202 protein-coding genes and 3 pseudogenes (2 of these 205 only partly in view) are annotated in these 230,203 nt (G+C 70.5%); 124 read left to right on the top strand and 81 right to left on the bottom strand.

The genetic code is table 11. The features are described 5' to 3' along the window. Window positions 1-269 carry the 5' portion of an alcohol dehydrogenase catalytic domain-containing protein gene (locus E5671_RS08765; RefSeq protein WP_160503277.1) on the bottom strand. It extends 751 nt beyond the left edge of the window, so only the first 269 of its 1,020 coding nucleotides appear in the window; it begins with the start codon at window positions 267-269; the stop codon falls past the left edge of the window. Next, entirely contained in the window at window positions 266-1,426 is a 1,161-nt protein-coding gene (locus E5671_RS08760; RefSeq protein ID WP_160503276.1) for a mandelate racemase/muconate lactonizing enzyme family protein, read from the bottom strand. The genes E5671_RS08765 and E5671_RS08760 overlap by 4 nt, the downstream gene beginning before the upstream one ends. Window positions 1,427-1,706: 280 nt before the next feature. Here E5671_RS08760 and E5671_RS08755 point away from each other — a divergent pair, with 280 nt between their 5' ends. Then, window positions 1,707-2,477, top strand: coding sequence for an IclR family transcriptional regulator (locus tag E5671_RS08755; RefSeq protein WP_160503275.1), 771 nt, complete (start codon window positions 1,707-1,709; stop codon window positions 2,475-2,477). On the opposite strand, the gene E5671_RS08750 is transcribed toward E5671_RS08755, so the two are convergent. Continuing rightward, window positions 2,474-2,992 carry a methylated-DNA--[protein]-cysteine S-methyltransferase gene (locus tag E5671_RS08750; protein ID WP_237330136.1) on the bottom strand — a complete coding sequence of 173 codons (519 nt, stop codon included), beginning with the start codon at window positions 2,990-2,992 and terminating at the stop codon, window positions 2,474-2,476. The two genes, E5671_RS08755 and E5671_RS08750, sit on opposite strands and share 4 nt — an antisense overlap. A gap of 267 nt (window positions 2,993-3,259) precedes the next feature. Here E5671_RS08750 and E5671_RS08745 point away from each other — a divergent pair, with 267 nt between their 5' ends. Both E5671_RS08745 and E5671_RS08740 read left to right on the top strand, forming a co-directional pair. Next, a complete protein-coding gene (locus E5671_RS08745; RefSeq protein ID WP_160503274.1) occupies window positions 3,260-5,281 on the top strand; it encodes an NADPH-dependent 2,4-dienoyl-CoA reductase in 2,022 nt (673 codons plus the stop codon). Window positions 5,282-5,340: 59 nt separating this feature from the next. Continuing rightward, on the top strand, window positions 5,341-5,880 hold the full coding sequence (locus E5671_RS08740) for a PadR family transcriptional regulator (protein ID WP_160503273.1): 540 nt from the start codon (window positions 5,341-5,343) through the stop codon (window positions 5,878-5,880). Window positions 5,881-5,990: 110 nt separating this feature from the next. Here E5671_RS08740 and E5671_RS08735 read toward each other — a convergent pair whose 3' ends face one another. Further along, window positions 5,991-6,500: a hypothetical protein gene (locus E5671_RS08735; RefSeq protein ID WP_160503272.1), complete on the bottom strand. Its 510-nt coding sequence runs from the start codon at window positions 6,498-6,500 to the stop codon at window positions 5,991-5,993. A gap of 169 nt (window positions 6,501-6,669) precedes the next feature. After that, window positions 6,670-7,674 carry a fibronectin type III domain-containing protein gene (locus E5671_RS08730; RefSeq protein ID WP_336605710.1) on the bottom strand — a complete coding sequence of 335 codons (1,005 nt, stop codon included), beginning with the start codon at window positions 7,672-7,674 and terminating at the stop codon, window positions 6,670-6,672. Window positions 7,675-7,847: 173 nt separating this feature from the next. On the opposite strand from E5671_RS08730, the gene E5671_RS08725 reads away from it, so the two are divergent. After that, window positions 7,848-8,585, top strand: coding sequence for a glycoside hydrolase family 75 protein (locus tag E5671_RS08725; RefSeq protein ID WP_160503270.1), 738 nt, complete (start codon window positions 7,848-7,850; stop codon window positions 8,583-8,585). A gap of 63 nt (window positions 8,586-8,648) precedes the next feature. On the opposite strand, the gene E5671_RS08720 is transcribed toward E5671_RS08725, so the two are convergent. The 3 genes from E5671_RS08720 to dhaK form a co-directional block, all read right to left on the bottom strand. After that, complete coding sequence (locus E5671_RS08720; protein WP_160503269.1) at window positions 8,649-9,059, bottom strand: PTS fructose transporter subunit IIA; 411 nt, start codon at window positions 9,057-9,059, stop codon at window positions 8,649-8,651. Next, window positions 9,052-9,660: a dihydroxyacetone kinase subunit DhaL gene (gene dhaL, locus E5671_RS08715; RefSeq protein ID WP_160503268.1), complete on the bottom strand. Its 609-nt coding sequence runs from the start codon at window positions 9,658-9,660 to the stop codon at window positions 9,052-9,054. Before dhaL ends, E5671_RS08720 begins: the two co-directional genes overlap by 8 nt. Before the next feature lie 87 nt (window positions 9,661-9,747). Next, a complete protein-coding gene (gene dhaK / locus E5671_RS08710; protein ID WP_160503267.1) occupies window positions 9,748-10,740 on the bottom strand; it encodes a dihydroxyacetone kinase subunit DhaK in 993 nt (330 codons plus the stop codon). Between the two features lie 580 nt (window positions 10,741-11,320). On the opposite strand from dhaK, the gene E5671_RS08705 reads away from it, so the two are divergent. The 12 genes from E5671_RS08705 (at window position 11,321) to E5671_RS08650 (ending at window position 24,285) form a co-directional block, all read left to right on the top strand. Continuing rightward, entirely contained in the window at window positions 11,321-12,667 is a 1,347-nt protein-coding gene (locus E5671_RS08705; protein WP_160503266.1) for a hydroxymethylcytosylglucuronate/cytosylglucuronate synthase, read from the top strand. Continuing rightward, window positions 12,660-13,646 carry a cytosylglucuronate decarboxylase gene (blsE, locus tag E5671_RS08700; RefSeq protein WP_160503265.1) on the top strand — a complete coding sequence of 329 codons (987 nt, stop codon included), beginning with the start codon at window positions 12,660-12,662 and terminating at the stop codon, window positions 13,644-13,646. Before E5671_RS08705 ends, blsE begins: the two co-directional genes overlap by 8 nt. Next, on the top strand, window positions 13,634-14,575 hold the full coding sequence (gene blsF / locus E5671_RS08695) for a CGA synthase-related protein (protein WP_336605709.1): 942 nt from the start codon (window positions 13,634-13,636) through the stop codon (window positions 14,573-14,575). Before blsE ends, blsF begins: the two co-directional genes overlap by 13 nt. Window positions 14,576-14,607: 32 nt before the next feature. Then, window positions 14,608-15,783, top strand: a complete 1,176-nt coding sequence (gene blsG / locus E5671_RS08690; protein ID WP_160503264.1) for an arginine 2,3-aminomutase — start codon at window positions 14,608-14,610, stop codon at window positions 15,781-15,783. Beyond that, entirely contained in the window at window positions 15,780-16,958 is a 1,179-nt protein-coding gene (locus E5671_RS08685) for a DegT/DnrJ/EryC1/StrS family aminotransferase (protein WP_160503263.1), read from the top strand. The genes blsG and E5671_RS08685 overlap by 4 nt, the downstream gene beginning before the upstream one ends. Further along, window positions 16,955-18,202, top strand: a complete 1,248-nt coding sequence (locus E5671_RS08680) for an ATP-dependent carboxylate-amine ligase (protein ID WP_160503262.1) — start codon at window positions 16,955-16,957, stop codon at window positions 18,200-18,202. Before E5671_RS08685 ends, E5671_RS08680 begins: the two co-directional genes overlap by 4 nt. A gap of 89 nt (window positions 18,203-18,291) precedes the next feature. After that, the gene (locus E5671_RS08675) at window positions 18,292-19,563 is read left to right on the top strand and encodes an MFS transporter (protein ID WP_160503261.1); all 1,272 of its coding nucleotides are present in this window, start codon (window positions 18,292-18,294) and stop codon (window positions 19,561-19,563) included. Window positions 19,564-19,675: 112 nt separating this feature from the next. Then, complete coding sequence (locus E5671_RS08670) at window positions 19,676-21,556, top strand: hypothetical protein (protein ID WP_160503260.1); 1,881 nt, start codon at window positions 19,676-19,678, stop codon at window positions 21,554-21,556. A gap of 48 nt (window positions 21,557-21,604) precedes the next feature. After that, window positions 21,605-22,246, top strand: coding sequence for a class I SAM-dependent methyltransferase (locus E5671_RS08665; RefSeq protein WP_160503259.1), 642 nt, complete (start codon window positions 21,605-21,607; stop codon window positions 22,244-22,246). A gap of 11 nt (window positions 22,247-22,257) precedes the next feature. Continuing rightward, window positions 22,258-23,259, top strand: a complete 1,002-nt coding sequence (locus tag E5671_RS08660; RefSeq protein ID WP_160503258.1) for a thymidylate synthase — start codon at window positions 22,258-22,260, stop codon at window positions 23,257-23,259. Beyond that, window positions 23,256-23,777, top strand: coding sequence for a nucleoside 2-deoxyribosyltransferase (locus E5671_RS08655; RefSeq protein WP_160503257.1), 522 nt, complete (start codon window positions 23,256-23,258; stop codon window positions 23,775-23,777). The genes E5671_RS08660 and E5671_RS08655 overlap by 4 nt, the downstream gene beginning before the upstream one ends. 136 nt (window positions 23,778-23,913) lie before the next feature. Next, window positions 23,914-24,285 (top strand): VOC family protein, encoded by a 372-nt coding sequence (locus E5671_RS08650; RefSeq protein ID WP_160503256.1) that lies wholly within the window; start codon window positions 23,914-23,916, stop codon window positions 24,283-24,285. Window positions 24,286-24,321: 36 nt separating this feature from the next. Here the strand turns inward: E5671_RS08650 and E5671_RS08645 are convergent, their stop codons facing one another. The 10 genes from E5671_RS08645 to E5671_RS08600 form a co-directional block, all read right to left on the bottom strand. Continuing rightward, window positions 24,322-24,975 (bottom strand): endonuclease, encoded by a 654-nt coding sequence (locus tag E5671_RS08645; protein ID WP_160503255.1) that lies wholly within the window; start codon window positions 24,973-24,975, stop codon window positions 24,322-24,324. A 16-nt stretch (window positions 24,976-24,991) separates the two neighbouring features. Beyond that, entirely contained in the window at window positions 24,992-25,297 is a 306-nt protein-coding gene (locus tag E5671_RS08640; protein ID WP_237330135.1) for a hypothetical protein, read from the bottom strand. A gap of 84 nt (window positions 25,298-25,381) precedes the next feature. After that, window positions 25,382-25,867, bottom strand: coding sequence for a flavin reductase family protein (locus E5671_RS08635; RefSeq protein WP_237330503.1), 486 nt, complete (start codon window positions 25,865-25,867; stop codon window positions 25,382-25,384). A 14-nt stretch (window positions 25,868-25,881) separates the two neighbouring features. Then, on the bottom strand, window positions 25,882-27,432 hold the full coding sequence (locus tag E5671_RS08630) for an FAD-dependent oxidoreductase (protein WP_160503253.1): 1,551 nt from the start codon (window positions 27,430-27,432) through the stop codon (window positions 25,882-25,884). A gap of 158 nt (window positions 27,433-27,590) precedes the next feature. Further along, the gene (locus E5671_RS08625; RefSeq protein WP_160503252.1) at window positions 27,591-27,770 is read right to left on the bottom strand and encodes a hypothetical protein; all 180 of its coding nucleotides are present in this window, start codon (window positions 27,768-27,770) and stop codon (window positions 27,591-27,593) included. A 120-nt stretch (window positions 27,771-27,890) separates the two neighbouring features. Next, window positions 27,891-29,918, bottom strand: a complete 2,028-nt coding sequence (locus E5671_RS08620; RefSeq protein WP_160503251.1) for a glycoside hydrolase — start codon at window positions 29,916-29,918, stop codon at window positions 27,891-27,893. A gap of 36 nt (window positions 29,919-29,954) precedes the next feature. After that, on the bottom strand, window positions 29,955-32,006 hold the full coding sequence (locus tag E5671_RS08615; protein WP_160503250.1) for a beta-galactosidase: 2,052 nt from the start codon (window positions 32,004-32,006) through the stop codon (window positions 29,955-29,957). A gap of 51 nt (window positions 32,007-32,057) precedes the next feature. Continuing rightward, complete coding sequence (locus E5671_RS08610; RefSeq protein ID WP_160503249.1) at window positions 32,058-33,398, bottom strand: ABC transporter substrate-binding protein; 1,341 nt, start codon at window positions 33,396-33,398, stop codon at window positions 32,058-32,060. A gap of 63 nt (window positions 33,399-33,461) precedes the next feature. Further along, entirely contained in the window at window positions 33,462-34,430 is a 969-nt protein-coding gene (locus E5671_RS08605) for a carbohydrate ABC transporter permease (RefSeq protein ID WP_160503248.1), read from the bottom strand. 4 nt (window positions 34,431-34,434) lie between these two features. Then, window positions 34,435-35,361 carry a carbohydrate ABC transporter permease gene (locus tag E5671_RS08600; protein ID WP_160503247.1) on the bottom strand — a complete coding sequence of 309 codons (927 nt, stop codon included), beginning with the start codon at window positions 35,359-35,361 and terminating at the stop codon, window positions 34,435-34,437. Between the two features lie 289 nt (window positions 35,362-35,650). On the opposite strand from E5671_RS08600, the gene E5671_RS08595 reads away from it, so the two are divergent. The 4 genes from E5671_RS08595 (at window position 35,651) to E5671_RS08580 (ending at window position 40,386) form a co-directional block, all read left to right on the top strand. After that, window positions 35,651-36,640 carry a LacI family DNA-binding transcriptional regulator gene (locus E5671_RS08595; protein WP_160510064.1) on the top strand — a complete coding sequence of 330 codons (990 nt, stop codon included), beginning with the start codon at window positions 35,651-35,653 and terminating at the stop codon, window positions 36,638-36,640. A gap of 67 nt (window positions 36,641-36,707) precedes the next feature. Next, window positions 36,708-38,225: an SDR family oxidoreductase gene (locus tag E5671_RS08590; protein WP_160503246.1), complete on the top strand. Its 1,518-nt coding sequence runs from the start codon at window positions 36,708-36,710 to the stop codon at window positions 38,223-38,225. Between the two features lie 106 nt (window positions 38,226-38,331). Further along, window positions 38,332-39,690 (top strand): FAD-binding domain-containing protein, encoded by a 1,359-nt coding sequence (locus tag E5671_RS08585; RefSeq protein ID WP_160503245.1) that lies wholly within the window; start codon window positions 38,332-38,334, stop codon window positions 39,688-39,690. A 129-nt stretch (window positions 39,691-39,819) separates the two neighbouring features. After that, a complete protein-coding gene (locus E5671_RS08580) occupies window positions 39,820-40,386 on the top strand; it encodes a rhodanese-like domain-containing protein (protein ID WP_160503244.1) in 567 nt (188 codons plus the stop codon). A gap of 4 nt (window positions 40,387-40,390) precedes the next feature. On the opposite strand, the gene E5671_RS08575 is transcribed toward E5671_RS08580, so the two are convergent. The 4 genes from E5671_RS08575 to E5671_RS08560 all read right to left on the bottom strand — a co-directional run bounded on the left by E5671_RS08575 (window position 40,391) and on the right by E5671_RS08560 (window position 42,699). Then, window positions 40,391-40,975 carry an alkaline shock response membrane anchor protein AmaP gene (locus E5671_RS08575; RefSeq protein WP_160503243.1) on the bottom strand — a complete coding sequence of 195 codons (585 nt, stop codon included), beginning with the start codon at window positions 40,973-40,975 and terminating at the stop codon, window positions 40,391-40,393. After that, window positions 40,959-41,933 (bottom strand): DUF6286 domain-containing Asp23/Gls24 family envelope stress response protein, encoded by a 975-nt coding sequence (locus tag E5671_RS08570; RefSeq protein ID WP_160503242.1) that lies wholly within the window; start codon window positions 41,931-41,933, stop codon window positions 40,959-40,961. The genes E5671_RS08575 and E5671_RS08570 overlap by 17 nt, the downstream gene beginning before the upstream one ends. Beyond that, window positions 41,930-42,115 carry a hypothetical protein gene (locus E5671_RS08565; protein ID WP_160503241.1) on the bottom strand — a complete coding sequence of 62 codons (186 nt, stop codon included), beginning with the start codon at window positions 42,113-42,115 and terminating at the stop codon, window positions 41,930-41,932. The genes E5671_RS08570 and E5671_RS08565 overlap by 4 nt, the downstream gene beginning before the upstream one ends. Window positions 42,116-42,177: 62 nt before the next feature. Continuing rightward, window positions 42,178-42,699, bottom strand: a complete 522-nt coding sequence (locus tag E5671_RS08560; RefSeq protein WP_160503240.1) for an Asp23/Gls24 family envelope stress response protein — start codon at window positions 42,697-42,699, stop codon at window positions 42,178-42,180. A 271-nt stretch (window positions 42,700-42,970) separates the two neighbouring features. Between E5671_RS08560 and E5671_RS08555 the strand changes: the two genes are divergently transcribed. From E5671_RS08555 to E5671_RS08540, 4 genes are all read left to right on the top strand, one after another. After that, entirely contained in the window at window positions 42,971-43,495 is a 525-nt protein-coding gene (locus E5671_RS08555; protein ID WP_202121632.1) for an RNA polymerase sigma factor, read from the top strand. Further along, window positions 43,486-44,103, top strand: coding sequence for an Asp23/Gls24 family envelope stress response protein (locus tag E5671_RS08550; RefSeq protein WP_160503238.1), 618 nt, complete (start codon window positions 43,486-43,488; stop codon window positions 44,101-44,103). The genes E5671_RS08555 and E5671_RS08550 overlap by 10 nt, the downstream gene beginning before the upstream one ends. Continuing rightward, complete coding sequence (locus tag E5671_RS08545; RefSeq protein ID WP_160503237.1) at window positions 44,100-44,447, top strand: Asp23/Gls24 family envelope stress response protein; 348 nt, start codon at window positions 44,100-44,102, stop codon at window positions 44,445-44,447. Before E5671_RS08550 ends, E5671_RS08545 begins: the two co-directional genes overlap by 4 nt. Window positions 44,448-44,525: 78 nt before the next feature. Continuing rightward, window positions 44,526-45,029 (top strand): SRPBCC family protein, encoded by a 504-nt coding sequence (locus E5671_RS08540; protein ID WP_160503236.1) that lies wholly within the window; start codon window positions 44,526-44,528, stop codon window positions 45,027-45,029. A gap of 21 nt (window positions 45,030-45,050) precedes the next feature. Here E5671_RS08540 and E5671_RS08535 read toward each other — a convergent pair whose 3' ends face one another. After that, window positions 45,051-46,616, bottom strand: a complete 1,566-nt coding sequence (locus tag E5671_RS08535) for a purine-cytosine permease family protein (RefSeq protein ID WP_336605708.1) — start codon at window positions 46,614-46,616, stop codon at window positions 45,051-45,053. A gap of 157 nt (window positions 46,617-46,773) precedes the next feature. Next, window positions 46,774-48,249 carry a UDP-N-acetylmuramoyl-L-alanyl-D-glutamate--2,6-diaminopimelate ligase gene (locus E5671_RS08530; protein ID WP_160503234.1) on the bottom strand — a complete coding sequence of 492 codons (1,476 nt, stop codon included), beginning with the start codon at window positions 48,247-48,249 and terminating at the stop codon, window positions 46,774-46,776. 570 nt (window positions 48,250-48,819) lie between these two features. Here E5671_RS08530 and E5671_RS08525 point away from each other — a divergent pair. Further along, the gene (locus E5671_RS08525) at window positions 48,820-49,560 is read left to right on the top strand and encodes a chitinase (RefSeq protein WP_160503233.1); all 741 of its coding nucleotides are present in this window, start codon (window positions 48,820-48,822) and stop codon (window positions 49,558-49,560) included. 181 nt (window positions 49,561-49,741) lie between these two features. Beyond that, the gene (locus E5671_RS08520; RefSeq protein ID WP_160503232.1) at window positions 49,742-50,968 is read left to right on the top strand and encodes a cytochrome P450; all 1,227 of its coding nucleotides are present in this window, start codon (window positions 49,742-49,744) and stop codon (window positions 50,966-50,968) included. A 50-nt stretch (window positions 50,969-51,018) separates the two neighbouring features. On the opposite strand, the gene E5671_RS08515 is transcribed toward E5671_RS08520, so the two are convergent. From E5671_RS08515 to E5671_RS08490, 6 genes are all read right to left on the bottom strand, one after another. Further along, a complete protein-coding gene (locus tag E5671_RS08515; RefSeq protein ID WP_160503231.1) occupies window positions 51,019-52,290 on the bottom strand; it encodes a cytochrome P450 in 1,272 nt (423 codons plus the stop codon). After that, entirely contained in the window at window positions 52,287-52,901 is a 615-nt protein-coding gene (locus E5671_RS08510) for a GTP-binding protein (protein ID WP_160503230.1), read from the bottom strand. The genes E5671_RS08515 and E5671_RS08510 overlap by 4 nt, the downstream gene beginning before the upstream one ends. Continuing rightward, window positions 52,882-53,244 carry a DUF742 domain-containing protein gene (locus E5671_RS08505; RefSeq protein ID WP_160503229.1) on the bottom strand — a complete coding sequence of 121 codons (363 nt, stop codon included), beginning with the start codon at window positions 53,242-53,244 and terminating at the stop codon, window positions 52,882-52,884. Before E5671_RS08505 ends, E5671_RS08510 begins: the two co-directional genes overlap by 20 nt. After that, on the bottom strand, window positions 53,241-53,660 hold the full coding sequence (locus E5671_RS08500) for a roadblock/LC7 domain-containing protein (protein WP_160503228.1): 420 nt from the start codon (window positions 53,658-53,660) through the stop codon (window positions 53,241-53,243). The genes E5671_RS08505 and E5671_RS08500 overlap by 4 nt, the downstream gene beginning before the upstream one ends. A gap of 116 nt (window positions 53,661-53,776) precedes the next feature. Next, complete coding sequence (locus E5671_RS08495; protein ID WP_160503227.1) at window positions 53,777-55,561, bottom strand: sensor histidine kinase; 1,785 nt, start codon at window positions 55,559-55,561, stop codon at window positions 53,777-53,779. 259 nt (window positions 55,562-55,820) lie between these two features. Further along, window positions 55,821-56,561 carry a hypothetical protein gene (locus E5671_RS08490; RefSeq protein ID WP_160503226.1) on the bottom strand — a complete coding sequence of 247 codons (741 nt, stop codon included), beginning with the start codon at window positions 56,559-56,561 and terminating at the stop codon, window positions 55,821-55,823. 161 nt (window positions 56,562-56,722) lie between these two features. On the opposite strand from E5671_RS08490, the gene E5671_RS08485 reads away from it, so the two are divergent. Next, entirely contained in the window at window positions 56,723-57,121 is a 399-nt protein-coding gene (locus E5671_RS08485) for a VOC family protein (protein ID WP_160503225.1), read from the top strand. 43 nt (window positions 57,122-57,164) lie between these two features. On the opposite strand, the gene E5671_RS08480 is transcribed toward E5671_RS08485, so the two are convergent. The 3 genes from E5671_RS08480 to E5671_RS08470 all read right to left on the bottom strand — a co-directional run bounded on the left by E5671_RS08480 (window position 57,165) and on the right by E5671_RS08470 (window position 59,293). Beyond that, window positions 57,165-57,413 (bottom strand): hypothetical protein, encoded by a 249-nt coding sequence (locus tag E5671_RS08480; protein WP_160503224.1) that lies wholly within the window; start codon window positions 57,411-57,413, stop codon window positions 57,165-57,167. Between the two features lie 105 nt (window positions 57,414-57,518). Then, on the bottom strand, window positions 57,519-58,787 hold the full coding sequence (locus tag E5671_RS08475) for an MFS transporter (protein WP_160503223.1): 1,269 nt from the start codon (window positions 58,785-58,787) through the stop codon (window positions 57,519-57,521). Further along, window positions 58,784-59,293 carry a GNAT family N-acetyltransferase gene (locus E5671_RS08470; RefSeq protein WP_160503222.1) on the bottom strand — a complete coding sequence of 170 codons (510 nt, stop codon included), beginning with the start codon at window positions 59,291-59,293 and terminating at the stop codon, window positions 58,784-58,786. Before E5671_RS08470 ends, E5671_RS08475 begins: the two co-directional genes overlap by 4 nt. A gap of 26 nt (window positions 59,294-59,319) precedes the next feature. Between E5671_RS08470 and E5671_RS08465 the strand changes: the two genes are divergently transcribed. Continuing rightward, window positions 59,320-59,853, top strand: coding sequence for a CGNR zinc finger domain-containing protein (locus E5671_RS08465; RefSeq protein ID WP_160503221.1), 534 nt, complete (start codon window positions 59,320-59,322; stop codon window positions 59,851-59,853). Between the two features lie 145 nt (window positions 59,854-59,998). Continuing rightward, on the top strand, window positions 59,999-61,582 hold the full coding sequence (locus E5671_RS08460) for a phosphodiester glycosidase family protein (protein ID WP_202121050.1): 1,584 nt from the start codon (window positions 59,999-60,001) through the stop codon (window positions 61,580-61,582). Here E5671_RS08460 and E5671_RS08455 read toward each other — a convergent pair. Next, window positions 61,572-62,846, bottom strand: coding sequence for a cytochrome P450 (locus E5671_RS08455; RefSeq protein WP_160503219.1), 1,275 nt, complete (start codon window positions 62,844-62,846; stop codon window positions 61,572-61,574). The two genes, E5671_RS08460 and E5671_RS08455, sit on opposite strands and share 11 nt — an antisense overlap. Before the next feature lie 231 nt (window positions 62,847-63,077). Here E5671_RS08455 and E5671_RS08450 point away from each other — a divergent pair, with 231 nt between their 5' ends. The 3 genes from E5671_RS08450 (at window position 63,078) to E5671_RS08440 (ending at window position 67,258) form a co-directional block, all read left to right on the top strand. Next, window positions 63,078-65,297, top strand: coding sequence for an NADP-dependent isocitrate dehydrogenase (locus tag E5671_RS08450; protein ID WP_160503218.1), 2,220 nt, complete (start codon window positions 63,078-63,080; stop codon window positions 65,295-65,297). Between the two features lie 98 nt (window positions 65,298-65,395). Next, complete coding sequence (locus E5671_RS08445) at window positions 65,396-65,935, top strand: GNAT family N-acetyltransferase (protein WP_160503217.1); 540 nt, start codon at window positions 65,396-65,398, stop codon at window positions 65,933-65,935. Window positions 65,936-66,079: 144 nt separating this feature from the next. Continuing rightward, the gene (locus E5671_RS08440; RefSeq protein WP_160503216.1) at window positions 66,080-67,258 is read left to right on the top strand and encodes an acyl-CoA dehydrogenase family protein; all 1,179 of its coding nucleotides are present in this window, start codon (window positions 66,080-66,082) and stop codon (window positions 67,256-67,258) included. A 51-nt stretch (window positions 67,259-67,309) separates the two neighbouring features. Here the strand turns inward: E5671_RS08440 and E5671_RS08435 are convergent, their stop codons facing one another. Further along, entirely contained in the window at window positions 67,310-68,872 is a 1,563-nt protein-coding gene (locus tag E5671_RS08435; protein ID WP_160503215.1) for an MFS transporter, read from the bottom strand. Between the two features lie 420 nt (window positions 68,873-69,292). Between E5671_RS08435 and E5671_RS08430 the strand changes: the two genes are divergently transcribed. The 4 genes from E5671_RS08430 (at window position 69,293) to E5671_RS08415 (ending at window position 74,191) form a co-directional block, all read left to right on the top strand. After that, window positions 69,293-70,666 carry an MFS transporter gene (locus E5671_RS08430; protein ID WP_160503214.1) on the top strand — a complete coding sequence of 458 codons (1,374 nt, stop codon included), beginning with the start codon at window positions 69,293-69,295 and terminating at the stop codon, window positions 70,664-70,666. An 82-nt stretch (window positions 70,667-70,748) separates the two neighbouring features. After that, window positions 70,749-71,609, top strand: a complete 861-nt coding sequence (locus E5671_RS08425) for a shikimate dehydrogenase (RefSeq protein ID WP_160503213.1) — start codon at window positions 70,749-70,751, stop codon at window positions 71,607-71,609. 27 nt (window positions 71,610-71,636) lie between these two features. Next, window positions 71,637-73,454 carry a bifunctional sugar phosphate isomerase/epimerase/4-hydroxyphenylpyruvate dioxygenase family protein gene (locus tag E5671_RS08420; protein ID WP_160503212.1) on the top strand — a complete coding sequence of 606 codons (1,818 nt, stop codon included), beginning with the start codon at window positions 71,637-71,639 and terminating at the stop codon, window positions 73,452-73,454. Window positions 73,455-73,513: 59 nt separating this feature from the next. Further along, complete coding sequence (locus tag E5671_RS08415) at window positions 73,514-74,191, top strand: TetR/AcrR family transcriptional regulator (RefSeq protein ID WP_160503211.1); 678 nt, start codon at window positions 73,514-73,516, stop codon at window positions 74,189-74,191. 4 nt (window positions 74,192-74,195) lie between these two features. On the opposite strand, the gene E5671_RS08410 is transcribed toward E5671_RS08415, so the two are convergent. Then, complete coding sequence (locus E5671_RS08410) at window positions 74,196-74,981, bottom strand: DeoR/GlpR family DNA-binding transcription regulator (protein ID WP_160503210.1); 786 nt, start codon at window positions 74,979-74,981, stop codon at window positions 74,196-74,198. Window positions 74,982-75,233: 252 nt separating this feature from the next. On the opposite strand from E5671_RS08410, the pseudogene E5671_RS47385 reads away from it, so the two are divergent. The 10 genes and pseudogenes from E5671_RS47385 to E5671_RS08365 form a co-directional block, all read left to right on the top strand. Further along, a pseudogene (locus E5671_RS47385) lies at window positions 75,234-75,476 on the top strand (MFS transporter); the annotation flags it as partial. Window positions 75,477-75,564: 88 nt separating this feature from the next. Further along, complete coding sequence (locus E5671_RS08405) at window positions 75,565-76,638, top strand: RbtT/DalT/CsbX family MFS transporter (protein ID WP_336605707.1); 1,074 nt, start codon at window positions 75,565-75,567, stop codon at window positions 76,636-76,638. Between the two features lie 13 nt (window positions 76,639-76,651). After that, complete coding sequence (locus E5671_RS08400) at window positions 76,652-78,214, top strand: FGGY-family carbohydrate kinase (RefSeq protein ID WP_160503209.1); 1,563 nt, start codon at window positions 76,652-76,654, stop codon at window positions 78,212-78,214. Beyond that, entirely contained in the window at window positions 78,207-78,425 is a 219-nt protein-coding gene (locus tag E5671_RS08395; protein ID WP_160503208.1) for a hypothetical protein, read from the top strand. Before E5671_RS08400 ends, E5671_RS08395 begins: the two co-directional genes overlap by 8 nt. Beyond that, window positions 78,418-79,932: an FGGY-family carbohydrate kinase gene (locus tag E5671_RS08390; protein ID WP_160503207.1), complete on the top strand. Its 1,515-nt coding sequence runs from the start codon at window positions 78,418-78,420 to the stop codon at window positions 79,930-79,932. Before E5671_RS08395 ends, E5671_RS08390 begins: the two co-directional genes overlap by 8 nt. Then, a complete protein-coding gene (locus tag E5671_RS08385) occupies window positions 79,929-80,537 on the top strand; it encodes a histidine phosphatase family protein (protein WP_160503206.1) in 609 nt (202 codons plus the stop codon). The genes E5671_RS08390 and E5671_RS08385 overlap by 4 nt, the downstream gene beginning before the upstream one ends. Window positions 80,538-80,595: 58 nt before the next feature. Further along, window positions 80,596-81,639, top strand: a complete 1,044-nt coding sequence (locus E5671_RS08380) for a 2-hydroxyacid dehydrogenase (RefSeq protein WP_160503205.1) — start codon at window positions 80,596-80,598, stop codon at window positions 81,637-81,639. A gap of 43 nt (window positions 81,640-81,682) precedes the next feature. Continuing rightward, window positions 81,683-82,651: an oxygenase MpaB family protein gene (locus E5671_RS08375; protein ID WP_160503204.1), complete on the top strand. Its 969-nt coding sequence runs from the start codon at window positions 81,683-81,685 to the stop codon at window positions 82,649-82,651. Then, window positions 82,633-84,870 (top strand): serine/threonine-protein kinase, encoded by a 2,238-nt coding sequence (locus tag E5671_RS08370; RefSeq protein ID WP_160503203.1) that lies wholly within the window; start codon window positions 82,633-82,635, stop codon window positions 84,868-84,870. Before E5671_RS08375 ends, E5671_RS08370 begins: the two co-directional genes overlap by 19 nt. 142 nt (window positions 84,871-85,012) lie before the next feature. Then, window positions 85,013-86,563 carry a phytoene desaturase family protein gene (locus tag E5671_RS08365; protein ID WP_160503202.1) on the top strand — a complete coding sequence of 517 codons (1,551 nt, stop codon included), beginning with the start codon at window positions 85,013-85,015 and terminating at the stop codon, window positions 86,561-86,563. Window positions 86,564-86,591: 28 nt separating this feature from the next. On the opposite strand, the gene E5671_RS08360 is transcribed toward E5671_RS08365, so the two are convergent. Continuing rightward, a complete protein-coding gene (locus E5671_RS08360; protein WP_160503201.1) occupies window positions 86,592-88,448 on the bottom strand; it encodes a serine hydrolase in 1,857 nt (618 codons plus the stop codon). 175 nt (window positions 88,449-88,623) lie between these two features. Between E5671_RS08360 and E5671_RS08355 the strand changes: the two genes are divergently transcribed. Both E5671_RS08355 and E5671_RS08350 read left to right on the top strand, forming a co-directional pair. Then, complete coding sequence (locus E5671_RS08355) at window positions 88,624-89,727, top strand: NAD(P)H-dependent flavin oxidoreductase (protein WP_160503200.1); 1,104 nt, start codon at window positions 88,624-88,626, stop codon at window positions 89,725-89,727. Between the two features lie 87 nt (window positions 89,728-89,814). Then, window positions 89,815-91,371 carry an acyl-CoA synthetase gene (locus tag E5671_RS08350; protein WP_160510063.1) on the top strand — a complete coding sequence of 519 codons (1,557 nt, stop codon included), beginning with the start codon at window positions 89,815-89,817 and terminating at the stop codon, window positions 91,369-91,371. An 81-nt stretch (window positions 91,372-91,452) separates the two neighbouring features. Here E5671_RS08350 and E5671_RS08345 read toward each other — a convergent pair whose 3' ends face one another. Beyond that, window positions 91,453-92,019 carry an EF-hand domain-containing protein gene (locus tag E5671_RS08345; protein ID WP_160503199.1) on the bottom strand — a complete coding sequence of 189 codons (567 nt, stop codon included), beginning with the start codon at window positions 92,017-92,019 and terminating at the stop codon, window positions 91,453-91,455. Window positions 92,020-92,236: 217 nt separating this feature from the next. Beyond that, complete coding sequence (locus E5671_RS08340) at window positions 92,237-94,657, bottom strand: penicillin acylase family protein (RefSeq protein ID WP_160503198.1); 2,421 nt, start codon at window positions 94,655-94,657, stop codon at window positions 92,237-92,239. A gap of 140 nt (window positions 94,658-94,797) precedes the next feature. On the opposite strand from E5671_RS08340, the gene E5671_RS08335 reads away from it, so the two are divergent. Next, complete coding sequence (locus tag E5671_RS08335) at window positions 94,798-96,294, top strand: acyl-CoA synthetase (protein ID WP_160503197.1); 1,497 nt, start codon at window positions 94,798-94,800, stop codon at window positions 96,292-96,294. A 29-nt stretch (window positions 96,295-96,323) separates the two neighbouring features. Here the strand turns inward: E5671_RS08335 and paaK are convergent, their stop codons facing one another. Further along, entirely contained in the window at window positions 96,324-97,610 is a 1,287-nt protein-coding gene (paaK, locus tag E5671_RS08330) for a phenylacetate--CoA ligase PaaK (RefSeq protein ID WP_160503196.1), read from the bottom strand. A gap of 177 nt (window positions 97,611-97,787) precedes the next feature. Between paaK and E5671_RS08325 the strand changes: the two genes are divergently transcribed. Together E5671_RS08325 and aroQ are read left to right on the top strand one after the other, a co-directional pair. Further along, window positions 97,788-98,633, top strand: a complete 846-nt coding sequence (locus E5671_RS08325; RefSeq protein ID WP_160503195.1) for an alpha/beta fold hydrolase — start codon at window positions 97,788-97,790, stop codon at window positions 98,631-98,633. A 19-nt stretch (window positions 98,634-98,652) separates the two neighbouring features. After that, on the top strand, window positions 98,653-99,273 hold the full coding sequence (gene aroQ, locus E5671_RS08320) for a gamma subclass chorismate mutase AroQ (protein ID WP_160503194.1): 621 nt from the start codon (window positions 98,653-98,655) through the stop codon (window positions 99,271-99,273). Between the two features lie 94 nt (window positions 99,274-99,367). On the opposite strand, the gene E5671_RS08315 is transcribed toward aroQ, so the two are convergent. Continuing rightward, on the bottom strand, window positions 99,368-100,981 hold the full coding sequence (locus E5671_RS08315; RefSeq protein ID WP_160503193.1) for an AMP-binding protein: 1,614 nt from the start codon (window positions 100,979-100,981) through the stop codon (window positions 99,368-99,370). 175 nt (window positions 100,982-101,156) lie between these two features. Between E5671_RS08315 and E5671_RS08310 the strand changes: the two genes are divergently transcribed. The 6 genes from E5671_RS08310 to E5671_RS08285 all read left to right on the top strand — a co-directional run bounded on the left by E5671_RS08310 (window position 101,157) and on the right by E5671_RS08285 (window position 106,761). Then, on the top strand, window positions 101,157-101,957 hold the full coding sequence (locus E5671_RS08310; RefSeq protein WP_160503192.1) for a crotonase/enoyl-CoA hydratase family protein: 801 nt from the start codon (window positions 101,157-101,159) through the stop codon (window positions 101,955-101,957). A gap of 102 nt (window positions 101,958-102,059) precedes the next feature. Further along, on the top strand, window positions 102,060-103,019 hold the full coding sequence (locus tag E5671_RS08305) for a Zn-ribbon domain-containing OB-fold protein (RefSeq protein ID WP_160503191.1): 960 nt from the start codon (window positions 102,060-102,062) through the stop codon (window positions 103,017-103,019). Next, window positions 103,020-104,111 (top strand): thiolase domain-containing protein, encoded by a 1,092-nt coding sequence (locus E5671_RS08300; RefSeq protein WP_443032584.1) that lies wholly within the window; start codon window positions 103,020-103,022, stop codon window positions 104,109-104,111. It abuts the gene before it with no gap. Window positions 104,112-104,125: 14 nt separating this feature from the next. Further along, complete coding sequence (locus E5671_RS08295; protein WP_160510061.1) at window positions 104,126-105,292, top strand: thiolase domain-containing protein; 1,167 nt, start codon at window positions 104,126-104,128, stop codon at window positions 105,290-105,292. A 107-nt stretch (window positions 105,293-105,399) separates the two neighbouring features. Further along, the gene (locus E5671_RS08290; RefSeq protein ID WP_336605706.1) at window positions 105,400-105,663 is read left to right on the top strand and encodes a DUF397 domain-containing protein; all 264 of its coding nucleotides are present in this window, start codon (window positions 105,400-105,402) and stop codon (window positions 105,661-105,663) included. A 168-nt stretch (window positions 105,664-105,831) separates the two neighbouring features. Further along, window positions 105,832-106,761, top strand: a complete 930-nt coding sequence (locus tag E5671_RS08285; RefSeq protein WP_160503190.1) for a universal stress protein — start codon at window positions 105,832-105,834, stop codon at window positions 106,759-106,761. Window positions 106,762-106,796: 35 nt separating this feature from the next. On the opposite strand, the gene E5671_RS08280 is transcribed toward E5671_RS08285, so the two are convergent. Beyond that, window positions 106,797-107,528, bottom strand: a complete 732-nt coding sequence (locus E5671_RS08280) for a leucine-rich repeat domain-containing protein (protein WP_336605705.1) — start codon at window positions 107,526-107,528, stop codon at window positions 106,797-106,799. Between the two features lie 160 nt (window positions 107,529-107,688). On the opposite strand from E5671_RS08280, the gene E5671_RS08275 reads away from it, so the two are divergent. The 3 genes from E5671_RS08275 (at window position 107,689) to E5671_RS08265 (ending at window position 110,913) form a co-directional block, all read left to right on the top strand. Then, window positions 107,689-107,838, top strand: coding sequence for a hypothetical protein (locus tag E5671_RS08275; RefSeq protein ID WP_160503188.1), 150 nt, complete (start codon window positions 107,689-107,691; stop codon window positions 107,836-107,838). Window positions 107,839-107,933: 95 nt separating this feature from the next. Beyond that, on the top strand, window positions 107,934-108,434 hold the full coding sequence (locus E5671_RS08270; RefSeq protein ID WP_160503187.1) for a hypothetical protein: 501 nt from the start codon (window positions 107,934-107,936) through the stop codon (window positions 108,432-108,434). Between the two features lie 136 nt (window positions 108,435-108,570). Continuing rightward, the gene (locus E5671_RS08265; RefSeq protein ID WP_160503186.1) at window positions 108,571-110,913 is read left to right on the top strand and encodes a glycoside hydrolase family 95 protein; all 2,343 of its coding nucleotides are present in this window, start codon (window positions 108,571-108,573) and stop codon (window positions 110,911-110,913) included. A 104-nt stretch (window positions 110,914-111,017) separates the two neighbouring features. Here the strand turns inward: E5671_RS08265 and E5671_RS08260 are convergent, their stop codons facing one another. Together E5671_RS08260 and E5671_RS08255 are read right to left on the bottom strand one after the other, a co-directional pair. Beyond that, window positions 111,018-113,018 (bottom strand): N-acetylmuramoyl-L-alanine amidase, encoded by a 2,001-nt coding sequence (locus E5671_RS08260; RefSeq protein ID WP_160503185.1) that lies wholly within the window; start codon window positions 113,016-113,018, stop codon window positions 111,018-111,020. 202 nt (window positions 113,019-113,220) lie between these two features. Further along, entirely contained in the window at window positions 113,221-113,757 is a 537-nt protein-coding gene (locus E5671_RS08255) for a TetR family transcriptional regulator (RefSeq protein ID WP_160503184.1), read from the bottom strand. Window positions 113,758-113,858: 101 nt separating this feature from the next. Here E5671_RS08255 and E5671_RS45350 point away from each other — a divergent pair. Both E5671_RS45350 and E5671_RS08245 read left to right on the top strand, forming a co-directional pair. Then, window positions 113,859-114,110: pseudogene (locus E5671_RS45350) on the top strand (SDR family NAD(P)-dependent oxidoreductase); the annotation flags it as partial. Continuing rightward, window positions 114,098-114,610, top strand: coding sequence for a hypothetical protein (locus tag E5671_RS08245; RefSeq protein ID WP_160503183.1), 513 nt, complete (start codon window positions 114,098-114,100; stop codon window positions 114,608-114,610). The pseudogene E5671_RS45350 and the gene E5671_RS08245, both read left to right, overlap by 13 nt. 22 nt (window positions 114,611-114,632) lie before the next feature. Here the strand turns inward: E5671_RS08245 and E5671_RS08240 are convergent, their stop codons facing one another. Next, window positions 114,633-115,835 carry an ROK family transcriptional regulator gene (locus E5671_RS08240; RefSeq protein ID WP_160503182.1) on the bottom strand — a complete coding sequence of 401 codons (1,203 nt, stop codon included), beginning with the start codon at window positions 115,833-115,835 and terminating at the stop codon, window positions 114,633-114,635. 191 nt (window positions 115,836-116,026) lie between these two features. Here E5671_RS08240 and E5671_RS08235 point away from each other — a divergent pair, with 191 nt between their 5' ends. From E5671_RS08235 to E5671_RS08210, 6 genes are all read left to right on the top strand, one after another. Next, entirely contained in the window at window positions 116,027-117,535 is a 1,509-nt protein-coding gene (locus tag E5671_RS08235) for a sugar ABC transporter ATP-binding protein (protein WP_160510059.1), read from the top strand. Window positions 117,536-117,567: 32 nt separating this feature from the next. Then, on the top strand, window positions 117,568-118,536 hold the full coding sequence (locus E5671_RS08230; protein ID WP_202121622.1) for an ABC transporter permease: 969 nt from the start codon (window positions 117,568-117,570) through the stop codon (window positions 118,534-118,536). Next, window positions 118,533-119,543, top strand: a complete 1,011-nt coding sequence (locus E5671_RS08225; protein ID WP_160503181.1) for an ABC transporter permease — start codon at window positions 118,533-118,535, stop codon at window positions 119,541-119,543. The genes E5671_RS08230 and E5671_RS08225 overlap by 4 nt, the downstream gene beginning before the upstream one ends. Further along, the gene (locus E5671_RS08220; protein ID WP_160503180.1) at window positions 119,543-120,775 is read left to right on the top strand and encodes a substrate-binding domain-containing protein; all 1,233 of its coding nucleotides are present in this window, start codon (window positions 119,543-119,545) and stop codon (window positions 120,773-120,775) included. Before E5671_RS08225 ends, E5671_RS08220 begins: the two co-directional genes overlap by 1 nt. Continuing rightward, the gene (locus E5671_RS08215; protein ID WP_160503179.1) at window positions 120,772-121,644 is read left to right on the top strand and encodes a TIM barrel protein; all 873 of its coding nucleotides are present in this window, start codon (window positions 120,772-120,774) and stop codon (window positions 121,642-121,644) included. Before E5671_RS08220 ends, E5671_RS08215 begins: the two co-directional genes overlap by 4 nt. Window positions 121,645-121,801: 157 nt before the next feature. Beyond that, on the top strand, window positions 121,802-124,882 hold the full coding sequence (locus E5671_RS08210) for a ThuA domain-containing protein (RefSeq protein ID WP_443032780.1): 3,081 nt from the start codon (window positions 121,802-121,804) through the stop codon (window positions 124,880-124,882). 78 nt (window positions 124,883-124,960) lie between these two features. Here E5671_RS08210 and E5671_RS08205 read toward each other — a convergent pair whose 3' ends face one another. Further along, window positions 124,961-126,100: an aminoglycoside phosphotransferase family protein gene (locus tag E5671_RS08205; RefSeq protein WP_160503177.1), complete on the bottom strand. Its 1,140-nt coding sequence runs from the start codon at window positions 126,098-126,100 to the stop codon at window positions 124,961-124,963. Window positions 126,101-126,333: 233 nt separating this feature from the next. Between E5671_RS08205 and E5671_RS08200 the strand changes: the two genes are divergently transcribed. Next, window positions 126,334-127,833: a DNA-binding protein NsdB gene (locus tag E5671_RS08200; protein ID WP_160503176.1), complete on the top strand. Its 1,500-nt coding sequence runs from the start codon at window positions 126,334-126,336 to the stop codon at window positions 127,831-127,833. 24 nt (window positions 127,834-127,857) lie between these two features. Here E5671_RS08200 and E5671_RS08195 read toward each other — a convergent pair whose 3' ends face one another. The 4 genes from E5671_RS08195 to E5671_RS08180 all read right to left on the bottom strand — a co-directional run bounded on the left by E5671_RS08195 (window position 127,858) and on the right by E5671_RS08180 (window position 132,369). Continuing rightward, window positions 127,858-129,282 (bottom strand): PP2C family protein-serine/threonine phosphatase, encoded by a 1,425-nt coding sequence (locus E5671_RS08195; protein WP_160503175.1) that lies wholly within the window; start codon window positions 129,280-129,282, stop codon window positions 127,858-127,860. A gap of 175 nt (window positions 129,283-129,457) precedes the next feature. Then, window positions 129,458-130,102, bottom strand: a complete 645-nt coding sequence (locus tag E5671_RS08190) for a response regulator transcription factor (RefSeq protein WP_160503174.1) — start codon at window positions 130,100-130,102, stop codon at window positions 129,458-129,460. A gap of 12 nt (window positions 130,103-130,114) precedes the next feature. Then, window positions 130,115-131,530 (bottom strand): sensor histidine kinase, encoded by a 1,416-nt coding sequence (locus tag E5671_RS08185; protein WP_160503173.1) that lies wholly within the window; start codon window positions 131,528-131,530, stop codon window positions 130,115-130,117. Window positions 131,531-131,700: 170 nt separating this feature from the next. Further along, on the bottom strand, window positions 131,701-132,369 hold the full coding sequence (locus E5671_RS08180) for a GmrSD restriction endonuclease domain-containing protein (protein WP_160503172.1): 669 nt from the start codon (window positions 132,367-132,369) through the stop codon (window positions 131,701-131,703). Between the two features lie 633 nt (window positions 132,370-133,002). Between E5671_RS08180 and E5671_RS08175 the strand changes: the two genes are divergently transcribed. Continuing rightward, a complete protein-coding gene (locus E5671_RS08175) occupies window positions 133,003-134,322 on the top strand; it encodes an amidohydrolase family protein (RefSeq protein ID WP_336606040.1) in 1,320 nt (439 codons plus the stop codon). A gap of 81 nt (window positions 134,323-134,403) precedes the next feature. Here the strand turns inward: E5671_RS08175 and E5671_RS08170 are convergent, their stop codons facing one another. Next, a complete protein-coding gene (locus tag E5671_RS08170) occupies window positions 134,404-135,945 on the bottom strand; it encodes an MFS transporter (RefSeq protein WP_237330133.1) in 1,542 nt (513 codons plus the stop codon). 155 nt (window positions 135,946-136,100) lie between these two features. Further along, window positions 136,101-136,907, bottom strand: coding sequence for a GntR family transcriptional regulator (locus tag E5671_RS08165; protein ID WP_160503170.1), 807 nt, complete (start codon window positions 136,905-136,907; stop codon window positions 136,101-136,103). A 368-nt stretch (window positions 136,908-137,275) separates the two neighbouring features. Between E5671_RS08165 and E5671_RS08160 the strand changes: the two genes are divergently transcribed. From E5671_RS08160 to E5671_RS08150, 3 genes are all read left to right on the top strand, one after another. Further along, window positions 137,276-138,892 (top strand): class I adenylate-forming enzyme family protein, encoded by a 1,617-nt coding sequence (locus E5671_RS08160; RefSeq protein ID WP_237330132.1) that lies wholly within the window; start codon window positions 137,276-137,278, stop codon window positions 138,890-138,892. Window positions 138,893-139,150: 258 nt separating this feature from the next. After that, a complete protein-coding gene (locus tag E5671_RS08155; protein ID WP_160503168.1) occupies window positions 139,151-141,328 on the top strand; it encodes an MMPL family transporter in 2,178 nt (725 codons plus the stop codon). Window positions 141,329-141,817: 489 nt separating this feature from the next. Next, complete coding sequence (locus tag E5671_RS08150; protein ID WP_160503167.1) at window positions 141,818-143,809, top strand: LuxR C-terminal-related transcriptional regulator; 1,992 nt, start codon at window positions 141,818-141,820, stop codon at window positions 143,807-143,809. Between the two features lie 7 nt (window positions 143,810-143,816). Here the strand turns inward: E5671_RS08150 and E5671_RS08145 are convergent, their stop codons facing one another. Then, window positions 143,817-146,645 carry a helix-turn-helix transcriptional regulator gene (locus E5671_RS08145; RefSeq protein WP_336605704.1) on the bottom strand — a complete coding sequence of 943 codons (2,829 nt, stop codon included), beginning with the start codon at window positions 146,643-146,645 and terminating at the stop codon, window positions 143,817-143,819. A 415-nt stretch (window positions 146,646-147,060) separates the two neighbouring features. On the opposite strand from E5671_RS08145, the gene E5671_RS08140 reads away from it, so the two are divergent. From E5671_RS08140 to E5671_RS08090, 10 genes are all read left to right on the top strand, one after another. Further along, on the top strand, window positions 147,061-148,149 hold the full coding sequence (locus tag E5671_RS08140; protein WP_160503165.1) for a polyprenyl synthetase family protein: 1,089 nt from the start codon (window positions 147,061-147,063) through the stop codon (window positions 148,147-148,149). After that, the gene (gene mvk, locus E5671_RS08135; RefSeq protein WP_160503164.1) at window positions 148,149-149,243 is read left to right on the top strand and encodes a mevalonate kinase; all 1,095 of its coding nucleotides are present in this window, start codon (window positions 148,149-148,151) and stop codon (window positions 149,241-149,243) included. The genes E5671_RS08140 and mvk overlap by 1 nt, the downstream gene beginning before the upstream one ends. Before the next feature lie 43 nt (window positions 149,244-149,286). Then, window positions 149,287-150,318: a diphosphomevalonate decarboxylase gene (gene mvaD / locus E5671_RS08130; RefSeq protein ID WP_237330131.1), complete on the top strand. Its 1,032-nt coding sequence runs from the start codon at window positions 149,287-149,289 to the stop codon at window positions 150,316-150,318. Then, window positions 150,315-151,442 (top strand): phosphomevalonate kinase, encoded by a 1,128-nt coding sequence (locus tag E5671_RS08125; RefSeq protein WP_336605703.1) that lies wholly within the window; start codon window positions 150,315-150,317, stop codon window positions 151,440-151,442. The genes mvaD and E5671_RS08125 overlap by 4 nt, the downstream gene beginning before the upstream one ends. Next, window positions 151,439-152,530: a type 2 isopentenyl-diphosphate Delta-isomerase gene (gene fni, locus E5671_RS08120; protein WP_160503161.1), complete on the top strand. Its 1,092-nt coding sequence runs from the start codon at window positions 151,439-151,441 to the stop codon at window positions 152,528-152,530. Before E5671_RS08125 ends, fni begins: the two co-directional genes overlap by 4 nt. Continuing rightward, the gene (locus E5671_RS08115) at window positions 152,527-153,591 is read left to right on the top strand and encodes a hydroxymethylglutaryl-CoA reductase (RefSeq protein WP_160503160.1); all 1,065 of its coding nucleotides are present in this window, start codon (window positions 152,527-152,529) and stop codon (window positions 153,589-153,591) included. Before fni ends, E5671_RS08115 begins: the two co-directional genes overlap by 4 nt. After that, window positions 153,591-155,669 carry a hydroxymethylglutaryl-CoA synthase gene (locus tag E5671_RS47380; protein ID WP_202121046.1) on the top strand — a complete coding sequence of 693 codons (2,079 nt, stop codon included), beginning with the start codon at window positions 153,591-153,593 and terminating at the stop codon, window positions 155,667-155,669. The genes E5671_RS08115 and E5671_RS47380 overlap by 1 nt, the downstream gene beginning before the upstream one ends. A gap of 290 nt (window positions 155,670-155,959) precedes the next feature. After that, window positions 155,960-157,066 carry a tyrosine-type recombinase/integrase gene (locus E5671_RS08100; protein WP_160503159.1) on the top strand — a complete coding sequence of 369 codons (1,107 nt, stop codon included), beginning with the start codon at window positions 155,960-155,962 and terminating at the stop codon, window positions 157,064-157,066. Continuing rightward, window positions 157,063-157,398 carry a helix-turn-helix domain-containing protein gene (locus E5671_RS08095; protein ID WP_336605702.1) on the top strand — a complete coding sequence of 112 codons (336 nt, stop codon included), beginning with the start codon at window positions 157,063-157,065 and terminating at the stop codon, window positions 157,396-157,398. Before E5671_RS08100 ends, E5671_RS08095 begins: the two co-directional genes overlap by 4 nt. 2 nt (window positions 157,399-157,400) lie before the next feature. After that, a complete protein-coding gene (locus tag E5671_RS08090; RefSeq protein ID WP_160503158.1) occupies window positions 157,401-158,696 on the top strand; it encodes a hypothetical protein in 1,296 nt (431 codons plus the stop codon). A 156-nt stretch (window positions 158,697-158,852) separates the two neighbouring features. Here E5671_RS08090 and E5671_RS08085 read toward each other — a convergent pair whose 3' ends face one another. The 4 genes from E5671_RS08085 to E5671_RS08070 all read right to left on the bottom strand — a co-directional run bounded on the left by E5671_RS08085 (window position 158,853) and on the right by E5671_RS08070 (window position 163,113). Beyond that, entirely contained in the window at window positions 158,853-159,515 is a 663-nt protein-coding gene (locus E5671_RS08085) for a response regulator (protein ID WP_160503157.1), read from the bottom strand. After that, window positions 159,512-160,645 carry a sensor histidine kinase gene (locus E5671_RS08080; RefSeq protein WP_160503156.1) on the bottom strand — a complete coding sequence of 378 codons (1,134 nt, stop codon included), beginning with the start codon at window positions 160,643-160,645 and terminating at the stop codon, window positions 159,512-159,514. The genes E5671_RS08085 and E5671_RS08080 overlap by 4 nt, the downstream gene beginning before the upstream one ends. A 78-nt stretch (window positions 160,646-160,723) precedes the next feature. After that, entirely contained in the window at window positions 160,724-161,134 is a 411-nt protein-coding gene (locus E5671_RS08075; protein ID WP_160503155.1) for a DoxX family protein, read from the bottom strand. A 38-nt stretch (window positions 161,135-161,172) separates the two neighbouring features. Beyond that, window positions 161,173-163,113: an anthranilate synthase family protein gene (locus E5671_RS08070; protein ID WP_160503154.1), complete on the bottom strand. Its 1,941-nt coding sequence runs from the start codon at window positions 163,111-163,113 to the stop codon at window positions 161,173-161,175. A gap of 224 nt (window positions 163,114-163,337) precedes the next feature. Here E5671_RS08070 and E5671_RS08065 point away from each other — a divergent pair, with 224 nt between their 5' ends. From E5671_RS08065 to E5671_RS08025, 9 genes are all read left to right on the top strand, one after another. Continuing rightward, window positions 163,338-164,609 carry an aspartate kinase gene (locus E5671_RS08065; protein WP_336605701.1) on the top strand — a complete coding sequence of 424 codons (1,272 nt, stop codon included), beginning with the start codon at window positions 163,338-163,340 and terminating at the stop codon, window positions 164,607-164,609. A gap of 15 nt (window positions 164,610-164,624) precedes the next feature. Continuing rightward, window positions 164,625-165,449, top strand: a complete 825-nt coding sequence (locus tag E5671_RS08060; RefSeq protein ID WP_160503152.1) for a 2-amino-3,7-dideoxy-D-threo-hept-6-ulosonate synthase — start codon at window positions 164,625-164,627, stop codon at window positions 165,447-165,449. Between the two features lie 55 nt (window positions 165,450-165,504). Continuing rightward, a complete protein-coding gene (locus tag E5671_RS08055) occupies window positions 165,505-166,608 on the top strand; it encodes a 3-dehydroquinate synthase II family protein (RefSeq protein ID WP_160503151.1) in 1,104 nt (367 codons plus the stop codon). 35 nt (window positions 166,609-166,643) lie between these two features. After that, complete coding sequence (locus tag E5671_RS08050; RefSeq protein ID WP_160503150.1) at window positions 166,644-167,405, top strand: amidohydrolase family protein; 762 nt, start codon at window positions 166,644-166,646, stop codon at window positions 167,403-167,405. Next, a complete protein-coding gene (locus E5671_RS08045; protein WP_160503149.1) occupies window positions 167,402-168,718 on the top strand; it encodes an AMP-binding protein in 1,317 nt (438 codons plus the stop codon). The genes E5671_RS08050 and E5671_RS08045 overlap by 4 nt, the downstream gene beginning before the upstream one ends. Window positions 168,719-168,739: 21 nt before the next feature. Then, a complete protein-coding gene (locus tag E5671_RS08040) occupies window positions 168,740-169,930 on the top strand; it encodes an FAD-dependent monooxygenase (protein ID WP_160503148.1) in 1,191 nt (396 codons plus the stop codon). After that, window positions 169,930-170,715, top strand: coding sequence for a 2,3-dihydro-2,3-dihydroxybenzoate dehydrogenase (locus E5671_RS08035; protein ID WP_160503147.1), 786 nt, complete (start codon window positions 169,930-169,932; stop codon window positions 170,713-170,715). Before E5671_RS08040 ends, E5671_RS08035 begins: the two co-directional genes overlap by 1 nt. Before the next feature lie 46 nt (window positions 170,716-170,761). Continuing rightward, complete coding sequence (locus E5671_RS08030) at window positions 170,762-171,412, top strand: isochorismatase family protein (RefSeq protein WP_160503146.1); 651 nt, start codon at window positions 170,762-170,764, stop codon at window positions 171,410-171,412. Window positions 171,413-171,510: 98 nt separating this feature from the next. Next, on the top strand, window positions 171,511-172,212 hold the full coding sequence (locus E5671_RS08025; protein WP_160503145.1) for an SDR family NAD(P)-dependent oxidoreductase: 702 nt from the start codon (window positions 171,511-171,513) through the stop codon (window positions 172,210-172,212). Here the strand turns inward: E5671_RS08025 and E5671_RS08020 are convergent. After that, a complete protein-coding gene (locus tag E5671_RS08020) occupies window positions 172,205-172,945 on the bottom strand; it encodes a DUF6081 family protein (protein WP_160503144.1) in 741 nt (246 codons plus the stop codon). The genes E5671_RS08025 and E5671_RS08020 overlap by 8 nt on opposite strands. Window positions 172,946-173,145: 200 nt before the next feature. On the opposite strand from E5671_RS08020, the gene E5671_RS08015 reads away from it, so the two are divergent. From E5671_RS08015 to E5671_RS08000, 4 genes are read left to right on the top strand one after another with little or no spacing between them, the layout of a single operon-like run. Beyond that, window positions 173,146-173,481: a DUF485 domain-containing protein gene (locus E5671_RS08015; RefSeq protein WP_160503143.1), complete on the top strand. Its 336-nt coding sequence runs from the start codon at window positions 173,146-173,148 to the stop codon at window positions 173,479-173,481. Further along, entirely contained in the window at window positions 173,478-175,160 is a 1,683-nt protein-coding gene (locus E5671_RS08010) for a solute symporter family protein (RefSeq protein WP_160503142.1), read from the top strand. Before E5671_RS08015 ends, E5671_RS08010 begins: the two co-directional genes overlap by 4 nt. 58 nt (window positions 175,161-175,218) lie before the next feature. Next, window positions 175,219-176,817 (top strand): FAD-dependent monooxygenase, encoded by a 1,599-nt coding sequence (locus E5671_RS08005; protein ID WP_336605700.1) that lies wholly within the window; start codon window positions 175,219-175,221, stop codon window positions 176,815-176,817. Then, on the top strand, window positions 176,814-178,013 hold the full coding sequence (locus tag E5671_RS08000) for a 3-deoxy-7-phosphoheptulonate synthase (RefSeq protein WP_336605699.1): 1,200 nt from the start codon (window positions 176,814-176,816) through the stop codon (window positions 178,011-178,013). Before E5671_RS08005 ends, E5671_RS08000 begins: the two co-directional genes overlap by 4 nt. Here E5671_RS08000 and E5671_RS07995 read toward each other — a convergent pair. Continuing rightward, window positions 178,010-178,966 (bottom strand): ParB/RepB/Spo0J family partition protein, encoded by a 957-nt coding sequence (locus E5671_RS07995; protein WP_160503139.1) that lies wholly within the window; start codon window positions 178,964-178,966, stop codon window positions 178,010-178,012. The genes E5671_RS08000 and E5671_RS07995 overlap by 4 nt on opposite strands. 157 nt (window positions 178,967-179,123) lie before the next feature. Between E5671_RS07995 and E5671_RS07990 the strand changes: the two genes are divergently transcribed. The 3 genes from E5671_RS07990 (at window position 179,124) to E5671_RS07980 (ending at window position 182,034) form a co-directional block, all read left to right on the top strand. After that, window positions 179,124-180,614, top strand: coding sequence for a DUF6851 domain-containing protein (locus tag E5671_RS07990; protein WP_336605698.1), 1,491 nt, complete (start codon window positions 179,124-179,126; stop codon window positions 180,612-180,614). A 233-nt stretch (window positions 180,615-180,847) separates the two neighbouring features. After that, window positions 180,848-181,456, top strand: a complete 609-nt coding sequence (locus E5671_RS07985) for a response regulator transcription factor (RefSeq protein ID WP_160503138.1) — start codon at window positions 180,848-180,850, stop codon at window positions 181,454-181,456. A 173-nt stretch (window positions 181,457-181,629) separates the two neighbouring features. Further along, the gene (locus E5671_RS07980; RefSeq protein ID WP_160503137.1) at window positions 181,630-182,034 is read left to right on the top strand and encodes a DUF6223 family protein; all 405 of its coding nucleotides are present in this window, start codon (window positions 181,630-181,632) and stop codon (window positions 182,032-182,034) included. A 64-nt stretch (window positions 182,035-182,098) separates the two neighbouring features. Here the strand turns inward: E5671_RS07980 and E5671_RS07975 are convergent, their stop codons facing one another. The 3 genes from E5671_RS07975 to hemC all read right to left on the bottom strand — a co-directional run bounded on the left by E5671_RS07975 (window position 182,099) and on the right by hemC (window position 185,575). Then, complete coding sequence (locus E5671_RS07975; RefSeq protein WP_160503136.1) at window positions 182,099-183,373, bottom strand: APC family permease; 1,275 nt, start codon at window positions 183,371-183,373, stop codon at window positions 182,099-182,101. 307 nt (window positions 183,374-183,680) lie between these two features. Then, on the bottom strand, window positions 183,681-184,544 hold the full coding sequence (locus tag E5671_RS07970; RefSeq protein ID WP_160503135.1) for an endo alpha-1,4 polygalactosaminidase: 864 nt from the start codon (window positions 184,542-184,544) through the stop codon (window positions 183,681-183,683). Between the two features lie 95 nt (window positions 184,545-184,639). Further along, window positions 184,640-185,575: a hydroxymethylbilane synthase gene (gene hemC, locus E5671_RS07965; RefSeq protein WP_160503134.1), complete on the bottom strand. Its 936-nt coding sequence runs from the start codon at window positions 185,573-185,575 to the stop codon at window positions 184,640-184,642. Between the two features lie 224 nt (window positions 185,576-185,799). On the opposite strand from hemC, the gene E5671_RS07960 reads away from it, so the two are divergent. Then, window positions 185,800-186,231, top strand: coding sequence for a GNAT family N-acetyltransferase (locus E5671_RS07960; RefSeq protein WP_160510053.1), 432 nt, complete (start codon window positions 185,800-185,802; stop codon window positions 186,229-186,231). Between the two features lie 14 nt (window positions 186,232-186,245). Here the strand turns inward: E5671_RS07960 and E5671_RS07955 are convergent, their stop codons facing one another. The 3 genes and pseudogenes from E5671_RS07955 to E5671_RS07945 form a co-directional block, all read right to left on the bottom strand. After that, on the bottom strand, window positions 186,246-187,766 hold the full coding sequence (locus E5671_RS07955; protein ID WP_160503133.1) for an MFS transporter: 1,521 nt from the start codon (window positions 187,764-187,766) through the stop codon (window positions 186,246-186,248). Window positions 187,767-187,782: 16 nt separating this feature from the next. After that, window positions 187,783-189,198 (bottom strand): annotated as a pseudogene (locus E5671_RS07950) (MFS transporter). Window positions 189,199-189,311: 113 nt separating this feature from the next. Next, on the bottom strand, window positions 189,312-189,725 hold the full coding sequence (locus E5671_RS07945) for a VOC family protein (RefSeq protein ID WP_160503132.1): 414 nt from the start codon (window positions 189,723-189,725) through the stop codon (window positions 189,312-189,314). Between the two features lie 330 nt (window positions 189,726-190,055). Here E5671_RS07945 and E5671_RS07940 point away from each other — a divergent pair, with 330 nt between their 5' ends. The 6 genes from E5671_RS07940 to E5671_RS07915 are packed head-to-tail and all read left to right on the top strand — an operon-like array spanning window position 190,056 to window position 197,496. Beyond that, on the top strand, window positions 190,056-191,666 hold the full coding sequence (locus tag E5671_RS07940) for an ABC transporter substrate-binding protein (RefSeq protein ID WP_336605697.1): 1,611 nt from the start codon (window positions 190,056-190,058) through the stop codon (window positions 191,664-191,666). Window positions 191,667-191,722: 56 nt separating this feature from the next. Further along, window positions 191,723-192,676: an ABC transporter permease subunit gene (locus E5671_RS07935; protein ID WP_160510051.1), complete on the top strand. Its 954-nt coding sequence runs from the start codon at window positions 191,723-191,725 to the stop codon at window positions 192,674-192,676. A gap of 20 nt (window positions 192,677-192,696) precedes the next feature. Then, window positions 192,697-193,563, top strand: coding sequence for an ABC transporter permease (locus E5671_RS07930; RefSeq protein WP_202121613.1), 867 nt, complete (start codon window positions 192,697-192,699; stop codon window positions 193,561-193,563). Continuing rightward, window positions 193,560-194,597 (top strand): ABC transporter ATP-binding protein, encoded by a 1,038-nt coding sequence (locus E5671_RS07925; protein WP_237330128.1) that lies wholly within the window; start codon window positions 193,560-193,562, stop codon window positions 194,595-194,597. The genes E5671_RS07930 and E5671_RS07925 overlap by 4 nt, the downstream gene beginning before the upstream one ends. After that, window positions 194,594-195,628, top strand: a complete 1,035-nt coding sequence (locus tag E5671_RS07920) for an oligopeptide/dipeptide ABC transporter ATP-binding protein (RefSeq protein WP_160503130.1) — start codon at window positions 194,594-194,596, stop codon at window positions 195,626-195,628. The genes E5671_RS07925 and E5671_RS07920 overlap by 4 nt, the downstream gene beginning before the upstream one ends. Before the next feature lie 11 nt (window positions 195,629-195,639). Continuing rightward, on the top strand, window positions 195,640-197,496 hold the full coding sequence (locus tag E5671_RS07915) for a gamma-glutamyltransferase family protein (protein ID WP_160503129.1): 1,857 nt from the start codon (window positions 195,640-195,642) through the stop codon (window positions 197,494-197,496). A 157-nt stretch (window positions 197,497-197,653) separates the two neighbouring features. Here E5671_RS07915 and E5671_RS07910 read toward each other — a convergent pair whose 3' ends face one another. The 4 genes from E5671_RS07910 to E5671_RS07895 all read right to left on the bottom strand — a co-directional run bounded on the left by E5671_RS07910 (window position 197,654) and on the right by E5671_RS07895 (window position 202,728). Further along, complete coding sequence (locus E5671_RS07910; RefSeq protein ID WP_160503128.1) at window positions 197,654-198,916, bottom strand: cation:proton antiporter; 1,263 nt, start codon at window positions 198,914-198,916, stop codon at window positions 197,654-197,656. A gap of 4 nt (window positions 198,917-198,920) precedes the next feature. After that, window positions 198,921-199,406, bottom strand: a complete 486-nt coding sequence (locus E5671_RS07905) for a cation:proton antiporter regulatory subunit (protein ID WP_336605696.1) — start codon at window positions 199,404-199,406, stop codon at window positions 198,921-198,923. A gap of 128 nt (window positions 199,407-199,534) precedes the next feature. Beyond that, window positions 199,535-201,076, bottom strand: coding sequence for an ATP-dependent DNA ligase (locus tag E5671_RS07900; RefSeq protein WP_160503127.1), 1,542 nt, complete (start codon window positions 201,074-201,076; stop codon window positions 199,535-199,537). A 197-nt stretch (window positions 201,077-201,273) separates the two neighbouring features. Further along, window positions 201,274-202,728 carry a sigma factor gene (locus E5671_RS07895; protein WP_160503126.1) on the bottom strand — a complete coding sequence of 485 codons (1,455 nt, stop codon included), beginning with the start codon at window positions 202,726-202,728 and terminating at the stop codon, window positions 201,274-201,276. 206 nt (window positions 202,729-202,934) lie between these two features. Between E5671_RS07895 and E5671_RS07890 the strand changes: the two genes are divergently transcribed. Beyond that, a complete protein-coding gene (locus E5671_RS07890; RefSeq protein ID WP_160503125.1) occupies window positions 202,935-203,348 on the top strand; it encodes an SsgA family sporulation/cell division regulator in 414 nt (137 codons plus the stop codon). A gap of 21 nt (window positions 203,349-203,369) precedes the next feature. Here E5671_RS07890 and E5671_RS07885 read toward each other — a convergent pair whose 3' ends face one another. Both E5671_RS07885 and E5671_RS07880 read right to left on the bottom strand, forming a co-directional pair. Further along, window positions 203,370-204,542: a D-alanyl-D-alanine carboxypeptidase family protein gene (locus tag E5671_RS07885; protein ID WP_160503124.1), complete on the bottom strand. Its 1,173-nt coding sequence runs from the start codon at window positions 204,540-204,542 to the stop codon at window positions 203,370-203,372. Window positions 204,543-204,710: 168 nt separating this feature from the next. Beyond that, window positions 204,711-205,502, bottom strand: a complete 792-nt coding sequence (locus E5671_RS07880) for an NAD(P)H-dependent oxidoreductase (RefSeq protein WP_160503123.1) — start codon at window positions 205,500-205,502, stop codon at window positions 204,711-204,713. A gap of 97 nt (window positions 205,503-205,599) precedes the next feature. Between E5671_RS07880 and E5671_RS07875 the strand changes: the two genes are divergently transcribed. Beyond that, window positions 205,600-206,520, top strand: coding sequence for a helix-turn-helix domain-containing protein (locus E5671_RS07875; RefSeq protein ID WP_237330127.1), 921 nt, complete (start codon window positions 205,600-205,602; stop codon window positions 206,518-206,520). Window positions 206,521-206,607: 87 nt separating this feature from the next. Here the strand turns inward: E5671_RS07875 and E5671_RS07870 are convergent, their stop codons facing one another. Together E5671_RS07870 and E5671_RS07865 are read right to left on the bottom strand one after the other, a co-directional pair. Next, window positions 206,608-207,099: a glutathione peroxidase gene (locus tag E5671_RS07870; RefSeq protein WP_160503122.1), complete on the bottom strand. Its 492-nt coding sequence runs from the start codon at window positions 207,097-207,099 to the stop codon at window positions 206,608-206,610. A 29-nt stretch (window positions 207,100-207,128) separates the two neighbouring features. Continuing rightward, the gene (locus E5671_RS07865) at window positions 207,129-207,914 is read right to left on the bottom strand and encodes an ABC transporter permease (protein WP_160503121.1); all 786 of its coding nucleotides are present in this window, start codon (window positions 207,912-207,914) and stop codon (window positions 207,129-207,131) included. A gap of 171 nt (window positions 207,915-208,085) precedes the next feature. On the opposite strand from E5671_RS07865, the gene E5671_RS07860 reads away from it, so the two are divergent. The 3 genes from E5671_RS07860 to E5671_RS07850 all read left to right on the top strand — a co-directional run bounded on the left by E5671_RS07860 (window position 208,086) and on the right by E5671_RS07850 (window position 210,634). Next, on the top strand, window positions 208,086-209,171 hold the full coding sequence (locus tag E5671_RS07860; RefSeq protein WP_160503120.1) for an S-(hydroxymethyl)mycothiol dehydrogenase: 1,086 nt from the start codon (window positions 208,086-208,088) through the stop codon (window positions 209,169-209,171). Further along, complete coding sequence (locus E5671_RS07855; RefSeq protein WP_160503119.1) at window positions 209,171-209,800, top strand: MBL fold metallo-hydrolase; 630 nt, start codon at window positions 209,171-209,173, stop codon at window positions 209,798-209,800. The genes E5671_RS07860 and E5671_RS07855 overlap by 1 nt, the downstream gene beginning before the upstream one ends. A 114-nt stretch (window positions 209,801-209,914) precedes the next feature. Next, window positions 209,915-210,634, top strand: coding sequence for a DUF2470 domain-containing protein (locus E5671_RS07850; protein WP_160503118.1), 720 nt, complete (start codon window positions 209,915-209,917; stop codon window positions 210,632-210,634). On the opposite strand, the gene E5671_RS07845 is transcribed toward E5671_RS07850, so the two are convergent. Next, window positions 210,605-210,895 carry a DUF1232 domain-containing protein gene (locus E5671_RS07845; RefSeq protein WP_160503117.1) on the bottom strand — a complete coding sequence of 97 codons (291 nt, stop codon included), beginning with the start codon at window positions 210,893-210,895 and terminating at the stop codon, window positions 210,605-210,607. The two genes, E5671_RS07850 and E5671_RS07845, sit on opposite strands and share 30 nt — an antisense overlap. Window positions 210,896-211,046: 151 nt before the next feature. Between E5671_RS07845 and E5671_RS07840 the strand changes: the two genes are divergently transcribed. Further along, window positions 211,047-212,300, top strand: a complete 1,254-nt coding sequence (locus E5671_RS07840) for an amidohydrolase family protein (RefSeq protein WP_336605695.1) — start codon at window positions 211,047-211,049, stop codon at window positions 212,298-212,300. Then, entirely contained in the window at window positions 212,293-212,904 is a 612-nt protein-coding gene (locus E5671_RS07835; RefSeq protein WP_160503116.1) for an isochorismatase family protein, read from the top strand. Before E5671_RS07840 ends, E5671_RS07835 begins: the two co-directional genes overlap by 8 nt. Before the next feature lie 52 nt (window positions 212,905-212,956). On the opposite strand, the gene E5671_RS07830 is transcribed toward E5671_RS07835, so the two are convergent. Then, entirely contained in the window at window positions 212,957-214,561 is a 1,605-nt protein-coding gene (locus E5671_RS07830) for an alpha-amylase family glycosyl hydrolase (protein WP_160503115.1), read from the bottom strand. A 111-nt stretch (window positions 214,562-214,672) separates the two neighbouring features. Between E5671_RS07830 and E5671_RS07825 the strand changes: the two genes are divergently transcribed. Next, window positions 214,673-215,341: a HalD/BesD family halogenase gene (locus E5671_RS07825; protein ID WP_160503114.1), complete on the top strand. Its 669-nt coding sequence runs from the start codon at window positions 214,673-214,675 to the stop codon at window positions 215,339-215,341. Here the strand turns inward: E5671_RS07825 and E5671_RS07820 are convergent. The 4 genes from E5671_RS07820 to E5671_RS07805 form a co-directional block, all read right to left on the bottom strand. Next, window positions 215,338-216,498 (bottom strand): lactonase family protein, encoded by a 1,161-nt coding sequence (locus E5671_RS07820; protein WP_160503113.1) that lies wholly within the window; start codon window positions 216,496-216,498, stop codon window positions 215,338-215,340. The two genes, E5671_RS07825 and E5671_RS07820, sit on opposite strands and share 4 nt — an antisense overlap. Before the next feature lie 128 nt (window positions 216,499-216,626). Further along, window positions 216,627-217,505: an ABC transporter permease subunit gene (locus E5671_RS07815; protein WP_160503112.1), complete on the bottom strand. Its 879-nt coding sequence runs from the start codon at window positions 217,503-217,505 to the stop codon at window positions 216,627-216,629. Next, a complete protein-coding gene (locus E5671_RS07810) occupies window positions 217,502-218,173 on the bottom strand; it encodes an ABC transporter permease subunit (RefSeq protein WP_160503111.1) in 672 nt (223 codons plus the stop codon). Before E5671_RS07810 ends, E5671_RS07815 begins: the two co-directional genes overlap by 4 nt. A gap of 6 nt (window positions 218,174-218,179) precedes the next feature. After that, a complete protein-coding gene (locus tag E5671_RS07805) occupies window positions 218,180-219,001 on the bottom strand; it encodes a glutamate ABC transporter substrate-binding protein (RefSeq protein ID WP_160503110.1) in 822 nt (273 codons plus the stop codon). Between the two features lie 420 nt (window positions 219,002-219,421). On the opposite strand from E5671_RS07805, the gene E5671_RS07800 reads away from it, so the two are divergent. From E5671_RS07800 to E5671_RS07790, 3 genes are all read left to right on the top strand, one after another. After that, window positions 219,422-219,808 (top strand): STAS domain-containing protein, encoded by a 387-nt coding sequence (locus E5671_RS07800; protein ID WP_160503109.1) that lies wholly within the window; start codon window positions 219,422-219,424, stop codon window positions 219,806-219,808. A 179-nt stretch (window positions 219,809-219,987) separates the two neighbouring features. After that, window positions 219,988-220,650 (top strand): TNT domain-containing protein, encoded by a 663-nt coding sequence (locus tag E5671_RS07795; protein WP_202121608.1) that lies wholly within the window; start codon window positions 219,988-219,990, stop codon window positions 220,648-220,650. A 34-nt stretch (window positions 220,651-220,684) separates the two neighbouring features. Next, window positions 220,685-220,921, top strand: coding sequence for a hypothetical protein (locus E5671_RS07790; protein ID WP_160503108.1), 237 nt, complete (start codon window positions 220,685-220,687; stop codon window positions 220,919-220,921). Here the strand turns inward: E5671_RS07790 and E5671_RS07785 are convergent. After that, a complete protein-coding gene (locus tag E5671_RS07785; RefSeq protein WP_160503107.1) occupies window positions 220,910-222,076 on the bottom strand; it encodes a GTP-binding protein in 1,167 nt (388 codons plus the stop codon). The genes E5671_RS07790 and E5671_RS07785 overlap by 12 nt on opposite strands. A gap of 5 nt (window positions 222,077-222,081) precedes the next feature. Beyond that, complete coding sequence (gene rpmF / locus E5671_RS07780; protein ID WP_160503106.1) at window positions 222,082-222,252, bottom strand: 50S ribosomal protein L32; 171 nt, start codon at window positions 222,250-222,252, stop codon at window positions 222,082-222,084. 134 nt (window positions 222,253-222,386) lie between these two features. On the opposite strand from rpmF, the gene E5671_RS07775 reads away from it, so the two are divergent. The 7 genes from E5671_RS07775 to E5671_RS07745 all read left to right on the top strand — a co-directional run. Then, complete coding sequence (locus E5671_RS07775; protein ID WP_160503105.1) at window positions 222,387-223,886, top strand: membrane-associated oxidoreductase; 1,500 nt, start codon at window positions 222,387-222,389, stop codon at window positions 223,884-223,886. Between the two features lie 118 nt (window positions 223,887-224,004). Continuing rightward, window positions 224,005-225,099 carry a substrate-binding domain-containing protein gene (locus tag E5671_RS07770; protein ID WP_160503104.1) on the top strand — a complete coding sequence of 365 codons (1,095 nt, stop codon included), beginning with the start codon at window positions 224,005-224,007 and terminating at the stop codon, window positions 225,097-225,099. Between the two features lie 91 nt (window positions 225,100-225,190). Beyond that, the gene (locus E5671_RS07765; protein ID WP_160503103.1) at window positions 225,191-226,522 is read left to right on the top strand and encodes an ABC transporter substrate-binding protein; all 1,332 of its coding nucleotides are present in this window, start codon (window positions 225,191-225,193) and stop codon (window positions 226,520-226,522) included. Window positions 226,523-226,608: 86 nt separating this feature from the next. After that, window positions 226,609-227,580 (top strand): carbohydrate ABC transporter permease, encoded by a 972-nt coding sequence (locus E5671_RS07760; protein ID WP_160503102.1) that lies wholly within the window; start codon window positions 226,609-226,611, stop codon window positions 227,578-227,580. Next, complete coding sequence (locus tag E5671_RS07755) at window positions 227,577-228,440, top strand: carbohydrate ABC transporter permease (RefSeq protein ID WP_160503101.1); 864 nt, start codon at window positions 227,577-227,579, stop codon at window positions 228,438-228,440. The genes E5671_RS07760 and E5671_RS07755 overlap by 4 nt, the downstream gene beginning before the upstream one ends. 32 nt (window positions 228,441-228,472) lie before the next feature. After that, a complete protein-coding gene (locus E5671_RS07750) occupies window positions 228,473-229,489 on the top strand; it encodes a hydroxyacid dehydrogenase (RefSeq protein WP_160503100.1) in 1,017 nt (338 codons plus the stop codon). Next, window positions 229,486-230,203, top strand: the start of a protein-coding gene (locus E5671_RS07745) for a DUF2264 domain-containing protein (protein WP_160503099.1). 1,175 nt of this gene lie beyond the right edge of the window; 718 of the gene's 1,893 nt are visible here — the first part of the coding sequence; its start codon is at window positions 229,486-229,488; its stop codon lies off the right edge, out of view. Before E5671_RS07750 ends, E5671_RS07745 begins: the two co-directional genes overlap by 4 nt.

The following is a 230,203-nucleotide window of genomic DNA, read 5'->3' as shown; positions in this document are numbered from 1 at the left end:
TCGGCGACTGTCTTCCGCCCGACGAGCGCCGCGTCGACGCCCTCGCCGGTGGCCTCGACGGTGCCGGACCACTCGTGCCCGGGGATCACCGGATAGCGCACATAGGCGGCGTCCCGATGACCGTCGTAGACCTCGCGGTCGCTCATGCAGATCCCGGCGGCCGCCACCTTGACCAGGACCTCACCGGGTCCCGGCTCGGGCCGCGCGCCGACCGTCAGCCGGTGCGAGCCCGGCCGGTCGACGACGATCGCGCGTGAGTCGCTGCTCACTTCCCGGCCGCCTTGGGGGCGCGCTTCTCCCAGCCCTCGGCCCACAGGTCGAACCGCGCCTGCTGCTGCGGGAACTCGGCCGCCGCGTCCGTGTCGAGCTCGACGCCGAGGCCCGGCTCGTGCGACACCTCGAAGTAGCCGTCGACCACCTGGGGCGCGCCCTTGACCACCTTCTTGATCTCCGCGTCCGCGAAGTCGTTGAAGTGCTCCAGGATCTTGAAGTTGGGCGTGCAGGCGGCGAGTTGCAGCGAGGCCGCGGTGAGCACCGAGCCGCCCACATTGTGCGGGGCGATCAGCGTGTAGTGCGTCTCCGCGGTCGCGGCGAGCTTGCGGGTCTCCAGGATGCCGCCGATGTGGCCGAGGTCCGGCTGGATGATGTCGGCGGCCTGCGACTCGAAGAGCTCGCGGAACTCGATCCGGTCGTGGATGCGCTCACCCGTGGCGATCGGCATGTCCACCTTGGCGGCGACCTTCTCCAGGGCCTTGAGGTTCTCCGGCGGCACCGGCTCCTCCAGCCAGGCGGGCCGGAACGGCGCCATCTCCTTCGCGAGGCGGACGGCCGTGGACGGGCTGAAGCGGCCGTGCATCTCCAGCATCAGCTCGGCGTCAGGGCCGATCGCGTCCCGCACCGCCTCGATCAGCGAGACCGCGTAGGACGTGCCCGCCTGGTCGAGCTCGAAGTGACCGGTCCCGAACGGGTCGATCTTCAGGGCGCGGTAACCACGCTCGACCACGGCCCGCGCGGCCTTGTGGTACGCCTCCGGAGTGCGCTCGGTGGTGTACCAGCCGTTCGCGTACGCCTTGACCTTGTCGGTCACCTTGCCGCCGAGCAGCTGCCAGACCGGCACGCCCAGCGCCTTGCCCTTGATGTCCCAGCAGGCCATCTCCACACAGGCGATGCCCGACATGACGATCTCGCCGGCGCGGCCGTAGTCGCCGTACTTCATCCTCCGCACGAGATCCTCGACCGCGAACGGATCGGACCCCACGATGTGGTTGGCCGCAGCCTCGCGGAGGTAGCCGAGGAGGGCGTCGGTGCGGCCGAGCATGCGGGTCTCGCCGACTCCGGTGAGACCTTCGTCGGTGTGGACCTGGACGTAGGTGAGATTGCGCCACGGCGTCCCCACCACGTGCGTGCTGATTCCCGTAATACGCAAGGCAGTTGCCCCTTGGTTGTTCGGTATTTCGTCACACGTTCGAAATGTTGGCGTGACCGTATTCACGCAGGCGGCAGGGTGTCAATGGGTCGAGCGAAACGGTCTTGGGCCGGGCTCGGGTCCGCAGGTGTGCCCCTCAGACCGTTGCGCGCCGAACGTCGCTGTGGCTAGCCTGTGTTCGTCATATCGATCGTTGACCGAAGTTTCGGACGCATTCGCCGACGCATCCACGGATGCGACCGCGGTCGTGACTTCGGACGCACGGGGTGGGAGGCCGACCATGGGACGACTCGTTCCCGCGGTGACCAGGGCACTGGACATACTGGAGCTGTTCCTGGAGGGCGACGGGACACTGTCCGCCCCCGAGGTCACCCGCAGACTCCAGCTACCGCGGACCACCGTGCACGAACTGCTCACCACCCTCGCCGCCCGCTCGTACCTTGTCCAGATCCCGGACCAGACGGGCCGCTACCGCCTCGGCGTACGCGCCTACCAGCTCGGCAGCCGGTACGCCGAGCAGCTGGATCTGGCCGCCGAGGGCCAGCAGGTGGCCCGGGAGGTCGCGGAGACCTGCGACGAGACCGTCCATGTGGCCGTCCTGGAGGACACGGACGTCATCTACATCGCCAAGGTGGACTCCACGCACGCCGTGCGCATGGTCTCCGCCGCGGGCCGCAAGCTGCCCGCCCACTGCACGTCGGTCGGCAAGATGCTGCTCGCGTCGCTGCCCCCGACCGAGCTCGAAACCCGCCTGGCGGGACGCGAGTTGGTGGCGATGACCCAGAACAGCATCACGGAGCCGGAGGCGCTGCTCTCCGCGCTCGCCGACATCCGGGAGCGAGGCGTCGCGGCGGAGCACCGCGAGTCGAACCCGGACGTGAGCTGCGTGGCCGCCCCGGTCCGCGACAGCGCGGGCCACGTCGTCGCGGCGCTCTCCATCTCCGTGCCGATGATCCGCTGGAGCGAGCAGCGCGAGCAGGAGCTCGCCGAGCTGGCGGCCAAGGGCGCGGGCGACCTCTCGGAGCGCCTGGGCCACCGGGGCGGACGCTAGCCCTTCGCCTCCAGGTCCAGGAGCCGCCGCTTGGCGTCCAGGCCGCCCGCGTACCCGGTCAGCGAGCCGTCGGCGCCGATGACCCGGTGGCAGGGGCGGACGACGAGCAGGGGGTTGCGCCCGATCGCCGTGCCCAGGGCGCGGACCGCGGCGCGCGAGACGCCGAGCTGTTCGGCGAGCTTCCCGTACGTGGTGGTCGTGCCGTACGGCAGGCGCTCAAGGGCGTGCCAGACCCGCTCCTGGAAGTCGGTGCCGACGCCGCTCACGTACTCGATGTCGAAGTGCTGACGCGTCCCGTCGAAGTACGAGCGCAGCTGCCCGGCGATCACGGCGAAGGCCTCGTCGTCGCGCACCCACCCGTCCTGGACGGTGGCGCCGCCCTTCTGCCCCGGCAGGGACAGCGAGGCCAGCGCGGTGCCGCCGTTCGCGGTGGCCGACTCCTGGCCGACCAGCAGCAGCTCACCCAGCGGGCTCTCGACGGTCGTATAGACGGCCTTGGCCATGACCTTGGTCATCAGTTGCTCCCTATGCCCCGGTGGCTTTTCCCCGGTGACACCACAAGTCTGCGGGCTGCGCGGGCGCGCGGCTGGCGGGATTCGGACGCGGCGCTCACGGGAGCACGGAAGCGGTCGCGGGATCAGAAGGTGGCGCCGATCCAGGGTGGGACGGCGGAGTCACGGGCGCGCGTGTGGTCCGTGCCTCGGTTTTATGCAACTAGTTGCACAAAGGGTGGTGCGTCGTCTAGAACGGTCCCGACGACACATCCCGTACGGAGGCCCCGCATGAGCCGCTACCCGAACCTGCTGAACCCCCTGGACCTGGGCTTCACCACCCTGCCCAACCGGGTCCTGATGGGCTCCATGCACGTGGGCCTGGAAGAGGCGCCGGACGGCTTCCGGCGGATGGCGGAGTTCTACGCGACCCGTGCGCGCGGCGGTGTCGGCCTCATCGTCACGGGCGGCATCGCCCCGAACGAGCTCGGCCGGCCCTGGGACGGCGGCGCCAAGCTGACCACCGAGGCGGAGGCCGAGGAGCACGCGGGCATCACGGCCGCCGTGCATGCCGAGGGCGGCAAGATCGCCATGCAGATCCTGCACTTCGGGCGGTACGCCTACCACGAGGGTCTCGTCGCGCCGAGCGCGATCAAGGCGCCGATCAGCCCCTTCGTGCCGCGCGCCCTTGAGGACGACGAGGTCGAGCAGACCATCGAGGACTTCGTGCGCGCCGCCGAGCTCGCCAAGCTCGCGGGCTACGACGGCGTCGAAGTCATGGGATCCGAGGGCTACTTGATCAACGAGTTCATCGCGGCCCCCACCAACCAGCGCGATGACCGCTGGGGCGGCGCCTACGAGAACCGCATCCGCTTCCCCGTCGAGATCGTCCGGCGCATACGCGAGCGCGTCGGCACGGACTTCATCATCATCTACCGCCTCTCCATGCTGGACCTCGTCCCCGGCGGCTCGACCCTCGAGGAGGTCGTCCACCTCGCCAAGGAGATCGAGGCCGCGGGCGCCACGATCATCAACACCGGCATCGGCTGGCACGAGGCGCGCATCCCCACCATCGCGACATCCGTGCCGCGCGGCGCCTACACCTTCGTCACGAAGAAGGTCATGGGCGAGGTCTCCGTACCGCTCGTCACCACCAACCGCATCAACACCCCGGAGATCGCCGAGCAGTTGCTCGCCGACGGCGCCGCCGACATGGTGTCCCTGGCCCGTCCGCTCCTCGCCGACCCGGACTTCGTCGCCAAGGCGAAGGCCGAGCGGTCCGACGCCATCAACACCTGCATCGGCTGCAACCAGGCCTGCCTCGACCACACCTTCAACCTGCAGATCACCTCCTGCCTGGTGAATCCGCGCGCCTGCCACGAGACCGAACTCGTCCTCGCGCCGACCCGGCACAAGAAGCGCGTCGCGGTCGTCGGCGCGGGCCCGGCGGGCCTCGCCTTCGCGGTGTCGGCGGCCGAGCGCGGCCACGACGTCACGCTCATCGACGCGGCCTCCGAGATCGGCGGCCAGCTCAACGTCGCCCGCAAGGTGCCCGGCAAGGAAGAGTTCGACGAGACCCTGCGCTACTTCCGCACGCAGCTCGAACTGCACGGCGTGGACGTCAAGTTGAACACCCGCGCCACCGCCCGGGACCTCGCGGACGCGGCGTACGACGAAGTGGTCGTCGCCACCGGAGTCACCCCCCGCACCCCGGAGATCCCCGGCATCGACCACCCCAGCGTGGTCGGCTACCTCGACGTGCTGCGCGACAGCGCGCCCGTGGGCGAGCGGGTCGCGATCATCGGCGCGGGCGGCATCGGCTTCGACGTCGCCGAGTACCTCACCGACAGCGGCGACAAGGCGAGCCTCGACCCGGCGACGTACTTCCGCCAGTGGGGCGTCGACATGGACTACAAGGACCGCGGCGGCCTGACCGCGCCCGACCGCCCGACCCCGCCGCGCCAGGTCCACCTCCTGCAGCGCAAGACGTCCAAGGTCGGCCAGGGCCTCGGCAAGACCACGGGCTGGATCCACCGCACCGAGCTGCGCCACCGCGGCGTCACGATGGTCGCGGGCGCGAGCTACGACCTCATCGACGACGCGGGCCTGCACATCACGGTCGACGGACAGTCCACCGTCATCCCCGTCGACACGGTCGTCCTCTGCTCAGGACAGGACCCGCGCCGCGACCTGTACGAGGAGCTCCTCGCCGCCGGGCACAGCGCGCACCTCATCGGGGGCGCGGACGTGGCGGCCGAGCTGGACGCCAAGCGCGCCATCAAGCAGGGCACGGAGCTGGCCGCGGCCCTGTGACGCCCATGGCCCCGTGACGCCGGGCGCCCGCTCCGGACGCCGTACCTAGGATGGCCGCCATGTCACTCCCGCACGCGATCCTCACCGCCCTGCTAGAGAAGCCTTCGTCGGGGCTTGAGCTGACCCGCAGGTTCGACAAGTCGATCGGTTACTTCTGGTCGGCCACGCACCAGCAGATCTACCGCGAGCTGGGAAAACTGGAGCGGGACGGGGCCATCCGCGCCCTTGAGCAGCAGCAGGCGACCCGCGGCCAGAAGAAGGAGTACGAGGTCCTGCCCGCGGGCCGCGCCGAGCTCGCACGCTGGACGGCCGCGAGCCAGGACCCCAAGCCGTTGCGGGACACGCTGCTGCTGCGCCTGCGGGCGGCGGCGGTCGTCGGCACGCAGGGCATCGAGGAGGACCTGCACCGCCATCTCGCCCTGCACCGGCGGCAGTTGGCCGAGTACGAAGAGATCGAGAAGCGTGACTTCCCGCCGGGGAAGGACGCGGTGGAGGACCGGCTGCGGCATGTGGTGCTGCGGGCCGGGATCGACCTGGAGACGTTCTGGACGCAGTGGCTGGAGCGGACGCTTGCGGAGCTCGGGACGCCGGATGCCTGATGCCTGACGCCGGAGGCCTGATGCCCGAGGCCTGACGCCCGTGTGAACGACGGCTGCCGCCGGACCGACACGAGTCGGGACCGGCGGCAGCCGCTTCTCGTGGCCCTGGATCAGAGCCGGTGCTGCGCCCCGCGGCGACGCAGGTACCAGGCGCCACCACCGCCCGCGGCCAGGACCACGAGGGCCCCGCCCGCGGCGAGCGTGAGGGTGCCGTAGTCCTCGCTGCCGCCCCCGAGACCGCCCCGGACGCCGCGCGGGGGCGCCGTCGTGGAGCGGGTGGTCGGCGATGCTCCGACGGTGACCGTCTGTGAACCGGCCGTCGTACCGTCCTCGCAGATCACAGCCACCGTGTGCATGCCGGTGCTGACGTTCTGCCAGGAGGCGCTGCCGCCCGTCAAGGCCATTTGCCTGCCTTGGGCGAAGCTCGCCTGACCGTTGCTCATCAGCGAGGCTTCGCCTCCGTCGGGACACGCCGCCGTGGTCACCGTGACCGTCGATCCCGTGGCGGTCACCGTGATCCCTGCGGCGGCGAACGCCGACGGAGCGGTCAGTGCCAGCGGAAGCGCAGCTGCGGCGGCGATGGTCAGGCCGGAGCGGACGAGTATCTGAGTAGTGCGCATGAGTCTGCCCTCCGGTGGCACGGGAGGCGGTACATCCCATGCGCCGCCGGGGGTAGGGAAGCGCCCGTGCTACCTGACGACGAGCCAACGTGCCATTCGCCCCGGCCGCATGCGGACAGCCACCGGGCAGGTGACGGAGTACTTCGTACGGCCGACAGCTGCCCCGGCGTCAAGGGCGTCGGCCGGTGGTGACCGTCCGTTCGGGGGAGTAGCCGCCCCAGGTCCCGTCGGGGAGCTTCGCCCGGAGCTTCACGCGGTGGGTGTCACCCGCCTCCTTGCCCACGTAGAAGCTGTGCGTGGCCTTCTTCCGGGGCGCTGTACCGCCGAACACCAGCGAGGTGGCGTTCTTCCCGTCCAGGTGGATCTGATACTCCGCCACCGCGCCGCCGGTGTGCGGTGGCGTCCACGCCAGGTCGATGTAGTACGCCCCGTCGGCCTTGTGCGTCGTGGCGCGGAAGTCCGTCGGCGCCGTGCCCCGCCCGTCGTCCCGGCCCGCCGCGGTGGTGAGAGAGACGGCGCGGCTCGCGGGAGACGCGTTGTCGGCCGCGTCGAGCGCCTTGACGGTGAAGCGGTAGGCCGTGCCCGGCCGCAACCCCGTGACGAGGGTCCGGTGCTCGCTCCCGCCCACACTGTGGATCTTCGATGTCCCCTGATAGATCTCGTACGAGGCCACCCCCTGGTCGTCCTTCGACGCGCCCCAGGACAGCGTCACCGCCCGGCTCCCCTCGACCGTGCCCCGCGGTGCGCCGGGCCGGGAGGGCGGCTCGCGGTCCGCGGTGGCCGCGGCGGGCGTGGTGACCGTCAGTTTCTTGCTGGCCGGACCGACGTTCCCCTCGGCGTCGCGGGCGCGGACGGTGAAGGTGTAGGCGGTGGAAGGCTTCAGGCCGACGACGTCCACCATGTGCTTGCCGCCCGGCACGCGCTCGACCCTGTTGGCGCCCCGGTACACGTCGTAGCCGGTGACTTCGGTGTCGTCCGTCGCCTGGTTCCACATGACGTGGGCGGTGGTGGCGCTGCCCGCCTGGACCGTGACGCCTCGGGGAGCGGCAGGGGGCGCCACGTCCTTCGTGTCCTCGCCGCCGCTCCATGCGCAGGCGGTGAGGGTGCAGGCGGTGACGGTGAGAAGGGCGGAGAGGCGGGTGAAGCGGGTGGACAGGTGGGGGGTCCGTCGCACGGTCGTGCCTTCCACTCGGGCGGCATTGGTCCGGACCTATTTGACACAGGTGTCGGGTGCACATCAAGGGGTGCGCGTGCACCGTCCGGCCCTTGAGCAGTGGCCGGGCCGTGCGACTCGGGACAGATTGGGGTGTCTGTCCGTCAGTTTCCTCTTGGGGAAGGTCTTTTCTCGTGCGTACCAGAACCGCGGCGCTCGCCGCCGTCGCCACAGCCGCCCTGCTCGGCCCCGCGTCCCAGCCCGCATCGGCCTATCCGCAGGAGAGCGAGCCGAGCATCAAGTCGGTTGAGGCAGAAGGAAGTTCGGCCGCTCCGGCCCGCCAGGAGGGAACCGTGTCCGCTGCCGCCCTCCTGGCCAAGGCCGGAACCTGTCAACAGGTCTCGCGCGGCAAGTACCGAACGGACGACGGAGCCCCCGCGAACATCCCCGTCTGCGGCAAGCGGGGCGCGGTGTTCTGGAAGGCCGACATGGACATCGACTGCGACGGCCGGCCGGGCATGGCCTGCAACCGGCGCACGGACCCCCTGTTCCAGGACGCCACCGCGTTCCAGGAATCCAACGGCCGCCAGCTGAGCGCGGAAAGCCTCCCGTACGTCGTCGTGCCGGGCGCGAGCCAGCTCTGGAGCCACACGAAGCACGGCATCACGGGCGGCTCGGTGGCCGCCGTGATCTATGGGGGCAAGGTCCTGTACGCCGTCGTCGGCGACACGGGGCCCACCGACCTCATCGGCGAGGCGTCCTACGCGGCGGCGAAGTCGCTCGGCATCCGCCCCGACCCCAGGTCGGGCGGCACCGACGCGGGCGTCACCTACATCGTCTTCAACGGCCCCAAGGCGTCCCCCATCGAGGATCACCGGGCCGCGGTCACCCGAGGTGACGCGCTGGCCCGGCAGTTCCTCAGCCAGAACTGAACGTGCGGAGCGGACCGTGGAGAACTCACCGGCCGGAACTGCCCGTCCAGCACCGGCCCGGCTTCACTCCTTCCGGTAGGAGTACGCCTCCGCTGCCGCGGCCTCCACCGCCGCGAGGTCGGCGCCCGCCGACGCGGCCACCACCGCCGCGACCGCGCCCTCGACGAAGGGGGCGTCCACCAGGCGGGCGCCCTCCGGCAGCTCGTCGCCCTCGGCGATCAGCGCCTTCACGGTCAGCACCGCGCTGCCCAGATCGGTGAGGATCGCGACGCCCGCACCGCCGTCCACCTTCGCGGCCGCCGCGGCGATGAGCTCCGAGCTCGTGCCGAGGCCGCCGTCCTCGGTGCCGCCCGCGCCGGCCACGGGCGCTGTCGTCCCGCCGCCCGCGAGCCCCGTGGCGAGCGCGGCGACGGATTCGGCGACGGGCCCGCTGTGCGAGACGAGGACGATGCCGACCAGCTTGTCGTCACTCACGGCCGGCCTCCGCGGTCTCTACGAGTGCGTCGAACAGGAGCGCCGACGAGGTCGCCCCGGGGTCCTGGTGCCCGATGCTGCGTTCGCCCAGATAGCTGGCCCGCCCCTTGCGCGCCTGGAGAGGCGTCGTGGCCAGGGCGCCTTCGTTGGCGGCGTCGCGCGCCGCGCGGAACGACTCCGTGAGCGCGTCGACCGCGGGGACGAGCGCGTCCAGCATGGTCTTGTCGCCGGGCGCCGCGCCACCGAGCGCGCTGACGGCGTCGACGCCCGCGCGCAGCGCGCCGGCGAACTCCTGCTCGCTCACCTCGGCGGCGTCACCGAGAGCCTTGCCGGTACGCCGGAGCAACGTCCCGTAGAGCGGCCCGGACGCACCTCCCACGGTCGAGATCAACTGCCGTCCCGCCAGGGTGAGTACGGCCCCCGGCGTGGCCGGCGCCTCCTTCTCCAAAGTGGCCACCACGGCGGCGAACCCGCGCTGCAGATTGCTGCCGTGGTCGGCGTCACCGATCGGCGAGTCCAGCTCTGTGAGGCGCTCAGCCTCCCGGTCGACGAGTGCGGCGGCCGAGGCCAGCCAGTGACGGAGGAATGCGGCGTCGAGCACGGAAACTCCTTGCGCGATAGAACAGTTGGGCAGTGTGAAACAAGTGACACGAGTGGTACGTGGTGACGGCGGGGGACCTGATACGGATCACATACCCCAGCGAAGCCCCGCGGTACGCACCGGGGCGTTCCAGAGCCGCAGCAGCTCCTCGTCGACCTGGCACAGGGTGACGGAGGCCCCGGCCATGTCCAGCGAGGTCACGTAGTTTCCGACCAGCGTGTGGGCCACGACGACGCCGCGCTCGGTGAGGACACGCTGGGCCTCGGCATTGAAGCCGTACAGCTCCAGGAGGGGAGTGGCCCCCATGCCGTTGACGAGCACGAGCACGGGATTGCGGGGCTGCAGATCCTGGAGCACGACGTCCACGGCGTAGTCCGCGATCTCGCTGGACGTCATCATCGGGCGCCGCTCACGCCCCGGCTCGCCATGGATGCCGACGCCCAACTCCAGCTCGCCGGACGGCAGATCGAAGGTGGGGCTGCCCTTGGCGGGAGTGGAACAAGCGCTGAGCGCGACCCCGAAACTCCGCGTGTTCTCGTTCACCTGCCGCGCGATCGCCTCGACCCGCTCCAACGGCTGGCGCTCGTCGGCCGCGGCCCCCGCGATCTTCTCCACGTAGAGCGTCGCGCCGGTCCCGCGCCGCCCCGCCGTGTACAGGCTGTCGGTGACGGCCACGTCGTCGTTGACGAGCACCTTGGCGACCTGAATACCCTCGTCCTCGGCGAGCTCGGCGGCCATGTCGAAGTTGAGGACGTCACCCGTGTAGTTCTTCACGACGAACAGCACCCCCGCCCCGCTGTCCACGGCCGCCGCGGCCCGCACCATCTGATCCGGCACGGGCGAGGTGAACACCTCACCGGGACAGGCGGCCGACAGCATCCCCGGCCCCACGAACCCTCCGTGCAGCGGCTCGTGCCCGGATCCCCCGCCGGAGACGAGGGCGACCTTCCCGTCGACGGGAGCGTCCCTGCGCACGATCACGCGATTCTCCACGTCGATCGTCAGATCAGGATGCGCTGCCGCCATACCCCGCAGCGCGTCCGCTACGACCGTCTCCGCGACGTTGATCAGCATCTTCACGGGTACCTCCTGGTGACATCGGCAAGGCTGGGCGTTGCTGGGATTCGCGGTCCCGAGGTCAGTATCAAGGCAGTGGTGTCAGGATGCGCGAACCTCCGGGGAAAGGCGCTCGTCGGCCGTGCGGACCGGGGCGCGGGGGCGCCCATGACGCGGCATGTGCCAGTGGCCTCTTTCGGCCGTTGTTGAAGGGTGTCCTCCTGACGGTCTTCGGCCGTCGGAACGGCTTGTTGGGGAGGGTTTCCGGCCCCTCTCCGGTCACGTGCACAGTCGGTGGGCCCTAGGGGCGGCGGGGCTTGGGACGTGCCGTTCGGGTGAGCAGGGACCAGGCGTCCGGGCGTCTTATTGCGATCGGTTCGCAACTACTTTGTGATGGCGAGAAGGTGACCGGGTGGCCTTTGCGCCGCACGGGGCCAGGGGTGATCGTGTGGGAAGCGGAGGGGTCCCCTCTCCGGCAGGAGCCTGCCGCGGTCGACCGCTGTGGCGCGGCTCGAATGCACCCTCATCCCGACGTGACATTCCCTCCCCGCACTCACCCGACAGGGGCCACACCCCGGCCCCGGCAAGGGAGTTGGACAGAACGATGCATGGTGTACGCCCTCCGGATCCGCGAGATGTCCGGGAGAAACCCGTCCCCGCCCCGGGCGCACCCGCCGCGACCGCCGGCTCCGCTCCGGTCACCGTCGCCGTCGCGGGCGCCGAGTTCGGCTGGGGAAGCTCCGGCAAGCTGAGCGCCGTCCTGGCCGCGCTGCGCGAACGGTCCGCCCGTCCGCTGAGGTTCGTCGGCCTCGCCTCCGGCCTCGGACGGCCGCTCCTGGCTCAGCACGCGGTCGACCGCTGGTACGACCTGCCGGACGGGGCTCCCGAGGGGGAGCGGACCGATGCCGTGGCGAAGGTGGTGGAGGCGGAGGGGATCGACGCGGCCGTCGTCGTGCTCGACGGTCCCGCGGCCATGGCCCTGGAAGCAGCGGGCGTGCCGACCGTGTTCGTGGACAGCCTGCCGTTCCTGTGGACCGAGGGCGACCTCGCCGAACTTCCGCTGGAGGTCTCCCTCTACTGCGCGCAACAGTGCGTCGAGTTGCCGCGGGAGTGCATCGGCGTACTCGGATCCGTAACGGAACTGCGCTGGGTCGAAGCCGTCATCGGTGCTCCCCCCGAGGCTCCGTTTCCCCGGCGGAGCCGTCCGGAACCGTTCCGGCGCGCCCTGGTGAACCTGGGTGGCCTGCGCGCCCCCGACCTGGCCGACTGGACGCGCTATCCGGAGATCGTCGTGCCCGCGGTGCTCGAAGCCCTCGACACGTACGGGGCTCATGAGGCGCATGTGGCGGGCAATCTGCCCGCCGATCTGGCCGAGCGGCTCCGTGCGGCGAGCGGCGACGCGGACCTCAGCGTCACGGCGGGGTCGCTCTCCCACGCCGAGTTCCTCCACCGGCTCGCCACCTGCGACGTTCTGCTGACCTCGCCGGGCCTGACCACCTTGCTGGAGGCCGGCAGTCTCTCGGTGCCCACCGTCTGCCTGCCGCCGCAGAACCTCAGCCAGATCTTCAACGGCCGCTTCCACAGCCGGGCCGTCCATGCCGACGTCAGAGTCGTCTGGCCGCCGGAGGTCTTCGCCGAGGACGAGGCCCTGGCCCGCCGATCGCAGGGCGAGGATGCGGCCCTCCGGATCATCTACGGGGGTATCACCTCCGCTGCCGATGCGGGCGATGCCCCGCGTTTCGTGACCGCCGTACGTGACGGCGTACTTGAGACTCTGCGGCGCGCCTCGTCCGGCGCCGACTGGGGAGGCCTCGCCGCCCAGGTCGGTACCCGTGGCGCCGCACAGGTGGCCGAGGCCCTGCTCGACGTACTCGACAGGGAGCCGCGCCCCGGCCCCGCCGCGTTCTCGGTTCCGCGTACCGTCCAGGAAGGCATCGACGTACATGACTGAGCGTCAGCGCTATCTCTTCATCAGGATCCTGGAAGCCTGCAACGCGGACTGCTTCATGTGCGAGTTCGCGCTCTCCCGTGACACGTTCCGCTTCTCGCTGGAGGACTTCGCCGACCTGCTGCCCAAGGCCCGTGAAGCCGGAGTGGCCTACGTACGGTTCACCGGCGGCGAACCGCTCATGCATCAGGACATCGTCGAGCTCGTGCGGATGGGCACGGACGCGGGGATGAAGATGTCCATGATCACCAACGGCATGATGCTGCCGAAGAAGGCCCCGCTCCTCGCCGAGGCGGGTCTCGCCCAGGTGATCGTCAGTCTCGACGGCGGCTCCGCCACGACGCACGACGTCTACCGGCGTTCCCCCGGCATGTTCGACAACGGCCTGCGAGGACTGCGCGACGCCGCTGCCCTCGGTGTCCTTCCCCGGGTCAACACCGTGGTCGGGCCGCACAACTACACGGAGATGCCTGACCTGCAGAAGGTGCTCACCGAGGCCGGCGTCAAGCAATGGGAGCTCTCCGCCCTGAAGTTGGAGCGCTCCATCACCTACCCCGACCCCGGTCATGTGCGCGCGGTCTGCGATCCGATCTACGACGCGGACCCCGACACCCTCCTCGTGCCGCTCGGCAAGCGCTTCTACGGAGACACCCGTGAGGAACAGGAGCGCTATTTCGCGGAGTCACTGACCCCGCGCGCGTCGGAACCCCTGTGCCATGTCGTGGACGACGTGATCTACATCGACGGCAAGTACGGGCGCATGTACGCCTGCAGCTGTCTCCCGCACCGCGAAGGGGAGGACCTGGGCGGTGCCCCGCTGCGCGAAGGCGGCGCCATCCAACTGGACACGCCGGTCTTCCGGACCCATGCGGACTTCTTCCGCGAGCGGGGACCCGACATGTGCGGCGGCTGCTCCACCACGGCCGCCGGCTACAGCGACGACGTCGCCCGGCTCGGGGCGGCGGCGCCGTGGCAGTACTGAGCCCCGGCGGGCCCGCCCCGCTGCCGTCAGGTCCCGCCCCGCGCCGGGTGCTCCTCGTGTCGCGGGACGAGGAACTCGACTCGCTGCTCGCCGGGCGGCGGATCGCCGCGCACCTGGGCGAACTTGAGCGGACCGGGACCGAGGGCGGCCCGGGTGGCGACGGGCCGCCGCCGGACGTGGCCCTGGTTTGCGACGACGATGCCGCCACCCGCCGCCTCCTCGCCCTGGGCGTACCGGTCGTGCGGTTGTCCTCGGGGCACCGCGGCACCGTCACCCCCCTGGCGGAAGGGGCCGAGGGAGCACTGCACCGTGTGCACCGCCCGGCATGGCTCCCGGGCCCGTGGCCCGCGACACCGGACGGCACGCGCACCACCGGGGTACTCGCGCCCGCACGCATGACGCGCGGGCGCCGGCGGAGCGGCACCCTGCTGCTGCTCTCGCTGTGGGGCGTGCCGGCCGGGGACGCGGACGCGTTCACCTCCGGGGCGCTGCGGCAGCTCGCCGCGGAGGCGGTGCGCCGCACCCAGCGGTGCGAGGTGGTCTGCGACATGCGCGTCGAGAGTGTGCGTGACACGCTCGAAGGGCTCGATGGCGTACGGGTCCGACGCGCCGCCGACACCGACGTCGACGCCCTGCACGCGGACGCCGAACTGCTCCTGGCCACCCCGGTCTTGGGCGCCGTGGCGCTGGCCCAGGCCCGCCGCGCGCCGCTCGTCTTTCTGCCGCCTCTCAGCGACACGCAGCGCGACCTGGCCGACAGGGTCGCCCGTGCGGCCCCCGTCCCCCTGGCCGCCGATCCAGGAAACCCCTCCCTCTGGGACCCCGAAAAGCCGGACCCGTGGTCCGCGCTCGACGGCATCACGGACGACCTGCGGGGCGCACAGCGCGTCGCCCGCACCCTGCGCCAGCTCTCCCTCGCACCCCTGTGACAGGTCACTCACCCGCCGAACCTGGAGACACCATGCCCCACACTCCTGGAGCAACAGAAGCGGACCGCCACCCCGTTCCGGACCGGCCGGAGCTCCCCGAGATCACCGAAACGGAGTGGAACGACTGGCGCTGGCACATGCGCAAGCGTGTCACCAACGTCGACAAGGCACGGCAGTGGATCAACCTCACCGCCGACGAGGAACAGGCCATCGACAAATCGGCGGGCAAATACCGCTGGAGCGTCACCCCCTACTACGCGTCCCTGATGGACCCGGACGACCCCACCTGCCCGATCCGGCAGCAGGCCGTCCCCGCGCTCGGTGAACTCGCCGAGTTCAGCGGCGCCGAGGTCGACCCCGTCGGCGACATGTTCTACCGCAAGACCAACCGGGTGGTGCACAAGTACCCGGACCGGGTGATCATGCTGATCACCGAGGCCTGCCCGGTCTACTGCAGGCACTGCACACGCAAGTTCCACACCACCGACGTCGACGGCAGCTACTTCCGCGACAACGAGGGCGAGTCCTTCGAGGAGGACCTGCGCTACATCGCCGAACACCCCGAGATCCGGGACGTGTTGCTCACCGGCGGCGACCCGCTCTCGTACCGCGACGGCAAGCTGGAGGAGATCATCTCCGGCCTCCGGGCGATCCCCAGCGTGGAGATCATCCGCATCGGCAGCCGCTTCCCGGTACTGCTGCCCCAGCGCGTCACGGACGAACTCTGCGAAATGCTCGCGCGCTACCACCCGGTCTGGCTGAACACGCACTTCAACCATCCCAAGGAGATCACCCCCGAGTCCGCCGCCGCGGTCGACCGACTGCTGCGCCACGGCATCCCGGTGGGGAACCAGACCGTGCTGCTTCGCGGCGTCAACGACGACGTCACGACGATGCGCACGTTGATGACCGAGCTGCTCCGCATCAGGGTCCGGCCGTACTACCTCTACCACTGCGACAACGTCACCGGCGTGTCCCACTTCATGACCTCCATCGAGAAGGGCTGGGAAATCATGGAGGGCCTGCAGGGACACATCACCGGCTTCGGCGTACCGCAGTACGTACTGACGACGAAAATCGGCAAGATCCCCATCGCCCAGCCGTACTTCTCCCGCGTTCCCGAAGGCCTGCTGCTCCGCAACTACCGAGGCCAGGAGATGGTCGTCGACGCCTCGGTGCACCCCATCACGGAGGCTGACGCGACATGACCCTCGACAAACGGCTCGGGCTGCGCTTCCTCCCCTACGGCGCCAACTACCTCGACTGGCCCGACATGCACGAACTGCGTGCGGCGATCGAGCAGGGCGTTCTCTTCCGCTACCAGACGGAGACCGAGAGCATCGCGTCCCGCCTCGAACGCCGGGTCGGGGAACGGCTCGGCGCGGGTCATGTGCTCGCGGTGCACAACTGCACCGAGGCGCTGCGGCTCGCCCTGGTCTCCACCCGCCCGCGCGTCGGTGACGTCGTCCACATACCGGCGGTCACGTTCGTCGCCGTGGCGGGCGCCGTCCTCTCCAGCGGCCTCATCCCGGTCCTGGTGGACGTCGACGAGTCGCTCTCCATGGACACCTCGCTGATCCCCGACGGCACCCAACGGGCCATCGTCGCCCACATGGAGGGCACCGTCGCGCCCCTGCCCGACGGCGTCCCGTACGTCATCGAGGACAGCGCCCAGGCGCTCGGCGCCACCTTCCCCGACGGGCGGCACACCGGCACCCGTGGCTACGCGGGCACCTTCAGCTTCCACCACAACAAGGTGCTCACCTCGGGGGAGGGCGGCCTGCTCGTCACCAACGAACCGGCCGCCTGGGAGACGATGCGCTGCTACCACGACCACGGCTCTGCCCGGGTGCCCGGCCGCTACCCCACCTGGAACGAGGACGCCTACTACGGCGAGAACCTGGTCACCAGCGAGGAGGTCGCGGCGATCCAGTACCAGCAGTTCCGCCACCTGGACGAGGTGCTCTCCGGCCTGGAGCGCCACCACGCCATCGCCATGGACGAACTGCCCGACCGCACCGGCCTCGACGTCCTGCCCCGCGCGGCGGGCGACGTGAAGATCAGTCTCCGGTTCCGTTGCGAGAGCCGGGAGTTACGTAATGCCGCCGTGTCCGCCCTCACCGAGCGTGGCATCGCCAACTGGACGCTCAACAAGTACCTGTTGCCCGACCACCCCGTGGTCGCCGGACGGCGTTCGCTCTACGCCGACGGCTTCCCCTGGAACCTCGCCCCCGACCAGCCGCTCGCTCTCAGCCGCGACGGGTTCGCCAGGACCCGGGACCTCCTCGACCGCACCCTGTGCGTGCCGCTCTCGCCGGAACTCTCCGAAGCCGAACAGGTCCTCGCGGTCAAGTCGGTCCGCCAGGCATTGGAGACCGCGTGAACGCGCCGCCGCCGGTGCTCCTCATGGCCGACGACCGCGCCTCCACCTTCACTCGGTACGCGGTGGACGCCCTGCCCGGCCGACTGGCTCTGCTGCGGTTCGCCTCCGCGCGCAAGGACCTCACCGATGAGTACGTACGGCAGACCGCGCACATCCCCGCGTTCTGGGTGAACGAGCGGCTGCCCCTGGAGGAGGAAGCGGCCCGCTACCGCGCCTGGGCCGCTGAACTGCCCGTGGCACCCACGCGGTTCTGCAACCCCTCCGAGCCGCGCCAGCACATCGCCCAGCGGTTCGCCTCGCTGGCAGGCCTGCCGCACCTGACGGAACGTCAAGTGAGCTGGGTGCGCGACAAGGCGGCGATGAAGGACAAGTTCCGCGAGCTCGGCCTGCTCACCGCACGGTATGCGCGCGTCTCCACGGTGGACGAGGTGGAGGAGTTCGCCGCGCGGTGCGGCTGGCCCGTCGTACTGAAACCCGTGGACTCCTTCGCCTGCGTCGACACCTTCCGGCTCACCGGCCCCGAGCAGCTGCCCGACCTGGCCGTCAACGGCCGCTCCTGGCTGGTCGAGGAGCATCTGGGCGGCACGGAGTGGGAGGTGTGCGCGCTCATCCACGCGGGCGAGGTCCTTGACGCGTGGCCGAGTGCGATGCCGTGCCGTCCGCTGGACATCGTCGACGGCGCGATGAACGCCAACATCAGTGTCGCCACCGATGAGCGGCCGCCGGTCGACCTGCGGGGCATGCTCCAGCGGATCGTCACCGGCATGGGGATCGACCACGGGTACGCGCACATGGAGTTCTTCGTCGTCGGCGGCGAGGTCTACGCGGGGGAGATCGGGGTCCGGCTCGCGGGCTGCGAGATAACCGCCAACCACGGGTACGCGTACGGCTTCGACGTGTTCGGCGCAACGCTGGACGTCTACCTCGGCCGCCGCCCCGCCCTCGAGTATTTCGGGCGCTGCTGCGCGGGCGACCTGCTGCTGCCGCTGCCGGGCTCGGGGACCGTGCACCGGATCACCCCCGAGGAGGAACTGCTGCGGCTGCCCGGGGTCGTCAAGAGCGTCCTCCGGTTCAGCGAAGGGGACCTCGTGGAGGCGCGGCGCGCCTCGCACAACGCGTCCGGATACGTCCACGTGACCGGAGGGTCGATCGCCGAGGTGGAAAAGCGCATGCGCGGCATACTCGACGCCTTCACGATCGAAGTGATCACCCAGACACCGGCGGCCAGAACGCTCCAACGCTGAACCGCCCTTCATCACCGGCCTGCCCCGCTCCCCGGCACTCGCGCGCCGCCACTCGTACGCCCGCAACGGGCCACCACGGAACAGGAACCATGGAAGTGAAGCCGAACGGTCTTGCGCGCCGTCTCGCCGCCCTGCTCACGCGCCGTCAGGTCGCGGGACCCGCCTGGTGGAGCGTGGTCTCCAGGCTGCCGGTCTATCTCATGTCCCTCGCGATGGTGCTCGTCGTGCGCGAACAGGGCGGCAGCTACGCCCAAGCCGGTCTGGTCTCCGCCCTTTACACCATCGGCATGGCGCTGGGCAGCCCGCTCATCGCCCGCCGGGTCGACCGGCGGGGCCGCAGGACCGTCCTGGTGGCGACCGGCACGGTCTACCCCGCGGCGCTCGCCGCGCTGGTGTGGACCACGGAGCCGGGCGACTGGGCGCAGCCGGCCCTGGCCGTGCTCGCCGGGATCACGCTGCCCCCGGCGAACGCCTGCATGCGGTCGCTGTGGGCGCGCCTTCCGCTGCGGGACGACGAGCGGGAGACCGCCTATCTGTGGGAGGCGCTGCTCACCGAAGTCCTGGTGATCGGGGCGCCGTTGATGCTCGCGGTGCTGATGCTGACAGGATCCGCCGGGGCGGCGCTGACCACCGTCGCGGTGATCGGCGGCGTCGGAGCGATCGGTCTCGCGTTCACGCGGGTGCCCGAAGGCACCGACGGGGGGACGGAGGCGGCGGGCGATGACGCCCCGGGGGACGAGACCGGCCGCGGCGGCCTGCTCGGGCCGCTGCGTTCGTCGCCGATGCTCCCACTGACCGCCGTGATGGCGCTCAGCTCCGTGCCCATCGGGCTGATGACGCTGGCCATCCCCGCCTTCGTCGACGACCACGGCTCGCAGGGCAGCACCGGCCTCGTGTACGCCTGCTGGGGCATCGGCAGCGCCCTGGGCGCTGTGTGGCTCGGCCGCTCCCAGTCCGAGGTCGCGGTGCATGTGCGCTTCCCGCGCCTGGTGCTGGCGTTCGCCGTCGGCACGGGTCTTCCGCTGCTCGCGACGTCCCAACTGACGCTCGCGCTCGCACTCGCGGTCGGCAGCGTGCCCATCGCGCTCGTCTCGGCGAGCGAGATGACGCTGGTCAGCCTGCTGGCGGACGGCCGTTCACTGACGGAGGCCTTCACCTGGGCGTCCCTGGCCACGGTGGTGGGGGACGCGCTCGGCCAGCAGGCGGGCGGGCTCCTCATGGACCCGGCGGGCCCGCGGGGCGTCTTCGCCATCGCCTTCGGAATGTCACTCGTCGCCGCCTGCGTGGCCTTCGCCTGCCGGGGCCTGATGGGGCGGCGCGCGGCAGAGGTCCCCGTACCCACCGAAGCGGGGGAGCGGTGACCGGGCGAGGGGCGGCACGACCGCCCCCGGCTACCCCGTTACCGAACAGCCGTCCGCCCATTACGTACATCACTCCTCGCAGGGTCAGCGTAAGAACACGAGGTAACGCTTCATGAAGTCTGCCGTCTCCCGACAGCGCCACGAGCCGTCGTACACCGCACCGGACACCGAACTGTTCAGTCCGGTGAAGTACGCCGATCTCCCCCTGGCCGTAAGGGAGTTCCTCGCCGCGCCCGACCGGATGCCCATCCCCGTCCCGGTCGACGGCCGGGACGATCTGGTCCACAGCGTGGCACTGGCGTCGCGCCTCTACTCCGGTGTGCGCCGGCCCGCCCCCCTGGACTTCGGCGTCGTACTCGGTCGGTCGGAGCTGGCCGACAGCGTCGTGGATCTGGCCCGACCGCTCGCCCGCGAGTGGCTCACCGAAGACGACCTCGCGACCTTCGGCGACCGGGCCCCGGGGACACTCCTGCTGGTGGGCACCTACGCCCGGCTCAACCTCGACCCTGTGCGCCCGCTGCTGCTCGCCACGTACCGCGACGCCCGGCGCGGTCTTTCCCTGCTGAGCGGCCGCGACGGCGCGTCGGTGGCCTGGAACGTCGCCAAGCAGTACGCCCACGTGTCCGAAGACCTCGACGCGATCGGCCTGTTCACGGACACCGACCGACCGCCGCACCTTCCCGGGGTCAAGGTCTTCGACGACCGCGACTTCGAACGCGACGACATCCAGGCCGAGATCCTCGGCACCCAGTGGCGCCGCGTCGTCTTCCAGGGCCACGGCAAGGACGACAGCATCAACCTCGGCGAGTTCACCATCTGCGGCCTCAACGAATCCGCGGCCGCGGAGCCCGGCGTCCTGGCCCCACGGTGCGCCTACGGACTGCCCTGCTACAAACCCGAGGACAAACTCGTCCCGCTCAACAAGGTCGAGGCGACGGAGCTGGTCCTCAGTGCCTGCAACAGCGGCCCGCTCGCCGACCTCGCCCTCTACGACCCCAAGTACCAACTCCTGCTCAACGCCCTCGACAGCCCCGCCCGCACGGTCGTCTCCGCCGTCTCCGTGCACGACTCCGACCGGCCCGAGAACGTCGCCTGGATGCTCGCCGCCGCCACCGGCGCGGACTCCGTGGACACCCTCAACGCCAGCCTGGCGGGCTCACATCCGTACCCCGCGTTCATGCGATTCGGCCTGCCCGGCCGGCCGGAGGACACCCCGGCGCCCCCGCCCCCCTCCGACCACGCGCCCGACCCGCTGGTCCTCACCGTCGGCCGCAGGCTCTCCGCGCTGATCGGCTCGGAGCTGCTGCCGCACAACCACACCCTGCGCCCCCGCCTCGGCAAGCTCGCCCGCAAGGTGGATCTCCTGGTGTCCCGGCCCACCCACCTCGCCGACCAGTCACCCGAGGAGATCCGCTCCTCCCTCTCGGCGGACCTCCAGTCCCTCGACCACGTGATCGCCGGGCAGGTCTCGGAGAACCCCGAGAACGAGATCATGAACTACCCCGCCCACTTCGGTGACCGCAGCTCACTGGACCCCGATGTCCGCGAGGTCGTCTGCCACTGCGGCCGCCCCGCCCAGGAGTTCGCCCGGCGTGGGCTGTTGCCGCACATCCTCGACACCCTCTGCGTGGTCTGCATGCGCTGCGGCGACGTCACCTTCCGCGTCCCCGAGGCACCCCAACTGCTCGCCTACGCCGCCGACGAGGTCGAACAGGGCGGCGTGCTCGAAGTGCGCGCCTCCCTCACCGCGGCGCGCCCCGGTCCCGTACGGCTCGGCCTGTTCCTGCCGAGTTACCTGCGCGACGACACCACCGTGGAACCGGAACGGACCAAGGTCAGGGGCTCCGACGAGCGTGCGAGGGACGTCGTGTTCAGGGTGCGTTTCGCACCCGACACCGCCCCGCAGGCCTACTACTTCACGGTGTTCGCCGTGCAGGACCTCGCGGTCTCGACCGCCCGGCGGCACTTCGGAGTCGTCCCGGGCCATGACTGAAAAGGCGCCCCAACCACCACGGCACCAACACGACGAAGGACGGTTGTCATGAAGAAGACCCCCGAGAAGACCAGTGAGAAGGCCACCGCACCGGAGATCGAACTCATCGACCACAACGGCGAGTTGACTCTGAGCATCGGCGGCGAACAGGCCATGCAGGCCTGGGAACGCGACCTGATGTGGGCAAGCGCCGACATGCTCTGCCGCCACGGCAAGGACTTCTACGAGGTGGGCCTCGGCCTCGGACTCTCCGCCCTGCGCATCGCCGAGAACCCCGCCACCCGCAGCCACCGGGTCCTCGAACTCTTCGGAGAGGTCGAAGACCTCTTCCGCGAACAGCACCCGAAACTCCCCGGCACGCTCTCCATCGAGCGGGGCGACTTCTTCCAGCGGGTCTTCGATCTTGAGACGGAGAGCATCGACGGAATGTTCTTCGACCCCGCGCTCGACATGGAGGTGTGGAAGGACGAGGAACTGTGGGCCAAGGCCATGCCGGAGGTCGTCCGCGCCCTGCGCCCCGGCGGGGTTTTCATCCCCTTCTTCAGCACCAAGCCCGAACTGCGCTGGCAGTACGTCAAGCACTTCCGCACCATCCGCGTGGAGCGCCACCCGTACACCGCGTACGACACCACCGAATACACCTACGGCACCTCCGGTGACGCGTACATCCAGTGCTTCTACAAGGACTGACGGGGGGCCACGTGCACAGCACCTACGAAACCGTCGAGGACGCCTACCTGACGGAGCTGCGAAGCACCTATCTCGGCGCGTCGTTCCGCAACGCCCCGCGCGGCTTTCCCAGCCGTGAGCGCCTTGGCGCCGGATTCCTGGTCCGGCAACCCGTCCAGCGGCACGTCGCGCTGCCGGGGCGCAGGTCCAACCTGGTCTTCAACTTCGCCGAGGCCCTGTGGTACCTGTCGGGCTCGGCCGACCTGGAGCTCGTCGCCCACTACGCGCCGAGCATGCGCAAGTACTCGTCCGACGGCGCCACCCTGACCGGCACCGCTTACGGGCCACGGATATTCGACTACCGGGGGACGGGCCTCGACCAGTGGCGCAGCGTCATCGACGTACTGGCGGACGACCCCGACAGCAAACGCGCGGTGGTGCAGATCTTCCACCCGGGCGAGCTGCGCGAACCGGCCAACATCGACGTCGCGTGCACCCTGGCCCTGCAGTTCATGCTCCGCGAGGGGCAGTTGCACGCGGTCGGCTTCATGCGCGCCAACGACGCCTACCGGGGCATGGTGAGCGACGTCTTCTCCTTCACCTTCCTCCTGGAGATGCTCGCCAGACAGCTGGGTGTCGAGGTGGGGAGCTACGTCCACCAGGTGGGCTCCCTGCATGTGTACGACAGTGACGCCCCGCTCGTGGAACGGGTCCTGCGGGAGGGCGCGGACGACACCGGCCCGGAGCGATTCCCCACGATGCCCGCCGGGGACAACTGGCCGCACGTGCGCGACGTGTTGCGGATCGAGGCGCAACTGCGCACCGACCGGCTCCGGCTCGGCCCCGCCGCGCTGCGCGCCCTGGACCTGCCCCGCTACTGGCAGGACGTGATCGGCCTCTTCGAGCTGCACCGCCAGCTGACCTTCGAGGCCGGTACCGACCGTGAGCTGCTCGACGAACTCCCGCCCCTGTACCGCCGGATGATGCTGTGCCGATGGCCCCGTACCGCTGCCGACCAGGAGGTCTCCGCATGACCACGACTCCCGCCCGCGAGCTCGCCGGTGAACTCGGCGTCAACACCCTGTTCCTCGCGGGGCCCTTCCTCCAGCTGCTCGATCCCGCCACCGGGGAGATGCCGTCGGGAACGCGGGCACCCTTCGCCTCCCTGATCGAGCACTTCGAGGGGCATGGGTTCAGCGTCCACAACGCACACCGCCGTGAGGCGTGGGGCGCCGAACTGATGGCCCCCGCCCAGTGCACGCCACTCGACCAGGAGGAGATCCGGAAGGCCGACGTGTTCGTGGCCTTCCCCGGACTCCCCGCCTCTCCCGGCACCCATATAGAGATGGGCTGGGCCAGCGCCTTCGGGAAACCGATCGTGCTGTTGCTCGAGGAGGGCAAGGAGTACGCGTTCCTCGTGCGTGGGCTGCACGCGGTGGCGACGGTCGAGTACGTGGTCTTCAGCGACCTGGAGGCGGCGCTTCCCGCCGTCGACGAGGCGGTACGGCGCGCGGTCGAGCGGCAGCGGGAGGAGGAGGACCTGAGCCGCTGAGACGGAAAGCCCCCGTCATCGACCTGACGGGGGCCGCAGCCGTCGGAAGAGGCAGGGGGCGAGCGGCGGGTTTACGGTGAAACGGCGGGGAACCCGATCCCCCTCTGCACCTCGAGACGCGGGAGGCGAACCGTCCATGGCGATCGCGGCCTACACCTTGGTTGCGCTTGACTGCCCCGAGCCCGAGCCGCTGGCCCGGTTCTACCAGGCCGTGCTCGGCGGCGAGATCCGGCAGTACGACGAGGACTGGTACGACCTGTACGCCACGGGTGGTGCCAGGGTCTCCTTCCAGCGGGTACCGGACCACCGCCCGCCCAAGTGGCCGCAGGCCGCTTCGGATTCGCAGCAGCTGCACCTCGACTTCACCGTCACCGACATGGCGAAGGCGCACGACGAGGTGCTCGCCGTGGGGGCGACACCGCTCGACGTCGACGACAACGGCGGGAAACGGCCCTGGCGTGTCTACGCCGACCCGGCGGGACACCCCTTCTGCCTCTGCCAGGGGTGAGACAGGGGCGAGACAAGGGTGAGGCAGCGGTGAGATTCAGGACCCGGCCGCCCCGTCGAGACTGGCCTGCGCCAGTTTCCGGTCGAGGGCGGCCCTGACCAGCGCCGCGGCGGCCACACCTGGCTTCTCGTCGCCCGCGAGCCGCAACAGCGCCGACGTGTCCCGGGGCAGACCGAGGCGCTCGGCTCCCTGAAGGACCTTGGCGTCGAAGCGGGGGCCGTACTCGGTCCACACGTCCTGCACCTCGCGCAGGAAGATGTCCGCGCCGGTGGGGCCGAGGCCCGGCACCTGACGCAGCAGCCGTTTCAGTACCGCCGCGTCGCCGTCCGCCTTCTCACGCAGCGTGCGCAGGTCCCCGCCCCACTCGTCGAGCACGAGTCGGGCGCCGTCGCCCAGCTGGGTCGCGGTCCGTTCGTCGTAGCGCCGGTAGCCGCCGCGCCCCAGGGCGTCGACCCGCTGCTGCCAGGAGGCGTCGGCCATCTGCCGCGGGCCGCGCATCCCGGCCTCGTACAGCGCGCGGGTGCTCGCCACCGCGACGGATGCCCGGATCCGTGCGCTGAGCAGGCAGGACAGGACGAGCGTGCGATAGAGCGGCTGGGGGGTGTCTGCCAAGCGGATGCCCGCCTCCGCCGCGTACGTCTGTCCCGACGTCCTGAGCAGTTCCCGCATCACAGCCTTCTGGCCGGCCATGTCTCCCCTTCCTGTTTCAGTGGTCCCGGTGATGGTGGTCCTGGTGACGGTGGTGCAGGGCCGTGAGTACGGCCAGGGCCAGGAGGGCCAGAATCGCGAAGAGGACCGCGAGGCCCGCCAGCGCCCAGGGGCTGGGAGGTTCGCCGCTCAGGGAGCGTGTCGCCCACACCCCGAAGAGCACGGCAAGGGCGAGGAAGAGCGGCGTGTAGAGGTAAGTGAGCAGGTGACGCAGGCGATGGGCGCGGTCCGTGTGCGGCCCAGGGCTCAATAGGCCGGGCTCCGTGCGCGGGTGCCCGCGGCGGCCGGGGTGTTCGCCTTTCATGGCTACCTCCAGCAGCTGAGGGCACAGACTGCCGTTGGTCCTTGACACGCTCCAGGATAGTCCTGCCGGACCGCTCTTCCGCGATCATGCCGGGTGGCCGGGGGTGAGGTCGGTGACGTCGCTCAGGCGGAGCAGCTTCTCGTGCGGCGGCGGGTCCGCGCCCGCCTCCACCGGGGTGAGGTGAAAGCCCACGTGATCTCCCCAGTCGGCGTGCCGCTCGATCTTGCCGACCCACCAGGCGCACGAGTCCGTGAGCACGGGTGCCCCGCCCGTGTGAGGCTCCCACCGGGCGTCGGCGAACTTGTCGACGCGCTTGCCGCACTCGCCGCCGAACAGCCGCGCGAGCCGGTGCTGATCGCGCCTGAGGAGGTGCACGCCGAGGAACGCGGCACGTCGGGCCACCGGGTACGTGTGGTTCGCCTGGGACAGCCACACCACGAAGCGAGGCGGATCCAGCGCACACTGCGAGGCGAATCCGACCAGGCAGCCCGCAGGCGCACCGTCGGCCGCCGCCGTCACCACGTACATCGGGTAGTCGAGGCGGTCGGTGAACCCGTCCACGGAGACCAAGGCGACCACCTCTCCTAGGCCGGGGAATCCGGGGTCTCGAGCGATTCCAGGGGATGCGTGGCGGGGCCGTGCAGGACCGATCCGTCCGTCGCGAAGCGGGACCCGTGGCAGGGGCATTCCCAGACCCGCTCCGCGTCGTTGAACTGCACCAGGCATCCCAGGTGGGTGCAGCGCGCGGAGACAGCCGTGGCGTTCCCGCTCTCGTCGCGGTAGACCGCGCACCGCTTGCCCCGCAGGCGTACGACGGCTCCGCTGCCGGGCGGGATGTCGGTCAGCGAGTCGACGTGGCTGGTGTGCAGCCGGTCGCCGATGAAGTGCTTCGCCGCTGCCGCCTGGTAGGAGGCGATCTGGCCCGCGTCACGGACGGGCGGCAGCCGGCGCGGGTCGTACAGATCGGTCCAGGCAGGCCGCGGTCCGCCCGCGATGTGGGCGGTGAGCAGGCGCCCCGCCATCACGCCGTTGCTCATGCCCCAGCCGCCGAAGCCGGTGGCGACGAAGACGTGCTGGGTGCCGGGGTGGGCGTGGCCGACGTAGGGCAGATGGTCGGCGGAGTCGTTGTCCTGTGCCGCCCACCGGTAGGAGTCGCCCTTCTCGGCGAAGTGCGGCAGGTGCTCGCGCGCCCAGGCGTCGAGCCGGTCGAACCGTCCGCGCACCCCGCCCGAGCCCGGTTCGAACGACTCCCCGGTGACGATGAGCAGCCGTCGCCCGTCGTCGTAGGGTGCGCTGCGCAGCGAACGGGTCCCGCCCTCCGGGGTGATGTACATGCCCGTGGGCGCCGCGTCCGACGGCACGGGCGCCGCGATCACCAGCTCCCGGCGGGGCTTGATCCGGGTGAAGAGCAGGGTGCGGTCGAAGACCGGGTAGTGCGTGGCGATGACCGCGTCGCGTGCCTCGACCGTGACGCCGGATTCCGTGGTGAGCCGGCACCGGGCGCCGTCATGGAGGGCGGTGACCCGGGCGCGCTCGAAGACGCGTCCCCCCGCGCGGGTGATGTGCTCGGCCAGGGCGAGGAGGAACTTGCGCGGATGGAACTGCAGTTGGCCCTCGACGCGCACGGCGCCCGCGACGTCGAAGGGCAGTTCCGTCTCGGTCACGAAGGACGCGTCGAGACCGGCCCGCCGAGCCGCGGCTGCCTCCTGCCGCAGCTCGTCGACGCGTGCGGCGTCTTGTACGTAGGTGAGGGCGGGGGCGCGTTCCAGCTCCGCGTCGATGTCGAGCTCGGCGCAGAGGGCCGCGGTCCGCTCGACCGCTTCCTGCTGCGAGAGCGCGTACAGCCGCGCGTCGTCCGCGCCGTGCTTCGCCTCGATACCGGCATAGATGAGGCCGTGCGCGGCGGTCAGCTTGGCCGTGGTGTAGCCGCTCACGCCCGCGGCGATCCGGTCCGCCTCCAGGACGACGACGTCGAGACCGGCGCGGACGAGGTCCCAGGCGGTGCAGAGACCGGCGATGCCGCCGCCGACGACCGCGACGTCGGCCGTCAGATCCGCGTCGGGGGCCGGATACCCGGTGCCGGGCGTGGTCGCCATCCAGTACGACTCGTCGACTGTCCCGCGTTGCGTGGTCATGTCTTCTCCTGAGGGACCGGTGGTACGTGGTCATCACGGCGCTGACGCGAACGGGTACCCAGGGCGAGGAGTCTCAGTGGTCGGTATCCGCGTCGCACGTACTGCCGAGGGGCGCACCCAGGCACTGGGTGCGCCCCTCGGGGCATACGGTCCGCGCGTCAGACCAGGTCGTCGTCCATGCCCTGACGGTGCTGCGCGCGTGCGTCGCCCTGGTCACGCTCCTGCTGGCGACGCTGGCCCGGCTGTGCGGGGTCCTGCGGGCGCTGACCCCGCTGCGGGGGTTCCTGCCGGCCGGGGGCCTGACGGGACGGATCGGCGGACCGCTTTTGCTTGCCCATGAGTTCACTCCTCGTGAGGGCGGATTGGTCTTCTCATCGTGGCACGGGCGGTAACGCAGTGCATGTCAAGCGATCGCAGTGAGTGATGTTCCCTGGTGAGGAGCGCTTCCGAGGTCCTGGTTACCGCTCGGTCACCCTCCAGCGCTGGTGGGACCCGGAGTTCGGTGTCCACGTCGTGACGGCCGCTCCGTCGTGCGTGGCCTGGCCGCCGACCTCCAGGAGCCGTCCTGTGGCCGCGTTGACGAGGGTCCAGGTGCCGTCGCCGGTCGTGGACATGATCCACTGGGCCGCCTTGCCGCGAGGGCCGTTGTCGGCTTCGGCCACCGGGACGCCGTCACGGACGGCCAGCCGCTTTCCTTCCAGCGGGTTGGTGAACACATGCCGCCGCTGATTGCCGGTGTCACCGCTGATCTGCCGCAGCTGCCACCGCTGGCCCGCCGTGTCCGCAGCGGTCTTGATGACGAGGCCGGTGCCGTCGTCGGAGACCGTGAGGTCCTTGCCGCTCTGGACGCCCGTCAGTTCGTACGTGTGGTTCTTGCGCAGCAGGGCGGCGTCCTTCGCGACGCCGGAGACCCCCTTGACGAGGAAGGACGTCACCGACTGGGCGGGCACGTCGAAGGTGGCCTTCTTGTCGCGGACGTCGATGGCGGCGTGCCGTTCGAGCTTGCCCTCGGCGCTGGTCACGACGGGTGTGACCGTCGCTCCGCCGCTCACGCGGCCGAACTTGGACAGGTCGACCGTGACCGTGCGCCCGGCGGTCTCGCTGTTGACGTGGACGACCGTCGCTCCGTCGCCCTTGCTGGACACGGCGGCGGCGCTGGAGGTGTCGTCGACCTTGACGAGCCGGTCGCCGGGCCTGATGAAGTGAGTGAAGTTGCGGGCCGTGTCGAACTTGGTGTTCGTACGGATCGGGCAGGTCTCAAGCGTGTCCTTGGAGGTGCAGCTGAACGGCAGCTGGATGCTTCCCCAGTTGCCGCCCTTGGCGGACTCGCCGCCGGGCTTCATGTTGTCGTAGTCCTCGACCGGCTGCCAGAACACCCAGGCCTTCGGCTCCAGTTCACGCAGGTCGTCGACCATCCGCTGGGCCATGCCGAGGCCCGGCCGCATGTCGTCGAAGTCCTGCCCGTCGCCCCAGTCGCCCTCGACCTGGCTCATCCACAGCGGCTTGTCCTCCGCCTTGGCCAGGTCGCGCACGCTGGTGCGTCCTTCGGTGCCGTACGTGTGGACGTTCATCTGGCCGACGGCGTCCCTGACCTCCCGCGGGTAGGAGTTCCAGTTCCGCGTGAAGATGGTGGGGTTGGTCTCGTCCATCGCGGAGATCTCCGCGCCGGTCCGGGACTTCCCGAGCGCCGGGCCGAGCGCGCGGATCACCTTCTGCTGGAGCTCCGGACCGATGTGGGCCCCTTCCTGGCGACCACCCACCGGCTCGCCGTCCGCTCCCAGACGGGTGCCCCAGTAGTCGGTGTTGGGCTCGTTGAACGGGTCGAGGGTGTCGACCTTGATGCCGTGGGCCTTTTCGAGGCGCTCGGTGGCGCCCACCAGATACGAGGCGAAGTCGTCGACGAACCCGGTCTTGAGCTGGTCGGTGCCCGCGTCGAAGTTGCCTGAGACGTAACCGCTCTCGGTCATGAACCAGGGCGGCGAATTGCTGAAGGTCTCCCAGTGGTCGACGTTGTTCTTGATCCGGTCGACCCACCAGCGCTGGGTGGCGTCCGCCTTCGGGTTCCAGTCGGCCTGGTCCGCGGCGCTCCACCAGTCGGTGTCTTCGCGCGTGGTGCCCGCCGGGGCCTTCCACCAGCCCTCGACCGCGCCTCCGGGGCGCAGATAGTCCTTGACGTCAGGGGCGTTGCCGCCGCCGATGTTGTAGCGGGCGATGTTCAGGCCGAGGCCCTCGTCACCGAAGAGGAGCTCCGCCAGCTTCTCGCGTATCTCCTTGGGGTAGTCGCCGGTGGCGTTCGCGAACCAGACCAGGCTCGTGCCCCAGCCCTCGAACTTCTCGTGCTGGTAGGAGGGATCGGGCCGGACGGTGACCGCGGCGGACGCCGCGGCTGCCGTCTGCGGCGGGGCGGTGAGCAGGGCCGCCCCGGTGGCCAGGGCGGTGATGCCGACGGCGCCGATGAGTCGTCTCGTGCGGGTACGAGGTGCCAACGTGTGCTCCCTACGTAGGTGCGCTGAGGATGGGTGTCAGGGGCTGGTCTTTCGCAGGACGGCGACTTCCCTTGGCCGCAGGGCGAGTTCGCCGTCGGCGGCATCCGGGGCCGCGCCGATCAGGACGTCTCCGGTCAGTCCGGGCAGCGGCACGGAGTCGTCCGTGCGGTTGACCAGGAACAGGTAGCGGCTTTCGGTATCGCGGCGTACGGCCAGCTCGACGCTTCCCCGTGCGGGGACGGGCAGTTCGCTCTCGACGCCTGCCGTGGCGAGGAGCCGCGGCAGCAGCGCGGCGAGGCCGTCCCTGCCGAGCCGGGTGGAGACGTACGCCGCCGAACCCCGCCCTGCCGCACGGCGGGTGACGGCGGGCCGCTCGGCGTACGCACCGGTGCGGTACCGGGCGAGGACCTCCACCTCCGGTCCCGTGACGGTGATCCGGTCGGTCCACACCGTGCCTGTGGTGGCGTTGTCAAGCTCGACCGCGTCGTCGGCCAGCAGCGGCCCGAACTCCTCGACGCGGATGCCGAGCAGCTCGCGCAGCGCTCCTGGATAACCGCCGAGCCAGATGTGGTCGTTCTCGTCGACGATGCCGGAGAAGTAGGTCGTGACCAGGTGACCGCCTCCCTCGACATACCGCGTGAGGTCCTTGGCGAGAGCCTCGGGGACCACGTGCAGGACGGGCGCGATCAGGACGTCGTACGAGGTGAGGTCGGTCCGCGTGGTCACGACGTCGGCGCGGATGCCGAGGGCGAGGAGCGCGGAGTACCAGTCGAGGGCCTCCTGGTGGTAGTCGAGAAGGGAGGTGGGGTGGGAGTCCTGCTCGCTCGCCCACCACGAGTCCCAGTCGAAGAGGACGGCCACGCGTGCCGGTTCGCGCCCGGTCCCGGCGACGGGGGCGAGCGCCTTCAGGGTCTGTCCCAGACCGGTCGCCGCGCGGAACACCTCACTGTCCGCTCCGGCGTGCGGCACCATCGCCGAGTGGTACTTCTCGGCGCCCGCCGCCGACTGTCGCCACTGGAAGAAGCACACGGCGTCGGCGCCGTGCGCGACGTGCAGCAGGGAGTCGCGCGCGAGGTCGCCCTCGCCCTTGGCCAGGTTCACGGGCTGCCAGTTGACGGCACTGGTGGAGTGCTCCATGAGGAACCACGGGCGGTGGCCGGCGACGGAGCTGGTGAGGTTGGCGGAGAAGGACAGTTCGTCCCTGGCCTGCGGACCCGGCACGACGTAGTGGTCGTTCGAGACGAAGTCGATCTCGCCCGCCCAGTCGGCGTAGTCCATGCCCTTGGTGCCGCCCATCACCATGAAGTTCGTGGTGACCGGCACCTCCGGGGTGAGCTCGCGCAGGACGTCACGCTCCGCGCGCAGATACTCCTTGAGCGCGTCCGAGGAGAACCGCTTGAAGTCCAGCTGCTGGGTGGGGTTCGGGTGCGATGCCGCGAGCCGCGGCGGCAGGAGCTGCTCCCAGTCGCTGTAGCGCTGGGACCAGAATGCCGTGCCCCAGGCGTGGTTGAGCCCGTCTAGGGTGGTGTAGCGGGCGCGCAGCCAGACGCGGAAGGCGCGGGCCGCGTCGTCGGAGTAGTCGTAGATGTTGTGGCAGCCGAGCTCGTTCGAGACGTGCCAGGCCACGAGGGCCGGGTGATCGGCGTAGCGCCGGGCCATCTCCCGCACCAGGCGCAGCGCGTGCTCCCGGAAGACGGGCGAGGTCGGCCGCCAGTGCTGCCGCGCCCCCGGCCACACCGTCTCACCGGCGGCGGTCACCGGAAGGATCTCCGGGTGCGCCGCGGTGAGCCAGGGCGGCGGGGACGCGGTGGCCGTGGCCAGGTCGACCCCGATGCCGCCCGCGTGAAGGAGGTCCATGATCTCGTCGAGCCACGCGAAGTCCCAGGCGTCCTTTGCCGGTTGGATGCGGGCCCAGGAGAAGATCCCCAGGGAGACGATGTTGACGCCGGCCTCGCGCATCAGCCGGACGTCCTCCTGCCAGACCGCGCGCGGCCACTGCTCGGGGTTGTAGTCGGCGCCGTACGCGAGCCGGGGAGCGGCGTCACCGTCCGGTCCGCGCAGCAGCCGGGACGGGAGGGTGGGGGGCATGGTGGTCCTTCCGGTGTGGTGCTCGGGGGTGCGTACGAGGGTCTGGGCGCGTCACTTCTGGACGCTGAAGCCCTGCTCGGAGCCGTACTTGACGGAGGCGTCCTGCCAGGACTTCAGGCCCTTGGACAGGGGAGTGCCGGAGACGTAGGCCTTGCCCGCGGTGTCGTTGAAGATCGAGTTGGCGTACACCTGGTAGGGCAGGTACTTCCAGTCGTCGGCGACGTTCGCCGCGGACTCGGCGAAGACCTTGTTGGCCTTCTGGCCGCCGAAGTACGGGAATTCGGTGTTCTGGAACGCCTTGGACTCCAGGTCCTTGGTGGTCGCCGGGAAGGCGCCTTCCTTGATGCGGGTCTGCACGCCCTTGCCGGAGTTGGCGTACTCGACGAAGGCGTAGGCGAGTTCCTTGTTCTTGCCGAGCTCGGGCAGGGCGAGCGAGCTGCCGCCGTTCTCGGCGCTCACCTTGGCGCCCGCGGTCCACTGCGGCAGAGGCGCCGCGCGCCAGTCACCGGACGCCTCCTTCACGCCGGACGCGAAGTTGGCGGGCATCCAGGCACCGGTGGGCAGGGTCGCGATGGTGCCGTCACCGAAGGCCTTGTACCACTCGTCGGTCCAGGGATTGATCGACGCGACCAGCTTCTCGTCGATGAGCTTCTGCCAGGTCTCGGTGTAGGCACGGGCGCCCTTGTCGGAGAAGTCGATGCCCACCTTGGTGCCGTCGACCTTGTAGGGGCGCGAACCGGCCTGCCACAGCAGGCTGGTGGTCAGGCCCGCGTCTCCCGTGTCGCTGGTGATGTACGCCTTCGGGTCGGACTTGTGCAGCTTGCGGGCAGCCTGGAGGTACTCGTCCCAGGTCGTCGGCACCTTGATCTTGTGCTTGTCGAAGACCTTCTTGTTGTAGAAGAGGGCCATGGGGCCGGAGTCCATCGGCAGGGCGTAGACGCCGTCCCCGGACTTCACCGCGTTCCACGGGCCCGGCGAGTAGGACTTGGCGAGCTTGTCCGCGCCGAAGGGGGCCAGGTCGGTGATGGACTTGGTCAGGGCGTACTGGCCGAGCGCGTAGTACTCGACCTGCGCGACGTCGGGGACGCCCTTCTTCGCCGAGATGGCGTTCTGCAGGGCCGTGTACTGGTCCTTGTTCGTGCCGGCATTCACCAACTCGACGTCGACGGCGGGGTGTTCCCTCTCGAAGTCGGTGACGACCTTCTTGAGGGTGGGCTCCCACGCCCACACCTTGACCTTGCCACCCTTCTTCAAGGCCGCGTCGATGTCCGCGGACGAGACCTGCTTCTGACCGGATCCGTCGTCGTCGGAGCCGCCGCAGGCGGTCGCCCCCAGGGCGAGGGCGCAGACGAGACCTATGCCGCGCAGCAGGCGGCGGGTGTTCTGGGGCATGGCGATGCTTCCACTTCTTCGTGGCCTACAGGGGGCGGAACGAGATGAACTGCCGTGCGGGGGCTACTCCTTGACGCTTCCGGCGGCGAGTCCGGACTGCCAGTACTTCTGGAGCAGCAGGAACGCGGCGATCAGCGGAACGACGGTGATCAGCGAACCGGTGATCACCAGGTGGAAGACGGGATCGCCGCCCGCGGTCGCGGCCTGGGCGTTCCAGCTGTCGAGCCCCAGGGTCAGCGGGTACCAGTCCGGGTCCTTGAGCATGATCAGCGGCAGGAAGTAGTTGTTCCAGGTCGCGACCATCGTGAACAGCAGGACGGTCACGGTGCCGGGCGCGAGCAGCGGCAGAGCGACCTGGAAGAAGGTGCGCACCTCGCTCGCCCCGTCGATGCGGGCGGCCTCCATCAGCTCGGTGGGGATGGCCTCGGTGGCGAACACCCACATCAGATAGAGGCCGAAGGGCGAGATGAGCGAGGGGATCAGGACCGCCCAGGGGGTGTCGGTCAGGCCCATCTTGCTGAACATCAGGAAGGTGGGCACCGCGAGAGCCGTACCGGGCACGGCGACGGCACCGATGACGACGGCGAACACGGCGCGTTTGCCGGGGAAGGCGAACTTCGCGAGGGCGTAGCCGCCGAGGACCGCAAGGAAGGTGGCGCCCCCGGCCCCGACCACGACGTACAGCAGGGTGTTCAGGAACCAGCGGGTGAAGACGCCGTCGTCGTACGTGAAGGTCGTGCTGATGTTGTCCCACAGGGCGAAGTCCCCGCTGAACCACAGGCCGAACGAACCGGCGAGACCCTCCTGGGTCTTGGTGGCGCTGATGACCAGCCACAGCAGCGGTACCAGGCTGTAGAGCAGGACGAGGCCGGTGAGCACGGTGAGCAGGACGCTGCGCCGCGGACGGCCCGCGGTGTGCCGACGGGATGCGCGGACGCGGGGTGTCCGCAGCCGGGGTGCGGCGCCCGGGGAGCGGGCAGGGGCGGGAACGGTCGGGGGAGCGGTGGTGACGGGGCTGCTCGGTCCGTTCATCGGGTCACGCTCCCTTGCGCATGCCGCGCAGCTGGACGACGTAGGCGATGACCATGGTGATCAGGCCCACGACGATGGCGACCGTCGCGGAGTAGTTCTGCTGCTGACCGGAGAAGGACAGCGAGTACGTGTAGAGGTTCGGGGTGTAGTCGGTGGTGATGGCGTTGGGCGCGAGGTTCTGCAGGATGCTCGGCTCGTTGAACAGCTGGAAGCTGCCGATGATCGAGAAGATCGTCGCGATGACCAACGCGCCGCGGATCGCGGGGAGTTTGATGGCCGTGATGACGCGGAGCTGACCGGCACCGTCGATCTCCGCGGCCTCGTACAGGGAGTGCGGGATGACGCGGAGCGCGGAGTAGAAGATCAGCATGTTGTAGCCCACGAACTCCCAGGTGACGATGTTGCCGATCGACGCGAGGACCAGGTCGGGCGAGAGCGGGTCGGGCAGTGAGACGCCCAGGGCGTCGTTGATGTCACCGACGAGCCCGAAGCGGGTGCCGTACATGAAGCCCCACATCAGCGAGGCCACGACGGCGGGCACGGCGTAGGGCAGGAAGACCGAGATGCGGAAGAAGTCCTTGCCGTAGAGGCGGCCGCTGTCCAGGGCGAGGGCCACGAGCAGCGCGATGCCCAGCATGATCGGGACCTGGACCGCCAGGAACAGCGAGACCCGGCCGACAGATGCCCAGAACTGGCTGTCGGTCAGGGCCTGTTGGTAGTTGTCCAGGCCCACGAACGTGGTTCCGCCGATGAGTTGGTCACGGAAGAGGCTGAGATAGACGGAGTACGCGAGGGGCGCCAGGAAGACCAGGGCGAAGACCGCCACGAAGGGGCCGATGAACCCCCATCCCGTCCAGGAACGGCGGTTCCTCGGTGCCGGAGGCCTGGCGGGACGCCGCTTCGCGGCCCCCTGCAGGTGAAGCGTCGTCATGTCGTTCCTCGCTCGTCCATCTCGGAGCCGGCGTCACGTGCCGCGATGTTTGCGTAAACATCACCGTGTGACAAGGGCCTGTGCCGAGCGCCGCGGGATGTTATGTTTACGTAAACATTCAGTGGCGGAATGTCTACACTGCCCCGATGGCGGCGGTCAAGGGTCGTCCGGGAAGACCGGGACACGCGCGGTGAGGGAGACAGTGGAAGCAACAGAGAACACTTCGGCGAGCGGCGCCCCGGGCGAACGGGAACGGGAACGGGCCGCGCGCCGCGGGCAGAGCGCGTCCATGGCCGACGTGGCCCGTCTCGCCGGCGTCTCCTCGCAGACCGTCTCCCGTGTCTCCAACGGGTACTCGGGCGTCACCGAAGAGACACGGCAGCAGGTCCTCGCCGCCATGAAGGAACTCGGCTACCGGCCCAACAGCGCGGCCCGCGCCCTCAAGCGCGGCGAGTTCCGCACGATCGGCCTGATCACCTTCACCCTCTCCACCACGGGCAACGTACGCACCATCGACGCGATCGCCACCTCCGCGGCACAGGAGGGGTACGCCGTCACCCTGCTCCCCGTCGCCGTCCCCACCCAGGACGAGGTGCGGGGCGCCTTCTCGCGGCTCGGGGAACTCGCCGTCGACGCCGTCATCGTCATCATGGAAGTGCACCTGCTCGACGCGGCGGCCCTCTCCCTGCCTCCCCATGTCCAGGTCGTCGTGGCCGACTCGGACGCCGGGGACCGCTACACCGTGGTCGACACCGACCAGGCGGGCGGCACCCGCGACGCCGTCCGGCACCTGCTCGACCTCGGCCACCGGACCGTCTGGCACCTCGCGGGGCCCGAGGGCTCCTATGCCGCGCAACGCCGCGCAGACGCCTGGCGGGCCACGCTCGAAGAGGCCGGGTGCGTCCCGCCGCCCCTCGTGCGCGGCGACTGGTCGGCGGAGTCGGGATACCGGGCGGGACTCGGCATCGCCGAACAGGAAGACTGCACGGCGGTGTTCGCCGCCAACGACCAGATGGCCCTCGGTCTGCTGCGCGCCCTGCACGAGCGCGGCCGCAAGGTGCCGGACGACGTCAGCGTCATCGGCTTCGACGACATCCCCGAATCCGGCTCCTTCCAGCCTCCCCTGACGACCGTCCACCAGGACTTCGCCGAAGTGGGGCGCCGCTGCGTCGAGGGAGTCCTGCGCCAGATGCAGCAGAGCGCCCCCGAGCGCGGCACCACGCTGGTGCCCACGCGGCTCGTCCTGCGCCGGAGCACCGCTGAGCCACCCTCGAGCTGACCGCGCGCGAGAGAACACCTCCGGGAGAAGCTGGAGCCGAGGACGTTACCCAAGGCCGGAGGTACGCATGGACAGCGGCAAAGGCGCGCGGGGACTGCGCTGCCTGGTGACCGGAGCGAGCGGATACATCGGGGGGCGGCTCGTCCCCGAGCTGCTCGACGCGGGGCACCGGGTGCGGTGCCTCGCCCGCTCGCCCGAGAAGCTGCGCGACCACCCCTGGGCCGGGCGGGCCGAGGTGGTGCGCGGCGATGCCTCCGACGCCGGGTCGGTCGGCGCCGCCATGGAGGGCATCGACGTCGCGTACTACCTCATCCACGCGCTCGGCACCGGCCGCGGCTTCGAGGAGACGGACCGGAAGGCGGCCCGGATCTTCGCCGAGCAGGCCCGCGCGGCGGGCGTGCGGCGCATCGTGTACCTCGGCGGGCTCACTCCCGAGGGCATCCCGGAAGCGGAACTGTCGCCGCATCTGCGCTCACGGGCCGAAGTGGGTCGCATCCTCCTGGAGTCCGGCGTGCCGACCACCGTGCTCCGCGCCGCAGTGATCATCGGCTCCGGCTCCGCGTCCTTCGAGATGCTGCGCTACCTCACCGAGCGCCTGCCCGTCATGGTCACGCCGAGCTGGGTGCGCACCAGGATCCAGCCGATCGCCGTGCGCGACGTCCTGCGCTACCTCGTGGGCAGCGCCACCTTGCCCGACGAGGTCAGCCGCGCCTTCGACATCGGCGGCCCCGACGTCGTCACCTACGCCGACATGATGCGCCGGTACGCGGCCGTGGCGAAGCTGCCCCACCGCCTCATCGTGCCGGTGCCCATGCTGACCCCACGCCTCTCCAGCCACTGGGTCGGCCTGGTCACCCCCGTACCGGCCTCGATCGCCCGGCCGCTCGCGGAATCCCTGCGCCATGAAGTCGTCTGCCACGAACACGACATCGCCCGGTACGTTCCCGACGAACACGGCGTCCCGATCGGCTTCGACACGGCGCTCGCACTGGCCCTCGAACGCGTGAAGGAGGCCCAGGTCAGCACCCGTTGGTCGTCCGCCTCGTTGCCCGGCGCCCCCAGCGACCCGCTGCCCACCGACCCCGACTGGGCGGGCGGCAGCCTCTACACCGACCGCCGCGAACGCACCGTGGAGGCATCGCCGCAGGCTCTGTGGCGTGTCGTGGAAGGCGTGGGAGGCGACAACGGCTGGTACTCCTTCCCGCTCGCCTGGGCGGTGCGCGGCTGGCTCGACCGGCTCGTCGGCGGGGTCGGCCTGCGACGGGGACGCCGAGACGCCCAGCGGCTGCGGGTGGGGGACTCGCTGGACTTCTGGCGGGTCGAGGAGATCGAACCGGGACGGCTCCTTCGGCTGCGGGCCGAGATGCGACTGCCGGGCCTCGCCTGGCTCGAGATGTACGCGGAGGAGGACGGCAAGGGCCGCACCCGCTACCGGCAGCGGGCGCTCTTCCATCCGCACGGCCTGCTGGGGCACGCCTACTGGTGGAGCGTCTCGCCGTTCCACGCGCTCGTCTTCGGCGGCATGGCACGCAACATCACACGTACGGCCGAACAGCGCGCCGCGGGAACCACCCGGAAGTCGTGACCCACGGACAATACGGCGACGCACCGGTCGCGGCTCCGACGAGCAGACACCCGACCGGGTGGCCCTGATGAGCTTCCCCCCCCCACGACATGAGGAGCCGCGGCAAGTGACCGTATCCATCGTCCTGTTCACCTCCGACCTGCGCCTGCACGACAATCCCGCGCTGCGGGCGGCCCTGCGCGAGGCGGACCGGATCGTCCCGCTGTTCGTGTACGACGACGGGCTGCGGGCCACTGGCTTCGCCGTCCCGAACCGCCGCGCCTTCCTCGCCGACTGCCTGGAGGATCTCGACTCGGGGTTGCGCGAGCGTGGCGGTCGCCTCGTGGTCCGCAGTGGCGATGTCGTCGACCAGGTCCGCCGGGTGGTGACGGAGACCGGGGCGGCGCGGGTGCACGTCGCTGCCGGGGTGAGCAGGTACGCGACGCGGCGCGAGGAGCGGCTGCGGGCCGCGCTCGGCGACACCGGTTGCCGCCTTGTCGTGCACGACGCGGTCCTCACGGCCGTCGCTCCGGGGGAGTTGCTCCCGACGGGCAAGGACCACTACGCGGTGTTCACCCCGTATTTCCGGCGCTGGACGTCGGAAGGCGTACGCGACTTCCTGGCCGCTCCGCGCAAGGTCCCCGTCGCCGACGTGAAGTCGGAGCCGGTGCTGCCGCGCGCGGAGATCACCGGCGTCTCACCGGGACTCGGCCCCGGCGGCGAGAGCGCAGGGCGAAAGCGGCTGCTGGCCTGGCTGACCGGTGGCATCGCGGGGTACGAGGACGGCCATGACGACATCGCGGGAGACGCGACTTCGCGCCTCTCGCCCCACCTCCACTTCGGCACCCTCTCGGCGGCCGAAGTCATCCACAAGGCAACCCGCGAGGGCTCGCCGGGAGCGCAGGCGTTCGTCCGGCAGCTGGCCTGGCGGGACTTCCACCACCAGGTCCTCGCGGCCCGCCCGGACGCGGCGGCCCAGGACTACCGCTCGCACGGCGACCGGTGGCGCACCGACACAAAGGAGATCACCGCCTGGACCGAGGGGCGCACCGGCTATCCCTTCGTGGACGCGGCGATGCGACAACTGCGTCACGAGGGCTGGATGCACAACCGGGGCCGCATGGTCGTGGCGAGCTTCCTCACCAAGACCCTCTACGTCGACTGGCGCGTGGGCGCCCGGCACTTCCTGAGCCTCCTGGTCGACGGGGACATCGCCAACAACCAGATGAACTGGCAGTGGGCGGCGGGCACCGGTACCGACACCCGGCCCAACCGGGTCCTCAACCCCGTCGTCCAGGGCAAGCGCTTCGACCCGGCCGGCGGTTACGTACGCCGCTGGCTCCCCGAACTCGCCGAGGTCCCGGACCGGTACATCCACGAGCCGTGGAAACTCCCGGACGACGACCGGTCGGGCGTCGACTACCCCGCACCGGTCGTCGAACTGACCGAGGGCCGCGCCCGCTTCGAGCAGGCCCGCGGCGCCTGAGACGCTGTTCAGCAGCTCGACTCAGGCACAACTCAGCAGGCGTACCAACCGCTCAAGCCCCGCACCGCACCGGCCGAACAGGTACCGGTCCGAGGTGAGAGCCTTGGGGCAACGAAAGGACAGCTCCCCATGACTCCCCCCACCGATCTGGCCCCCGCCGAGGCGGCCGCCCGCCTGGACCGCTTCACCGTCATCGACGTCCGCAGCCCCGGCGAGTACGCCTCCGGCCACCTTCCCGGTGCCCACAACATTCCCGTCGACCACCTGCACATGGCGCTGCCCGAGCTCAAGGCCGCGGCAGCCCGCGGTGAGCTCCTGATGGTCTGCGCCTCAGGAAAGCGCTCCGCCTCCGCCTGCGACGAGCTGGCCGCCGCCGACATCCCCGCCGCCACCCTCGCCGGCGGCACCACCGCCTGGGCCGAACAGGGCTACCCGCTGCACCCCTCGGACGGCGCGCCGACGGCCTGGCCGATGGAGCGCCAGGTGCGGCTCGCGGCCGGGTCCCTCGTCGTCCTCGGCCTCGCCGCCGGAACCCGCTTCAGGCCCGCGCGCTGGCTGGCCGCGGGTGTCGGCGCCGGCCTCGTCTTCTCCGCCGTCACCGACACCTGCGGCATGGCCGCCGTGCTCGCGAGGCTTCCGCACAACCGCCCTCGCGCCACCGACCTCCGCGCCACGCTGGAAGCCCTGCAGCCGTAACCACTCAGTGGACACGGCGCGCCCGGTGCCGCCTGGTCGTGAGGCGTACGTCCGCCTCCAGCGTCCGGGGCGCCGCTGCCGCCCGTGCCTCGGCGATGGTGCCCCGGGCCAGCTCGCGCAGCACCGCTTCCGGGGAGCCGTCGGTCTCCAGGACCAGCGTGATGCGGGCCCGCAGCCGCCGGGGGCGTCCGAGCAGGCGTACGTGCGCGCGGGCCACGCCGTCGACGGCTCGGGCGCGTTCGGCCATCGCGGAGGCCAGGGCCCCGGCCGAGAGGGTGACACCAGCTTGCCCGAGCGGGAGTTCGCGCAGCCGGCCGGTGCGGATCTGGGCGGCGGTCCAGCAGAGGAACAGGACGGTGCCGACGGCCAGCGCGGCGATCACGACGGGCGGCCACCAGTCGTGATCACGCCACCGGCCGAGCACCTCCTGGTCGAGCCACACCCGGTCGGCGCCGACACGCGGCAGGGCCGACGGCAGCCGGTCGCGGACGGGAGCCGCCGCGGAAGCCAGTACGGCTCCCGCGAAAAGGAGAACTGCCGCCGCACAGAGCAGAGTTGAGCGGTTCGTACCGCTACGCAGCCGGCTCATCAGGAGTGCTCCTCTCCGCTGCGGTGGATTCCGTACGCAGGCGCACACGCAGCCGCAGTGGCCCGGCGAGCCCGAGCTCCGCTGCCGCCGCCTCGGCGGCCTCGGCCACCGCCCGCCGCGCACCCTCCCGTTCACCGAACTCAAGCCCGGCGCGCACCCGCGCCGTACGGCGGCCGACCTTGACCCGGACCTGCCCGATGCCCGGTACGCCGGCCACGGCATCCCGCAGGAGGACCGCGACCGCCCTGCGATCCAGGACCGCACGCACCCCCGGAAGCGGCGGCCTCATCGGGAGAACGCTGCGACGGCCCGGCGTGACGGCGAGGACCAGCAGCCACACACCGAGCGCGAACACTCCGAGCGCCGCGAGGACACCCGTGGCCGTGCCGCTGTCGGGGCCGTGCGTGGCGAGCCACTCCATCGCGTCGACCCGCCACCGCGCGGGAGCGCGCCCGGCGGCGTGCACGGACACCACGTCGTACAGCAGCACTCCGCAGGCCCCGGCGGCGAGCAGGGTCAACACCCCGACGGGCAGGCGGCGTTGGGACCAGGGGCGGTGTGCGCGAATCCCCGCCGCCTCGGTGGCGGCCACCTGCGGTGCGAGCCGCCCGGCGGACAACTGGTCGCGGGGCAGCCCCCGGGACAGACCCCGGACGCGGATCCGCGCCGAGGGCACGGTGAGGCCGGTGAGCCGGGCCGTGCGCTCGGCGACGTGTGACCGTACGCTCTCGCCCGCCTCGTCGAGCACGGCGGGGTAGGGCAGGGTCACGGTGACGCCGACCCGGGCCCGGCGGCCGCGCACGGCCGCCGAGCCTCCCTCGACCTCGACCGCGCCGGGAGCCAGTGCCTCTGTCGCGGCGCGTTCCGCGATGCGGCGCACCGCACGGTCCGCGACGGTCGTCACCCCGCGTTCCGCCGCGGGCGTCGTCACCCCGCTCTCCGCCGCGGGCGCGGTCATCGCCGCTCCCGGTCACGCCCGCCGAGGAAGGCGCGGATGTCCGTGCCGTCGTCGACGAGGCGCCCGAGGACGAAGCCGACCGCGCCGAGCGCGGCGACCAGGAGGAACGCGCCGAAGCCGCCGAACCACCCGGCGAACCCCAGGGCCATGCCCGCCATCAGGCCGACCAGAGCTGTGCTCACCACTCACCTCACACCACAGAAGGGAACGTCACGTCTTGGCCCGCGTGGGGCGGGGCGGCGCGCTACTCGACGCGGGTCTCGGCGCCGGAGTCCGCGCTGTCGTCCTCGGGCAGGTGGACGTCGTTGACGGCGACGTTCACCTCGACCACCTCGAGTCCCGTGATGCGCTCCACCGCCGAGATGACGTTCTCGCGCACGTCGTGGGCGACGTCCGTGATGGGCACGCCGTACTCGACGACGATGTCGAGGTCGATCGCCGTCTGCCGCTCGCCGACCTCGACCTTCACCCCGCGGCCGACGTTGGGGCGCCCGCCGGGAACGCGGTCGCGCACGGCGCCGATGGTGCGGGAGAGGCCGCCGCCCATGTCGAACACGCCGGGGATCTCGCGGGCCGCCATGCCGGCGATCTTCACGACCACGACATCGGCGATGGACGTCTTGCCCCGCGTCGCCGCGGGCTCGGCCGCGCCGGTGGCTCCGCTGACGGTGGTGGCTCCCGGCGTGCTCCTGCGAGCCTCGCCGGTGAGGCCCTTCTCGGTGCTGCCGGGTGCTGCTGTGCTCGAAGTGAGGTCCTGCGTCGTCATGGTGGCGTCTCCTCGTCGTCAGGGGTTTCCCCGCCTCTTCTCCTGTTCCGACCCGAGTACCCCGGCTCCGTTACGCGCCTCGCGGGAATTTCCTGTCCCGGCATGTAGCGTTCCTGGGCCGCGTAACGCGGAGGGCGCTTCGTGTGTCGTACGAGCACGACCGAAGTGAGAGGAGCCGCGTGTGCCGGGCGACCGGGGCGGAACAGCCGAGGAAGCGGACGCGTCCTCAAGACGTGAGGAAGCGGACGCGTCGTCGAGACGTGACGACGGACTGCTCGCGGTGCGGGCGGCGGAGGGCGACGAGCAGGCCTTCGAAGCCCTCGTGCACCGCCACGCGCCCATGGCGCTGCGCCTGGCCACGCGCCTGCTCGGGAGCCGCCCGGAGGCGGAGGACGCCGTGCAGGACTCCTTCGTCAGCGCCTGGCGCAAACTGCCGGAGTTCCGCGGGGACGCGCAGTTCGGTACGTGGATCTACCGCATCGTCACCAACCGCTGCCTGAACCTGCTGCGTTCGCGGCGACCGGTCGTGGCGCTCGACGGCCTGCCCGAGCCGGCCGCGCCGGAGTACGAGGTCTCGCCCGCGCGGGTGGCCGAGGGGCACGCCGCCGTGGCGGACCTGGCGCGGGCGATGGAGGGACTCTCGCCGGAGCAGCGGGTGTGCTGGGTGCTGCGTGAGCTGGACGGCGCGCCCTACGAGGCCATCGCCGAGACGGTCGGTATCAGTCCGGAGGCGGTCCGCGGCCGTGTCTTCAGGGCGCGGCGCTATCTGACGGAGGCGATGGCCGCATGGCGATGAACGATGACGAACTGCTGCCCTGTGGGCGCGAGTTGTCGCACGTATGGGAACAGCGGGAGACGGGCGTGCCCGACCCCCACGCCGACGGCTGCCCGCACTGCACGCAGGCCCTGAACGCCCTGCTGCGCCTTGAGGGGATCGTCACGGAGGCGCGCGACACGGCGCCGCGGGAGCAGGACACCTCCGCGCTCGCGGGCCGTGTCATGGACGTGGTGCGTCTGGAGCTGCGGCCGGGCCGGACGCTGCCGCTGGGCGACGAGGACGAGGACGCGTGGATCGTGGAGGCCGCCGCGGCCAGAACGGTCCGGGCCGCGGCCGAGTCGCTGCCGGGCGTGCGCGCGGGAAGCTGCCGCATCGGCCCGCTGGACGAGCCCGCGTCCCCGGCGCCGGCCGGTCGCCTCGCGCGCGGGCCGGTCAGGATCCGCATCGAGGTGCAGGTCCCGCTCACGTGGCACCTGCCGGAGGTCGCCGACCGGGTGCGCGGGCGGGTGCTGGAGGCGGTGGACGACGAGCTCGGCATGCGGATCGCGGTCGTCGACGTGACGATCAGCGACCTCATCGATGACGACGACGGCGACGACGACAGCACGGAAGGGCGGCAGCGATGAGCGAGCGAGACGTTGCGCGCGCAGTGGCGGACGCCGTCATAGAGGCGGTTCTCGGCACCCCGGGGGTCGCCTTCCTGCGGCCGGGCCTCGCGGACCTGCTGCGGTCGTCGGCGGTGCTGAGGCGCGGTCTCCCCAGTACTCCGGCGGGCTCCGCGGGAGTACAGGTACGGCGGGAGAAGGACACCGGGGCCTTGAGCGTGGAGGTGTACGTCGTCCTGCACCGGGGGCGGCGGGCCCTGGACGTGACACGGGAGGTGCGCTCCGCCGCGGCGAAGGCCGTCGAGCGAGTGACCGGCGAGCCGGCCGCGCCCGGTGTCGCCGTCACGGTCACCGGTCGGGTCTGAGGCACTCTGCGGCGCGAGGTGGGGGCTGACATCCCGGCTACTGGTGAGTAAGGTCGCGGGTCGAGGATCGGAGTTGTCATGACCCGCACGTTCACAGTGTCACGCAGCATCCTGGTCGAGGCGTCACCGCGGACGGTGTACGAGCAGGTCAGCCAGCCCGCTCTGATGGGGCGCTGGAGCCCCGAGAACCTCGGGGCGACCGTGCCCGGAGGCGAAGGGCCCGCCGTCGTCGGCCTGGTCTTCGAGGGTCACAACAAGCGCGGCCCGTTCCGCTGGACCACGCGCTGCACGGTGACCAAGGCCGAGCCGGGGCGGCGCTTCGCCTTCCGCGTGCACGCGATCGGACTGAAGCGCCCCCGGCTGCGTGCCCCCATCGCCACCTGGGAGTACCGGTTCCAGGAGTGTGACGGAGGCACCAAGGTGACCGAGACCTGGACGGACGACAGGCGGTCCTGGCCCACTTTCGTGGCCAACGCCTTCGACCGCCTCGCCACGGGAGGACGCACCTTCGCGGTCTTTCAGGTCGGCAACATCGACAGGACGCTGCGGAACCTCAAGCGGGAGTTCGAGAAGGCGCGCTGAGCTCAAAGAAGGCGCGCTGAGCTACGCCCGCACCTTCGCGGAGGGTTCCTCGGGGGCGCCGCCCGGCGGCCCCGTGATCGGAGCGATCGGCGTGTCCGCCGCGCGCACCCAGCGCGGCCCCTCGGGCCCGTACACCCCGCGCGGCTCCGGGAACGCCGCGAGCAGGGCGAGGTAGACGATCGCGGCGACGGCGGCTCCCAGCGGGAGGCTGATGTCGGCGCCGTTCGCGAGGTCGCCGAGCGGCCCGACGAACTGTCCTGGAATGTTGGTGAAAAGGACGCCCGTCACCGCACCGGTCCACCAGGCCGCCATGCCGCGCCAGTTCCAGCCACGGGCGAACCAGTAGCGGCCGCCGTGCTGACGGCGCGTGAAGACCTGCAGTGCCTCGGGGTCGTACCAGCCGCGCCGGGTGACGTAGCCGAGCATCATGACGATCATCCACGGCACGGTGCAGGTGATGATCATCGTGGCGAAGGTGGAGATCGCCTGGACGAGGTTGAAGCCGAACCGGCCCACGAAGATGAACGTGATGGACAGGACGCCGATCAGAACGGTGGCCTGCACGCGGCCGAGCCGCGGGAACACCGAGGAGAAGTCCAGGCCGGTGCCGTACAGCGCGGTGGTGCCGGTCGACATGCCGCCGATCAGCGCGATGAGGCAGACCGGCAGGAAGTACCAGCCCGGCGCGATCGCCAGCAGGCCGCCGACGAAGTTGGGGGCGGCCGGGTCCATGTACTTGGGCGCCTGCTCGGCGATGATCGCCGCCGTCGCCAGGCCGAAGCCGAACGGCAGCACTGTGGCGAGCTGCGAGAGAAAGGCCGCTCCCATCACCTTGCGGCGCGGGGTCTCGGCCGGGATGTAGCGCGCCCAGTCACCCAGGAAGGCGCCGAAGGAGACCGGGTTGGACAGCACGATCAGCGCGGCGCCGATGAAGGACGGCCAGAACAGGTCCTGGGTGGCCTGGTCGGCGTCCGCCGTGAAGACCCCGGCGTACGAGGGGTCGAAGTCCCCCGCGAAGGCGGCAAGGCCGAGGACGAACAGCAGGGTCGCCGCCACCACCGCGACCTTGTTGACGAGCAGCATGAAGCGGAAACCGTAGACACACACGGCGAGGACGAGAGCGGCGAACACGGCGTACGCGCAGCCGTAGGCCACGTCGCTCTCCGGCACGCCGAGCAGCCGGTGCGCTCCGCCGATGAGGGCGTCGCCCGAGCTCCACACCGACAGGGAGAAGAACGCCACGGCGGTGAGCAGGGAGAGGAAGGAGCCGACGATCCTGCCGTGCACGCCCAGATGCGCCGATGACGAGACGGCGTTGTTCGTGCCGTTGCGTGGCCCGAACACCGCCATCGGGGCGAGCAGCAGCGCGCCGATGAGCAGCCCGATGAGCATCGCCGCGAGCCCCTGCCAGAAGGAGAGCCCGAACAGGATCGGGAACGCCCCGAGCACGCAGGTGGCGAAGGTGTTGGCGCCGCCGAACGCGAGCCGGAACAGATCGAGCGGCCCCGCCGTGCGGTCCGCGTCCGGGATGCGTTCGACTCCGTGCGTCTCGACCTCGGTGACGGACGGAGATGGCTCCTTGGGCACAGGCGGCTCCCTGGGTGACAGCACCCCGACGTGCGAGGTGCTGTGGCGGAAAGTGCAGGGACCGTAAACGCCACGCGCCCCGGCGCACCAGTGCCCGATTCGCACTGCCCACGCCCACGCGGTGGATGAATCGCACATCCGCCTGCGTGAATCGTCCCTACAGCGCGTCGAGTTCGCGGACCACTGTCATGTCGTCGAAGGGGATGAGCTGTTCGCCGACGATCTGGTGCGGCTCGCTGCCCTTGCCCGCGACGAGCACGATGTCGCCGCGCCGCGCGGCGGTCAGCGCGCGCGAGATCGCGGCGCGGCGGTCGGCCACGCGGTGGAAGGGCGTCCCGGTGGACGTCAGGCCGGGAACGATCTGGTCCAGGATGGCCTCGGGATCTTCGTCGCGGGGATTGTCCGAGGTGACGACGCACAGATCGGAGTGACGGCCCGCGATCTCGCCCATCAGGGCCCGCTTGGTGATGTCACGGTCGCCGCCGCAGCCGAAGACGGTGATCACCGACCCGGTCGCGAAGCCGCGGATCGTGGCGAGGACCTTCTCCAGCGAGTCGGGAGAGTGCGCGTAGTCGACGATCACGCAGGCCCCCTGCGCGGTGGTGAAGCGTTCGAGCCTGCCCGGAGTGGGCGGCATCCGGTCCAAGGCGGCGACGAGGGCGGGCAGTTCATGCCCGAGGAGATGGCACGCGGCGAGGGTGGCCAGCGCGTTGGACACCGAGAAGCGGCCCGGTATCGGGATCGCGGCAGGGTACTTGCGGCCGTCGTGGTGGAGCGTGAAGCGGGTGCCCGCCGCGTCCACGACCAGATCGCTCGCCCGGTAATCGGCCGGTGCCTCCAGGCCGTACGTGGTCACAGAGCCCGGCATCAGGGCCATGATCTCGGCGCTGACGGGGTCGTCGGCGTTGACCACCGCGCGGTCGCACAGCCCTGTGAAGAGGCGCAGCTTGGCGTTCTTGTAGTGCTCCATCGTCCCGTGGTCGTCCAGGTGGTCCTGGGTGAGGTTGGTGAAGACACCGATACTCACGGGCACATGGTCGAGGCGCCGCTGCAACAGACCCATGGAGGTGGCTTCGAGCACCACGCTGCTCGCGTCCCGGTCGCGCATGTGGCCGAGGAGATAGTGCATATCCGGCGACTCCGGGGTGCTGAGGACCGACCGCGGCATCGGTATCCGCTCGGTGCCGATCCGGCTTCCCGAGGTGCCGATCACCCCCACCTTCGCGCCCTCGGCCAGCCTGAGCGCCGACTCGACCATGTACGAGACGGAGGTCTTGCCGTTCGTCCCCGTGATCGCCACGATGTCCATCGCGCGGCCGGGATCGCCGTAGTACCGGGAGGCGACGAGCGAGGCGGCCGCCCGTGCGTCGGCCACCCGCAGCACGCACACCTCCCGCCCGGCGGACTCCGTGTCCGGCAAGGGGCCGTCCTCGGCGATGACCGCCACCGCCCCTCGTTCCAGTGCCCGGCCGATGCCCCCGGGTCCGCCCTCCTCGTGGCCCGGAACGGCGACGTACAGCGATCCGGGCGTCACGTGCCCGGCGTCGAAGGTGATTCCCGCAGTGACCGGGACTCCCGGGTCACCGTGCAGAACGTGGTGGTCGTGCCCGTCGAGCAGTGCGCTGAGCTTCACAACAGTCCCCTCGAAGGCGGTCCGCGGCACACCGCGCACGCCCGGCCTGAGGGGCAGGGCGACGGTGAGCCGGAATCCGCGGTGATACGCGTAAGGCGAGCGGGCCCCACAGGGGGATATCTGCGTGCGGCCGAAGGGCCAGGACGGCCGAGGAACGCTACCCGTGCGCCGCACGACTGGTCGCAGAGGACCGGATCCGGGTCGTGGAGGGCTGATCACGGGTGGCCGGGCGGAGCAGGGACCAGCCCGACACCGCTCCAGTGTACGGCCGCCACGGCCGTACACAGACGTACCGGAATGCGCCCGGCGATCACGGCCCTCAACTGCGTGCACCTGAAGAGGTATTGACGTGGACGTGTCACTCGATATGGTCTAGTCCAACGGTAGGAGCCATTCCGGAGAGCTGCAGCTCCCGGTGCGCCGGTGCGATCACCGGTGGGTCCTGCCGCGTCTCTTCGCGCGCCCCTCACCCCTCGTACGCGCTCAGAGCCGACCCGCATCCTCTCCCCCCCACCACGTGACGGGCGGCCGTGCACACGCATGCGCCGGTCCGCCAAGGAGTGATCCCTCATGCGTCCTCGTGTCCTTGCCGCGCTGACCGCGACCGCGTCGGCCGCCGCGCTCGCCGTCCTGACCCTCGCGCCCAACGCCTCCGCCGAGAAGGCGGAGCCGGGGGAGCGGGCCGCGGCGGCGGAATTCCCCGTCAGCGAGGCCCAGTTCAACCAGATGTTCCCGAACCGGAACTCCTTCTACACCTACAGCGGACTCACGCAGGCGCTCAGCGCCTACCCCGAGTTCACCGGGACCGGCAGCGACACCGTACGCAAGCAGGAGGCGGCGGCCTTCCTCGCGAACGTCAGCCACGAGACGGGCGGTCTGGTCCACGTCGTCGAGCAGAACACCGCGAACTACCCCCACTACTGCGACAGTTCCCAGCCCTACGGCTGCCCGGCTGGCAACGACAAGTACTACGGCCGCGGCCCGATCCAGCTCAGCTGGAACTTCAACTACAAGGCGGCGGGCGACGCCCTGAAGATCGACCTCCTGAACAACCCCGACCTCGTGCAGAACGATCCGGCCGTGGCGTGGAAGACCGGCCTCTGGTACTGGAACACGCAGAACGGCCCGGGGACCATGACGCCGCACAACGCGATGGTCAACAGCGCGGGGTTCGGCGAGACGATCCGCAGCATCAACGGAAGCCTGGAATGCGACGGGAAGAACCCCGAGCAGGTGCAGAGCCGGATCAACAACTACACCCGGTTCACCGGCATCCTCGGCGTCACCCCGGGCGACAAGCTCAGCTGCTGACGGTCCCGGCGGCCGAGTGGCCGGTCAAGGTCCCCTCGCCCCGCCGTTTCCGACCGGCGGGGCGAGGGTGATTTTCGGCCAACATTAGTGCAGTGCTCAACGGTCGGCCGGGAGGGGCTGGTTGCCTCAGTAAGTGATCAATAGCCTGGTGCGCGTTGCCTGTCTCTGACCTAGGAGCTACATGTCCACCGCGCAGCAGGTCCCCGACATCCTCTCGCCCGAGTTCGCCAAGGACCCGTACCCGGCCTACCGAGTGATGCGGGAGAGCGCGCCGCTGTTCTGGCACGAGGCGACGCAGAGCTGGATCATCTCGCGGTACGAGGACGTCGAGCGCGTGTTCAAGGACAAGGCCTCGCAGTTCACCACCGACAACTACGACTGGCAGATCGAGCCCGTACACGGCAAGACGATCCTCCAGCTCAGTGGTCGGGAGCACTCCGTGCGGCGCGCGCTCGTGGCACCGGCGTTCCGCGGCAGCGACCTCCAGGAGAAGTTCCTGCCCGTCATCGAGCGCAACTCCCGCGAACTCATCGACACCTTCCGGCACACCGGCAGCGTGGACCTGGTCGCGGACTACGCCACCCGCTTCCCCGTCAACGTCATCGCCGACATGCTCGGCCTCGACAAGGCCGACCACGCGCGCTTCCACGGCTGGTACACCACCGTCATCGCCTTCCTCGGCAACCTCGCGGGCGACGCCGAGGTCGCGGCGGCCGGCGAGCGCACCCGGGTGGAGTTCGCCGAGTACATGATCCCGATCATCCGGGAGCGCCGCGACAACCTCGGCGACGACCTGCTCTCCACGCTGTGCGCCGCCGAGGTCGACGGCGTACGCATGAGCGACGAGGACATCAAGGCCTTCTGCAGCCTGCTGCTCGCGGCGGGCGGCGAGACCACCGACAAGGCCATCGCCAGCATCTTCGCCAACCTCCTGATGCACCCAGAGCAGCTCGAAGCCGTCCGGCAGGACCGCACGCTGATCGCCCGCGCCTTCGCCGAGACCCTGCGCCACACGCCGCCCGTCCACATGATCATGCGGCAGTCGGCGACCGACGTGGAGGTCACCGGCGGCACCATCCCCGCCGGGGCCACCGTCACCTGCCTCATCGGCTCGGCCAACCGCGACGAGCGGCGCTACGGCGACCCCGACCGCTTCGACATCTTCCGCGAGGACCTGACCACGACGACCGCGTTCTCCGCCGCCGCCGACCACCTCTCCTTCGCCCTCGGCAGGCACTTCTGCGTGGGCGCCCTGCTGGCCAAGGCCGAAGTGGAGATCGGCGTCGGCCAACTCCTCGACGCGATGCCCGACATACGGCTCGCCGAGGGCTTCGACCCCGTCGAGCAAGGGGTGTTCACTCGCGGACCGCAGTCCCTGCCGGTGCGGTTCACGCCCGTCACCGCCTGACCCCTCCGGGGCGCCGCCCGCGGGCGGCGCCCCGGCACCGCTTCAGTGCTTCAGTGCGCCACAGGCGTGAACTGCACCGGCAGCGACGTCAGACCGCGCATCCAGATGGACGGACGCCACGTCAGCTCGTGCGGCTCCACCGCGAGGACGAGGTCGGGCAGCCGCTCCAGGAGCGTCTCGACCGCGGTCCTCGCGATGACGTCGGCGAGCAGCGGAGCCGGGTAGGGGCAGCGGTGCTCGCCGTGGCTGAAGGACAGATGCGCCGAGTTCTCCGGGCCGACATGCGACTCGGGCCAGATCTGCGGGTCGGTGTTGGCCGCGGCGAGGCCGAGCACCAGACAGTCGCCCGCCCGGATCTGCCGCCCGCCGAGCTGGGTGTCGCGCACCGCCCAGCGGCCGATGAAGTTCTGGGTCGGGGTGTCCAGCCACAACACCTCGTTGAGCGCCTCGCCCACGCTCAGCCGACCGCCGGACACGTTCAGGGCGAACCGCTCGTCGGTCAGCATCAACCGCAGCGTGTTGCAGATCCAGTTGGCCGTCGGCTGCTGCGCCGCGGCGATGATGGAGATCAGGTCCTGGACGATCTCCTCGTCGGTGAGGCCAGCCGAGTGCGTCAGCATCCGTGACGTGACGTCCGCTCCGGGCTTCTCCCGCTTCTCCTTGACCAGGAGCTGGATGCGCTCCCCGACGCGGGTGTACGCCGCCACGGGGTCGTCGCCCTCGTGCGCGTCGAGCGAGATCCGCAGGTCGTCCACGAGCTGCTGCGTGTCCGTGCTCGCGTCCGGCATGCCGCACATCTGCACCGCGGCGATCATGGGCAGCGCGTGCGCGTACGCGTCCATCAGCTCCGCCTGGCCGCTGCCGGCGAACGAGGCGATGAGACGGTCGGCGATCCGGGCGCTGTCCCGGGCGAGTTCGAACTGGTCGACTCCTTCGAGGGCCTCCGTGATCACCCCGGCCCGCCTGCGGTGTTCCTCGCCCTCGGTGAACAGGACCGACGGCTGGTAGCCGACGAACGGGAGCAGCGGCCAGTCCGCGGGGATGTGCTCCCACTGGTTCCAGCGGCGCGAGTCGCGGGCGAACAGCTCGTCGTGGCTGGTCACATAGCTGACCTCGGAGTAGCCGAGCACCAGCCACGCGGGCACGTCACTGTCGAGGAGCACCGGCGCCACCGCCCCGTGCTCCCTGCGCAGGGTGCGGTAGAGCTGGGAAGGCGTCTGCTGGTACTCCAGACCGCCCAGGCGCACCGCGCCCGTACCCGCGTGGGCCGGGCACCCGGGCGGCGGGCTCTGCTCGTAAGGGGATCCGGTCGGCTCGGTCACGGTGTCATCTCCTGGGCCATGGCCAGTGCGTAGAGGTGGTCCACGAGGGTGATCAGGACGTCCTTGCCCGACGATCTCACCCGTGCGTCGCAGTCGATCAGCGGCACATGGTCGGGCAGCGCGAGGGCCTGGCGGATCTCCTCCAGCGAGTGCGTGGAGGTGTCGTCGTCGAACCGGTTGACGGCCACCACGAACGGGGTCTTGTGGTGCTCGAGACGGTCGATGGCGTACCACGAGTCGTCCATCCGCCGCGTGTCGACCAGGACTACCGCGCCGAGCGTGCCGGCGAAGAGCCGGTCCCACAGGAACCAGAAGCGTTCCTGCCCGGGAGCGCCGAACAGGTAGAGCACCACACGCTCGTTGAGGCTGATGCGGCCGAAGTCGAACGCCACCGTCGTGGTGGTCTTGGCGGCGACGTCGGCCGTCTCGTCGACGCCGACACCGGCCTGCGTCATCACCTCTTCGGTGTTCAGCGGACGGATCTCGCTGACCGACCGGACCAGCGTGGTCTTGCCGACCCCGAAGCCGCCCACGACGACGATCTTCAAGCCGGTCTCGGCAGTGTCGGAAAGGGGCGTACGGGAGGGCAGCTCAGATGTTGCGGAGCCCATGGAGCACCTCCTTGAGAAGGGCGGAATCGGGGATCGCGGCGGCCGAGCCGGCCGCGCGGGGATGGCGGGCGGTGATCCGGCCCATCGCGAGCAGGTCACCAAGGAGGATCCGCACCACCGTGATCGGCAGCTTCATCTCCGCGGCGATCTCCACCACGGCGCTCGGATGCCGGCACAGTTCGAGGATGCGTACGTGCTCCGACTGCATCCCCGCAGTGGGCTCGCACTCGCTCACCACCAGCGTGACCAGGTCGAACGAATCGTCGTCGGCGCGGCTGCGACCGCCGGTGACCGTGTAGAGCCGGTCCGGATCACCGATGTCCACGGGCCTGCGCGGCGTCACGAGGAGCTGCTGCCTTCGGCCTGACCGCGCGGCTCGGCGCGCAGATGTTCACCGATCTGCTCGACGAGTTCGGTCATCTGATGCCCCACCACTCCGGGATCGGCGTTCTCCTCCGCAACCACCGCCAGATGCGCGCCCAGGCCGGCTTCGACGATGAAGAGCAGCCCGCCGTGGAACTCGGTCATGGAGTGCCGGACGCCGCCGGTCCCGTCGCCGAACTCCATGGAGGCACCCTGGGCGAGGGCCTGGATGCCGGAGCAGATCGCCGCCAGCTGGTCAGCCTGGTCGAGCGTCAGATGCTCGCTCCAGCACAGCTTCAGGCCGTCCCTGGAGAGCACCAGGGCGTGCCGCGTACCGGGGGTGCGCTTCAGGAGGCTCTGCAGGAGCCAGGTCAGGCTGTTGTCAGTGGTCTGCATGGTAGGCGGGGCGAGATGCGCGGTTCTTCCGGTCACCTGCCCGTCCCTCCAATCTCACGATTTCGAGCGGGGAAGGGGGGGCGCCAGAGCCCGGGCGCCGTGCGGGTGGCTTCGGTCTACTCGGCGGGCGGCGGCCCGGAATCGGCGGGGGACTCGGGTGCCGCGGGGGAGCCGGGCACGTCGCCCGCAGCCCGCCGCGCGCGGTGGAAGGCACCGAAACGGGAACCGGCGTCACGCGGCGGCAGCCCCGCGTCACCGGAGAGCGACCCTGCCCCGGCAGCGGCGTCGGACGCCGCCCTGCGCTGCTCGCGCTCACGCTCCGCCTCGGCCATGGTGCGGCCGGGTGCGCGCACGGGCAGGCCGTTGGTCGTGGCCGCCGCGGGACGGGAATGCTCCGGCTGGGGCTGTGCCTGAGCTCCGGCCGGGGGCTGCACGGGGGCGGCGGGCCGCTCCGGGGCGGCGGGGATCTCCGCTGCCGCCGGTGCGGGGGCCGCCGGGGCCGGCGCGGGCGCCGGTTCGACACTGCGGGGGGCGAGCTGCTGGGGAGCGGGGTCGCGCTGCTGGGCCATGAGCTGCGGCGGCAGGAGCACCACGACGCCCGTGCCGCCGCGTGAGGACGGACGGAAGTTGACGCTCATGCCGTACTTGGCGGCAAGACGCCCCACCACCGCGAGACCGAGGCGGGTGCCCTGCAGCGAGGCCAGGTCCGTGACGTGCCCGGAGACCGACTGCTCCGCACGGCGCATCGCCGCGTCGGCCATCTTCAGGCCGCTGTCCTCGATCGTCACGACGATCCCGGCGCTGCGCTCCTCCACATAGACGTGCACCTCGTCGATGGGCGGGGAGAAGTTCGCGGCGTTGTCCATGAGTTCGGCCAGGACGTGCATGACGCCCTCCGCGGCGAACCCGGCGATCGCCACGGTCGTCGAGCAGTGCAACCTCACGCGCTGGTACGCGGAGATCCGGCCCACCGCGCCCCGCAGGATGCTCTCCATGACGATCGGCTTGTTCCAGGCACGGCTGGAGCGGCCGCCCATCAGCAGGGCGAGACGGTCGGTCATGAGACCCAGCTGCGACGTGCTGTGGTCCAGGCGCAGCAGATCGCCGAAGACCTCGACACCGTGCCGCTCCTGCATGTCCCGCAGGTCCGCGAGCATGCTCACGGACTTGGCCTGCACCCGGCTCAGCGCCTTGGCGGATGCCGCCTGCGCGGCCGCCGCCCGCCGCTCGCTGTAGGCGAGTTCCCGTACGAACGACTCGGCGGGCACCCGCAGCAGGGGGTTGCGCGGCCACTCGAGACCGGCGAGGACCGTGTCCGCGGAAGCGCCGTCGCGCAGCCGCTCGATCGCCGAGGGCAGCGTCACCGCCGTCAGCTGGTCCAACTCGTCGGCGGCCTGGGCGAGTTGCCCCTGGGCGTGGTCGCGTCGTGACTCGACGTCGGCTGCGTGCCTGACGGTCTCCTCCACCACGGAGGCGAACACGTGGATGACCTGGCGCAGTTGCGGATCCGACGGCGGCGCCGTCTGCGCCAAGGTCTCACTCGCGCTCGTCCCGTCGCGCAACCGTTTCACCACGGTCGGCAATGTGACGTTCACCAGGTGCGCGGTCTCGGCACCCTGGCGCGCCAGCTGAGCGTTGAGGGACGCGGCCTCGGCGTGGTCCGCGGCGGCGGCCTCGCGGACCCGCTTGACGAGCAGGGAACTCGTCACGAGCACGATCGCCAGACACAGCCAGCCGGCAAGGACCGAAGCCACCGTCCAGACCCGGGCGTCGTCCGGTGCCATGACGCCCGCGACGGCACCGGCCGCGGCGGTCACCACCAGCACGACCACGGGCAGGGCCGACGCGCGCCGACGCGCCTTCTCTATTCGGTGCGGGCTGGGAGGAGCAGGCACGGGCATTCAGCGGTCCCTCGGTCCTTGAGTGCAGGTAAGCAACGAGCCGACCGATGTGCGCATCGGTCTCGGGTCCGGTGGGAACGCCAAAGGGGACGGCGATCTTCCGGACCACATATCGCGCCATGCTAGTCACCCCGCCGGGCGCGGAGGACAGGGAGTCGGAACAGGCCGCCCCGGAAGGGCTTTCGTCGTGATCTCGTCCCTCGAACACGACGCCGTGATAGTGGAGTTCGACTCCGCACGGACAGTGGGTGACGGTGAATCAGTCGACTGCCGACGTCTCGGTGATCTCGTACGCCTCCAGGCCCGGAGCCGCGAGGAGATCCGCGACGCAGGCCGCCGAACCGCCGACGTACGTGCTCACCAGATCGACGTCACCGGCCACGCACCAGGCTCGGTCCTCGGGCCACCACAGGTCGGGGAGTTCGGGTGCGCACTCATCGGGGTCGCCGTCCGGTGACGCGGGTGAGTCGGCGTCGTCCAGCGGTCCGGAGAGCAGGATCTCGTCGCGGCCGGGTGTGCGGAACACGGGACAGCCGTCCCAGTTGTACTGGCCGTACCCCTCCCAGAGCCCGTACCAGCAGCGGTCGGGGGTGCCGGTGTGCCGGGAAAGGACGGGGATCAGGGCGCGGGCGACGCCGGCGGGGGTCGGGCCCTCGTCGGGGTGTTCGTCCCAGACGCCGGGGACGGCCGGGGTGTCGTCGTTGCGGTAGAGGAGGCGGTCCCCGAGGCCGATCAGCTCGTGCCAGCGCGTCCCCGCCGACACCGACCTGCCGTACACGGCGGCCACTTGGTCCCACCGCACCGGCTCCGCGCCGAGCCAGGCCGGATGGAGGATGCGCGCGTACGCCTCGAAGCCGGGCGCGCAGACACCGGCGACCGTGCCGAATCCGTCGTCGTGGGGCGGGCGTTGCTCCAGCCAGCGGGCGGGCGAGAGGTCGCGCCGCTCGATGCGGAGACGGCCGTAGACGGGAGGGGGCGGACACTGGTCGACGAGGCGCATGCCCCCAGTGTCGCCCGCGCCGGGGGACCCGTGCGCCCGCGGGGTGACGCCGATTGAGGCGGGCCGAGCGGGGCACTCGGACGGTCGCGGGGTGGCCGGGTGAGACGGCCACCGCCTCTGTGCCGAACCATGCCGATCCATGCCTACAGAAGAGGGACCCCATGGGTGTGAAGAAGACCGCCGTCCTCGTCCTGGACTGCGCGAAGCCCGAGGAGCTCGCGGAGTTCTACGCGGGGTTGCTCGGAGGCACGGCCAGCATGGGCAATGACCCCGACTATGTCGAGGTATTCGACGCACAGGGCATCTGCCTGGCAGTCCACCGGGACTACGGCTACGCGCCGCCGAGCTGGCCGCGGCCCGAGGACGCGCAGCAGGCGCACCTCAGGATCCTGGTGGACCGCGGCGACATGGACGAGGCGGAGCGCGAGGCTGTCGGCCTGGGAGCCAGGCCCGTGGACACCAAGGACAACACAGGCCCCCGGGACACCCGGACCTACAGCGACCCCGCGGGCCACTCGTTCACCCTGGCTGTCTCCGCCGAGCCGAGGCCGCCCCGCTGAGCGCGCCCTGACGGGGCCGTCCCGCGGACTCCGATGACTCCGTTCAGTCGGCGGGCTCGTCCGGCACCGGCTGGTCCGGGCGCACGCCACCCGAATGCGGTGCGCCGCGCCGGCCGGTGCCCGCCTCGTCCGTGTCCGGTACGTCGTCGTCGGCGTCCGGGGCGTTACCGGTGGCGGTCGACGCGTCGTCCAGCTCCCAGTGGTCCTCCTCGTCCGACGCCTGCTGATCGGGCAGATCCCTCGGCACGGGGGTCTCGTCCTGGCCCCGGGTCTCGGGCAGCTCCTCGCTCACGGTGATCCCTCCAGTCCTTGTCACTTCGTTCCGCGTGGTCTCACGGCGGCTTCCGCTGCGGAGGCGCGGCTACCCGCCGTGGTGGCGGCAACACCTCGTACCTGTTCACGGTGGACCGCAGACGCCGGGTCGGCCACACGAACGGGGCCGGTTGCCGGGCCGTGTGCGGGCCGAGACGGTCAGGGCGACGGAGGTCATCGCCGAGAGGAGTCCCCAGACCGGCGCGAAGCTGTCGGTGAGATCCTTGAGCAGGCCGAGCACCGGTGGCATCACCACGATGGCGATCTGGTTGACGGACATGGCGAGGCCGAGGGCGAATCCCGTCCGGTCCGGTGGAGCCGATTCGGTCACGTAGGCGACCCAGGGGCCGTACCAGCCGAAGCCGAAGAAGCCGAGCCAGACGAGCGTGCAGCAGGCGACAGCGGGTGACCGGCCCAGCGGGGTCATCAGCACAGTCATCGCGGCGAGTACGGCGGCCATGCTGAGGACGAGTGAGCCGTACCGTCCGGACCTGGCGCGGTCGCTCCAGGCCGCCAGGACGATCCGGCCGACGACGCCCGCCCCTTGGACGGCCACCAGGACGAGAGCCGCGGTGCCGGCTCCGACGGACGCCGTCTCGTGCAGATACAGCACCGTCAGGATGCCCACGCCGCACTGCACCGAGATCAGGCTCGATCCGGTGAGCATGATCCGCACCATGGACGGTTCGCGGAGCATGTGCAGCCGGGCGCCGAGCTGCGACCTGACCGAGGGGCGCTCCCCGCCGCCCCGGGGAGCGGCGGGGACGGGCGGCCTGCGGTAGAAGCCCATGAACACGCAGGACCCCAGGAGCGCGACGAACCCGCCCGTCACGAGCGTCGCCCGCCAGCCGAAGGCGTCGGCGATGAAGGGCAGCGCGGCCGAGGCCAGCGCGGCGCCCAGCGGCAGCCCCGCCTGCCGGATGCCCATGGCCAGACCCCGCTGGGACGCGCCGAACCACGACGCCACCGATTTGCTGCCGCCGGGCTGGACGGTGCTGTAGCCCGCGCCGACGAGCAGCAGCACCAGGAGCAGGGACACATAGCCCGGCGCCGCGCTTCCCACGAGCAGGCCCACGGCGACCAAGCCCGCGCCCGCCCCGACGACCCAGCGCTCGTCGCAGCGGTCGAGCAGCTCCCCGGCGACCAGCAGCCCGACCAGCGGGACCAACTGGGCCGCCGAGACCAGCAGCCCCAACTGGACCGTGCTCAGGTGCAGTTCGCGTTGCAGGTGGATACCCATCGCCCCGATGCCCTGCACGAAGAAGCCGGCCGCGGCCTGGGTGAAGGTGGCGATACCGAGGACGACCCACCGGTAGCGCCACGTGCTGTGCGCCACCTCGGTGAGGGCTGTCATGGGCGCCAATACAGGGCGGGGTCGGGGTGGTTGACGAAGCCGAGCTCGCGGTAGAGCGGCTCGCCCTCGTGCGATGCGTACAGGTCCACGCGGGCCACCTCGCGCTCCCGGAACCAGTCGAGCAGGCCCCGCAGGAGTGAGCGGCTGTGCCCACGCCGCCGGTGCGCCGGGTCGGTGACCACGCCGATCACCATGCCGACCCGGCCGCCCAGCAGGTGCGGACCCGGCAGCCGCTGCTCGACCGAGCCGATGGCGCACGCGGCCAGGCAGCCGTCACCCCTGCCACCCCCCTCGCCGTCCACGACGAGGATCCGCGTGTTCCCCGTGGCCAGCTGGTCCTTCAGGACGACGGCCAGGGTGTCCTGCCAACTGCCGTCCACCAATGGCAGGTTGAAGTAGTCGCCGCCGAGGTCTTCGAACAGCAGCGTCCGCAGGCGTACGAGCTCCGCGATGTCGTCCTGCGTCGCCGGGCGTATGCCGACGAGGTCTCCGGTGCGTTGTGACATGCCGGTCAGCCTGATGTAATGGTCTTGTGCATCTCAACCCTTACGGCGAGGAAGTCGTGAACCTGGCCGCCGACCTCGCCAACCGGCGCCCTGAGACCGCTGATGAGCTCGCGGACCGCTGCCGCGCGGCGGGGCTCGTTCTGGAGCGGCCCGTCACGCCGGAGGATCTCGACCGCACCCAGGACGCGCTGGACGAGTGGGAGAAGGTCGTCGACGCGACCGCAGAGGAGGAGCGCGCCGAGCTGCTCAATCAGATGCTGGCGGCATCCGCCGCCCACCCCCGGCTGACCGACCACGCGGGCTCGGGCTGGCACCTGCACTACCGCGACGAACGGCAGCCGCTCGGCGCCCTGCTGTTCCAGCTGATCTCCGTCGGCACGGCGCTGCACCTGGCCGGGCGTGGCATGCACCGGCTCCGGCGCTGCGCCGTGACCGAGTGCGCCACGGTCTTCGCCGACACCTCACGCACCGGGCGCCAGCGCTACTGCTCCCAGCGGTGCGCCAACCGCGACGCGGTCCGCAGGCACCGGGCGCGCTCCACGGGCGAGACGACTGAATGACGACTGAATGACGACTGATTCCGCCCCCGAACGCGGGGCCCGGGGCCTGTTCTCCGGCCGGCCTTCTGGTATTCACTCCTGGGATCGATCGCCGTCCGCGCGCTCGCGTTCGCTGCGGGTGTCCCTACGCGACCCAGGAGTTCCCGTGGCCCTTGCACGCCGTCCGTTCAGCGCCGCAGCGAAGGCGACGGTGGTAGCCGTCACCGCCGCGGGGCTCCTCGCCCCCGGCGCCATCGTCGACCGGTACGGGGACGCCGCGGCGGCCGCGGCCCCAACTGCCGCTGTCCCGCCTCCGATCGCCGACTGGCAGCACGAACGCCTCGCCTCCGGGGTCGATCTGTACCAGGGGAGCGTCTCGGGCCGCCCCGGCGCGGACCACTGGACGGTCACCGTGCGCGCGAACGGTGCTCACCTCGCCGCGGAGCGGGACGCGGAGGCGCTGGCCGAGCGGGTGCGCGCTGCCGGGTTCGGCGCGCGTGCCGAGGCGGTCGCGTGGCCGCGGGGTTCCGACCGGACCGGGGTGATCGGGGTGCGGGTCCGGGTGGGGGAGTACGACGCGCGGACCGATGCCGACGCCCAGCGGAAGGAGCTCGCCGCCGCCGGGTTCGACGCGGTGAGCGAGTGGACCGGCGCCGACGGCGTGCCCGGCACCGGAATCGCCCGGGTCAAGGTGGCGATCGTCGACCCGAAGCGCTACGGCGGCGCGATGAAGGGCACGTACGGCACGGGTGTCGCCGGCCGCGAGACGGTGAGCGACATGGCCGCGGACGACGAGGCCCTGCTCGGTGTCAACGCGGGCTTCTTCGTCATGGAGGGCAAGGACGGCGTGCCGGGCGCGGCGGCCGGGATCGCCGCGTACGACGGGGAGTTGCAGAGCGCGGCCACCAACGGGCGGATCGCGGCGGTGCTGCGCGGCGACGGCCTGCGTCCGGAGTTCAAGAAGCTCAGGACGGAGCTCCGGGTCCGCGCGGGGTCGGCGTCCGCGGTCGTGGACGGCATCAACCGTGTGCCGGGCCTGGTCCGCAACTGCGGTGGTGTCGGTGGCGATTCCCCCACGGAGCGCCCGCAGCACGACGTGACCTGCACCGACCCCGACGAGATCGTGAAGTTCACCGACGAGCTCGGCGCGAACACCCCTGCGGGCGAGGGACTGGAGGCGGTGCTCGACGCGAACGGGCGCGTACGGGAGGTGCGTGCGCGCGGCGGCGTGGTGCCGGACGGCGGCAGCGTCCTCGCGGGCATCGGCGCGGGCGCCACGTGGCTGCGTACGCACGCGAAGCCGGGCAGCGCCGTGAAGGCGGGGCAGCGGATCCTGGACGAACGGGGCAGGGAGCTGAAGCTCGGCCCGCAGGATGACATCGTCAACGGCGGCCCCGAGCTGGTGCGCGACGGCAAGGTCGCGGTGAACTACGCCGCCGACGGCATCGAGCGCGCCGGCGACCGTTCCTTCGCGTACACCTGGGGCATCAAGCGCAACCCGCGCATGCTCCTGGGCGTCGACCGGCAGGGCCGCATGCTCCTGGCCGGCGTGGACGGCAGGCAGCCCGGCCACAGCGACGGGTTCGGCCTGGGCGAAGGCGCGGAACTGATGAAGTCGCTCGGCGCGGTCCACGCCATGGCCCTGGACGGCGGCGGTTCCGTGACGATGACGGTGAACGGCAAGGTGATCAACTCCCCGTCGGACGGCACGGAGCGCCCGGTGGGCGACGCCTTGCTGCTTACGCGCTGACCGCCTCCCGCGCAGGCAAAGGAGCGGTGGTGACGGGGAGATGGCGTGGGCCCCGGACCAAGAGGCCTGGGCGGTAGGGGAGTTGGGCCGGGTCGGCCGTCAGGCATAGGTCGGGGAAGGCTGCGAGGAGCCGGGGGAGCGCGATCGTCGCCTCCAGGCGGGCGAGCCGTGAGCCGACGCAGAAGTGCGGTCCGTGGCCGAAGGCGGCGTGGGGCGCCGTGCGGGTGCCTCCTGCCGCCGCGTCCGTCAGGTAGCGGGCGGGGCGGAAGGCGTCCGGGTCGGGGAAGTGCCGGGGGTCGCGGTTGGCGGCGGCGAGTACCGCGAGGACGGAGGCGCCCGCGGGTATGACCACGCCCTCGCCGAGGTCCACCTCCTCGGTCGTGTGCCGCCATGTCGTGCCCTCCAGCGGGCTGGCGTGCCGCAGCGTCTCCTCCACGACGGCGGGCCAGCGCGCGGGATCGCGGCGCGCTGCCGCCAGCTCCCCGGGGTGGGTGAGCAGCAGCAGCGACGCCGACGCAAGGAGGTTCATCGTGGTCTCGTAGCCCGCGAACAGGAGGAGGAACGCCATGGCGAGCAGTTCCCCGTCGTCGAGGCCGCCCTCCGTCGCGTCCTGCGTGAGCGCGCTGAACAGGTCGGAGCCGGGCGCGCGGCGCTTGCGGGCGATCAGCTCGGTGAAGTAGGCGTACAGACCGGTCCACGCCTCGTCCACCGCGCCCGGCTCCAGCGCGTCGGCGGGCGAGCCGACCCGGTAGGTCCAGTCCCGCAGATCGGCCCGGTCGGCCTCCGGCACCCCGAGCACCTCCCCGATCACGAGGACGGGCAGCGGGAAGGCGAAGGTGTCCACGAGGTCCACGCTCCCCTCGCCCCGCAGCCGTAGCTCCATCTCCCGCAGGAGCCCGGTCGTCAGCTCCTCGATCCGCGGCCGCAGCGCGTCGACGCGGCGCGGGGCGAACGCTGCGGTGGTCAGCCGTCGCATCCGGGTGTGATCGGGGGCGTCGGAGTTGAGCATGTGCCGGGCGAGGCAGGCGCGGGCACGCTGCGCGGGCGAATCCCCCTTCGGCCGCCCGGCACCCCGTGGGGGCACGTTCGAGAAGCGGGGGTCGGCGAGCACGGCCCGCGTCCGCTCGTATCCGGTGACGAGCCAGGCGTACGTCCCGTTGGCGAGCGGGACCCGCACGGCGGGCCCCCGGTCGCGGAGGCGCGCGTAGTACGGATACGGGTCGCGCGCGAAGGCGGGGTCCGCGGGGTCCAGGGGAGCGATCACCCGCACATCCTCGCCGGGGCGGGCCCGGCGCAGGGACGGCCACGTCGCCAGGAACGACGGCCGGGACCTGTGGGAACCGGACAGCGACCACCAGCGGTGACCCCGAGAACGACGGAACGTAACGGGGACTACGGGCTGTGACGTCCCAGAAGCGGGCCCGCTTCGTGGCGGAAGGCGATCAGGAGATATCTTGATGTCGAGCAATGTTGCAGACGTGGAGCGGAGCACCCGGTGACTGACTCGACCATCATCTACACCCAGACTGACGAGGCCCCGGCCCTCGCGACGTATTCGTTCTTGCCGGTGGTCAGGGCCTATGCCTCGACGGCCGGGGTCGCCGTGGAGAGCCGTGACATCTCCCTGGCGGGGCGCATCATCGCTCTCTTCCCCGAGTTCCTCGAGGAGAGCCAGCGCATCGACGACGCCCTTGCCGAGCTCGGTGAGCTGGCCAAGACGCCCGGCGCGAACATCATCAAGCTGCCGAACATCTCGGCCTCGATCCCGCAGCTGAAGGCGGCCGTCGCCGAGCTCCAGTCGCAGGGCTACGCGCTGCCGAACTACCCGGACGACCCGAAGACCGACGCGGAGAAGGACATCCGCGCCCGTTACGACAAGGTCAAGGGCAGCGCCGTCAACCCGGTCCTGCGCGAGGGCAACTCCGACCGCCGCGCCCCCGCCTCGGTGAAGAACTACGCCAAGGCGCACCCGCACCGCATGGGCGCCTGGACGGCCGACTCGAAGACGAACGTCGCCACCATGGGCGTCGACGACTTCCGCTCCACCGAGAAGTCCGCGACGATCGCCGAGGCCGCCACGCTGCGCATCGAGTTCACCGGCGAGGACGGCAGCACCACCGTGCTGCGCGAGTCCGTGCCGGTCCTCGCGGGCGAGGTCGTCGACGCGTCCGTCATGCGCGTCGCCAAGCTGCGTGAGTTCCTCACCGCGCAGATCGCCAAGGCCAAGGCCGACGGCGTGCTGTTCTCGGTGCACCTGAAGGCCACGATGATGAAGGTCTCCGACCCGATCATCTTCGGCCACGTCGTGCGCGCCTTCTTCCCGAAGACGTTCGCCGCGTACGGCGCGGCCCTTGCCGGCGCGGGCCTGAGCCCGAACGACGGCCTCGGCGGCATCCTCAACGGCCTCGGCGCGCTGCCCGAGGGCGAGCAGATCAAGGCGTCCTTCGAGGCCGAGCTCGCCGAGGGCCCTGAGCTCGCGATGGTCGACTCCGACAAGGGCATCACGAACCTGCACGTGCCCTCCGACGTCATCGTCGACGCCTCGATGCCCGCGATGATCCGCACCTCCGGCCACATGTGGGGCGCGGACGGCGGGGAGCACGACACTCTCGCGGTCCTGCCGGACTCCAGCTACTCCGGCGTGTACCAGGTCGTCATCGACGACTGCCGCGCCAACGGCGCCTTCGACCCGGCGACGATGGGCTCGGTGCCCAACGTCGGCCTCATGGCGCAGAAGGCCGAGGAGTACGGCAGCCACGACAAGACCTTCGAGCTCGCCGCGCCCGGCACGGTCCGCGTGCTCGACGAGACCGGCAACGTCGTCCTGGAGCAGACCGTCTCCACCGGCGACATCTTCCGCATGTGCCAGGCCAAGGACGCCCCGATCCGCGACTGGGTCAAGCTGGCCGTCAACCGCGCCCGCGCGACCGGTTCGCCGGCCGTGTTCTGGCTCGACGAGACCCGCGCGCACGACGCGCAGCTCATCGAGAAGGTCAAGGCGTACCTGCCCGAGCACGACACCGACGGCCTGCAGATCGAGATCATGTCGCCGGTCGAGGCGACCGCGTTCTCCCTGGAGCGCATCCGCCGCGGCGAGGACACCATCTCCGTCACCGGCAACGTGCTGCGTGACTACCTGACGGACCTGTTCCCGATCCTCGAGCTCGGCACCAGCGCCAAGATGCTCTCCATCGTTCCGCTCATGAACGGCGGCGGCCTCTTCGAGACGGGTGCGGGCGGCTCCGCCCCCAAGCACGTCCAGCAGCTGGTCCGTGAGAACTACCTGCGCTGGGACAGCCTGGGCGAGTTCCTCGCCCTCGCGTCCAGCTTCGAGCACCTCGCGCAGACCACGGACAACGCGAGCGCGCAGGTCCTTGCCGACACCCTCGACCGCGCGACGGCGACCTTCCTGGAGAAGGACAAGTCGCCGACCCGCCGTGTCGGCGGCATCGACAACCGCGGCAGCCACTTCTACCTGGCCATGTACTGGGCCCAGGAGCTGGCCAAGCAGACCGCCGACGCCACGCTCGCCGAGGCGTTCGCCCCGCTGGCCAAGACGCTGGTCGAGCAGGAGCAGACGATCGTCGACGAGCTGAACGGCGTCCAGGGCTCGCCCGCCGACATCGGCGGCTACTACCAGCCCGACGAGGCCAAGGCCGCGGCCGTCATGCGCCCGTCGGCGACGCTGAACAAGGCGCTCGGCCTTCTTGGCTGAGTGAACTCCGGCTGACACAGGTCCGCCCCGGCAGCGAATTCGCTGCCGGGGCGGACCTGTTCGCGCGTCCGGTGGGCGCGTCCGGCAGGATCGGGCTCATGTCGCGACCACCGAGCACGTTCCCCTGGCCCGCCACCCTCACCACGGACCGCCTCGTCCTGCGTCCGATCGAGCCCGGCGACGTGCCCGCCATGGCGCGGCTGTGGACGGACGAGGATGTCCGCCGTCACCTCGGCGGGCCTGTCGACAAGGAGACACTTCGCGTGCGCGAGCGGCACTGCGTCGGTGCGCGCGGAGCCTTCAGCGTGACGCTGCGTGCGGGCGGACCGGTGATCGGCGGCGTACAACTGGAACCCGATGGGCGGCGGGCCGGGCGGACCGAGGTGTCGTATCAACTGCTGCCCGAACACTGGGGGTTCGGATACGGGCGTGAGGCGGTCGCCGCCGCGGTCGCCTGGGCGCGCGAAGCGACCACCTCCAGCGCTTCGAAGGTGGTCGCGGTCACGCAGGAGGCCAATGTCCGGTCGCGTCGCCTGCTCGAGTCGATCGGCATGGAGCAGGCGGAGGCCTTCGTCGAATGGGGCGCGGCGCAGGTGCTGTACTCCGCGGGTTCTGTACGCCGCGGGCCGCGGTCCTAGCCGAACGTCACCGAGCTGATCCTGTTGTCGAAGCCGATGGTGGACAGGGCGGCCACGTCACCGCCATTCCCTATTTCTGAAACGCGTTCTACTGTGTGCGCCGTCAAGCCCACGCCCGGGGAGCCAGCGAAAGCAGGAGGGGCCGTGCACCTCGAATACACGCCTGAGCAGCGGCAGTTGCGCACCGAGCTGCGCACGTACTTCGCCGAGCTGGTGCCCGACAACGCGTACGCCCGGTACGCCGACCCCGCCGCGCAGAAACAGTTCTACCGGGAGACCATCCGCCGCCTCGGCGCCGACGGCTGGCTCGGCGTCGGCTGGCCCAAGGAGTACGGCGGCCGCGGGCTCTCCCCGATGGAGCAGTTCATCTTCTTCGACGAGGCCGCACAGGCCGGCGTCCCGCTGCCCCTGATGGCCCTGAACACCGTCGGGCCGACCCTGATGCGGTTCGGCACGGAGGAGCAGAAGGCGTACTTCCTGCCGAAGATCCTCTCCGGCGAACTCGACTTCGCGATCGGCTACAGCGAGCCGGACGCGGGCACCGACCTCGCGGCCCTCAAGACCAAGGCGGTCCGCGAAGGCGATGAGTACCTCGTCAACGGCCAGAAGATCTGGACCACCAACGGCGATACCGCCGACTGGGTCTGGCTCGCCGTCCGCACCGACCCGGACGCCCCGCCGCACAAGGGCATCACCATGCTCCTCGTCCCGACGAGCGACCCCGGCTACTCCTGCACCATCATCAACACCCTCGCCTCGCACGACACCACGGCGAGCTACTACGAGAACATCCGCGTCCCCGTCTCGCGCCGCGTGGGCGAGGAGAACAAGGGCTGGCGGCTCATCACCAACCAGCTCAACCACGAACGCGTCACGCTCGCCGCGCACGGCACCATGGCCATCCGCGCCTTCCACAACGTGCAGCGCTGGGCCGCCGACACCAAGCTCGCCGACGGCCGCCGCGTCATCGACCTCGGCTGGGTCCGCCAGCGCCTGGCCAGGACGCACACCAAGCTCGACGCGATGAAGCTCCTCAACTGGCAGATGGTGAACGCCGTCCAGGAGGGCACCCTCACCCCCCAGGACGCCTCGGCCGTGAAGGTGTACGGCTCCGAGGCGCGCAGGGACGCGTACGCCTGGCTCATGGAAGTGGTCGGCTCGGCCGGCTCGCTGAAGGAGGGCTCCGTCGGCGCGGTCCTCCACGGAGAGCTGGAGCGCGGCTACCGCAGCGCCGTCATCTTCACCTTCGGCGGCGGCAACAACGAGATCCAGCGCGAGATCATCTCCTGGATCGGGCTCGGGATGCCGCGGGTGCGCCGCTGACGCTGTGCGGCTGTGCGGCGGTGCAGCGGTGCGGCTGTGCGCATCGCACTCTCAGACGGAACTGCGGGCCTCTTCGTGGTCCGGCTCCGGTATCAGGTCCTTTTTCTTTCCGGCGGCAGGCAAGGAAATCAGCAGCACTGCCGCTCCGAGGAGTGCGATGGCCGCGATCCAGCCCGCGCCGACGTGCATGGCATGGACAAACGCATGGTCAGCGGCCTGAGCAAGAGTGGGCTTGTGGATAGTGGTGGCGACGTGGCGGGCCTGTTCGGCGGAGACTCGCGCCTGATCCCGCACCGGACCGGGGGCACCCTCCAGCGAAGGTTCGATCGCACGTCGGTACGTGATCGACATGATCGTGCCGCCTACCGCGATGCCGATGACGCTGCCGGTCTGTCGCACGGTGTTGGTGACGGCCGATCCTGCACCGGCTTGTTCCAACGGCAGGTCGCTGATCAATGCGGCCGTAACGGGGCCGATCACCATGCCGATCGAGAGACCCTGTATCAACAACAGGATCTCGATCCAGACGAGTGGAGTCTGGAGTCCGAGGAATCCGTACCCGCCCATGGTCAGCGCAGCCATGGTCAGCGCCGGCACGGTGACAAGGCGTAGCGGCAGGCGGCGAACCAGACGCGAGGCGAGGGGCGCCCCCGCGAGCGCGCCGAATGCGGTCGGGATATTGGCCAAACCCGCCTTCATCGGCGAAAAGCCGAGCGCGCCTTGCAGATAGAACGCGTTGTAGAACGTGATGGCGGCCACGCCGAAGAGCAGCAATCCGAGCGCCACATTGCCGCCGCCGAATGCGCGTTGCGCGAAGAGTCGCGGATCGAAGCTGGGCATTTTGACACGCAATTCGACGAGTGCGAAAACGGCCAGCAGAACCAGACCGGCAAGGATCGGTGCCCAGACGTCGGTACGGCTCCACACCGCCACCTGCCCCGCCCGGATCAGCCCGTAGGCCAACGCCACGAGCCCACTGATCGACAGCAACATTCCAGCGGGGTCCAGTGGCCGCCGAGTGGGGGAGCGGAAATTCGGAACCAGCACGGCGAGCCCCACCAACGCCAATACCGCGACCGGGACATTGATCAGAAAGACCGAGCCCCACCAGAAATGATCGAGCAGAAACCCCGCAAGGACAGGGCCTGCAGCCATTCCGACACCGGCCGACGTCGAGAAAATGCCGATCGCGGCAGCCCGCGCGGGACCAGTGAAGGTCCACATGAGGATGGCCATCATGGCGGGCGTGATCAGTGCGCTGCCCACCCCCATCGCCACTCGAGCCGCAATCAGCTGGCCCGCATCGCTTGCGTACGCCGCCCACAGCGAAGACCCGGCGAAAATCACCAACCCACTGGAGAACACAGTCCGGTGACCGAACCGATCGCCCAATGCGCCTGCGGTGAACATCAATGTGGCGAAGGCCAGGGTGTACGAACCGGTCGCCCATTGCAGCTGACCGGGGTCGGCCCCCAGTCCACGGACCGGGTCTGCAAGGGTCTCCAGCGTGGTGCTCAGGACGGTATTGTCCAGCCAAATCAGCAGCGAACACACCATAAGAACGGAAAGAATCAACCGCTGCCTGAACTTCGGCAACGCTGGAGGCGTGGTCATGAACACCTTCGGATATCGATCGGCGGGAACTGAACGACTGGACCATAAGTAAACTCCCCGGCGCCGTCAAGCTTAGATTTTCTTGTCAATACTGTTGCGTCTTGAGGGGTCGTATGCCCTCTGAATGATTCGCGGGCTGAATAAATTTGTGCCCTCTGATGGATTTGCAAGTTGAATGAATTCATGGCTTCCGACCCCGGCTCCTACTCGCCCCCGGCGGCTGCTGTGGTCGAGGCTGCCGGGCTCAGTCCATGGCGGGGCCACCCCCGCCACCCCCGCAGGTGTTACGGCCAGATGTATTGACACGGCCCGAGGGGCGGGTCAGCATCACTGCCAAGTTAATTAACTACCTAGTGCGTTAACTACGTCCCCTCGCAGCCCGCCCCACCCGTGGCCGGCTGCTGTCCCCGAGGAGTTCACGTGTCCGCTCACCCGCAGGCCGGCCGGCCTTCGGCCGCGTCGCCGCAGGGCAAGCCACGCAAGGCCGCCTTCGCCGCCTGGATCGGCAGCGCCCTCGAGTACTACGACTTCTTCATCTACGGCAGTGCCGCGGCCCTGGTCTTCCCCAAGGTCTTCTTCGACCCGGACGACCCGGCCGCCGCCACCCTGATCTCCCTGGCGACCTTCGGCGTCGCGTACGCCGCCCGCCCCCTCGGGGCTCTCGTCCTCGGCCACTTCGGTGACCGGCTCGGCCGCCGGACGATCATGGTCTGGACCCTGATCCTCATGGGCCTTTCCACCTTCCTCATCGGCTGTCTGCCCACGTACGCGCAGGTCGGCACCGTCGCCCCGGTGCTGCTCGTGCTGATGCGGGTGTTCCAGGGCCTGTCCGCGGCCGGTGAGCAGGCCAGCGCCAACGCGATGACACTGGAGCACGCGCCGGAACACCGGCGCGGCTACTACACGAGCTTCACCCTCAACGGCACCCAGGCCGGTCAGCTCCTCGCCACCCTGGTGTTCCTGCCGGTCGCCGCTCTTCCGGACGAGCAGCTCTACAGCTGGGGCTGGCGCATTCCGTTCCTGCTGAGCGCCGTCGTCGCGGTCGCCGGATACGTCATCCGCCGCACCCTCGACGAGACCCCCGTCTTCCAACAGGCCTCCGCCGACCGGAAGGTGGCCAAGATGCCGCTTGCGGAGCTGCTCAGGAACCACTGGGCCGACGTGCTGCGTGTGGTCGCCGCGGCGCTGATCGCGACGGTCAGCACCATCTTCTCCGTCTGGGCCCTCTCGTACGCCACGAGCGACACGGTCGGCCTCGACAAGACGGGCATGCTCTGGGTCGCCGGCAGCGCCAACGCGGTCGCGCTGCTCGCCATCCCGCTCTGGGCCATGCTCTCGGACCGGATCGGCCGCAAGCCCGTCTTCCTCGTCGGAGCACTGGGCAGCGGCGTCATGATCTTCGTCTATCTGTGGGCGATCTCCACCGGCAGCTACCCGCTGGTCTTCGTGACCGGAGTGCTGCTCTTCGGCGTCGTCTACAGCGCGGCCAACGGCATCTGGCCCTCGTTCTACGGTGAGATGTTCCCCGCCAGTGTCCGCCTTTCCGGCATGGCCATCGGCACCCAGATCGGGTTCGCCATCGCCGGCTTCGCGGTGACCTTCGCGGCACAGATCGACGGCCCCGAGGGCGACGGCTGGGTCGGCGTCGCGATCTTCACCGCCGTCTTCTGCGCCATCTGCGCGATCGCCGTGGCCACGGGGCGCGAGACGCACCGTGTGCCCACGGCCGAGCTGGGGCTGCGCACCGGGGACGCGAAGGCGCCGACGACGGCGCCCGAGGCCGCTGCCCTCTGATGCCTCTGATGCCCTCTGAACCGTCCATCCCCCACCGCGGCGTTGTGATCGACCGCCCCGAGACGACCCACAGGAATCCTCGATGACCTCGTACCTCACCGGCCTGATCGGCTCCGGTATCGGCCCCTCCCTGAGCCCCGCCCTGCACGAACGCGAGGCGGACCGGCACGGTGTGCGCCTCATCTACCGCACCCTCGACCTCGACGTACTGGGCGTCGCGCCCGAGGCCGTCGGCGAGCTGGTGCACGCCGCCCGGCGCCTCGGCTTCGACGGCCTGAACATCACCCACCCCTGCAAACAACTGGTCATCGAGCACCTCGACGAGCTCGCCCCCGAGGCCGCCGAGCTCGGCGCCGTGAACACCGTCGTCTTCAAGGACGGACGCGCCATCGGGCACAACACCGACGCCACCGGCTTCGCCCAGTCCTTCGCCCGCGGCCTGGCCGACGCGCCGACCGGTGACGTCGTACAGCTCGGCGCGGGCGGTGCGGGCGCCGCGGTGGCGCACGCCCTGCTGAACCTCGGCGTCGACCGGGTCACCCTGGTCGACACCGACCCGGCCCGTGCCGCCGCCCTCGCCTCGGCGCTGACCTCGCGCTTCGGGCCCGGCCGTGCGGTGGCCGCGCCCACCGGGGCCTTGGCCGAGCGCCTCGCCGCCGCGGACGGGCTCGTCCACGCCACGCCGATGGGCATGGTCGCGCATCCGGGTCCGCCCCTGTCGGTCGCGCTGCTCAGGCCCGGCCTGTGGGTGGCCGAAGTCGTCTACCGGCCGCTGGAGACGGAGCTGTTGCGCGAGGCGCGCGCCATCGGCTGCCGCACCCTCGACGGTGGAGGCATGGCCGTCTTCCAGGCGGCGGACGCCTTCCGGCTCTTCACCGGGCTCGAACCGCACACCGGCCCGATGCTCGCCGACCTCGGCGATCTGGCCGCCTTCCCGGCCTGAGCACACCGGCCTGATCAGGAGAACAGCATGCGCAAATCGATCGCCACCGTCTCGCTCAGCGGCCCGCTGTCCGAGAAACTCACCGCCGTCGCCACCGCCGGATTCGACGGCGTGGAAATCTTCGAGAACGATCTGCTCGGCGGCCCGCTCAGCCCCGAGGAGGTACGCATCCGCTGTGCGGATCTGGGGCTCGGCATCGACCTCTACCAGCCGTTCCGCGACTTCGAGGCAGTCCCCGCCGACGTACTCGCCCGCAATCTGCGGCGCGCGGAACGCAAGTTCCCCGTGATGGAACGCCTGGGCGCGGACCTGCTCCTCGTCTGCTCCAGCGTCGCCCCCGAGTCGGTCGACGACGACGCGCTCGCCGCCGAGCAACTGCGGCTGCTCGCCGACCGGGCGGCGGCCCACGGCATCCGCATCGCCTACGAGGCCTTGGCCTGGGGCCGGCACGTCAGCACGTACGACCACGCCTGGCGGATCGTCGAGCAGGCGGACCATCCGGCCCTCGGCACCTGCCTCGACAGCTTCCACATCCTCTCCCGCGGTTCCGATCCCAAGGGCATCGCGGACATCCCCGGCGAGAAGATCTTCTTCCTCCAGCTGGCGGACGCACCCCTGATGGCGATGGACGTCCTCCAGTGGAGCAGGCACTACCGCTGCTTCCCCGGCCAGGGCGGCTTCGACCTCGCCCCTCTGGTGGCCGCCACCGTGCGCGCCGGATACCAAGGGCCCCTGTCGCTCGAAGTGTTCAACGACGTCTTCCGGCAGGCAGGGGCGGCCTCCACCGCCGTCGACGCGCTCCGCTCGCTGCTCCTCCTGGAGGAATCGGCCGGTCTGTCCACGCTCCCCGCCGCGGCCGAGCCCTCCGGTTTCGCCTTCGCCGAGTTGACCGCGGCCGACACCGAACCCCTGCGCGGAGTCCTTGAGTCCCTCGGCTTCGCCCACACCGCACGGCACACATGGAAGCCGGTCGAACTGTGGGAGCAGGGGGACGCCCGGATCCTGCTCAACACCGGCGTCAGTGTCAGCGCCGGCGGCCGTCGGCAAGGTCCCGCGCTGACCGCCATCGGCGTGGAGACCCCCGACCCGGAGCGAGCGGCGCGGCGCGCGGAGGCGGTACTCGCCCCCGTGGTGCCCAGGCGCCGAGGGCCGCAGGACGCGCCCCTGGACGCGGTGGCCGCACCCGACGGCACGGAGTTCTTCTTCTGCCGCACGGAGCAGCCCGACCACCCCAGCTGGACCGGTGACTTCACCGAGGTGCCGTCGCGCGCCCCGTCACCCGAGCCAGGAGACACGGCGGCGACCGTCCGCCACATCGACCACATCGCCCTCACCCAGCCCTGGCACCAGTTCGACGAGGCATCGCTCTTCCACCGGGGCGTGTTGGGCCTTGAGCCCGACGACAGCCTCGATCTCGCCGACCCCTACGGCCTCGTGCGCAGCCGGGCCGTCGCGTCCCCCGACGGCGGTGTGCGCATCGTCCTCAACATCGCGCCGGCGCCGGACGCCGAGGGCAGCCGCCTTCAGCACATCGCGCTCGCGACGGACGACATCGTCGGCGCGGCCCGTCGCGTCCGCGAAACAGGCACGGGCCTCCTGCCGATCCCCGCCAACTACTACGACGACCTCGACGCCCGCTACGAACTGGACCCACAGCACCTGGCCACGCTCGCGGACCTCGGCATCCTCTACGACCGCGACGAGAACGGGGAGTTCCTGCACTGCTACACCGCCACGGTCGGGCGCGTCTTCTTCGAACTGGTGCAGCGCACGGGCGGCTACCGGGGATACGGGGCGCAGAACGCCGCCGTGCGGCTCGCGGCCCAGCACCTTCACCAGCATTAGCCGACATCATCACCAGCATTAGACTGACCGGCGCCGATGAGTCCGCCCTGAGGAGCCGCATGGCCGCCGCTGTCCCCCCGCCGTCCCCGCCCGTCAAGCGAACCCGGGACGCGGCCCGTACGCAGGGGGAGATCCTCGACGTGGCCACCGAGGAGTTCGCGCGCATGGGCTACGCGGGGGCCAGGGTGGACGAGATCGCCGCCCGTATGCGGACCACGAAGCGGATGATCTACTACTACTTCGGCAGCAAGGATCAGCTGTTCACCGCGGTCCTGGAGCGGGCGTACAAGGTCATCCGGCACGAGGAGCAGCAGCTCGACGTCGGGCATCTGGACCCGGTGTCCGCCATCCGGCGCCTGGCCGAGCTCACCTTCGACCACCACGAGGCGCACCCGGACTTCATCCGCCTCGTCAGCATCGAGAACATCCACGAGGCGAAGCACATCGGGGCCTCGCCGAGTCTGGCGTCGCTCAGCTCTCCGGCGATCGACGTCATCGCCTCGATCCTCGAAGCCGGGCGTGAACAGGGCGTGTTCACGGCCGAGGTGGATGCCGTCGACCTGCACGCGATGATCAGCTCGTTCTGCTTCTTCCGGGTCTCGAACCGGCACACGTTCCGTGCGCTCTTCGGCCGCGACCTCACCGAGGCGTCCGGTCGTGAGCACTACCGGACGATGCTGGGGGACATGGTCATCTCCTACCTGACCTCGGATCGCCCGGGCCCGAAAGGGAGTTGACCCCTCACTGATCGCGGGCCGGCACCACCATCACCTCGGTGCCGGCCGCGCGCACCGCCCGTACCTGATCCGCCGCCAGGCCGTCGTCCACGATCAGCAGATCGAAGTCGGTCAGCGGCGCGAGCGCGTACAGACCGTCCTTGCAGAACTTGGTGTGGTCCGCGACAAGCACCCGCCGCGCCGCGCACTCCATCATCGCCCGCTTGACCTGCACCGTCTCCGGCGAGGTGTGGTAGCAGCGGCCGTTGGTGACGGCCGTCGTGGACATGAAGAGGACATCGGCGCGAAAGGCACGGACCGCGTCCGCGGTGTGCAGGCCCATGAAAGCGTCGTACGCCGGGAAGTACGCGCCGCCCAGCGTGATCAGCGAGACGCCGGGTTCCTTCGCGAGCGTGGTGATGGCCGGGAGTGAGTTGGTGAGCACGGTCAGCGGGGTGTGCTCGGTGACCTGGTGCGCGAGGAGCAGGCAGGTCGTGCTGTCGTCGAGCAGCACCGTCTGGCCCGGAACGAGCAGGGTCGCGGCGGCCCGCGCGAGGAGCTGCTTCGTCTGGGCCATGGTGGCCATCCGCTCCGCGACACTGCCGTGGAACTGCGCCGACGGCAGCCCGGTCGCACCGCCTCGCACCTTGCGCAGCCAGCCCTGTGCCTGAAGGGCGTCCAGATCACGGTGCGCGGTCATCAGGCTGACGCCGAACTCCTCGGCGAGGTCCGCGGTGCGCACGAAGCCGCGGCCGATGACGGCCTCACGCATCTGCCGCCGCCGCTCCTCCTGGGCCTCGACCCGGTCCATCGCGGTGCTCCTTCCGGTGTCCGTTCCCTGCCGTCCGGGCGGCACGTGTGTGAACTCGCCGCGTTATGTTCGCACGAATTTAACGTGCCTCCGCCGAGGAGAGCGGCGTCCGCGAGCGGCTCCCGTACGACACAACACGGCAGGTCGCCGCCCCGATGGGAAGATTCCGGCCGCCATTGACCCGCCTTTCCGGCCAGCGGTTCCATCACCTCGTCCGTCCCTCCTGCCGCCGCCGCAGAAAGGGGAGAGTCGATGCCGACTCCTCCGCCACCTCAGTCCGCTCCTCCGCGTTCGCTGATCACACGCCTGGGCATCCCGCCGACCCTCGCCTGGGGCTACCTCGGGCTGCTCCTCTTCATGATCGGAGACGGCGTCGAGTCCGGCTACCTCTCGCCGTACCTGATAGACGAGGGCATCTCGCAGCCCCGCGTCGCGCTCCTGTTCACCGTCTACGGAGGCGCCGCGGCCATCGCCGCCTGGCTCTCCGGAGTGCTGTCCGACCTGTGGGGCCCGCGCCGCGTCATGTGGACCGGTCTGGGCATCTGGGGCGTCTTCCATCCTCTTCCTCGTCCTGGCCATCCCCATGACCAGCTATCCGCTGATGATGCTCGGGTACGGCCTGCGCGGCCTGGGCTACCCGCTGTTCGCCTACGGGTTCCTGGTCTGGATCGCCTCGGTGGCACCGCGTGCCCGGCTCGGCACGGCCATGGGCTGGTTCTGGTTCGCCTTCACCGGCGGTCTGCCCACGCTGGGTTCACTGGTCGCCAGCGGACTCATCCCGCAGATCGGCGCCTACGCCACGCTGTGGTCCGCACTGGTGCTCGTGGCCGGGGGCGGACTCATCGCCCTGCTTCTGGTCCGCGACGACCGGGGCGGGAAGCGGCCGCGCGGCGAGGGCGAAGGGCCGCTCGCCACGCTCGTCGGCAGCGTCACGGTGCTGTGGCGCAATCCCCGGGTCGGCGCGGGATCGCTCGCGCGGGTCATCAACACGGCATCGCAGTTCGGCTTCTTCGTGATCATGCCGATCCACTTCACGAAGTCGGTCGGCTTCAGCCTCACCGAGTGGCTTCATCTGCTCAGCGCCATGTTCGCCACCAACATCTTCGCCAACCTGCTCTTCGGGGTGGTGGGCGACCGGGTCGGCTGGCGCAGGACCATCGCCTGGTTCGGCGGCGCGGGATGCACCGTCAGCACGCTGCTGCTCTTCTACGTCCCGAACGCGGCCGGCGACAACTTCCCGCTGGCACTGGCCGCCGCCGCTCTCTACGGCGCTACGCTGGCCGGATATGTACCGCTTTCGGCACTGGTGCCCTCGCTGGAGCCGCGGCACAAGGGGCAGGCGCTCGCCGCGCTCAACCTGGGCGCGGGCGCCAGTACCTTCGTCGGCCCCGCCGTCGTCGCCGTCGTCGCCGTCTTCGTCGGGCCGCTCGGTGTCACAGGGGTGGTCTGGATTTTCGCGGGGATGCATGCGGTGAGCACCGTGCTCGCACTCTTCCTGAAGCTGCCGGACGACGCGGGTGCGGCGGAAGCGGATGCGGCGGAGGCGGGTGGCGCGTCGCCGGACACCGCGTCCGCCGCCCCGGACACCGCGTCCGCCGGCTCGGGCGCAGCGCCCACCGCCTCGGGTACAGCGCCCACCGCCTCGGCCCCGGCGTGAAAGGACCCACCTGATGTCCGTACTGACCATCGACGTCGGCACCACAATGATCAAGTCGGTCGTCTTCGACGACCAGGGCAAGGAGATCGCGGTCTCCCGGCTCGCCACCGAAGTGCTCCGGCCCCACCCCGGCTGGGCGGAGCAGGACATGGACGCCGTCTGGAACGCCGTCGTCCACACCGTCCGCAGCGTGCTGTCCGGTCTCGCCGACCCCGTCTGGCTGGTGTCCTTCACCGCCCAGGGCGACGGAGCCTGGCTCGTCGACGAGGACGGCCGCCCCACCGGGCCCGCGATCCTCTGGTCCGACGGCCGGGCCGGCGACCTGCTCACGGCCTGGCAGCGCGAGGGCGTCCTCGAAGCGGCCTTCCGCCTCAACGGCTCGCTGACCTGCGCAGGCATGCAGAGCGCCCTCTTCAGCTGGCTCGCCGCCCACGACCCCGACCGCCTCGCGCGCTCCCGCACCTCGCTCACCGCCGCGGGCTGGCTCTTCCTGCGCCTCACCGGAGTCCGCGCCTGCGACGAATCCGACGCCTCCGCCCCGTTCCTCGACCACACCACCGGGGACTACGACCCGCGGATCCTCGACCTGTTCGGCCTGAGCGACTACCACCGGCTCCTGCCGACCGTCCTCGGCGAGTCGGAGCGGATCGCCGAGATCACCCGCGACGCCGCGGGCCAACTGGGGCTCCCGGCCGGCCTTCCCGTCGTGATGTCCCCGTACGACATCGCCGCCACCGCACGCGGCGTCGGCGTGGTCAACCCCGGGCAGGCGTGCAGCATCCTCGGCACCACCCTCTGCACGGAGATCGTCCGCACGGACGTGGACACCAGCGGCGAACCGTCCGGCATCAACATCGCCTACCGCGGCCGCGAGCGCGTCCTTCGCGCCTTCCCGACCCTCAACGGCGCCGAGGTGCTCGGCTGGGCCGCGCGGACGCTGGGGGTGGCCGGGCCGCCGGACCTCGCACGCCTGGCCTTCGAATCGGAGCCGGGCGCCCGCGGATTGCTGTTCCTGCCCTACCTCTCGCCGGCGGGCGAACGCGCCCCGTTCCTCGACCCGCACGCCCGCGGCTCCTTCTGGGGACTGTCCCTTGAGCACTCGCGCGCCGACATGGCCCGCGCCGTCTTCGACGGCCTCTCACTGGTCCTGCGCGACTCGCTGGCCGCGGCCCGCACGGACGTGAGCGAGCTGAGGCTGTGCGGCGGCGGCGCGAACAGTGACGCGTGGTGCGCGCTGATCGCCGACGCGACGGGAGTGCCGACCGCCCGCTCCGGCGACACCGAACTGGGCGCCAAGGGCGCCTTCCTCACCGGCCTCGTCCGCTCGGGCGCCGAGAGCAGCATGCACACCGCTGCCGCCAAGTACGTCCGGATGCAGAGCAGTTGGGAGCCGGACCCGGAACGCGCGCAGTTCTACGCCGCCCTGTACGAGGACTTCATCGGCCGGCGGGCCATCGTCCGCGAGGCGGGTTGGGGTGGTGGAGCGGTCTGGCGGGGGAGCGGTGCCGCGGGGCAGGGCGGCACCCCGCACGAAGCTGACAGCGTCCCCGCCGCCCTGGGAGAAGACCATGTCTGAGGCCCATCTCGTGGACCGCTACGCCGCCCTGTACGAGGACTTCGCTGGCCGCCGGGCCCTCGTGTGCGAGGCGGGTTGCAGCGGTGGCCGCAGTGCGGCGGGGGAGCACGGTCTCCGCCGCAGTGTGGCGGGGGAGCACGACCTCGGGCAGGGCGGCACCCCGTACGAAGCCGCCAGCATTCCCGCAGCCCCAGGAGACCTCCATGTCTGAGACACAATCCGCCGACCACACCCCCGGCCCCCTCGACGGCATCTGGCTCGGCCTCGACCTCGGTACCCAGAGTGCCCGTTGCGTCGCCGTCGACGGTTCCGGGCAGCTCCTCGCCACCGCCTCACGGCCGCTGACCAGCCGCCGTGACGGCGTACGCCATGAGCAGGACCCCGAACAGTGGTGGACCGCGCTGTCCGCCGCCTGTCGCGAGGCCCTGGCCGGACTCGACACGCGGCGGATCCGCGGGCTCGCGACCGACGGCACCTCCGGCACCATCCTGCTCGCCGACGCCGAAGGCCGCCCGCTCACCCCCGGCCTGATGTACGACGACGGGCGCGCCGCCGACAAGACGGCGACCATCAACGACGCCGGAGGAGCCGTCTGGCGGGAGCTCGGCTACCGCAGCATGCAGCCGTCCTGGGCGCTGCCCAAACTGCGCTGGCTCCTCGACCATGAACCCGTGGCGCCCGGCGCGGGCCTCCGGCTGCTGCATCAAGTCGACCTGATCACCTGGCGCCTCGCCGGACATCAGGTCGCCGCCGACGCGAGCCATGCCCTCAAGACCGGCTACCACCTGATCGAGGAGCGCTGGCCGGACAAGGTCATGGCCGAACTCGGCGTACCCGAAGGCCTGTTGCCCGACGTCGTACGTCCCGGCAGCGTGCTCGGCACCGTATGCGCCGCCGCCGCGGAAGCCACCGGAATCCCCGAAGGCACCACCCTGGTCGCCGGAATGACCGACGGCTGCGCCGCCCAGATCGGCGCCGGAGCCCTGGCACCCGGCGCCTGGAACTCGGTGCTCGGCACCACCCTCGTCCTCAAGGGCAGCAGCCCGCATCTGGTCCGTGACCCGGCGGGCGTCGTGTACTGCCACCGCGGGCCGGGCGAGAGCTGGCTGCCGGGCGGCGCGTCGAGCAGCGGCGCCGGTGTCATCTCCCGGCACTTCCCCGTCGAGGACCTGGACGAACTCACCGAGCAGGCCGCAGCGCTCGACCCGGACGCGGTCACCTACCCCCTGGTCTCCACCGGCGGCGAACGCTTCCCCTTCCGCGCCCCGGAAGCCGAGCCCTTCACCCTCGGCCAAGTCCCCACCCGCGCCGCCGAGTTCCACGCGCAGCTGCTCGGCGTCGCCTGCCTGGAACGGCTCTGCCTCGACTATCTCCACCACCTCGGCGCCCCCGTCGACGGACCGCTCACCCTCACCGGCGGCGGCGCCCGCAACCGCTACTGGTGCCGGCTGCGCGCCGAGGTCATCGGACGTCCCGTACGCCTGCCGGAACAGGCAGAGGGCGCCATCGGCATGGCGGTCCTCGCCGCCACCTCCTCCGGAGCGAGCCTCCAGGAAGCGGCCGCCGCCATGGTCCGCATCGGCGCGGAGATCCACCCCTCGCCGGACCGCACCGCCCGCTACCTCCCCGTATACCTCCGCTTCATCGACGAACTCACCCGCCGCGGCTGGCTCGACCAGACCGTGGCCGACCACGCCCGCAGGAGGGCAGCGCAGTGACCGACTTCATCCTCGTACGCCATGGCGAAACCGTCTGGCACGCGGAGAACCGCTACGCGGGGCGCACCGACGTGCCCCTGACCCCGCACGGGCGCGAGCAGGCCGCCGCGCTCGCCGAGTGGGCCCCCGGCGCGGGGCTCACGGCTGTCTGGAGCTCCCCGCTCTCCCGCGCCCGGCTCACCGCCGCGCCCGCCGCCGACGCCTGCGGCCTCACGCCGCGTGTCGACGAGCGGCTCTACGAACTCGACTTCGGCAAGGGCGACGGCCTGACCAGGGACGAGATGCGACAGCGCTTCCCGGAACAGCTCGCGGCCTTCCTCGACGACCCGGTGGAGCACCATCTGCCCGGCGGCGAGGACCCGCGCAAGGCCGCCGCACGCGCAGCCGACTGCCTGGCCGACATCGCCCGCGAACAGCCGCACGGCAGAGTCCTGATCGTCGCCCACTCCACACTCGTGCGGGTCCTGCTCTGCCACCTCCTCGGCATCCCCCTCCCCGACTACCGCCGCGTCTTCCCCCAACTGCTCAACGGCGCCCTCACGGAGATCCGCGTCGAGGACGGACAGACCGCACTGCTGCGTCTCAACGCCCCCGCGCTCCACTGATCTGCCACCCACCCGCACCGCCCGCACCGATCGCATCGCCCTTCAGGAGACACCACCCATGAGCACCACCGTCCTCGCCGCAGGCAACCACTTCATCCGCCCGAGCCTGTTCACCGAGGCCGTGCGCGCCGCCGCCGGGGAGCTGCCGCTGGACGTCCGCGAACTCCAATTCCCCTGGCCGCACACGCCGTTCGGACCGGTCGGCGAGGTCATCGAGGCATCGGGCAGCGAGGACGAGATGATCGAGGCGCTCCAGGGCGTGCAGATCTGCGTCACCGAGCACGGCCCGCTCACCGAGCGCATCCTCGCCAACTGCCCCGACCTGAAGCTGTTCTGCACCAGCCGCGGCGGCCCGGTCAACGCCAACCTCGAAGCCGCGACCCGGCACGGTGTCGCCGTCTGCTACGCCCCCGGACGCAACGCCACCGCCACCGCGGAACACACCCTCACCCTGCTGCTCGCCGCCGCACGCGGCGTCGGCGACACCCACACCGACCTGCGCAAGGGCACCTGGCGCGGCGACTACTACGACTACGACAACTGCGGCATCGAGATCGACGGAGCGACGGTCGGCCTGATCGGCTACGGCGCCATCGGCAGCCGGGTCGCCGGCGTCCTGCGAGCCATGGGCGCCGAGGTCCTCGTGCACGACCCATACGTACGGCCCGATGCGCTGGAGGGTGTCGCGGAACAGGTCTCTCTCGCCGAACTGCTGCGCCGCTCACGCATCGTCTCCCTGCACGCCCGGGTCACCGACGAGACCAAGGGCATGATCGGCCGCGCGCAGATCGCCGCGATGCCCCGCGGATCGATCCTCGTCAACTGCGCCCGCGGCGCGCTGCTCGACTACGAAGCGGCCTGCGACGCCCTGGAGTCGGGCCACCTCGCAGGCGCGGGCTTCGACGTCTTCCCCGAGGAGCCCCTTCCCGCCGACTCCCGGCTGCTCACCGCCCCCGGCGTGGTCCTCACCCCGCACATCGCGGGCGGCAGCCAGCAGGTCGCGCACAAGGCCGCGCACATCGTGGCCGCCGAGGCCGGCCGCTTCCTGCGCGGTGAGCCCCTTGAGCACTGCGCCAACCCGGAGGTACTCAAGGCGGGTTGAGGCCCCGGCGTGGCGGCGTAGCCTGCGGTCAGGAGGTGGTTGTATGCGCGAGGCATCCTCATCGGGGCAGCCGGCGGCAGGGCACCCGTCGGCGGCCGACCCTGGGCTCTTCGGCCCCTCGTCCGTGACCTGGCAGATGCACGGCGACCCGATGATGTGGGTCGCCGGCATCCGCGCCCTGTACCTACAGGCCCTGCACCCCCGCGCGGTCCGCGGCGTCATGCAGAACAGTGACTTCCGCAAGGACGCCTGGGGGCGTCTCATGCGTACCGCGAACTTCGTGGGCACCATCACGTACGGCACCACCGAGGTCGCCGAGCACGCGGGGGCGCGTGTGCGGAAGATCCATACGATGCTCAAGGCCACCGACCCCGACACGGGCGAGCGCTACGGGGTCGACGAGCCCGAGCTGCTGCTGTGGGTGCACTGTGCCGAGATCGACTCCTATCTGCACGTCGCACGCCGGTCGGGGTTCCGTCTCACCGACGAACTCGCCGACCGCTATGTCGCCGAGCAACGGGAGAGCGCCCGGCTCGTCGGCCTCGACCCCGCCGCGATACCGGGGTCGACCGCCGAACTCGCCGCGTACTTCGAGCGGGTGCGGCCCGACCTCGCCGCAGGGCCCGAGGCGCGCGACGTCGACGACTTCCTCCAACGCCCGCCGACCCACCCGCTGTTGACCCCGGCGCGCGCCCTGCTGTGGCGGCGCGTGGCGAATCTGGCGTACGCCTCGCTGCCGCCGTACGCCCACGAGCTGTACGGCAGGACGGCCCCGCCGCCCGCCACCGTGACCCGGCGGCTCGTCACCACCGGCACCATGCTGCGCACCGTTCCCGCACGTCTACGCTGGCAACTTCCCCCGAAGCACATTCTGCGCGCCATGGCCAGGCTGGGGCCCGGCGCCCGGCCTGCCCCGTACAAACTCGACAGGCGGGCAGCCATACTGGACGCGCCGGGGAGGGCGAAGCGAAGCAACGGGGGCGACGGCGGGAGATGGCGGACACCAGGCTGATCCAGGGCCGGTACCGGCTACTGGACCTGATCGGGCGCGGCGGCATGGGCGAGGTGTGGCGAGCCCGCGACGAGTCCCTCGGTCGCAGGGTCGCCGTGAAGTGCCTCAAGCCGCTGGGGCCCCAGCACGACCAGTCCTTCACGCGCGTGCTGCGTGAGCGGTTCCGGCGCGAGGCGCGCGTCGCTGCCGCGCTGCAGCACCGCGGCGTGACCGTCGTCCATGACTTCGGAGAGCACGACGGCGTCCTGTACCTGGTGATGGAGCTGCTCGAAGGACGCAACCTCAGTCAGCTCCTGGAGGACAACAAACAGCATCCGCTGCCCGTCGCGGACGTCGTGGAGATCGCCGACCAGGTCTCCGCCGCGCTCGCGTACACCCATGAACAGGGCATCGTGCACCGGGACTTGAAGCCCGCGAACATCATGCGGCTCACGGACGGCACGGTGAAGATATGCGACTTCGGGATCGCCAGGCTCGGCCATGACATCGGCTTCACCTCACGCCTGACCGGCACGGGCATCGCGATGGGCACGCCGCACTACATGTCGCCGGAGCAGATCAGCGGCGCCCAGGTCGACCAGCGCAGCGATCTCTACTCCTTCGGGTGCGTGCTGTACGAGATCGCCACGGGGGCGCCGCCGTTCGACCTGGAGGACGCCTGGGCCGTGCTCGTCGGCCACCGTGACACGCCGCCCGAGCCGCCGCGCAGGCACCGCGAGGAGCTGCCCGAGTACTTCGAGAAGATCGTCCTCGACCTGCTCGCCAAGGAACCGGACGAGCGGCCCAGCGACGCGCGCGAGCTGGGGCGCCGCATCGTCACCGGCCGCACGGTCCCCACGTACGTCCCGACCGTCGTCACCCCGCCCGTCCGCCGCCCCGAGCAGCCGCCCTCGCGCGAGCCACGGCTGCCCTCGTGGACCCGCGGCATGACGACCGGGCACAAGGCGAACGGCGCGTCCGAGCTGCGGACGACGCCGCCCGACGCGGCAGCCGGCCTGACCGGCGAGTGGATCCCGCGCACCGACGCGCGCCGGGCCGCGACGCCGCGCGGGCCCGAACGGCCCACGCCGTCACCCGAGGTGGTCGCCACCCTCGTCAGCCGGCACAACGCGGGCCTGAGCCTGGGGCGCCTCGGCCGCTGGGCCGAGGCGGGCGAGGTGCACCGCGCGGTGGCCGCCGAGCGGGAGCACGCGCTCGGCCCCGACCACCCCGACACCCTCGCCAGCCGTTACGAAGTGGGTTTCACGCTGAGCCGCACCGGGCGCGCGGCCGACGCCCTGCGGGAGTACGGGCGCGTCGCCCAGGGCAGGGAGCGCTCCCTCGGCCCCGAGCACCCGGACACGCTGGCCGCGCGGCAGGAAATGGCGTACGTCATGGGGCAGTTGGGGCGGCACTTCGAGGCCCACCAGATGTACACGTCGGTCCTGGCCGTACGGGAGCGGACCGCGGGCGCCGACCACCCCGACACCCTGCGCTGCCGGCACAACCTCGCGTACAACCTCAGCAGGCTCGGCCGCCTGGAGGACTCGTACCAGCTGGCCCGCGAAGTCGCGACGGCCCGCGCCCGCGTCCTCGGCTTGACCCACCCCGACACCCTCGTCACCCGCTACGAAGTCGCCTACGCCCTCGGCCAGTTGGGCCGCTGGCCCGAGGCGCTCCAGACGTACCGCGAGGTCGCCGACGCGCGCGTGCGGGCGCTCGGCCCCGACCACCCCGACACCCTCGCCGCCCGCTACGAGGTGGGCATCAGCCTCGGCAGGCTCGGCCGCAGCGGCGAGGCCCTGGAGCTGTACCGCGACCTGATCGACGACCGCACCCGCGTGAACGGCCCATCCGACCCCGAGACGTTGCGCGCCCGGCACGGCCTCGGCGTCAACCTCGGCCGCCAGGGCCGCTGGGAGGAAGCCCTGGCCGAGGCCCGTGACGTGTGCGCGATCCGTGAACGCGTCCTCGGCGGCGACCACCCCGACACGCTGGTCAGCCGCCGCGAGGTGGCCGTGGGCCTCGGCTGGCTCGGCCGCTGGGCGGACGCCCTGACCGAGTACCGCAGGGTCGCTGCCGCGCGTGAGCAGGTACTTGGCGCCGACCATCCCGACGCCCTCGCCAGCCGCAACGACGAGGCGCACTGCCTGGAGCAGCTGGGCCGTGGGACGGAAGCGGTGGAGCTGTACCGCCGGGTTGCCGCGTTGCGCCAGCGGCGGGCTACCGGAGGGCATTGACTCGCGGGGGCGCGTCGAACGGTGCCCTTGCGCTGGGGCCGGCGGGCCGTCCGCGGGCTTGTTGTGGCTGGTCGCGCAGTTCCCCGCGCCCCTTCGGGGCCCTCCTGGCCCCTTCGAGGGAGCTCTCGTGCTACCAAGGGTCATGCCCCCTCGCGATCGATACGACGCCGTCATCGTCGGCGGCGGTCACAACGGACTCGTGGCCGCCGCCTATCTCGCCCGCGCCGGGCGCTCCGTCCTGCTCCTGGAGCGGCTCTCCGGAACCGGCGGTGCCGCCGTGTCCAGTCGCCCCTTCGCCGGTGTCGACGCCCGGCTCTCGCGCTACTCGTATCTGGTGAGCCTGCTGCCGCGGAAGATCGTCAGGGACCTCGACCTGGACTTCCGGGTACGCACCCGCACCGTCTCCTCCTACACGCCGACCGAACGCGACGGGCGCCCGGCCGGACTGCTCGTCGGCGGGGGAGACGCGCGCACGAAGGACGCGTTCGAGCGGCTCACCGGCGGTCCGCGCGAGTACGAGGCCTGGCGGGAGTTCTACGCCATGACGGGGCACGTCGCCGAGCAGGTGTTCCCCACGCTCACCGAGCCCCTGCCCACACGCGACGCCCTGCGCGAGCGGATCGATGACGAAGCCGCCTGGCGCGCGCTGTTCGAGGAGCCCATCGGCACCGCCATCGAGGAGCGCTTCGCCGACGACCTCGTACGCGGGGTGGTGCTCACCGACGCCCTCATCGGGACGTTCGCCGACGCCCACGACCCGTCCCTGCGGCAGAACCGCTGCTTCCTCTACCACGTCATCGGCGGCGGCACCGGCGACTGGAACGTGCCCGTCGGCGGCATGGGCGCACTCACCGGCGCCCTCGCGGACTCGGCCCGCGCCGCGGGCGCCGAACTCGCCACGGACCACGAGGTCACCCGCATCGAATCGGACGGACAGACCGCCGAGGTCACCTACCGCACCCCCGAGCGCGAGGCCACCGTCGCCGCCCGGCACGTCCTGGTCAACGCCTCACCGCAGGAACTCGCCGCGCTCGTCGGTGACACACCGCCCGCCCCGGCCGAAGGCGCCCAGCTCAAGGTCAACATGCTGCTCGAACGGCTGCCGAGGCTGCGCGACACCTCGGTCGACCCGCACGAAGCCTTCGCCGGGACCTTCCACATCGGGGAGGGCTACGGGGAGTTGGCTACCGCGTACGCCCAGGCCGCGTCCGGAGAACTGCCCGCCGCGCCGCCGTCCGAGATCTACTGCCACTCCCTGACCGATCCCAGCATCCTCGCCCCCGAGCTCGTGGAGCGCGGCTGTCAGACCCTCACCCTCTTCGGGCTTCACACGCCCGCCCGCCTCTTCGCCCACGACAACGACGCCGTACGGGCCGAACTCCTGAAGTCGACCCTGGCGCAGCTGGACGCGCACCTGGCCGAGCCGCTCGCCGACTGCCTCGCCACCGACGCCGAAGGCCGCCCCTGCATCGAGGCCAAGACACCGCTGGACCTGGAACGCGACCTGCGCCTGCCCGGCGGCAACATCTTCCACCGCGACCTCGCCTTCCCCTACGCCCAGGACGGCACAGGCCGCTGGGGCGTGGAGACACGGCACGCGAACGTCCTGCTGTGCGGTGCGGGCGCCGTACGCGGCGGCGGGGTCAGCGGCATTCCAGGGCACAACGCCGCGATGGCGGCGTTGGGGGAGTAGGACACCACCTGTCCTCGGCCGGCTGTCGTCAGTCGGCCGACGGCGCCCAGCCCACCGCCTCGACGCGCGCCGCGTCGGCGAGCCGTGCCTCGTCGAAGGCGGTGCGGCCGCCGTCCTCCACCCGCAGCCCGTCCGCGTACGCGCCGCGCCCCACGTAGAGCCGGTCCGTCGCGTACCGCCAGCGCAGCCGCACCCGTTGACCACGCCACTGCGCGAGGTCCGCGGTCAGCCGGTGCCAGACGCGCCCCGCCCAGCCTGACGCCGTGCCGTCGGGGTGCTGCCGGGGCGCCGACCCCTTGCGGTCCGTCGTGAACGGCACCGGCTGCCATGTCGAGCCGTCGTCGCCCGAGGCTTCGAGCCGCAGCACGTCCGACCCCGGCTCGGTGTCCCACCACAGCGAACACCGCAGCCTCGCCCGGTCCGTGGTGAGGGAGAGCGGCGGCAGGGTCAGGGTGGCCGTCGTGGCGTTCGCCATGCCGGAGAACCAGGCGGTGCGCCCGCGCGCGGGGCGAACGGGTACGGCGCGTGCCAGGTGGTTCGCGGCCGCCACCCTGGGGGCCGATCCGGAGCGCCAACTGCGCACCGGGTGAACCGAGTTGCCGAGGATCACGAGGAAGGAGTCGGTCGTCGGGTCCAGGACGAGGGAGGTGCCGGTGAACCCCGTGTGGCCCGCGGTGCGCGGCGTCGCCATCGCGCCCATGTACCAGTGCTGGTAGAGCTCGAAGCCCAGACCGTGCTCGTCGCCGGGGAAGTCGGTGTTGAAGTCGGTGAACATCAGCTTCACGGACTCGGCGGAGAGGATGCGGGAGCGGCCGTAAACCCCGCCGTTGAGCAGCGTGCGGCCGAGGATCGCCAGGTCCCAGGCACAGGAGAAGACCCCGGCGTGTCCCGCTACCCCGCCGAAGCTGAAGGCGTTCTCGTCGTGCACCTCGCCCCACACCATGCCGCGGTCGAGGCCCGACCACGGCAGGCGGGCGTCCTCGGTGGCGGCGATCTTCGGCTGCCAGGACGCGGGCGGGTTGTAGCGCGTGCGGTGCATCCCGAGTGGAGCGGTGATCTCGTCGTGGAGCAGTGCATCCAACTGACGACCCGTGATCTCTTCGAGGACCAGCTGGAGCGAGATCAGATTCAGGTCCGAGTAGAGGTACTTGGTGCCGGGCGGGTTGAGCGGCGCCTCGTTCCAGATGAGGCGCAACCGGCCCTCGCGCGTGGGTTCCTTGAAGAGGGGGATCCAGGCGCGGAAGCCCGAAGTGTGGGTGAGGAGCTGCCGGATGGTGATGTCCTGCTTGCCCGCGCCCCCGAAATCGGGGAGGTACGAGGCCACCTTCGCCTCAAGCTCCAGCTTCCCCCGCTCGATCTGCTGCACCGCGAGCAGCGAGGTGAACAGCTTGGAGACGGAGGCGAGATCGAAGACCGTGTCCTTGGCCATCGGGATCTGCCGGTCGGCCGGCAGCTCGACGCCGGTGTCGGTCTTCTCGTCGTACGCCGAGTAGCGCACCGCCTTGCCGATCGGCTGGTGCAGGGCGACCGTGCCGCCGCGGCCCGCGAGCAGGACGGCGCCCGCGTACCAGGGGTGCTTGGGGGAGGGGCCGAGGAACTGTTCGGCGTCGGCGACCAGTTGCCGCAGATGCCCGGCGAGCAGTCCGGCGCGCTCGGGGCTGCCGGGCCGCAGTGTCGAGTGCCCGGCGCCGTTCGCGGACGCCGCCGCCGCGGCGGGACCCGCGGGGAACGGCACCAGCGCGAGCGCACCGCCCAACGCCACGACCCGCGCGCCCAGTTGGCGACGGCTCAGTGCGCCACCTGCTCTGTCGGACGCTCCGCCCCCCGCTCTGTCGGACGTTCCGCCACCCGCTCTGCCCGACGCCGCCCCGCTGTCCTCGGCCATGACCGTGCCCCCTCCTGGAACGCTCCTGAGCTGAAATTATCTTTCGGGATCACAAGAGACTGCTGAAACTTTCATGTCAGTGTCCGGCCCTGTCAACCACGGGCGCCCGGCAAAGATCTGACACTGCATCAGAAAATCTCTTCCGTCGTCCGGACGGCTGCGGCATCCTGCGCCCATGCAGACAGATCTGAGCAGGAAACTGGGGATCGAGCACGCCATCTTCGGCTTCACGCCCTTCCCGGCGGTAGCGGCCGCCATCAGCAGGGCGGGCGGATTCGGTGTGCTCGGCGCGGTCCGTTACACGGCGCCCGACGAGCTGGCCCGGGATCTCGACTGGATGCAGGAGCATGTCGACGACCGGCCCTACGGACTGGACGTCGTGATGCCGGCGAAGAAGGTCGAGGGGGTGAGCGAGGCCGACGTCGAGGCGATGATCCCCGAAGGGCACCGGCAGTTCGTCAAGGACACCCTCGGCAAGCACGGCGTACCCGAACTCGCCGAAGGGGAGGCATCCGGCTGGCGCATCACCGGGTGGATGGAGCAGGTCGCCCGCAACCAGCTCGACGTCGCCTTCGACTACCCGATCAAGCTGCTCGCCAACGCGCTCGGCTCACCGCCCGCCGACGTCATCCAGCGCGCCCACGAGAACGACGTACTCGTCGCCGCCCTCGCGGGCAGCGCCCGGCACGCGCGCAAGCACGCCGACGCGGGCATCGACGTCGTCGTCGCGCAGGGCTACGAGGCGGGCGGCCACACCGGCGAGATCGCCTCCATGGTCCTGACCCCGGAAGCCGTCGAGGCCGTCGCGCCGCTGCCGGTGCTCGCGGCGGGCGGCATCGGCAGCGGGGAGCAGATCGCGGCCGCGTTCGCGCTCGGCGCGCAGGGCGTGTGGCTCGGCTCCCTCTGGCTCACCACGACGGAGGCCGACCTCCACTCGCGGGCGCTCACCGACAAGCTCCTGGCGGCGGGCTCGGGCGACACGGTCCGCTCGCGCGCCCTGACGGGCAAGCCCGCACGCCAGTTGCGCACCGAATGGACCGACGCCTGGGACGACCCGGACGGGCCCGGCACACTCCCCATGCCGCTACAGGGGCTCCTGGTCGCCGAGGCGGTCTCACGCATCCAGAAGTACGAGGTCCAGGCGCTGCTCGGCACGCCCGTCGGGCAGATCGTCGGCCGTATGAACAGCGAACGCAGCGTCCAGGCGGTCTTCGATGACCTGACCCGCGGTTTCGAGCGCGCCATCGACCGCGTGAACCGCATCGCCGGACGCGACTGATGGCTGACGACAGATGACAGATGACAGACGCTGACGACTGACGACTGACGACTGACGAGAGACGGAGGAGAGGTCCTTATGAGCAGTATGCCGGGCAGCACGCCCCCCAACGGCTTCTGGGCACAGGCCGAAGCGGACCCGGACCGCACGGTCCTGACCGCGCCCGACGGCGAGCAGTGGACCGCGCGACGCCTGCACGCGGCGACCAATCAACTCGTCCACGGGCTGCGCGCCGCGGGCCTTGAGCGCGGTGACGCCTTCGCCGTCGTGCTGCCCAACGGAGTCGAGTTCCTCACCGCGTACCTTGCGGCGTCGCAGGCCGGTTTCTATCTCGTCCCGGTCAATCACCACCTGGTCGGGCCCGAGATCGCCTGGATCGTCGCCGACTCCGGCGCGAAGGTGCTGATCGCGCACGAACGGTTCGCGCAGGCGGCGACCGACGCCGCCGACGAGGCGAAGCTCCCGGCCACGCACCGGTACTCCGTGGGCGATGTCCCCGGCTTCCGCTCGTACGCCGAACTCCTCACCGGACAAGAGGAGTCGGCCCCGGCCGACCGCACCCTCGGCTGGGTCATGAACTACACATCGGGCACGACGGGACGCCCGCGCGGCATCCGGCGCCCGCTGTCCGGCAAGCTCCCCGAGGAGTCGTACCTCGGCGGTTTCCTCGGCATCTTCGGCGTCAAGCCCTTCGACGGCAACGTGCACCTCGTCTGCTCGCCGCTCTACCACACCGCGGTCCTCCAGTTCGCGGGCGCCGCCCTGCACATCGGCCACCCGCTGGTCCTGATGGACAAGTGGACGCCCGAGGAGATGCTCCGTCTCATCGACACGTACAAGTGCACGCACACCCACATGGTGCCGACCCAGTTCCACCGTCTCCTCGCGCTGCCGGAGGCGACGAAGGCGGCGTACGACGTGTCGTCGATGCGCCACGCCATCCACGGCGCCGCGCCCTGCCCCGACCACGTCAAACGGGCGATGATCGAGTGGTGGGGCGAGTGCGTCGAGGAGTACTACGCGGCCAGCGAGGGCGGTGGTGCCTTCGCCACCGCGCAGGACTGGCTGAAGCGGCCCGGCACCGTCGGCAAGGCCTGGCCCATCAGTGAACTGGCCGTCTTCGACGACGACGGCAACCGACTGCCGCCCGGTGAACTCGGCACCGTCTACATGAAGATGAGCACCGGCGGGTTCTCGTACCACAAGGACGAGTCCAAGACGAAGAAGAACCGCATCGGCGACTTCTTCACCGTCGGCGACCTCGGTCTCCTGGACGAGGACGGCTACCTCTACCTCCGCGACCGCAAGATCGACATGATCATCTCGGGCGGCGTCAACATCTACCCCGCCGAGATCGAGTCCGCACTGCTCACCCACCCCGCCGTCGCGGACGCCGCCGCGTTCGGCATCCCGCACGACGAGTGGGGCGAGCAGGTCAAGGCGGTCGTCGAGGTCGCCGATGGCCACACGGCGGGCGACGCCCTGGCCGCCGACATCCTCGGCCACTGCGAGCGCCAACTGGCGGGCTACAAACGGCCGAAGAGCGTCGACTTCATCGAGGTCATGCCGCGCGACCCGAACGGCAAGCTCTACAAGCGGCGGCTGCGCGAGCCGTACTGGGAGGGCAGGGAGCGCGTCGTCTAGGGCCTGTCCGGCCCCTGTCCGAGCGGCTCTGTGCGAGCGGCCCTGTCCGAGCCTGATCCGCCGGCGGCCAGGCCCTGGCCGTCACGACGGGTCGAGCGGTCCGAGCAGCCAGGAGCCGGCGGAGTGCGGGTCGTCGCTGAAGTAGAACTCCCGGATGGCGGCGAGGAGTTCGTCCCGGTCGATGGCGCCGTCGGCGTTCCTGTCGAGGCGGCCGAAGACCTCCCGCGCGTCCGCCTCCGGCAGGTTCATCAGGGCCCCGGTCCAGCGCACCTGTTCCTCCCGGGTCAGCTTGCCGTCGCCGTCCGCGTCGGCGATGTCCATGATCGCGTCGAGGAACGGGATGTACCCCTCGTCGAACGACTTCGGCGTCTCGAGAAGCCCTGCCGCGAAGGCGGCCTTGTACTCCGCCTCGCTGATCCTGCCGTCCTTGTCGGCATCGGCGACTCGCGCGAGGTGGTCCCACAGCCCGAGGCTCAGCTCCCGCAGCCTGGCCACGGGCCCGGAGTCCGCACCGTGACCGAAGGCCTCGCCGAGCCGGGCCACGGACGTCTCGAAGTCCGCACGCTCGATGAACCCGTCGCCGTCGGTGTCGTACGTCGAGAACCTCCGGGACAGCTTGCGGTCCAGGAACGTGGATGGCTTCACCATGGGTCCTCCCCTGAGAGATGTCACCACCTGACTACCTCAGTCGGCCGGGTTCGCCATAGAGCGCGGGCAGCAACTGTTCCTCCTCTTACGCGAAGTGCTCCTCCCAGTCCCGAAGCCAATCCACCGGCGCAAGAGCATCCCCGCACCGCAGGAAGCCGGGCCACCCCGTGTCGGCTTCAACGCGGCGTGACCCGGACCCAGTTGGTATCGCGTGCCCTCAGTGGTGCTCGCGCACCTTCACCACCTTCAGCTTCGGATCGCGCAGGATGTCCTTCTCGCAGAACCGCGACGTCACCCAGCGCTCATCGGCGTACAGCCGCGTCTGATCGCTGTAGTGCGGCGAGTTCGGGTTCGACGACTGCGAATAGGTGAGGAGCGTGCGCGCCTGCGGGCAGCGGCCCTTGTCCCAGCCGACCGCCTGGATGTGGCTCGAACCGTGCGCGACCTCGGTGTAGCCGCCGCCCTTGGGATCCCAGACCGGCTCGATCTTGTTCCACACGCCGATCGACTCCGTGCCGCCGTGGATCGGCAGCCGCTCCGAGCCGCGTACGACGAACTGGTTCCTGCCCAGCGGCGCGTCGAGCGCGATGCCCGCACCGCTCAGCTCGGCCACCGCGTCGGCGAGCGCGGTCGCGAAGCCGGGCGCGGCCGTGTTGAGGGTGTTCGGGGTGCGCACCGGGTCGGCGGCCGAGAACGGCACCTTCCACAGCTGGGTGTTCGGCACGGTGGCGACCAGCTTGCGCCAGAACCGGTCGAAGAGCAGGGCGCCCTTGCTGTCCGTGTTCATGCTGTGGTCCCAGGCCTTGAGGGCAGCACAGGCCTTGCGTACGTCAACCGCCTTGCCGTCGCTGCCCGTTGCGGTCCCCCCTGGCAGCGCGGCACACGCACGCGCCGCGTCGTCGGCGGCCAGGTCGCCCGCCGGGGCGCGGTTCGCGAACTGCTGCTTCTGGAGGTCCTTGACCGTCAGGCCGCCCTTCTTCGCCATCGCCGCGACATCTTCGATGGCGCCGCGCGTCCGCATGGAGCGCTGCGTGCCGATCGTCCCGAAGACCCGCTCGTAGCCCGTGATCGGCCGGTCGGCGTTGGTCAGCCAGGCGCTGTCGTTCGAGTTCTCCGCGTACGGGGCGTCCTTGAGCGTGGGCATCTTCGACGGGCCGAAGACGCCTGGCTGGAGCGCGTCCTTGTCCGAGCCGAGCGCGCAGTCACCGCGCGAGCCGTCGAGCACGGCCACGCCCGACGCCGGATACGTCACCTTGCCCAGGTCAGTGGAGCAGCGCTGGGCGAGGTCGTCGGTGATGCGTGGCAGCACCTGCGACTGGGTCAGCAGCGAGTGGCCCTTGCGGTCGGCGGCCACGGTGTTGACCCAGGGCAGCCCTTGCGTGTCGCGCAGCGCCTTCAATACGCCTTCGGTGGAGCGGGCCTTGCCGAAGCCGAGGTTGGTGTCGCTGCCGCGCATGTTCGTGGCGTTGGGGTCGTTCAGGGCGTACGCCGTCTTCGCGGACCAGGGCAGGGGAAGCTGTGCGCCGAGGCCGGTGGTGACCGGGCCGTACCGGGTCCACCACTGGGTGCGGGTCACCGGAGCGCCGTCCTTGACCGGCACTTCGACCGTCCGCTTCGTCATCTTCTCCCGCTTGCCGTCCACCAGATAGGTGGTCGGATCGGCGGGATCCAGCGTGAGCTGATGCAGATTGAGGGTCACTCCGGTCGCCACCGTGTGGCTCCACGCCACATCGCCGTTGAAGCCGATGTTGACGACGCTCGTGCCGAGCAGCGAACCGCCCGAGACGTTCAGCTCGCCGGGGATGGTCTGCTGCGACTGCCAGAAGCGCCGGCCGCCCTGCCAGGGGTAGTGCGGATTGCCGAGCAGCAGCCCCTTGCCGTTCGCGGTGGTCTTCCCGCTGAACGCGACGGCGTTGGACCCCATGACCGCCTCGTCGGCCGAGAAGAGCTTGCGCGCCGCCTTCGCGGTGCGTTCGGGGTCGGCAGCACGGTCCGGGGCCCTCGAACTCGGCGGCTGCGCGGCGGTGATGCCGTCGATGCCGCGTCCCTGACCGCCGAGGACCTGGACGGCGAAGCCCTGCCGGGCCACGTCCAGGGAGGTGATCGGGCGCAGCCACTTGGCGCCCTTGCACGCGGGGTCCGTCACGCGGTTCTGCTTCAGCCAGGCGTTGTAGCCCGCCGCGAAGCCGTGCATCAGCTTCTTCGTCGTGGCGCTCGGGCCCGCCGGGGCGGGCTGATCGAGGAGCTTCTCCACCGTGCGCGTGTCGCGGACACCGCCGAAGTAGAGGTCGCTGGAGAGGTTGGTGGTCGCCGAGGACAGCGAGCCGTCGGGCTTGCCGTCAGGGCCGAAGTAACGTGACCGCTCCCCGCGCACGGTCACATATCCCTCGGCGAGGGTGCACACCTGGTCGGCGGCCTGCGCCCAGCCGGTGCCGAAGCCGAGGTTCTCGTAGTCCTTGGCGAGAATGTGCGGAATGCCGTACTGGGTGTAGCGGACGGTCGCGGACAGGCCGCCGCCGGACTGGCGGTCGTCGCGCGCGTCGGCCGCGCCGGCGGTGGCGGCGGACGAGGGCAGAAGGGCCGTGGCGGTCAACAGGCTGATGCCGAGGGCCGTCAGGCGTCTTGAGCGGGTACGCATACTGCCTCCCAACGCGTTTCAGGGAAGGGGCGGTTGAGCGTACCAAGCGGTATGTCACTTGATCGAGTAGCGGGACCGGTCGGGTTCACCCCCCGTACGGAGCCTTGACCGCCGTGACGTGCGCGGCACAGGATCACGCCATGACGGGTGTACGCGGCAATACGGTCGACGGGGTCCTTCGACGCAGCGCGCGGCGCGTGCCGGGGCGAGTGGCTCTGCGCTACGGGGAACGGGCCTGGACGTACGCGGAACTGGACACGGCCGTGTCGCGTGCCGCCCAGGTGCTGCGCGATGCGGGCCTCGGCCACGGCGACCGCGTCGGTGCCTACGCCCACAACTCGGACGCCTATCTCATCGGCTTCCTGGCCTGCTCGCGGGCGGGCCTCGTCCATGTGCCGGTCAACCAGAACCTCGTCGGCGACGACCTGGCGTACATCGTCGGCCAGTCGGGCAGTTCCCTGGTCCTCGCCGACCCGGATCTCGCCCCGCGCCTTCCCGGCGACGTCCCCGTCATCGCCCTCCGCGACGCCGACGACTCGCTGCTCACGCGGCTCCCGGCTGCGGTGGCGTACGACGGTGAGGAGCCCGGCGCGGACGACCTCGCCCAACTGCTCTACACCTCCGGCACGACTGCCTTGCCAAAAGGCGCCATGATGAGCCACCGCTCATTGGTGCACGAATACGTCAGCGCCATCACCGCCCTGGACCTCAAGGAGACGGACAAGCCCGTCCACTCGCTGCCGCTCTACCACTCGGCCCAGATGCACGTCTTCCTGCTGCCGTACCTCGCGGTGGGCGCCGAGAACACCATCATCGACGCGCCCGACGCCGAGCGGATCTTCGATCTGGTCGAGGCCGGCCGCGCCGACAGCCTCTTCGCGCCGCCCACCGTGTGGATCGGCCTCTCGAACCACCCCGGCTTCGCCACCCGCGACCTCGGCGCCCTGCGCAAGGCCTACTACGGGGCGTCGATCATGCCCGTCCCCGTGTTGGAGCGGCTGCGTGAACGGCTGCCGTCGCTCGGCTTCTACAACTGCTTCGGGCAGAGCGAGATCGGCCCGCTCGCCACGGTCCTCGGGCCCGACGAGCACGAGGGGCGGATGGACTCCTGCGGGCGGCCCGTCCTCTTCGTCGAGGCGCGGGTCGTGGACGAGCGCGGCGCCGAGGTGCCCGACGGCACCCAGGGCGAAGTCGTCTACCGCTCACCGCAGTTGTGCGAGGGCTACTGGGACAAGCCCGAGGAGACCAAGGAGGCGTTCCGTGACGGGTGGTTCCACTCCGGTGACCTCGCCGTGCGGGACGACGAGGGCTATTTCACGGTCGTCGACCGGGTGAAGGACGTCATCAACTCCGGCGGCGTCCTCGTCGCCTCGCGCCAGGTGGAGGACGCGCTCTACACCCACGAGCGGGTCGCGGAGACAGCCGTGATCGGGCTGCCGGACGAGCGCTGGATCGAGGCGGTCACCGCCGTCGTCGTACGCAACGGAGACGTGACCGAAGCCGAACTCATCCACCACGCACGCGAGAAGCTCGCCCACTTCAAGGCACCCAAACGGGTCCTCTTCGTGGACGAGCTGCCGCGCAACGCGAGCGGGAAGATCCTCAAGCGGGAGCTGCGGGACCGTTTCAGCGCGTAGTAGTCCCTACGGGTACGGGGGCCGGGGGTCTACTTGTCCCGCAGGTCCACGATCCGCTTGAACTTCCCCACCGACCGCTCGATCGTCTCCGGGTCGACGATCTCGACCGCCACCGAGACGCCGATGCCGTCCTTCACCGCCGACGCGATCTCCCGGGCCGCCGCGTCGCGCCGCTCGGGAGTCGTGTCCGCGCGGGACTCGGCACGGACGGTGAGCGCGTCCATGCGGCCCTCGCGGGTCAGGCGCAGCTGGAAGTGCGGGGCGACGCCCGGTGTCCGCAGCACGATCTCCTCCACCTGCGTGGGGAAGAGGTTCACGCCGCGCAGGATGACCATGTCGTCCGACCGGCCCGTGACCTTCTCCATGCGGCGGAAGGCCCGTGCGGTGCCGGGCAGGAGGCGGGTCAGGTCGCGGGTGCGGTAACGGATGACGGGCATGGCCTCCTTGGTGAGGGACGTGAAGACCAGCTCGCCGCGCTCGCCGTCCGGAAGCACCTCACCGGTGATCGGGTCCACCACCTCCGGATAGAAGTGGTCCTCCCAGATGTGCAGACCGTCCTTGGTCTCCACGCACTCCTGGGCGACACCGGGGCCGATGACCTCCGAGAGCCCGTATATGTCGACCGCGTCGATCGCGAACCGCTCCTCGATCTCGCGACGCATCTCCTCCGTCCAGGGCTCGGCTCCGAAGATGCCGACCTTGAGGGACGTCGTACGCGGATCGACGCCCTGGCGCTCGAACTCCTCAAGGAGCGTCAGCATGTAGGAGGGCGTGACCATGATGATCTCGGGGCGGAAGTCCTGGATCAGCTGGACCTGGCGCGCCGTCATGCCGCCGGACGCGGGAATGACCGTACAGCCGAGCCGCTCGGCGCCGTAGTGCGCGCCGAGTCCGCCGGTGAACAGGCCGTAGCCGTACGCCACATGGACCTTGTGTCCGGGGCGGCCGCCCGCCGCGCGGATCGAGCGGGCGACGACGTCCGCCCACATCGACAGGTCCTGCTCGGTGTAGCCGACGACCGTGGGCCGGCCCGTGGTCCCGCTGGACGCGTGCAGGCGCCGCACCTCGGACTGCTCGACCGCGAACATCCCGAAGGGGTAGTTGTCCCGCAGGTCGGTCTTGGCCGTGAACGGGAAGCGGGCCAGGTCGCAGAGTGCGCGGCAGTCGTCGGGGCGCAGGCCCGCCTTGTCGAACGCCGCCCGGTAGAAGGGCACGTTCTCGTACGCGTGCAGCAGGGTGTCCTGCATGCGCTCCAGCTGCAGCGCTTCGAGCTCCTCGCGCCCGAGGCGCTCCGCCGCGTCCAGCATGGCCGTCATATGGAGTTTCTCCCGTCCCAAACGGGCGACCGATCATTCGGTCGTGGATCTTCCGTCAAGGTCAGTAATCCAGCCCCGGAGGCGGCCGTCAAGAGATCGAGCAGGGCAGCCTTGAGCTGGGGCGCTACGGCTGAACGGCATTGTCCGTGTGCGGCCTGAGATGTGATGATCACCCCCATGCCGACCTTCACCGCATACGACGGGACCGAGCTCGCCTACCACGAGAAGGGGGAGGGCGAGCCGCTGCTGTGTGTGCCGGGCGGCCCCATGCGGGCCTCCGCCTACTTCGGGGATCTCGGCGGCCTGACGGCGCACCGCCGTCTGATCCTGCTCGACCTGCGCGGTACGGGCGACTCCGCGCTGCCGGCCGACCCGGCCACGTACCGCTGCGACCGGCTCGTGGACGACGTCGAGGCGCTGCGCGAGCACCTGGGGTTCGACGAGGTCGACCTGCTCGGCCACTCGGCGGCAGGCAACATCGCCACGCTGTACGCGGCACGCCACCCGAAGCGGATCCGCCGCCTCGTCCTGATCACCCCGGCCACGCAGTCGCTCGGTCTCACCCTGGGCGCTCGGGATCACCTTGACGCCGCGCAGGCGCACAAGGACGAGCCGTGGTACCCGGCGGCCGAGGCCGCGCTGAAGGAGATCGAAGCCGGGCGCAGCCCCCTTGAGGTGTGGGACGCGATCGTGCCCCTCGCCTATGGGCGCTGGGACGACGCGGCGCGGGCGCACCAGGCGGCGAGCGCGCGGGAGAAGAACGCGGAGGCTGCCGCCCTGGTCTACGGTGACGGGGCTTTCGACCCGCCCGCGACGCGAGCGGCGCTGGCTGAGCTGACCGCTCCCGTGCTCGTCCTCGCGGGGGAGTACGACGGGGCTCCGAACCCCGCGCACGCGGAGGAGTTCGCCGGGTTCTTCCCGGGCGGAGTGCGTCAAGTGCAGCCGGGCGGTGGGCACTTTCCGTGGCTGGACGACCCGGAGTGGTTCGTGCGGCGCGTGGCAGGATTCCTCGCGCAGGACTAGGACTACCAGGGGAGTTACTGTGCGTTTCACTTCGTCCGCGGGGCGTCTGCTTGCCGCCGGGGCCGTGGCTGTGGCTCTGCTGGCAGGGAGCGGGGCCGCTGCCGCTGCCGCCGCTGCCCCGGTGCAGCCGTCCGCTGTTTCCGCGGGCTCGTACGCCCGGCTCCACCCGCTGGTCGATCTCGCCGCCCGGCGGCTGGCCACCGCCGACCTCGTCGCCGCCGCGAAGTACGGCACGAGCAGCCCCATCGACGACCCGGCCCGCGAGCAGCAGGTGCTCGACGATGTCGCGCGGCAGGCACGGGAGCTTGGCGCCGATCCCGAGGCGACGGTGCGGATCTTCCGGGATCAGATCGAGGCCAGCAAGGTGGTGCAGCGGGAGCTGCACCGGCGGTGGGACGCGGATCCTTCGCAGGCGCCGGGGCCGGATGAGCGGCCTGACCTCGCTGAGGTCCGTAAGGAGATCAACCGGGTGAACGGGGAGTTGGTCCGCGGGATCGCTGACTCTCCCGCTGCGCGGGCGGCGCGGTCCTGCCGAGGGCTTGTGACCGTGGCGGGCGTTCGGGTTCGCCATGAGCGGCAGCTCGACTTGCTGCACAGCGTGGCTTTGGGGCGGGCGTTGCCGTCTGTCTGTGCGGGTTGACCGCCTTTCTGGACCGCCGCTTCGCGGCGGATTCTTTCCCGCCCACCCACCCGATTGCCCCGTGGTGACGTCGGCTCGGGTGGGCGGGCGGCGTTCAGCCCTTCGCCGCCACCGACTTCGCCCACCTGTAGTCCGCCTTGCCGCTCGGGGAGCGTTGGATCTCGGTGGTGAAGACCACCGTTCGCGGGATCTTGTAGCCGGCGAGGCGGGCACGGCAGTGGGTCTGGATGGCTTCGAGGTCCAACACGGGAGCTCCCTCCCGCAGTTGGACGACCGCCGCCACGCGGTTGCCCCAGCGCTCGTCGGGGACTCCGGCGACCAGCGCGTCGTACACGTCCGGATGGGATTTGAGTGCCTGCTCGACTTCCTCCGGGTACACCTTCTCGCCGCCGGTGTTGATGCACTGCGAGCCGCGTCCGAGGACGGTGACTATGCCCTCCTCGTCAACCGTCGCCATGTCGCCGAGCAGCACCCAGCGCTCGTCACCCTTCTGGAAGAAGGTCTCGGCGGTCTTCGCAGGGTCGTTGTAGTAGCCGAGCGGCACATGGCCGCGCTGGGCCAGGCGGCCCGGTACGCCGACCGGCACCGGCTCGTGCGTGACCAGGTCCACCACCTGGGTACGTTCGTTGACTTCCAGGCGGAAGCCCTTCTCCGGGCCCGAGTCCTCCGTCGCCTTGCCGTTGGAACCGGACTCCGATGAGCCGAAGTTGTTCAGGAGCAGGACGTTCGGGGCCAGTTCCTGGAACTGGGCGCGGACCGTCTCGGACATGATCGCCCCGGATGACGAGACGCTGAAGAGGGACGACAGGTCCGTGCCCTTGAGCGGGCCGTGCAAGGCGTCGATGAGGGGCCTGAGCATCGCGTCGCCCACCAGCGACACGCTGGAGACCTTCTCCCGCTCGATCGTGCGGAGCATCTCTTCGGGGACGTATTTGCGGTGAATGGCCACCCGCTGGCCGTAGTTGAAGGCGATGAACGACGTCAGGGTCGACGTGCCGTGCATCAGCGGGGGAGCGGGGAAGAACGTGATGCCGGGGCCGCCCGCCGCGACGCGCTCCGCCAGCTCCTCTGGCCGCTTCACCGGCTCGCCCGCGGGCTCACCGCCGAAGAGCCCGGCGAAGAACAGGTCCTCCTGGCGCCACATGACACCCTTGGGCATGCCGGTGGTTCCGCCGGTGTAGATGATGAAGAGGTCGTCGGCCGAGCGTGGCCCGAAGCCGCGCTCCTGCGAACCCGCCGCCTCCGCCTCGCTGAAGGCCACCACGTCGAGCGCGGGGGCGTCCACGGGCGGTGTACCCACCCGCACCAGATGCCGCAGCTTCTCCGTGCGCGGCAGCGCCGCCGCGACCCGCTCGGTGAACTCCGCGTCGAAGACGAGCGCGGCGAGGTCCGCGTCGCGGTAGAGGTAGACCAACTCCTCCTCCACGTAGCGGTAGTTGACGTTGACCGGTACCAGGCGCGCCTTGAGGCAGGCGAGCACGGTCTGGAGGTACTCGACGCCGTTGTAGAGGTGCAGCCCCAGATGCTCGCCCGGCCTCAGGCCGCTGTCGATCAGGTGGTGCGCGATGCGATTGGCGGCCCGGTCGAGCTCGGCGTACGTCAGCCTGCGTTCCGCCCCGGTGCCGGGGTGATCGATGTACACGAGCGCCTCGCGGTCGGGGACCACGTCGACGACCGACTCGAACAGGTCGGCAAGGTTGTACTCCACCGCTCCTCCTGACCCCGGCGTCATCTCTTCTGGCGGTCATCAGAGCAGAGGCACCCACAAGTGGGAAGGGTCCTCGTTCAAGAAATCTGACTGACTGTCAGAAAACTATTGAACTGGCTCCCCGCCTACTGCAACCTGTTCCAGGTCCGAAGCCGACAGCAGAGGGAGCACGGCTATGGGTGGGACGGAACATCTGGCGGTGCGGCGCGAAGGAGCCACACTGATACTCACGCTCAACCGGCCGGAGGCGAAGAACGCGCTCTCGCTGCCGATGCTGGTGGGCCTCTACGACGGATGGGTCGCCGCCGACGAGGACGACGCGATCCGCTCCGTCGTACTCACAGGCGCGGGCGGCGCCTTCTGTGCCGGCATGGACCTCAAGGCCCTCGCGGGCAACGGCATGGACGGTGAGCAGTACCGGGACCGGATGAAGGCCGACCCCGATCTGCACTGGAAGGCGATGCTGCGCCACCACCGCCCCCGCAAACCGGTCATCGCCGCGGTCGAGGGGTACTGCGTCGCGGGCGGCACGGAGATCCTCCAGGGCACGGACATCCGCGTCGCGGGCGAGTCCGCGACGTTCGGGCTCTTCGAGGTCAAGCGCGGCCTCTTCCCGATCGGCGGCTCGACCGTGCGACTGCCGCGGCAGATTCCCCGTACGCATGCCCTGGAGATGCTGCTGACCGGGCGGCCCTACTCGGCCACCGAGGCCGCGTCCATCGGCCTCGTCGGTCACGTCGTCCCGGACGGCACCGCCCTGGAGAAGGCCCTCGTCATCGCCGAGCAGATCAACGCGTGCGGGCCACTCGCCGTGGAGGCGGTGAAGGCGTCCGTGTACGAGGCCGCCGAGATGTCCGAGGCGGACGGGCTCGCGGCGGAGCTCAAGCGGGGGTGGCCGATCTTTGATACCGCCGACGCGAAGGAGGGCTCCAGAGCCTTTGCGGAGAAGCGGTCCCCGGTGTTCCGGCGCGCGTAGGCCCGTTTTCGGCTGCGGGTTCGTCGTGGCTGGTCGCGCAGTTCCCCGCGCCCCTTCGGTGCGCCCCCTCCGCTCACATCGCCTAGAAACGGAGTTCTGCTCATGGCATCCGCTCCCTCCCCCGAAGTGCTGCGTGCCCCTCTGGTCGTCGAGTTTCCTTTCACCCGGTCCCTCGGGCCCGTGCAGAGTGCCTTCCTGACCGGGCTGCGCGAGCGCACCGTACTCGGCGTGAAGACCACCGACGGGCGCACCCTCGTCCCGCCCGTCGAGTACGACCCCGTCACCGCCGACGAGATACGCGACCTCGTCGAGGTCTCCGCCACCGGCACCGTCACCACCTGGGCCTGGAACCACGAACCCCGCAGGGGGCAGCCCCTCGACGCGCCCTTCGCCTGGGTCCTGGTGAAGCTCGACGGCGCCGACACCGCCCTGCTGCACGCCCTGGACGCGCCGGGCCGCGACTCGGTCAGGACCGGCATGCGCGTCCGGATCCGCTGGGCCGCCGAACGCACCGGCGCCATCACGGACATCGCCTGCTTCGAGCCGTACGAGGGACCAACAGGCGGTGAACCAGCCCCGCACGCCGGGGAGTTCAGCGACCCCGTCACCGGCATCGTCGCCGCCGCGCGCCTCGACTACACCTACGCGCCTGGCCGCGCCCAGACCGCCTACATCAAGGCGCTATCCGACCGGAAGACCGTCGGCGAGCGCTGTCCTTCCTGCCACAAGGTCTACGTACCGCCCCGCGGTGCCTGCCCCACCTGCGGCGTCGCCACGGCCGAGCGGGTCGAGGTCGGGCCCCGCGGCACCGTCACCACGTACTGCATCGTCAACATCAAGGCGAAGAACCTCGACATCGAAGTGCCTTACGTCTACGCGCACATTGCCCTCGACGGCGCCGACCTCGCCCTCCACGCCCGCATCGCGGGCATTCCGTACGACCAGGTGAGGATGGGCCTTCGCGTCGAGCCGGTGTGGACCGAGGGAGCCCGCTTCCCCGACCACTACCGGCCCACGGGCGAACCGGACGCCGACTACGACACGTACAAGGAGCTGGTGTAGATGCCGTCCGGGAAGACGTCCGCGAAGCCGTCCGTGATGCGGCCAGTCCGGGACATCGCCATCGTGGCCTTCGGGCAGACCGACCACCTGCGCTCCACCGACGAGCTCTCCGAGGTGGAGATGCTCATGCCGGTCCTGCACCAGGTCCTCGCCGCCACCGGTCTGAAGACCAGCGACATCGGCTTCACCTGCTCCGGGTCCTCGGACTATCTGGCCGGGCGCGCCTTCTCCTTCACCATGGCGCTCGACGGGGTCGGTGCCTGGCCGCCGATCTCCGAGTCGCACGTCGAGATGGACGGCGCCTGGGCGCTGTACGAGGCGTGGACCAAGCTGCTCACCGGTGAGGCAGACACCGCGCTCGTGTACTCGTACGGAAAGTCGTCCCCCGGATCGGTGCGTGACGTGCTGACCCGGCAGCTCGACCCGTACTACGTGGCGCCCCTCTGGCCGGACTCGGTCGCCCTCGCCGCCCTCCAGGCGCAGGCCCTGATCGACGCGGGGGACACCGACGAGCCCGCGCTCGCCGGGGTGGCGTCGCGCAGCCGCCAGGACGCGTCCGCCAACTCCCATGCGCAGCTGCGTGGTTCGGTGCCGCAGGGCGACTACGTCGTGCGTCCTCTGCGTACCGGCGACTGCCCGCCCATCGGGGACGGCGCCGCCGCCGTGATCCTCGCGGCCGGGGACCGGGCCCGTGAGCTCTGCGAGCGGCCGGCGTGGATCCGTGGGATCGACCACCGCGTCGAAGCGCACAGCCTCGGCGTACGCGACCTCACCGACTCGCCGTCGAGCCGCCTGGCCGCCGAGCGGGCCGGTGCCTTCGAACGGCCCGTGGACACCGCCGAGTTGCACGCGCCGTTCACCTCCCAGGAGGTCGTCCTGCGCAAGGCGCTGAAACTGGGCGACGACGTCTCGGTGAACCCGTCCGGGGGTGCGCTTGCCGCCAACCCCATGATGGCCGCCGGTCTGATCCGGCTCGGTGAGGCCGCCGCCCGCATCCACCGGGGCGAGTCGGACCGAGCCCTCGCGCACGCCACATCCGGACCCTGCCTGCAGCAGAACCTGGTCGCCGTCCTCGAAGGAGAGCCGTCATGAGTGGGGTGAGCGGGGTGGGCAAGGAGCCCGTGGCCGTCGTCGGGATCGGCCAGACCAAGCACGTCGCCGCCCGGCGTGACGTCTCGATCGCGGGCCTCGTCCGCGAGGCCGCCCAAGCCGCCCTGAACGACGCGGAGTTGACCTGGGCGGACATCGACGCGGTCGTCATCGGCAAGGCGCCGGACTTCTTCGAGGGCGTCATGATGCCCGAGCTGTACCTCGCCGACGCGCTCGGCGCGGTGGGCAAGCCGATGCTGCGCGTCCACACGGCGGGTTCCGTCGGCGGCTCCACGGCGTTGGTCGCGTCGAACCTGGTCGCGGGCCGCGTCCACGGCACCGTACTGACCCTCGCCTTCGAAAAGCAGTCGGAATCCAACGCGATGTGGGGGCTCTCGCTGCCCATCCCCTTCCAGCAGCCGCTCCTCGCGGGCGCGGGCGGCTTCTTCGCCCCGCACGTGCGCGCGTACATGCGGCGCACCGGCGCCCCCGACACGGTCGGTTCACTCGTCGCGTACAAGGACCGCCGCAACGCCCTCAAGAACCCCTACGCGCACCTGCACGAGCAGGACATCACCCTGGAGAAGGTCCAGGCATCGCCCATGCTCTGGGACCCGATCCGCTACTCCGAGACCTGCCCGTCCTCCGACGGGGCCTGCGCGATGATCCTCACCGACCGTACGGGCGCGGCCCGTTCGCCCCGGCCGCCCGCCTGGATGCACGGCGGCGCGATGCGCAGCGAGCCGACTCTCTTCGCGGGCAAGGACTTCGTGTCGCCGCAGGCGGGCAAGGACTGCGCCGCCGACGTCTACCGGCAGGCCGGGGTCACGGACCCGCGGCGCGAGATCGACGCCGTCGAGATGTACGTGCCGTTCTCCTGGTACGAGCCGATGTGGCTGGAGAACCTGGGCTTCGCCGAGGAGGGCGAGGGCTGGAAACTGACCGAGTCGGGTGTGACGGAGCTGGACGGCGATCTGCCCGTCAACATGTCGGGCGGCGTCCTGTCCACCAATCCCATCGGTGCCTCGGGCATGATCCGGTTCGCCGAAGCGGCACTTCAGGTGCGCGGCCAGGCAGGCGAGCACCAGATCGACGGGGCCCGCAGGGCGCTCGGACACGCCTACGGAGGCGGTTCGCAGTTCTTCTCCATGTGGCTGGTCGGCGCGGAGCCGCCCACGACGTGACGGGTGCGTCGTGCCGGACAGGCGGCCGCCTTCCTTCCGCGGCCTGTCCGGCACAGGAAGCGAAAGCTAGGCTGGCGGGCGGACGACGCATCGGGAGGAGCACGGACGTGGCCGAAGGCACCATTCAGCAGCATCCGCTCGCAGGTCAGCAGCGCCCGCTCGCGGGCTGGGACAAGCCGGAGCTCGACCTCAGCACAGCGGACTGGCAATCGAGCAGCGAGGGGCGGGGTGATGTGGAGATCGCCTTTGTCGAAGGCTTCATCGCGATGCGCAACGCAGGCCGCCCCGAGAGCCCGTCCCTCATCTTCACCCCGGCGGAGTGGGGAGCGTTCGTGCACGGCGCGCGTGCGGGGGAGTTCGATCTGACGTAGGCCGTGTGGGGCGTTGTGGGCCCTCGTCTCCGGCTGTCGCGGCCGCTCGCGGCTTGCGCCGTGCTGACCTGGTGACTTCGGACTCCGCCTCCGGCACGCCTCCCGCACGGGGCGGGAACCGGAAGCGGGGCCGGTCGACCTTGGCCTTGCGCCGGAGACGAGGAAGCCATGAGTGACGACGCGCCCGTTGAACCCGCCCCGGCCGCGCCCGCCCCGGCCCGCGACGCACCTGTCGTGGTGGCCGTCGACGGGTCGGCCGGCAGCGACCACGCCCTGGAATGGGCACTGACGGCCGCACGGCTGCGGAACGCGCCGCTGCGGATCGTGCACGTGCGGCAGTACGCGATGCCGCTGGCCGACGGTCCTTACATGCCGACCATCGACCACCGCTCCGACGCCGACCCGGTGGTCGACCGCGTGCGCGGGGCCCTGGAAGGCCGGGCTGATCTGCCTCCGCTGACGGTCGAGGTCGTGGAGGGCTCCCCGGGGCGGGACATCGCACCGCTCGGCGACGAGGCGCAGCTCTTGGTGCTCGGGTCGCGCGGTCGGGGCGGCTTCGCCAGTCTGCTGCTCGGCTCGAACGGTCTCGCGTGCGCGCGGGAGGCGGCGTGCCCGGTGGTCGTGGTGAGGCCGGACGCGGAGCTCACGGCGGGGGCCGAGCCGTGCGTGGTGCTCGGGCTCGACCCGCTCTCCCCGCACGACGACACGATCGGCTTCGCCTTCGTGGAAGCGGCGCTGCGGGGCGCGGTGCTCCGGGTCGTCTGCGCCTATCCCGGGCCCGTCCTCGTCTACACGGCCACCGGTGACTTCGTGACCTCGGCGGAAGCGGACGCGGCGACCGCGGCGCACTACACGGAGCTCGCGGGCGAGCAGCTCGCGCCTTTCCAGGAGCGTAATCCGAAGGTGCGTGTGGAGAAGGAGGTCCTGCCGGGGGACGCGGCGGGGCTCCTCGTGGACGCGTCGCGGGAGGCGGACCTCGTGGTGGTGGGGCGTCACCAGAGCCGGATGCCGCTGGGGAGGCTGATGGGATCGGTGACCAACGCGGTGCTGCTGCATGCGAAGGGCGCGGTGGGTGTGGTGCCGCCGGAGCACCGGTAGGAACGGCCCTCACACGCCGGTTCGCCGGCCGGGCTTCACCGCAGCACCACGCACCCCCGCCCCTCCAGCCTCCGCAGCAGCTCGTCCGGCACGGCGACCTCGTTCCAGCGCAGGTCGAGCTTCTCCAGCGCGCGCAGGTCGCCGATCCACTGCGGGAGCTCCCGCAGGCGGTTCGCCCGCAGATCGAGCCTCCGCAGCAGGGGCAGCCCACGCAGGGCCTCCGGCACCGTCGCGAACTCGTTCTCGCGCAGCTCCAGTTCGCGCAGGGCGCCGAGGCGGCCGACCGAGGCGGGAAGCGACGTGAGGCGGTTGCCGCGCAGCCACAGTTCACGTAGGGCGGCCAGGTCGCCGAGCGACGAAGGGACCGAGGTCAGGTGGTTGTGCTGGGCGCGCAGTTCGACGAGGGCGTCGAGTGAGCCCAGCGTGTCCGGCAGCGCCGTCAGCCGGTTCTCGCCCACGTTGAGGTAGGTCAGCCGCTTCAGATTGCCCAGGGAGTCCGGAAGTGACGTGAGGCGGTTGTCGTGGACGTAGAGGAAGCGGCTGAGGTCCGTCAGGTCGCCGAGCTCCGGCGGAAGCTCGGTCAGGTGGTTGTGGCCCAGGTCCAGCGTGTGCAGGGACGCCAAGGTGCCGATCCGGGCGGGGAGCCGCGTGAGCGCGTTGTCGGGGAGGAGCAGGACCTCCAGGGACGGGTGGTGCCACACCTCGTCGGGGACGTCGCTCAGGCCGCCGTGCCAGAAGTTGAGTACGTTCTCGGTGCCGAGCGTCACGTGAGGGTCCCTTCGTCGGAGTGGACGACGGTAGCCAACCGCACCGCTGGCTGCGGCGGAATCAGCTCCCGGCGGGCCCCGAGGCGCGCTCATCGGGTCGTCGCCTGCCGCCTGAGGAACTGCCCGCCCACGCCGAAGAGTTCGGAGACCTGCCAGGGACGTGCCGGGCAGGCCCATCGGCTCCGAACTGCTCAGCGCCACCGCCTTCGCCCGTTTCGTACGCGACCGGCCGCTGTACGCCGTCTACCGGAAAGGGGGAACGAACCACTCTGGTCCCGCCGCCGCGCTCGCGCCCCATCACCCCCGCTGACCTCGCGCTGAACACCGGCCCGACCTCCGGCCGCCCCGCGCGGACCGGCGCCGCCCCCGCGCCGACAAGCGCCGCGGGCCACGTACCATTGGCGCATGTCCTTCCTCCGCCGCCGCAGCTCCGCCACTCCCGCTGGCCCGGACTTCGATGTCCTCGCCATGGACCCGGGTGACTGGCCCGGCAACCTCGGCGCGGGCCTGCTGCCCGCCCCCGACGGCAGCTGCCAGGGCGTCTTCCTGCGCTACGACCTCTTCGGCGGGCGCGGCCCCGCGATGATCATCGGCAATCTTCCCGAGGGCTCCCCGGCGCGCGAGACGGCCGACGACGAGGTGCCCTTCGAGGTCGCCCAGCTGCTGCTCGCGCTGGAGAACGACGAGGAGGTCACCGTCGTCACCACCGAGGACATGCCGGTGATGCAGGGCGACAACCTCCTCATCGTGCGCCGCCTCAAGCTCTCCGAAAGCCGCATCTCCTGCGTGCAGTTCGACCGCAGCGACGGCGTCCTGGTCACCATCGCCGCCTGGGACCGGCCCATCACCGACGATCTGTACGCCCTCCTGAAGCCGCTGCCCGCGGAGCTCTTCCAGCAGGGCTGACACACCCGGCACGACCGCAGGCCACGTACCCACCCCTTCTGTCGGAGGGGTGGGTTTTGTCATGCGCCTTGCCAGGCCAGTCATCGGACTTTTAACGTGACCGGTCATGACTCCCGGGATCTCGCGAAGAACCACGATGAAGTCCGCCGTAGGTGGAGCAGCTGTCCTGGCGGCGGGCGGAGGCGTTCTCGCCGGCACCGCTACGGCAGCGGAGGGGCAGCCTGAGGCGCACGACACCTCCGATGAATCGCTGCTCTGGTATGCGAAGCCCGCCGCCGACTGGGAGCGGGAGGCCCTCCCCATCGGCAATGGCGCACTCGGCGCCATGGTCTTCGGCACCCTCGCCTCCGAGCGGCTCCAGTTCAACGAGAAGACCCTGTGGACCGGCGGCCCCGGCTCCCGCGAGGGCTACGACCACGGCAACTGGCGCGAGGCCAGACCCGGCGCACTCGACGCGGTACGCAAGGAGCTGGACGAGAAGGGCGGGCTCTCCCCCGACGCGGTCGCCGCCGGCCTCGGCCAGTCCCGCCGCGGCTACGGCGCCCACCAGACCTTCGGCGATCTGCACCTCGACATGCCGGGCGCCCCGGACGCACCCGACGCCACATACCGCCGCGCCCTCGATCTCCGCAAGGGCCTGGCGACCGTCACGTACGCCCACCAAAAGGTGCGCCACGACCGGGAGTTCTTCGCCTCCCACCCCGACGGCGTGCTCGTCGGGCGCCTCACCGCCGACCGCCCCGCGAGCGTCACCTGCACCCTGCGCCACACCTCGCCCCGCGCCGACTTCACCGCGAAGGCGGACGGCGACCGGATGACCGTACGCGGTGAACTCGCCGACAACGGCCTCACGTTCGAGGCGCAGCTGCGCGTCGTGCACCGAGGAGGCACGCGCACGGCGAACGCGGACGGCAGCATCACCATCACCGGTGCCGACCACGTCTGGTTCGCGCTCGCCGCGGGAACCGACTACGCCGACACCTACCCCGACTACCGCGGCGACGACCCGCACGCCCTCGTCACCCGCACCGTCGACCAGGCCATCGCCAAGGGCCACGGCGCGCTCCGGGCCCGCCATCTGCGCGACCACGGCGACCTGTTCGGCCGGGTCTCCCTCGACATCGGCCAGGCGGCACCCGCCGACGTCCCGACCGACCAGCTGCTCAAGGGGTACGGGGCAGGTGCGAGCGCGGCCGACCGCGCCCTCGAAGCCCTCTTCTTCCAGTACGGGCGCTACCTCCTCATCGCCTCTTCCCGCGCGGGTTCGCTGCCCGCGAACCTCCAGGGCGTGTGGAACAACAGCACCACCCCGCCCTGGTCGGCCGACTACCACACCAACATCAACCTCCAGATGAACTACTGGCTCGCCGAGGCCGCCAACCTCCCCGAGACCACCGCCCCGTACGACCGCTTCGTCCAGGCACTGCGCGCGCCGGGGCGGCGCACGGCGAAGGAGATGTTCGGCTCGCGGGGCTGGGTGGTGCACAACGAGACCAACCCCTACGGCTTCACCGGCGTCCACGACTGGTCGACCGCCTTCTGGTTCCCCGAGGCCGCCGCCTGGCTCACCGCGCAGCTCTACGAGCACTACCGTTTCGGCGGTTCCACGGAGTACCTCCGCTCCACCGCCTATCCGGTGATGAAGGAAGCCGCCGAGTTCTGGCTCGACAACCTCCGCACCGACCCCCGCGACGGCACCCTCGTCGTCACGCCCAGCTACTCGCCCGAGCACGGCGACTTCACCGCGGGCGACTCCATGGCCCAGCAGATCGTGCACGACCTGCTCACCAACACCCTGGAAGCCGCCCGCGTGCTCGGTGACTCGGCCGCCTTCCGCGCCGAGCTCGACAAGACCCTCGGCGAGCTCGACCCCGGGCTGCGCGTCGGTTCCTGGGGGCAGCTCCAGGAGTGGAAGGCCGACCTGGACGACAAGGCAGACGACCACCGGCACGTCTCCCACCTCTACGCCCTGCACCCGGGACGGCAGATCCAGCCGGGCAGCAAGTGGGCCGACGCCGCGAAGGTCTCCCTCACCGCACGCGGCGACGGCGGCACCGGCTGGTCCAAGGCGTGGAAGGTCAACTTCTGGGCGCGCCTTCGCGACGGCGACCACGCGCACAAGATGCTCGGCGAGCAGCTCAAGTCCTCGACGCTCCCGAACCTCTGGGACACCCATCCGCCGTTCCAGATCGACGGCAACTTCGGGGCGACATCGGGCATCGTGGAGATGCTCCTGCAGAGCCAGTTCGACGTCATCGAGGTGCTGCCCGCACTGCCGGCGAGCTGGCCCGAGGGGTCGGTGCGCGGCCTGCGGGCACGCGGCGGGGCACGCCTGGACATCGAGTGGTCGGGCGGACGGGCCACGCGCATCGTGCTCACCGCCTCCCGTACTCGTGAACTCACCGTGCGCAGCGGCCTGTTGGAGGGCGGCGAGAAGACCTTCAAGGCGCGGGCAGGACAGCGGTACGTCTTCGACTGAGCGCCGTCCGCTGAGCGCCGTCCGCGCACGAGAGTCAGTGGGCACACACGTCAGGGCCGGGCCCGCCCCCACGCGAACCCGGCCCTGACGGCAACTCGGGGGCTCTAGGAGCCCGAAGGCACCACCCGCACATCGGCCGCCCGGACATACGCCACGCGGTGCCCGAACTGGACCTCGTAGTACATGTCCTTGCCGCGCACCACCTTGTGCGGCGCCGTGTCGAACGTCGGCGCGTAGAAGTACTCGCCCGGCACCTTGTCGCCGATCGCGTACTTCTGTCCCGCGAGGAGCTTGTACGGCAGCGGCGTGACCGGCTGCGCCGGGACGCCCGCCGGGTACGCCTCCTTCTCCGGGTAGGCGCGCCCGTACACCGGGATCTCCTTGGCGTCGCCCTTCGGCGTCACCACGAGCCCCTTCGCGTCGACGGCCGTCGGCTGCTTCTTCGGGTTCTTGAACCAGGCCTTCTGGCCCAGGTACCAGACGGCGGTCCAGTCGCCCTCGCGATCGGCGACCGCGTACTGCTGGCCGGTGGAGAGGCGGGCGCCGGTGTCGTTCACGCCGATGGTCGAGGCGCCGCCGCCGGGACGCAGTCCGATGTCCTTGATGAGCGGCGCGTCGTCACGCGGCTCGGTGTGGACGCGCACCGCGGCGGAACCGTGCGGCACGCACTTCTCGCCCGGCTTGACGCAGCCCGTGTACTCCGGCCGGTTCTTGGAGTAGTCCGGCGCCACCGTCACCAGACCGCCGTTCGGGCCCGCCGTGCGCTTGAACGGCTTGCCCATCAGCGTGAAGTAGTGCTGCCAGTCCCAGTACGGGCCGGGGTCGGTGTGCATGCCCGCGATCGTCGACGGCAGCGTGCCCGGCACGTTGTCGTGCCCGATGATGTGCTGACGGTCCAGCGGGATGTCGTACTTCTTCGACAGATACTTCACCAGACGCGCCGACGAGCGGTACATCGCCTCCGTGTACCAGGTGTCGGGCGCCGTGAGGAAGCCCTCGTGCTCCAGGCCGATCGACTTGGAGTTCACGTACCAGTTGCCCGCGTGCCAGGCGACGTCCTTGGCCTTCACATGCTGGGCGATGTGACCGTCGGTGGAGCGCAGGGTGTACTGCCAGGAGACGTACGTGGGGTCCTGCACCATGTTCAGGACGCCTTCCCAGCGGCCCTCGGTGTCGTGGATGACGATCGTGTCGATGCTCTGGCTCTTGGGCCGGTTCGACAGGTCGTGGTTGCCGTAGTCGTCGTTGCCGTTCGGGTCCTTGAACTCCTCGTACGGCGCCGGGATCCACTCGCACGACACGGTCGAGGGGCATTCGGTCTCGCCCTTCGGCGCCTTGCGCAGCCCCATGCCCCGCACCTGCGCGGCATCCGGCTTCAGGCCGCTGACCGCCGGGAGCGCCACATGCTGTCCGGCGTCCGTGGTGCGCTCCTGGCCGTCGTGGATGACGGCGAAGACATCATTGGCGTAGGTCGCCGCCGTGGCCTGGTCGTCCGCGCCGGAGAAGCGGGCGATCGCTCCGTACCACTCGGCGGGGTCGTCGCTCAGAGGCTTGCCGAGCCTCTTCTGCGCGGCGGCGAGCAGGGCTGCGCCGCCGCGTACGTTGGCGGCAGGGTCGGTGCGCAGCTTCTCGGCGGACTGCCCGCTGAGTTCGGCGGCGCGGGGCAACGTCTTGAGCCGTGCGGGCAGTTGGGAGTTCTCCGGCACCTTGGCCGTGGACTCCTTCGGCTTGAGAACGCCGCGGGACGCGTCGCCGCGCGGGTCCTCGTCGCCCTCGCTGTGGTGCGGGGCGCCGGCGACGGCGGTGCGCGCGTCGGTGAGGTGCATCGGGCCGTAGCCGCCGGTCACGCTCGGCGCGCCGCCGTGCGCGTCCCAGCGGGACTGCAGGTAGGACACTCCGAGCAGCACGCTCTGGGGTACGCGGTATTCGGCGGCCGCGGCGGCGAAGGCGCTCTGCAGCTCTTGCGACGGGGCTCGCCCGGGAGCGCCGGAGGAGGGCGCGGCACCGAGCAACGGAAGCAGCAGACCGGCGGAGACAAGGGCGCCGGCAGTTCTGACGGCGCGTCTGCGCGCGGCAGGGGTGCGGGCGGTGACGGATCCTCGCAATGCAGCCTCCTGGGACGGTGAAGCGTGATGGGGCGTGCGGGGCCGGGCGTGCGTCAGTGGTACCGGCTCTCCGACGATCCGTCAATCATGCCCAGGGGTAGGGATTTCCCATGTCAGCACCGGTCCCGGCGAGTTTCGCCATGGGTGGCGGGGCGGCCTGCGGCGCGTCAGTGGATTGGACCAATGAGCGGCGCGGGAGCTCTCAAGGGCGCAGGGCCGCGAAAGCCCGGTCGACGAGGGCGCCCCGGTCCGCCGTGCCGCCCGAGCGCAGCCACTCCCGGTCCGCCGCGTCCAGGGCTGCGGCGGCGGCCGAGGTCAGGACATCGAAGCTGAACGCGTCCAGCTTCGCGCCATCCCGTTGGGTGAGTGCCTCGGCGACCTGGGCGCGCATCGCGTCCCGCTTCTGGTGCAGCCGTGCCCGCAGGGACGGTGTCGCGTCGATGAGGGTGAGCTCGGCCAACTGCCGCTCGGAGGTGTGGATCCGATGCTGCCAGCCGCGCAGCACCTGGTGAAGGCAGTCCCAGGGTGCCTCGTCGGTCGGGCGACCGCGCACATCTTCGGCGACCTCGTCCGCCATCGATTCCACCGTGCCGAAGACGACGTCCTCCTTGGACGGGAAGTACCGGAAGAAGCTTCGCTTCGACAGGCCCGCGGCGTGTGCGATGTCCTCCACGGTCGTCTCGTCGAACCCCCGCTCGGCGAACAACTCAAGCGCCAGCGCAGCCAGTTCGGCCCGCATGGCGCGCCGGGCCCGGGCGCGTAGCCCCCGGCGGCGGGCATGACGTCCTTACGCGGCAAAACGGCACTGGTCACTGGTAGTGCGGGAGGCGGTCCGCCGACGCGGCGCGCGAACTCGCTCGGGAGCCAGGGGGCGGTTCAGTGGAGGCGGTGGCGGCGGACCTGACACTGCGCGAAGGACGGCACCGTACGGCCGACGCGGTAAGCGCCGGCCACGCCCAACTCGACGTGCTCGTCAACAACTTCGGCATGAACCCGGCCGCTCGCCGCCTGACCGCCGACGGAGTGGAGACCGCCTTCGCCGCGAACGTCCTCGCGCCCTTCGTCCTCACCCGCTCCTCATGCCACAGCTGACGAAGGCCTCTGCCGCCCGGGTCGTGAACCTCACGGGCGGCATCCCGCGCGGCCCCGTCGACCCCGGCAACCTCCAGGCGGAGAAGGCCTTCGTCGACTGGACCTTCGGCCAGTACAACCACACCAAAGCCGCGCTCATAGCGATGAGTTACGAGTACGGGCGACGGACCGAGGACGGATCGGTCACGATCAACGTGGCCTATCCCGGCCACGCGTACACGCCGGGCAACAAGGCCACCCCGATGAGCGCGTTCCCCTGGGTGTACCGCCCGGCCGCGCCCCTGGTCCGGCTGCTCGGCCCGCTCCTGCTCGCGGACCTCGCCAAGCCCGCGAGGTCCAGCATCCACCTGGCCACGCACCCCGACGTCGCGCACGTCACCGGTGCCTACTACGACGCGAAATGCCGCCGGGTCCCGTGGCCGGACTTCGCCACGGAGCCCCGTACGCGCGCGGCGGTCTGGTCGCTGTGCGAGGAGCTCGCCGGAGACGAGGGGCCCTGAGCCCTGCTGTGGCGTGGCGTCCTCAGCGCGCCGCGCCCGCCAGTACCCGGTCCACCTGTCGCGGGGACAGCGCGTGCTCGACCGCGAGGATGCCCGCGCCGATCGCCGCCGCGTTCTCGCCGGTGCGGCTCGGCTCGATGCGGAGCACATGCGTGGCCAAGGGGTGCGAGCGGCGGTACACCGCTTCCCGTACGCCGGCCAGGAGTTGGTCGTGGACGGCGGCCATCACCCCGCCGACCACCACCGTGTCCGGGTTGAAGAAGTTCACCAGGCCCGCCAGCACCTCGCCCACCGCACGGCCGGCCTCGCGCACCATGCGGACGGCGTCGCGGTTGCCGGACTTCACCAGGCGTACGACATCGCTGCCCGAGGTCGCCTGCAGGCCGAGCCCGGAGAGTTTGCGTGCGATCGCCGCGCCGCCCGCCACCGCCTCCAGGCAGCCCGAGTTGCCGCACCGGCAGGGCTCCTCGACGTCACCGACCCGGATGTGCCCGATGTCGCCCGCGCTGCCCTGCGCGCCCCGGTGCAGCCTGCCGTCGGCGACGATGCCGCAGCCGATGCCCGTGCCCACCTTGATGTAGAGCAGATAGCGCGTGTCGGGGAAGGCGCGGCGCTGCTCGGCGAGCGCCATCACGTTCACGTCGTTGTCGACCAGGGCGCGCGGGCCGAACCGCTCGGCGAAGAACTCCGGTATGGGGTACTGGTGCCAGCCCGGCATGATCGGCGGATCCACCGGGCGGCCCGTCGAGAACTCCACGGGCCCCGGTACCCCGACCCCGATGGACTTCAGCGACGCGGGGTCGCGATCCGCCTCCTTGAGGAGCGTGTGCAGCGTCCGCTCCACGTGGCCGAGCACCTCCTGCGGGCCGTCCGCGATGGAGAGCGGGTCCTCGCGCAGGGCGAGCATCTCGCCGCCGATGTCCATCAGGGCGACCCGGCAGTGCGAAGCGCCCAAGTCGACGCCTGCCACGGCGTGTTCGCGCGTGCGCAGGCGAAGGCGGCGCGGCGGTCTGCCGCCCGTCGACCCGCCGTCCGCCTCCTCGGTGACGAAGCCGTGCGCGATCAGCGCGTCCACCCGCTGCGAAACCGTCGACCGTGCGAGCCCCGTCACGCGGGCGATGTCGGCGCGGGTCTCCACCGCCCCCGTACGGAGCAGGGCGAGGACTTCGCCGGGTGAGGACGGTGAGGACGGTACGGAATCGGGGTGATCCGGCGCTCCAGACATGGCAGTCACCATAGGGACGAGTTTCGCTGCTCACAAGGCCGATGCTGTTCGGTGTTCGACCTAAGTCGCCGTCAACTCGCTTGCAGCGAAAGCTGCTTGGGCTCTTGACAGGTCAAAGCTCCCTCATCACATTGCTCTGCAGACCGCTGCCGAAGGAGCCGAGGGTGCAGGCGATACAGGCGACGCAAGAGATGTTGGCGATGCGCGGGGTGTCCAAGAGCTTTCTCGGAGTGCGTGTGCTGCACGGCGTATCGCTCGACCTCGCCGTCGGCGAGGTGCACGCCCTTGTCGGTGAGAACGGCGCGGGCAAGTCCACCTTGATGAAGGTCCTCGCGGGCGAACACGTCCCGGACGAGGGCACCATCGTGCTCGACGGAACAGAGCATTCCTTCAGCCATCCCGCGCAGGCCCAGGCCGCCGGGATCGGCATCATCCACCAGGAGTTCGCGCTGCTCGCGCACCGGACGGTCGCCGAGAACGTCTTCCTGGGCCGCGAGCCGACCCGCTACGGCCTCGTCGACCGCCGCGCGATGGAGGCGCGTACGGCCGAACTCCTCGCCGAGGTCGGCGTATCGGGCATCACGCCGCGCACGTACGTCCGCGATCTGTCCGTCGCCCGGCAGCAGACCGTCGAGATCGTCAAGGCGCTCGCGTCGGACGTCCGCGTCCTGGTCATGGACGAGCCGACCGCCCCGCTGGCCGACCACGAGGCCGGCCTCCTGCACGACCTCGTGCGCCGCCTCGCGGGCCGTGGCCTCGGCATCCTGTACATCTCGCACCGCCTGCGCGAAGTCTTCGAACTCTCGCAGCGCGTCACGGTGTTGAAGGACGGCCGCCACGTCACCACGGTGCGCACCCGGGACACCGACACCGACCAGGTCGTACGCGCCATGGTGGGCCGGGAGCTGAGTGCCTACTACCCGCAGCGCGCCCACCCCGACGACATCGGCGAGGTACGCCTCGCCGTCACCGGCGGCGGCAACGACCGGCTCCGCGGCATCGACCTGACGCTGCGCGCGGGCGAGGTCACCGGCATCGCGGGCCTGGAGGGCTCCGGCCGTACGTCCCTCGCGCGGGCCCTGTTCGGAGCGGCGCCGTTCACCAGCGGGGCCATGACCGTGAGCGGCGAAGCCCTGCGGCCCAGCACCCCGCGGCAGGCCATCCGCGCCGGGATCGCCCTGGTGACCGAGGACCGCAAGGCCGAGGGGCTCGCCCTGCGCCAGTCCGTGCGCGACAACGCCCTGCTCGTCACGCGCGCCGTACCGGCCCGCGGGGAGCCGCCCGCCGCCCGCGAACTCACCGCGCTCCTGGAGCGGGTACGGCTCCAGGCGCGGGGCGAGGACCAGGAGGCCCGCTTCTTGTCCGGCGGCAACCAGCAGAAGGTCGTCATCGCCAAGTGGCTCGCCGCCCGCCCCCGCGTCCTGCTCTTCGACGAGCCGACCCGAGGCGTCGACGTGGGCGCCAAGGCCGCCATCCACACCCTCGTCCGCGAACTGGCCCGCGAGGGCATAGCCGTTCTGATCGTCTCGTCCGAGCTTCCCGAACTCATCGGCATGAGCGACCGCATCCTCGTCATGTCCGAAGGCCGCATCGCGGGTGAACTGCCGGCGGGGGCCGCCGAGGAGGACGTGATGCGGCTCGCCACGGCCGGCCCGCCCGGAGACCCGAGCGCCTCGTCCGGAAAGGATTCCGTCGCGTGAGCGGTACCACCGTCGCCCCACCGCCCGCCTCCCTGAAGACCCGCGCCCCCCGCCGCAGCAGGCTCACCGACCCCGCAGTCGGCGTCTGGCTCGCGGCCGGGGCCGTCACCGCGCTCGGCTGGATCGTGGTCGCCGCGCGCGGCGGCGACTTCCTTAACGTCTCGAATGTCGTCGGCATCCTGCAGAACTGCGTCGCGCTCGGCCTCGTCGCCGTGGGGCAGACCGCCGTCATCCTCACCGGCTCCCTCGACCTGTCGGTGGCGTATCTGATCAGCCTCGGCACGCTCGTCGCCGCCACCACCATGGAGGACGGCAGCGTCGTCACCGCGGTGCTCGCCGTCCTCGCCCTGTCCGCGGCCGTCGGACTCGCCAACGGCCTCATCGTGACCGGGCTCAAGGTCAACGCGTTCATCGCGACGCTCGGCACCGCGTTCATCCTGCGCGGCTGGATCGAGGACAACTACACGGGCCCGGCCGGCAAGGTCCCCGCCTCCTTCCAGCATCTGGGCTACGACCGCATGGGCCCGATCCCCGTCTCGCTCTTCCTGCTCGCGGCCGTCGCCGCCGCCATGTGGCTGATCACGCGCCGCACCCGCTTCGGGCACCACCTGTACGCCACGGGCGGCGACGAGCACGCGGCCCGGCTCTCCGGCGTCCGTACCCGCCGCACGATCATCGTCGCCCACGTGCTGTGTTCGCTGTGCGTGGGCGCCGCCGCCCTCTTCCTCGCCTCACGGCTCGGCGCCGGAGCCCCCTGGGCGGGGACCGAAGCCCGCTACGACCTGGAGTCGATCGCCGCCGTCGTGCTCGGCGGCACCGTACTCGCGGGCGGGCGCGGGGGAGTGGCGGGCACGCTCGGCGGGGTCCTCGTGCTCGCCGTGCTCGACTCCGTCTTCAACCAGCTCAGCGTCGACCCCTTCTTCAAGAACGTCGTCCGCGGCGTCGTCATCATCGCTGCCGTCGCGATCTACGCCCGGCGCGGCAGCAGGAGGTCCGCATGAGCAGCAGCACCGCAACCGCCGCTCCCTACAAGCGAGTCGTACGATCCCTCGGTACCGGCGCCCCGGTCTATGCCCTGCTCATCGTGCTGCTCGTCGCGCTCGCCGCCACCGACCCCGGCTTCTACGAACCCGACCGCTTCCTCGCCTTCGTCAAGCGCGCCGCGCCCCTGGTGATCCTCGCCGCCGGGCAGTATCTGGTCATCGTCTGCGGCGAGTTCGACCTGTCGGTCGGGGCGATCGTCACCGCGGGCGTCGTCGCGGCGGCAGAGGTCTACGGCTCGTTCCCGGACGCGCCCTGGCCGCTCATCACGGCGGGCCTGCTGCTCGCCGGGGCGGTCACGGGCCTCGTCAGCGGGCTGATCACCACACGCCTGAGAGTGCCCTCGTTCATCACCACGCTCGGGATGATGCTGATCCTGGAGGGCGCCGTCTTCTTCTGGACGGGCGGCTCCCCGCACGGCCAACTGTCCGAGGGATTCCGCCAGATGGGGCGCGGTACCGCCATGGGGTGGCTGCCCTGGGCGGTACTCGCCTGCCTCGTCGCGGGCATCGTCGCCGTCCTGCTGATGCGCTCCGACTTCGGCCGTACGTTGATCGCGACGGGGGACAGCGAACGCGCCGCCGCCCTGGCGGGAGTGCGCGTGCACCGCGCCCGCGTCATCGCCTTCGTGCTTTCCGGCGCGGCTGCGGCGCTCGCCGCCGTCCTCGTCGGCGGCTTCTCGGGGGTCTCCGCGCAGGCGGGCCGCGGCTACGAGTTCGAGGCGATCACCGCCGTGGTCCTCGGCGGCGTCGTGCTCGGCGGCGGCCGGGGCAGCGTCATCGCCGCGATGGCGGGCGCCTTCTCGCTGCAGGCCCTGTTCACGCTGCTCAACCTGCAGGGCGTATCGGGCGCCTTGGAGTCCACCGTCCAGGGCGTCATCGTCATCGCCGCGGTCGGGCTCGGGGCCGCCGACTGGTCCCGGCTGCGCCGCCGTCGTACCCACTCCTCGGGAGGCAGACCCTCGTGATGCACACCCCTTTGAATCGCCCGCACCGCAGACGCGCGCTCGTACCCGCCGCCGCGCTCCTCGCGGCCTCCGCGCTGCTCACCTCCTGCTCCAGCGACACACCACCCGACTCGCCCGCCGGGGCCTCGCAGTCCGCCGGATCCGAAGAGAACGGCGACAAACCCTCCAAGTTCTTCGAACAGGCCGAGTACGAGCGCCAGTTGAAGCTCGGCAAGGAGACCCCTGAGGGGCCGGACGCCAAGCCCTGGGAGCAGATGCTCGAACCGCAGATGACCGATACCGCCCGGTACGAGAAGAAGGGCTCGGGCGGCACCCACCTCTGCTTCTCGAACGCAGGTGTCTTCAACCCCTGGCGCCAGGTCGGCCTGAAGAACATGAAGGCCGAGGTGAAACTCCACAAGGAGATCAGCGACTTCACCGTCCTGGACGCCCAGGGCAAGGACGACAAGCAGATCTCCGACATCCAGGAGCTCGCCGGCAACAAGGGCTGCGACGCGCTCATCGTCTCGCCGAACACCACCGCCACCCTCACCCCCGCGGTGAAGGAGGCCTGCGGCAAGCTCCCCGTGATCGTCTTCGACCGGGGTGTGGAGACCGACTGCGCCGTCACCTTCGTCAACCCCATCGGCGGCTACGGCTACGGCGCGGTCGCCGCGGACTTCCTCCTCGACAAGGTCGAGCCCAAGGGCAAGATCCTCGCCCTGCGCATCTCGCCCGGCGTGGACGTCCTGGAGACCCGCTGGTCCGCGGCGAAACTGGCCTTCGACAAGAGCGAACTCGACGTCGTGGACGCCAAGTTCACCGACGGCGACCCCGCCAAGACGAAGTCGATCGTCTCCGACGCGATCTCCCGGCACGGCTCCATCGATGGCGTCTGGATGGACTCGGGCGCCACGGCCGTCGCCGCCGTCGAGGCCTTCGAGGACGTCGGCGTCGACGTACCGCCGATCACCGGCGAGGACCAGCAGGACTTCCTCCAGGCGTGGAAGGACAAGGACCTCACAGCGATCGCCCCCACCTACCCGACCTTCCAGTGGCGTACGCCGGTCATCGCGGCCCTGCGCATCCTGGACGGCAAGCAGGTGCCCAAGGAGTGGAAGCTGCCGCAGCCCACGGTCACGCAGGACAACCTCGACGAGTACCTCCAGGAGGGCATGCCGCCGCTGCACTACGCGATGTGCGGTTGCCAGAAACTGCCGGGCTTCCCCAAGGACTGGGGAGGCAAGAAGTGACGTACACCGCCTGGCAGTTGGGTGCGAACCCGTGGATCTGGCACTCCCCGGTCACCACCGAGGCGCTCGCCGAGACGCTGCCCCGCCTCGCGGGCTGGGGCTTCGACTGTGTGGAACTTCCCCTGGAGCGGCCCGACGACTGGGAGCCCGCGGCGGCGGTCAAGCTCCTGGACGCCACGGGCCTGACGCCCGCGGCCGTCGTCGCCGTCATGGCCGAAGAGCGGAACCTGGTCCGCGCGGACCAGGGCACCGTGCGCGCCACGCAGGACTATCTCCGCCGCTGCGTCGACGCGGCCCACGCGATCGGCGCCCCCGTGGTCGCGGGTCCGGTGTACGCGGTGGTGGGCCGCACGTGGCGGATGGACCGGGCCTCGCGCACGGCGGCGTACGAGGAGTGGCGCGAGGCCATCGTCCCGGTCGTCGAGTACGCGGCACGGGCCGGTGTCCGTATCGCCGTCGAGCCGCTCAACCGCTACGAGACGAGCCTCTTCAACACCGTCGCCCAGACCCTGGAGGGCCTCGCGGGCCTGCCCGAGGAGTCGATCGGCGTCGCCCTTGACACCTACCACCAGAACATCGAGGAGCACTCCCTGCCGGAAGCGGTCCGCACGGCGGCGGGCCGCGTCGCCCACGTCCAGGTGTGCGCCAACGACCGCGGCGCTCCCGGCACCGACCACCTCGACTGGCCCGGCTTCCTGCGCGCGCTCGGCGAGTCCGGCTACCGAGGGCCGCTCTGCATCGAGTCGTTCACGGCGCACAACGACGCCATCGCCGTCGCCGCCTCCGTCTGGCGGCCCCTCGCGCCCACCCAGGAAGCGCTCGCGACCGACGGGCTCGGCTTCCTGCGCCGGGCCGTGGCCGCCCTCTGACCCGCTGACCTACGGCAATCCCACAGACCTCCGGCAATCCCGCACGTCCGTCCGTCCTTCCCAGCAGATTCCCAGCAGAGAGGACCACCCCATGGACTGTCATGTGCGTGACATAAGACTGCGCGACCCGAGAAGCGTACGAAGAGCGGTGATCGCGATGGTTGCGGCGCTGCTCCTCGCGGTCGGGTTCCTGCCCGCCACGTCGAGCGCCGCCGACACCCAGGCGCCCGCCTTCCGCGCCCTGCTCTTCACCAAGGCCGTCGGCTACGTGCACGACTCCATCCCGGCCGGCGTCCAGATGGTCAAGGAGCAGGCCGCGGCGAACAACTTCGAGGTCGTCGAGACCGCCGACTCGACGGTATTCGACGACGCGAAGCTGAAGGACTTCGACGTCATCATCATGCTGCAGAACTCCGGCATGGTCTGGGACACCGACGCCCAGCGCGACGCCATGAAGAAGTACGTGAAGAGCGGCAAGGGAGTCGTCGCCCTGCACAACACCCTCGACATGGGCGTCGAGGACTCCTTCCCCTGGTGGGACGACCTCATCAACGCCGGCGCCCACATGCCCGCCCACTCACCGGGCGTCCTGAAGGGCACCGCCAAGGTCGCCGACCGCGTGCACCCCTCCACCAAGGGCCTTCCCGAGCGCTGGGAGCGCCCGGAGGAGTGGTACAACTTCGACAAGAACCCCCGCGGTGACGTGCACGTCCTGGTCACCGCCGACGAGACCACGTACAACCCGGGCAGCGAGGCGATGGGCGCCGATCACCCCATCTCCTGGTGCCGCAACGCCGAGGGCGGCAAGGTCTGGGCCACCGCCATGGGCCACGACAAGGCGTCGTACACCGAGCCCGCCTTCCGTGAGCACGTGCTCGGCGGCATCAAGTGGGCCGCGGGCAACCAGCCCGGCGACTGCGGCGGCACCGTCTGGTCCGGCTACGAGAAGACCGCACTGGACGACAACACCGCCGACCCGATGGAGCTGGACGTCGCCAAGGACGGCAAGGTCTTCTACGTCCAGCGCAGCGGCGAGGTGAAGATCTTCGACCCGAAGAGCCACTCCACCTCCACGGCCGGCAAGCTCGACGTCTACACCGGCGGCGAGGACGGCCTCGTCGGCATGGAACTCGACCCGAAGTTCGCCACCAACCGCTGGATCTACCTCTACTACGCGCCCGCCTCGGCGAAGGACGACGTCAACCGCCTCTCCCGCTTCACGGTCAAGAAGGACAACACCCTCGACCTCGCCAGCGAGAAGAAGCTCCTCGACGTCCCCGCCTACCGCGACCGCACCTTCCCCGAACCCGGACACACCGGCGGCGCCGTCGAGTTCGGCCCGAACCGCACGCTCTACCTCGGCGTCGGCGACGACGTCCCGCCCAACCTCGACCCCAACTGGCAGGGCTACGCCCCGCTCGACTGGCGGCCCGGCAAGCAGATGCTGGACGCCGCCCGCACCGCGGGCAACACCAACGACCTGCGCGGCAAGATCCTGCGCATCAAGCCCACCGACAAGGGCGGCTACACCATCCCCAAGGGCAACCTCTTCGCCAAGGGCACCGTGAAGACCCGCCCCGAGATCTACGCCATGGGCTTCCGCAACCCCTTCCGCTTCACCGTCGACCCCAAGACGGGCTACGTCCACGCCTCCGACTACGGCCCCGACCGCGGCGCCCCCGAGACCAACCGCGGCCCGGAAGGGCTCGTCGAGTACAACGTCATCAAGAAGGCGGGCAACTTCGGCTGGCCCTTCTGCCACGGCAACGACCAGGCGTACGCCCCCTACAACCCCGACACCCAGGAAGTCGGCGCCAAGTTCGACTGCGCCAAGCCCACCAACCCCTCGCCGAACAACACCGGCCTGAAGGACCTGCCGACGCTCCAGCAGCCCGAAATCTGGTACGGCTACGGCGAGTCCAAGGAGTTCCCGGAGATGGGCGCGGGCGGCTCCGCGCCGATGAGCGGTCCCGTCTACCACTACGACCCCAAGAACCCCTCCAAGACCAAGTTCCCCGCCTACTTCGAGGGCGCGAGCTTCTTCTACGAGTGGGCCCGCGACTCGGTCAAGGAGATCCGCTTCGACAAGGACGGAAAGCTCCTGAAGATCAACGACTTCCTGAAGTCGGCGAAGTTCGCCAAACCGATGGACATGACCTTCGGGCCCGACGGCTCGCTGTACGTCCTGGAGTGGGGCAGCGAGTTCGGCGGCGGCAACAACGACTCCGGTCTCTACCGCGTCGACTACGCCCAGGGCCAGCGCACCCCGCTCGCCCAGGCCAAGGCCTCCGCGACGAACGGCCCGACCCCGCTGAAGGTCGACTTCTCCAGCGAGGGCAGCAAGGACCCGGACGGCGACCCGCTCACCTTCGCCTGGGACTTCAACGGCGACGGCACCTACGACTCGACCGAGGCCGGCCCCTCCCACACGTACGACACCAAGGGAGACTTCAACGCCCAGCTGAAGGTCACCGACTCCACCGGCAAGTCCGGTTACGCCAACGTGCCCGTCACGGCGGGCAACACGGCACCCAAGGTGAAGGGCGAGACCCCCGTCGACGGCAAGCTCATCCAGTTCGGCGACAAGATCCCCTACAAGGTCACGGTCACCGACCCCGAGGACGGCACGATCGACTGCTCCAAGGTCACCGTCAACCCGGCCCTCGGCCACGACGACCACGAGCACCCCACCACCGACATCCCCGGCTGCGAAGGCACCGTGGACACCGGTGACCTGGGCGGCCACCCCGAGGGCGCCGACCTCACCTACGTCCTCAACGCCAAGTACACCGACAAGGGCGGCGACGGCGTCAGCGCCCTCACCGGCTACGGACGCTCCGCGATGCACCCCAAGCACAAGCAGGCGGAGTACCACGACGACCAGTCAGGAACCCGCATCGTCTCCCAGGAGGGCGCCGAGAACGGCAAGCGCATCGGAGACATCAGTGACGGCGACTGGATCGCGTACAGCCCGATGAGTGTGGAAGGCGTCAACAAGGTCAGCTACAAGCTGTCCTCGCCGTACGGCGTCGGCTCGATCGAGCTGCGCGCGGACGCCCCGGACGGCAAGCTGCTCGCCACGACTCCCGTCCCCAACACCGGGGGCTGGGACACCTATCAGGCCACGCCCGATGTGCCGGTCGAAGCCCTGGCCGGCACCCACAAGCTGTATCTGGTCTTCAAGTCGCCGCAGAACAATTCCTTTGACGTAGACGCGGTGCAGTTCACCACGTCATAGTCACCCGGAAGTAGCCGGGGGCATAGACAAGTCCGCAGTGCGCCGCTGTCCAAGGCGCACTGCGGACCGTCTTCCCCGTCAGCGAGTACCGACCGCTGCGCGCACGGCCCTGCGGGCCAGCTGGCAGTCGTCGTGCAGCCGCCTCAGCAGCAGCCGCTGTTCCTCACCGGACGGCGCAGCACCCGGGTGGGCTGGTCCCGGTGCCGCCGGGGTCGCGTCGTGCATCGATCGCTGCACGGCCATCTCGTACGTACGGATCTCCCGGGTCAGCACGAGCATCAGGTTCACCAGGAACGCGTCACGCGCCGCCGGTCCCTTCTCCTGTGCCAGCTGGCTGATCTCGCGGCGCGCGACCGGTGCGTCACCGAGCACCGTCCACAGCGTCGCCAGGTCATAGCCGGGCAGATACCAGCCCGCGTGCTCCCAGTCCACGAACACCGGGCCCGCGGGGGACAGGAGGATGTTCGAAAGCAGCGCGTCGCCGTGGCAGAACTGCCACGTGTCGTGCTGCCCGGCCGAGTGCGCGATGCCGTGCAGAAGCTTCTGCAGGTCGCCCATGTCCCGGTCGGTGAGCAGACCCAGCTCATGGAAGCGGGAGATCCGCTTGCCGTAGTCCATGGGCCTGCCGAACAACTCCTGCGGCGGACGCCACCGGTTGAGGTGGCGCAGGGCGTTGAGCACCAACCGCACGTCCGCGCGCGGCGGAGTCTCCACGGGGTGGCGGGACAGCGCGGCGACGCGCCCCTGCATCCGCTCGATCACCAGCGTGCAGTCCTCGGGGTCCGCGGCGATGAGCCGCGGGGCCCGGACGGGAGGACGGTGCCGGACGAACGAGCGGTATGCCGCTATTTCGTGCCTGATCCGCTCGGCCCACACGGGCGAGTTGTCCAGTAAACATTTGGCGATCGCGGTGCTGCGTCCTGCCGTTCCCACGAGCAGTACGGTGCGTCCGCTGCGGCGGAGCACCTGTACCGGATTGAACTCTGGACAGATGCGGTGCACCGAGGCGATCGCGGTGCGCAGTTGCGCCCCCTGGGGGCCTGACAAGTCGAGTCTCCCGCTGAGCGGTTGCGTGCCGGGCCCCGGAACGCGTCGCGTCCGGCCGGTGCCGAGCGACCCGGCCGCGGGGCGCGCGGGCTCCAGATACGGGCCGCTGCCGGGCTGTCGGCTGTGCAGTGGCCGGGGCGGGGCGGACACGGAGGACGATGCTGTGTACATGGGCGATACAGATCCCTTCGTGTGCCTGCGAATTGCGGCGCCTCCCGCCCCGGCCGCCTTGGTGCACCCTGGGGAATGTCCCGCGGTGGTCCGGGTCGGGGTGGCGCATTCCTACCTGACACCCGGCGTCCCCTGGCACACCATGTGGCGCACCCTGGCGAACCATGGCGAATAGTCGCCCAGCAACTGACAGAGGGTTACTGTCAACTCAGCCGAGAACCTGGGGGCTTGACGTGAACGGACAACCCAACACCCGTCTTTCGGACCTGTTCGGCCTGGCAGGCTGGTCCAAAGGGGAGCTCGCGAGACTGGTGAACCGGCAGGCGGCGGCCATGGGCCATCCGCAACTGGCCACCGACACCTCGCGGGTACGGCGTTGGATCGACATGGGAGAAATCCCCCGCGATCCCGTGCCCCGGGTGCTGGCGGCTCTGTTCACCGAGCGTCTCGGCCGTGTCGTGACCATTGAGGATCTTGGTCTGGTCCGGCACGGGCGCGTGGGGAAACGGCGTGGCGACGGTGGTGTGGAGCACCCCGACGGCGTGCCTTGGGCGCCCGAACGGACAGCCGCGGTCCTCACCGAATTCACGGGAATGGACCTCATGCTCAACCGACGCGGCTTGGTGGGCGCGGGTGCCGCGCTCGCCGCCGGCTCCGCACTCAGCAGCGCCATGCACGACTGGCTGCACACCGATCCGGCCCTCGTTGCCGACGCTCCCCGAACCGACCGTCCCCTGCACGCCGACCCCGCTGGGTTCGACCGCTATGAGGCCGCCCCCATCGGGTCGCAGGAGATCGAGGAACTGGAGACCTCCGTCGAGGTGTTCCGGGCCTGGGACGCGGCCCGCGGCGGCGGGCTGCAGCGCAAGGCTGTGGTGGGACAGCTCAACGAAGTGGGCGGCATGCTCGCCTACCGACACCCCGACCATCTCCAGCGGCGCCTGTGGGGCGTCGCTGCCAACCTCGCCGTCCTCGCGGGCTGGATGTCGCACGACGTCGGCCTGGAGCCCACGGCACAGAAGTACTTCGTGATCGCAGCGCACGCGGCCCGCGAAGGAGGGGACAGGCCGCGTGCCGGCGAGGCACTCTCCCGGGCCGCGCGCCAGATGGTGCATCTCGGGCGTCCCGACGACGCTCTGGACCTGATGAAGCTCGCCCAGTCGGGTTCGGGCGAGGAGATGCTGCCGCGCACGCAGGCCATGCTCTACACCATCGAGGCCTGGGCACAGGCGTCGATGGGCAAGGGGCAGGCGATGCGCCGCACACTCGGCATCGCCGAGGATCTGTTCGTCTCCGACAAGGGGGACGTGCCACCGCCGAGCTGGATGCAGATGTTCGACGAGGCGGATATGCACGGTATGCAGGCCCTGGCCTTCCGCACCCTCGCCGATCACGACGCGTCCGTCGCCAACACGGCTCAGCGCCACGCCAGGGAGGCGATCGACCTGCGGGCCAAGGGCCGCGACCGCTCGCAGATCTTCGACTACATCTCGCTGGCTTCGGCGTGCTTCATCGCCGACGACCCCGAACAGGCGGACCGTTACGCACGGTTGGCGCTGGTCTCGATGGGGTCGAACTCCTCGCACCGCACCTGGGACCGGCTGCGCGAGATGTACCGCCTGACGGCTCAGTACTCCGGCTATCCGAAGATCCAGGACCTGCGTGAGGAGATCAAACTGGCCCTGCCCAAGGCGGCGGCCAAGACCGGAGGTGGCAGCCGGGTGCGCGCGTAGGGCCCGGCAGGGCTCGGGCGCGGGTCAGGAATTGACCCGCGCGATCAGCAGGCAGGCGTCGTCCTCACGCGGGGCCACGCCGAACTCTTCGACGACTGTCCGTACGCAGTCCTGTGCACCCCGCGGGTCCCTGAAACGTGGCGCGAGCGCGAGCAGCCGGCTCGTGGCCGCGTCCCTGGTGCGCCGTGGGACAAGGCCATCGGTGTGCAGCAACAGCAGGTCACCGGGCTCGAGTTGCTCTTCGGCCTGCTCGTACGTGGCTCCGGAGGTCGCCCCGAGGATCACTCCCCCTGGTGGCGTCAGCGCGCGCCCCGTCCCGTCGCGGAACAGCAGCGGGGCGGGGTGTCCCGCCTGCGCCCAGCTGAGGGTGTGGGTGGCGGGGGTGTACTGGCAGCAGACGGCGCTGCCGAGGGCCGGTTGCGCGGTGGTGTCCAGTAACTGGTTGAGCCAGCCCATCAGTTGGGCCGGGGGCACCCCGGCTACCGCCATGCCGCGTACCGCGCCGAGCAGCATCGCCATGCCCGACGTGACGGTGACGCCGTGCCCCGTGAGGTCGCCGACGCTGAGCAGGAACTGGCCGTCGGGCAGCTCCATCGCGTCGTACCAGTCGCCGCCGATCAGGGAGCTCGTGGAGGAAGGGAGGTAGTGCGCGGCGAGGTCGAGCGCCGCGGGTCCGCCGTGCGGGAACCGCAGGGAGCCGCGCCACGGCGGCAGCACAGCCTCCTGCAGTTCGACCGCGAGCCGGTGCTCTGTCTGCGCGATGTGCCGCTGGCGCTGCAACGAGTCACGGGTCTCGCGCACCACTCGCTGGCTGCGGCGCAGCTCGCTGACGTCCCGCAAGACCGCCCACATCGAGGCGGTGCTGCCATCAGCGGCGAGCACGGGCTCGCCCATCATGTGCACCTGTCGTACGCCGCCGTCGGTGCGCACGATACGGAACTCGCCGTCGATCGGCTTCCCGTCGATCAGGCAGTCCGTGACCATGGCCGTCAGCATCGGCTGGTCGTCGACGTGCACCAGGGAGGGCAGTTCGTCGAGGGAGAGCGGGGGAGCCTGCGGGTCCCGCCCGAGGATGTGGTACAGCTCGCCCGACCAACTCGCCTCGTCGTTCAGGAGGTTCCACTCCGCGCTGCCGACCCGGCTGAGCAGCGAACCGCGCTGTGGTTCGAGCGGCGGGGGCACGGCCGGAGCGGCGGGCTCCACGGCCGGTTCCACGGGTCCGTCCCGCAACTGGGCGAGGTGTTCGTCCAGGTCGTTGAGCTGGTGGACCGCCAGGTCGCACAGGGCCCGCTGCCAGCGCCCCTGCGGGTCGCTCTGATCGGGCCCGGTATCTCGGCGCACGGCGTCGACCTCGCCGCGGAGCCGGCGCGTCTGCGTGATCAGCGCTTCGACCGAGCCGCGCTCGGGCGGCTGGGCGGAAGGGCGGTCCGCGAAGACATGGGACGGCATGAGGTGCTCCGTTGAGGATGCGGTGCGACCAAACGGGCGGGATGGAGATGGACCGCTAACGACTTTCGCACAGCCGGGAGGGGCTCGTAAGGGATTTGGCAACACACGACGCGGTGGTGCTTCTGGCATATGTCTATGTCCTTCGGAACGATATGTTCCGGTGACTCGATCCCGATCACCCGCGCAAGTAGCGAACAACCGCCAGGACACGGCGGTTGTGGTCATGTGACGCGGGCAGCCCGAGCTTGTCGAAGACGGCGGCCACATGCTTCTCGACGGTGCCCGCGGAGACGACGAGACTCTGCGCGATCGCCGCGTTGGACCGGCCCTCGGCCATCAGCGAGAGGACTTCGCGCTCGCGGTCGGTGAGGGGCGCGAGCTCCTCCGCACGGCGACCGGCCCCGGCCAGCTGCGTGACGACCTCGGGGTCCAGCGCCGTACCGCCCGCGGCCACCCGCTCCAGCGCGTCGGTGAACTCCGCGACGTTCGCGACGCGGTCCTTGAGCAGGTAACCGACGCCCGCCGAACCCGCGGCGAGCAGCCGCGTGGCGTACTTCGTCTCCACGTACTGGGAGAAGAGCAGCACTCCCGTGCCGGGGTGCTCGCGGCGGATGTCGATGGCCGCACGGAGCCCTTCGTCGGTGTGCGTCGGCGGCATCCGGATGTCGGTCACCGTGACGTCCGGGCGGTGCTCGGCGACCGCGGCGCGCAGCGTGTCCGCATCGCTCACGGACGCACAGATCTCGTGCCCACGCTCCGCGAGCATCTGGCCCAGCAACTCCCGCAGTACCGCGGCATCCTCAGCGATCACGACGCGCATGGCGGCATGCTCTCACGCGTGCAGCGGCAGCTCGACGGTGACCGCGGTCGGCCCGCCCTCCGGGCTTCTGACATCTATCCGCCCATCGACCGTACGTACGCGTTGCATGAGTCCCGTCAGGCCGCTCCCCGCGCCGGCCTCCGCCCCACCGTGCCCGTCGTCCCCGACCTGGAGGAGAAGACGGCCGTCCAACCGGGCCACCGTGATGGCGGCCCGCCGGGCCCCGCTGTGCTTGATGACGTTCGCGAGCAGCTCGGCGGCGCAGAAGTACGCGATGGTCTCGATCGCCGGGGTCGGACGCTCGGGTATGTCCGTCACCAGGTCGACGGGAATGCTGCTGCGCGCGGTGAGCGTGGCGAGTGCGTCGGGGAGGCCGTCGTCGAGTACCGGGGGATGGATGCCGCGGGCCAGATCACGCAGCTCGGTGAGGGCCGCGGTGGCGTTGTGGTGCGCCCCGTCGACGAGTTGACGCAGGCGCGCGATATGCAGTGGTCCGCCGCCGGTGCTCTCGTTGAGCCGCTGTCTGATCATGTCGAGGCTCATCGCCACCGCGACGAGGCGGACCTGAGCCCCGTCGTGCAGATCGCGCTCGACGCGGCGGAGCAGCGCCACCGAGTCGTCCACGGCGAGCGCCCGCGTCTCCTCCAAGTCACGTACACGATCGGCCAGTTGACCCGGCCCGAGCAGCGCGCCGATCAGCCACCGGTCGGCCTCGGTCACCAGGCGCGTCACCCAGGGCGCAGCCAGCAGAGTGCCCACACCGATGGCGACCGCGAGGAACGTGCCGGCGAAGGTGTCCGCGTCCAGACCGCCGAAGGGGATCGGCGTGAGCACCGGCATGCCCTCCGCGGAACCGGGCTCGGGATGCTGCCCGAACACCGCCCACCGCAAGGGCGCCGTCAGATTGACCAGCCCCGCGAGCCACCACAGGACGGCGTACGCCCCCAGACAGCTGACCGGCAGCTTCGCCAGTACATACGCCGCCGAGCGCCACCCGGCCCCGTCCCACAGCCGGGCGTCCAGGCGACTGACCAACCGCCCCTCCGGACGCAGCGGCGGCGGTGCGGGTGTCCGGTCCCCAAGGAGCAGGGCCGCAAGGCGACGATGGACGCCGCCCAGCGCCCGGGCCAGCTGGAGCCCCGTGATGAACACAAGCGCGCCGAGCACCGCGAACACCACCGACACCGTGAAGCCCGCGCCCAGGGCCAGCGCCACCGCGAGCAGCACGCCGCCCGCGAGACCCAGCGGGAACCCGATCAGACAGTAGGCGGCCTCGGCCCACGCCCGCCGGGTGAGCGGGGCGCGCCCCACGGCTCGTACGAGGCCGCGCGCCCCTCGCGTACCGGACGGTGTCCCGGGGTGCTCCGGCGTGCCGGAGGTGGTGGCTCTGGCAGTCGGGGCGGCAGCCTGAGGGCGTGTGACGTGCATGGATACCAGTGTCCTGCCAGGTGCCACGGCGGGCCAGCGTGCCCCACCCCGCGCCGAGGGCCAGAACGTGGTCGAAGTCTGGCGACGCGGCGTCAGGCAGCGCGACATCCGGAGAGCCGACTGACCATGCCGGTCTCGGCCCGCCGGATGCGTGCTGTGTCGGACGCCGCCTACCGCACAGCCGTGTAGATGACGGACGTGTTCTTGCACTCGCCGTTGGCGAACACCGCGATGGCGTCGAGCTCGGCCGGGTTGGAGGCCAGGTCCCAGCGCAGCTTGGTGGACACCCAGTCGGAGAGGTAGCGGCAGTGCGCGCTGGGCAGAGGCGGCATCCAACCGGCGGGGTCCTGTCCGGCCTTGGAGCGGTTGCTGCGTTCGGTGACGGCCACCAGGCTTGCGGGCGCACCCTGGTCGTTGGCGTACTTCTCACGGCGCTCCGCGCTCCAGCCGGAGGCGCCCGAGGCCCAGGCTTCCGCGAGCGGCACCGTGTGCTGGACGGCGAGCTTGTCCGGGTCGTCGACTTCCTGGTTGTCGTGGTACGAGACCCACTCGCCGTCGCTCAGCGTGCAGTTCTCGCCGACCTCGGGGGCTTCTTCGGCCTCGGCGATGAGCACTTCGGCGCGGGTGTCGCAGCCGTCCTTCTTGTTGAGACCGGCGTTCCAGTGCTTGAAGTGGCCGCGGGTGTAGCCCTCGTGCTGCTCGCGCGCGACCGGGAGCCGGTGCAGGGCGTCGGCCAGCGTGGTGACCTCAGTGGTCTGTGCGATGGCGGGGGCGGGGGCGATCAGCGGGGCGAGGGACAGCGAGAGCGCGGCCAGGCCGCGCGTGAAGTTCTTGATCATGCCCACAGGCCTACTGGTCGAGAGGTCTCGACATGTGGCGCACGGCGGGAGACCCGGCCAGGTGGGTCAGGAGATTCACCGCAGAAACGTCTCGTCCCGCCGGCCAACGTCATGTTACGGCGAAGTTACGCCACCTCGATCAGGCCGCATACACGGCTTGACCAGGGGTTCGGTGACAGCGGGCGCCAGTTGCGCCACCTGCCGCCTCCGTACGTGAATGTCGCATGCCGGAAGTCTTGTTCCACGAACGGCGGTAGTCCTAGGGTCGGGCCACCCCGCACGACCGACCTGGCGTACGGCTGGCACCGGACTTTTGCCGTACCCACGGCACCCCGCTGGCGGCCGCACGCGGAGTTTGGCGTGCGCGGAGTGGCAAAGGCGCAGGCATGCGACGTACGAAAGCGGGCGAGTGGGTTGGCGAGCGAGCGGCGGAACGAGCAGCAGTCGGCGGAGCAGGGGCAGGGTGAAGGGCATGGGCCGGAGCGGGCGGGGCTGGGGGAGCAGGCCGGGCCCGGTAGACGCAGGTTTCTGGTCGGGGCGGGGCTTGCGGGTGCCGCCGGGCTCATCAGCGCTCCGGCCGCCGGGAGCGCCACCGCGGCCACGGGCGCGAACAGCGGTGGCGCTCCCGGTGCGGTGCGGGCGGAGCAGTTCAAGGGGGCCAGGAAGCTGCTCGTGCCGGAGCTGTTGATGCTGCCGGGGGGACCGAAGCGCGGGCAGGCCGTGCTCGTCGAGGGCAGGAAGTTCCGGGCGGTCGGGCCGGCCAAGGAGCTCATGGCCGCGCACCCCGGGCTGCGACCGGTGCGGCTGGACGGGCACTTGATCATGCCGGGCTTCGTCGACGCGCATCATCACTTGACGCAGAGTTTCGGCAAGGCCCAGTCGTTCGGGCAGCCTTCGGAGATCTTCAAGACGATATGGGAGCCGCTGGAGCACGCACTCGACAAGGAGAGCGCGTACGTGTCGGCGAAGCTGGCCTCCCTGGAGGCGCTGCGCGGCGGCTTCACGACGGTCGCCGATGCCGGGACACGGGCGCCGGTCGATGTGGCCGCCATAGCGGAGGGAACCGAGGAAGCCGGCATCCGGTGCGTACTGTCCAAGGTCGTTTCCGACGGGAAGGGCGGGCCGGAACATCTGGGGCGGTGGGACGCGCATCCCCTGATCCACCCCTCGCTCGCCATCCCCGTGGCCGAGGACGCGTCCGCGACGGTCATCAAACGGACGGCGGACCTGTGCCGCGAGGCCGACGCGGTCTTCCAGATCCACGTCAATGAACATCTGGCCTCCGTGGAAAGGTCGTTGAAGAGCGTCGGCCGACGGCCGGTCGAGTACCTACGGCATCTGGGGGCGTTGGGTCCGCGGACGCTCGGCTCCCACGCCACTCTGCTCACGCCCGGCGAGATGCGGATGCTGGCCGACTCCGGCGCGGCCATCAGCTACAACCCCGTGGCCAGCGCCTGGAAGGGCAACGCCGTCGCACACGCCACCATGCTGGCCGCGATGGGGGTGCGCTTCGGTACCGGCACGGACGGGACGCGCGGCGACGGATTCCGCCTCGTCGACGCCGCGGAGACGGCTCAGCGGCTGGCGTACGGCATGGCGTCGGGCGATTCCTCGTGCGGGGCGGGGCGGATGTGGCTGGAGCACGCGACATCGCTCAGCGCCGACGCGCTCGGTCTCGGCAAGGTGACCGGGGAGATCGCGGTGGGAAAGGCCGCCGACTTCCTTGTCGTGGACGTCAACGTCCCTGAGCTGACTCCCTCCTGGGACCTGGAGTGGGAACTCGTCCGCCTGGCCAACCGCGACCAGATCACCGCCGTCGTGGTCGACGGCAAGCTGCGGCTGTGGGAGGGCTGGCCGCCGGACTGGGACGGCCGCGCGCTGGTGGAACGGGCGGCGAAGCTCGGTCCCGAGGTGGTGCGCCGCGCGGGGCTGCAGCGCGTGGAGCCGCGGTAGCTGTCCGGAGGGACCCGACCCGGGGCCTGCGCTTCGGGGCCTGCGCTCCGGGGCCTGCGTCCCGGGGCTGTCCCTCCTGGCTCACCGCTCCGGCGGAAGCCACCTGGCGACGGCGAACGCGACCAGTGTGATCGCGGCGGCCAAAGTCAGCGTCGCGGTGTGCAGGCCCGAGGTGAACGCGTCGACGACCCCCGCGCGCAGGTCAGGATCGGAGGTACGGGACACGGCCTCCGCGACCGTCGTCGGCCGATCGGCGCCGGACCCTTGAGAACCGGCGCCGGACAGTGGCGAGGGGAGCCGGGCCGTGAAGACGGCAGTGGTGATGGTGCCGGTGACAGCGATGCCGACGGCACTGCCCAACTCCCTGGCCAGGCTCTGCAATGCGGAGCCCGTTCCGGCCCTCTCGGCGGGCAGCGCACTCATCATGGCGTGCGAGAGCAGCGGGCTCGCGGTGCCGCAGCCGAGGGCGGTGAGTCCGGCGCCCAGGGCGTAGAGCGCGTACGGAGTATGGGCGTTGGCGGCTGACACCACGCACAGCCCGGCGGCCAGTACCAGCATCCCGATGAGGACGGTGCCGCGTCGGCCGCACACCCGCTCGATCAGCAGGCCGAGGCGCGGGCCCGCAAGGAGCGCCGCGGCCATCGGCAGCAAGCGCAGCCCGGCTTCGAGCGGCCCGTACCCCTTGGCGTACTGGAGGTACTGGCCGTTGAGGTAGAAAAGGCCGAACATCCCGGCGAACAGCGCGGCCATCCCTGCCGCACCCGCCCGTACGGCGGGCCGCGCGAAGAGCCGCGGGTCCAGAAGCGGGTCGCTGGCGCGCAGTTCATGCCGGGCCCAGGCGGTGAGCAGCACAACCGCCGCCACGCAGGCGGCCAGAACCGGCGGGGCGCTCCAGCCGGACTGCGGGCCGGAGACGATCGCGTAGAGCAGTGCCAGAAATCCGGCGGTGAGCAGGGCGCCGGCGAGCGGCGCGGCGGGGCTCGGGCGGCGGGCGGTGACGGGTGCCACCGCGGCCACCAGGAGCAGGGCGCACAGTGCGAGCGGGACCAGGCAGAGAAAGAGCGTCCGCCAACTGCCGTACTCGATGGCGGCGCCGCCGCCCACGTTTCCCAGCACGGCCGCGAGCCCCGTCATGGATGCCCACACGGCGACGGCCTTGCGCCGAGCCCGCTCGGGCAGGCCCTCGACCAGCAGGGCGAGAGTGGTGGGCAGTACGGCGGCCGCGCCGACCCCGCTGATCATGCGCCCGGCGATCAGTACGGAGACATGCGGGGCAGCGGCGCAGATCACCGCGCCGAGGGTGAAAACTCCCATGCCGCACATGAGTGTTCCCTTGCGGCCCCTGCGGTCCGCGAGCGCGCCGGCGGGCACCAACAGGCAGGCGAAGATGACGACATAGCCGTCCACGACCCACACCACGGCCTGAGCGGAGGGCCGCAGAGCGTCGGCCGACAGGTCGGGGATGGCCAGATTGACGGCGGAAACCATGCCGATCACCAAGGTGACGCACAGGCACATGGCCAGCGTGGTCAGGGCGGGCGGGCGGTGGGGGAGTGGGGCTGGGTCCGGGTGCGGGTGTCGGTGGGCGGCATGAGCGGAATCGTGGGGCTTGGTGTGATCCAACGGGGCCTCCGTGGCACAGGAGTTGGGCGCGCCGCGCGTCACAGGCGTACTGATGGCTGGGCTGACGCCCCGTCATGCAGTGGTGCCGCGTACCGGCGGCCCGGCTGACGACCCGTCACGCGGGGGTGCCTGAACGGACGGTGGCGCGCGAGCCGCTACAGCGAGGAACTGCCGGCGCGGTCGGTGTACTTGGTCGCCCGGTCGAGCGTGGCGTGCAGGGTCAGTCGGTCCCCGCGCAGGTGGAGGAACTCCAGGTCGGCGGGGCGGCCGTCGGCGAGGCGGGTGAGGCGTTCGACGGCGAGGATCGCGCCGCCCTCGGGCATCTCCAGGACCGCGCAGGTCGCCGGATCGGTGACCGTGGCGTGGACGGACACCTCGGCCGAGCCGAGCGGCATGCCCGTCGCGGTCTCGATCAGATCGAAGACGTCGTGGTTCTCCAGCGTGCGCGGCGTCTTCCTGGCGTGTGCCAGAAGGGGCTCACCCACCTCAGGGATGAGATAAGTGCAGTCCAGGGACAGGGGGATGCCGTCCACCCGGCGCAGCCGCTCCAGGTAGACGGCCGGGCTCCCTTCGGGCAGGTCGAGGCGGCGGGCGACCGTGAGCGGCGGCCGCAGGACGCGGGCTTCGCGTACCTCGTTGACGACGGTGCCGTGCCGCTGGAGAACCTCGGCGAGCCCCGACAGCTCGCCCAGCGGATGTTCGTAGGCGCGGCCGATCACGACCGTGCCCACGCCCCGGCGGCGTTCGACAAGACCTTCGTCACGCAGCAGGCCCAGGGCCTCCCGGACCGTGTTCCTGGAGGCACCGAACTCGGCGATCAGGGCCCGCTCATCGGGCAGTACTCCACCGGGAAAGGCGCCGCGCATGACCTGCCTGCGCAGCACACTGGCCACGGTCCGGGCCCGGTCGGCCCGCATCAGCGGCACGCCGGACCCGTCACCCCTGGGCTTCGGATCGCGCATGGCTCCCTCAAGGTGGATGCGTGGGTGGCTGGGTCGGTGTCTATGTCGGTGACGCTAGGCGAATAATGTTGCCGCGAAGTTACGCCACCCTATCTGACCTGCGGTGATGTCATGACCTGGGGCTTTGTGGAACGAGCGGGAGGGTGCGCCACCGGGTGTGGGCGAGACGGACCGCCTCTTTGGCGAAGCCGGCCCTGGAGGGCCGCAGTCATCAGGCCCAGCAGCCCCTTCGGGGTGTGCTCGCGCAAGCGATCGCCGGCCGCCCTGGAGGGGGAGGGCATGGTACTCCGCCGGGTGATGGCCGAAGTTGGCCCCTCTGAGTCCATGGCTCCTGAGCAGCATGTTTGCATGTGTCCATGATCGTTAACATGCAGCAAACATCCGAGCCGCGGACGTACCTGGACCGCATCCTGGAGCACTGGCACACGGACGAGGCCGCCGAGGCGCTCGTCCAGGGTGCGCAGCGGCTGACCCGCGGGGAGGCTCGGCGGCGGCTGTTCAGGCTGGGGCACGCGCTGCGCGAGCAGGGGCTCGAACCGGGTGACGGAATAGGGCTGTTCCTGGCCAATCGCGTGGACTCCGTCCTGGTGCAGCTCGCGGTCCATCTCATCGGCTGCCGCGTCGTGTTCCTGCCGCCGGAGCCGGGGCCCGGTGAACTCGCCGCGCTGGTCGAGCAGTCCCGGGCGCGCGCCGTGGTCACCGACCCGCTCTTCGCCCAGCGGGCCGCCGACGCGGCCGGCCGCAGCGTCCACGCCCCCGAGCTGCTCAGCCTCGGGCCCTGCGACCAGGAGTGCACGGACCTGCTGGCCCTGGCGGCCGAGTGCCCGGCGACGCGCCCCGACGACGTGCCCGCCCCGGGGGCGGACGAAGCCGTCACCGTCCTCTACACCGGCGGCACGCTCGGCCGCCCCAAGCTCGCCGCGCACAGCCACCGGCTCTACGACACGCTGGTGGGCTTGGCGGACGACACCCCGCAGGACTCTCCCTCCGCGGGCTTCTTCCCGGCCATGGTCCCGGGCACGGACCGGGTGCTCGCCTCCACGCTGCTCACCCACGGCAGCGGCCACCTCACCTCGCTCCAGGCTCTGGTGACAGGGTCCGCCCTCGTCGTGCTGCCCGAGTTCGAAGCGGGCGCGGCGCTCGCGGTGCTGAGCGAGGAGCGGATCACCGCCACCATGTTCGTGCCGCCGATGCTGTACGCGCTTCTCGACCACCCGGAGTGCGTCCCGGGCGCCCTCCCCGCGCTGCGGCGGATCGTCGTCGGCGGCGCGGCGACGTCGCCCAGCCGGCTGCGGCAGGCGGTCGAGGTCTTCGGGCCGGTGCTCAGCCAGGGCTACGGGCAGTCGGAGGCGCTCGGCATCGCCGCGTTCGGTGCCGATGACCTCGCCTCGGAGGGAGCCAGGCGGCCCGAGCTCTGGCGCAGCTGCGGCCGCGCGATACCCGACACCGAGATCGAGATCCGTGCCGAGGACAGCACGGCGGCGCTTCCCGTCCGCCAGGTCGGCGAGGTGTGTGTCCGGGGCGAGACGGTGATGCTCGGCTACTACGAGGACCCGGAGCGCACCGCGGAAGCACTGCGCGACGGCTGGCTGCGCACCGGGGACATGGGCTATCTCGACGCCGAGGGGTACCTCTATCTCGTCGACCGGGCCAAGGACATCATCGTCACCGGCAGCACCAGCGACAACGTCTACTCCAGGGTCCTTGAGGACTTCCTGCTCACGCTGCCCGGTGTGCGCAACGCGGCGGCGCTCGGCGTGCCGGACGAGGAGTACGGCGAGGCCGTGCAGATCTTCCTGGCCACGGCCGAGGACGCCGACGTGGACCCGGACGCGGTCGGCGCGGCGGTGACCGCCGAGCTGGGAGAGCTGTATACGCCCCGGAAGACGGTCCTGCTCGGCCAGTTGCCGACGACCAAGGTCGGCAAGGTGGACAAGAAGGCGCTGCGCGCCGAGTGGACGAGCCCGGCCCTGGCCACGCCGTAGCCGGCCCCTTTTCGTCGAATGCGCGGATCGCCTGCTGGGAGCGGACGCAGGCGATCCGCTCCTCCGGCAACGTACGAATTCCCAAAGCCACACCGGGAATTGAGGAACAGAGTCCCTCCACAAGCGCGTGCCAGTACCGCGAACGGAGTACCGCGAGCGTGGTAGCGGCATCGGAATAGTGCCTGCATACGCACGTCGACGCGGCAGAGCCTGATCACGAGGATTGAGCGCAACGCTCAATGACTCGAGGAGAAGACGATGCCAACCGAGACTCCCCGTACGGATGGAGCTCTGGCGGGACTGGCCCGGTTCTGTTATCGGCGCCGCCGGCTGGTCCTCCTGACCTGGATCGTCGGCGTGATCGCCCTCGCCTTCGTCGGCTTCGGTTTCAGCGCCGACCCCGACAACGACTTCACCGGCGGGGACTCCGGGTCCGCCAAGGCGCAGGTTCTGGTCGAGAAGCACTTCCCCGAGCAGCAGGGCGACACGCTGACTCTCGCGATCAAGGCGGAGAAGGGGATCGATGATCCCGCCGCCAAGAAGAAGATCGAGAAAGTTGTCGCCGATCTGTCCGACTCGGACATCACGGGGCCGGTGACCTCGCCGTACGAGGACAAGGACCTGGTGACCGAGGATCGTCGCATCGCGCGTACGACGATCCCGCTGACCGATCAGGACGTGGCGAAGACCGACGTCAAGCCCTTGGTGACCACGGTCAAGGACGCCTCAGGTGACGGCGTGACGCTGGGGCTCGGCGGCGACAAGGCCGAGAAGGCGGAGACTCCCAAGCAGGGGCCGGCCGAGAGCGTGGGCGTCCTGGCCGCCGCGGTGATCCTGTTCATCGCCTTCGGGTCGCTCGTGGCGATGGGCCTTCCGATCGTGACCGCGCTGATGGCGATCCTCGGCGGCATCGCCCTGATCAAGCTCGTGGGGCACCTGGTTCCGTCGCCGGACTTCACCGTGCTCGTCGCCGCGTTGATCGGTCTCGGTGTCGGCATCGACTACGCGCTGTTCATCGTGACCCGGTACAAGGAGAGCCTGAAGGAAGGCGACGAGCCCGAAGCCGCCACGGTCAAGGCCATCACGACCGCCGGTCACGCGGTGCTGTTCGCCGGAACGACCGTCGTGCTCGCGCTCCTTGGCCTGGTCACCATGGGACAGAGGCTGATGACCGGCGTGGCCATCGGCGCATCGGTGACGGTGCTCGTGACGATGATCGCCGCGGTGACCCTGCTGCCGGCGTTCCTCGGCTTCACCGGCCACAAGATCAGCTCGCTGCGCCTGCCCCGTCGTACGTCACGCCGCAGCAAGCCCGCCGGTGTCCCGGCCCGGGAGCGCCGCACCCCGGCCGAGCGCTGGGCGGGCGTGGTGCAGCGCAAGCCGCTGATCGCCGCGGTTCTGGCGGGCACGGGCCTGCTGATCCTTGCCGCCCCCGCCCTTTCGATGCGGCTGAGCCTGCCCGACGCCAGTGTCCAGCCGCGTGACAGGAGCAGCTACACCTCGTACGAGATCGTCTCCGAGGGCTTCGGTCCCGGCTACGGCGCACCCCTGATCTTCGCCACCGAGATCGACTCGAAGGGCGCCGATCTCGGTCCCGTCGTCGAGGCGGTCAGGAAGACCGAGGGCATCGCCTACGCCACGCAGCCCCGGGTCAGCAAGGACGAGCAGGCCGCCACCTTCATGGCCTTCCCCAGGACCGGATACCAGGATGAGGCGACCGCGGACCTGGTGCACGAGCTCCGCGACGACGTGCTGTCCAAGGCCTCCGGTGGCGAAGAGGTCTACGTCGGCGGCCCGAACGCCGGCGCGATCGACTTCGCCGAGGAGACCAGCTCGCGTCTTCCCTTCATGATCGCGATCGTCATCGTGATGTCCTTGCTGCTGCTGATCGCGCTGGTCCGGTCGGTCACGATCGCGCTGCAGGCAGCCGTGATGAACCTGCTGTCGATCGGTGCCGCCTACGGCGTGCTTGTCGCGGTCGTGCAGTGGGGCTGGCTCGGCTCGGCCCTCGGTTTCCCCACCGAGATGCCGATCACGACCTGGGTGCCGATGATGATGTTCCCGGTGCTGTTCGGTCTTTCGATGGACTACGAGGTCTTCCTGATCTCGCGGGTCCGTGAGGAGTACGAGCGCACCGGCGACACCCGGATCGCTGTCACACGCGGTCTCGCGCGGACCGCCAAGGTCATCACGGCCGCGGCCGCCATCATGATCGCCGTCTTCACGACCTCCCTGCTCGGCCCCGACGTCTCGATCAAGCAGATCGGTCTGGGCATGGCGGTCGCCGTGTTCATCGACGCCACCATCATCCGGATGGTGCTCGTCCCCGCCGTGATGGAACTGTGCGGCAAGGCCAACTGGTGGATGCCCGGCGGCCGGACAGCCAAGACGACCCCGGCTTCACCGACCGGGGTCGAGGAAGAGGCCAGGGTCTGACCCTTCTTCGCGCCGGAGTGCGGGAACCCCTGGATCTGGGTTTCCCGCACTCCTTTCCTTGGTTTCAGTTTCAATTTCGGAGAGTACATTCCGTGCCCCCGTTCCCAGCGAACGGGGGCTTATTTCATGGCCCGCACCAGTAAAAATTAATACTGGCACCCATGAAATCCACACCCCCATGCCGTGACAAAACTTCTATGGAAAGACCCGAAATTTCAGGCCATGATTTCGCTATGCTGACTGGAAAGCTCTGGTGGAATCAGAGCAAGCCCGGCCGTGTCGGTGACGACGGCAAGCGGCGAGTTTTCCGTACGTGCGGTGCCCTGTAGTCGATCAAGATTCGAGTGTTCTCTCCAGTCGCACGAGCATAATCTGAGTGGGGTTATGACAATGAGACCGACGATAGAGAAGCAGAAGCCAGAAGCCGCATCCGGCGTCGGGAGTGTCACCAGGTGGTCAGCGCTGGGGGCGCTGGGCGAAGGGGACAAAGTGCAGGTCCTGCGGGACATCCTCGGTGCCGGCGCGGACGACGAACTGCTCGACTTCGCGGCCGGGGCCAGCGGAAACCCTCGACTGCTCGCCGAACTCGCGCTCGGACTCGTGGAAGAAGGGATCGTCAGGGAGCGAAACGGGGCGGTCCGGCTGACCGGCCGGCGAGTTCCGCGTCGCGTGCTGGTGTTCGTGAAGGACCGGTTGAGTGATCTGAGCCCGAACGCTCAGCAGTTCCTGAAAGTTTCCGCTGTCCTTGGGCGAGCCTTCATGCTGGAGGATGTGTCCAGAATGCTGGATCAATCCTCGGCCACCTTGCTCCCGTCCTTGGACGAGGCAATGGCCTCGGGCTTCATCATCGCGGCCGAGCATCAATTCGCGTTCCAGAGCGATTTCCTCTTGCGGGGGGTCATCGAGTCCATTCCCGCTCCCGCACTCAGTGCTTTGCGTCGTGAGGCGCTCGGGCGGTCCGGAAGACATACCCAGGCGTACGATCAGCAATTCTTGGCCGCCGAGCTTTCGGTAGAATCCTCCGACCGCTTCAAAGAGGAAGTCGACGGAGCGTGCTCAAGGGCCCACAGTCTGATAATGAACGGAAAGGCGACGGACGGTATACGGGTCGCGGAGCGCGTTCTCTCCAGTCCCGGCACTTCACCCTCTGAACGGCTCGACGCGGAAGCATCCGTAATTCTCGGTTACTCCCTGCTCGGCAAGGAAGAAGCGGAAGAGAAATCCGTACGGATATTGCGGGAACGTGGCACCGGGCAAGGTGATATCGCCGCATTGATGGCGCTGACGAGCCTCTCCAACGCACGCTGGCGTGCCGGGGAACTGGCTGAAGGGCTGAGCCTGGGACGTACCGCGGTGCGACACAGCGATGGTGTCGATCCCGTCTGGCGTCTTCATTTCCGGCTCGCTCTGGCCGGAAAGCTCGCAAACCTGCGGGAATTCGACAAGGCCGAGTCGCTGATCAACGACGCGGAAGCGGACCTGCACAGCCTGCCCACGCCGGTCTGGACAGCCGCGCCCGCGGCCATGCGATCCCGGCTGTTTCTCCAGGCCGGACGGTTCGGAGACGCCCGCAGGCAGGCGGACCTGGCGACCACCGCAGTAGAGGGCGAGGCTGTTCCCGTACTCCGGCCCCTCGCGTACTCCGTGCTCAGCACCGTCTCCCTGTACATGGGGGACCTGCCCACCGCCGCCGAGTACTTCAAGCGGGTGCAGGGCGAGTTGGCGCGCGACGAGGTGGCATTTCACTCGGCGCAGTACGCCTGGACCGAATTGCGGATCGCCGTCAAAAGAGAAGGGCCGCAGGCGGCCATCGATCTGTTGTCGGACAAGTATCGCCATCTCCCGACGCAACGGAGCCTCTACATCGAGGATCCGGGCGCCGCCGCGTTCCTGGTCCGCCTCGCGCTCGATGTGGGCGACACCAACCTCCTGCACAGGGTTCTCGAGACCGTGGACGGCCTCGCGGGTGACAACCCCGGAATCTCCGTCATCAGTCTCGGCGCCATGCATGCCTACGCGCTCGCGAACAGCGATCCCGCCGCCCTGGCGCGCATCATCGCGCAGTCGCCCGACCCCGTCTCGGTCGCCCTGGCGACGGAGGAGCTGGCCAAGCTCTATGCCGCGAAGGCCCCGGCCGGGAGACGGCAAGCCGATGCGGTCTACTCGGCTCCGCAGTCTCCGAGTTCCGACGAGGCCGGCTCACAGCACAACGCCATGTGCTGGGCCGGCCTCTCCGACATGGAGCGGCGTATCGCGTATCTGGTGAGCGTGGGGATGACGAATCGTCAGATCGCCAATCGAGTCCACTTGTCGGCGCACACGGTGAATTACCACCTCCGGAAGGTCTACAAGAAGCTGAGCATCAACACCCGCGTCGAACTCGCACGCGGGGCCGCTCTCTATTCGAGCAGGGCTGCCATCTATTCGATGGAGGACGAGGGGGCCCGAGGCTCCGGCACCGTCGGCGGCGAGGCTTTCTGACCGCATGTCAGCCCGCCGACCCGTGCTGTCGCGAAGCGGCCATCGCGGGTGAGAAGGGCTCGTTCGCGATGAAGTGCTTGGTGAGTTCGACGCGGCTGTTGATGTCGAGCTTCGAGAACACGCGCCGGAGATGGCTGTCGACGGTGTGGGGCGACAGGAACAGGATGCTCGCCGCCTCCCTGTTGGTCCTGCCGTCGACGATGGCCCGTACGACGCGAAGCTCCGCACTCGTGAGGCTTTCCCAGCCCGACTTGGGGAGGTCGGCGCCCAGACCGCGCACATTGTGCACGCCGAGATGGCGCAGCTTCTTCTGCACTCGGGTCAGGTCACGCTGCGCCCCGCAATCCAGATAGAGCTCCATGGCCGACTCGAGAAGGCGAACCGCTCGGGGCCGGTTCCGCATGCTCTGTTCCACCTGCGCCGCGTCCTCGAGTGCGCTCGCCGCCGCCAACGGACGTCCGGCGAGCCGATACAGCTCCACGGCGCGGTGCAGAGCGGCGGGGTCGTTGCGCAGGACGCCCTCGGCGTGTTCGGCGCCGCCCGCCAGCGACTGCGCGGTCGGATTGCACTCGGAGCCGTGCCGGGCGAAGTCGGCCGCCTGTTCGGCCTCCGCGCCGAGCCCCACCTGCTTGGCGAGCCGTACGAGCGTCGCCGCAGCCGTCGGGGCCTCGGCGAAGAGCAGCGGGTCGGGCGCGACCTGCGCCTCGACGTTGATCAGCATCTGGACCGCCATGGCCGGACGCCCGCTCGCCGCGTGGAACTGCGCGAGCGCCCAGTCCAGTGCGGCCTTGTCGGCTGCCGCGTCATCGGTCACCAGCCGTTCGATCGTTCGCAACTGCTCGCTGGCGGAGGCGAGATCACCCTGGTGCATGCTGATGCGGGCCAGGACGATGCGCGCGGGTACGGAGTCCTCCGGAGCGGACCGGTCCGTCGGACGAAGCCCGGCCTCCGCTTCGGCGCGCGCCTCCTCAAGTCGGCCCGCCGCTGCCAGGAGCTGGGCGTGGTGGCCGTACCACAGGGTCTCCGGCCAGGGCGCGCCGCGCTTCGCCGCCTCCTGCTTGATGGCGGCACAGACGGCTTCCGCCTCCTCGAAGCGGTCGGCGGCGATGAGCGAGCGGAGCATCCACGCCCACAGCGGGCGCCCGCACGTGTCACAGCAGGGCTGGGCCGTTGCCTGCCGCGACTCAGAGGCTGCCGCGTCCTGGCCGGACGCCGAGTTCCGAACGGACGCCGCGTCCCGGCCGGAGGCCGAGTCCCGACCGGAGGCGAGCGCCGGCGCGAGGGTGACCGGCTGGCCACGCCACGGCCCCGGGACCGTGCCGGGCAGAGCGCCCGCACGCTTGGCGGTGCCCGCGATCGCCCCCTTCAACTTGGCACGATCCAGCTCACAGATGTCCTGGCGCGCCAGCGTCCGTTGAAGCAGCTCGGTCGACATGCCGTGACGGCCCGCGTCCCGCAGCCCTTGGCCCAGTTCGAGCGCCAGGTGCGTCTCGGCCGCCGCCTCGATCCCGGGGCGTACGGCGACGTCCGCGAGGCGCCCTGCTTCGGTGCTCCGCCCCGCCGCGGCGAGCAGACGCACGGCCGGCGCCAGGGTCCGAGGGGCTTCGTCGAACGGGCCTCCCAGGGCCGGCATCGCCCCGGCCGCCAGGGCGTCGCAGCCGCATCGGGGCGAGTCCGCCACGCTGGTCAGGGGTCGGCGCTTCCCGGTAGCGGCGGCAGGTCGGCCTCCGGGCGGTATCCGAGGGTCCCCGTCGGCCGCCTCAATGTCATTGGCGGGCGCGGCAGTTGGTTGAGCCATGGCGGGCGCCTCCTCTTGGAGCACGGCCTCCTGGAGTACAGCCTCCTGGAGCGCGCCCTGCTCGAGCGCGTCGGCGATCACCTCGTGGGTGAACGTCAGCTCCACGCCGTCCCTGCGTACCAAGCCCACCTGCACCGCCTCGTCGACCATCGCGGACAGCTCGGGAGCCGACACGTCGAGCATGGCTGCCGCCTTCTCGGCCGTGAAGGCAGGACCGATCCTCCGCCCGCACGCGAGCAGACGCCGAGCCGCGGGCGGCACCGTGTCCAGCAGGCCACCGACGGCTGCGAGGACGCTCTCCGGCAGACGTTCGGCCACCACCGAAGCCGTGCCGTCCACGATGACCACCTGTCCCGCATGGACGAACGCGTTGAACAGGCTCTCCACAAGCCAGGGGTTGCCGCCGCAGCGAGAGGCCCAACCGAGCACGGACGCATCGGGTTTGGCGCCGAGGAGAGTCGTGCACAACGCGGCGACCGCCTCGTCGTCCAGCGTCCCCAGATGCAGCCGCACCGCTGCGTTGTCGGCCAGCCAGCCGATGGCGTGATGGGCGAGCGACCGTGTGGGCACCGGTCGACGGGCGAGCAGCCACAGCACCGGCGAGGGGGCGAGCGACTGTACGAGCCCCCGCAGGACCACGCCGCTGGCGTCGTCGATCCGCTGGGCGTCGTCCAGAACGATCACGAGGGGGTGGCGGCGGGCCGCGCTCTCGACCAGTTCGCCCATGCGATCCGTCAGCCAGAAGGGGTTTCTGTCCTGACGCAGCAGATCATCGAAGTCGGCCGCGTCGGGCATCACGTGCCGCAGCAGGTTGATCAGCAGCTGAATGGCCACCGGTTGACCGGTTCCGTCTGCCTGCCCGGCGACCACGGTCAGCCCACGGTCGGCACCCTCCAGGGCCGTGGCCTTCAACAGGCGGGACTTTCCCATGCCGAAAGCCCCTTCGACGACCACGCAGCTGCCGGAGCCGCGTGAGGTGGCATCCACATGGCTGCCCAAAGCAGCCAGTGCGTGTTCACGTCCTACCAACGCATTCACATTTACCCCCCGAGTTGACCCGAAGAATCATCCAACGCATGCCGTGGGAATGGCAATGAACGTTCAACTGTCCGGGGTGGTCAGTTGAACAGCCGTGGCGTGAATGCGTGGACGGGCGGCACTACTCGCGCGAGTAGTGGGCAGGGCGGCGCATCGTGATTACTGTCGTGCCATGCCGATTCGCTGTAGAGCAGCGTAGAGACCGTGCGTGCGCTGTTCCCGAAATCCTCATTACTTCTCCTGCAGATGCTCGACCGCGTTCAGAAATGCGGTGCCTGGAATCGTGCATTCGCAGGCGTCCATTCGTCATGGACCGGAAACTCCGCGCTCGAAGTGACGTGATCTCAGCGATCTTTTGGGAGTTCGAGATGCAGGGGAATGTGCGTGACCGTCGCCTTGATCGGGAGATGAGAGCATGACCGTCAGCTACGTGAGGGCAGCCGCGGACACGGCTGCTTTCGATGCCGTGATCGGGGACTTCTTCGCCGAGCGCAGAGCCGAGGCCGACACGCTCGGCGAGGACTTCGCGGCGACGGTCGCCGAGCTGGAGAGCTACGTCCTGCGCGGCGGCAAGCGCGTACGGCCCGCCTTCGCCTGGCTCGGCTGGATCGGAGCCGGCGGTGACGAGCACGACCCGCTGGCCGCGTCGGTGCTGAGCGCCTGCGCGGGACTTGAGCTGCTGCACGCGTCAGCCCTGATCCACGACGACATCATCGACGCGTCCCGCACCCGCCGCGGCCACCCCGCCGCGCACGTGACCTTCGCCGAGCGGCATCGGCTGCGGGGCTTCTCCGGTGACCCCGACGCCTTCGGCACGGGCACCGCCATCCTGATCGGGGACCTGGCCCAGGTATGGGCCGACGCCATGGTCCGGGCATCCGGGTTGCCGTCCGAGGCGCAGGCCAGGGTCGGACCGGTGTGGTCCGCGGTGCGCTCGGAGGTCTTGTACGGCCAACTGCTCGACCTGACCAACCAGGCGAGCGCAGACGAGGGCATCGATGCGGCGTTGCGCGTCAACCAGTACAAGACGGCTTCGTACACGGTGGAACGCCCGCTCCAGTTCGGCGCCGCGATCGCCGGGGCGGAGCCCGATCTGGTCGCGGCCTATCGGTCGTTCGGCGCCGACATCGGCATCGCGTTCCAGCTCCGCGACGACCTGCTCGGCGTATTCGGCGACCCGGCGGTGACCGGCAAGCCGTCGGGCGATGATCTCCGCGAGGGCAAGCGAACGGTCCTGCTCGCGAGTGCGCTCGAGCGCGCGGATGAACGCGATCCGGCCGCGGCCGGATTCCTCCGGGCGACGATCGGCACCGACCTCTCCGACGACGAACTCGCCACCGCACGCGCGGTGTTCATCGATGCCGGAGCCGTGGACCACGTCGAACGCCTGATCGCGCTCCGCACCGACCGTGCCATGGCTGTGCTGGAGGCGAGTGACGTCACCGTCCCCGCCAAGGACCAGCTCGTGGCGATGGCGGTCAAGGCGACGCAGCGGGATCACTGATGACATCGACGAATGCGCGCACTCGCGCCGACCACGAAAGCCCCGTGGGTGATGGACGCGGCAGGCCCGGTGTCGGGCGGGCCCACGGCAAGGCCATCCTGCTCGGGGAGCACGCCGTCGTCTACGGCGCTCCGGCCCTGGCCATTCCGGTTCCGCAGCTGACGGTCACGGCGAAGGCCACGCGCTACCCGTGTCCGGGCGACGGTTCGGACAGGGTCTCCTTCGCGATGACGGGATCGGGCTGCGCGGCGGTGACACCGCTCGCCACGGACGGCCTGCGGCGCCTGGTGGCGGAGTTCAAGGAGATGACCGGCGTCGCAGGCCGCCTGTGCGTCGACGTACTCATCGACTGCGCGATCCCGCAGGGCCGTGGTCTTGGCTCCAGCGCCGCGTGCGCCCGAGCGGCGGTCCTTGCCCTCGCGGAGCTCTTCGGTCACCGTCTCGAGGCCAAGGCGGTGTTCGACCTCGTACAGACCTCGGAGAAGGTCGCGCACGGCAGGGCGAGCGGCATCGACGCACTTGCCACGGGGGCGACATCTCCCCTCCTCTTCCACGCCGGCACCGCTCGCGAACTGCCCATAGCCCTGCCGGGCGTTGACCCCTCGGGCCCCCCGGAGCAGCCCGACGACCGCACCGGCACACACCTGCCCTGCGGCTTCGACGGGGTGTTCGTCATCGCGGACAGCGGTGTCGGCGGCAGCACCAAGCACGCGGTGGAGATGCTGCGGCGCAAGTTCGAACGCGACGCGGAAACGCAGGCGGACTTCGTGGGCAGGGTGGCGAGCCTGACCCACGCGGCCGCGGCCGACCTGGCGCACGGCCGAGGCGGCGACCTTGGCACCCGGATGACCGAGAACCACCGGCTGCTCCGCGAGATCGGGCTCAGCACGGGCCTGATCGACACGCTGGTCGAGGCCGCCGTCGCGGCCGGCGGCCTGGGCGCCAAGATCAGCGGCGGTGGTCTCGGCGGCTGCGTGATCGCGCTGGCCGCGGAGCCTCGCCGGGCGCAGGCGGTCGTACGGCGGCTTCGCGAGACCGGCGCCATCCGGACCTGGGTCGTGCCCACGGGGAGGTTTGTGAGTCATGCCGCTTGACCATCAATCGCTTGACCATCAATCAAGGCCCACAGAACGCCAGTTGGAGGCCGTCGGCCCACAGGAGAGGCTCCTCGACCGCGGCGCGACCGCCGTCGCCCATCCGAACATCGCGCTGATCAAGTACTGGGGCAAGCGCGACGAGCGCCTCATCATCCCCTACGTCGACAGCCTGTCGATGACCCTTGACGTCTTCCCGACGACCACCACCGTCCGGCTCAGCCCCGGGGCGCGGGCCGACAGCGTAAGCCTCGACGGCATGCCCGCGTCGGGCGAACCGAAGCGACGGGTCATCGCCTTCCTGGAGCTGATACGGGAGCTGGCAGGGCGGGCCGAACCCGCGGTCGTCGACACCCGCAACACCGTCCCCACCGGGGCGGGCCTCGCGTCCTCGGCGAGTGGATTCGCCGCCCTGGCCCTCGCCGGCGCCGCCGCGTACGGTCTCGACCTCGATCCCACCGCGCTGTCACGCCTGGCCCGGCGTGGATCCGCTTCGGCCTCCCGGTCGATCTTCGGCAGCTTCGCGATATGCCATGCGGGCCGGGGCGAGGGAGCTGCCGCGGACCTTGGCTCCTACGCCGAGCCGGTGCCCGTCCCGGACTTCGACCCCGCCCTGGTGATCGCGCTGGTCAACGCCGGACCCAAGGCCGTGTCCAGCCGCGCGGCCATGCGACGCACCGTCGAGACCTCTCCGCTCTACCAAGCGTGGGCGACATCGAGCAAGGCCGACCTGACCGACATGCGGGCGGCGCTGCGCGGTGGCGACCTCGAAGCGGTCGGAGAGATCGCCGAGCGGAACGCGCTCGGCATGCACGCGACGATGCTGGCCGCGCGGCCCGCCGTGCGTTACCTGTCGCCTGCCACGCTGGCCGTGCTCGACAGCGTGCTGCAACTGCGGGCGGACGGCGTACCGGCCTACGCGACCATGGACGCCGGACCGAACGTCAAGGTGCTCTGCCACCGCGCGGATGCCGCCCGCGTGGCGGAAACGGTGCGCGGCGCCGCGCCGGGATGCTCGGCGGTCACCGCCCGACGCGGACCGGGCGCCCGCTTGCGGCCAGGGGCCGGGCAGTGACCCGCCCGGGAACGGTCAGCCGTCATGCGCCGGGCAAGCTGTTCATCGCCGGAGAATACGCGGTCCTTGAGCCGGGCCACCCGGCGATCCTGACAGCGGTCGACCGCCAGGTCAGCGTCACCGTGTCGGGAGCGGATGGTGCCGACGTCGTGATCGATTCCGACCTCTGCCCCGGCGAGGCTCAACTGAGGCGGGGGACCGACGGGCTCGCCGGGCTCGGCGCGGACGACAAGCGACAAGCGCTGGGCAGCCTCACTCATGTGGTGTCGGCCATCGACGTGGTCGACGCGCTCCTTGCCGAACGCGGGCTGAGCGCGCCTCCGATGCACCTCTCGATCAGGAGCGGCCTGCACCTCGACGGAACCAAGATGGGCCTGGGGTCCAGCGGCGCGGTGACCGTCGCCGTGGTGGACGCCGTCGCCGCGTACTGCGGCATCGACTTGCCGCCCGAAGCGCGCTTTCGGCTCGCGATGCTGGCGACGGTGCGACACGCCCCCCGCTCCTCCGGCGGCGATCTCGCCGCGAGCGTCTGGGGCGGCTGGATCGCGTACAGGGCGCCCGATCGGGCCGCCGTGCTCGACATGGCGAAGCGCCGGGGCATCGAGGAGACGCTCCGCGCGCCGTGGCCGGGTTTCGGGCTGCGACGGCTGCCGCCGCCCCGCGCACTCGCGCTGGAGGTGGGCTGGACCGGGCGTCCGGCCAGCACCGCTTCGCTGTCGGGGCGCCTCGGAACCCCTGACTGGCAGGGCAGTTCGAGGCAACGGCACTTCCTGGCCCGCAGTGACGCGTGCGTGCGCACCGCGATCCGCGCGCTGGAGCAGGGCGACGACGACGAGCTGCTGCGTCAGGTGCGAGGCGCCCGCCAGGTGCTCGCCGATCTGGACGACGAGGTCCGCCTCGGCATCTTCACCGCCGAGCTGACGGCACTGTGCGATGCCGCCGAAGCCGTCGGCGGCGCTGCCAAACCGTCGGGGGCGGGGGGCGGCGACTGCGGCATCGCGTTGCTGGACGCCACGGCGGAGAAGGAGATCGCGCAACTGCGGGAGGGGTGGGCCGCCGCGGGGGTGCTTCCCCTGCCGATTCAGGTCCAGCCGACGAAGCCGACGACAGGGAGCACAGAATGATCGCGGATCGCAAGGACGACCACGTCCGGTTCGCTGCCGAGCAGCAGCGCCACCTCGGCGGGTACAACCAGTTCGACGACGTCTCCTTTGTCCATCACGCACTGGCCGGCATCGACCGGCCCGATGTCTCGCTCGCCACACGGTTCGGCGGCATCGACTGGCCGGTCCCGCTGTACATCAACGCGATGACCGGCGGCAGCGTCAAGACGGGTGCCATCAACCGGGATCTGGCGATCGCGGCCCGCGAGACCGGCGTCGCCATCGCCACCGGATCCATGAGCGCGTGCTTCGCCGACGCGTCGATGGAGGGCACCTTCAGTGTAATGCGCCGTGAGAACCCGGACGGTTTCATCATGGCGAACGTCAACGCGAACGCCTCGGTGGAGAAGGCGCGCAGAGCCGTCGGCCTGTTGCGGGCCGACGCCTTGCAGATCCACCTCAACTCCATCCAGGAGACGGTGATGCCGGAGGGCGACCGGTCGTTCTCCTTCTGGGGCCCGCAGATCGAGGAGATCGTCGCCGGGGTCGACGTACCGGTGATCGTCAAGGAAGTCGGCTTCGGGCTGAGCCGCAAGACCGTACTGATGTTGCAGGAGATGGGTGTGCGCGCGGTCGATGTCGCGGGCCGCGGCGGCACGAACTTCGCGCGCATCGAGAACGACCGGCGCGACCGTGCCGACTACTCCTATCTCAACGGCTGGGGACAGTCCGCCCCCGAGTGCCTGCTGGACGTTCACGGCTCCGGTATCCCCGTGCTGGCCTCCGGCGGTGTCCGCAACCCGCTCGACGTGGCGCGCGGACTCGCGCTCGGAGCGGCCGCCGCCGGTGTGTCCGGCCAGTTCCTCAAGACGGTGCTCGATGGTGGCGTACCGGCGCTGATCTCGCAGATCTCCGCATGGCTCGATCAGCTCGAAGCCCTGATGACCGTGCTCGGCGCGCGGACCCCTGCCGATCTGACCCGCTGCGACGTGCTCGTACGGGGCGAGCTGCGGGCTTTCTGCTTCGACCGGGGAATCGAGACCCGGCGTCTTGCCACCCGCTCCAGCTCATACAGCACCACTCACGAGACGATTGGAAGCACGCGATGAACGACACGCACGCGACCGCCGGCGTTCCCCTGAGATGGGTGGGCCCCCTGAGGATCTCGGGAAACACGACGACGACCGAGACAGAAGTGCCGCTCGCCACCTACGAGTCGCCGCTGTGGCCCTCCGTCCGCCGGGGCGCGAAGATATCCATGCTGGTCGAGCACGGGATCGCCGCCACCCTTGTCGACGATCGGATGACGCGCTCGGTGTACGTCAAGGCCGCGGACGCGCAGACCGCGTACATGGCCGCCTTGGAGATCGACGCGCGGCTCGACGAACTGCGCGACATCGTCCGCAAGTGCAGCAGATTCACCGAACTGATCGGTTTCCGCCACGAGATCGCGGCCAACCTGCTGTTCCTCCGGTTCGAGTTCACCACCGGCGATGCCTCCGGGCACAACATGGCGACGCTGGCCGCCGATGCGCTCCTGACCCACATCCTGCACACCGTTCCGGGCGTCACCTACGGCTCGATCTCGGGAAACTACTGCACCGACAAGAAGGCCACCGCGATCAACGGCATCCTCGGCCGCGGCAAGAACGTGGTCACGGAACTGCTCGTGCCGCGCGACATCGTCCGTGACGTCCTGCACACGTCGGCTGCCGCGATTGCCGAGCTGAACGTGCACAAGAACATGATCGGCACCGTGCTCGCCGGGGGGATCCGCTCGGCCAACGCCCACTACGCGAACATGCTGCTCGCGTTCTATCTCGCCACCGGCCAGGACGCGGCCAACATCGTCGAAGGCTCCCAGGGCATGACCGTGGCCGAGGACCGGGACGGCGACCTCTACTTCTCCTGCACCCTGCCGAACCTGATCGTCGGAACGGTCGGCAACGGCAAGGGACTTGAGTTCGTCGAGGAGAACCTGGCCCGCCTTGGCTGCCGGACGGCGCGCGAACCCGGCGAGAACGCGCGCCGGCTCGCGGTCATCGCGGCCGCGACGGTGCTGTGCGGTGAGCTCTCGCTCCTGGCGGCCCAGACGAATCCGGGCGAGCTGATGCGGGCGCACGTCCACCTGGAACGCAAGGCCGAGGCGACGAAGGTCGGCGGTCAGTGATGTCCGGGGCCGGGGAGACCGCCATCGGAGTTCACGACCTTTCGTTCGCGACGACGCAGTTCGTCCTGACGCACGCGACACTGGCCGCCGAGAACGGCACCGACGTCGCCAAGTACCACGCGGGCATCGGCCAGCGGTCGATGAGCGTGCCCGCCGCCGACGAGGACATCGTGACCATGGCGGCCGCAGCTGCCGCCCCCATCGTCAGCCGGCACGGCGCCGACCGGATCCGCACGGTGGTGTTCGCGACCGAGACGTCCGTCGACCAGGCGAAGGCCGCCGGAATACACGTCCATTCGCTCCTTGGCCTGCCCTCGGCCACCCGCGTCGTCGAGCTCAAGCAGGCCTGTTACGGGGCTACGGCGGCCCTGCAGTTCGCCATCGGCCTCGTCCACCGCGACCGCTCGCAGCAGGTGCTCGTGATCGCCGGCGACGTCTCGAAGTACGATCTTGGCAACCCCGGCGAGGCGACCCAGGGCGCGGCCGCGGTGGCCATGCTGGTCAGCGCGGACCCCGCCCTGGTGAGGATCGAGGATCCGTCGGGCGTGTTCACCGCCGACATCAATGATTTCTGGCGGCCGAACTACCGCACCACAGCCCTGGTCGACGGGCAGGAGTCCATCTCCGCGTACTTGCAGGCGGTCGAGGGCACCTGGAAGGACTACACCGAGCAAGGCGGCCGCGCGCTGGGCGAGTTCAGCGCGTTCTGCTACCACCAGCCGTTCACGAAGATGGCGTACAAGGCGCACAGGCACCTGCTCCGCCACTGCGGGCACGACACCGACGAGGGTGGGATCGCCCGTTCCCTCGCGCGCACGACGACGTACAACACCGATGTCGGGAACAGCTACACCGCGTCGGTGTACCTCGCTCTCGCCGCGCTGCTCGACCACGCCGACGACCTGACCGGCGAGGCCATCGGCTTCCTCAGCTACGGGTCCGGCAGCGTCGCGGAGTTCTTCGCCGGCACCGTCGTCCCCGGATACCGCGCACACCTGCGCTCACAGACGCATCGCGACGCGATCGCCCGGCGCCAGAACATCGACTACGCCACGTACCGCGAACTCCACGAACATTCCTTCCCGGTCGACGGGGGAGACCATCCCGCGCCGCGGGAAACCACGGGGCCGTACCGGCTTGCCGGGCTCTCCGGTCACAAGCGCATCTACGAGAGAGTGGGAGGACACATGTCCACAACCGCCGAGGTGGCAGAGCTCTACTCCGTCATCGAGGAATCAGCGCGCCTGCTGGGTGTGCCCTGCTCGCCCGAGAAGGTCCTGCCCGTCCTGACCGCGTACGGGGACGCACTCGCGCAGGACGCGACCGTGGTCGCTTTCCGGGTGGCCACCGGCGTACGCCACGTGGGAGAGCTCGACTGCCGCTTCACGACGCATCCCAAGGACCGGGATCCGTACGCCTTCGCCCTGTCGAACGGGCTCACGGAACAGACGCAGCATCCGGTCGGGGCCCTGCTCTCGGAGCTCCAGGGCCGATGCCCCATCGACAGCTACGGGATCGACTTCGGAGTCGTCGGCGGCTTCAAGAAGGTCTACGCGTTCTTCACTCCGGACGACCTCCAGCAGCTGTCGAAGATCGCCGACCTGCCGTCCATGCCCCGCAGCCTGGCCGCCAACGCCGACTTCTTCGCCCGCCACGGCCTGGACGACAGAGTCGGTGTGATCGGCGTCGACTACCCGCACAGAACGGTGAACGTCTACTTCAACGACGTACCCGCCTCATGCTTCGAACCGAACACCATCCTGTCGATGCTCGCCGAGATCGGCATGGCGGAACCGAGCGAGCAGATGCTCAAGCTCAGCGAGAACGCGTTCGGGCTCTACGCCACGCTGAACTGGGACTCCTCGAAGATCGAACGGATCTGCTTCGCCGTGACCACCACGGATCTGGCGTCCCTCCCCGTTCACATCGAGCCGGAGATCGAGCAGTTCGTGCGCAGCGTTCCCCATGGCGGTGGCGACCGCAAGTTCGTCTACGGCGTCGCGCTGGCCCCCGAAGGGGAGTACTACAAGATCGAGTCCCATTACAAGTGGCAGCCGGGGGCGATGGACTTCATCTGACAGGTGACAGGTGAGAGCCCATCTCTGAACCTCAAAGCTCGCGAGTTGCATTGGATGCGAGCTCGCGACAACACGATGCCGGGCAGGGGCTGGTCGGCCTGATTGCCTGGCAAGTACGGTTCTGGCCTGGAGGATTGTGCTTGTCCGTGAACGCTTCCGCGGCTGGCGTCAGGTGATGTAGCAGTCTCCCGCAATGCGGGAAAAGAACAAACCCGCAAGGCCGTGACCTGCCCCTCTCGAGCGTCGTTCGCAGAATATGCGAAAAGTTCGCACGGAATGCGAGGGCTGGTATGTCCGGTTCTGAGGGATCTGCTCGTCTGTATCTCGCCAGCGGAGTACCCCTGCTGCACCCGGAAGAGCAGGTCTTCACAGCCATGCTCGACGGCTGGCGCCACCAGCAGCTGGCCCGCAATCTCGGCTTCGGCACAGTCGAGGCCCGCGAACGTCTCGTCCGCCGGTTCTACGGCTTCGCCGAGGCGTCTCCATGGGCCTGGACAGCAACAGATGTCGATGAGTTCTTCACTGACGCCCGGGCGGTGAAGAACCTCAGCCACACCACACTGCTCGGCTACCAGAACGCCCTGCGGCTGTTCATGGCCTACCTGACGGATCCGCACTACGGCTGGCCGGCCGAGTGCGAGCAACGATTCGGTACACACCCGGTGCAGATCTGCCACGAGTGGAACACCGCCCGGCACGTCCAGGAAGCCCAAGGCCGGCCAGGCAAGCGGGCCTTGACCCACGACGAACTCCAGGCCGTCCTTGACCATGCCGATGATCGAGCCGTGGCTGCACAATCATCGGGCCGCAAGGGATGGATCAGCGCCTTTCGCGACGCGGTACTGCTCAAGACCGCCTACGCCTGGGGCCTGCGCCGCAACGAAGTCCGCAATCTCGAACTCTGCGACCTCGCCACCAACCCCAAGGCCAGAGAGTTCGGCGCCTACGGCATCATCCGGGTTCGCTACGGCAAGGCCATGCGAGGGTCTCCGCCCAAGCGGCGATCCGTGCTGACGGTCCCCTTGTTCGACTGGGCCGTCGAAGCCCTCCAGCAGTGGACCGAAGAGATCCAGCCCGCCATCGCGGGCGCCAACAACTCCTGCCTCTGGCCCTCTGAACGCGGCGACAAACTCGCCGCCGCTACGGTCACCACCGCCTTCACCCGCTGCCGCAAAGAGCTCGACCTGCCCGAAAGGCTCGACTTCCACTCGCTGCGACGGTCCTACGTCAGCCACCTGATCGAGGCTGGCTACGACGCTCTGTTCGTGCAGCAGCAGGTCGGTCACGAACACGCCTCGACCACCGCCCTCTACACCCACGTCTCGCCCGACTATCGGGCCCGGACCGTCCGCGCCGCTCTCGACCGCATCACCACCCCCATTAAGGAGAGCTCGTGACCAGCCAGACGATCACCTACTCCTGGAGGCTGAGGGAAATCATGGCCGCCCGCGGGCTGCACACCATCTCCGACCTGATCCCACTGCTGACCGAACGCGGCATCACACTGTCCGCATCACAGATCTATCGCCTGGTCAGCACCCGCCCCGACCGCATCTCCCTGACCGTCCTGGGCGCCCTCACCGACGCACTGGAATGCACAGTCGAAGACCTTTGTGCCTTCCGCGCCGAAGCCGCCCCTATCCGCAAGGCCGCCGGCGCCAGCCCCACGGTGATCGACCTCAACACCACCATCCATCCCAAGCGGGCCCGCATCCGCCGCACCGACTGACCATGAGGGAACTCATCTGCCCCCGCTGCCACCTCTGCGGGCAGCGCCATCGCTGGTGGGCTCACCGCTCCGACGGCATCATCTGCCCCCGCTGTCACCTCACCGAACGGCTAACCGAACTCCTAGACGACGGCACCGGTCGCATCGCACCCGCGCTTCTGCCCCTCCACGAGGCATACACCGCACAACCCAACCCCGACGCAGGTCTGGTCTGGCTCTACTGCAACCGGCACGTCCCGCCGTTGTTGACAGCCCTCGCCACCGGACATCTCCCACTCAGCCACGAAGCGCTGGACGACCACCCGTCCTCACAGACCGCCATGCATCTGCGTGACCTGCTCATGCAGTACGGAGTGCTGGAGCAACGAGATCGCTACCTTGTTCACTTCGAGAACTGGCTGCGCCAATTCCTCGCTGGCAATACAGCGGCCGAAGACCGGCAGCTCATCCAGCAGTTTGCCACCTGGCACAGCCTGCACAAACTCCGCCACCGGGCAGAACACAAGGGCCTCACCCCCGGCGTCACCGCAAGACACCGACTGGAAGTGGCGTTCGCCCAACGGTTCCTGGCCTGGCTCCGCGAGCACGACACTGCGCTCGTGGACTGCACCCAGGCCCATATGGACCTCTGGATTACATCTGGGAACACCTCCCGCCAGTGCAGCCGAGCCTTCATCGTCTGGGCCCGCGCCAACGGCATCCTCGCCAGACACCTCCAGTTGCCCTACCCGAAGAAGCAGCCCCGCGAGGCCCTCACCCACCGCGATCGTCTGCAACTACTGCATGAGCTCCTCGCCCCACAGCGAAGCCGCTTGCTACGAGACCGAGCGGCCGCCATCCTGCTGGTGCTCTTCGCTCAGCCTCTGACCCGCATCGCCACGTTGAGCATGGACGACATCAACCTGACCAGCTCGGAAGTGCAGATCACCTTCGGTCAGCACGGACCTGTTCCAGTCCCAGAGCCCTTTGGCCAGGTGCTACGCGAGCACGCCGAGAACCGAGGGCCCTACAACATTGCCGCCAACCGCACCAGCCCTTGGCTCTTCCCCGGCCGGTGCCCCGGGCGGCACATCCACCCCGTCCACCTGAGGAACTGCCTTAGGGACAGCGGCATCCCGCTCGTTCGCAGCCGAATCACCGCACTCCGAGCCCTCGTCTCCGAGATGCCACCCGCCATCGCCGCCCAGGCCGTCGGCTACACGGCTCGGTGCGTTGAAGAACACGCCAACACCATCGGCATGTCATGGGTGAACTACGTTCCTGCACGCCGCGGCTCTGGCGAACTGACGACATCCTGATACGCGATGCCGTCAGTAAGGGCTGATCGCCGTCTACTCGTAAGTCTGGTCCTGGCTCAGCGCCCAGATCGTCCAGACGATCACCGTCAGGACCGGGGCTGACTCGTCAAGCTGCGGCGGCGAGTTGGGACAGATGACAGGGGCGGGGACGGAGCGTCAGCGGCTTCGCGGGGTCACCAGGCCCGACTCGTAGGCAAGGACGACGAGTTGGGCGCGGTCGCGGGCCTGGAGCTTGTTCATGGCGCGGTTGATGTGGGTCTTCGCGGTCAGCGGACTGATCACCATGCTGTCGGCGATCTGTTCGTTCGACAGGCCCTGCGCGACCAGGACGACGGCCTCGCGCTCGCGGTTGGTCAGCTCCTCCAGGCCGGTGCCCGCTTCCGTGCCGAGGGGCTGCGCGACGTACCGGTCGATCAGCATCTTGGTGATCGACGGCGCAAGGAGGGCGTCGCCGCGCGCGGCGACGCGGACGGCGTGCAGGAGGTCCTCGGGCACGATGTCCTTGACGAGGAATCCGGCGGCGCCTGCGCGCAGCGCGTTGAAGACGTTCTCGTCCAGGCCGTAGTTGGTGAGGATGACGACGTGCATCTGGGCCAGGGCCGGGTCCGCTGCGACCTCCCTGGTCGTCTCGATGCCGTCCATGACCGGCATCGAGATGTCGACGAGGGCGAGGTCGGGCAGGTGCTCCCTGGCGAGGGCCAGGCCCTCCTTGCCGTTGGCGGCCTCGGCCACCACCTCGATGTCGTCCTCGGCGTCGAGGAGCGCGCGGAACCCGCTGCGCAGGAGCGGCTGGTCGTCGACCAGCAGAACACGGATCATGAAATCCTCGCCACGGGGAGTTCGGCCTGGACGGTGAAGCCACCGCCGGTTCGCGGTTCCGCACGCAGGCGGCCGCCCAGGGCGGTGACGCGCTCGCGCATTCCCAGCAGTCCGACGCCGGGCACCGGGGCTGAACCCGGCTTGGCCGTCCCGTCGTCGTCGACCTGGATGGAGAGGCCGTCCGGAAGATAGCCGATCCGGACCGACGCCGTGGCGGCGGCCGCGTGGCGGGCCGTGTTGGTGAGCGACTCCTGGACGATCCGGTAGGCGGTCCGGTCCACGGCGTCCGGCACGTCGTGCCGCTGCCCTTCGATCGTCAGCGTCGTCTTCAGGCCGATCCCATGGGCCCGTTGCACCAGGTCCGGGAGGTGGTCGAGGCCATGGGAGAGCGGCTGCACGGTGTCATCGCGCAGGGTCTCCAGGGTCGCCCGCAGCTCCCGGGTCGCTTCACGGCCCGCCACCTGGATCGCCAGGAGGGCCTCGGGCACCTGCTCGCCTCGTTTACGGGCCAGGTGCACGGCGACTTCGGACTGCACCTTGACGATCGAGATCTGGTGGGTGAGCGAATCGTGCAACTCCCGGGCGATGTGCAGCCGTTCCTCGGTGGCGCGAAGCCGCGCCGTCTCCTCGCGGGTGCGCTCTGCCTCGTCCGCCCGCTGCTCGGCCTGGCGCAGCGCCTCGCCCGCGGCGCCGGCAGCGACCAGCCAGGCGATCTCGAGGACGCTGCGGGCCTGCGCGAACGCTTCGGCCGCCGCACCGTCCGCGGGGGAGGCCAGCACGGCGAGCGGCAGAAGGATCAGCAGTGCCACGGAGGTGAGCACGGTGACGAGTCGGTGCCCTTCCCGCACGGCGGCGTAGACCGCGAACAGATAGGCGACGGCAGGCACTTCGAAGCCGGCTGCGTTGTACCCCACCACGCAGAGCCCCGTCACGATGAGGACGGGGATCGGAGTCCCGCGACGGCCGATCAGCGCGAGGCCGCTCGCCACCACGAGGGCGTAGCCAAGGGCGTCGAGATCCGTGTCGGGGTGATCCTCGGCGAGCGCGGTGACCAGGAGTGTCGCCGCCACGCAGATCGCGATCACCCAGTCTTTTGTCTGGGCCCAGACGTTGGACAGTCCTGTGGTCATAAGCGCACCCTAGCCGGAGGTCGCCGTGCGGGAGTCGTGCTCGGGGACGAATGACCAACTACCGCGCGCGCAGTAGCTTTACGACGCCTGCTGCCCTTGCGGTAACAGCGCCCTGGTGCGATCACGGCGCCCCCACGCCACCGTGGTGCTGAGCAGGAGCAGGATCACGGCCAGGAGCGAGAACGCGTCGACGACGAGGTTCGTGATGATCGCTCCGGCCATCAGGCTGACCAGGCCGAGCGCGGCGAACCCGACGAGGCGCGGCACGAGGAGGCCGATGACTCCGAGAAGTTCGAGGCTGCCGACGAAGTACCTGAGCCACTGTCCCGCCCCGATCTGGTCGAAGGCTTCGACCATCGGTTCCGCGCCGGCGAGCTTCGCGGCCCCGGCGGCCAGGAACACAAGGACCAGAAGTGCTTGGAGCACCAACAGCGTGATGTCTGTGGCCCGGCCGGGTCTGTGACCCGCTGATGTCTTCTGCCCGCTCATCAAATCCTCCGCATTGTTCCTGATGGTGTTTGGCCGGGCTAGATCTGGCTCCCCTTGAGCAGCGAGGAGAGCAGTTCGCCCAGGATCTGCGGGCCGTGCTGGGTGAGTATGGATTCGAGATGGAATTGCACGGACCGAAATCCCGCGCCGCGCAAGGCGTGCACTTCGCCGGTCCGGGGATTCCGGCTGATGTCGATGGGCTTGCGCTGCCCGGTCCCTGGGATGAAGTCGTGTTCGCTGCGGGCGGCGTAGGTGTTGTAGAAGCCCACGAGTTCGGAGCGGTCGAACAGGTCGACCCGCTTCTGCACGCCTTGGTTGGGGACCGCGCGCCGTACGACGTCGAGGCCGAGCTCGCCGGCGAGTACCTGGTGAGCCAGGCAGATGGACAGGAAAGGGACGCTGCCCGCGAGCAGGTCACGGGTGAGCGCGCGGAGCGTCTTCATGCGGGGGTCCGCGACGTCGCGGGGATCACCGGGGCCGGGGCCCACGATGACCAGATCGAATCCCGCCGGGGGCAGCGGCTCGTCGAACCGCGTGATCGTGGTGCGCAGGCCGAGCGCCCGCAGCTGGTGGCCGAGCATCCCCATGAAGGTGTCTTCGTTGTCGACGACCAGCACCCGCCGCCCTTCCAGCGCCGGGTCCGGCTGTCGCCGGTGTGCTCCGTCGAGCCAGAAGCGCGAGAGCGTGGTGTTGCGGGCCTTCAGCGCCTGGCGCACCCGGGGATGGGCGGCGGGTGACGCGCAGGCTCCCGCCGACGTGGGCTCGACGCCGCTGTCCACCGGGGCGAGGCCGAGTGCCTCGAGCATGCCCGCGGCCTTGGCCCGGGTCTCGGCCACCTCGGAATCGGGGTGGGAGTCCCGGACGAGCGAGGCGCCGACGCCCAGGCGCAGTTGACCGGCGTCGCCGATCTCCGCGGTCCGGATCATGATCGCCGAGTCGAGGGTGCGGCTGCCGGCCGCGTCGTGGCCCATCAGCGCGAGGACGCCGCCGTAGTAGCCGCGGCCCGTCGTTTCATGGCGGCGGATGACCCGGAACGCGTTCTCCAGAGGGCTGCCGGTGACGGTCGGCGCGAGCAGCGTCTCCCGCAGTACGTCGCGTACGTCGAGATCGCTGTGGCCGGTCAGGACGTATTCGGAATGGGTCAGGCGCGCCATTTCCTTGAGGAACGGGCCGTGGACCTGACCGCCTGATCCGCACATACGGGCCATCATTTTCAGCTCTTCGTCGACGACCATATAGAGTTCATTGGCCTCTTTCGGGTCGTTCAGGAACTCCAGAAGCCCGGAAATGTCCGGGCCGGTCGCGGGGTGCCGATAGGTCCCGCTGATGGGGTTCATCGAAACGGTGCCGTCGGCGGCCCTGCTCACGTGCCGCTCCGGCGATGCGCCGATGAAGGTTCCCGCTCCGGTGTGGAACAGGAACGTCCAGTACGACCCGAGCTCGCCCGTGAGCAGCCGCCGGAAGATGGCGAGCTCCGTACGGATGGAGTGATCCTCGAGTCGTGCGGTGAAGGAACGTCTGATGACGAAGTTGGATCCCGCGCCCTGCCCGATCTCCTCGCCGAGCACCTGCTCGACGATCGCCGCGTACTCCTCGTCGCTGATGTCGAATCCGGCCTCGGATACGCGTACGTCCTGCTCGGGCAGGCCCACCAGGGCCTGACTCAGGCTGAGTTGAGCCTGCTCGTGGACGCGCATGGCGAGCAGCGGCGCAGCGTCGTCGATGCAGTCGAAGCCGCGCTCGGTGATCTGCCGGTACGGCACCGCCACGAGCAGATCATGTCGCGCCCCGCTCGTCGGCCCCTCGGGCAGGGGCAGTTCGGCCAGACTGCCCACGGCGCGGACCTCGCCGGTCAGGACCTCCACGAGCGGGTCCGGCGCCGAGCCGGGCCGGTGGAGCAGGGCGAAGGCGCGACCGTCCGCGCCTAGGCCGGCCAGCGGATCCGGGGAGCCGGCCGTGGTCGAATCCGTCCCGTACATTTCGCTCCCCTTTGCGTGAGATCAGATCACGCCCCTGGATACTGCGGCGGCGAAAAGCGTCGCACAATGACGTGAGGACGCCATCGCGTGTTTCCGGTAACGGACCCGGGGCCATGGCGTGAATAACTGAATGCGGTGGCACTACTCACGCAGGTAGTGGGCGGGCAGGCGCATCGCAATTACTGTCGTCGGCATACCGGTTCGACGAGAGCGGTGAAACGACTGTGGATGTGCTGGTCCAAAAATATGGCGGTACCTCTTTGCAGACGCTTGACCGCGTTCACCACGCCGCCCTCCGCATCGCGAAGGCGCGGCGCCGCGGACCGTCGGTGGCCGTGGTCGTCTCGGCGCGCGGTGGCAGGACGGACGATCTGCTGCGGCTCGCGGCGGACGTGGGCGCCGCGGCGCCGTCCCGGGAACTGGACCAACTGCTGGCCGTGGGCGAGAGCGAGTCGGCCGCGCTGATGGCTCTGGCCCTCAACGGCCTTGGAGTGCCCGCGATTTCACTCACCGGCCAGCAGGCCGGGATACGCACCACCGACCGGCACGGCGACGCGCTCATCGCGGAGATCGGGGCGGCGCGGGTGCGGGCGGCCCTGGACGGCGGAAAGGTCGCCGTGGTCACGGGATTCCAGGGGGTCGATCACGCCGGGGACGTCGCCACGCTCGGGCGCGGCGGCTCCGACACGACCGCGGTGGCGCTCGCGGCGCAACTCGGGGCGTCGGCCTGCGAGATCTACACCGACGTGGACGGCGTGTTCAGCGCCGATCCCCGCATCCTGCCCGCGGCCCGCTGCCTGCCGTGGATCGACCCCGGCGTCATGGCCGAGATGGCGTTCGCGGGCGCACGGATCCTGCACACCCGCTGCATCGAACTGGCTGCCATGGAAGGGGTCGAAGTGCGCGTCAGGAACGCGTCATCGCAGGCACCGGGAACGACCGTCGCCGAAAGGCGGGACAGCCGGCTCCTCGAGACCCGGCGGGCCGTGGTGGCGGTGACCCATGACACCGACGTCGCCCGCGTCCTTGTGCATTGCCGCGACATCCGCCGGGACCTGGCGCCCGACGTTTTCGAGGTGCTGGCCGCCGAGGGAACGGTGGTCGACCTGGTGGCCAGGTCCGGGCCCCACGAGAGCGAGTTCCGCATGGGGTTCACGATCCGCCGCAGCCAGGCCGGCCCCGTGCGGGCCGCACTGCACGAGCTGACGGCGGCCTTCGGCGGAGGCGTGCACTTCGACGAGAACGTCGGCAAGGTCTCGGTGGTCGGGATGGGCCTGCTCAGCCGCCCGGAGTACACGGCCAGGCTCATGGCGGCCCTAGCCGCGTCCGGGATTCCCACGAGCTGGATGTCCACGTCCCAGACGCGGCTCTCCGTGATCGTGCCGCGCGAGCGCACCGTCGACGCCGTCGAGACCCTGCACCGAGAGTTCCAGCTCGACCGGCATGAGCCGACAGACGTCACGTCCGCGAACTCCGGCCGTTCCGCCACCGTTTGAGAGAGGCAGGACACAGTGGCTGTACACAACGCTTCGTTCGCTCGCGATCTCCGCCTGCGACGCCTGTTCCGGCACGGCGACGGGCGCCTGCTCGTCGTGCCGCTCGATCATTCCGTCACCGACGGGCCGCTGCCCCGCGGCGATCTCGACGCCCTGCTCGGAGAGCTCGCAGGCACCGGCGTCGACGCCGTGGTGCTGCACAAGGGCAGCCTGCGCCATGTCGACCACGGCTGGTTCGGCGACATGTCGCTGATCATGCACCTGAACGCGAGTACACGGCACGCGCCGGATCCGGACGCGAAGTATCTGGTCGCCCACGTGGAGGAGGCGCTGCGGCTCGGCGCCGACGCGGTCAGCGTGCACGTCAATCTGGGCTCGCGCCAGGAGGCCCGGCAGGTCGCGGATCTGGCGGCCGTGGCGGAGGAGTGCGACCGCTGGAACGTCCCGCTGCTCGCCATGGTGTACGCCAGAGGACCGCACATCAGCGACTCGCGGGCGCCCGAACTCGTGGCGCACGCCGCGTCGCTGGCCGCCGACCTCGGCGCGGACATCGTCAAGACCGACTACGCGGGCACGCCCGAGCGGATGGCCGATGTGGTGGCGGCCTGTCCGATCCCCGTCATCGTGGCCGGCGGCCCGCGCTCCGCCGAGAGCGACGTGGTGCTGGACTTCGTGTCCGACGCGCTGAAGGGCGGTGCGTCCGGCGTGGCCATGGGACGCAACGTCTTCCAGGCCGACCAGCCCGGTTGGATGGCCGCTTCGATCGCGCGGCTCGTGCATGAATCGCGGCACGTCCCGGAGCGGGACGCCGTGGACAGCCGGCTCGCCCTCACGTCCTGAGCCCCCTCAAGTCCTGTGGACCTGTGAACTCCCTTACCTCTTCCAGGAGATACCCGTGAAACTGTGCTGGCTGGACATCCGCAACGCCGACGGAGCCAAGGAAGCCATCATCGAGGAGGCCGTCCACCAGCGGGTGGACGCCATCGTGGCGGCCGATCCGGCCGACCTGGAGCCGCTGCCCCCGACGCTGAAGAAGGTCCTGTTCCCGCGTACTCAGCCGCTGCCGGAGAAGCTGGAACCCGCCGACCTCGTCATAGTCGACCCGGCCCGCCACGGGGAGCCCGCCGAACTGGCGCAGCAGTACCCCGACGTGGAGTTCGGCAGGTACGTGGAGATCACGGACGCAGCCAGCCTCGAGGACGCCTGCCGCGCGGCACGCCTCGACAAGTGGAGCCTGCTGTACTTCCGGGACCCCACCAAGATCCCGCTGGAGATCGTGCTGGCCGCCGCGGCCGGGGCCGAGGGCAGCATCATCACGCAGGTGGCCGACGTCGAGGAAGGAGAGATCGTCTTCGGCGTCCTGGAGCACGGTTCCGACGGCGTGATGCTCGCCCCGCGCGCGGTGGGGGAGGCCACCGAACTGAAGGCCGCCGCCGTCAGCAAGGCGGCCGACCTGCCGCTGGTGGAGCTCGAGGTCACCGGGATCCGGCGCGTGGGGATGGGCGAACGGGCCTGCGTCGACACCTGCACGAACTTCCGGCTCGACGAGGGCATTCTCGTCGGCTCGCACTCCACCGGCATGATCCTGTGCTGCAGCGAGACCCACCCGCTCCCGTACATGCCGACCCGGCCGTTCCGGGTCAACGCCGGTGCGCTGCACTCCTACACGCTGTCGGCGGACGGGCGCACCAATTACCTCAGTGAACTCGTCTCCGGCGGGAGGGTCCTCGCCGTCGACGCGAAGGGCAAGTCGCGGGTCGTCACCGTGGGCCGGGTCAAGATCGAGACACGTCCCCTGCTCGCCATCGACCTGGTCTCGGCCTCGGGCGTGAAGGTCAACCTCATCGTCCAGGACGACTGGCACGTACGGGTGCTCGGTCCGGGCGGCACGGTCCTGAACGTCACGGATCTGACGGCGGGCACGAAGGTGCTGGGCCATCTGCCGGCCGAGCAACGGCACGTCGGCTACCCGATCGACGAGTTCTGCATCGAGAAGTGAGCGACGACCGCGCCGGGGGACGAGCGGTGGCAGCGATGACCGCACAGCCCGTACTGGACTTCCACGTACGCCTGGCCCCCAGGCCGGGAGCCGGTGAGCGGCTTCTGTCGACCCTGGACGAGTGCGGTCTCGAACGGGCGGTGGTGTGCGCGGGCGGCACCATCGACCTGGACCGCCTCTCCCGCCAGCTCGTCGAGGGCGGCCATGTCGAGACCGACGTCGACAACGACGCGGTCCTGGAGACCTGCGCGGGCACCGACGGCCGCCTGGTGCCGTTCTTCTTCGCCAACCCGCACCGTCCGCCGGACGAATACCGGGCCAGGGCCGCCGAGTTCCGCGGTCTGGAGGTCTCACCGGCCGTCCACGGCATCGGCCTGACCGACCCGCGCGTCGAGGAACTCGTGGGCGTGGCAGCGGAGTTCGGCCACCCGGTGTACGTGGTGTGCCTGAACCGGCCCGGCGCGGGCGTGGCCGACCTGGTCGGCCTGGCCCGACGGTTCCCGCGGGTGGACTTCGTGCTCGGGCACAGCGGCATCGGCAACATCGACTTCTACGCGCTCACCCTGATCCGGGACGAGGCCAACATCTCGCTGGAGACCTCCGGCGGCTACACGTGCGTGGCCGATGCGGCACTGGACCGCCTCGGTGCGGGGCGGGTGGTGTTCGGCTCCGAGTTCCCGCTCCAGCATCCGGCCGTGGAGCTCGCCAAGTTCCGGGCGCTGCGGATACCGCCCGAGCAGTGGCGGCAGATCGCCTGGGACAACGCGCATCGACTCTTGGGAGAGGAAAAGCGGTGACTGACCCACGTTCGAGCCTGCCTCAACTCGGCCAGTGGAACGGCCTGGAGGACCTGCGGCGCATCCAGGAGAAGCAGCTGCAGCAGACCGTCGCCTGGGCGGCCCGCTCGCCCTTCTACCGCGAGCGGCTGAACTCGGGCCCCCTGCCCGCGACCGCGGCGGACCTCGCCGCCCTGCCGCTGACCACGAAGCAGGACCTGCGGGACAACTACCCCTTCGGAATGCTCGCTGTCCCCAAGGAGCAGCTGGCCACCTACCACGAGTCGAGCGGGACGGCAGGCCACCCCACGCCCTCCTACTACACGGCGCAGGACTGGGTCGACCTGGCCGAGCGCTTCGCCCGCAAGTGGATCGGGATGTCCGGCGATGACACCTTCCTGGTGCGCACGCCGTACGCACTGCTCCTGACGGGCCATCTCGCGCACGCCGCAGGCCGGTTGCACGGTGCCACGGTGGTGCCCGGCGACAACCGGTCGCTGGCGATGCCGTACGCCCGTGTGGTCCGGGTCATGCACGACCTTGAGGTCTCGCTGACCTGGTCGGTGCCGACGGAATGCCTCATCTGGGCCGCCGCGGCGAGAGCGGCGGGGCACCGGCCCGGCGCCGACTTCCCCGCGCTGCGTGCGCTGTTCGTCGGCGGCGAGCCGCTCACCTCCGCCCGCCGCGGCCGGATCAGCCGGCTGTGGGGAGTGCCGGTCATCGAGGAGTACGGCTCCACGGAGACCGGCAGTCTCGCCGGTGAATGCCGGCACGGCCGGATGCATCTGTGGGCCGACCGGGCGCTGTTCGAGGTGTACGACCCGCGGACCGGCACCGTCAGCGCGGAGGGCGAGGGCGAGCTCGTGGTCACCCCGCTGTTCCGCGAGGCGATGCCCCTGCTGCGCTACAACCTCGAGGACAACGTCTCGGTCTCCTACGACGACTGCGCCTGCGGATGGGGTCTGCCCACGGTCCGGGTGCTCGGCCGGGCGGCGTTCGGCCACCGGGTCGGCGCCGCGACGATCACCCAGCACCAGCTGGAGGAACTCGTCTTCTCCCTGCCGGACTCCTACGAGGTGTTGTTCTGGCGGGCGAGGGCGGAACCGAACATCCTGCGCATCGAGATCGAGGTCCCCGACGAGCACCGGGCTGCCGCCCAAGCGGAGCTGTCGGCTTCGGTGCGCACCGTGCTCGGTGTCGACAGCGAGGTCATTGGTCTTGCCCCGGGGACGCTGATCCCGCACGAGGCGCTGACGGCCATGCCGGACGTGGTCAAGCCACGCAGCCTGTTCGGGCCCGACGAGGACTGGGGCAAAGCGCTCCTCTACTACTGAGCCACTACTGAGGGGGACGACATGCCGCAGCTGAGGGTGGCCGTGGCCGGCGGCGGAATCGCCGGTCTCGTCTTCGCCGTCGCCCTTCGCCGGGCCGGCATCGACTGCCACGTCTACGAGCAGACGGGACGCCTGGCCGAGGTCGGAGCGGGAGTACAGGTGGCCCCCAACGCCACCCGGCTCCTTCGCCGGTTGGGCCTGCGCGATCGCCTGCGTACCATCGCGGTCGCACCGCAGGCGATCGAGATGCGGCGCTGGGACGACGGCACGTTGCTGCAACGCACTGAGCTCGGCGAACCGTGCCGGCGCCGCTTCGGGGCGCCCTACTACACCGTGCACCGTGCCGATCTGCACAGCAGCCTGCTTGCGCTCGTTCCCCCCGACCGGGTCCACCTCGGCGCCCGGTGCGTCGCCGTGACGCAGGACGCGGACGCGGCGCGGCTGCACCTGTCGGACGGCACGGTCGTCGCGGCGGATCTGGTCGTGGGCGCCGATGGCATCCACTCGCTCGTGCGGGAGCGGATCGTGGCCGACCGGCCACGGTATTCCGGGCAGACGATCTACCGGGGTCTTGTGCCTGCCGAGCGCGTGCCCCATCTGCTCAGCGAGCCCCGGGTGCGGTTGTGGATGGGGCCGGACCAGCACTGTGTCTGCTACCCGGTGTCGTCGGGCCGGCAGGTCAGCTTCGGGGCGACGGTCGCCGCCTCGGACTGGCGGGAGGAGTCCTGGTCGGCGCGGGGTGATGTGGCCGAACTCGCGGCCGCGTACAAGGGCTGGCACGCGGACGTCACACGGCTGATCGATGCGGCGGGGACCGTCGGCCGATGGGCGCTGCACGACCGCGAGAGCGTCGACCGGCTCAGCTCGGGGCGGGTGGCGGTCATCGGCGACGCCGCGCATCCGATGCTGCCGTTCCAGGCGCAGGGCGCGAACCAGGCGATCGAGGACGCCGTCGTGCTCGCGGTCTGTCTGGCCCGAGCGGCCGCGGGTGGTCTGAGCGGTGCCCTGCGCCGCTACGAGCGGATCCGCCTGCCGCGCACCACGCGCATCCAGCGCCGATCACGTGAGAATGCCAAGGCCTTCCACCTGGCCGACGGGGACGAGCAGCGCCGTCGCGACACCGCGGCCCAGGCCTCGTCGGGTCTTGACCATCACCAGTGGCTGTTCGGGTACGACGCCGAGGAAGCCGCCACGACGAGCGGGAGTTCATGATGGAACTGACCGGAATCGAGTCGGAGGTCGCCCTGGTCACCGGCGCGGCACAGGGCATCGGCGCCGCCGTGGCGGGCACGCTGGCGGGTGCGGGAGCGCATGTCGCGGCCGTGGACCGCAACGGCGATGCGCTCGCCACCGTCGTGACCAAGCTGGAAGCCGAGGGCGTCTCCGTACGGGGCTATACCGTCGACGTGTGCGACAGCCAGGCGGTGGACGCGCTCGTGCGGCGCGTCGAGGAAGAGCTGGGGCCCATCGGGATCCTCGTCAACGCCGCCGGCGTCCTGCACTCCGGCAGGGTGGTCGACCTGCCGGACCGGCAGTGGAACGAGACCTTCTCGGTCAACGCGGGGGGCGTGTTCCACATGTCCCGCGCGGTGGCCCGGCGGATGATCGGCCGCCGCCGGGGCGCGCTGGTGACCGTGGCGTCCAACGCCGCGGGCGTACCGCGCATGGAGATGGCCGCATACGCCGCGTCCAAGGCCGCGTCCGCCCAGTTCACGCGCTGCCTGGGCCTTGAGCTCGCAGACTTCGGCATCCGGTGCAACGTCGTCTCGCCCGGCTCGACCGACACCCCCATGCTGCGCTCGATGCTCGGCGAAGGGGCCGACCCGCGGCAGGCGATCGAGGGATCACCGGCCGCGTACCGCGTCGGCATTCCCCTGCGGAAGCTGGCCCAGCCGCGGGACGTGGCCGACGCGGTCGCGTACCTGGTGTCCGACCAGGCCGGTCACGTCACGATGCACGACCTGTACGTCGATGGCGGCGCGGCCCTGCACGTATGACATCGGCGGATGACGGCATCGGACGGAAACAGGAGGCGAACGAACCATGGCCATGAACCCCATCGCGCCCTACCGCATGCCCGGCGACGGCGATCTGCCGAGCGCGGCGGTCCCCTGGCGCCCGCACCCGGACCGGGCCGTCGTGCTGGTCCACGACATGCAGCGGTACTTCCTGCGCCCGTTCCCGGCCGGACAGTCCCCGCTGAACGAGCTGGTGGCCAATGTCGCGAAGCTGCTCGCGACGGCGCGCGCGGCCGGCGTGCCGGTGATCTACACGGCACAGCCGGGCGGCATGACCCCCGAGGACCGCGGCCTGTTGAACGACTTCTGGGGTCCGGGCATGGGCACAGACGAGGCCGATCGGGGCATCGCCGACGACGTCGCGCCCGAGCCGGACGACACGGTGCTCACCAAGTGGCGCTACAGCGCGTTCTTCCGGAGCGATCTGGAGGAACGGCTGCGCCGGGCAGGACGGGACCAGCTGATCGTCTGCGGCGTCTACGCGCACATGGGGTGTCTGATCACCGCCTGTGACGCGTTCAGCCGCGACATCCAGCCGTTCCTGGTCGCGGACGCGCTGGCCGACCTGTCGCTCGACGACCACCTCATGGCGCTGCGCTACGCCGCGGACCGCTGCGCGGTCCCGTTGCCCGTCGCCGACGTGCTGGCCGAGCTGGAGAGCCGGCCGCAGACGTAACACCCGCCAATGCGGGGCGAGTTGCCCATACCGGGCCTGGACACGGTCGCCTGACCGGTCATCAGGCCGTGATGTCGAATGCAGGAAGGGACACGTCAATGTCCGATCGCGCTCAAGTCGTCGTCATCGGCGGAACATCGGGGCTCGGGCGGCATTTCGCCCAGTCGTGCGCCGAACGAGGAGACGAGGTGGTCATCACCGGCCGTACGGAGGATCGGACCAAGGCCGTCGCGCACGAGATCGGCGGGCGGACCCGTGGACTCGCACTGGACCTGACCGACCCGGAACGGATCGAGGCCGGTCTCGCCGACGTGCTTCGTGTCGACCGCCTGGTGCTCGCGGCGGTGAATCGGGACCACAACACGGTGCGCGAGTACCGTCCGGCCGACGCGACGCGCCTGCTGACGGTGAAACTCACCGGCTACACCGCGGTGTTGCACGCCCTCGCCGCACGGATGCCGGACGACGGCGCGGTCGTCCTGCTCGGCGGCCTTGCCAGTCACCGGCCCTATCCCGGCTCCACGACCGTGACGACCGCCAACGGCGGCATCAGCGCGCTGGTCAGAACGCTCGCCGTGGAACTCTCGCCGATCCGGGTCAACGCCCTGCACCCGAGCATCGTCTCCGACACGCCGTTCTGGAGCGACAAGCCCGGCGCGCGCGAGGCCGCCGCGACGCGTGCGCTCACCAGGCGGCCGGTGACGATGCAGGACTGCACCGAGGCGATCAGCTTCCTGCTGGAGAACCGCTCGATCAACGGCATCAACCTGAACATCGACGGCGGCGACGTGCTCATCTGACGCCGGTCGTGATCTGCCACGGACCCCACCGGCCGGTCGCGCCCTGCCCGTGCTCCCGCTCCGCGCGTGCGTAGCGGGAGAGATCACGGGCGGAGAACAGGCCCATGCCCGCGTTGAACCCAGCGACCGGTACCGGAAGCCGTGCCCAGTAGGCGAGCCGGCCGTCGACGTGGAACTCCGCCTGCGATGTGTCGGCCCGGTAGGTGATGGCGTAGCGGTGCTCACGCCCCGGCTCCGTCGGCACTTCCAGGACGACCCGGTGGACGTAGTGCTCGTGCGGCCGGGTCACGCCCGGGATCACCAGGCGCTCGACCAACGCGTAGAGGGTGTCGTTGGTCGCGGCGGCGTTGAGTACGACGCCGGTCTCCAGGTCGAAGAGGTTCACCGTGCCGAAGGCGTCCAGCGGGTCATGGGGGATCTGGCCGTAGGTCCGCACCGCCATGTCGACCTCGAAGGTCAGCTCTCCCGCCGCCGGCACGGGGAAGCGCCGCACGGACTGATACATCTGCTTGGCGTTGTTCTGCCTCGGGTCCGTGTCGTGGAAGCGGCTGAACGGGTTGACGGTCAGCTCGAACCGTCCGTCACCGGTACGCGTCCGCGCGTTGCGGTCCCGGTACTGGTGGCGTTCTCCGTCGGCCCCGTTTATCGCCATGATTCTCCAGCGGGCGGGATCGAGCTCGCCGCCCGTGAAACCGTCGTACGTCCACGCGTTCTTCTCCGGTGCCGAAGTCATTCAGAAACCATCGGCTCCGTCGCCTTCACCGGACATCACACGTTCACGCCGTTCGGCCGGGGCGCCACGCCATTTCCGCACCGCAAGCCGGTAATCCCGTGAATGGGCGATGCCTACGCGGGAGTCGGTGTCCGAGACTGCCGTCCTGATCGCCACGTCACGACGTCGTGCATACGACGTCCTCACCATGAGGAGGTGTCATGGGCACGATGAACTCGCCAGCGAATGTTGACCGCTATGTCGCCGTACATGACAGCGCTCAGTTCAAGGCCCTGCGTCGACAATCGAATGCCTTCATCCTCTGGGCGAGTGTCATCTTCTTCGGGTGGTGGTTCCTCGGGTGTGTGCTCGCCACCTTCGTACCGGAGTTCTTCCGGCAAGGGCTCGGCGGCCCCATGAACGTGGGCCTGCTGTTCGTCCTGCTGTCCTTCGCCTTCGTGGTGACGATCTCCGCGGTGTATCTGCGATTCGCCCGTACGCGGCTGGATCCCCTCAGTGAGCAGATCCGGGCGGACCTGGAAGGAGATCTCCGATGAGTACCGTCTTTCTCGCCGACCCACCACCTCCGGTCGACAACACGTGGGCAGCGCCCGGGGTCGCGATACCCCTCACCCTCGCTGTCGCCGTGCTCATGTACTTCCTGGTGAAGGCGGCGCGCGGCAGTGCACAGGACCCGGACGAGTTCCTGCTCGCCGGCCGGAGGATCGGCCCCGGTCAGAACGCCGTCGCGCTGGCCTCCGCGCCCATCATGTACTCGACCATGTTCATCATCACCGGTCACATCGCGCTGAGCGGCTACGACGCCGTACTCCTGCTGACGGCCTTCACGATGTCCATGATGCTCGGGGTGCTGGTGTTCGCCTCGCCCGTACGCAACTTGGGCGTGCGCACGCTGGGTGACCTGTTCGCGCTGCGGGCCCGTGAACGCCCGGCGCGGATCGCGTCGGCCGTCGTCATGCTGCTGATCTACGCCATGTTCACGATCATCAGCATGGCCGCGGTCGCCTTCATCTTCAACCGGTGGTTCGGTCTCGACTCGCTCGTGCTCCTGGCCCTCATGGTCCTGGTCGTCGGCCTGGTCACCGTGGTGTACGTGTTCGTGGGCGGGATGCGCGGAGTCACCCGGATCCTGGTGTTCAAGGCCGTGCTCGCGTTCGCCGTCGTGGCGGTGCTGACCACGCTGGTCCTCGCCAAGTTCAACATGAACCCCATCAGCCTGCTCGAACAGGCCGAGGCCAACGCCGTGACGCACAAGGGCGGTTACGACCTCCTGGGCCCCGGACGCCTCTTCGGTGAGGGCTCCGACCGGTGGATCCACCTGTCGAAGCTCTTCTGCATCGTCGTCGGGGTCGCGGCCATCCCGTTCCTCTTCATGCGCAACTTCGCGGTGACCAGCGGACGGGACGCGCGGAAGTCGGCCGGCTGGGCGTCGATGATGGTCGTGGCGTTCTATCTGTGCCTGTCCGTCGTAGGGCTCGGCGCCGTCGCGGTACTCGGCGGAGAGAACATCGGTGTGATCAAGCCCCACCGTGACATCAGCCTGCCCAAGCTCGCGGACGACCTCGGCGGGCCGGTCATGGTCGGCACGCTCGCCGTGATCGCCCTCCTGACCATCGTCGGAGTCTTCGCGGCGCTGCTGATCAACGCGGTGACGGCCGTCACCAAGGACATCAATGTGGTGCGTGGCCGGCGGTTGGCCCCGGACGCCGAGCTGAAGGACATCCGGCGCAACGTGGTGATCATCGGCATCGCCTCCGTCATCGGCGGTGTCGTGATGCTGCCGGTGCGCACCCACATCTTCATCCCGACATCCATCGACGTGGCGGGCGCCGCGGTCCTGCCCGCGGTCGTCTACGCGCTGTTCTGGCGGCGCTTCAACACCTCAGGACTGCTGTGGACGGTCTACGGCGGAATCGCCGTGACCATGTTCATGGTCGTGTTCTCCAACGGAGTGTCGGCCGAGGACGACGCGATCTTCCCCCATGCCGACTTCAAGTTCGTGGACATCGAACCCGGCCTCGTCTCGGTGCCCGTCGCCTTCCTGCTGGGCTACATCGGCACGGTGATCAGCAGGGAGCGCAACGACGCAAGCTTCGCCGAGATGCAGGTACGGGCCCTCACGGGCGCCACACCTGCCGCGCGCAAGGAAGCCCCGCCCCTCAGTGGCGCGGACGCGCGTGAACCGCAGAGCCGCACGCCCAGCGAAGCGCACTGAACAAACCGAGAACGGTGTGGGGCGGCCGGGCCGCCCCACACCCCCTGGGGAGGCAATCGTGGATCCGGCACCGGTTCTGGTCGTGGGCGCGGGCCCAGTCGGCATGGTCACCGCTCTGGCGCTCGCGCGCCAAGGCGTGCACTGCGTGCTCGTCGACCGAGACTTCGAGACGTCAGTTCACCCGAAGCTGGACTACGTCAACTCCCGCAGCATGGAGTTCTTCCGGCAACTCGGCATCGCTGACGACGTCAGGGCCGCCGGTGTCGAGCCGGAGCATCCGGCCGACGTGATCTGGTCGACCGGCCTCGCCGGCGAGCCGATCACCACGTGGGACCTTCCCTCGGTGGACGAGGAGTGGCGCCGCATCGCCGAGCACAACGACGGCACCCAGCCCACCGAGCCCGGCCAGCGGATCTCGCAGATCGACCTGGAGCCTGTCCTGCGGGCCCGCTGCCGACGCGAACCGCTCATCGATCTACGCTGCGGCCTGCGGTTCGATTCCCTCACCCAGGACGACGACGGGGTGACCAGCCGCCTTGTCGACGTGATGACCGGCGACCCGGTCCGGGTCCGCTCCCGGTACGTGATCGGTTGCGACGGGGCGTCCAGCCAGGTCCGCGAGGCGGTGGGCATCGGCCAGGAGGGCTTCGACGTACCCGGGTTGCCGGGCGCCTTCATGGTGCACTTCAAGAGCCGCGATCTGGACACCCTGCACCGGCACGGACGGTTCTGGCACTACTTCGCCTTCCGCTACATCATCATCGCCCAGGACGAGGCGGACACCTGGACCGCGCACGTCAACGGCATGGAGCCGGCCGAATTCGACACACCACCAGCCGATCCGGCGGCCTTCCTGCGCGAGACGATGCAGGCGGACCTGAAGATCGACAAGGTGCTCCTGACCTCTCGCTGGCGCCCCGGCTTCATGATCGCGGACCGCTACCGCGCCGGACGGGTCCTCCTCGCGGGCGACTCCGCCCACCGCATGTTCCCGACCGGTGCCTACGGCATGAACACGGGAATCGGCGACGCGATCGACGCGGCCTGGAAGACCGCCGCTCTCGTCAAGGGCTTCGGCGGCCCCCGCCTCCTCGACAGCTACGAGGCCGAACGCCACCCGGTGGGTCTGCGCAACATGCACACCTCGCACCGGCACCTCGGCGTGCACCTCGAGGCGGGTCAACTCCTGCGCGGGGGCGCTCCGCTGGAGGAAGTCGCCGCTCTTCTCGAAGCCGAGCGGGGCGAGAACGAGTACAGGGGTATCGAACTGGGCTACCGCTACAACGACTCGCCCGTCGTCTGCCACGAGGACGCACCCGAACCCGTGTGGAACCCCCATGAGTACACGCCGACGACCTGGCCAGGAGGCCGTCCGCCCAGTCTCCTCCTCGACGACGGGAAACCGATCTACGACCGCTTCACCCCGTCCTTCACGCTCGTCGACTTCGTGGGCGACGGCGGCGCCGACGCCCTCCTCGACGAGGCGGCCGCGCAGGGCCTGCCGGTCAGCCACAGCGTGGTGACCGACGCGGGCGCCCGGAAGGCATGGGAACGCGACCTTGTACTCCTCCGGCCCGACCACCATGTGGCCTGGCGCGGGAACAACGCAGAACCGAACCCGGCCGATGTGGTCCGGCGCGTACGAGGTGCCCTGTGACCCGGCTCGGGCCGTGGCAGGACATGCCGGCGGCCCAGCAACCGGACTGGCGCGATCACGCCGGATACCGCGAGGCCTGCGAGGGTCTCGCGTCGGCTCCGCCGCTCGTGACGGCCGCGGAGGTCCGGCGGCTGCGGCGATCGCTGGCGAGACTGCTGACGACCGAGGCCCTTCTGCTTCAACTGGGCGACTGCGCCGAGAGCTTCTACGCCTGCGAGCCTCGGCATACCGCGCAGAAGCTGCGGGTCATCGACGGTCTTGGCGACCGGTTCAGCGAACTCACCGGCCGCAGCGTCATGCGCGTCGGCCGTATGGGCGGACAGTTCGCCAAACCCCGCTCCCAGGCGACCGAACGCCACGGCGCACTGACCATTCCCTCGTTCCAGGGCCATCTGATCAATTCGGAGATCGCTTCACCGCTGACCCGGAAGGCCGACCCGCGGCGGATGACGTGGGCCTACGAGGCGAGCGACAAAGTGCAGCGTGCGATGCGGACCCACCGCCAGGGCGGCTACCGTCTCCCGGCGACGGAAGGGCCGTGGTCGAGCCACGAGGCCCTGGTGATCGACTACGAATCACACCTGGTCCGTCGCGACCCGGACACCGATGACCTGTACCTCGCCTCGACACACCTGCCATGGGTGGGGGAGCGCACACGCCAACCCGACCACGCGCATGTCGCCCTGCTCTCCGCCGTGGTCAACCCCGTGGGATGCAAGATCGGACCGACCGCGGACCCCGACGACGTACTGCGGGTGTGCGAGGCGCTCGATCCACGGCGAGAGCCCGGCCGACTCGTGCTGATACCGCGGATGGGCGCCCACCGGATTCAGGAGGCCCTGCCGCCCCTCGTCCGCCGTGTGGCGAACGCGGGACACCCGGTGGTCTGGCTGAGCGATCCCATGCACGGCAACACGGTCAAGTCACGGCTCGGCCTGAAGACACGTCATCTCACCGACGTGATCACCGAGGCGCTCCGGTTCCGCGACATCCTCGCGGAGAACCGGCAGCACGCGGCCGGGCTCCACATCGAGGTCGCGGCGGACGACGTGACGGAATGCGTCGGCGGAACAGTGGAGAACGAGGAAGAGCTGCGACGCCACTACACCTCGCTGTGCGATCCGAGGCTCAACGCCGACCAGGCCACCGAACTCATCGAAGCGTGGGCGAAGGGCACGGCGACGGGCCGCTCCTAAGGACGCGCAGGGCTCGCCCTCTGCTCGAGCTCCCGCGCCAGCTCGAGCCAGGCTCCGGCGCACGACCGGGCCAACTCGGCGACAGAGCCTTGCCAGTGCGGTGGCACGGCGTCGATCAGCGCGCCCCACTCGACCGGATCGATGAGGTGGCCGTCGACCCAGCGGACGAAGGCGCGGCCGTTTTCCGCGTACCGCACCGCGGGGTCCCGGCTCAGATCGCCCCGCACCGAACGCCAGTCGATGCTCTGCCGGGTGTTCTGCGACGGCTCGCGCTCCTTGGCGCAGACGTGCCGAGACGTCAACACCGGGTCCTGGCCCGCGCGCAGGCGTTCCCGCACGTCTCGCGCCGTACCCACCGAGACCCCGGCCTCCCTGGCGATGGCCCGCAGCGGCGCGTCGGGGTTCATGGCGATCACCTCGCTCGCCCGGCGTCTGCCGGCGGAAGCGTCCACGGGGCGGACGCGCCCGTCACGCCCCACGCGGCCGGTCTCCCGCTCGGCAGGGGCGAAGGAACGCTGCCGGATCGCGCTCACCGTCGTCGGAGAAAGACCGGCGGCAGCCGCGACGGCCCGGTCCGACCACTGCCGGTACTCCGCGAGGATGCGAAAGGCCGCCGCCTCACGGTCGGCGAGTGAAAGCGGAAGACCGTGCTTGATATTGGAATCGACAGAGAGCAGAAAGGCCTCTTTGTCGTCGCCTTCGAAGAAGGTGACGGAGATGGTCTCGTCGCCCCGTAGCTGCGCGGCCCGCAGGCGGTGCATTCCGTCGATGACCCGCATGGTGCCCTGGTGCACGAGAATCGGCGGAAGGTCCTGCGTCGCGGCGAGGAGTTGGACGTGCTCAGAATTCTCCCCGGCAAGTCGAGGTGAATCACCGGGAATCAGCGAGGATATCGGCACCGAAACCGAGACCGTCTTGTTCAATGCGACCGGGCTCTCCACATTGCTCCACATTCGAGCATCATCGCCAACGGGTCTCGTTGTGAGCAACACCTGTAGGACACCAGCGTAGGTAGTCTCAACTACTCGATCGAGCAGTAGTGGTGCGCGCCTGAACTGGCAATACTTGGCGACACGCGAGTGGGAAGCCCGATCTGAAGGAGAATTTCCGGTGACGAATTTGAGGCGGCTGCGAAGTCGGCGCCTGGGAGGCGTGGTGGCAGTCGCCACCGCGCTGGTCCTGGTGGGATCGCTGAACAGTGCCGCGCCGGCCGCCCCGCGGAAGGCGGCTGCCATCGACCTCGATAACGGGAACGCCCTGATCGAAGTCGTCTATCCGAAGTTCCAGCGGATCTCCCGCGAGCAGAGCTCCGGCCGTTCCGTGTCGTTGACCGTGGACCACGCCATTCTGATTGAAATGCCATGGTTTGACGCCATAGCTCCGTACCACCCGACGGCGAAGGGGATCTTCTCGGACCTCGGCCGCAGGCCGAAGGAAGAACAGACGACGCGCAACAAGAACATCGCCGTCATCTACTCCGCCTTCACCTCGCTCAACGAGGTACTCCCGCAGTACAAGTCGCGATGGCTGGAGATGATGGAGTCGGCCGGTCTCGACCCGAACGACACCAAGGAGGACCCGACCACTCCGAGCGGCATCGGCATCCTCGCCGCCAAGAGCGCCATGGCGGCACGAGCGGGCGACGGCTCCAACCGTGACGGCGACAAGGACGGCCGTAAGTACAACCGCCAGCCCTACGCCGACTACACGGGCTACAAACCGGTCAACACCGTGGACGAGCTCCGCAACCCGTCGCGCTGGCAGCCCAACGTGACCTCCACGAACAACGTCCTCAGGTCCCAGCAGTTCGCGACGCCCCACTACGGCCGCGTGAAGCCGTTCTCGTACGAGAGCCCCACACGGTTCAAGGTCTCTGCGCCGGCCAAGAGCAACCACCGCAATCAGAAGGCCTACAAGCGTCAGGTCGACGAGGTCCTCAAGGCGTCGGCGAACCTGGACGACCGCCAGAAGATGAGCGCCGAGCTCTTCAACGACAAGGTCATCACCTTCGGAGCCGTCGCCGGTACCCCGGTGGTCACCGGGGGCAAGTACAGCACCGAGAAGATGGTGCAGTACATCACCACTTCGGACGTCGCCTTTGTCGATGCCACCATCGCCACCTGGCACTTCAAGCGCAAGTACGACTCGGTGCGGCCGTTCAGCGCGATCCGCCACGTGTACGGGGACAAGAAGATTACGGCGTGGGGCGGGCCCCGAAAGGGCACCGTCAGTGACATCACCGGAAATGAATGGCAGAGCTACCTGAACACGAACTCTGCCGACCACCCCGAGTATCCGTCCGTCACCGCCTCGCTCTGCCTTGCCTTCGCCCAGCAAGTGCGACGGTTCACCGGCACCGACAAAATCGACATCGCCGTCCCCGTCGCCAAGGGATCCTCCCTCGTCGAGCCGGGAGTCACCCCTGCCAGTGACGGCACGCTGCGCTGGAGCAACTGGACCGACTTTGCCGACGACTGCGGTCAGAGCAGGGTCTGGGCCGGTGAGAACTTCCCTTCCGCAATTGAGGCATCGCGGCAGTACGCACCGGAGATCGGCGACCTGAGTTACAACTTCGTCCAGCGCAAGCTGAGCGGCAACTGAGCGGAAGCTGAAATTCCTCGTCACCGACGCCCGCTGCCGACGGAGCCCCTGGCTCCGTCGGCAGCCGTCTGCCCGGTCGGCCTTTCGCTTTCTCGCGAAAGATCAAGGGTAGAAGAGTGGAGGTCGGCGAGCTAAAGTGCACGGTTGCGGCTCGCACGCGCAACGGGGGATTCAATTGGTGATCTTTCACGCGCTCCCATTTCCGTTGGGCCGAAGCGACTGGGGGAGCGAGTATGGCGATCAAGATGGTCCTGGCCGAAGACGAAGCGCTCACCAGGGAGGCGCTCGCTGAACTTCTCCAACTGCCGGGAGACATCGAGGTCGTGGCCCACACCGGGCGGGGCGACCGCGTGCTCGACCTGGTGAACGAACACCATGCGGGGCTCGCCGTGCTCGATCTGCACATGCCGGGAACGAACGGGATCGCGGTCGCCGAGCAGCTGAACCGTGAACGGGCCGGTTTCCCGGTGGTGGTCCTGACCTGCGACGGCCGCCCCGGATATGTGCAGCGGGCCCTCAAGGCCGGAGTGCGCGGAATCCTCACCAAGGAGACCTCGATCCGCGAGCTGAGCCGGGTCATCCGGGCCGTCCACGCGGGGGGACGGTACATCCCCGCCGAGCTGATGGACGAGATGCTGGCCGTCGGCGAGAACCCGCTGACGGACCGCGAGGCGGAGATACTGAAGGCGGCCGCGGACGGCCGTCCGCTCAGCGCCATCGCGTCCCAGCTGCACCTGAGCCCGGGAACGGTCCGCAATCACATCCATTCGGCCATCCACAAGCTGAAGGCCGGGAACAGGATCAGTGCCGTGCACGCCGCTTCGCGTGCCGGCTGGATCTGAGCACCGGCTCACATGCTGCGGTTGCGGTACATGACTGCTGTGACAGCAGGATCTTCCCCCGGCGCCTACCGCCCCGACGGTAGGCCTTATTGCCAACTCCTGTAGGACGCCCCCCGACCCCGCCGGTACATACGCTCACGCCAGTACCTGCCAGGCAACCGAAGGGGTCCCCGATGTCCGTCCGTAACTTGCTCACCGCTACCGCAGCCGCCGTGCTCGGAGGGTTGGTGCTCGCCACACCGGCAGCCGCGCAGGTCTCGGCCGCCGACGAGGGCGGCTCCGGACGAGGCGGGGCCATGATCGCCATGGTGGTGGCGCTGATCAGCGTGGTCATCGGCGGCCTCGCGCTGGCCCAGTCCGCCGGCCGCATCGGTAACGGCAACGGCCGGGGCGGCGCCATGGTGGCCCCGGTCGTGGCACTGATCGGCATCGTCATCGGCGTGGTGCAACTGACCGGCTCCGACGGCGGGGTGGGCAGCGGCAACGGCCGAGGCGGGGCCGTCGTGGCCATGGTGATCGCGTTGATCGCCATCGTCCTCAGCGGGATGGTCCTGTCCCGCACGCGCCGTACGGCCTGACCCGGCCGCACCGCCCCACCCAGAACGGGGCCGACCCGGACCTCCCCCGGCCGGGTCGGCCTCCTCAGCGCCCCGCTTTCCGGCGTACGAACCGGCGTACGAAGTAGGCGACCGCACCCGCGGCCAGAACGGCGGCGCCGGAGACGGTGGAGGAGAGCGGGAGGCTGAAGGCCAGGAGCAGGCAGCCGGCCAGGCCGAGGACGGGGACGGCGCGCGGCGGGCGGCCTTCGCCCGGCGCCAGGGTCCAGGCCGCGGCGTTGGCGATGGCGTAGTAGGCGAGCACCCCGAAGGAGGAGAAACCGATCGCGCCGCGCAGGTCGGCGAAGGAGACGAGGCCCACCACGACCGCCCCGACGGCGAGTTCGGCCCGGTGGGGGACGTTGAAGCGGGGATGGACGGCGGCCAGCGCGTGCGGCAGGTGACGGTCCCGGGCCATCGCCAGCGTCGTCCGCGAGATGCCGAGGATCAGGGCGAGCAACGAGCCGAGCGCGGCGACGGCGGCGCCGATGCGCACCACCGGGGCCAGAGCGGGCACCCCGGCCGCGCGCACCGTGTCCGCGAGGGGCGCGGTCGCTTCGGCCAGGCCGCTGGGGCCGAGTACGGCAAGGACGGCGGTGGCGACCGCCGCGTACACCACCAGAGTGATGCTCAGGGCGAGAGGGATCGCGCGCGGGATGGTGCGCCGCGGGTCGCGGACCTCCTCGCCGAGCGTGGCGATGCGCGCGTATCCGGCGAAGGCGAAGAACAGCAGCCCGGCGGCCTGCAGCACGCCGCCCACGCTCGCGTCGCCGCTCAACTCCAGCCGGGCGGCGTCGGTGTGACCGCCGGTGAAGGAGGCGACCACGACAGCGGCAAGGACGGCCAGGACGAGGGCGACGATGGTGCGGGTCAGCCACGCGGTCTTCTGGATGCCGACGTAGTTGACGGCGGTCAGGGCGACCACGGCGGCGATCGCCACCGGGCGTTCGTGGCCGGGCCAGGCGTACGCGCCCGCGGTGAGGGCCATGGCCGCGCAGGAGGCGGTCTTGCCGATGATGAAGCCCCAGCCCGCGAGGTAGCCCCAGAAGTCGCCGAGCCGTTCACGGCCGTAGACGTAGGTGCCGCCGGAGGCGGGGTAGCGGGCCGCGAGCCGGGCCGACGAGGTGGCGTTGCAGTAGGCGACCACGGCAGCGACCGCAAGGCCGACGAGCAGTCCCGAGCCCGCGGCACGGGCGGCGGGCGCGAACGCGGCGAAGATCCCCGCCCCGATCATCGACCCCAGGCCGATGAACACCGCGTCACTCACCCCTAGTCGCCGTTGCAGGCGGGAGGAGTTCGTGGCGGCGGGTGGAGTGCTCATCGTCGGCTCCTCGGCAGCGGAACGCCCGGTCAGGCATGCAGACGTTATCCGACCGCCCCCGTCGGGCCGGCTGGGTGGTGGAGCCGCGAGCTGAAGTCCCTCTTGGCTGCGGGAGGGGGATGTGCCGCGGATCGGCAGCGCACCCGTGCAGGGGCCCGTTCCCCAGTACGATCCGCGGGTTCTGGTGCCCGGTCCGGGCTGCCAGGACGTGTTCGACGCACTCGGCGCACCCCGGAGGGGTCGGCGCGGTGGCCGGCAAGCAGCTCGATCGGCTCCCGTGAGGGCCGGTCAGAAGCGCTCACGGGCCTCAGCACTGCGCGAAGACGTAGCCCTTCGTGCCCTCGGAGCTGACGTCGCGGTCGCGCAGGGTGACGGACAGCCGAGGGCCCCAGGCGTCGCAGGCGTTGCGGTAGTCCTTGCGCGTGTACTCGACGGCGAAGACCTTGTCGTCGTAGGCGTCGGCGAAGTCGCCGCACTCCTTGTACGCCGCGCACTCCTCGACGACGGCGAAGTCGAACCCGATGCGGGCGCGCTCGGGGAGGAGGTCGGTGGTGTTCTTCTGGGCGATGGCAAGGCCGCGGCCGTGGGCCCGTTCGGCGAGCAACTTGGCGAAGGCGGCGGCGTGTTCGGGCGTGAGGAGCTCGTCGGAACGCTCGTAGGAGTCCAGGTTGTCGGGCTCCACGGCGTCGTAGCCCGACTCCGCGCAGCCGTCGATCCACGGCCCGACGACGTCCATCAGTTCCCGGCGCTTGCCGGGCGTGGAGATGTCCAGGAGCGGCTCGTCCCAGTCGTCGTCGACCACCAGCGAGCCGTCGTCGTCCTTCAGGAGCAGGTCGGGGTGGTTCTTCTTCCACCAGGTGATGGCGTCGCCCGGCTGGGTCTGGAAGGCATTGACGTAACACACGTTGTACAGGCCCTTGGCCGGCTCGGCGGAGCGGTCGCGGGAGACCGCCCGCACGGCGTCGTCAGGTGGGTACGGGCCGCCGAGTTGGTAGTCGAAGACGGCGTTGGCCTTGGGCGTACGCACGGCGTCCGCCCCGTCCGTGGCGGCCGGGGTGTCCCCGCCGTCGTCGGTCGCGCAGGCGGCGGTCAGGAAAAGGGCGGCGGCGCAGACCGCAAGCCGGGCCGTGCGCGAGCGGTGCGGGTTGTACGGGTGGTGCGGGCGGTGCATCGAAGACTTTCGTTCGGGGCGGCTGCGGGTCAAGGCCTCCGCCGGATCAGTGCGCCACGAGTCCGGCCGGGTGACCTCGGAGTTCCCGGCGGACCTCAGTGCGCGATGGAGTCGATGAGCTCGCGCGCCCCCTGGCGCAGCAGCGTCACCGCCACCGACGTGCCGAGCGTCGCCGGGTCCAGCGGCCCGGCCCACTCGTGGGCGTTCAGGACCGTCTTGCCGTCCGGGGTGAACACCCGGGCGCGCAGCGAAAGGTCGCCGCCCCGCTCGCAGCGCGCGTACCCGGCGATGGGGGAGTTGCAGTGCCCCTGGAGGACGTGCAGGAACATGCGCTCGGCGGTGGCCTCCCGCCAGGCGTCGGGGTCGCCGAGGCCCGACACGGCGTCGATGGTCTCCGTGTCGTCCTCGCGGCACTGCAGGGCCAGGATTCCCGCGCCGATCGGCGGGCACATCGTCTCCACCGACAGGACTTCGGTGACGACGTCCATGCGGTCGATGCGCTCGAGCCCCGACACCGCGAGCAGCAGCGCGTCCGCGTCGCCCGCGGCCAGCTTCTCCATCCGGCGCCCGGCGTTCCCGCGCATCGGGACGCATTCCAACTCCGGGTGGGAAGCGGCGAGTTGGGCGATGCGGCGCACTGACGACGTGCCGATGCGGGTCCCCGCGGGCAGCTCGTCCAGGGTGAGACCGCCCGGGTGGATGAGCGCGTCGCGGATATCGTCCCGCTTGAGGAACGCGGCGAAGGTGGTGCCCGCCGGAAGCGGCCGGTCCGCCGGTACGTCCTTGACGCAGTGCACCGCGAGGTCCGCCTCCCCGGCGAGCAGCGCCGCGTCGACCTCCTTGGTGAAGGCGCCCTTGCCGCCGAGCTTCGCGAGGTCTCCCATCCAGCGGTCCCCGGAGGTCGTGACCGGCACGACCTCCGTACGGATCCCGGGGTGCAGGGCGGCGAGTTCGGCGCGTACGCGCTCCACCTGGGCCAGCGCCATGGGGGAGGAACGGGAGACGATGCGGATCAGCTCAGGAGCGGACATGCGCACCACGATAGGCGCTCACAACAGCAGTCTGTTAAAGGGCTCCTCGGTTCGGCCGGGGGCCCGGGGCGGTCGGTCCTGGAGTGCGCGACGCCCCGGGCCCTCATAGCGTGAGAAGCAGCCGGTCACCGTCCCGCCCCGCGCGGGTCCCGGCCGCCAGCGACCCGGGAGGTCCTATGTCAGCCGCCGCCGCGCATCAGCGGTCTCCGATCGTTCTCGAACGGATGGCTCCCACTCATCTGGCCGACGTCCTCACCCTGGGGCGTGAGCTGTACGACACCTCGGTGAAGCCGTACACGTCCTGGTCGCTTTCGGCGATCGCCCGGCACTTGGACGCCGATGCCTCCTCCTGCTGGGTGGCGCTCGACGGTGACGCGCTCGCCGGGTTCGTCTGCGGCTCGATGGGGTTCGACCAGCGTGCGGACTGGGGGAACCTGGAGTGGATCGCCAGCGCACCCGCCTATCAGGGGCAGGGTGTCGCCAGCCATCTGGTGCAGGCCTGTTGCGCGACGCTGACCGCCGCCGGTGCCACGGCCGTGGTGACCGACGTCGAGTCGCGCAACACCGCCTCCGCCTCGCTGATGCGGCGCAACGGCTTCAAGGAGAGCGTGTCGGTCACCCTCTTCGTGCGTGACGCCCCCGACGCGGCGGTCTGACACTCCCGGCACCGCTACCCCGCACAGTCCTTGCCCGGCTCCAACGGCGGTGCAGCTACGCCCAGATGGGACTTGCAGCGTGGCGTGTTCCCCGCGTCCTCGTGCCAGGCGGCAGGACGCGGGCGGATGAAGAACGCCGCCGCTGCCGCCGCGAGGACGAAAAGACCCGCGCAGCCCACGGCCGCCTTGCCGAATGCCGAGTTCAGCGCGTCCGGATCCGCGTACGCCGTGCCGGAAAGGCCCACCGCGAGCGGCAGCGCGGCGACGACCAGCATCTGGGCCACCCGCGCCGCGGTGTTGTTGACGCCGCTCGCCAGTCCCGCGCGCCCCGCGTCGACCGAGGCGAGGACCGTCGCCGTCAGCGGAGCCACGAACACACTCATCCCCAGGCCGAGGACCACCACCGCGGGCAGGACCTCCGTGACGTACGCGGCGCCGGGCTCGATCCGCAGCATCAGGAGCGCCCCGGCGGCCGCGATGAGCGGCCCGGCGACCAGCGGCAGGGTGGGCCCGACCCGCCGTGACAGATCCCCTGCCGCGGCCGAGAGCAGCAGCATCAGGACCGTGATCGGCAGCGTCGCCGTGCCGGCCTGCAGCGCGTCGTAGCCGAGCGTCGTCTGCAACTGCACCGGCAGCATGAACAAGAGCCCGCCGATGGCCGCGTACAGGCACAGCGTCATGACGTTGGCCGCGCTGAACAGGCGGGAGCGGAAGAGGGAGAGCGGCAGCATCGGGTTGCGGCGGCGGTGCTCCACCACGACGAAGGCGACGCCCGCCGCGATTCCGCCGAGCCCCGGCAGGACCGCCGCCGCCTTCGACGAGTCCCCCGCGGCGCCGATCAGCGAGAAGCTGATGCCCGCCAGGAACAGCGCCGCCAGGCCCGCCCCCGTCACGTCGAACGGCTTCTCCGCGGCGCCTTCGGCCCGACTCTCCGGCACATGGCGCACCGCGAAGAGCACGAGCGCCGCCAGCGGCACGTTGATCAGGAAGATCCACCGCCAGCCGGGGCCGTCGATCAGCCAGCCGCCCAGGAACGGCCCGATGGCGCCCGCGACCCCGCCGAGCCCCGACCAGGCGCCCACCGCACGTGCCTGGTCCTGTGGCCGGAACGACGTACGCACCAAGGCCAGTGATCCCGGCGTCAGGAGCGCACCGCCGATGCCCTGCAACGCCCGTGCCGCGATGAGCGTTCCGGCGTCCTGCGCGAGCCCGCAGAGCGCGGAGGCCACGGCGAACCACACCACGCCGATGACCAGGGTGCGCCGCCGTCCGATGCGGTCGCCGAGCGCTCCGCCGAGCAGCAGCAGCGCCGAGAGCGTGAGCATGTAGGCGTTGACGACCCACTGCAGGGACGCGATCGACGTGTCCAGGTCGCGGCCGAGGGTGGGCAGAGCGACGTTGACCACCGTGCCGTCCAGCATGGCCATGCCTGAGGCGAGAACGGCGCAGGCGAGCACCCAGCGGCCCCGTGCCGAGGCCAGCGCGACACCCCCGCCGGCGTCTTGTGTCGCTGAAGCCTCGGATTCGGTTGCCATCGGCCCTCCGTCCGTCCTACATGTGCACCGCGCCGCCGCCCGCGTCCGAGTGGGCCGGGGCGCCCCTGCGGTACAGCACGACCGTAACGATCAGTCCGATCGCGAAGAAGACCGCCGACCACGTGTACGCGGTCGAGTAACTCTCCATCGCGGGCCGGGCCTTCACCTGGGGCGTCGGCTGCCTGCCCACGAGGTAGTCGGCTGCGGCGCTCGTCGCGAGGGAGTTGAGCAGGGCCGTGCCGATCGAACCGCCCACCTGCTGGCTTGTGTTGACCATCGCCGACGCCACACCCGCGTCGTGCGCGGCGACGCCCGCGGTCGCCATGCTCATCGCGGGGGCGAAGACCAGGCCGAGCCCGAGACCGGCGACGAGCAGCGGCGGCAGCACGTGGGCCGCGTAGCCGCTGTGCACGTCGAGGGCGGTGAGCCAGGCCATCGCGGCCGCCGCGAGCCCCATGCCGAGCGGCACGATCGGCTTGGCGCCGAACCGCGGCACGAGCACGTTGGTCGTGACGACCGAGATCACCACCATCACGGCGACCATCGGCAGGAACGCGAGCCCCGTCTTGACCGGTGTGTAGCCGAGGATCTGCTGGAGGTAGTACGTCAGGAACAGGAAGACACCGAACATGCCGGCGCCGGAGATGAACATCGCGAGGAACGACGCTCCGCGGTCCCGGTCGAGCACCACGCGCAGCGGGAGCAGCGGATGCGAGGCCCGCGTCTGCCACCAGGCGAAGGCCGCCACCAGGACGGCGCCGACCACCAGGAACCCCCAGGTGTCGACGTCGCTCCAGGCGTGCGTCTCGGCGTTCGAGAAGCCGTAGACGACGCAGAACCAGCGCCAGTCCAGATACTCGGTCAGGACGCCGCCCAGGAGCAGTCCGACGGCGCCGCCCGCGCCCGCGATGGCGCCGTAGATGCCGAACGCCTTCGCGCGTTCCTTGGGGTCCGTGAACGTCGTGGTGAGCAGGGAAAGAGGAGCGCGCCGAACACGCCCTGGAGCGCGCGGGCCACCACCAGCATGGTGAAACTGGTCGCCGCGCCGCCGAGGGCCGAGGCGAGCGCGAAGCCGCCGAGCCCGGCGAGGAAGACCAGCTTGCGGCCCACCAGGTCGGCGATGCGTCCACCGAGGAGCAGCAGGCTGCCGAAGGCGAGGGCGTACGCGGTGACGATCCGCCCCCACGCCTGAAGGGCGCGGGAGGTGCCCCCCTCGGTTGCCGTCGCTGAACCCGAGGTCCCGCTGGGCCGAGGGCAGCGCGATGTTCACGATCGTCGCGTCGAGGACCACCATCAGCTGGGCGATCCTCACGACCCCGAGTATCAGCCAGCGGTGCTCGTGCCGCCCGCCGCTCAGCTGTGGGGCGGCCGGTGGTGGTGAGCCGGCCGACTGCACGGCCTCGAAGGGTTCCGGCGCGGGCGAGCGGTCCATCGATGGCCTCCAAACGCCCCCGTCACACGGTAGGCGCGCTGCTCGGAGGCCGCGACCGGGGCCTGGCGGAGGCGGGCCCCGGTCACGGAGCGTTCAACTCTGCGGGTGGGCGGTCAGCTCTGCGGCTCGCTGATGTTGACCATCCAGGGGATGCCGAAGCGGTCCGTACACATGCCGAAGACGTCGCCCCACATCTGCTTCTCCATCGGAACGGACACCGAGCCGCCGGCGGACAGCTTCTCCCAGTAGCCGCGGAGCTCGGCCTCGTCGTCTCCGCTGAGGCTCACCGAGAAGTTGTTGCCCGGGGTGTGGTCCATGCCCGGCGGGGTGTCCGCGCCCATCAGGGTGAAGCCGTTGGGCGCCTCCAGCATGCCGTGCATGATCTTGTCGGCGGCCGGACTGTCCTGCTGGCCGGCTTCGCCGAAGGTGTTGAGCGCGAGGTCGCCGCCGAATACCTCTTTATAGAACTCCAGCGCCTGGCGGGCATCGCCGCCGAAGCTGAGATACGGGTTGAGACGCGAGACCATGAAAACCTCCCGGAACGGGGTGGAACGGTCAGTTGCGCGGAGACTAGCGCGGGGCACTGACAACGGCCCGGCGAGTGGACTGACAACGGCCGGTGAGCGGACTGACAACGGCCCGGCGAGCGGCACGGGGACGGCTCGTCCCTTGATGGACGGAAAGTCCGCTGCGTGTAGCGTGCAGCCATTTGTCGCGGCCGGTTATTCAATCTTCATCAAATCCGGTCCGGCATCCGGACGGGCCTCTTGTGTGCGGACTGTATGCGAAATACGTTCTGCCGTATTCCTTGATCGTCCACGATCAGTCCGGAACCACCCTGGCGGAGGTACCTACTCGTGCGCCGAAAAGCGGTTGCCCTCGCGGCAGTTGCCCTGGTGATGTCCATGACGGCGGGCTGCGGCTCCTTGCAGTCCTCGGCCACCGAGGTCGGCGCTGAGCGCATGACCGACGACCGTCCCGTGCGTGACGGCGGCACCCTCACCGTCGCCCTCAACGCCGACCCGGACAAGCTCGATCCGACCCTCGCGCAGACCCTCGTGGGCCGCACCGTCTTCGCCGGGATGTGCGAGAAGCTCTACGACATCGACGAGCACGGGACCGTGATCCCGCAGCTCGCCACGGCCCTGCCCAAGACGTCGAAGGACGGACGCACCGTCACCTTCGGCCTGCGCAAGGGCTTGAAGTTCAGCGACGGCACCAAGCTGGACGCGGACGCCGCCGTCACCTCACTGCTGCGCCACCGCGACCTCCCGGGCTCGGCGCGCGCCACCGAACTCGCCCCGCTCGCCGGGGCGAAGGCGACAGGCCCGTACACGGTGAAGCTCACGCTCAAGCAGGCCTACGTCCCGCTCACGGCCGTCCTCGCGGACCGCTCCGGCATGGTGATGTCACCCGCCGCGCTCAAGGAGTACGGCAAGAACTTCACCAACCACCCTTCCTGCGTGGGCCCGTTCAAGTACGTGGAGCGCGTCGGCGGCGACCGCATCGTGCTCGCCAAGGACCCCAACTACTACGCGGCCGACCAGGTCCACCTCGACAAGGTGATCTACAAGCCGATACCCGACGGCAACGTACGCCTGGCCAATCTGCGCTCCGGCGACATCCAGATCGGCGACCAGATGACACCCGTCGACGTACGCAGCGCCCTCACCGAGCCCGGTCTCCAGCTCTTCAACTCGCCCTCGCTCGGCTACCAGGGCATCGGCTTCAACGTCGGAAACGTCAAAGGCCTCGGGGAGAAGCCGGGTCGCATCGACACGCCCCTCGCGCGTGACCCGCGCGTCCGAGAAGCCTTCGAGCTCGCCATCGACCGCGACCTCATCAACAAGGTCGTCTTCCAGGGCATGTACGAGCCCGCCTGCGGCCCCGTCTCACCCGAGTCCGCCATCGCGCCCGGCGTCAAGGCGTCCGAGTGTCCCAAGCGGGACGTCGCGAAGGCCAAGCGGCTGCTCAAGGACGCGGGGGTGCGCACTCCGGTCCGCATCGAACTGAAGGTGTCCACCACACCCGAATCCAGCCGCCTCGGCCAAGTCGTGCAGGCGATGACCAAGGAGGCGGGGTTCGCGGTCACGCTGCGCCCCACCGAGTACGCCACGATGCTCGAAGAGACCGACTCCGGGCGCTACGACGCCTTCACCAGCGGCTGGTCCGGGCGGCTCGACCCGGACGGCAACATCGCAAGTTTCCTCCAGACACGCGGCGCGATGAACGCCTACGGGCTCTCGGACCCGGCCATCGACCGGCTCGTCGAACGCGGCCGAGCCGAGGCCGACCCGGACGAACGCGCCAAGATCTACGAGGAGTTGACCCGGCGCGCCCAGGAGAGGCGCGGGCTCATCTACCTCTACCGGCAGAAGAACTACATCGTCGCCGGCAAGGACGTCGCAGGCATCCGCGTCTACGGAGACGGCCTGGTCCGCGTCACGACTGCGGGGTACACTCGATGAGCCTGAGCCCCCTGCGTCTGAAGGCCGCCCGCCTGAGCCCGGTGCGCCTGAGCCCCATGACGTCCTATCTGCTCACCCGTGTCCGCCAGTCCCTCATCACCCTCGTCCTGGTCAGCATGGTCGTCTTCGCCGGTATCCGCGCGCTGCCCGGCGATCCGGCGCTCGCGCTCGCCGGTGAGGAGCGCAGCCCAGAGGCGCTCGCCGCCATCCGCGAGAGCTACGGCCTGAACGACAACATCGTCGTCCAGTACGGGCGGTTCATCGGGCACGCGATCACCGGCGACCTGGGCACCTCCTCACGCACCGGCCTTCCCGTCTCCGACGCGATCACCGCCGCCCTGCCCATAACCCTCGAACTCGCCGCCCTCTCCCTGCTGTTGGCGGTCACGGTCGGCATCGGCGCGGGCATCGTCGCCGCCGTACGCCGCGGAAAGCCCGAGGAGTGGCTCGCCAACGCCCTCGCCCTCCTCGGCCTCTCCGTCCCCACTTTCTGGCTCGGCATGGTCCTGGTCCTCGGGTTCGCCATCGCCGTGCCGGTCTTCTCGGCCTCCGGATACGTGCCCTTCGCCGCCGACCCGCTGGACAACCTGCGCCGCATGGTGCTCCCCGCGATCGTTCTCGGCTCGGGGCTCGCGGCCGTCGTGATGCGCCAGACACGCGCGGCGATGCTCGACTCGCTCTCCGCCGACTACGTACGCACCGCGCGGGCCAAGGGCCTGTCCCGGCGCGAGGTCATCGGCGGGCACGCGCTGCGCAACTCCCTGGTCACGGTCGTGACCGTGCTCGGACTCCAGCTCGGCCACCTCATCTCGGGCGCGGTCGTCACCGAGCAGATCTTCGTCCTGCCCGGCTTCGGCAAGCTCACCATCGACGCCGTCTTCACCCGCGACTACGCGACCCTGCAAGGCGTGGTGCTGTGCACCTCCGCCGCGTACATCCTCATCAACCTGCTGGTCGACGTGGCGTATTCGGTCATCGACCCGCGCATCCGGCTCGGAGGTGCCCGGTGACGACAGCGGTGCTCACAACCCTGGGGCGGATACGTTCCGCGAGCGCGGGCGGCGGCAACGGCAAGCTGCGCGCCCTGCGCAAGAACCGGCTCGCCATGACTGGTGGCGTCATCGCCGCCGTCTTCGTCCTCGCGGCGCTCTTCGCGCCGCTGGTCGCGCCCTATGATCCCGCGCGCCCCGACTTCGCCAACGCCCTTGCCGAGCCCGGCTGGTCGCACTGGCTCGGCACCGACGACCTCGGCCGCGACCAGCTCTCCCGCGTCGTGTACGGGGCGCGGGCGTCCATGCAGGTGGGCGTGGTCGCGGTGGCGCTCGCGTTCGTCGTCGGCGTACCGCTCGGCCTGCTCGCGGGCTATTACGGCAAGTTCACCGACAGCGTGGTCTCGCGGCTCACCGACACGATGCTCGCCTTCCCCTTCCTGGTGCTCGCGGTCGGGCTGGCCGCGGTGCTCGGCCCCTCGCTCACCAACGCGACCATCGCCATCGGGATCTCGCAGATCCCGGCGGTCATCCGCATCACCCGCGCGGAGACACTGCGGCTGCGGCACGTCGACTACGTGGCCGCCGCGGTCGCCAACGGCGGCGGCGACGCCACCGTGCTCTTCCGGCACATCTTGCCCAACGCTACCTCCGCGCTGACCGTCCAGGCGACCGTCGGCATCCCCGCCGCGATCATCGGCGAGGCACTGCTCAGCTTCCTCGGTCTGGGAGTTCAGCCACCGGAGGCGTCGCTCGGCGTGATGCTCTCCGGCGCCCAGTCCTTCCTCGCGCCCGCGCCGTGGATGGCGGTCTTCCCCGGACTCGCGGTCGTCGCGGCCACCCTGGCGTTCAACCTGCTCGGCGACGGCCTCCGGGACGTCCTCGACCCCCGAGGAGCCACCCGATGAGCCTCCCCATGAGCAAGTCCGTACTGAGCGTGCGCGACCTGTCGGTCTCCTTCCGCTCCGACACCCGCACCGTGCACGCCGTCGACCATCTCTCGTACGACGTCGCAGCGGGCGAAGTGCTCGCGGTGGTCGGCGAGTCGGGGTGCGGCAAGTCCGTCACGGCGATGGCCGTGATGGGGCTCCTGCCGCCCACCGCCCACATCGAGGGATCGATTCGACTCGGTGGCGCGGAGATCGCGGGAGCGAGCGAGAAGGAGCTCGGGCGGGTCCGCGGCAAGGACATCGCGATGATCTTCCAGGAGCCGATGACCTCGCTGAACCCGGTCCTGACCATCGGCCGCCAGATAGGCGAGGTGCTCCGGCGTCACCAGGGCCTGTCCAAGAAGGAGGCACGCGCGCGTGCCGTGGAACTCCTCGACCTGGTCGGCATCCCCGCCCCCGCCCAGCGCGTCGACGAGTACCCGCACCAGCTCAGCGGCGGCATGCGGCAACGCGTCATGATCGCCATCGCGGTCGCCTGCGACCCGTCCGTCCTGATCGCCGACGAGCCGACCACCGCGCTCGACGTCACCGTGCAGGCGGGCATCCTCGAAGTGCTCCAGTCCCTGCGGGAGAGGCTCGGCACCGCGATCGTGCTCATCACCCACGACCTGGGCGTGGTGGCCGACGCCGCCGACCGCGTCCTGGTCATGTACGCGGGCCGGCCCGTCGAACAGGCCCCGGTGGACGAGCTGTTCGCCGAGCCGCGCCACCCGTACACCCGCGGGCTGCTGGGCGCGGTCCTCCGCCCCGGCGGTGAGGGCAAGCGGCGGCTGCCCGAGATCCCCGGCCTGGTGCCGAGCCTCGACGCGCAGCCGGACGCCTGCACCTTCGCCCCGCGCTGCGCGCACGCCGACGACCGGTGCACGACGTCCAGGCCCGGCTTCAAGGCGGTCTCCCGGAACGCCGGTGCCGACGCCGCGCACCGGGCGGCCTGCTGGCACCCGCAGGACGCGGCTGTGCTCACGCCCACCACCCAGGAGGCCGGACAGTGATCCCCACACCCGTTCTTGAACTGTGCGGCCTTCAGCGGCACTTCGCGGGCCCCGGCGGCGTCGTGCGCGCCGCCGACGGAGTCACGCTCACGGTCGGCAAAGGCGAAGTCGTGGGCCTGGTAGGGGAATCGGGGAGCGGCAAGTCGACCGTCGGACGCTGCGCAGTACGGCTCGACGACCCGACAGGCGGCACCGTCCACATCAACGGCACGGACGTGACCCGTCTCTCGCGGCGCGCCCTGCGGCCCCTCCGAAAAGACTTCCACCTCGTCTTCCAGGACCCCTCGTCCTCGCTCGACCCACGGATGACCGTCGGGCAGATCATCGCCGAACCTCTGCGCCTGCACGGCATAGCCAAGGGGGAGGCGGCACGCGCGCGCGTGGCGGAACTCCTCGGCCAGGTCGGCCTGCGCCCCGAGCACGCCGACCGGCATCCGCACGAACTCTCCGGCGGGCAGCGCCAGCGCATCTCCATCGCCCGCGCGCTCTCCGTCGACCCGGACCTCCTGGTGGCCGACGAACCCACATCGGCCCTCGACGTCTCCGTCCAGGCCTCGGTGCTCAACCTCCTCGCCGATCTCCAGCGGGACCGCGGCTTCGGGTGCCTGTTCATCACGCACGACCTGGCCGCCGTGGAGTTCCTCGCCGACCGCATCGCGGTCATGTATCTCGGCCAGATCGTCGAACAGGCCCCGACCGCCGAGCTGTTCGCCGACCCCAAGCACCCGTACACACAGGCGCTCCTGTCCGCCGCGCCCGTGCCCGACCCGGCGGTCCAGCGCACTCGCGAGCGCATCGTCCTCAGCGGCGAACTGCCGAGCCCGCTCGCCCCGCCGCCCGGGTGCCGCTTCCACACGCGCTGCCCGCTGGCCGTCGACCGCTGCCGCGTCGAGGTGCCCGAGCTGCGCGCGCTTCCCGGAGGCGGCGGACGCGAGGTGTCCTGCCACCTCGTCGCCTCCGACGGCACGGCTCCGGACGCGGCCGCCGCCCCGGCCCTCCGTACGATCCCCAGTACCCGCACCGCACGCTAGGAGCAGCACTCTTGTTCACCACTAGGCCGACCCTCCAAGGCACCTTCGGCATGGTGTCCTCCACCCACTGGCTCGCCTCGCAGTCCGCGATGGCCGTCCTGGAGGACGGCGGCAATGCTTACGACGCGGCGGTCGCCGCGGGTTTCGTCCTGCACGTCGTCGAGCCGCACCTGAATGGCCCCGCGGGCGAGGTGCCGATCATCCTGGCCCCCGCCGACGGGGTGGTGCGCGTCCTGTGCGGGCAGGGCGTCGCGCCCGCCGGAGCGACCGTGGGCCACTACCGCTCGCTCGGCCTCGAACTGGTGCCGGGCACAGGGCCGCTCGCGGCCGCCGTGCCGGGCGCCTTCGACGCGTGGATGCTGCTCCTGCGCGACCACGGGACCAAGTCCCTCGCCGATGTCCTCAAGTACGCCATCGGGTACGCGGAAGACGGGCACGCGCCCGTGGAGCGCGTCGGCGAGACCGTCGAGACGGTACGCGAACTCTTCGAGACCGAATGGCCCTCGTCGGCCGAGATCTACCTGCCCGACGGCCACGCCCCGCGCCCCGGCGAGCTCCTGCGCAACCCGGCGCTCGCCGCGACCTGGCGCCGCGTGATCGAGGAGGCCGGGACGGGCTCACGCGTCGAACAGATCGACGCCGCGCGGAAGATCTGGAGCGAAGGGTTCATCGCCGAGGCGCTGGTACGCCAAGCGGGTCGCCCCACGATGGACACCAGCGGATCCCGGCACACCGGGACGCTGACGGCCGCCGACCTCGCCGGATGGCAGGCGAGCTACGAGACCCCCGCGACGTACGACTGGAACGGCTGGACGCTCTGCAAGGCGGGCGGCTGGAGTCAGGGCCCGGTCTTCCTCCAGCAGCTGGCCGTGCTCCCCTCGGCGCTCGCGGACCTGCCCGCGTACGGCTCCGCCGACTACGTCCACCTGCTGATCGAGGGCTGCAAGCTCGCCATGGCCGACCGCGAGGCCTGGTACGGCGACGCGGACGGCGCCGACACGGTCCCCGTCGCCGATCTGCTGTCCGCCGCCTACAACGAGGAGCGGCGCACGCTCATCGGCGAGAAGGCCTCGCACGACCTGCGCCCCGGAAGCCCCGGCGGGCGCACGGCGAAGATCTCCGCCCACGCGAGCGCCGTGGCCGCGGGCGAGCCCGGCTTCGACGCGCTCGGCCTGCCCGGAGCGGGCGCCGGTGAGCCGACCGTCGCCAAGAGCGGCACGTCACCCGTGCCCGGCGAACCGGCCGTATCGGCGGACGGCGCGACCCGCGGCGACACCTGCCACCTGGACATCGTCGACCGCTGGGGCAACATGGTCGCGGCGACGCCGAGCGGCGGCTGGCTGCAGTCCAACCCGGTCGTCCCGGAGCTGGGGTTCCCGCTCGGCACCCGCCTCCAGATGGCGTGGCTGGAGGAGGGCCTGCCCAACTCCCTCACGCCGGGCCGCCGTCCGCGCACCACCCTGACGCCGTCCCTCGCGCTCAAGGACGGCGTACCGGTGATGGCGTTCGGTACGCCCGGCGGAGACCAGCAGGACCAGTGGCAGGTGCACTTCTTCCTGGCGGTCGCGCTGCGCGATTCCGTACGCGGAGGCCTCGACCTCCAGGGCGCCATCGACGCCCCCAACTGGCACAACGACAGCTTCCCCGGCTCCTTCTACCCGCGCGGCATGCGCCCGGGGAGCGTCACGGTCGAGTCCCGCATTGACGAGGCGGTCATCGAGGAGCTGCGGCGGCGCGGGCACGACGTGACGGTCGGCGAGCCGTGGTCGGAGGGGCGCCTGTGCGCGGTGGCACGGGACCCGCGGACCGGCGTGCTTTCGGCGGCGGCCAACCCGCGGGGGATGCAGGGGTACGCCGTGGGGCGGTAGAGAAGCCGGGTACGCGGCGCGCGACGCCGCGTACCCGGCCGGCCGTGCCGCAGGGCTCCTCGGATTTGCGTCTGCCGGGTTCGCGCCGTTGCCGACCGCGGATCGTGGTCCGTCCTCGCGCAGTTCCCCGCGCCCCTTCGGGGCGCTCTCCGGGGCGTCAGGGCCGGCCGCTCGTGCCCTGTCCGTCGAGCGACTCCTCCGACGACCGCTCGGGCTCCCGCGGGGAGGGCAGGGCCACCGCGGTAGTGGCCTCGCGGCGGCGCGACACGGCGCCGCCCACCAGCGCGGCCACCGGCTGCGCGAAGCGTGCGGTCAGCGGGCCGACGATCACCAGGATCAGGACGTACGCCGTGGCCAGTGGGCCGAGCGACGGCTCGATGCCCGCGGTGACGGCAAGCCCCGCGATGACGATGGAGAACTCGCCGCGCGCCACAAGCGCACCGCCCGCCCGCCACCGCCCCTTGACGGAGATCTTGGCGCGGCGGGCCGCCCAGTACCCCGTGGCGATCTTCGTGCACGCCGTCACGACGGCGAGCAGGAGCGCGGGCAGCAGCACCGGCGGGATGCTCGCCGGATCGGTGTGCAGGCCGAAGAAGACGAAGAAGACCGCGGCGAACAGGTCCCGCAGCGGCGCGAGGAGGCTGTGCGCGCCCTCGGCGACCTCGCCGGACAGCGCGATACCGACCAGGAACGCCCCCACGGCGGCGGAGACCTGGAGCTGCTGCGCGATACCGGCGACCAGGATCGTCAGACCGAGGACGACCAGGAGCAGCTTCTCGGGGTCGTCGCTCGACACGAAGCGCGAGATGACGCGGCCGTAGCGCACGGCGAGGAACAGCACCAGACCGGCCGCCCCGAGCGCGATGCCCAGGGTGAGACTGCCCGCGGCCCAGCCGACACCGGCCAACAGGGCCGTGATGATGGGCAGATACACCGCCATCGCCAGGTCTTCCAGGACCAGGATGCTGAGGATGACGGGCGTCTCGCGGTTGCCGAGGCGCCCCAGGTCGCCGAGCACCTTGGCGATGACCCCGGACGACGAGATCCAGGTGACGCCCGCGAGAACGACGGCGGCGACAGGACCCCATCCCATGAGCAGCGCGGCGATCGCGCCCGGCACGGCGTTGAGCCCCATGTCGACGAGCCCGGCCGGGTACTGCGTCTTGAGATTGCTGACCAGATCGCTCGCCGTGTATTCGAGGCCCAGCATCAGGAGCAGCAGGATGACGCCGATCTCGGCGCCGATCGCGACGAACTCCTCACTGGCGCCCAGCGGAAGCAGACCGCCCTCGCCGAACGCGAGCCCGGCGAGCAGATAGAGAGGGATCGGGGAGAAGCGGAACCGCCCGGCGAATCTGCCGAGCAGCCCGAGCGCGAGGATGATCGCGCCGAACTCGATCAGGAAGACAGCGGAGTGCATCGAATCACTCCCGCCCGAGTATCGCGGCGGCGCTCTCCACACCCTCGCGGGTGCCGATCACGATGAGCGTGTCCCCGCCCGCGAGGCGGAAGTCGGGCGCGGGCGACGGAATGGCGTCGGCCCTGCGCAGCACGGCCACGATGGAGGCACCGGTCTCGGTGCGCATCTGGGTCTCGCCGAGCAGGCGACCGTTCCAGTGCGAGGTGCCGGACACCTCGATGCGCTCGGCGACGAGGCCGAGATCGGTGGTGTGCAGGAGGTTCGGGCTGTGGTGCGAGGGCATCAGCGCGTCGATCAGGGCGTCCGCCTCACCGGAACTCAGCCGCAGCGAGAGCGCGCACTCGTCGGGGTCGTCGGCGCGGTAGGCGCTGAGGGTGCGCGCGCCGTCCCGGTGTGCGACGACCGAGACCCGGCGCTGTTCTCGGGTCGTCAGGTCGTACCGGATTCCGATGCCTGGAAGTGGCGTCTGGCTCAGACGTGAAGCGGGCACAGCTTTCCCCTAGGTGCTGATCGGGCTGCTAGTTGCTTGATCGGGCTGATGGGCGTCAATACGGCGTTAAGGTCACCCTATCGGCCCGTTCTTTGCCAGAACTTGGTGGTAGGGGTCCCGCTCCGGGGCTATGGCTGACGCTCCGCCAACACCGTCTCGACGGAATCGGCTTCCGCCGGTGACTTGTCCTCGCGATAGCGCACGACCCGGGCGAAGCGGAGCGTGACGCCGGCCGGATAGCGGGTGGACTTCTGCAGCCCGTCGTAGGCGATCTCGACGACGAGCTCCGGACGTACGGTCACGACGAAGCCGTCGTCGCTGACCGCGAGCTCACGCAGCCGCTCGGTCTGCCAGGCGAGCATCACGTCGGTCATGCCTTTGAAGGTCTTGCCGAGCATGGCGAACGTTCCGTCCGGTCGCCGGGCACCCAGATGCAGGTTGGACAGCTTGCCGGTCCGCCGCCCATGCCCCCACTCGGCGGCGAGCACGACGAGGTCCAGGGTGTGCACGGGCTTGACCTTCAGCCAGCTCGCACCGCGGCGCCCTGCGATGTACGGCGCGTCGAGGGCCTTGAGCACGACGCCTTCATGGCCGCGGCGCAGCGTGTCGGCGAAGAACTCCTCCGCGGCGCCGAGTTCGGCCTCGTCGGCGGGGTCGGTGACGAGGGCGCGCCGCACCCGCATCGGCTCGGGGACGAGCCGGGCCAGATGGCTGTGACGCTCGACGAACGGCAGATCGAGGAGATCCATCCCCTCGGCGTACAGGGCGTCGAAGAAGACGGGGGAGACGGGGAGTCCGGCGGCGGCGGTGGTGACGTCGACACGGGACCCCACGCGTCCGGCGATCTCTTGGAAGGGCCGGGGTCTGCCGTGGCTGTCGAGCGCGATGACTTCACCGTCGAGAATGAAGGTATCCCCCGCCAAGCCCCGTGCGGCGTCGGTGAGTTCGGGCAAGCGGTCGGTGATGTCGTCGAGGGTACGGGTGTAGACGCGGACGTCGTCCCCGTCGCGGTGCACCTGGACGCGAATGCCGTCCAGCTTCTCCTCGACGGCGCACGGCCCGCCCAGCTTGCCGACCCCTTCGGTGACGGACCCGGCGCCGTGCGCGAGCATCGGCAGCACGGGCCGCCCGACGCTGAGCCGAAACTCGTCCACCGCGCTCGGCCCCCTCGCGAGGAGGGCCTCGGCGACGGGCGTCACCGCCCCGGCGAGCATCACCGCGCGGCGCACGGATGCCGGCGGGGCCTCCGTGGCGCGGGCGAGGCCCTCCACGGCGATGGCATCGAGGGCACCCTGCCGGACCTCGCCGGTCAGCAGCCCGACGAGGAACCGCTGCTCCTCGCCGGTGGCGGAACCCATCAACTCCCTTACGAGTCGCCTGCGTTCGGCCTGGGACCCCTGCCCCGACACGGCGCCGATGGCGGTCAGGGCGTTGTCCGTGGCCTGCACGGTGAGGGTGGGCTCGGCGGCGGGCGGGGGCGCCTCCTTCAGAAGACTCCACCCGATACCCAGCCTCCCCTGGGGGAGGCGGCCCGCGAGGTAGGGGATGACGATGGGGGCGTCGGCGGGGGCGGCCGCGCGGAAGAGGCCGGCGAGGAGGGTGATCTTCTGGGACCGGGCGGGGGTGGTGGCGACGGCGGCGGATACGTGGGCCAGGCGGGCGAGGAGCATGCGTTCTCCTTTCCCCGATCCCGCCCCTACCCGAAACCGGGCCCTTTCCCGCCCACCCACCCGGCGAAGCTTTCAGCCCGTCCGGCGTTTGAGGACGAACTCGGCGGAGCCGGTGATGACGGCACGCAAGGCCCCCGCGCCAGCGGGTTTTCGGGAAGGGGCGGGGTTGGGGACTGAGCCTGTTGCCCCGCCCCCGACTACGGACTGTGGCAGATATGGATCGGCCCGACCCAGGGCTCACAGACCGGCGACGGCGGAGGCGTGGGCTCGACCGGCGTCGGGTCCACCGGAGTGGGTGTCGGGGGAGGCGTAGGCGTAGGCGTCGGTACCGGCGTCGCAGTCTCCGTCGGCTCGACGGGCGGCACGACCGGCTCGGTCGGCTCAGTAGGCGCCACCGGCTCAACCGGCTCAACCGGGCCCGGCACCTCCGGCTGCTCCACCGGACCCTGCTGCTCAGCCTGAGCCGGCGGCTCAGCCGGGGGCGCCACCGGCTTCGCAGGAGCTTCCTCCACGGGAGAATCCCGCACCGCAGGCGCCTCCTCCGCCGGAGCCGGAGCAGAACCAGGCCCCGCACCCTCCCCCCGAGGCTCCGGCACAGGAGCCGTCGAGTCCGTCGAAGAGGGAGCCCGCTCCGGCGCCCCGCTCTCCACCGCAGTGGCCCGCTGTGGCGGCACCGCAGGGCCCGGCCCCCCGAGCACGAGCCCCGCCGCCACAGCCGCCCCCGCCACGGACACACCCACGACCCCCGCCACCGCGGCAGGCACCTTGCCCCCTCCGGTGAGGACGTGACGTACGCCGTGCAGGAAGCCCCCGTGCCCACCCGAGCCGGAAGCGGCCCCCGCGGCCCCCGCAGCCCCCGCGGAACCCGCGGCCAGCGGCAGGAGGAACTTGCCCGTGCCGCCCAGGACGAAGATCAGCAGCGCCGGTCCGGCCAGCGCGGGCAGCCGGTCGTTCGCGCGGGCGAGCAGCGCGAGCCGTCCCCGGCAGTCGGCGCAGCCGTCGAGGTGGGCGAGCAGCTGCTCGGACTGCCGGGCCGAGGCCTCGCCGCGTATGTGCCCGGGTATGCGGTCCCAGTGCTGCTCGCACGCGGGATCCTCGGGCGTCCCGGGATGCGCGCGCAGGAACGCCTGCCGCATCCCCTCGCGGGCGCGGTGGAGCAGTACGGCCGTCGCGCCCCGCCCGGCACCGATCCGGCGCCCGACCGTCTCCAGCGGCTGCCCCTCCGCCTCGGCGAGCCACAACGCCTTCACCCAGCGCTCGGGCAGCTGCCCGAGCACGCGGCCGAGCAGATCCACGGAGGAGACACGGTCACCGGGGTCGTCACCGCCACCGGCCACCACGCCGAAGGGCTCGACCGTCTCCGGGGCATGCGGATCACGCGGTGTCTCGCGCCCGGCATCGCGCCCCACGGCCGCGGCCAGGTGCCGCACGGTCGTCATGAGGTACGCCGGTACGTTCTCGATCTCGTGCCCCGCGGACAGCCGCCGCCAGACGCGGAAGTGCGCCTCCGCGACGAGGTCGTCGGCGACCCAGGCGCTGCCGGTCAGCGAGCGCGCGTAGGCGACGAGGCGCGGCTGTTCCTCCTCGTAGATGCGGGAGTACGCGGCCGTGGCGGGCGTGGTGACGGGCCCGTCGGCGGAGACGTCGGTCATGGCAGAAGCTCTCCCGGTCCCACTGCGGGTGGTTCGGACGAATTCGAAAGCCTAGGCGTTAAATGTCCGACTTGTGATGCGGGAGTGGCGCAGGTCACAGAGATCGGCCCGCGTGTCGCGTAATGAACCACCTGGCCACGGACTCGAACAGGCACGGAAGAACGCAGAGCGAGCAGCGGCAGCTGCGCCAGAACAGGAGTCCGATCATGGCCGTCACCCTTGAGCAGCCCGCCCGCGCCTGCCTGATCACCCCCGAAGGGCGCGAGCGCGCGCTGCCCGTGACCCTGCGCTATGAGGCGGCCGACCCCCTGGCCGTCCAGATCGTCTTCCCGTCGGAGGCCTCCCTCGATGGCGCGGAAGTCACCTGGATCTTCGCCCGTCAGCTCCTGGAGGAGGGGCTCCGCGCCCCCGCGGGCGGCGGCGACGTGCACATCTGGCCGTGCGGCCGGGCCCGCACGGTTCTCGAGTTCCACGCGCCGCAGGGTCTGGCCCTTGTGCAGTTCGACAGAGCCGTGCTGCGGCGTTTCCTGCTCCGTACGTACGCCGTGGTGGGGGTGGGGCGCGAGGCCGCGGGGCTCGGCCTCGACCAGGATCTCGCCCGTCTGCTGGGCGGAGTCTGAGCGGGAGGCCCCCGGCCACGATCAGCGGTGGAGGCGGGCCGACCGCCGCCGCCGGATCACCACCACCGCACCCGCCACCAGAGCCGCCGAACCCCCGGCCACGAGAAGGTTCGCGGTCCAGTCCGAGCCGTCCGAACCGCTCGCATGGGCGGCGAGCTCGGCAGCGGGCACGGGACCCTGCGCCGTGCCCCGCCTCTCGTTCTCGGGGATCAGCGAACCCACCGGCCTGACGTGCTTCGCCGCCTTGAACCCCCAGTCGAGGAGCGACCTGGTCTCCTCGTACACGCGGTACCCGCCGCGAGCCTGAGGGTTCATCACCGACACGACGAGGGTTCGGCCGCCGCGCTGCGCCGCGCTGATGAGGGTGTTGCCCGCGTGGCTGGTGTAGCCGTTCTTGATGCCGAGCAGGCCCGGGTAGGGGGCCACGCCGTCGGCTCCGGTGAGGAGCCGGTTGGTGTTCTGGATGGGGTAGGACCAGTCGCCGTGCGGGAACTTCGCGATCGACGTCGAGCAGTAACGGGCGAACTGCGGGTCCGCGAGCCCCGCCCGGCCGAAGACCGCCAGGTCGTACGCCGATGACACCTGCCCCGCCGCGTCGTAACCGTCGGGAGAGACCACATGGGTGTCGTGGGCGCCCAAGGCGCGGGCCTTCGCGCGCATCTGACGGACGGTCCGCTGCCAGCCGCCGTTGAGCTTGGCCAGCACGTGCACGGCGTCGTTGCCGGAGCTGAGGAACACGCCGCGCCACAGGTCGGCGACGGTGTAGCTGCGCCCCGCCTCGACCCCCACCAGGCTGCTGCCGTCCCCGACCTCGGAGAGCTCGCTCTGGGTGACCCGGTGCCGGGCCACGGCGTCCAGGTGGGGCAGGGCCGTGAGGGCGAAGAGCGACTTCAGGGTGGAGGCGGGCGGCAGTTGACGGTGCGCGTTGTGGGCGGCGAGCACTTCGCCCGAACGGGCGTCGGCCACCAGCCAGGAGAGAGCGGAGACGTCGCTCGGCACGGCCGGGGCGCCGGCGCCGGGCCGGACCTGAACGCCCGGCCTGTCGAGGAGGTTCGAGGAGTATGCGGGTCCCGGCTTGGGTGGCGTGGGCTCCTCGACGGCCGCGGAGACGGGTGTGGGCAGGAGGACCAGAGCGGCCAGCGCGAGGGCCGCGGTGCGGACGGACGAGGAGCGCGGGAGGTACCTGATGACCATTCAGTCACCGTACGAGCGCGGCCTGAAGCCCGCAGGTCAGCTTGGTCCGGCTGGATGTACGGGGTGGCCGGCGGCCTGCGCGCCAAGGGAGTTGTGAGGTCGGTCCCGAATGACCGCTCTCCCCATTATTTCCCCCCAGGTACCCAGGACCGTCACCCCGCCCGCCCCTCAGCCGCGCGCCCTGACGTGGAGATCCAGCCCCTTCGTCCCCGGCGCCTCCACGCCCGGCAGCAACCGCATGTCGTGGTCGTAGTCGCCGCCGACGAGCGAGCGGAACGGGACCGGCTCATCCGTGAAGAGCCCGGCGAGGCGTCGCGCGTACTCCCGCTTCGCCGCCGCGAACTGATCCTCCGGCAGCTCGTTGGCGGCGTACACCGCGAACGGCTCCAGGGGCGCCATGCCGGTGAACCAGAACAGGCCGTGCTGCACCGGATGCAGGACCTCCGCGAGACGCCCGTGGATCCCCCGCTCGGAGAACGACGACTCCCGGGCACCGACCGTCACCGACACCAGCGCACGGCGCCCCGCCAAGGCGCCCTCGCCGTAGGGCGGTGGGAGCGCGGGGCCGTAGCCGAAGCCGCTGGTGAAGACGCGGTCTATCCAGCCCTTCAGAATCGCCGGGGCCGAGAACCACCACATCGGGAACTGCAGGATCACCGCGTCGGCACGGCGCACCTTCTCCTGCTCCGCCGCGATGTCGGGCGAGAGGCGGTCCGCAAGGGTGTCCCGCTCGGAGGCGGCCATCACGTGCAGTCGCCGGTCCGCGACGTGGCCGGGGAAGTCGTCGGCGTCCACCGTCGCCTTCCACTTCATCGCGTAGAGGTCGGACACCTGCACCTCGTGCCCGGCCGCGCGCAGCTCGTCGACGGCGAAGGCGGCCAGCGACGCGTTGAGCGAGCGGGGTTCCGGGTGGGCGCTGACGACGAGGATCTTCTTGTGCTGGGGCGTGGCTTCGTTCATGACGCCACGTTCTCCCGGCGCGGGCGGCGCAGCCAGAACCCTGTGCGACCGTCGGAACGCCGATCCTGGTACTGCGAGGGCCACGCATACTTGATCCATGGACGGCGGGGACCACATGACGAACGCGGATCACATGACGAACAGTGACGGGATCGGCGACACCCGGCGGGCACTCGGCGGATTTCTGCGTGCCCGCCGCGGGCGGGTCGCGCCGGAGCATGTCGGGATCGCCGGGGGACGCCGCCGACGGGTGCGCGGGCTGCGCCGCGAGGAGCTGGCCCAGCTCGCCGGGATCAGCGTGGACTACTACGTACGTCTCGAACAGGGCCGGGCGACCCAGCCGTCCCCCGAGGTGCTCGACGCGCTCGCCGGGGCGCTCGGACTCGACGCCGCGGAGCGCGGGCACCTGACCACGCTGGCCGCTGCTCGGCGCGACCCCGCGCCCACGGCCCGGGTCAGCCCTCTGCTGCGGCGGATCCTGGACTCCATGGCCGGGTTCCCGGCCTTCGCGACGGACCACCGCCTCGACGTGGTCGCCTGGAACAGCCTCGGCGCCGAGCTGATCGGCGGCCTCGCCGAACCGCGGCGCCGGAACCGGAACAACGCGCGTTTCCTCTTCCTCGACCCCGCGTCGCGCGACGTCCACCCCGAGTGGGAGGCCAGGGCGGCGGAGGCCGTGGGCCAGCTGCGGGTGGCGGCGGGGCGTTACCCCGAGGACCCGGAGCTTGCCGCGCTCATCGCGGAACTGGCCGCGCGCAGCGCCGAGTTCCGGCGGATCTGGGACAGCGGCGAGGTCGTGATGTGCGCGGCGGGCCGCAAGCGGCTGCGGCATCCGGTGGCCGGTCTTCTCGCCCTGGACTTCGAGAGCCTGCATGTGCCGGCCGCGCCCGGTGAGACGGGCCTGGTGGTGCACGTGTTCAGCGCCGAGGAGGGCAGCGCGGAGAGCGACGCGCTCGCGGCCCTTGCCAAGGGCCTGACTCATGCCGCCGTGCCCGCCGGAGCCGCCCCTCACTCCTGAGACGGCACGTCCTTCACCTGCCGCGGACGGCGAAGGCGCGGTACACCGGCAGTCGCCGGTGTACCGCGCCTTGTCGGTGTGGCTGGGTTACTTCGGCAGGTTCGCCTCGATCGCCGCGACGACCTCGGGGGCGTCCGGCTCGGTCTGCGGGGAGAACCGGCCGACCACGTCGCCGCTCGCGTCGACGAGGAACTTCTCGAAGTTCCAGCGGATGTCGCCGGTGTGCCCCTCGGCATCCGCCGTGCCCACGAGGTTCCCGTACAGCGCGTGCCGGTCGTCGCCGTTCACGTCGACCTTCTCGGTCATCGGGAAGGTCACGCCGTACGTCGCCGAGCAGAACTCGGCGATCTCCTCGGACGTACCGGGCTCCTGGCCCATGAACTGGTTGCAGGGCACGCCGAGGACCGTGAAGCCACGGGCCGCGTACTTCTCCTGAAGCCGCTCGAGGCCCGCGTACTGCGGGGTGAGCCCGCACTTGGAGGCGACATTGACGATCAGGACGGCCTTGCCCAGGTACTGGCCCAGGTCCGCCGTGCCGCCCTGAAGGCTTTCGATCTTTACCGCGTCGTAGACAGACATGCTCCGGAGCCTACGCTCCAGCGGGTCGGTCACATCCCAGTAGCCGTCCGGTTCAGGCGTCCGCAGGCGACCAGTTCGACGGTTGTGGCCACCGCGATCGCCTGGATAGCCATGAGGGCGATCAGCACGAACAGCTGGACCGCGCCCGCGAGGACGGGGGACGCGCCGCCCAGGAGCATGCCGACGAAGGCTCCGGGGAGTGTGACCAGGCCGACCGTGCGGGTCTGGTCGAGTCCCGGCAGCAGGGCGTCCGACGCGGCGGGGCGGATCACCTCGAGGCGGGCGTCCCGGTCCGGCAGGCCAAGGGCCAGGCCGGCCTCGAACTCGCCGTTGCGGGAACGGAGTTCATCCAGGGCCCGGCGCCCGCCGAGCACCGTCGCGGTCAGCGCACCGCCGATGAGGATGCCCGTCACGGGGATCATGGCGATGCCCTTCACCGGCAGCAGACCGGCCAGGGTCAGCCCCGCCACCACCGGGACGACCGGCCCCGCGATCGGCAGCGCCGCCCACCACCAGGAGCCGTTGGCAGTGATGCGGCGCCCCGCCGTACGCGCGGCGACCGCGAACATCAGGAGCAGGAAGGCGAAGAGCGCCACGACGTGGTGGATCACCCAGCCGATCACCAGGGACACCACGCCCAGCTGCACGGCGGCCCGCACCCCTGCCACGAGGATCTCCCGCGCCCTGCCGTACGAGCCGTCGGGGGAGAGGCGGAACACGGCTGCCGTCGTGGCGGCGGCGAGCAGGAGGACGAGGAGCACCACGCCGAGCGTCGCGTTGACCGGAAGCAGGGCCTGAGCAGCGAGATCACGCACCCGCCCACCCTAGGCGGCGCCGCGGCCCGCGGATCAGGGAAAGCGCCTGAAATCGATGATCGGAACTCGTGCGTCCGGGGTCGTCGCGGGCGGGCCCGGTCTGTGAGGATGCGGGAAGAACATGCGATGCCGGACGAGCAAGTAACGCCGGAAGAAAGAAGGGCTGACCTCATGGCGCAGCAGGTACAGGGCGTGATCGCGCGCGCGAAGGGCGAGCCGGTACGGATCGAGACGCTCGTCGTGCCGGACCCGGGGCCCGGGGAAGCCGTGGTGAAGGTGCAGGCCTGCGGGGTCTGTCATACCGACCTGCACTACCGCGAGGGCGGCATCAACGACGACTTCCCCTTCCTCCTCGGCCATGAGGCGGCGGGCGTCGTGGAGTCGGTCGGCGACGGTGTCACGGAGGTCGCGCCCGGCGACTTCGTGATCCTCAACTGGCGTGCGGTGTGCGGCCAGTGCCGCGCGTGCCTGCGCGGCAGCCCCCAGTACTGCTTCGCCACGCACAACGCCAAGCAGAAGATGACCCTCACGGACGGCACGGAGCTCTCGCCCGCGCTCGGCATCGGTGCCTTCGCGGAGAAGACCCTCGTCGCCGCCGGGCAGTGCACCAAGGTCGACCCGGCCGCATCGCCCGCCGCGGCCGGACTCCTCGGCTGCGGAGTCATGGCCGGTATCGGCGCCGCCATCAACACCGGCAACGTGGGCCGAGGCGACTCGGTCGCCGTCATCGGCTGCGGCGGCGTCGGCAACGCCGCGGTGGTGGGCGCGCGCCTCGCCGGAGCCGCGAAGATCATCGCCGTCGACATCGACGACAAGAAGCTTGAGACCGCGAAGGGCCTCGGCGCCACGCACACCGTCAACTCCCGTGCGGCGGACCCGGTCGAGGCGGTCCGTGAGCTGACCGGCGGGAACGGCGCCGACGTCGTCATCGAGGCGGTCGGCCGCCCGGAGACCTATGAACAGGCCTTCTACGCCCGCGACTTGGCGGGCACGGTCGTCCTGGTCGGCGTGCCCACACCGGAGATGCGCATCGATCTGCCGCTCCTCGACGTCTTCGGGCGCGGCGGCGCGCTCAAGTCGAGCTGGTACGGGGACTGCCTGCCCTCACGCGACTTCCCGATGCTCATCGACCTCTACCAGCAGGGGCGCCTCGACCTCGACGCGTTCGTCACGGAGACGATCGCGCTGGCAGACGTGGAGAAGGCGTTCGAGCGGATGCATCACGGGGACGTCCTGCGTTCGGTGGTGGTCTTCTGATGGCGGCGCGCATCGACCACGTGGTCACGTCGGGCACGTTCTCCCTCGACGGGGGCACCTGGGACGTCGACAACAACGTATGGATCGTGGGCGACGACAGCGAGGTCGTCATCATCGACGCGGCGCACGACGCGGACGCCATCGCGGCGGCGGTCGGCGGGCGCCGCGTCGTCGCGATCGTGTGCACGCACGCCCACGACGACCACATCGACGCGGCCCCGGCCCTCGCCGACCGTACGGGCGCGCCGATTCTGCTGCACCCCGCCGACGCGGAGCTGTGGAAGCGGACGCACCCCGACCGCGCACCCGACGGCGAGCTGTCCGACGGGCAGGAACTCGCCGTGGCGGGCACGGAGTTGAAGGTCCTGCACACCCCGGGCCACTGCCTGGGCGCCGTCAGCCTCTACGCGCCCGCACTGGGTACGGTCTTCACCGGCGACACGCTCTTCGCGGGTGGTCCCGGAGCGACGGGCCGGTCGTTCAGCGACTTCCCGACCATCGTCGACTCGATCAGGGACCGCCTCCTCACCCTGCCCCCGGAGACGGTGGTGCGGACCGGGCACGGCGACAGCACGAGCGTGGGCGCGGAGGCGCCGCACCTGGAGGAGTGGATCGCCCGCGGTCACTGACCGACCGCGCTTACAACGGCCCCGCGTGGTTCACCGCGCGGGGCCTTTCGCGTACTGGCCCTGCTCCGCGATCTCCGATAAGTTAGGCAAGGCTTACCTAATGGAGGTTGAAGGATGGGTGTCCGTCACGCCAGCACGACCGTGCCCACTGCAGCGGCACGCGCTCGCTCACTGCTCACCACCGCGTGGTCCTGCGCGGTGACCACGGAGATCGGCAGGGATGAACTCGTCGGCGCGCACAGCGTCACGCCGGAGGGCATCCTCCTGCTGTCCCCGCCGCCCGACAGCGCGCTGGCCACCGCGATGATCTGCGCGCCCCGCGGCGAACCGTCCACCCTGGTGGAGTTCGCCGACGTCGCCCCCGTACCGGTCAGGGACCGGATCCGGGCCCGGCTGTGGCTGTCGGGGTCACTGGTACCCGACGGAGAGGGGTTCAACTTCGCGCCGACCTGCGCCGTACTGCACGACTCCACAGGCGGCCGCATCGGCATCGACCTCGACGAACTCGCCCTGGCCGCGCCCGACCCGCTGGCCGAGGCCGAGGCGCGTCTGCTCACCCATCTCGCCGACGCGCACGAGGACGCCGTCGAGCAGCTGACCCGGCTCGTGTGCGCGGACAGCCTGCACGGCGTGGTCCGCGTACGCCCGCTCGCCATCGACCGTTACGCGCTCACACTGCGCCTGGAGAAGGCCCGCAGTCAGGCGGACGTCCGGCTCGCCTTCGACGAGCCCGTCGAGGACGTGTCCCAGGTGACCGAGCGCATGCACATCCTGCTCACGAAGGCCCGGCACCTGCGCCGCCCCCTACTGCGCCCCACGCCCCCCGACGCCTGAATTCGCCGACCTCATGGACCGCAGCGCGAGTACGAGCACGCCGATGTCATCGAGAAACACCGGGTCCGGCAGCAGATCGGCCGGCAGGACGAGATAGGCGACCGCCCCCCAGAACACCCACTGGCGCTCGACGGGCAGTCCCGCCGCGCGCAACGTGCGGCGCGTGCGGACCAGACGTACGAGCAGCGCGATCGCGACCGCGAGTGTCGCGGCCACCAGGACCGCGCCGGCAACAAGGAGGACCGTGACTTCCGTGCTCATCAGACCCTGACCTCCGTCCTGCGACGTACGCGACGTCCTGTGCGGGCACTCGGCCCAGGCTATGGGTACCCGCGGGACGCCGCGCGAACATCCTGTCCCGCCCTCATATGACGGACGTCCCGCTCCCCGACGACGGACTTTCTGCCCTCCCATGACGGACGATGGAGGCCGGCACCACCGCCAGCTCCTCCAACTCCTTCCCGGAAAGGCAGAGATGAGCCAGACGCTGATCTTGGCAGGGCGGGTTCTGACCGGGCCGCGTGGCCAGTACGTCACGGACGGCGCCGTACTGACAGAGGGCACCGACATCGTCGCCGCGGGCGCCCGAGCCGAGGTCGAGCCCCTGGCACACGGCGTGTCGCGCCGCTACGTGCTGCCCGATGCCACGGTGCTGCCCGGCCTCATCGACGCCCATGTCCACCTGGTGTTCGACGCGAGCAAGGACCCCGTCGCGGTCCTGGACGCGCACAGCGACACCACCCTCATGGCGGCGATGGAGGAGCGGGCGCTCCAGTTCCTGCGCAGCGGCGTCACCACGGTGCGCGATCTGGGTGACCGGGGCCGCCTCACCCTGCGGCTGCGCGAGGAGATCGCCGCGTCCCGGGTGCGGGGCCCGCGGATCGTCGCCGCCACGACGCCGCTGACCACGAAGGGCGGCCACTGCTGGTTCCTGGGCGGTGAGGTGGAGGGCGAGGACGAGATCCGCGCCCTGGTCCGGCGCAACGCCGAGCTCGGCGCGGACGTCATCAAGGTCATGGCCACCGGCGGCGGCCTCACCCGAGGCGGTCCCGCCACGTGGCAGTCCCAGTTCGACGCCCCCGAGATCCGCCTGATCGTCCGTGAGGCGCACCGGGCGGGACTGCGGGTCGCCGCCCATGGACACGGCACCGCGGGGATCGTGGCCGCCGTGATGGCGGGCGTCGACACCATCGAGCACTGCACCTGGATGACGCGCAAGGGCCTCGGCCTGCGCGAGGACGTCCTGGACGCCATCGTCGACAAGGGCATCCGGATCTGCCCCACCGTCAGCCCGAACTGGCGGATGCTGCCCATGTTCTTCGGCGCCGAACGGGCCAAGGCGCTGTTCGACCAGGTTCGCACGATGGCGGAGCACGGCGCGCGGCTGATCGCCGGGACGGACGCGGGAGTCCAGCGTGCGGGCTGCGACGGCCTGGCCCAGAGCCTCGGCTTCTACCAGCACCTTGGCATCGAGCCCGGCCGCGTCATCGACATGGCGACCACGGAGGCGGCCGACGCCCTGGGCATCGCCGACCACGTCGGACGCCTGGCCGCGGGCTATCGCGCCGACCTGATCGCGGTGCACGGCGATCCGCTCAGGGACGTGGAGGCCCTGGGCGACGTACGCCTGATCATGGCGAACGGCAAGATGGTGGACCATGAGTGAGCAAGCTGCCCGTCCCACGAAGCCCCTTTCCGTAGAGCCCGTTCCCGCCGAGCCCGTCCAGGCGCTGATCGTCGTCGACATGCAGGCCGCCTTCGTCACCGGCGGCGGCGCCGTGCCCGAAGCGGCCCGCGTCCTCGACCGGACGACCGACCTGATCACCCGGGCCCGCGCGGCCGGCGCCCTCGTCGTCCAGCTCCAGAACGACGGTGAGCCGGGAGCCGTCGACGAACCCGGCACTCCCGGCTGGCAGATACACCTCCCCGCGGACACCGACCGGGGCGAGAGGGTCCTGCGCAAGACCGTCGACGACGGCTTCGAGGAGACCGGGCTCGCGGACCTGCTCGCCGAAGCGGGTGTGCACGACCTGGCCCTGTGCGGGGTGCAGTCCGAGATGTGCGTGCTTGCGACCGCGCGTACCGCCCTGGAGCTGGACTTCCGTGTCGTCCTGCCGCACGACGCGCATGCCACGTACGACATCCCGGCCGCCGAAGGCATCAGCGACCTGGTCCCGGCGGCGATGGTGTCCCGGGTGGCCGAATGGGCCCTCGGCGACGAGGTCGAGATCGTCGCGAGGGCCCGGGACGTCGACTTCACCAAGCCCTAGCGGGCGGTGTACGCGCCGTCCACCAGGTGGCAGCTGCCGTGGATGAACGAGGTCAGGCCGACGCGGGACCCAGATCGAAGACGCCGTACCCGAATCCCCGCGCCGTGACGAGGCCGCTCGCGGCCTCCACGCCCTCCGCCTCCAGCGCCCGTGGACCCGCCTCGCCCACGACATCGGTGGTGAAGGTCGCCGGTGCGCTGCGGGGATTGATCACCACGAGATGGCGCCCGCCCCTGACGTACACGAACGGATAGCCGCTGTGCAGCACCTCCACCGACCCGTCGGGTCCAAGGCCCGGCGTGGCCTTGCGCAGGGCGATCAGCCGGTGCACGAGGTGCAGCAGGGACCTCTCGTCGGCCATCTGGGCGGCGACGGTGGGGCGCCCCGGGTCGGGGTCGACGGGGAGGTAGAGGCGGTCGGCCCGCGCGGTGGAGAAACCGGCGTTCGCGCTGTCGTCCCACTGCATGGGGGTGCGTGAGCCCGCCCGGTTGTAGCGCGGGCCGAGCACGCTGCCCTCGGTGTCGGGCAGGCCCGGGATGTAGCGCATGCCGATCTCGTCGCCGTAGTAGATCGCCGGGAGGGTGGGCCAGGTGAGCTGGAAGGCGAACGCCGCCGGGAGCTGCTCGGCGGTGCGCGGACCGCAGTTGAGGCGGGAGAAGTCGTGGTTGGAGGTGGGCAGCGCGATGTGCCCTGCGCCACCGATGGCCTCACGCGCCGCCTGCCACGCCTCGACGAACGTACGGGGTGATCCCTTGCCGCTGGGGTCGAAGAAGCAGGCGAGCGGGTCCCACCCCTCGTTGTCGGTGCCTTCGCCGTTGTTCCACAGGGAGCGCAGGGGCCCGCCGTTGGTGGGGCCGCCGAACTGGAGGAAGAAGTCGGCGTGGAACCCGGCGGGCACCGACACCGCCGGATCGCCCCACTCCGAGAGAAGCACCGCCTCCGGGTGTGCGGCGTCCAGCCAGCCGCGCAGCTCGGTCCATACCCCCGCCGTCGCGCTGCGGTCCGGGTCGTCCTTGACGAGGGAGTGCGCCATGTCGACGCGGAAACCGGCGAGGCCGAGGCGCAGCCAGTGGTCCATGATGTCGCGCAGCGCGGCACGGTTGGCGCGCGGACCCTCGGCGTCCACGGACTGCCGCCAGGGCTCGGCCGGATCCATGCGCGCGTAACCGAAGTTGAGCGCGGGCTGGGAGTCGAAGAAGTTCGGCAGATACGCGCCGTGCCGATTCCCCGGGGACCGCACGAAACCGGCCGGACAGCCCTCGGCCGCCCAGATGTACCGGTGGTCGTCCGGGTCGCCGGCCGACGCGGTGAACCACGGATGCCGGTCGGAGGTGTGTCCGGCCACCAGGTCGAGCAGCACCCGGATGCCGCGCCGCTCCGCCTGTTCCACCACCTCGGCCAGGTCGTCGTCCGTCCCGTAACGGGGCGCGAGGGAGAGGTAGTCGGAGATGTCGTACCCGGCGTCGCGGAACGGCGATTCGAAGCAGGGGTTGATCCAGACGGCGTCGACACCGAGCCAGGCCAAGTGGTCCAGATGTTCCGTGATGCCGTTGAAGTCACCGATGCCGTCGCCGTCGGAGTCGGCGAAGGACTGCGGATAGATCTGGTAGAAGACGGCGTCGGAGAGCCAGGCGGGGGCGGGGCGGAACGAAGTCATGGAGCGGGTGCGACCTTTCCCTCGTACGGTGGCGGCTGAGACGGATCAGTCGTGTGCGGCGCCGATGAAACGCGGCGATTGTCCCCATGCGGGCGGGGGTAGGTCCGCACGGTGCTTTCCTTACCCAGCAATACCCCGCCGCTGAGCGATCACTTCGCTGCCGAGAGCTATCTGAGACTTCCGTCGCTCATCCCGCCGCCCCTGCTGGAGGAACTGACCCGCGAGGTCGACCGGTTGGAGAAGCTGGCCCTGCGCCGGGACTTCGCCATGGCGTCGACGGACGGCTCGCCCCGCCACATGACCACCCTCGGCGGCCACACCATCGACCGGGAATCCACGCTGATCCCATGCCTGTACCGCGACGGTGAACTCCTGGCCTGGCTCGGCAGGGTCGCGGCGCTGCCCGTGGCCGAGGTCGCCGACCCCCTGGAGCGGCACGTACTGAACATCCTGCACCGGCCCGGCGACACCCATGGCGCCCACACCGACGACTACCCCCTGGCCCTGGTGCTCTTCATCGAAGCCCCCGCGGACCCGGCCGACGGCGGCCTGCTGCACCGCACGCCGCGCACGGGCGGCCTGGACGCCCTGCACACCACCGCCGGCCGGGTGCACCACCAGCGCGGCGACGGCTACCTCCTGCGGGCCGACACCACGGCCCACCGCGTGACCGCGCTGCGCAGGCCGGGCGTCCGCCGCACGGTGCTGAACTTCGCCTACACCACCCCTGACCGGCAAATGGCGCGTACGCCATCGGCCGCCCAGTTGTACGCGCCCTAGAGGGGCAGCGCGCACACCGCCGTCGGAGCGGTGAACGGCTCGCCCGTCAGGCGTAGTCGGCCGCCTCTGCCCACCTGGAAGACGCTGACCGAGCTCGACTTCTGGTTGGCCGCGAACAGCAGCCGCTGGGATGGCGAGAAGGCGATGTGCCGGGGAAAGTTCCCGCCGACGGGGACCGTGTCGAGCAGCCGCAGACTGGCGCCGCCCGCTTCGATCGCGTACCTGGTCAGGCTGTTGTGCCCGCGGTTGGCGAGGAAGGCGAAGGTGCCCTCGCGCGTGACGAGCAACTGCGCCGGATAGCTGGTGCCTTCGCCCGTGCCGGTGGATTGCGGCGCGCCGGGAGCCAGCCGCCCGCTCGCGGGGTCGTACCCACAGACGACCACGGTGTTGTCGACCTCGTTGGCGAGATAGGCGAAGCGTCCCGAGGGGTGGAAGGTGAGGTGGCGTGGCCCGGCACCCGGTCGCAGGGTGGCGTACGAGACCTGGGTGAGCTTCCCCCTCTTCGCGTCGAGGCGGTAGCTGTAGACGGTGTCGTTGCCCAGGTCGACGGCGAGGACATGTCCGCCGTCCGGGCTCGTCACGATCTGGTGGGCGTGCGGGCCGTCCTGTCCCGGGCCGGGCGGCGGGTTGGAGTGGGTGACCACGTCACTCAACTCACCCAGCCCGCCGGAGCGTTGGACCGGATGGACGGCCACGCTCCCGGAGAGGTAGTTCGCGCTGAGCAGCCAGCGCCCGCTCGGGTGCACGGACAGATGACAGGGCCCGGCACCGCCGGTGCCACGCGCACCCAGAACCTCGGGTCCCGAGCGCGAGAGCGCGATCGCGGTCACGCCGCCCCGCTCCTGCTCGTTGACGGCGTAGAGAGTCCTGCCCGAGGGGTGGAGACAGAGGTAGGAGGGGTCGGGTACGCCGGTGAGGGCGCCGGTGCCGGTGATGTGTCCCGTGGCTTCGTCGTACGTCGCGAGTCCGAGGCCGGTGCCGCCGTCGGGCTTGGTGGTGTACGTGCCGAGGAAGAGCGGGCGCGCGTACGGCTTTCCAGGGGGTGCGGCGGATGCGGTCGGCACGGACGCGGCGACGGCAGTGGCGGCGAGTGCTCCGATGAACCCGCGCCGCCCCCAGGCGTCCGCCGTGCGCTGCCCGTCGTTCTCACCGGTCATGCCAGCCTCCATGTCCGCACGTCACGCGTCGGTGGTGACGCATGTGGCAGACACAGTGGTATCCGAAAACCTCCGAGGACAAGAGGCACAACCAGGGTTGCGTTCTGTGCAACACCGGGCCGTGTGGGTCAGGCGAGCGGGGCGCGCCCCGCGGGGCTGGTGGTGACCGTTGCTCCCGTGCTCTTCCTGCTGCGCCTCACCCAGGACTCGGTGCGGGCGGCGAGGGTGGTGAGCAGCAGGTTCAGCGCGATGAAGAGCAGGGCGACGACGGTGAAGGACGCAATGGTGTTGGCGCCGTAGTTCGCGGAGATCAGGCGGACCTGGTGGAGCAGTTCGTCGAACGCCAGCATTTCTCCGCCGAGCGCGGTGTCCTTGACGATGACCACGAGCTGGGTGGTGAGGGCGGGCAGCATCGCGGTGACCCCCTGGGGCAGCAGTACGGACGCCATGATCTGGCCCTTGCGCATCCCGATGGCGCGTGCGGCGTCACTCTGACCGCGGGGCAGGGCGAGGATCCCGGCGCGCACGATCTCGGCGAGCACGGCGGCGTTGAAGACGACGAGGCCCGTCACGACCGAGTACAGCGGGCGCATCTCCGGGGTGACGTCGCTGAACCGCGCGTACACCTCGTTCGCCAGGAGCATCAGCATCAGCACAGGGACGGCGCGGCAGCAGTCGATCAGTGCGCCCACGGACCGGCGGAGCACCGCGTGGTCGGAGAGCCGCGCGATGCCCAGCAGGGCACCCAGGGGCAGGGCGAGGACCAGCGCGAGCGCGGCGGCCTGGACGGTGTGGAGCAGGCCCGGCAGCAGGAACTCGGTCCACACCCGGGAGTCTTCGACGAAGGGGCCCCACTTCTCGGCGGCCAGTTGGTTCTTGTCGGCGAGCAGCTTGAGCACCCACCAGGCCGCGGCGCCGAGTGCGAGGAGGAAGAGCAGGGAGTACAGCAGGTAGCGGCGTCTGGCGCGAGGGCCGGGGGAGTCGTACAGGACGGAGAGTGCCTTCATCGCCGGACCGCCACTCTGGCGCTGATCCAGCCCAGCAGGAGTCCGGTGGGCAGAGTGAGGCAGACGAACCCGAAGGCGAAGACCGCGAAGACGGTGAAGATGGCGTGGCTTTCGTTCTCCATCATCTCCTTCATCAGCAGGGCGGCCTCGCCGACCCCGATGGCGGCGGCCGTCGTGGTGTTCTTGGTCAGCGACATCAGCACGGTGGCCAGCGGGTTCACCACGGCACGGAACGCCTGGGGCAGGACGACGTGGCGCAGTACCTGCGGGAAGGTCAGGCCCAGTGAGCGGGCCGCCTCGGCCTCGCCGACCGGCACGCTGTTGATGCCGGAGCGCAGCGATTCGCAGACGAAGGTGGCGGTGTAGGCGGACAATCCCAGGACCGCGAGACGGAACCCGGTCTCCTTCGCCGTGCCGCCGCCGAGCGTCGCGCCCATGGTCTGGTGCAGGGCGAGCGAGGTGGCGACGATGATGACGGTCAGGGGAGTGTTGCGTACGAGGTGGACGTACAGGGCGGCGAAGGCCCGCAGCAGGGGCACGGGGCTGACCCGCAGACCCGTCAGGAGCGTGCCCCAGGTCAGTGCCCCGACCGCTGAGTACAGCGCCAGTTGGATGGTCACCCAGAAGGCGCCGAGCAGGTCGTAGCGCTGCAGGAGCTGGCCGACCACGGGCCCTCAGCCGGTCTCGGTGATCTTCGGAGCCTGTTCGTAGTCGAAGCGCGCGGGGCCGAAGTGTTTGCGTACCGCCCGGTCCCAGGATTTGTCGGAGACCATCTTCCGCAGTGCTTTGTTGACCTTGCCCCGCAGTTCGCTGTCGGACTTGGCCACGCCGATGCCGTAGCGCTCGTCGCTGAGCCGGAGGCCGACGAGTTTGAACTTGCCGCGGTGCGCGCGCTGCGCGGCGAAGCCGGCCAGGATCGCGTCGTCGTTGGTGAGCGCGTCGACGACCTTGTTCTCCAGGCCGGTGAGGCATTCCGTGGGTGAACTGAACTCCTGGAGGTCGGCCTTCGGAGCAAGCTCGTCCTTCACGTTCTGCGCGGACGTGGACCCGGTGACCGAGCAGAGCTTTCTGGAGTTCAGGTCCCCGGCGTCCTTGATGGACGTGTCGTCGGCGCGGACCAGCAGGTCCTGGTGGGCGAGGAAGTACGGCCCGGCGAAGGAGACCTTCCGCTTGCGCTCGTCGGTGATCGAGTAGCTCGCGACCACCAGGTCCACGTCCCCGCGTACCAGCAGATTCTCGCGCTCGGCCGGAACGGTCGCCTTCCAGGTGATCCGGTCCTCCGGTACCCCGAGCTGCTCGGCGACATAGGTGGCGACGTCGATGTCAAAGCCCCGGTACACGCCGTCGGGGCCCCGCAGCCCGATACCCGGAAGGTCATCACGAACCGCCACGGTCAGCCGGTCCCCGTCCTTGCCGCCGTCCGACCCACCGCACCCCGCGGCGCCACCGGTCAGCACCAGTGCGACGAAGGCCGCGGCCCCTTTGCTACGCCTCATCCGGTCGTCCCCCTCGCAGGGCCGCCCCGCTGGTCGAGCTCGATCGGAACCCCGTAGACCAGTCAACGTCCCACAGGTGCACTACGGCCACAACGACGCGATCCGGACATCTGCCTCGGATCGAACAGCAGGCCCAGGTGGTGCCGAGCGTCTACGTCCCCCTGGCGCGGCGCACGATCGATGTCGCGCACAGCGCGTGAAATACGGAGAGTAACTGCGGTAGTTCGACCGCGAATATGCGCCGCGCGGTGGCCGGTGCTACCACCCTGAGGTATGAACTGGCCCTGAGCGGGCAAGATGTAGATGCCATTCGCGGTGCCGCCCCAGACCCAGGCGGCGTCGGGCGCCGGCCTCAGGGCCTCGCCGCTCGCGTTGTCGTAACTCTTCGTATGCGGGGTGTAGTGAATTGGGGGGTGGACCATGGGCACGCCCGACCCGGGCTTTGGGCTGCACCACCGTGTGGTGGACGGATCGATCATCCTGACGTTCCGCGGTGAGCTGGACGCCTGGGCGGATCAGGAACTCTCGCCGCGCATAGTGGAGTTACTGGACCAGCCAGGCGCAGACGTGGTGGTGGACCTGCGGCAGGTGACCTTCCTGGACGCCGGCGGGCTGCGGCTGCTGGTGCGCATCAAAGGCCGGACCATCGCGAAACGGCGCACCCTGCGACTGGTCCGCAGCAGTCCGCGCGTCTGGCGGGTTCTGCGCATCACACGGCTCGATCGCAGCTTCACCGTCCTGGACAGCATGCCGGCCGCTCTGGACGCGCCCGACGACCACGAGGGCAACCTGAACAGGCCGGCCTAGAGGTCCAGACCCTCCCTAGGTGCCACCTGGCTGGTTATGTCTCGCTGCGACGGAAGTCGACGACTGTGAGCCACTGCTCGGATACGGTGTGCGAGCTGGTTTCCGTTTCCCGTGGATACGCGAGGAGTTGCTGAGTGGACCGCAGTTCTGTGATCCGGATCCGTACTGTTCTGGCCGCGATGGGCGTGGCGACCGCGATGGCAGCCGCCCCCACCGCGACGGCGGCCGCGGAGCAGAAGCCGGCAGCGTCGGCGGCCGGGTCGTCATCGTCTTCGGCACCGCGCGAGCCCTGCACCGGAGAGTTCCACAAGGATGCCCGCCTCGGCCCGAAGTGGCTGCCCAAGAAGTGGCAGGAGCCGGTCGGTCCGCTGCTCAAGGGGTGGAAGCGCACGGGCGGCCTCTCGCCGTCGTCCTTCCTGAAGAAGTACTGGGAAGGTCCTGCCGAATCGGGCAGCTGGAAGTACCCGCCGAACGACGGCTTCGAGACGGTCAACGGCCAGGTCGACAAGCACCCCGAGGAGCTGGACAAGGGTGACCTCCTCGACCGCTTCGGGTCGGAGTACGGCTCGTTCCTGGCCCCCGCCGGGGACTCCTACGCCGAGCGCGCGCTGCCCCCGCAGAACCTCAACACCCGTGACGCCGCAGTCGCCTGCGACTACCGCGTCTACGAGGTGAGCAAGCCCTTCTACGTCTGGCAGGGCGGTATCGCCCCCTGGTTCGCGCAGCCCGGCGGCGGCCAGCAGATCAAGCTCGACCCGGCGTTCCTCGACCCGGGCGACGGCCAGCGCCTGAACGTGAAGTGGCTGCTGGATCACGGCTACCTCGAGCCCGCGAACGACTAGTCCGCGAACGACTAACCGGGAACGACTGGCACCGATGGACATCCGTGGTCTGCCCACCGCGCTGCGCGAAGCCGGTGTCGCCGACGGCTACTACTGGATCGAGGGCGTCCACGAACCGGCCCCCACGCCCCCCGACTTCGTCTACCTGCGGAGAACCGAGGACGGCCGGGCGTGGGAGATCGGCACGTACGAACGCGGAGCGCACCACCCCCTCGCCCGGCACACGGACGAGGGGGAGGCCTGCGCGCAGCTGCTGCGCCTACTGCTGTGAGACGGCGAGGACCTCGTGCTCGCAGGCGTCGTCGATGCCGTACGTGTCCCACGCGGGGAACGGGTCGTCCACCGGCAGGCTCTCGCCCTCGGCCATGAGGCAGCCGGCGAGCGCCGCCCGCAGGGAATCGGCGCGCAACCCGGTCCCGATGAAGACCAGTTCCTGCCCCTGAAGATCCCCCGCGTCGCGTGCCGCGGACGGTTCGAAGCGCGCCACGGACCCCGCCTGGGACCACAATCCGGTCACGTTCGGGCGGCTGGCGAGCCAGAAGAAACCCTTGGACCGCAGCACGTCCCCGAAGGTCCCGCTGTCAAGACCCTTCGTTACGAAGGTCCACAACCGGCCCGGGTGGAAGGGGAGTCCGGCACGGAAGACGGTGCTGGAGATCCCGTACTCCTCGGTCTCCGGCACATGGTCACCGTTCAGCTCCCGCACCCACCCCGGCGCCTGCTGTGCCCGCTCCAGGTCGAACAGGCCGGTGCCGAGCACCTGCGGGAGGTCGACGCGGCCGTGGGTCGCGGTCACGACGCGGGCGAGCGGATTGAGGCGAGCGAGCGTGGCGGTGAGCCGCTCCGCGCTCTCCGGGTCCACGAGGTCGATCTTGTTCAGGACGATGACGTCCGCGAACTCGATCTGGTCCATCAGCAGATCGCTGACGGTGCGCTCGTCCTCCTCGTACTGATCGAGGCCTCGCTCGACCAGGCCGTCCCCACCCGCCAGTTCCGGCAGGAAGTTCGCGGCGTCGACCACCGTCACCATCGTGTCCAGGCGGGCCAGATCGCCCAGCGTGGCGCCGTCGTCGCGCGGAAACGCGAAGGTGGCCGCGACCGGCATCGGTTCGGAGATGCCGCTGGACTCGATGAGGAGGTAGTCGAACCGGCCCGCTCGCGCAAGACGGTCGACCTCCTCCAGGAGATCGTCGCGCAGGGTGCAGCAGATGCACCCGTTGGTCATCTCCACGAGGCGTTCCTCGGTGCGCGAGAGGGCGGCCTCGCCGCCGCGCACGAGGGCGGCGTCGATGTTGATCTCGCTCATGTCATTGACGATCACCGCGACACGCAGGCCCTCGCGGTTGCCAAGGACATGGTTGAGCAGGGTCGTCTTGCCCGCGCCGAGAAAGCCGGACAGGACGGTCACCGGCAGTCGCTCGGCCATGTCCGTCAGCCTTCGGGGCGCAGCAGGCCGCGCTCGTACGCCTTGGCCAGTCGCTGGGGCACCAGGTAGGCGGAGCCGTCGACGGTGACCGGCACGAGCTGCGGGGTGGTGGCCTTCCACTGCGCGCGGCGGTGACGGGTGTTGCTGCGGGACATTTTCCGCTTGGGTACGGCCATGGTTTCGAGTCCTCTCTCGGTGGTGCGACGCCGAGGCTATATGAAAATGGATCCCATTTCGAACTGGGGGGGGCGCGTCAGTGGGTCCGAGCCACGGTTGACAGTCCTGACCCGCCCGCGACAGCATCCCGGCGATGGAGATCACCGACCTGACACCGGCGGAGCACCGCGTCTGGCAGGCGTTCCCGCTCGGCGACGGCGTCGACTTCCGCGAGAGCCCCGATGACGACCCCGCGGCCGGTGGCTCCTGGGGGCCCGAGCGGACGGTGCGGGGCGAGGTGCTGCGGGCGCTGCTGCTCAACGGCCCGACGCGGGACGGCGAGATAACCGGCATGAAGCTGACCGGCGCGCGCGTCACCGGGCGCCTCGACCTCAGGTACGGGACGGTCGAGCATCCCCTGCGACTCCGCTCCTGCCACTTCGACGAGACACCGAACCTGTACGGAGCCCAGGTCCGCACCCTGGTCCTGAGCGACTCGGTCCTGCCGGGCCTGAGAGCGGGAAACCTCCGTGCCGAGCTGGACCTGCGGATCACCTGCTGCCGGATCACGGGCCCCGTGCGGCTCGCGGGCGCGCAGATCACCGGGGCCTTCTTCGCCAACGGCGCGGAACTCGGCACCCCGCCCACACCTGACCCGGAGCCCGCACCGGACCCCGCACCGACCGCGGAAGCGGTGCTGCAGCTGAACCACGCGGTGATCGGCACCGACGTATGGGCCCCCGGCCTGGTGGCCCATGGCCAGATCCGGCTGAACGGCGCCAACGTCGGAGGCCAGGTCAACCTCGACGACGCCGAACTGAACGCCCCCGGTGAAGTCGCCCTGCACGCCGAGACCTTGTCGGTCGGCACCGATCTGCGGGCCATGCGGCTGCGTGCCGACGGCCAGCTCAACCTGAGCGGCGCCAGAATCCCGCGGCACGTCAACCTCGCCTACGCCCGCCTCTCCCGCCCCGGCGCGACGGCCCTGCGCGCCAGCAGCTGCGTCATCGGCGAGCTGTGGCTGCGGGAGGCCGCTCCGATCCAGGGCGCCGTGAACCTGCGCCGCTCCCAGCTCGACCTGCTGCACGTCCCTCCGGAGGTGTGGCCCGGCCAGGTCAAGCTCGACGGCCTCGCGTACCAGAGGCTCGCCCCGCACCTGCCCGCCGAGCAGCGGCTACCGCTGCTCGAACGCGAGGCGGGCGGCTATCTCCCGCAGGGCTACGAGCAGTTGGCCGCGGCCTACCGCACGGTGGGCGACGAGGCCGCCGCCCGCACCGTGCAGCTGGCCAAGCTCCGCCGCCACCGGCGCACCCTGCCCCCGTACACCAGGATCTGGGGCCATCTCCAGGACGTGACGGTCGGCTATGGATTCCGGCCGATGCGCGCCGCAGGATGGCTGCTCGTCCTGCTGCTCACCGGCGCGCTCGCCTTCGCCCTGCACCATCCGCCCGCGCTGAAGTCCGACGAGGCCCCCGACTTCAACCCCGTCTTCTACACCCTCGACCTGCTCATTCCGATCATCGGCTTCGGCCAGGAGGCGGCCTTCGCGCCGGACGGCTGGTACCAGTGGCTCTCGTATCTGCTCGTCGCCACGGGCTGGGTCCTCGTCACCACGGTCGCGGCCGGCATCACCCGCTCCCTCAGCCGCCAGTGACCCAGCGCTCATCGCGACGAACATCGCCGACCTGGACACAGGCGGGGCGACGATCGATATCCTCCAGCGAAACGCTCAAACGAACACCTGACGAGTACGTCGCGAGGGGGCCGGCAGCATGCGGGAGCCGAGGGATGTCAGGCGGCAGCGGATACTCGCGGTCGTGGAGTCGCGTGGCGAGGCGCGGCTGAGCGATCTCGCCGACGATCTCGAGGTGTCGGTGATCACCGTGCGCCGGGATGTCGAAGACCTGGCCCAGGAGGGCAAGTTGCGGCGCGGGCACGGAGTGGCGCGCTCGGTCGGACCCGTGGAGCGGAGCCCCGCGCCCGCCGAACCCGTGGCGAGCGGCGGGGCCGTGGCGCTGATGGTGCCCGAGCGGCACACCTACCTGTACGAGACGATGCACGGGGCCCGTGGCGTCCTTGGCGAGGCCGGCATGCGGGTCGCCCTGCACATCGCGCCGCAGGTGGAGGGCGCCGAACGGCCCCTGGTCGAGCGGGTGTTGACCGAAGGTGTGCGGGGGCTTCTCATCGCCCCGCGCTGGCGCACGGAGGCCGAGGAGGAGGCGGACTACGCCTGGCTGGCTGCTTCGGGCGTGCCCACGGTCCTGATGGAGCGGCGGCCACGCGCGGGCAGCGCGCTGCACGCCATGGACTCGGTCCGCACCGACCACTGGTACGGCATCCACCTCGCCGTCGACCACCTCGTCGGGCTCGGTCACCGGCGGATCGTCCTGGCCGCCCGCGACGACAGCCCGACGGCCCGCGCCCTGCGTACGGCCTTCGCCGAAATCGCCGCCTCCCGGCCCGAGATCGAGGACTGGAGCGTCATGCTCAGCGCCGCGGGCGCGGGGCCGGGGCGGGTGCGCGAACCGCTCGACCTCGCGGCGCGGCTGCGCGAGCGCGGGGCCACGGCCGCCGTGCTGCACGGCGACGTCGACGCGCTGATGCTCGTGCAACAGCTCATGGACCGCGGGGTGCGGGTGCCGCAGGACTGCTCGGTGGTGGCGTACGACGACGTGGTGGCCGCGCTCGGCAGTACGCCGCTGACCGCCGTGTCACCGCCTAAGCACGAGGTGGGACGGACGGCGGCCGGTCTACTGCTGCGCAGGCTGCACGAGTTGGCGGGTCCTGGCGCCGGGCCGACGCAACGCGTGGAGCTGCTGCCGGAGCTCAAGGTCCGGGGATCCACCACAAACATTCGGATCGTTTGACCGCTTCAGTTTCTTTTGATCGGTCTATTGACCGGCATCGTTCACGCGATCAGGATTCCCGTGTCCCGAACAAGAGCCGCGGGAGGCACCCATGCCTGGTCGACCGAGCCGCCGGTCCCTGCTCACCGTGACAGCCGCAGTTCCCATGGCAGGTGCTCTCAGCGCCTGTTCGGGCAGCACGGGTCGCACGTCGAGCAGCAAGGGCGGCACCACACGCATCACGTTCTGGTCCGCACTGCGCGGAAGCCAGGAAGTGGTCGACGCGTTCAACAAGTCCCACGACCGCATCCAGGTCGAGTTCCAGCAGATCCCGTCCGGCGCCATGGGCGGATACGCCAAGCTCAGCAACGCCGCCCGGGCCGGCAACGCCCCGGACGTCGCCACGATCGAGTACCCCCAGGTCCCCGGCTTCGCCATCGACGGCGTGGCCCGGGACATCACGTCGCTCGTCAGCGACCGGCTGCGGGCCAAGCTGCTGCCGCAGGCCCTCGGCCTCACCACCTTCGAGAAGCGCGTCTACTCCGTCCCGCTCGACGTCGAACCGATGGTGCTGCACTACCGCGCCGACCTGTTCGACCGGTACGGGATCGAAGTCCCGCGCACCTGGGACGAGTTCGCCGATGCGGCCCGCACCGTGCGGGACAAGGCACGCGACCGGCGGATCGCGGTCTTCCCCACCGACGGCGGCACCCAGTTCGCCGCGTGGGCATGGCAGGCGGGCGCCCAGTGGTTCGACACCCGCGACGGCGCCTGGAACGTCTCGCTGACGGACCGCCCGACCCGCAAGGCCGCCGCGTACTGGCAGCGGCTCATCGACGAGGAGCTGCTCTTCGTCAACGCCACCGAGAGCAGGCACTACGACTCGCAGCTCAGTGAAGGGCTGATCCTGACCCGGCTCAGCGGAGCCTGGGACGCGGGCGCCCAGATGAATGCCAGGCCCGGCCAGAAGGGCCAGTGGGCCATAGCCCCGCTCCCGCAGTGGGACCCCGGGAACCCCGTCGTCGGCACTCACGGCGGCTCCACCTTCGCCGTCACCAAGGACTGCCGAAAGACCGAAGCAGCCATGGAGTTCATCGAGTGGCAGGTCTCGCACCCCGACGCCCTGCGCGCCCGCCTCTCCAGCGGCACCAGCAGCCAGTACCCGGCCGTCCCCGACCTGGTTCCCGTGGGCCGCAAGGCCTTCGACCGCGCCTACTACTCGGGCCAGGACATCTACCGCCTCTTCGAGGAGCAGGCCGAGGCGATCCGCGACGGCTGGATCTGGGGCCCGCGGATGACCGCCACTCAGAGGGTGATGCAGGACGGCTTCGCCCGCGCGGGCGGCGGCAAGGGCTCACTGCTCGACGCCGTGCGCGCGGCGCACGACGGCACCATGCCGGACCTCAGAGCCCTCGGCCTCTCGACCACCGAGCACAGCACATGACCGGCCCGAGCGCCCCGGCGCGACAGAAGCCCCCGTACACCGACCAGTACCAGTACCAGTACCAGCAGAAAGGCAGGTGACCTCCGATGACCACGACCGCGCCCCCGGCCCGCGCCACCCGCACCGCCGATGCCCCCGCCCCCGACGGCCGCGCCCGCACGCGTGCGCGGCGCCGTGAACACATGGCGTGCGGCGTCCTGATGACCCCCTTCCTGATCCTGCTGGTGACGGTTTTCCTGATACCCGTCGGCACCGCGGTCTGGCTGAGCTTCTTCAGCGACGACCAGCCCGGCCTCGGCTTCGGCTCGGAGCGCACGGTCTTCGTCGGCCTGCGCAGCTACACGGCCGTCCTCACCGACCCGACCTTCCTCGGCAGCCTCGGTCTGGTCGCGCTCTACTGCCTGATCTACATCCCGCTGATGGTGATCGGCGCCCTCTCGCTCGCCCTGCTGCTCGACTCGGGCGTCGTACGGCTGCGCGCCTGGGCCCAGTTGGGGCTCTTCCTGCCGCACGCGGTGCCGGGCATCATCGCGGCCCTGATCTGGCTCTACCTCTACACCCCGGGGCTGAGCCCGGTCGTCGACGTGCTCTCCAAGGGCGACATCCACATCGACTTCCTCGGAGTGAACACCGTGCTCCCGTCGATCGTGAACATCGCCCTGTGGAGCAACCTCGGCTACAACATGGTGATCTTCTACGCCGCACTCCAGGCCGTACCCCGCGAAGTGATCGAGGCCGCCGTGGTCGACGGCGCCGGACCCGTGCGCACGGCGCTCCAGGTCAAGGCGCCCCTGGTGCGCTCCTCGATCGTCATGGTCGCCATGTTCACCCTGATCTGGGCGATGCAGCTGTTCACCGAGCCCATGCTGCTCAGCCAGTCGTCCCCGATGATCAACTCGCGCTTCTCGCCCAGCATGTACATCTACGACGCGGCCTTCACCCGCAACAACTACGGCCTGGCCGCCGCCGCTTCGGTGATCCTGCTCCTGTGCACGGTCGCCCTCTCCTACGGCGTCACCCGCTGGACCAACCGCTCCCAGAAGGAGGCCGCACGATGAGCGCCGACACCCTCACCGCGCACCGCCCCCGCCTCCTGGGCCGCGCCGCCGTGAACACCGTGGTCGGCATCGCGGTGCTCTACACCCTGCTGCCCGTCCTGTGGCTGGTGCTCGCCGCCTCCAAGAACCGCGACGCGCTGTTCAGCAGCAACTTCTTCACGCTGACCGACTTCTCCTTCGTACAGAACCTGCGCGACCTGTTCGCGATGGACGGCGGTCTCTACGGCCGCTGGTACACCAACAGCCTCCTGTACGCCGTCCTGGGCGCCGCGATCAGCGCATTGGTGAGCGTGGCCTGCGGCTACGCCTTCGACAAGTACCGATTCCCCCACAAGGAGAAGGTCTTCGGCCTGGTCCTTGCGGCGGTGATGGTGCCGCAGACGGTGCTCGCCCTTCCGCTGTATCTGATGGCCTCGGCCACGGGTGTCGTCGACACCTTCTGGGCGGTGTTCATCCCCGTCCTCTTCAACCCGTTCGGCGTCTATCTGGGGCGGATCTTCAGCCAGGGATACGTGCCCGACGAGGTGCTCGAAGCGGCCCGGGTGGACGGTGCGGGGGAACTCACCACGTATGTGCGCGTCTCCCTGCGGATGCTGGGCCCCGGCCTGGTGACGGTCTTCCTCTTCCAGCTCACCGCCATCTGGAACAACTTCTTCCTGCCCATGGTGATGCTTTCGGACGAGAAGCTGTACCCGGTCAGCCTCGGCCTCTACACCTGGAACAGCTCGGCGACCGTCTCGCCCGAGTACTACCCCGTGGTGATCATTGGTTCACTGCTCGCGGTCCTTCCGCTGATCCTCGCCTTCGTACTGCTGCAGCGCTTCTGGAAGTCGGGCCTCACCGCGGGCTCGGTCAAGTGAGCCACGTGAACCATGTGAAAGGGAATGTGTTGATGAACGGCAGCCGCCGGCCGCGTGCCGCGCTCGCCATGGCCCGGGACGCGGCGAAGGCCGTGCTCGGCCCCGACGCCCTGGCCGCGCTCGGCCGTGTCTGCGATCTTGAGCCGGACACGGTCCTGGACGACTTCACCACGGAGGAAGCACGCTCCGTGCTCCGGGGCGTGGAGGTCCTGGTCACGGGCTGGGGCTGTCCGCGGCTGGATGCCGCAGCGCTCGCGGCGGCGCCCCGGCTGCGGGCCGTCGTGCACACCGCCGGTTCCGTACGCGGCCACATCACCCCGGAGTGCTGGGACCGCGGCATCGAGGTGTCGTCGGCCGCCGCGGCCAACGCCCTGCCCGTCGCCGAGTACACCGTCGCCATGATCCTGCTCAGCGGTAAGAACGTCATGGAGCGGGCACGGGAGTTCAAGGCCACCCGGCGCCGCGACGAATGGCTCGGCCTTTCGCACGGCGTGGGCAACTACGGCCGCACGGTCGGCATCCTCTCCGCCTCGATGATCGGCCGCCGCGTCATCGAACTCCTGGGCCCCTACGACCTCCAGGTCCTGCTGCACGACCCGTACGTCTCCGACGAGGAAGCCCTGGCACTCGGCGTACGGCCGGTCGGCATCGCGGAGTTGTTCGCGAGCAGCGACGTCGTCAGCGTCCACACTCCGCTGCTTCCCGCCACCCGCGGCCTGGTCAGCCGTGAGCTGATCGCCGCGATGCGCCACGAGGCGGTGCTCATCAACACGGCCCGCGGCGCGGTCCTCGACCAGGACGCCCTCACCGAAGCCGCCCTTGCCGGCCGTGTCCGTGCCGTCCTCGACGTCACCGACCCCGAAGTCCTGCCCCCGGAACACCCGTTGTGGGAGTGCGACAACGTCATGATCACCCCACACCTCGCCGGCTCGCAGGGCAACGAGTGGGGGCGTCTCGCCGACCTCGCCGTCGCCGAGCTCGGCCGCTGGGCCGCGGGCGACGGTTTCGCCCATGCCGTACGACGCGAAAGGCTGGCCTACCTCGCATGAGCACCCCCGGACTGCCCGGACTGCCCGAAGAAGACCGGGAGTCGAGCCCTCACACCGGCTACACGCGCGCGCACTGGGAGGCCGCCGCCGACGGTCTCCTGGGCGCCGCCTGGCAGTGGGCGACACCCCGCGGCGCCCTGCTCGACCTGCCGGGGCGGCCCTCCGCGTCGGGCGTACGGTCGGACGGCCTGGAGGGGTACGCACGCACCTTCCTCGCCGCCGCGTTCCGCGTGGCGGGCGCCGAGGGCAAGGACCCGCACGGCTGGCTCGACCGGTACGCGGAAGGCCTCGCGGCGGGCACACGCACGCCGGGCCACGACGACGCCGAGTCGTGGCCGCTGATCCTGGACCACAACATCCAGGGCCAGCCGATGGTCGAGTCCGCGTCCGTCGCCCTCGGCCTGCGGCTGACCCGCCCCTGGCTGTGGGACCGGCTCGACAGCGGCGTACAGGACCGGGCGGAAGAGTGGCTGCGCGGCGCGATACGTCATGTCCCCGCGCCCAACAACTGGTACCTCTTCCCCTACACCGTGGCAGGATTCCTGGAGTCGGTGGGCCGTGGCGACGCGGAGACGGCAAGGGCGCGCGAGCGGGCACTCGAACTCCTGGAGAGCTGGTACCGCGGCCAGGGCTGGTACGCCGACGGGGACGGCCGTGCCTTCGACCACTACAACGGCTGGGCGCTGCACCTGTATCCGACGCTGGACGCCCAAC

Origin of the sequence: Streptomyces sp. BA2 (assembly GCF_009769735.1) — a bacterium.
Taxonomy (GTDB): Bacteria; Actinomycetota; Actinomycetes; order Streptomycetales; family Streptomycetaceae; genus Streptomyces.
This window is presented reverse-complemented; position numbering and strand designations above follow the sequence as displayed.

Excerpts from the sequence above, each read along its gene's own strand:
- E5671_RS08755 (WP_160503275.1), top strand. The coding sequence starts at position 1,707 with ATGGGACGACTCGTTCCCGCGGTGACCAGGGCACTGGACATACTGGAG.
- E5671_RS08750 (WP_237330136.1), bottom strand. The coding sequence starts at position 2,992 with ATGACCAAGGTCATGGCCAAGGCCGTCTATACGACCGTCGAGAGCCCG.
- E5671_RS08745 (WP_160503274.1), top strand. The coding sequence starts at position 3,260 with ATGAGCCGCTACCCGAACCTGCTGAACCCCCTGGACCTGGGCTTCACC.
- E5671_RS08740 (WP_160503273.1), top strand. The coding sequence starts at position 5,341 with ATGTCACTCCCGCACGCGATCCTCACCGCCCTGCTAGAGAAGCCTTCG.
- E5671_RS08735 (WP_160503272.1), bottom strand. The coding sequence starts at position 6,500 with ATGCGCACTACTCAGATACTCGTCCGCTCCGGCCTGACCATCGCCGCC.
- E5671_RS08705 (WP_160503266.1), top strand. The coding sequence starts at position 11,321 with ATGCATGGTGTACGCCCTCCGGATCCGCGAGATGTCCGGGAGAAACCC.
- blsE (WP_160503265.1), top strand. The coding sequence starts at position 12,660 with ATGACTGAGCGTCAGCGCTATCTCTTCATCAGGATCCTGGAAGCCTGC.
- blsG (WP_160503264.1), top strand. The coding sequence starts at position 14,608 with ATGCCCCACACTCCTGGAGCAACAGAAGCGGACCGCCACCCCGTTCCG.
- E5671_RS08685 (WP_160503263.1), top strand. The coding sequence starts at position 15,780 with ATGACCCTCGACAAACGGCTCGGGCTGCGCTTCCTCCCCTACGGCGCC.
- E5671_RS08675 (WP_160503261.1), top strand. The coding sequence starts at position 18,292 with ATGGAAGTGAAGCCGAACGGTCTTGCGCGCCGTCTCGCCGCCCTGCTC.
- E5671_RS08670 (WP_160503260.1), top strand. The coding sequence starts at position 19,676 with ATGAAGTCTGCCGTCTCCCGACAGCGCCACGAGCCGTCGTACACCGCA.
- E5671_RS08665 (WP_160503259.1), top strand. The coding sequence starts at position 21,605 with ATGAAGAAGACCCCCGAGAAGACCAGTGAGAAGGCCACCGCACCGGAG.
- E5671_RS08655 (WP_160503257.1), top strand. The coding sequence starts at position 23,256 with ATGACCACGACTCCCGCCCGCGAGCTCGCCGGTGAACTCGGCGTCAAC.
- E5671_RS08650 (WP_160503256.1), top strand. The coding sequence starts at position 23,914 with ATGGCGATCGCGGCCTACACCTTGGTTGCGCTTGACTGCCCCGAGCCC.
- E5671_RS08645 (WP_160503255.1), bottom strand. The coding sequence starts at position 24,975 with ATGGCCGGCCAGAAGGCTGTGATGCGGGAACTGCTCAGGACGTCGGGA.
- E5671_RS08640 (WP_237330135.1), bottom strand. The coding sequence starts at position 25,297 with ATGAAAGGCGAACACCCCGGCCGCCGCGGGCACCCGCGCACGGAGCCC.
- E5671_RS08630 (WP_160503253.1), bottom strand. The coding sequence starts at position 27,432 with ATGACCACGCAACGCGGGACAGTCGACGAGTCGTACTGGATGGCGACC.
- E5671_RS08625 (WP_160503252.1), bottom strand. The coding sequence starts at position 27,770 with ATGGGCAAGCAAAAGCGGTCCGCCGATCCGTCCCGTCAGGCCCCCGGC.
- E5671_RS08615 (WP_160503250.1), bottom strand. The coding sequence starts at position 32,006 with ATGCCCCCCACCCTCCCGTCCCGGCTGCTGCGCGGACCGGACGGTGAC.
- E5671_RS08610 (WP_160503249.1), bottom strand. The coding sequence starts at position 33,398 with ATGCCCCAGAACACCCGCCGCCTGCTGCGCGGCATAGGTCTCGTCTGC.
- E5671_RS08605 (WP_160503248.1), bottom strand. The coding sequence starts at position 34,430 with ATGAACGGACCGAGCAGCCCCGTCACCACCGCTCCCCCGACCGTTCCC.
- E5671_RS08600 (WP_160503247.1), bottom strand. The coding sequence starts at position 35,361 with ATGACGACGCTTCACCTGCAGGGGGCCGCGAAGCGGCGTCCCGCCAGG.
- E5671_RS08595 (WP_160510064.1), top strand. The coding sequence starts at position 35,651 with ATGGCCGACGTGGCCCGTCTCGCCGGCGTCTCCTCGCAGACCGTCTCC.
- E5671_RS08590 (WP_160503246.1), top strand. The coding sequence starts at position 36,708 with ATGGACAGCGGCAAAGGCGCGCGGGGACTGCGCTGCCTGGTGACCGGA.
- E5671_RS08580 (WP_160503244.1), top strand. The coding sequence starts at position 39,820 with ATGACTCCCCCCACCGATCTGGCCCCCGCCGAGGCGGCCGCCCGCCTG.
- E5671_RS08575 (WP_160503243.1), bottom strand. The coding sequence starts at position 40,975 with ATGAGCCGGCTGCGTAGCGGTACGAACCGCTCAACTCTGCTCTGTGCG.
- E5671_RS08570 (WP_160503242.1), bottom strand. The coding sequence starts at position 41,933 with ATGACCGCGCCCGCGGCGGAGAGCGGGGTGACGACGCCCGCGGCGGAA.
- E5671_RS08560 (WP_160503240.1), bottom strand. The coding sequence starts at position 42,699 with ATGACGACGCAGGACCTCACTTCGAGCACAGCAGCACCCGGCAGCACC.
- E5671_RS08550 (WP_160503238.1), top strand. The coding sequence starts at position 43,486 with ATGGCGATGAACGATGACGAACTGCTGCCCTGTGGGCGCGAGTTGTCG.
- E5671_RS08545 (WP_160503237.1), top strand. The coding sequence starts at position 44,100 with ATGAGCGAGCGAGACGTTGCGCGCGCAGTGGCGGACGCCGTCATAGAG.
- E5671_RS08540 (WP_160503236.1), top strand. The coding sequence starts at position 44,526 with ATGACCCGCACGTTCACAGTGTCACGCAGCATCCTGGTCGAGGCGTCA.
- E5671_RS08525 (WP_160503233.1), top strand. The coding sequence starts at position 48,820 with ATGCGTCCTCGTGTCCTTGCCGCGCTGACCGCGACCGCGTCGGCCGCC.
- E5671_RS08520 (WP_160503232.1), top strand. The coding sequence starts at position 49,742 with ATGTCCACCGCGCAGCAGGTCCCCGACATCCTCTCGCCCGAGTTCGCC.
- E5671_RS08510 (WP_160503230.1), bottom strand. The coding sequence starts at position 52,901 with ATGGGCTCCGCAACATCTGAGCTGCCCTCCCGTACGCCCCTTTCCGAC.
- E5671_RS08500 (WP_160503228.1), bottom strand. The coding sequence starts at position 53,660 with ATGCAGACCACTGACAACAGCCTGACCTGGCTCCTGCAGAGCCTCCTG.
- E5671_RS08495 (WP_160503227.1), bottom strand. The coding sequence starts at position 55,561 with ATGCCCGTGCCTGCTCCTCCCAGCCCGCACCGAATAGAGAAGGCGCGT.
- E5671_RS08490 (WP_160503226.1), bottom strand. The coding sequence starts at position 56,561 with ATGCGCCTCGTCGACCAGTGTCCGCCCCCTCCCGTCTACGGCCGTCTC.
- E5671_RS08485 (WP_160503225.1), top strand. The coding sequence starts at position 56,723 with ATGGGTGTGAAGAAGACCGCCGTCCTCGTCCTGGACTGCGCGAAGCCC.
- E5671_RS08475 (WP_160503223.1), bottom strand. The coding sequence starts at position 58,787 with ATGACAGCCCTCACCGAGGTGGCGCACAGCACGTGGCGCTACCGGTGG.
- E5671_RS08470 (WP_160503222.1), bottom strand. The coding sequence starts at position 59,293 with ATGTCACAACGCACCGGAGACCTCGTCGGCATACGCCCGGCGACGCAG.
- E5671_RS08445 (WP_160503217.1), top strand. The coding sequence starts at position 65,396 with ATGTCGCGACCACCGAGCACGTTCCCCTGGCCCGCCACCCTCACCACG.
- E5671_RS08435 (WP_160503215.1), bottom strand. The coding sequence starts at position 68,872 with ATGACCACGCCTCCAGCGTTGCCGAAGTTCAGGCAGCGGTTGATTCTT.
- E5671_RS08425 (WP_160503213.1), top strand. The coding sequence starts at position 70,749 with ATGACCTCGTACCTCACCGGCCTGATCGGCTCCGGTATCGGCCCCTCC.
- E5671_RS08420 (WP_160503212.1), top strand. The coding sequence starts at position 71,637 with ATGCGCAAATCGATCGCCACCGTCTCGCTCAGCGGCCCGCTGTCCGAG.
- E5671_RS08415 (WP_160503211.1), top strand. The coding sequence starts at position 73,514 with ATGGCCGCCGCTGTCCCCCCGCCGTCCCCGCCCGTCAAGCGAACCCGG.
- E5671_RS08410 (WP_160503210.1), bottom strand. The coding sequence starts at position 74,981 with ATGGACCGGGTCGAGGCCCAGGAGGAGCGGCGGCGGCAGATGCGTGAG.
- E5671_RS08405 (WP_336605707.1), top strand. The coding sequence starts at position 75,565 with ATGACCAGCTATCCGCTGATGATGCTCGGGTACGGCCTGCGCGGCCTG.
- E5671_RS08400 (WP_160503209.1), top strand. The coding sequence starts at position 76,652 with ATGTCCGTACTGACCATCGACGTCGGCACCACAATGATCAAGTCGGTC.
- E5671_RS08395 (WP_160503208.1), top strand. The coding sequence starts at position 78,207 with ATGTCTGAGGCCCATCTCGTGGACCGCTACGCCGCCCTGTACGAGGAC.
- E5671_RS08390 (WP_160503207.1), top strand. The coding sequence starts at position 78,418 with ATGTCTGAGACACAATCCGCCGACCACACCCCCGGCCCCCTCGACGGC.
- E5671_RS08380 (WP_160503205.1), top strand. The coding sequence starts at position 80,596 with ATGAGCACCACCGTCCTCGCCGCAGGCAACCACTTCATCCGCCCGAGC.
- E5671_RS08375 (WP_160503204.1), top strand. The coding sequence starts at position 81,683 with ATGCGCGAGGCATCCTCATCGGGGCAGCCGGCGGCAGGGCACCCGTCG.
- E5671_RS08370 (WP_160503203.1), top strand. The coding sequence starts at position 82,633 with ATGGCGGACACCAGGCTGATCCAGGGCCGGTACCGGCTACTGGACCTG.
- E5671_RS08365 (WP_160503202.1), top strand. The coding sequence starts at position 85,013 with ATGCCCCCTCGCGATCGATACGACGCCGTCATCGTCGGCGGCGGTCAC.
- E5671_RS08360 (WP_160503201.1), bottom strand. The coding sequence starts at position 88,448 with ATGGCCGAGGACAGCGGGGCGGCGTCGGGCAGAGCGGGTGGCGGAACG.
- E5671_RS08355 (WP_160503200.1), top strand. The coding sequence starts at position 88,624 with ATGCAGACAGATCTGAGCAGGAAACTGGGGATCGAGCACGCCATCTTC.
- E5671_RS08350 (WP_160510063.1), top strand. The coding sequence starts at position 89,815 with ATGCCGGGCAGCACGCCCCCCAACGGCTTCTGGGCACAGGCCGAAGCG.
- E5671_RS08345 (WP_160503199.1), bottom strand. The coding sequence starts at position 92,019 with ATGGTGAAGCCATCCACGTTCCTGGACCGCAAGCTGTCCCGGAGGTTC.
- E5671_RS08340 (WP_160503198.1), bottom strand. The coding sequence starts at position 94,657 with ATGCGTACCCGCTCAAGACGCCTGACGGCCCTCGGCATCAGCCTGTTG.
- E5671_RS08335 (WP_160503197.1), top strand. The coding sequence starts at position 94,798 with ATGACGGGTGTACGCGGCAATACGGTCGACGGGGTCCTTCGACGCAGC.
- paaK (WP_160503196.1), bottom strand. The coding sequence starts at position 97,610 with ATGACGGCCATGCTGGACGCGGCGGAGCGCCTCGGGCGCGAGGAGCTC.
- E5671_RS08325 (WP_160503195.1), top strand. The coding sequence starts at position 97,788 with ATGCCGACCTTCACCGCATACGACGGGACCGAGCTCGCCTACCACGAG.
- E5671_RS08310 (WP_160503192.1), top strand. The coding sequence starts at position 101,157 with ATGGGTGGGACGGAACATCTGGCGGTGCGGCGCGAAGGAGCCACACTG.
- E5671_RS08305 (WP_160503191.1), top strand. The coding sequence starts at position 102,060 with ATGGCATCCGCTCCCTCCCCCGAAGTGCTGCGTGCCCCTCTGGTCGTC.
- E5671_RS08300 (WP_443032584.1), top strand. The coding sequence starts at position 103,020 with ATGCCGTCCGGGAAGACGTCCGCGAAGCCGTCCGTGATGCGGCCAGTC.
- E5671_RS08285 (WP_160503190.1), top strand. The coding sequence starts at position 105,832 with ATGAGTGACGACGCGCCCGTTGAACCCGCCCCGGCCGCGCCCGCCCCG.
- E5671_RS08270 (WP_160503187.1), top strand. The coding sequence starts at position 107,934 with ATGTCCTTCCTCCGCCGCCGCAGCTCCGCCACTCCCGCTGGCCCGGAC.
- E5671_RS08265 (WP_160503186.1), top strand. The coding sequence starts at position 108,571 with ATGAAGTCCGCCGTAGGTGGAGCAGCTGTCCTGGCGGCGGGCGGAGGC.
- E5671_RS08255 (WP_160503184.1), bottom strand. The coding sequence starts at position 113,757 with ATGCGGGCCGAACTGGCTGCGCTGGCGCTTGAGTTGTTCGCCGAGCGG.
- E5671_RS08245 (WP_160503183.1), top strand. The coding sequence starts at position 114,098 with ATGCCACAGCTGACGAAGGCCTCTGCCGCCCGGGTCGTGAACCTCACG.
- E5671_RS08240 (WP_160503182.1), bottom strand. The coding sequence starts at position 115,835 with ATGTCTGGAGCGCCGGATCACCCCGATTCCGTACCGTCCTCACCGTCC.
- E5671_RS08235 (WP_160510059.1), top strand. The coding sequence starts at position 116,027 with ATGTTGGCGATGCGCGGGGTGTCCAAGAGCTTTCTCGGAGTGCGTGTG.
- E5671_RS08225 (WP_160503181.1), top strand. The coding sequence starts at position 118,533 with ATGAGCAGCAGCACCGCAACCGCCGCTCCCTACAAGCGAGTCGTACGA.
- E5671_RS08220 (WP_160503180.1), top strand. The coding sequence starts at position 119,543 with ATGCACACCCCTTTGAATCGCCCGCACCGCAGACGCGCGCTCGTACCC.
- E5671_RS08210 (WP_443032780.1), top strand. The coding sequence starts at position 121,802 with ATGGTTGCGGCGCTGCTCCTCGCGGTCGGGTTCCTGCCCGCCACGTCG.
- E5671_RS08205 (WP_160503177.1), bottom strand. The coding sequence starts at position 126,100 with ATGTACACAGCATCGTCCTCCGTGTCCGCCCCGCCCCGGCCACTGCAC.
- E5671_RS08195 (WP_160503175.1), bottom strand. The coding sequence starts at position 129,282 with ATGCCGTCCCATGTCTTCGCGGACCGCCCTTCCGCCCAGCCGCCCGAG.
- E5671_RS08190 (WP_160503174.1), bottom strand. The coding sequence starts at position 130,102 with ATGCGCGTCGTGATCGCTGAGGATGCCGCGGTACTGCGGGAGTTGCTG.
- E5671_RS08185 (WP_160503173.1), bottom strand. The coding sequence starts at position 131,530 with ATGCACGTCACACGCCCTCAGGCTGCCGCCCCGACTGCCAGAGCCACC.
- E5671_RS08180 (WP_160503172.1), bottom strand. The coding sequence starts at position 132,369 with ATGATCAAGAACTTCACGCGCGGCCTGGCCGCGCTCTCGCTGTCCCTC.
- E5671_RS08165 (WP_160503170.1), bottom strand. The coding sequence starts at position 136,907 with ATGCGCGATCCGAAGCCCAGGGGTGACGGGTCCGGCGTGCCGCTGATG.
- E5671_RS08160 (WP_237330132.1), top strand. The coding sequence starts at position 137,276 with ATGCAGCAAACATCCGAGCCGCGGACGTACCTGGACCGCATCCTGGAG.
- E5671_RS08155 (WP_160503168.1), top strand. The coding sequence starts at position 139,151 with ATGCCAACCGAGACTCCCCGTACGGATGGAGCTCTGGCGGGACTGGCC.
- E5671_RS08140 (WP_160503165.1), top strand. The coding sequence starts at position 147,061 with ATGACCGTCAGCTACGTGAGGGCAGCCGCGGACACGGCTGCTTTCGAT.
- mvk (WP_160503164.1), top strand. The coding sequence starts at position 148,149 with ATGACATCGACGAATGCGCGCACTCGCGCCGACCACGAAAGCCCCGTG.
- fni (WP_160503161.1), top strand. The coding sequence starts at position 151,439 with ATGATCGCGGATCGCAAGGACGACCACGTCCGGTTCGCTGCCGAGCAG.
- E5671_RS08115 (WP_160503160.1), top strand. The coding sequence starts at position 152,527 with ATGAACGACACGCACGCGACCGCCGGCGTTCCCCTGAGATGGGTGGGC.
- E5671_RS47380 (WP_202121046.1), top strand. The coding sequence starts at position 153,591 with ATGTCCGGGGCCGGGGAGACCGCCATCGGAGTTCACGACCTTTCGTTC.
- E5671_RS08100 (WP_160503159.1), top strand. The coding sequence starts at position 155,960 with ATGTCCGGTTCTGAGGGATCTGCTCGTCTGTATCTCGCCAGCGGAGTA.
- E5671_RS08090 (WP_160503158.1), top strand. The coding sequence starts at position 157,401 with ATGAGGGAACTCATCTGCCCCCGCTGCCACCTCTGCGGGCAGCGCCAT.
- E5671_RS08085 (WP_160503157.1), bottom strand. The coding sequence starts at position 159,515 with ATGATCCGTGTTCTGCTGGTCGACGACCAGCCGCTCCTGCGCAGCGGG.
- E5671_RS08080 (WP_160503156.1), bottom strand. The coding sequence starts at position 160,645 with ATGACCACAGGACTGTCCAACGTCTGGGCCCAGACAAAAGACTGGGTG.
- E5671_RS08075 (WP_160503155.1), bottom strand. The coding sequence starts at position 161,134 with ATGAGCGGGCAGAAGACATCAGCGGGTCACAGACCCGGCCGGGCCACA.
- E5671_RS08070 (WP_160503154.1), bottom strand. The coding sequence starts at position 163,113 with ATGTACGGGACGGATTCGACCACGGCCGGCTCCCCGGATCCGCTGGCC.
- E5671_RS08050 (WP_160503150.1), top strand. The coding sequence starts at position 166,644 with ATGACCGCACAGCCCGTACTGGACTTCCACGTACGCCTGGCCCCCAGG.
- E5671_RS08040 (WP_160503148.1), top strand. The coding sequence starts at position 168,740 with ATGCCGCAGCTGAGGGTGGCCGTGGCCGGCGGCGGAATCGCCGGTCTC.
- E5671_RS08035 (WP_160503147.1), top strand. The coding sequence starts at position 169,930 with ATGGAACTGACCGGAATCGAGTCGGAGGTCGCCCTGGTCACCGGCGCG.
- E5671_RS08030 (WP_160503146.1), top strand. The coding sequence starts at position 170,762 with ATGGCCATGAACCCCATCGCGCCCTACCGCATGCCCGGCGACGGCGAT.
- E5671_RS08025 (WP_160503145.1), top strand. The coding sequence starts at position 171,511 with ATGTCCGATCGCGCTCAAGTCGTCGTCATCGGCGGAACATCGGGGCTC.
- E5671_RS08020 (WP_160503144.1), bottom strand. The coding sequence starts at position 172,945 with ATGACTTCGGCACCGGAGAAGAACGCGTGGACGTACGACGGTTTCACG.
- E5671_RS08015 (WP_160503143.1), top strand. The coding sequence starts at position 173,146 with ATGGGCACGATGAACTCGCCAGCGAATGTTGACCGCTATGTCGCCGTA.
- E5671_RS08010 (WP_160503142.1), top strand. The coding sequence starts at position 173,478 with ATGAGTACCGTCTTTCTCGCCGACCCACCACCTCCGGTCGACAACACG.
- E5671_RS07995 (WP_160503139.1), bottom strand. The coding sequence starts at position 178,966 with ATGTGGAGCAATGTGGAGAGCCCGGTCGCATTGAACAAGACGGTCTCG.
- E5671_RS07985 (WP_160503138.1), top strand. The coding sequence starts at position 180,848 with ATGGCGATCAAGATGGTCCTGGCCGAAGACGAAGCGCTCACCAGGGAG.
- E5671_RS07980 (WP_160503137.1), top strand. The coding sequence starts at position 181,630 with ATGTCCGTCCGTAACTTGCTCACCGCTACCGCAGCCGCCGTGCTCGGA.
- E5671_RS07975 (WP_160503136.1), bottom strand. The coding sequence starts at position 183,373 with ATGAGCACTCCACCCGCCGCCACGAACTCCTCCCGCCTGCAACGGCGA.
- E5671_RS07970 (WP_160503135.1), bottom strand. The coding sequence starts at position 184,544 with ATGCACCGCCCGCACCACCCGTACAACCCGCACCGCTCGCGCACGGCC.
- hemC (WP_160503134.1), bottom strand. The coding sequence starts at position 185,575 with ATGTCCGCTCCTGAGCTGATCCGCATCGTCTCCCGTTCCTCCCCCATG.
- E5671_RS07960 (WP_160510053.1), top strand. The coding sequence starts at position 185,800 with ATGGCTCCCACTCATCTGGCCGACGTCCTCACCCTGGGGCGTGAGCTG.
- E5671_RS07955 (WP_160503133.1), bottom strand. The coding sequence starts at position 187,766 with ATGGCAACCGAATCCGAGGCTTCAGCGACACAAGACGCCGGCGGGGGT.
- E5671_RS07945 (WP_160503132.1), bottom strand. The coding sequence starts at position 189,725 with ATGGTCTCGCGTCTCAACCCGTATCTCAGCTTCGGCGGCGATGCCCGC.
- E5671_RS07935 (WP_160510051.1), top strand. The coding sequence starts at position 191,723 with ATGACGTCCTATCTGCTCACCCGTGTCCGCCAGTCCCTCATCACCCTC.
- E5671_RS07925 (WP_237330128.1), top strand. The coding sequence starts at position 193,560 with ATGAGCCTCCCCATGAGCAAGTCCGTACTGAGCGTGCGCGACCTGTCG.
- E5671_RS07910 (WP_160503128.1), bottom strand. The coding sequence starts at position 198,916 with ATGCACTCCGCTGTCTTCCTGATCGAGTTCGGCGCGATCATCCTCGCG.
- E5671_RS07900 (WP_160503127.1), bottom strand. The coding sequence starts at position 201,076 with ATGCTCCTCGCCCGCCTGGCCCACGTATCCGCCGCCGTCGCCACCACC.
- E5671_RS07895 (WP_160503126.1), bottom strand. The coding sequence starts at position 202,728 with ATGACCGACGTCTCCGCCGACGGGCCCGTCACCACGCCCGCCACGGCC.
- E5671_RS07890 (WP_160503125.1), top strand. The coding sequence starts at position 202,935 with ATGGCCGTCACCCTTGAGCAGCCCGCCCGCGCCTGCCTGATCACCCCC.
- E5671_RS07885 (WP_160503124.1), bottom strand. The coding sequence starts at position 204,542 with ATGGTCATCAGGTACCTCCCGCGCTCCTCGTCCGTCCGCACCGCGGCC.
- E5671_RS07880 (WP_160503123.1), bottom strand. The coding sequence starts at position 205,502 with ATGAACGAAGCCACGCCCCAGCACAAGAAGATCCTCGTCGTCAGCGCC.
- E5671_RS07875 (WP_237330127.1), top strand. The coding sequence starts at position 205,600 with ATGGACGGCGGGGACCACATGACGAACGCGGATCACATGACGAACAGT.
- E5671_RS07870 (WP_160503122.1), bottom strand. The coding sequence starts at position 207,099 with ATGTCTGTCTACGACGCGGTAAAGATCGAAAGCCTTCAGGGCGGCACG.
- E5671_RS07860 (WP_160503120.1), top strand. The coding sequence starts at position 208,086 with ATGGCGCAGCAGGTACAGGGCGTGATCGCGCGCGCGAAGGGCGAGCCG.
- E5671_RS07855 (WP_160503119.1), top strand. The coding sequence starts at position 209,171 with ATGGCGGCGCGCATCGACCACGTGGTCACGTCGGGCACGTTCTCCCTC.
- E5671_RS07850 (WP_160503118.1), top strand. The coding sequence starts at position 209,915 with ATGGGTGTCCGTCACGCCAGCACGACCGTGCCCACTGCAGCGGCACGC.
- E5671_RS07845 (WP_160503117.1), bottom strand. The coding sequence starts at position 210,895 with ATGAGCACGGAAGTCACGGTCCTCCTTGTTGCCGGCGCGGTCCTGGTG.
- E5671_RS07840 (WP_336605695.1), top strand. The coding sequence starts at position 211,047 with ATGACGGACGATGGAGGCCGGCACCACCGCCAGCTCCTCCAACTCCTT.
- E5671_RS07835 (WP_160503116.1), top strand. The coding sequence starts at position 212,293 with ATGAGTGAGCAAGCTGCCCGTCCCACGAAGCCCCTTTCCGTAGAGCCC.
- E5671_RS07830 (WP_160503115.1), bottom strand. The coding sequence starts at position 214,561 with ATGACTTCGTTCCGCCCCGCCCCCGCCTGGCTCTCCGACGCCGTCTTC.
- E5671_RS07820 (WP_160503113.1), bottom strand. The coding sequence starts at position 216,498 with ATGACCGGTGAGAACGACGGGCAGCGCACGGCGGACGCCTGGGGGCGG.
- E5671_RS07815 (WP_160503112.1), bottom strand. The coding sequence starts at position 217,505 with ATGAAGGCACTCTCCGTCCTGTACGACTCCCCCGGCCCTCGCGCCAGA.
- E5671_RS07805 (WP_160503110.1), bottom strand. The coding sequence starts at position 219,001 with ATGAGGCGTAGCAAAGGGGCCGCGGCCTTCGTCGCACTGGTGCTGACC.
- E5671_RS07800 (WP_160503109.1), top strand. The coding sequence starts at position 219,422 with ATGGGCACGCCCGACCCGGGCTTTGGGCTGCACCACCGTGTGGTGGAC.
- E5671_RS07795 (WP_202121608.1), top strand. The coding sequence starts at position 219,988 with ATGGGCGTGGCGACCGCGATGGCAGCCGCCCCCACCGCGACGGCGGCC.
- E5671_RS07790 (WP_160503108.1), top strand. The coding sequence starts at position 220,685 with ATGGACATCCGTGGTCTGCCCACCGCGCTGCGCGAAGCCGGTGTCGCC.
- E5671_RS07785 (WP_160503107.1), bottom strand. The coding sequence starts at position 222,076 with ATGGCCGAGCGACTGCCGGTGACCGTCCTGTCCGGCTTTCTCGGCGCG.
- rpmF (WP_160503106.1), bottom strand. The coding sequence starts at position 222,252 with ATGGCCGTACCCAAGCGGAAAATGTCCCGCAGCAACACCCGTCACCGC.
- E5671_RS07775 (WP_160503105.1), top strand. The coding sequence starts at position 222,387 with ATGGAGATCACCGACCTGACACCGGCGGAGCACCGCGTCTGGCAGGCG.
- E5671_RS07770 (WP_160503104.1), top strand. The coding sequence starts at position 224,005 with ATGCGGGAGCCGAGGGATGTCAGGCGGCAGCGGATACTCGCGGTCGTG.
- E5671_RS07765 (WP_160503103.1), top strand. The coding sequence starts at position 225,191 with ATGCCTGGTCGACCGAGCCGCCGGTCCCTGCTCACCGTGACAGCCGCA.
- E5671_RS07760 (WP_160503102.1), top strand. The coding sequence starts at position 226,609 with ATGACCACGACCGCGCCCCCGGCCCGCGCCACCCGCACCGCCGATGCC.
- E5671_RS07755 (WP_160503101.1), top strand. The coding sequence starts at position 227,577 with ATGAGCGCCGACACCCTCACCGCGCACCGCCCCCGCCTCCTGGGCCGC.
- E5671_RS07750 (WP_160503100.1), top strand. The coding sequence starts at position 228,473 with ATGAACGGCAGCCGCCGGCCGCGTGCCGCGCTCGCCATGGCCCGGGAC.